This is a genomic window from Parabacteroides sp., assembly GCF_977054455.1.
Genome location: NZ_CDRTCT010000001.1, coordinates 1 through 230,686, shown reverse-complemented (window position 1 = coordinate 230,686; position 230,686 = coordinate 1). Strand labels below are relative to the sequence as shown.

The following is a 230,686-nucleotide window of genomic DNA, read 5'->3' as shown; positions in this document are numbered from 1 at the left end:
CAACACGTTTCAGGCCTGTCGCTTCGTTCAAGACACGATAAGCGGCCGTATCCAGGTCCTCACTCTCATAAATCAGGCTTCCCGGCAATTTATAGTGCTTTTCGTCACTGCCGGCAATTTGCCTTTCGACGAGCAATACACATAGTTTGTCTTCATTTGTCCCAAGCAATACGCAATCGACCGAAACGTGCGGATAAAACATTTCACGCTTATTTTCCTGTGTTTCCATAATATCACAATAAAGATTCTCCGCAAATATAAGGTTAAAACGACATACGACATAATGTAATTCGAACAATATCTACTCAAGCGAACAAAAAGCCCGTTATTTAACAAACATTACCAGTCACTTAAATAGACGGCGCCGCATCCTATCCGGCAACAGAACGGATGGCGCCCGAAAAAGCTATGGGTTACGGTAGCTAAAGCATAGCTTTACGACGGCTAACACATAGCTTTACGATAAGGCTTGGATTATGTAACATTTATTTAATACATTTGTTATTTAAAAAAAGACGTATTATGGATATCAAACATCTACAGTTCTCATTCCGAATGTATTGGGCGAATATGAAGGGTTTGCTGAATATGGTGGCCGAAGGGATCATACTCGTCGCCTCGCTCGCCTCTCTATTCATCCTGGTCTATCAGTTCGGATTCAAATATTCGGCCCATGTCACCCTTATGCTGGAAGCCAGCCGGGTCTATCTCCTGCTGGCTTTCTTTACGGGGATATCGCTCCGGTATATTTTGAAATTCAAAGAGATCATACAAGAGAAGATGTTATACCTGGACATCGGCATTTATTTTTTCCTCTTTGCCGTACTATCGGGCAAAGTGTTCTTCAAAGAAGCCATCCATCAGTCGTTACCTTACCTCGGTTTCCTGACGGAACCGCTGTTCGTCTATTTCCTCCTGCTGTTGCTGAGCGCCATCCATTTGTCTCGGCAGACATTCACGCTGTTGCAAAGCCATATCAAGCCGTCCCTCCTGTTCCTGCTGAGTTTCGTGTTTGTCATCCTTGTCGGTTCGGGACTGCTTATGTTGCCAAACGCTACGGTACACGGGATCCATTTCGTAGACGCCCTGTTCATCTCGACCACCTCTGTCTGCGTAACCGGACTGACAACGGTCGATGTGGCAACGACATTCACCCATACGGGACATATCATCATTATGTTCCTTATCCAGATCGGCGGTATAGGAGTCATGACTTTCACCAGCTTTTTCGCCCTTTCTTTCATGGGACATTCGTCTTTCACCAGCAAGCTCGTATTGAAAGACATGCTGAACGAAGACCGGGTGAACGGACTGTTCCGGGTGATCCTCAACATCCTGTTCGTGACATTGTTTATCGAAGGCGTAGGGGCCTACCTGATTTACCTGGACATAAAGGGGGCTTTGCCGGGAGGTACGCGGGAAGAAATGTTCTACGCTGTGTTTCATGCCGTTTCGGCTTTCTGTAACGCGGGGATCTCGACCCTGAGCGGCAACCTGTACGACCCGCTGGTCGCCCAAAAGTACAACCTGCATGTCTGGATCGCCCTGCTCATCGTATTCGGCGGATTAGGCTTCCCGATCGTCTTCAACTACCTGAAACTGTTACAACATTTGCTTGTCAACACGTTCAGGATCGTGATCGGGCAACAGAAGCATTACATCCATACCCCCCGAATTATCAATATCAACACGTATATCGTGATGATCAGTACGTTGGCATTGCTTGCCGGCGGCACCTTATTCTACTATCTGCTGGAAATGGACAATACGCTTGCCGGATTGCCGTTCAGGGGACAGCTCGCCAATGCGTTCCTGGGAGCCGTCACCCCGCGTACGGCCGGGTTCTGCGTCGCGGATATGGGGACGCTGGCCACCGGGACGCTCATGCTCACACTGATCCTGATGATAATAGGCGCCGCTCCCATGTCTACCGGCGGCGGTTTGAAGGTAACGACCGTCTGTGTCGCCCTGCTGACCGCGCACAATGCCGCCCGCGGAAAAGAGAATGTGGAAATCCGCAAACGTGAAATATCACCGGAAACCATACGCAGGGCTTTCGCCACAATCGTTTTCTATTTCTGCTGGCTGGGGTTGGCCGTCTGGGTACTGTCCATTACCGAAAAAGGCGTTTCGGTCTTTACCTTGACCTTCGAGGTCGTGTCGGCGCTCAGTACGGTAGGGTTAAGTTTGAATTTCAGCCCGTTGCTGAGCGTTTCGGGGAAACTGGTCATCATCTTCACCATGCTGGTCGGGCGTATCGGCATACTGACCTTCTTTATCAGTTTCTACAAGGAACATAAAAAGAAGAATTACACCTATCCACAGGAAAATATATTAATGTAACATAAAGAATACAATATGAAATATTTAGTAATCGGATTAGGAAACCTGGGACGTGCCATCGCCGAAAGCCTGACACGTATCGGAAATGAAGTGATCGGCGTAGATATCAACCCGCATAAGATCGAAGCGGTCAAACATACCATCTCCGGAGCAATCGGCCTCGACACGACGGACAAGGACGCCTTGAACACGCTGCCTCTGAACGAGATGGATGCCATCTTCGTCACCTTCGGCAAAGACTTCGGGACCTCCATACAGACTGTAGCCCTGCTAAAAAACCTGGATGTGAACAAACTGATCGTACGAGGGATCTCTCCCATCCACGAAGCGGTGATCCGCTCGATCGGTGTTGCGGAGATTATCACTCCGGAGGATGATTTTGCCGGTATGTATGCATCGCAATCCTTACTCGGAGAACTCTTCAAACAATGGTACAGGGTGACGGACACACACCATCTCTACAAGATAAAGGCGCCGGCCACCTTTGTCGGACAGACCTTACAGACCATAGACCTGGAAGAGAATTTCGGAGTACGCCTTGTCGGTATCGAACGCCCCAGGACAGAACGCAACCTGATCGGGTTGAAGCAAACCCAGTACTCCGTCATCAACAAAATCACCGGAGACCTGAGAATCGAAGAGGGGGATCAGCTCATCCTCTTCGGCAAGATGGAAGTGCTGCACAAGTTAGCAGAGATCTGATGCCGGTTTATTCTTTTTGCGGTATCCTGGATACCAAAACCTTATCTATACGGGCGCCGTCCATATCGACGATCTCGAATTCGAAGTTCAGCCAGCTCAATTTCTCGCCGGTCTTCGGTACCCGTTCCAGAATCTCCAGGATCAGGCCGCTGAGCGTATTATAGTCGTGCTCGGCATACAAATCTTCCATGTCAAAATATTCAAGGAAGTCATAGAAACTGTACTGCCCGTCCACCAGCCAGGTTCCGTCGGGCCGCTCGACGATCTCGGCCTCTTCCCCTACATCGGGAACCTGCCCGATCAGGCCTTCCATGATATCTTTCAGGGTAACGATCCCCTGGATACCTCCGAACTCGTCCGTGACGATGCCATATTTCACACGAGCCTGCTTGAACTGTTCCAACGCATTATACACACTCTGGTTTTCCGGCATAAACTCCGCCGGGCGAATCACCTGGGACAAAGAGAAATCCGGCTCGTCGATACGGCCGAACAGGTCTTTCAGATAAACGACGCCTTTGATATCGTCAAACTTTCCGGCGGCAACCGGATAGATATTGAAGAGATTTTCCTGTACTTTCTCGCGTATCTGCTCGATGCTGTCCGTCAGGTCCAACCATACAAGTTCGCTACGGTGTGTCATGATAGAGCCGACATTACGGTCGCCCAGATTGAACACGCGTTCCACGATGTCCTGTTCGACTTCCTGCACTTCACCGACATCAAAGCCTTCTTTGACAATCGCCTTGATTTCTTCCTCCGTCACCCGGCTTTCTTCAGTCGCATCGGTTCCGATCAGTTTGACGGTCAATGCCGTGCTCTTGGATAACAACCACACGAAAGGCGAGGCGATCAACGAGAGGAAATTCATAGGCTTGGCAACCAGCATCGACACCCGCTCCGCATAGCCCATGCCGATACGTTTGGGGACCAACTCGCCCATAATCAGTGTCAGATAAGTGACGATCACAACAATCGTGGTTTTGGAAACACCCAATGCGTAAGGTTCCAGAAAAGGGATATGGCGCACATGTTCAGCCAAATCAGCAGCAAAAGCCTCGCCCGAATATAAACCGGTCAAAATACCGATAAGCGTAATCCCGATCTGAATAGTGGAGAGAAACCGGTCCGGTTCGTTTGCCAGTTTCAAAGCTGTTTTGGCAGATTTGTTACCACGTTTTGCTTCTACTTCGAGGCGTGCCTTACGTGCCGACACCAAAGCAATTTCCGACATAGAAAGAAGGCCGTTCAATAAGATAAGACCAATAATAATGAATATTTCCATTTGCTATATACACAGCGATTGATTAGGGAGGCGAAGATATGAAAAATAATTACTAATTTAGCCACATCATTAATGAAATCTAATAAAATATGAATTTAAGTGATCCAAAAGATTGTCTGTATTGCCAGAACAATCAGACTTTGCACGATCTGATGATCGAAGTTGCCCCCCTCTCGGTGTCCAGACTGTTCCTATTTAAAGAACAAACGTATCACGGTCGTTGCCTGGTTGCCTACAAAGACCATGTACATGACTTGAACATGCTCAGCGACGAAGAACGGAATGCATTTATGGCCGATGTCGTACGGGTGACCCGCGCGATGCAGAAAGTGTTCAATCCGCAAAAGATTAACTACGGTGCTTATTCGGACAAACTGTCGCACCTCCATTTCCACTTGGCTCCGAAATATGAAGGAGGGCCTGACTTTGGCGGAACATTTGCCATGAACCCGCAAAAAGTTTACTTGACGGATGCGGAATACCGGGATATGGTTGAGAAGATCAGAGAGGCGCTATAAGGATTTATGGGATTTAAGATTTATGATTTATTTTATCGACACATAAATCATAAATCTTAAATCATGCCCTACTTACTTTACAAACGAAGATTTCAGCAGATAACCGGCACTTTTTTTCACGCCTTCAAACTGCTTGCCGCTATCGGTTCCTTCCATTTCAACGAAATAGTCTTTATGGCCGTTTGCATAGAAGTGCTTGAATATCTGCTCGAAGTTCATCATGCCGGAATCACCCAAGACATAACGGTCTTTGATATGAAGCACTTTGATACGGTCTGCATATTTCTGGATATACTCGACCGGATCCTGTTGACCCATAACGGCCCAATAAACGTCCATCTCAAAGAAAACCAATGACGGGTCGGTATTCGCCAGGAAAATGTCATAGACCTTTTCTCCCTTGTTGTTACGTCCGAACTTCATTTCCTTGCCGCCGGGAACCACCTTTGCAAATTCCATGTCGTGGTTATGGTAACCGAACGGGATACCGGCCGCTTTCACGATCTTTCCGGCTTCGTTGAAGACTTCACAGACATATTTTGTTTCTTCCACATTACGGGTAATGGGCTGACCGGGCTGAACCAGGTATTTCACCCCTATCTTGGCATGGTCGTCAGCCGTCTTTTTCCAGTATTCCTTAATTTTGTCCAGATTGTCCTTCGTATATTCGCGAACGGGGGGATTCACATGCGAACTCAGGATCTGAAGTCCGGCATCATCCGCCATCTTCTTGAACTCCATCATGTCTACGTCATGAATCTTCCCATTGTTATAACCGGCAAGTTCCAACGTCTGATACCCCATCTGTTTCAGTTTCTTCATTCCTCCCGGAACATCTTTGTATAGCTCTCCGCCTAAAGAATAGATTTGCAAACCGATATTCTTAGCAGCCGTCGCTTCGAGAACGGCAGATGTTGCAGGCTGTGCTGCAACGACATTCCCTGCCTTGCCGGCCATCAGGCCACCCAACGTAAACAGGGACGCATTTTTCAAAAAGTTTCTTCTATTGATCATGGTCTATTAAATTTAGATTGCTCCAAAGGTATGATTTTATTCTGAAAGTTATTTCATTTTCACCTAAAAAACGATGGCAACCTCTCCAAAATATTCCATTGCATAAATGGTTCACTTCTTGGCAGGCTTGAACCAAATTCAGACACGGGTAGGCATCTATCCGGCAACCGATGCCTACCTTTTCGGGAAGCGACAGGCATCTATAGGAACAATTTCACATACAAGGATATATTCAGTTATCGTTCTTAATGCTTTCGACCGGATTAGCTGTAGCTGCTTTCCAGCTTTGGAAAATGACGGTTGCCAGTGTTATGACCATCACGACAAACAGAGCGGCTACAAACACCCACAGATAGAGGGGCGTCTTATAGGCAAAACCTTCCAACCACTTTGTCACGCCGTACCAGGCAAGCGGAGCTGCCAGAACGAAACAGATCAAGACTATGGCGACATACCGTTTGCTCAACATCTCCAATATGCCGCCGACAGTCGAACCGTGCACCTTACGGATACCGATCTCTTTCTTCCGATATTGCGACTCGAACACAACCAGGCCGAACACACCTACCAGCGAAATGATGATCGCCAGCAGGCTGAACAGGAATACCATCATGCTCAGGTTCTCTTCCTGCCGGTAAAGGCTGTCGAGTATGGTATCGTAAAACTGCACATCCACCGGATAAGCCGGATCGATCTCCGCCACTGTTTTACGGATATGGCTGACCGTTTCCGCCAGGTCGGCCCCGGCTTTGATGCGTATATAAGAGACCGGCAGCGACCCCCAATAATTGATGATCAGCACGCCGCCTTCCAGGTTACCCCGAAGCGAAGAGAAATGCGTATCCTTCACCGAACCGGCGATCTCGATGGGATAGTCCTCACCCAGCCAGGGAATGATAAAGGAATCTCCATCTTTCATATCGTACCGTTTACGCATGGAGTCGAAAACGATAAACGTCATTTTCTCCCCCTTTTCATCGCTTTCCGTCAATTGCCGTCCGCCCGTGCGTTGCATCCCCATCACATCTATAAAATTCCACGACACAGGCAGAGCGTCGAGCTGTACGCCTTGATCCTTATAGCTGCCTCCCCACGTCATATAACGATCCTGAGCACCTAACTTCTGCTGGGAAAAGGCGACGTCCTCTATCCCCGGATATTCTTTCAGCTTATTGACATACAGACTCTTGCTCTCACCCTCCATCTTCCTGTTCAACTCCACGACGGCAATACGGTCTTTGTCAAACCCAAGCGGGAAATGCTGCATATACCGGTTTTGCAGGTAGATAAAGAAAGCTCCGATAATCAAGACGATCGACACCACAAACTGGAACCCCATCAACACCGTACGCAGTTTGCGTCCGGCAGGCGACAGCCCGAACGATCCTTTCAAAACCAATGCAGGCGGGAACGAAGTGATATAATATGCCGGATATAAACCTGCCATCAATCCCACTGCCAATGACAACGCGCCGACCGACACCAGCAACTCCACATTATTGGCCAACGTCAGATCCGCCTTCACAAAAGCGAGTATTTCGGGACGGTTCAGCAGATAAATCAGGAACAGGGACAACAGGAATGAAAGAAAAGCGATCCCCATCGCCTCCACCAGGAGCGACAGGCGTAAAACCGCATCCGGGCTTCCCAACACTTTCTGCGTATTGATGCTCTTGATCCGCAAAGGTGTCAACGCAGTGCTGAAGTTGGTAAAATTGATAGCTGCCACGACAATGATCAGAAAGGCGATCACCACCAGCAGCCGGGTTGTCTCCGGATTGCCGCTCTTGACCAGGTTGCCATCCTGAGACTCGTTGAGGTAATAGATATCTCCGAACGGACGGAGCGATATTTGCACATCTTCGTCCCCCTCATGGCTCTTGCTGAAATCGAACGTGCGGCTGAAATTTTCGGCCACTGTCGCAGGAGAAGCGTCCGGAGCCAGCATGACATAGCAATAGTAATTCCGGCTGATCCAGCTATCCTTCGTCTTGTCATCGTTCAGAGCCGTATAAATGATGTTATTCAGTTGCGTATTGCCGGGAAAATCTTTATACACGCCTCCTACGACCAGGAAACCATCAGCCTTCTTACCCCACATGCTTTCCTCCATATTCAGCCGCTTCCCGACCGCTGGATCATGGCCGAAAAACTTGCGTGCCATGCTTTCCGGGATCAGCACATTCTCGCCATCTTTGAGGCAATCGGCTCTCCCTTCCAGCATCTCGAAACGGAACATGTCCGTGATTTCAGGATAACAGGTAATGAAAGACTCTTTAAAACCCACTTTGTCCTGCCCCTGCATAATCGTAAAATAGTAGTCGCCGGTATAAGGACAATACAAAGTCGCACGCTCGATCAGAGGCGACGAAGCGATCACCGCATCAATAAACGGGCGGCTATGGATGATCAGTCCTTTATAGTCCTTCACATCCACCTCGACGCGGTAAATACGCGAAATGTTCGGATGGCAACTGTCGAACGTACGCTCGTAGCGAACCTGCATCATGATTATGATAAAAGCCGCAAAAGAGACCGACAATCCGACTACGTTTAAGGTCGTAGCCAGCCTAAACCTTCTCAACGCGCTTAGGAAATTTCTTAGAATCGTTTTCATCTCCATTAGTTTTATTAGATGGTCCTCAATGGCAACCCTATTTTACAGGAACCGCTATTCAGATAAACTCGTTCACCGACGAGACGATGCTACCGTCGAACAGGTTGATGATCCGGTGGGCGAAACTGGCATCGTGCTTGGAGTGGGTCACCATGACGATCGTGGTGCCTTCCCGATTCAGTTCGGTGAGCAGTTGCATCACTTCAGCACCGTTCTTGGAGTCCAGGTTACCGGTCGGTTCATCGGCGAGGATGATCTTCGGATTCGAAACGACGGCGCGGGCGATAGCCACACGCTGCTGCTGCCCTCCGGAAAGCTGTTGCGGGAAGTGGCTGGCACGGTGGCTGATGTTCATACGTTTCAGGATATCGTTCACCATCTGCTTACGCTCGCCGGCCTTTACTTTCAGGTAGGTAAGCGGGAGTTCCACGTTCTCGAACACGTTCAGTTCGTCGATCAGGTTGAAACTCTGGAACACGAAACCGATGTTGCCTTTGCGAACCTGCGTGCGTTCTTTCTCCTTGAGATGCCCGACTTCCTTGTCTGCCAGGTAATAATCGCCCGACGTCGGGTTATCCAACAACCCCAAGATATTCAGCAATGTAGACTTGCCACATCCGGAAGGCCCCATGATAGCCACAAATTCGCCATCTTTCACTTCCAGGGAAACATTATTCAATGCAATCGTCTCCACCTCTTCCGTACGGAAAAACTTACTTAAACCTTCGATCTTTATCATGACTTTTTTGATTTATGATTTTATGTTTTAATTCTTGCCTCTTAATTCTTTAATTACTCTGATTTTATGTTCTTTACCGGATTCTCGTTAGCGACATGCCAGTTCTGGTATGTCACCGTTATAGCCGTGATCACACCTACGATGAGGAAAGCCAGCGGCAACACCCACCAATACATCGGCGTACGGTAGGCGAAGTTCTCCAACCAACGGTGTACGCCGTACCAGGCGACCGGAGCGCCGAGGACAAAACATATCAGCAAAATCCAGAAGTAGCTCACGTTGAACATATACAAGATCTCTCCCGTCGTCGATCCCAACACCTTGCGCACGGCGATCTCCTTCCGCTTGTATTCGCTCTCGAAGACGACAAGGCCGAACACGCCCACAATCGAGATAAAGATAGCGACAAGGCTGAACAAAGTAATCAAAGAACCGATCTTCAATTCCTTTTCGTAGGTACGCTGCAAAATTTCGTCATAGAAACGGACCACAAAAGGATACTCCGAATCGAACTTTTTCAGCGACTCGCGTACATGCTCCATCCCGGCACGAAGATCGCTGCCCGCCTTAAACTTCACGTATGCGGCATTATAATAGTTGCCTTCCTGCCCCCACTGGTATTTACCCCAAAGATAGAAAGCCATCGGAGCGACCTCCTGGCGGAAAGAGGCGAACTTGATATCCGGGATAAAACCGATAATCTCGGAACCGTCGATCTTGTCATTCAACTTCAAGTCGTACTGAGCCTTCGCCTTCTCGTTGAATATATAGCAGCCGGTCTCCTTCAGATCGTCTTCCGGACGGAAATCACGGCCTTCCTTGACCTCTATCCCCATCACTTTCAAGAAAGAAGAAGAAACAGGAAGGCACTGGAAGTTGATATCATTTCCGTTATAGTTACGTCCCCATCCCATATACTGGTCCTGGCTCGAAAGCAGGAACTGGGAGTAAGTCACGTCCTCCACGCCGGAGAACGATTTCAACTGGTTCGTGAAAGCATCCCGGTTCTTATTGATCTTATCGTTCAAATGCACGATAATCATCTCCTCCTTGTCGTAGCCCAACGGCGCATTTTGCATATACCGGTTTTGCAGATACATAAACAAGGAACCGATAATCAGGATAAAAGAAGCCACAAACTGGATTCCCACCAGCACGCTCCTCATCCGGCGTCCGGCAAGCGAGAGGCCGAAACTCCCTTTCAACACCAAGGCAGGCGGGAAAGAGGTGACATAGAAGGAAGGATAAAGGCCGGCCAGTACGCCCACGATCGCCGCGATCACGGCCGTGCCGGCTATGATCATCGGCTGCGCCCCGAACGACATATCGGCATCCACCAGCGAGGCCACCGAAGTTTTCGGTGCTATGTACAAGAAAAGAAGCGAAAGCAGATACGCAAATAGGCTGACGCCAACCGCCTCAGCCAACAAGCCTCCACGCAACGTACGCTCGGAACTGCCCAACACCTTCTGCGTATTGATACTCTTGATACGCATAGGGGTCAACGCCGTGCTGAAATTGGTAAAATTGATACCGGCGATAATAAGGATGACAAAAGCGATGGAGAAAAGCACAAGCAACGTCTGGCGGCTCGCTTTCGGCATCGAATCGAAATCCACGTTATTCAGGAAATGGACATCCGGCAAAGAGGTCAGGCGAAGGTCGAAACTCTCTTCATCTCCCCATTCGAAATCTTCGCCAAAGACTTCTTTCGCATTGAAATTATTTTTAAAATTGTCCAAGACATTCTCCTTATTGGCCGGATCGTCGAGACGGACAAAGAAAAAATAATTCCAGTTTCCCCAGTTATCATAGTTTTCCTTCGGACTCATCGATGTGTACATTACGTTCTTCAAAGCAGAATTACGGGGAAAATCCCTATATACCCCTTTTACGATTCTCGCATCTTCCATAGGATTGGTTGAGATCAGCTGCTTGCCGATCGCCGATTCCTCTCCGAAAATCTTTCTCGCCATGCTTTCCGGAAGGATCACGCTGTTGGGTTCATCCAAAGACCGTTCGTTTCCTTCGAGCATATCGAAGCCGAACACTTTCAAGACTTCGGGAGTCACGTTCCACGCATCTTCCTTATAACTCGTCCGCCGTCCGCCATCCTCTATATGGAAAAAGCGGCTATCGGTCCAGGAACTCAAAAGGCATCCCCCTTTTATATGGGGAGACGATTCGGTAAACGTCCGTGCGAACGGACGACAGATAATGGCTTGCGACCCTTTGCTTCCGTGCACGATATCCACCCGGAAGATAGCGTCCGCATCCCGCTGGCTGCGATCGAACGTATAATCATAGTTCACCTGCATCATAATGAGCATAAAGGCCACAAAAGCAATGCTTAACCCCAACACATTCAAAACAGAAGCCGTCTTGAACCGACGGAGCACACTAAAGAAATTTCGCAAAATCGTTTTCATACCTATTATTTATTTTATTCACTTTTAAGACTGTCGACCGGATTCGCATTCGCTACACGCCAACTCTGAACCGAAACAGTCAACAGCGTTATGGCCGTTACCGACACAAACGCCAGCAAAAAAATCCACCACGAAAGACTCACCTTATATATAAAACTTTCCTGCCAACGGACTATTGCATAATAGGCGATCGGAACAGCCACAACGAAACAAGCCGTCGTGATTTGCAAATACGCTTTATTAAAAAGACGCAACAATTCGCCGACCGTTGCACCGAAAACCTTCCGGACACCTACTTCTTTCCGTCTATATTCGCTTTCGAGCATCACGACTCCGAACACGCCGATCAAGGAGATCAAAACCGTCACCAGGCTGAAAAAGGTGATCTGCCGGCCGGCACGGAGTTCCTTTTCGTAGAGATAGTCTTGCATCTCGTCGAAAAGGCTTAGGCTTGGCAGGTAATTCGGGTCTATCTCGTGAAGGGACGCTACAAGAACGGTTTTCAGGTTCGCGTAGTCGGCGCCGGCACGAGTACGGACCATCAACTGAGAAAGCGAACCGACCATTTGATTCTTGCCGACATAGAAGGCAAACGGCTCCGTGATGCTTTTGAAGGAATTGTACTTCAAGTCCGGCATAAAACCGGCCACCTGTTCCCGTGTATGAAATTCACCCCAATCACCGCTCATGTCAAAAGACAAGACATCCCCCGGTTCCATCTCATACTGCTTACGCGCCATCTCGTTAAAAATATAAACTCCATCCCCCAACGCATCTTCAGGTTGGAAATTCCGTCCGGCAGTCGGTTTGACACCCAGCACCTCCAAGATCGAAGGATCGGCTTGAATCGTCAGATAATTAATCATTTCGCCTTTATGCGAACGTCCCAAACGGGCGTAATTATCTGTCGCCCCGATCAGGTGCGAAACCATAGAGACAGACTCGATATCCGGTATTCGTCCCAATTTTTGCCGGATCAGTTCCGGTTGCCCCTGCAATTTGTTTGTCAGGTTATCGGCCACGACCACCTGCTCCTTATCAAATCCGAGCGGCATACGAAGCATTTGCCTGTTTTGCAGGTTTACAAACAAAGCCCCGATGATCAGGATAAAGGAAACAATAAATTGCAAACACACCAGACAATTACGCAGCATCTTCCCTTTCGGGGACAAACCGTAATTGCCTTTCAGCACCAAGGCCGGCGGAAACGAAGTGATATATCGTGCAGGCCAGTAACTCGCCCCCACCCCGATCAGGATGACAAACACCCCTGCCCCGATGACCAACGGAAGCCTGCCTTCCAAGGATAGCCCGCCGACCACAATATCTGCAAACGAAGTCAGAGAAAGATTATACACATAAAACAAAGCCAACAGATAAGCCGACAGGCAAATTGCGACAGCCTCCAAAACCAACGAGAAGCGGATCGCCCCGACAGAGCCTCCCAACACCTTCTGCGTGTTGATGCTCCTAACCCGCATCGGGACCTGCGCATTGCTGAAGTTGGCAAAATTGATAGCGGCGATCACGACGATCAACAAGGCTATGCCCGACAACAAACGCATCAACGCATAGCTGCCTTTCTGTTTCTGGGTGTCGAAGCTGCAATCCGTCTCGAAATAGACATCGGGAAGAGCGGTCAACCGCAAGTCCATCGTCTCCCAAGTCAACTGCTCATGATGGAAGTTACGCTTGAAATTGTCGATCAATCCATTGCTGGAAGCCGGATTATCCAGGCGGATATAGCATTCGAAATTATTCTGCATCCAGCCTCCTTTGCCGTAACTGTCGGGAATTTTCCGGTAGATGGCATTCCTGACGATCGAATTATCCGGAAAATCCTTATAGACGCCGCCGACGGTGGCAGTCCAGCCTTCACCGATGATCTCCTTGCCCGATGCGGACGATGAACCGAAGAATTTCCGGGCCATGCTTTGCGGTATCAATACCTGGCCCGCGATGTCCAAGGCACGGCGTTCGCCTTCTATCATGGTAAACTCGAAAACGTCGGCGTAATCGGCGGAAACGGGGTAAAGGTTTTCCAAGAAGGGCCTGCGCTCACCGTTATGTTCGACCGTCACATTCTCTTTATCGACAAACCCGTTCAGGAACGCCCCTTTCTCTATATGCGGCGACGAAGCGGTGAACGCCTCGATCAGCGGACGGCTCAGACAGGCTTGCGCCCCGGACTCCCCATGTGTGATCTCCAGCCTGTACAAGCGATCGGCATGTTGATGGAAACGGTCGAATCCCCATTCATACGTCACCTGCATCATCAAAATAAGAAACACGGCAAAAGCGACGGACATCCCTATCAGATTCAAGGCTGTCGGCAACCTGAAGCGCCGCAACGCACCGGCAAAGTTATGTAACAAAGTCTTCATACTATATTTTATATTTCACCTTCAAATAAAACAAAAAACGTGCCACTCCTATTAAACATCAATAAATCAACAATATAAAAACAGACAAAGCCGATAATAGTGTCAAAAAATTAGACACCGCTGTCCATTTATTGGACACTTCATGCGATTGCTATGCCGTCAATCAGGAGGTATCAAAAAGCAACATTAAAATTACAAAATAAACAATAAGTCCCCCAAAAACGCCATTCGCATCTAATCGGCAATGCAGCAACGATTTGCACAAAAAGCATGTTTCTTAAAAAATATTACCATTGCGGGAAATTCGAATTATATGGGGTAGAAAATCAAAATAGACGGGATAGTAGTTTCGATTCGGACGAATGTATATTTTTCAATCTATACAATAAGGTCCAAAAGACAAAAAGTCCCGATGAAAAGAATTCGTTCCAGACACCGGTTTCGATTTTTACCTAAAAGAACAACCCGATTCTACCGGAATCCGCTATCTTCGTACGTTCAATTCATTTTTCAACGAAATCGAGGAAAAGGCAATGTTATTTCTATTTTTCATAAAGCTGCTGACAGGAATAGTCCTGTATCTTACCGGCCCCCGGACACTCTTTCCCGAAGCCTGTTCCTCCCTGCTCTATTCTTCCGACGGGCAGTTGTTAGGAGCACGGATCGCACCGGACGGGCAATGGCGTTTCCCTCCGGCGGACACCCTTCCCGACAAGTTCGTGACTTGCCTGCTGACCTACGAAGACAAACGCTTCTACCGCCATCCCGGAGTAGACCCGGCCGCCATCGTCCGGGCCATGCGGATCAACCTCAGCCGGGGCGAAGTCGTCAGCGGGGGAAGCACGATCACCATGCAACTGGCACGCATCGCACGGGGAAACCGCAGCCGTACCCTGTATGAAAAAATAGTCGAAACCGGCTATGCCCTCTTCTTGGAAACAACCTTCGACAAGGATGAAATCCTGAAACTCTATGCCTCGCACGCCCCGTTCGGAGGAAATGTCATAGGCATCGAAACGGCAGCCTGGCGCTATTTCGGGCGAAACGCCGCCGACCTCTCGTGGGCCGAGAGCGCCACTCTTGCCGTCCTGCCCAACTCGCCCGCGCTGATCCATCCCGGACGTAACCGGGCACGGCTGAAAGCCAAACGCGACAAACTCCTGACTGTATTAAAGGAAAAAGGGATACTGGATGAAACCGAATACGGACTGTCGCTCCTCGAACCGCTTCCCGAAGCGCCCGTACCCCTGCCCGACGAAGCCCCCCACCTGCTCGAACGGTTGGCAGCCGACACTCCGGGAACGCGTATCACGACCTCTGTCAGCCGGATGTTACAACGGCAGACCCAAGAGATCGTGAACCGCTACGCCCGTGACTACGCCTCCAACCACATCCACAACCTGGCCGCCCTTATCGCCGATGCCGAAACGGGAGAAGTGCTTGCCTATGCGGGAAACGTCACTTTCGGGGGCGATGCCCGCACGGGGAACCAGGTCGACATCATCACTTCGCCACGCAGCACGGGCAGTATCCTGAAGCCCTTTCTTTATGCCGCCATGCTACACGACGGGCAGTTGCTCCCCGGCACGCTCGTCCCGGACGTTCCTCTGAACCTGAACGGCTTCTCGCCGCAAAACTACAACAAGACGTTCTACGGGGCGGTCCCGGCACACCGGGCGATCGAACGTTCGCTCAACGTCCCGCTGGTACGGATGCTTTCGGCCTACAACACGGGGCGGTTCATGTCGTTGCTGAAAAAGGCGGGAATGACCACGCTCCGTTTTCCCGAAGAACATTACGGGGCTTCGCTGATCTTAGGAGGCGCGGAAGGGACGTTATGGGACCTCACCGGCATGTATGCTTCCCTGGCGCGTACGCTCGCACATTACCGGATTTACAACGGACGATATGACCCGGCGGATATTCATCCGCTCACCCCTTTCCCGGCCCCTCCGGCCGATCCGGTCCGCTCTGTCGCCGACAAAAGGCTTACGGACAAGCCGCTCCTCTCCGCCGCCTCCATCTGGTTCGCCTTCGAAGCGATGTCGGCACTGAACCGCCCCGAAGAGGAGGCGGACTGGCAACAGTTCGGCTCCATGAAGCAGGTGGCCTGGAAAACGGGAACGAGCTATGGCGGGCGGGATGCCTGGGCGATCGGGACAACCCCGCGCTATACGGTCGGCGTATGGGTGGGCAACGCTTCGGGAGAAGGCCGGCCGGGACTGACAGGCGTGGGCAATGCCGCTCCCGTCCTGTTCGACCTGTTCTCGCTTCTCCCGGGAAGCGGCTGGTTCGACATGCCTTACGACGAACTCCTCCCGATGGCGGTCTGCCGTCTCAGCGGGCACAAGGCTTCTGCGATCTGCGACCGGGTGGACACGCTCTATATGCCTCGCTCGGCCGACAAAACGGAGGTCTGCCCCTACCATCGTCTTGTCCATCTTTCGGCGGACGGCCGTTTCCGGGTGAACAGTTCATGCGAGCCGGTCAGCCGGATGATCGCGCGTCCGTGGTTCGTACTGCCTCCTTCCGAAGAATATTACTATCGGAACTATCATATCGACTACGTGCCTCTGCCTTCTGTGAAACCGGGATGCGGCGAGGACCGGAACCGGCAGATCGAACTGATCTATCCGGAACCGGGCGCCATCCTTTATCTTCCGAAAGGCTTCTCCGGCAAACGGGAGCAATTCGTGTTCAAAGCCGCTCACGCCCGTCCGGATGCCATCCTCTACTGGCATCTCGACGAAACCTATATCGGCGAAACGACAGACCACCACCAGATCAGCAGCTCCGCCTCTCCCGGCAAGCACCGTCTGACGCTGATCGACAACCAGGGGAATCGAAAAACAATATGGTTCGAAGTTAAATAAACCTTCGTTTGTCCAACCAGCCGTAACCTTGATTGTGTGAGATCCGGATAAACAAAAGCGGGCGCTACCTGTTTTTTTATAAAAGACGTCTTTCATTAATTACAACTTAAAAAAACACAGAATTGATATGAAACGTATATTTTTAACGGTAGCACTCGCAATGGGAAGCATTGCCGGCTATAGCCAGGCCGACGACAAAGGTTATGAAGAGGGGAAATGGGTATTAAAAGGTATCACAGGTATAAATATGTCACAGACAGCCGTCAGCAACTGGTCGGCCGGTGGCGAAAACTCCTTTGCCGGGAATGCCTATCTGAACGGTTCGCTTACGCATAAAAGCGGGAACTGGCTATGGATCAGCAATCTCGGACTGGACTACGGATTGACGAATACCAAATCACAGGGCGTACAAAAAACATCCGACAAGATCGCCTTCTCCACCCAGTTAGGCTACCAGGCAAGCGAGAAATGGTATTACACGGCGATGGCCGATCTCAACACCCAGTTCTATAAAGGGTATAACTATCCGGACAAATCGCATTATATTTCCAAATTCTTCGCACCCGCCTATTCCAATATCTCTTTAGGCATGGATTTCCGCCCGAAAAGCAACTATTCCCTCTACCTCTCCCCGATTGCAGGAAAACTGACATTCGTGGAAGACGACTATCTGTCCGATGAAGGTGCGTTCGGTGTCGATCCCGGCGACCGTTTCCGGGCGGAGATAGGAGCTTATATCAAGGCAAAAGCAGAGCAAAAGATCATGGAGAACGTGAATCTGATCACAAGCGTGGACTTTTTCACCCCTTACGACAAGCAGTTCGGTAATGTGGACGTGAACTGGGATGTCCTGATCAACATGAAGATTAACAAATACCTCAGCGCTACGCTCAACACCACGCTCAAATACGACAACGACGTGAAAACCTTTACTGATGAAGGCGAAAAACACGGCGCCAAAGTGCAGTTCAAAGAGGTTTTAGGTATCGGCATAGCTTACAATTTCTGATAAAAAGCGGATAGTTGCCTCTCTTTTTTCAAAAAAACCCGCCGTAATCGGTTGCAGTATTCAAAGAAAGGAGTAAATTTGCACGTTGAAAATAAAAATGATTAGAAATGATCAATAAGATTAACGCTCTGCTTAAGGAAGTAGAGAACCTGAAAGCGGCAAACGCTGAAGAACTGGAAGCATTACGCATAAAATACCTCAGCAAAAAAGGTGAAATATCTTTGCTGATGAACGATTTCCGCAACGTGGCGGCAGATCAGAAGCGTGAAGTCGGCCAGCACCTCAACAAACTGAAAGAGGCAACCCAAAATAGAATAAACGAGCTGAAAGCCAGCTTTGAGAATGTACAGACGACGAACGATGACATCGACCTCACCCGTACAGCCTATCCTATCGAATTAGGTACCCGCCATCCGCTTTCACTCGTAAAGAAAGAAATCTGCGACATCTTCGGACGTTTGGGATTCAGCATTGCTGAAGGACCGGAAATCGAAGACGACTGGCATGTGTTCTCTTCTCTGAACTTTGCAGAAGACCACCCTGCCCGCGACATGCAGGATACTTTCTTTATCCAACACAATCCGGACGTATTGCTTCGTACACACACTTCTTCCGTACAGACACGTGTCATGGAGAGCCAGGAGCCTCCTATCCGTATCATCTGCCCGGGACGTGTATATCGTAACGAAGCGATCTCCTATCGCGCACACTGTTTCTTCCATCAGGTAGAAGCTTTATATGTGGACAAAAACGTTTCTTTCGCCGACCTGAAACAGGCTTTGCTGTTCTTCGCCAAAGAGATGTTCAGCGCAGATACGAAAATCCGCTTGCGCCCATCTTATTTCCCATTCACCGAACCTTCCGCCGAAATGGATATTTCTTGTAATATCTGTGGAGGAAAAGGTTGCCCGTTCTGTAAAGGAACCGGGTGGGTGGAAATCCTCGGTTGCGGTATGGTAGATCCGAATGTACTTGAAAACTGCGGTATCGACAGCAAGGTATATTCCGGTTATGCTTTAGGAATGGGTATCGAGCGTATAACAAACCTGAAATACCAAGTAAAAGACTTACGCATGTTCTCCGAAAACGACGTTCGTTTCCTGAGACAGTTTGAGTCAGCCAATTAAGTTGAGAACCTAAATCATTTACCATCTTCCCCGGGTCCTTAACCAGCCCGGGGAAAAACACACTAAAAACGTAAAATGGTATGATAAAGGTTTTACTGCTTATAACAGGAGGGGCAATCGGCACCGTATTCCGCTACGGAGTTTCCACGTGGGTACAGCGTTCGATGCTACACTCCTTCCCTTTCGGGATACTTTCGGTCAATGTGATCGGCTCTTTTCTGATCGGCTTCTGCTGGAGCATAGCTGAAACCTGTAATCTATCTGCGGGCGCAAGAGTATTCCTCTTCACCGGACTGTTCGGCGGATTTACCACATTCTCTTCGTTTGCATTGGATACGATGTCGCTGATGAAAACAGGCGAATATAAACTGGCACTTCTGAATCTTCTCGCCAGTAACGTGTTAGGATTGTCAGCCGTGTTCTTAGGACTGCTTCTTGGTAAAAATGTTATGTCATTAACGAAATAAGATATGCGTAAAGAGGAACGATATAAGGGAGTCTTGAACTGGTTCAACGAGCATGTGCCGGTTGCCGAGACAGAGTTGCATTACGACAATCCGTATCAGTTGCTTATCGCCGTGATCCTGTCCGCCCAATGCACGGACAAGCGGGTAAATATGATCACTCCCGCCCTCTTCCGGGACTTCCCGACTCCCGAAGTCATGGCCGCTTCCACCCCGGAAGTGATCTTCGAATATATCCGGAGCGTCTCTTATCCCAACAACAAATCGAAACATTTAGTCGGCATGGCGAAGATGCTGATGTCCGATTTCGGCGGTGTCGTACCATCCGATATCGACGAGTTGCAAAAGTTGCCCGGCGTAGGCCGCAAGACGGCAAACGTCATCGCCTCGGTGGTCTACAACAAGCCGGCAATGGCTGTCGACACACATGTGTTCCGCGTAGCCAACCGCATCGGCCTGACGAACAACAGCAAAACCCCGTTGGAAACGGAAAAGGAGCTGGTGAAGCACATCCCGGAAGAACAAATCCCGATCGCCCATCACTGGCTGATCCTCCACGGGCGTTACACCTGCATCGCCCGCAAGCCCAAATGTGAAGGATGCGGCCTCAAACCCTGGTGCAAATATTTCCTGAGCCCCAAGAAAACATAACGTACAATGAAAGCTGACAAGCGGGAAATAGTGACATTCGTTATAGCTGCTCTCGCTACGCTGGTGGCAGTCTGGTTCTTTTTAGGCAAAATGCAAAAAGAGAAAGAGACGGTGCGGACCGATCTATATACCTTGGTCGCTCCGGCATCGGATGCCGTGCTACGCGTAAACCGCCCTTCCGCCTTTGCCAAATACATTTTATCCCGCGAGCATGAACATGCAGCTTTCGCCTCCAAAATTCCGGAGATCTACCTTTCCGTTATCCGGAACAATCCGGATCTTCCTCCGATGCTTTTCTCCTTCCATCCGCAAGGTGTCGTATTGTATATGCAGGCAGACGGGCAAACGGTCGGACGGATCGAAAAGAACACGTTACAAAAGGCTTTCGGTGCATTTGCCCCACAGAAGCAAGTTAAAGAAGACATTACTTTCACCTATTATCCGGAGGCAGGCAACCACTTCTTCGGTTATTACCGATATCAGGGAATCTGGGTTGCCAGCTACAGTAAAAAGCTATTGGAAGAAGTCGCCCGGATACAGCGGAACAGACAAAACTACCTGCTCCCCGACCAGGATCGCCTGCGTAAAACATTCGACCCGAACGCCCCGCTGAACCTGATGATACAGGCAGACAGCCTCGACCTCTACGTCGCCCTGCCTGATTCCAGCGAATGGCGCATCCGCAACTGCTGGCTGGGCGCCGACCTGTTCAGTAATGAAAACCACCTCTGCTACTTCGGCAGCCTCCCTCATAATGCAACTGCCGACAGTTTATATGCTCCGCTGGGAGACACGCTGGCAAAGCGGATGGAACAGGCATTTCCGCAATTCAGCGTCACCAATCAAACGAACCAGGAGAATGGCCGGGTCTTTTATACCGGATGTTTCAATCCCGAATGATAAACAGGCACTATAGATCATCCCTGTAGCAATTTCTTCAACATCTCCAACGCCGTCCCCGCCGCCAACCGGATATTCTCTTCGCGTTCCGTACCGAAATGGCAACATTCGGACAGGACCTTGTCTTTCAGGGCGGCGGCAATCCAGACGGTCCCGACCGGCTTTTCCGGCGTACCGCCACCGGGACCGGCAATGCCGGAAGTGGCAACCGCACAGTCGCAACCTAACACCCGGATCGCTCCTAACGCCATCTGCTCGACGACCGGACGACTGACTGCCCCGTACTGCGCCAAGCTCTCTTCCGAAACGCCTAAAACATGATGTTTCACTTCATTGCTGTAGGAAACGACTCCCCCGCAAAAGTAATCGGAGCTGCCGGCCACACGTGTAATCAGATGTGCAATATATCCGCCGGTACAACTTTCAGCCGTTCCCATCGTCAGATGGCGGGAACGAAGCAACCCGCCTATTTCTTTTTCTATCACCATTCTTATCTTCTTTACCTTTTCCCTATATCTTATGAAAGGTTTCCTATAGGGGAAACTTTTGTTTCATGCAGAGGAAACTTTTGTTTCATGCAGAGGAAACTTTTGTTTCATGCAGAGGAAACTTTTGTTTCATGCAGAGGAAACTTTTGTTTCATGCCCATGAAACTACAGACATGTTACCTCAGCCTCGCCTCTACCCTTGCAAAGGGAGCGGCATCCATCGGGCAGAACTGCTTGTCGAGATATTTGTAATACCCCGTTATGGCAACCATCGCCGCATTGTCCGTCGTGAAAGAGAATTTCGGGATATGCACCTTCCAGCCAAAACGCTTCGCATGGTCGAGGAAAGCGTCCCGCAAGCCGGAATTGGCCGACACGCCACCGGCAACGGCCACCTCCTTGATGTCCAGGTCTTTCGCAGCCCGGCGCAATTTATTCATCAGGATATCGATCACCGTCGCTTGCAAAGAGGCACAAAGGTCCTGCTTGTTCTTTTCGATAAAATCGGGATCATCCTGTAGTTTGTCACGCAAGGTATAAAGGAAAGAGGTTTTCAATCCGCTGAAACTATAGTCGTAACCGGGGATATGCGGCTTACTGAATGTAAATGCCTTCGGGTTCCCTTCGTTGGCAAGTCGGTTCACGACAGGGCCGCCGGGATACCCCAGTCCCATCACCTTCGCACATTTGTCGAACGCTTCACCGGCGGCATCGTCGATCGTCTGCCCGATCACTTCCATGTCGTTGTAAGCATTCACCTTGATAATCTGCGAGTTTCCACCCGAGACCAACAGGCAAAGGAACGGAAACGAAGGAGCATGATCGTCTTCCGGCGTCTCCTTGATGAAATGAGCCAGCACGTGCGCCTGCAAATGGTTGATCTCGATCATCGGGATATCCAACGAAGCCGCCAGGCCTTTGGCAAAGGAAGTTCCGACCAGCAACGACCCCATCAAGCCCGGCCCACGTGTGAAAGCAACGGCACTCAGTTCGGATTTATCGATGCCGGCACGCTTGATCGCTTCGGCAACCACCGGGATAATGTTCTGTTGATGTGCGCGGGAAGCCAGTTCGGGAACAACACCGCCATAGGCTTCGTGAACAGCCTGACTGGCAATTACATTCGACAGCATCACGCCGTCTCGTATTACAGAGGAGGAAGTATCATCGCACGATGATTCGATTCCTAATATTGTCACACTCATATCTTCGTTTTAATTTTTGTGCAAATTAACGAAATCTATCGGGATATTGTTGTAGTTTTGTGCTTAAATATAGTAAAGATATCAAAGGACTTAAATACATAATCATCACCCTGCTCACCCTGTTCTGGATATTCTACGCGACTCCGGCTATCTTGCTGCGCATTCCCTACGTGCAGCAAAAAGTGGCAAACACGGCAACGAAAGAATTATCCGGACGCTTAGGTGTGCCCGTACGGATCGGGAATGTAGACATCGAGTGGTTCAACCGCCTGGTGCTGGAAGACCTGTATCTCGAAGATGAAAGCGGAGCCGTGCTGTTCGATGCCAACCATGTGTCGGCCGGTTTCGAAATCCTGCCTTTGCTGAACGGCAAGATCGTGTTCTCGACAGTCCGCCTGTTCGGTTTCTCCGTCAGCTTGAGCAAGGAGACGCCGGCAGACAAGCTGAACCTGCAATTCGTCATCGACGCTTTCGCCAGCAAGGACACGGTGAAAAAGCAATCCAATATCGACCTGCGTTTCAACTCGATCCTGATACGCCGCGGCAATTTCCGTTACGATGTGAAGAATGCAGCCGCCACCCCCGGAAAGTTCAATGCCAAGCATATCGACATCCGGAACATAAGTGCCAAGATATCGATGAAGGCATTCAACAAGGACAGCCTCAATGCCAACATCAAGAAGATGAGTTTCGACGAAGCCTCTGGCTTTTCGCTGAACAAACTGTCGCTCAACATCGTAGCCAACAAGGACAGTGCGATCATCAATAACTTTGAAATCAAGTTGCCTGAAACAGACCTGAAAATAGACCGCGCCCATCTCCATACGCAAGAAGCAGCCAGTGCGTCCGATTGGCTGGATCATTCGCCCGTCGAACTGAACATCGCACCTTCGCAGATTTGCCTGAAAGACCTCTCCGCTTTCGTCCCGGCATTCCGCAACTTCTCAGAGGCCATCGAACTTTCGGCCGAGGCATCGGGCTACATAAACAATATCGACCTGAAGCGGCTGACACTGAAATACAGCGACAAGATGCTTTTCATCGGCAAGATGGAGATGAAAGGCATCACGCATCCGGAAGACGCCTATATCTTCGGGCAGGTCAACAAACTGTACATCACGACCGAAGGGATTTCGGGCCTGGCTAACAACTTCAACGAGCGTCCGGTCAAACTGCCGGATGCGATCGTCAAGTTAGGCACAATCAACTTTACCGGCGAGATATCCGGTTTCTTCGACAACCTGGTCGCTTTCGGCAAACTCTCGTCGGCGATCGGTTCCGTCCAGACCGACCTGATATTCGGGAAGGACAAGGAGAAGAACATCGCCGCCTACCTGAAAGGCCACCTCTCGACTTCCACCCTGCACCTGAACGAGCTTTTCCCTGACGGCAACCCGTATGGGACAGCCAAGTTAGCCGTTACGCTGGACACGCGCCGTCCTGCCAACGGGTCGTTTTCGGGTAATATCAAAGCGAATATAGACGAGTTCGAATACAAAGGCTACAAATACGAAAACATACTCCTCTCAGGCAACTTCAAGAAAAACGGGTTCAACGGCGTGCTGGACATCGACGATCCGAACGGCAAACTATATGCCGAAGGGTTGTTCCTGCATCAAGGTAAAAACTCCATGTTCAACTTCACATCGCGTCTGGAACATTTCCGGCCGGACAGTCTCCACCTGACGAATAAATACGAGGCTCCGGACATCTCCTGCTCGCTGAACGCCGACTTCACGGGAAACAATATCGACAATCTGGAAGGGAGCATTACGCTCGACAGTCTCTCCTTCATAACCAAGCCGGACAGCTTTTTCCTGAAACAGTTCAAGGTGGAAGCTACAGGCCATTCGCTGGACCGCCACCTGACCATCACCTCCGACGTCCTGAACGGCGAAGTGACGGGCGCTTACTCTTTCACGACAATCGTCCCCAGCCTTATGAAGACTCTGAAAGGATATGTCCCGGCTCTGGTCAACGTCACGCAGAAGAAGCAGAAGGTGATGGAAAACAACTTCTCCCTCTTGTTGACCGTCGAAAATACGGAAGCCATGTCCAACACCTTGAAACTGCCTTTTACGATGCTGAACCAGGGACGCATCACGGGACATTACAACAACCAGTACAACCGCTTCCGCTTTGAGGCCTACCTGCCTAAATTCAACATCGGCAAGTCCATGTTCGAATCCGGTTACCTGGCCTGTGACAACCCTGAAGACAGGATAAACTTGAAACTCAAGGCTATCAATTATAATGCCAAAGGCTTGCGCAACTACATGGACCTGAAAGTAGATGCAAAAGACAACCGGATACAGACGCGGATCGGTTGGGCGAACAACAAAGAACGATTGTTTAAAGCAGACCTCTCCGCCTCCACACTCTTTATCGAGGAAGAACAGGAAAAAGGGCCGGCCAAACTACGTACGGAAATCTCGCTGAACGAGAGCCCGCTGATCCTGAACGATTCCATCTGGCACATCGCCCCGTCCACCGTCACCATTGCAGACGGTAAGATCGGGATACAAGACTTTTCCGTCTCCAACGGCACCGAATATCTCCACATGGAAGGAACGGTTTCGAAAGATCCGGCCGACACACTGTTGCTGGACCTGAAACAAGTCGAGCTGAGCTACATCTTCGACATCCTGAACATCCCGGTACTCCAATTTGCCGGAAAGGCTACCGGGACCTTCAACATCACCGACCTTTACGGCAGCCGGATGCTGAACACCGACCTCGAAATACAAAACTTCTCGTTCAACCAAGTACAATTAGGACGCCTCAACCTTTTCAGCGAATGGGACGACCAGCAAAAAGGCATTCTGATGTTAGGCAGCATCTACAAGAACGATACGACCTGGACCGATGTGAGCGGTTATGTCTATCCGGTCGGCAAAAACGCAGGCCTTTCCCTCTTCTTCGGGGCAAACGACCTGAACCTGGCATTCCTGCATCCTTTCGTCGAGAATATCGCCAAGAACATGCAGGGACGGGGCTTTGGGAATATCCATCTGCACGGGCCGTTCAAAGCGTTGAATGTGGAGGGAGACGCCTTCGTGCTCGATGGTGGCCTGGGTATCGAATATCTGAACACCTACTACACTTTTTCCGACTCCATCCACCTGACGCCGGGAGCGATCATCGGGCGCAACGTGACGGTACATGACAAGTTCGGCAATTCGGCAAAAGTAAACCTGACCGTCAATCATAAACATTTCAAGGATGTCAGTTTCGATGTAGGAGTCCAGACAAACAACATGTTGGTATTCGACGCACCCCAAAAGCAGAACCCGCTGATATTCGGAACCGTTTTCGGAACCGGGACAGCCTCCATTAAAGGGAACGGGCAATTGATCAACTTCGACATCAATATGAGAAGCGATCCCAAGACATCCGTCAAGCTCGACTTCATGAACAACTCTTCCGCGGCAGAATATGATTTCATTACGTTCGTGAATAAAAAGGAATTGCGGGAAATGGCACTTACCCGGCCGGTCGATTCCATAAAACCTCTTATCTTCAAAAACGAAGACGAAGGGGCGGAGTTGCGCATGAACTTCCTTCTCGACATCACACCGGATGCCGACATCGAGTTGATCATGGACCCGGTCGCAGGCGATAAAATAGCAGGAAACTGCAACGGAAGCCTCCAGATACAGTACGGGACGAAAACCGACTTACGCATGTATGGAAACATCGGGATCGTACAAGGGAACTATAATTTCAGCCTGCAACAACTCATCCACAAAAACTTCAAGATACGGGATGGCAGCATCATCAACTTCCGGGGAGATCCCTTCGAGGCAACGATGAATGTAAACGCCATCTATAACGTGACAGCCAACATACAGGACCTGGATCCCAGCCTGACATACGAAAGTTCCCGGCGCAATACGCCGGTCAATTGCGTATTGAAATTAGACGGTGTGCTGCGGAATCCGACTATCTCGTTCGACCTCGAACTGCCGAGTTCCAACGAAGAACTCCAACGACAGGTCAAAAGTTTGGTCGATACGGAAGACATGATGACCCGGCAAATCATCTATCTGCTGGTTTTGAACAAATTCTATACGCCGGAATACAATGCGCAATATAAATCGAACGATTTCAGCGCAGTGGCCTCATCCGCCCTGTCCTCCCAGATATCCAGCATCATGAACAGTTTCACCGACAAAGTGCAACTCGGCACAAATATCCGGACCAGCCAGGACGGCATCGAAGATACGGAAGTAGAAATGCTGCTGTCCAGCCAATTGCTGAACAACCGCCTCATATTCAACGGAAACTTCGGGTATAAGAACAGCTCGATAAACAACCAGAAGAATGCCTTCATCGGCGAGTTCGATCTCGAATACCTGCTGACGCCAAGCGGCGATATTCGCCTGAAGGCCTACAACCATGCCAACGATATGTATGTGATTCTAAAGCAAGCCCTGACAACACAAGGAGTAGGTATCATGTACAAGAAAGACTTTACCCGCTTCTCCGACATTTTCCGGCGGCGAAAGAAATATCCTTTAATTCCCCTGCGCCCGGCCCTACCGGACAGCACGCAACAAACACCGGCCGCAACAGAACAAGTTCTTCCGACAGCAACAGAACAAACAAAAAAGTAATCCGGATTTCGCATGTATGAAAGAAGAAGTCACTTTCTATAGAAGAATACTTACATAATATAATTTAGGCACGGATTTCACGGAAAACACGGAAAGAAAATATATTTATCCGTGTAAATCCGTGAAATCCGTGCCTAAAAGATCGTGAGAAAGGAGTTTTGAACCTCCTTCAATGATGATATACGGTTATGCAAAGAACAGAATCAGCAGCTGCGCCGTCAATACCCGGAGGAACATTGTCAACGGATAGACAGTTGCATACCCTACCGACGGAGCATCGTTGCCGGCTGTCGCATTCGAATAAGCCAATGCAGGCGGGTCGGTCGTGCTGCCGGCAATAAGCCCCATAAGCGTAAAGTAGTTGACCTTACAGAAATAACGGCCGATACAACCGATGATCATCAACGGCACAAACGTAATGATGAAACCGTAGCCGATCCAAGCAAAACCGCCATTATTCACAATCGTATCGACAAAACCGTCGCCGGCACTGATTCCCACGCAAGCAAGGAAAAGCGTAATACCGATCTCGCGCAACATCAAATTCGCACTCTGCGTCGTGTAAGTAATCAATTTATAATGGTAGCCGAAGCGGCTGATCAGAATAGCCACAACCAGCGGACCGCCCGCCAGACCCAACTTGACCGGCTGCGGAATGCCTGGGAAGGTAATTGGGATACTGCCCAGCACGATACCCAACGCAATGCCGACGAAGATCGTGATCAGGTTCGGTTCGTTCAGGCGCTTCATCGAATTGCCCAAAACTTTTTCCACGTTGGAAACCGCTGTTTCGGTACCGACTACGTTCACACGGTCGCCGACCTGCAAAGTCAGCCCCGGTTTGGCAACCAGATCGACACCGGCACGATTGATACGGGTGATATTGATACCATATAATTTACGCAGTTTCAATTGTCCCAGACGCTTACCGTTCAGTTCCGGTTTTGTGATCAGGATACGGCGGTTGACAAACTGGCTCTCCATGCGGATCCACTGTTTACGTTCCATATCGATCTCTTCCCCGATAAAAGTCTTGATCGTCTCCGCATCCGTCTCGGTCGTGATAACAAAGACCTTGTCGTTTTCCTGCAATACCGTATTGGCCGAAGCTATTTCGATCTGCTTGTTGCTGTCACGCCAGACACGGGAAATAACAAAATCACGATGTTCCAGCAGGTTCGACAATTCGGCAACCGTCTTTCCGAAGATAGCCGGATTCTTCACGACCAGCGAGATAGGCTTAGCCTCATTGGTATGCGAAGAATCTTCGCTGTTCAACTGTTCGTTCTCCTTATCGAAACTTACACGGAAAATATACTTAATCAAGATAATGGACAGGATAATACCGATCACACCCAACGGATAAGCGACAGCATATCCCAGAGCAATCGTATTGTCTGACACTCCGTGCATATCGGAAAAAGCCTGCTGGGCAGCACCCAATCCCGGTGTATTCGTTACCGCCCCCGACAAAATGCCGACCATCGTAGGCATCGGGATACCGGTTGCATAATGCAGAATGACAGCTGTCACGACTCCCAGGAACACAATGCCGCACGCCAGCATATTCAGCGTAATCCCACCCTGTTTGAAAGAAGAGAAGAAACCCGGTCCGACCTGCATCCCTACAGAGTAGACAAAAAGTATCAATCCGAACTCTTTAAAAAAGTGAATCACATTGTGGTTGATCGTAAAACCGAAATGACCTAAAATGATCCCCACAAACAACACAAGAGTAATTCCCAAAGACACGCCGAAGATCTTGACCTTACCTAATTGAATACCCGCGGCGATCACAAAGGAAAGCAGAAGTATGGAGTGGCCGATGCCCTCGCCCCATAACAAATCATTAATCCAATTCATAATAATACGTGTAGTTATAATCTTAAATTTGCCTTAAAGGTTGCAAAGGTAGCCATTTACTTTGTGTTTAACAACATATATACTATCTTTACCCACCAAATATTTTAAAAGATGAAAAAGAGCTACTATATCTTATTAGGCTTACTGGCCTGCCTCTCGCCTGTCTTCGGACAGAGCGATGCGGACTCCGTAACATCTGCATCGGAACAGGTTCCTGCGAAAATAGTCACCATCAACACGAGCGCCGGAACCCTGAAAGCGAAACTGTATGACGATGTCCCCAACCATGTCCGCACCTTTATCGAACGTGCCAAACGGGGCGAATACGACGGGACGCTGTTCACCCGCGTGCTCCCCGAATTTATGATACAAGGCGGCGCTCCCGATTCGCGCAATGCCCCCGCCGGCGCCCGTTGCGGTTTCGGGGACCGGAATTCGGAGATCATGCCGGAGATGCGGCCTCACCGCTTCAATAAGCGGGGTGCGTTGGCTGCTCCCCGCCAGAACGACGACATCAACCCGCAAAAGAAATCGGATATGTCGCAATTCTATATCGTACAAGGAAAAGTCTACACCAACGGTGAACTGGACACGCTGGAAATGATCGCCAACCAGGATATCAAGGAGAAGGCCATGCAGAAGTTCTTCTATCCCGTCCGTGCCGAACTGCGCATGCAGAAAGCCAGCAACAAACGCGAGTACCAGAAACGCCTGCGCAAGATCAACGCCCAGGTAGACTCGGTGGTACGCGCCACACCCGGACACCTGCTGTTCACCAAAGAACAACGGAAAGCCTACACCACTAAAGGCGGTTGCCACCACCTGGACGGCAACTATACCGTCTATGGCGAACTCATTGAAGGATTCGACGTCCTCGACGCCATCGCCGGACAAGCCCGCGACGAATACGACCGCCCTAAAAAAGACATCCGCATTATCAAGGTGACAGTAGACAATTGAAAGTGCAAAGTGAACTCTTATTTCTTAATTATTAATTAATAATATCCCCGTGCTCAAACGAGACTTCATCATGGTACAGATCGAAGAACTTGCCAAAGTAGTCCTTCAGATCATTATGAACCGCAACACAAATGCGGCCCGCCATACTCCGGAATTGATCCAAACCGTGTACAGTTCCCTCAAACTGGACCGTCCTACCCTTATGACAACCCCGCCCGAAGAACTCATCCGCCGCCTTGACAGTGACGACAACGGCGGGATCCTCCGTCTTGAGATAGCCGTCAAGACCCTGATCGAAGAAAGCTACCTCTACCCAGACGAGGAACAGGCGATGTTGCAAAAGGCCAAGACGCTCTTAGAATATATCCAAACGCACGACAAGACGTTCTCTTTGGAACGCGTGAATATGCTGGACGAATTGGAACGGCGCATTCTTTGACCGGCAGTCAAACAGTTAACCGGTGTCTCAAGGATATTCCTTATTTTTGTTCCGTACAAGCAGATACGATATCAATCGTATCTTTCACCCTGAAAAAATCAACATTCATTATGGACATCACACCCCGTTTCAAACATATCCTGTCGGTTGCCGTCATCTGCCTGACGACAGTAGCACCGACTTTTTCGCAATCGTGGCCGGAGATCACGGCCGAATCGCGTCCTGCAACCCGCTGGTGGTGGCTGGGGAGCGCGGTAGACACGGCGAACCTGACTTATAACCTGGAAACCTATGCCCAAGCAGGGTTAGGAGGTGTCGAGATCACCCCGATCTATGGCGTGCAGGGAAACGATGCACACGAAATCCCGTTCCTCTCTCCCGCCTGGATGCGGATGTTGCAGCATACCCGGTCCGAATGCAAACGCCTCGGAATGGAAACGGACATGAACGCCGGAACCGGCTGGCCTTTCGGTGGCCCGATGATCTCCTTGGACAATGCAGCGACCAAAGCGATCTTCCAAGAATACGCGGCCAAAGGCGGGGAAAGGCTTCGGATCACAATCGATGTGGAGGACCGGAAACAACGGGGAGTCGCCAACCTGAGCCGCCTGATGGCCTTTTCCGACAAGGGGGAACGGATCGACATCACATCAAAAGTGAAAAACAACCGGCTCGACTGGACGGTTCCTGCGGGAAACTGGCGCCTGATAGCTTTATTCTGCGGGAAAACATTCCAACAAGTGAAACGGGCGGCTCCCGGCGGGGAAGGTTATGTAATGGACCATTTTTCAGGAAAAGCCGTCAAGCAGTATTTCGCAACCTTCGAACGGGCTTTCCGGGAAAACAAGGTTCCTTATCCGCATACCTTTTTCAACGACTCGTATGAAGTGTACGGAGCCGACTGGACCCCCAGCCTGCTTACCGAATTCGTCCGCAGGCGCGGATACCGGCTGGAAAATTACCTGCCGGAATTCCTCAATCCCGCACGGACGGATACGACCGCCCGCATCCTCTCGGACTACCGGGAGACATTGGCGGAACTCCTGCTGGAGAACTTTACCCGCCAATGGACGGAATGGGCGCACCGGGGCGGAAGCCTCACCCGTAACCAGGCGCATGGTTCGCCGGGCAACCTGATCGACCTGTACGCTACAGTCGATATTCCCGAATGCGAGGGATTCGGCCTCTCCCGGTTCCATATCAAAGGATTACGCCAGGATTCGCTGACACGCAAAAACGACTCGGATCTGTCGATGCTCAAGTACGCCTCCTCGGCTGCCCATATAGCCGGTAAAAAATATATCTCCTCGGAGACCTTCACCTGGCTGACCGAACACTTCCGTACGTCTCTATCACAATGCAAACCGGATATGGACCTGATGTTCGTATCGGGTGTCAATCACATGTTTTTTCACGGCACTCCCTATTCGCCCCGCGAGGCGAAATGGCCCGGCTGGCGGTTCTACGCGTCCGTCAACATGTCACCGACAAACAGCATATGGAAAGATGCCCCCGACTTTTTCGATTATATCGCCCGTTGCCAGTCATTTTTACAGATGGGGAAACCGGACAATGACTTTCTGGTCTATCTGCCGATATACGACATGTGGCAGGAAGCAGGCGAACGTTTCTTAGCTTTCGATATCCATAAAATGCAACAGCGGGCTCCCCAGTTTATCCGCGCCATACACACCATTTACGAAAGCGGATATGATGTCGATTACATCTCCGACAACTTTATCCGGAGTACCGGCATCAAAAACGGGAAGCTGGTGACTTCGGGCGGTTCCTCATACAAGGCGCTGGTCGTTCCCGCCGTCCGTTATATGCCGTCCGATATTCTAAGTCATTTGGTACAATTGGCAAAAGAGGGAGCCACGATCGTCTTTATCGGGAACTATCCGGAAGATGTACCCGGCTTCGGAGATCTGGATAAAAGAAGAAAACGCTTTCGCCAGGCATGTGAGAAGCTACCGGCAATCGCCTCTTTCGACGAAACCGCGACGAACAGCCTGCAAAAAGGACGGATCATCACCGGCTCCGACTATTCCCTCGCCTTGCAAGCTTGCGGTGTCGCACGGGAAGAGATGAAAACCCGATTCGGCCTGCAATGCATTCGCCGCTCGAATGCAACCGGATACCATTACTTTATCGCCTCTTTGCAGGAGAAAGATGTCGACGGCTGGGTTCCGCTGGGTGTTCAGGCCAATGCCGCCATCCTTTTCGACCCGATGACCAAGGAGCGAGGTGCCGCATGCCTCCGCCGGCAGGAAGGAAAAACGGAGGTTTACCTGCAAATACCTTCCGGGGGATCACTCATCTTGCAGACTTTCACCGGAGAGGCTCCCGATTGCCCGGCCTGGAATTATATACAAGAACAGTCTCTCAGCATCGGGCTGGACCATGGCTGGACTCTGAGCTTTCCCGAAAGCGAACCGGCCATTCCGGAGACATTCGTGATAGACAGTCCTGCCTCCTGGACCACGCTCGATCATCCGGACGCACGACGGAACATGGCGACCGGCCGGTACAGCCTGACATTCAGACTACCCGAAATAGCAGCCGACGACTGGATACTGGATCTGGGGGATGTACGGGAAAGTGCACGTGTCTACATTAACCGACAACCGGCCGGAACGGTGTGGGCTGTCCCTTTCCGCCTGAAAGTCGGAAATTATCTGGAGCCGGGAGTCAACCGGATCGATGTGGAGGTGACCAACCTCCCCGCAAACAGGATTGCCGATTACGACCGGAGAAAAACAACATGGCGGATTTTCAAGGAGATCAACATGGTCGACCTGAATTACCGGCAAAGACAATACGACAAATGGGAGCCGATGCCATCAGGACTTAACAGTCCCGTCCGCCTGATTCCCGTCGTCACAAAGCAGGTGTTGCCTTGACTCGTGGCGATTCTGACAGGCTCCAAAGAGTAACAATTCCATACTAATTAAAGTAAAAAAGATTCTTTCTGTAAAGTTTTTACTACCTTTGGCAGTCGCAAATGAGATAGTTAGTGTTACATTAGTTTTTAAATATAATAAATTATGGCGAAGATAAAAGGAGCTGTTGTTGTAAACACAGAGCGATGCAAAGGATGTAACCTCTGCGTAGTAGCCTGCCCGTCGGATGTACTCGAATTGCACCCGCGTGAAGTAAACAACAAGGGATACCACTATGTGTACATGAAAAACCCCGATAACTGTATCGGTTGTGCAAGTTGCGGGTTAGTTTGTCCGGACGGTTGTTTAACCATCTATAAAGTAAAAATATAATAGACAGATATGGCAGAAGAAGTAAAATTAATGAAGGGTAACGAAGCCATCGCCCATGCGGCCATCCGCTACGGCGTAGACGGTTACTTCGGCTACCCGATCACTCCGCAGTCGGAGATACTCGAAACCCTGATGGCCGAAATGCCGTGGGAAACAACCGGAATGGTCGTGCTACAGGCTGAAAGTGAAGTGGCCGCCATCAATATGGTATATGGAGGTGCTGGTACAGGTAAACGCGTGATGACCTCCTCGTCAAGCCCCGGTGTCAGTCTGAAACAAGAAGGTATATCTTATATCGCAGGAGCCGAACTGCCCTGTCTGATCGTGAACGTGATGCGTGGCGGTCCCGGTCTGGGAACGATCCAACCCAGCCAGGCCGACTATTTCCAGACAGTCAAAGGTGGAGGACATGGCGACTACCGCCTGATCACGCTCGCCCCCTCTTCCGTACAGGAAATGGCGGACTTCGTCGGACTGGGTTTCGAACTCGCTTTCAAATATAGTAACCCTGCCATTATCCTGGCAGACGGCATCATCGGCCAGATGATGGAAAAAGTGGTATTGCCGCCTTTCCATACACGCCGTACAGAGGAAGAAATCATAGCCGAATGTCCGTGGGCCACACAGGGAAAGACTGCCGGCCGTAGACCGAATGTCATTACATCACTGGAGCTGGATCCGGCAAAGATGGAAGAAAACAACATCCGCTTCCAGGCTAAATATCGGAAGATCGAAGAAAATGAAGTCCGCTACGAAGAGTTCCAGTGCGAAGATGCCGAATATCTGCTGATCGCTTTCGGTTCTTCCGCCCGTATCTGCCAGAAAGTGGTGGAAATCGCACGTGCGGAAGGCATCAAGCTCGGCTTGCTCCGTCCCATCACATTATGGCCGTTCCCGAAAAAAGAGATTGCCGCCTATGCAGATAAAGTAAAAGGCATGCTCTCCGTCGAGCTGAACGCCGGACAGATGGTCGAAGACGTACGTCTGGCTGTAAACGGCAAGATAAAGGTAGAACATTTCGGCCGCCTCGGTGGTATCGTGTTCACACCCGATGAAGTACTGAATGCACTTAAGGAATTAATAATTGAGAATTAATAATTAAGAAATCATTTAGTCAACCAGTCTTATTTTTTAATTCTTAATTTTCAATCATGACACGCGGAAGTAAAATTGATACGATATTGACCTGGCTATTCATGGTTTTAGCGGTAGCAGCTGTAATCTGCTACTTCGCTTTCCCTGAAAACCGCCAGCCATTTCTGTATTGTGGTGGCGCGGCGATCTGTTTCCGCTTGGTTCAATATCTGATGAGATTTATTAGCTAAATAATTACGAACATGGAAGTTAACGAAATAATTAAACCGGAGAACCTGGTATATGGAAAACCCAGGTTGATGAATGAAAATCCCATGCACTACTGTCCCGGTTGCAGTCACGGCGTGATACACAAGCTGATTGCCGAAGTGATCGCCGAAATGGGTATGGAAGATAAAACAATCGGTGTCTCTCCCGTCGGATGTGCCGTATTTGCCTATAATTATCTGGACATCGACTGGATCGAAGCGGCTCACGGACGTGCGCCTGCTATCGCGACAGCTGTTAAACGACTGAATCCGGGCAAGATGGTATTCACTTACCAGGGCGACGGTGACTTGGCCGCCATCGGTACCGCCGAAACAATCCATGCTGCCAACCGTGGAGAAAATATCGTGATCGTATTTGTCAACAATGCCATCTATGGTATGACAGGCGGTCAAATGGCCCCTACCACACTGGAAGGGATGCCGACGGCAACCTGCCCTTACGGCCGTAACATCGCCCTCAACGGTTATCCGTTGAAGATCGGCGACCTGCTTGCACAGTTGGAAGGGACCTGCTTGGTCACCCGCCAGAGCGTACAGACTGCCGCAGCCGTCCGTAAAGCTAAAAAGATGCTTCGCAAGGCATTCGAGAACTCGATGGCCGGCAAGGGCACTTCAATTGTCGAATTCGTTTCCACCTGTTCATCCGGTTGGAAAATGACACCAGAAAAGGCAAATAAATGGATGGAAGAGAATATGTTCCCGTTCTATCCGTTAGGAGATCTCAAGAACAAAGAATAATTAATCAGCAAATTATTGACAATGAAACAAGAGATAATAATAGCAGGTTTCGGTGGACAAGGGGTTTTGTCAATGGGTAAGATCCTGGCTTATTCCGGCCTGATGGAGGGGAAGGAAGTCAGTTGGATGCCTTCTTACGGCCCGGAACAACGGGGGGGTACAGCCAACGTAACCGTTATCCTGAGTGACGACCGCATCAGTTCTCCCGTACTGAACGAATATGATATTGCCATCATCCTGAACCAGCCATCGATGGACAAGTTCGAAAACAAGGTGAAAAAAGGAGGTATCATTATTTATGACGGATATGGAATCCATACACCGGTGAAACGGACCGACGTCAGTGTATATCGCGTGGATGCCATGGACGCGGCTACGGAAATGAAAAACGAGAAAGCATTCAATATGCTGATCCTCGGCGGACTGCTGAAAATCGTCCCGATGGTGAAACTGGAAAACGTATTGTTAGGCTTGAAGAAATCTCTGCCCGAACGCCACCACAAGCTCATCCCGATGAACGAGGCGGCTATCAAGAAAGGTATGGAGATTATACAGAAAGTGTAATCTTGCAAAAAGAATATAAAGAGGGCGTTTCTATTTCGTAGGACGCCCTTTTGTTATATCTTTGCCCCTCATGAAGCATAGCTTATACATATTATTACTCTTGATAATATCCGCTTCGGCTCTGCATGCGCAACGCCGGCCAGGTGGAGACCGGAAAGGATTCTCACTCGGAAACCTTTCCAAATCCAATCAGGAAGTCCCTGACAGCCTGCTGGTTCCCGATAGTGCATCGACAGCCAACAGACGTATCACGGCCTACCGGCTTACTCCTCTGTTGGGCGATCCTTATATTGCTCCATTGGACACGTATAAACTGAATTTCGCCAACAGCACGCTGGTGGAATCCGAATCATTGGCTGTCGGCTATCTGGCCAATACGGGATCGCCGGCACAAACCCGTATCTTTTCCGAACGCAAGGAACCGCGGGATTTCCTGTTTGCCGATGCATACGATTATTATATCACGGACCCTCGGAACGCACAGTATTACAATACGAAAATCCCTTACACAAACGTGATGTACACGACCATGGGGGGAAGTGAAAGCAAAAACGAACGATTGAAAGGTACGCTGACCATGAACTTCGGCCCGAAGATCAACGTTGGCGGCGATCTGGACTATATCTACAGTCGCGGATACTACAAGAATAACGGCAATAAGCTGTTGAGCTATCGCCTTTTCGGAAGTTACAAGTCGGATCGCTACGAAGCGCATGCCTACCTGAGCAACTTCAACTTCATCAATTACGAAAACGGAGGATTGGCAAACGACTCGGTAATCACCAACCCGGACCAATATTTTGCCGGCGAGAGAAACCAGGACGACCCCAAGGCATTCAATACGCGCTATCCGGTCAAAGCCTGGAACCGTGTACGCGGCAAACAGTATTTCCTCAGCCACCATTACAATCTCGGATTCGAGCGCGAGTTGGAAGGGGAAGTGGACACGCTGGGAAATCCCATGAAAGTATTCATTCCCGTATCCAGTATCATTCATACGCTGGAATATCAGGACAACCGCCGCCGTTTCCGCTCGGAAGCGGATCAGAACCTGAACGAATGCTATCTGACTCCTGATGGAGACCCACGGGTGTTCGGTTTGGAAAACGGTACGGGTGTCGACGACCGTACTTCCTATTGGAACCTGCGTAATACTTTCGGACTCTCCCTCCGCGAAGGTTTTCAAGACTGGGCCAAGTTCGGCATCACCGCCTTTGCGACTTTCGACAAGCGCAAATTCCAGTTGCCGGCCCAGATACCGGGACTGTCTTACGATCCCGAATATGGAAGCGGATTAGACGCCTCTCCTTCCACCATCGATTTTCCGGTTACACAGGTGTATGACGAATTTTCGACATATATCGGAGCTGAAATCTCCAAACGCAAAGGAAACATACTGACTTACAATGCCCGTGGAGAACTTTGCGTCGTGGGTGACGATATCGGGGAATTCCGGGCAACGGGAACCCTGCAAACCAAATTCAAGTTATTTAAAAAAGACGCAACAATCAGCGCGGAAGGATACATTAAGAATGTCACTCCTTCATTTTATATGCGCCATTTCCATTCCCGCTATTTCTGGTGGGACAACCGGGATATGAACATGATCCAGCAAATCCATGCCGGAGCCAAGATCGACTTGGAGTCCACACGGACCCAACTGTCTGCCGGGATCGAAAGCATACAGAACTACGTATTCTTCAACAAACAAGGAATGCCGGAACAGAAAAGCGGAAATCTGCAGGTGATAAACGCCCGCATCAAACAGGACATCATGTACCGCGCTTTCGGATGGGAAAACGAGGTAGCCTATCAGCTGAGTAGTGACAAGAGCGTACTGCCTTTGCCTCAAATCAGCCTCTACACCAATATGTATCTGAAATTTAAGGTGGCAAAGGTATTGATGGTGCAACTGGGTGCCAATATGTATTATAACACTTCCTACTACGCCCCGTATTACGAACCGGCGACACAGCAGTTTCAGGTACAGGATGAAGTGAAAGTCGGTAATTACCCGCTTGTCAATGCCTATGTCAATTTCCACCTGAAACAGGCTCGTTTCTTTGTGATGGGCTATAACCTGAGTTCCAAGTTCGTCAATCCGAACTATTTCTCGCTGGCGCATTATCCGCTGGATCCGTTCGTCCTGAAAATGGGCGTGGCTGTCACATTCAACAACTGATCATATGAAATCGAAGAAACTGATAGGAGTCTATACCGGGCTGCTGATAATCGCCGTTGCAACCATGATCATGTTATGGCGTCTGAAAACCATGTCGAAGGCAGAAGTTCTTCCACGCGATTATCCGGAGATCAAAAAAGAAGGAGTCCTGCGGCTGGTGACCGAATACAATCAATCGGGTTATTATGTGGCAGGCGACACGATAGAAGGTTTTCAATACGAACTGAGCCAGGCTATCGCCCGATTATCAGGTCTGGAAGTACAGACGCTTTTGGAGATGAGTCTCGCCGAGAGCTTCAATATGCTTGAAGAAAACAAATGCGATGTCGTCGCCCGCAATATCCCTATCACCAGCGAGATCAAAGAGAAATATCTGTTCACCGAACCGATCGTCCTCAACAAACAAGTCCTGATCCAACGAACGGAAGATGCCAATAACGGACTCAAGCCTATCCGTAACCAGCTCGATCTGGCCGGCAAGACTCTATATATCCCGAAAGATTCTCCCGCCCAACTCAGGCTACAGAACTTAGGACATGAGATCGGCGATACGATTTACGTGATAGAAGATGAATTATACTCCGGGGAACAGCTTGCCATCATGGTAGCGAAAGGAGACATCGATTATGCCGTCTGCGACCAGCAGATAGCCGCCCTTTCCCAAAAACAACTCCCGGAAATAGATATCAAAACAGACATAAGTTTCACGCAACTCCAATCCTGGGCAGTCCGCAAAGACTCCCCTCTCCTGCTCGACAGCCTGAACAGCTGGCTGGACCAGATACGCAAGAACGGTACATTCGACAAAATATACAAGAAATATTATAAATAATGTGCCAAACATTATCATTGGCACATTATTCATCATGCGACGGCAACACGAATGAGAAAGTCGAGCCGACCCCTAATTCTGATTCCACGTGCATGGAACCGCCCATCTTAGTGACAAGTCCCTGGCAGATGGCAAGCCCCAAACCGATACCTTCCACATAATCGTTCACTTTGACAAAGCGGGTAAAAAGGCTTTCCAATTTGTCCTTTTCTATACCAATCCCGGTATCTCTTACATAAAACTTCAAACATTTATCCGGCAGGCAGGTATATCCTAAAGTGATACTTCCCTCTTTAGTATTCTTAATGGCATTATTCGCAAGATTATTGATCAATTGCAGCAAACGGATGCTGTCTGTCCCAAAATAACATGCAGAACTGCCTTTTTCCATAAGCAATTGCACTCCCTCAGGCATACGAAGTTTGATAGAGGCGAATGTCGTATCCATCAACTCGTTTATATCGACCTGTTCATAACTGATCTTGATGGCATCGGCTTCAATCTTGGACAGATCGAGAATATCGTTTATCAATTGCATCAGCAACTGATTATTGGTCTTGATGATCTCATAATATCCCAGACGTTCCTCGTCCGAATCGGCAAAAGCCATCAATTCGGAGAAACCGGTGATCGCATTCAGCGGGGTACGGATCTCATGGCTCATATCCGCCAGATACTTTGACTTCATCTTATCGGCAAGTTCCGCCTTATGCCTGGCTTCTTCCAAGTTCAGTTCCTGCCCTTTGCGCTCCTGTATGTTGATCGTACATCCCAAGATCACAAGCGCCCTCCCCTGTTCATCCCGTTCGTAAACGGTTGCCGACGATTCGCGCCAATGATAATTATCCATCCCCGGATACTTCACACGCAACTCGATTTTCACTTCCGACATCTCTCCCGAACACAACTTCCGGAAAGCCTCATCATGCATCTCCCTGTCGTCAGGATGAACCCGCGCGGCAAAGCGAAGCCATGAAATATCGATCAGTTCGTCTTCTCTGCCCGGCTGCCAATTATTCACCTGAACAACCGCATCATTATAATTTCGTTTGCTATTAGGATTCACGAATATGGAACAGAGGCGTATATCATTGGAATTCAGAGCCATTTTAGTAAGCACCTGCGAACGTTTCAAAGTGTTCTCCATCTTGTTGCGAGCCGTGACATCCCGCCACAAAGCCAACAAAAGAGGTTTGCCATTACTCAAGGCGATCGGGAATTTCGTGACCTCAATATCCTTCCGGATACCATACGCATCCGAAATCTTACCGCTAAATTCGATGGTCCTATCCGTTTCCATGACATCACGATCCAACTCCAAACGCTCTTCTGCGGACATGATCGCATCAAAACGCAACTCGAAATCATTATGCCCCTCCACCTTTTCCGTATCGATTCCGGTTATTTCTTCCATAAAGCGATTCCAATACAGATATCTGAAATCATCTTCTGCATCTTTTACGAAAACGCCTAACGGTAGCTTATCCAAAATCGTATTGATCAATTCATGTAATGAATCTTGCTTTTGTGAGATCGGCTGGATATCCTTCCAGCCATAAGTACTGCCCATAACAAAATGCTTTTAAACGCTAATTTGGGTATAAAGGTATTTATTTTTATCACAATAGTCCCGTAAAACACCACTAAATTCAATATCTTCTTGAAAAAACAACTCTTTTCAGCGAAGAGCGGCGTTATGTGTAACAAATATTGCCAAATATTATCTACCTTTACCGGGAATTTAATGATGAAAGATGAGATTTGACGAATTGGATTTAGAAGAGGCCGTATTGGATGGCCTTGACGCAATGAATTTTCTGGAGACAACTCCAGTACAGGAACTAACGATTCCGGTTATTTTGGAAGGGAAAGACATTATTGCCTGTGCGCAGACTGGAACAGGAAAAACAGCGGCTTATGTGTTGCCGGTGATCAATGAACTCAGCAAAGGATTACATCCGGCCAATGCTATCAATGCCATTATCATGGCTCCCACACGCGAACTGGCCCAGCAGATCGACCAGCAAATCGAAGGTTTCACCTATTTTGTCCCTGTTTCCGCCGTTGCCGTTTACGGAGGTACGGACGGTATTGCCTGGGAACAGCAAAAACGCGGGATGGAAATGGGTGCCGATATCGTGATCGCTACCCCCGGACGTTTGTTGTCGCATATCAAACTGGGGACCGTCGACCTGTCGCAGGTTTCCTTCTTCATTCTGGATGAAGCGGACCGGATGCTCGACATGGGATTTTATGAAGATATCATGCAGGTCTACAAACTACTGCCGGAAACCTGCCAGACCATCATGTTCTCCGCCACGATGCCCCCCAAGATCCGGACACTGGCTCAAACGATCCTGAAAAATCCGGAAGAAGTCAAGATAGCCATCTCCCGACCCCCTGAAACAATCATGCAAACGGCCTATGTCTGCTATGACATGCAGAAATTGCGCATATTGGAAGACCTGTTCTCACAGAGCCGTCCGCAACGTGTCATCATATTTTCATCCTCAAAAATGAAGGTAAAGGAACTGTCATCCACCCTCAAACGGATGAAGTTCAACGTGGCCGCCATGCACTCGGACCTTGAGCAGTCACAACGTGAAGAGGTGATGAAAGAGTTCAAGAACGGACGTATCGACATCCTCGTTGCCACCGACGTCGTCTCGCGCGGTATCGATATCAACGACATCAAGCTGGTAGTCAATTTCGACATTCCCCACGACCCGGAAGACTACGTGCACCGCATCGGCCGTACCGCTCGCGGAACGAATGGCGAGGGGTTGGCCATCACGTTCATTTCAATCGAAGAACAATTCCAATTCAAACGTATCGAAGAATTCCTGGATAAGGAAGTCTACAAAATACCGATCGACCCCAAATTCGGCGAAACACCTTTATACGAGCCCGAAAAATACTCCAACATGCGCCGTGGCAGAGGACGCCCCCGCAAAGACGGCGGAAAAGGGAAAAGCAGCAACAGCCGCCCCGCAGGCGGTAACAACAACCAACGCCGCAGAGGCAGACCGAAGAAGGAAGCATAGGCGACGTTTATAAATATGGAGGTATGCAAAACATCCTGCCTGCCAACAACCATAATTCAGGCACGGATGAGACGAAAAACACGGAAAGAAAATTAATTTATCCGTGTAAATTCGTGTCATCCGTGCCTGAAAGTTCGTGATAAAGGTGTTTGGACACACCTCCGATTATTCGACAACCGGTTGCAACGTGACCGGGAACGGAGCATCCAGCGTTCCCTGTGCTCCTCCATCCTCAAACGAGAACGATTCCGCGGCTTTATAAATTCCGCTGGCCTGTATGCTGTAATACATGAAATAGACGGAAGCCGTTTCATCTTTCCTACCCCGGATCTCAAACCGATAGACCACCTTTCCTGCAATATCGGCCTGTTCCCCTACGCCACGGCATTCATCGCCGACAAAGGCAGCCAGTATATCCTTGTCACGCCGTTCAAAAGGCAACGTTTCGGGCAAAGATACCACAGCGGACATCGTTTCCGGATACTTGCCGGACTCTTCAAAAGGAGGAACCGCCGGATCGGAAACCTTCCCATACGTCCCATTCTGTTCGAACACCAAGAAATCCCGACACGTATAGGTCGTCTTGTTTTTGGCACTGTAGTATTTCAACGTCACCTTTTGCGCTTCTCCCTGATTTCCGCGGATATAAAGGAAAAAGAGCTTCTTCCCGTTCTCCTGGACGGTAGCGATTCCGCGGCATTCATCACCAACGAAAGCCGATACTTCGTCATTCGGATCTGCATACTTTTCCAGAAACCCGGACAAGCGGATAACAGCCGTCATACTGAACTGGTAAATTCCGCTCTCCGGAGCTTTCCATGCAGGAGCCGGTTCATCCTCCACCAGGTCAAGCTCCCACTCAGGTTCCGGGACCACCTTTGGTCCCGGCTCATCCGAGCAGCCCCACAAAAGCGTGGAGGCTGCCAAAATGATCATATAATGAATTACATTTCTCACTTCTATCCGATTCATACTATTACTTTCTTTTTATTTTATACACGTGTTTCTTTCCGTTCACGACCACGACTGCCATATAGACCGTACGTGCCAAATCTTCGTAGCACTCCCAACGATAGTGCAAATAACCTCCGTTGACACAGGTTTCGGCATGGCGATGTATCATCTGTCCTGCCATCGTGTAAAGGTAAATCTCGATCTTACTGCCAGGCTCGGTGTCCATCACAAAGTTCAGCTCACGCTCGAACGGATTCGGATAAACCGAAATCTGCAAATCGTTAACGAAATCGATGATGACAGGCTGCTCGATGCTACCCTGCACATTGTTTGTGCGATAGTCGAACATCGGAGATGTCTCGGCAATGACTTCCCCACCCCGTTCAAGAGCGAAAGAAACGGCTTCATTCCGGTCTCCACCGATCGAGACAAAGTACAACGGCCTGCCGTCATACGGGTCTTCCGTCAATAAAGCTTCACCACGCAACTCACCGCCGACATAGGCCTGCAATTTGTCGCCTGCATAAACCGGCAAACTCTCTGCAACCGTCGCTACAACGGACATATTAGCATCAAAGCGAGTATCCGTACAGGTCGTCCCGGACGTCATAGCACCGCCCGAACGAGTCGGGAGATCACCGCTTCTCAAATCGTTTCCGCCCATCATGTCCGGATAGACCAGAGACGTACCCTCACCATTGTTCAACAGCATATAGCCCTTGCCCGGTTCCATATAGGTCATGTTTCCTAACCAACCGGTCTTCACGCCGTACATCGAGAACGCATTCTGCGATTTGATGATGTCACCTTCCTTGGCACTGTAGCCAGACAAAGCCTCAGCGATCGGCAAATTGGTCATCGGCAGATAACTGATATAGTTCCATTTAGCGGCAACCGGTATCGTCAGGTCTTCCTTTTCCTTGATCGCAATACCTGAGACAGAGAGTTTCTGCGCGACAGAAGATTGGATCAGATACATATGTTTGTTGTCGAATACGATATCACTTCCCAACCACGTTCCGGACTCTTTGTCGTAAGCCGCAAATGCACCTTTCGCTTCGTCTTTCACCTGTTCGTCTCCGAGTAACATCGAATTCTTCATGATTGTCACCAAGTCAGGCGCATCGCTCTTGACATTGAAAGAGACCCAATTCCAACCTTCCGTCAAGTCGATATTCTGAACCACCCGTTCTTCGGCGTCAAAAACAACCGGTTCCGAAGCCGTCCCCACAACCGAGTTGCTGCCAAACGTAACCAGTGTATCGCAATAGGCATCATAAACAGTACCGGTACTCGCATCCCATACACGGAAGTTCAACGGCTCGCCACCCTTGATTTCGTTTCCGTAAACAGTCAGGAATACATACCACATATCATTCTTATCCACATACCGGTTGTTGGCGACACCGACACAACGGCCGCCATCGAACACGGCAATCATATCTTCGGCATCCGTCGAGAACAGTTTGTTCACACGCAGTTTACCATAAATATTCATGTTGTATTTGAAATCAGCCGGATCGACTATCCAGTCCGGTTGCTGGTCGAACACCTTCAAGGTCACCGGCAATGCTTCCGAAACATTGTTATCCCCCTTCACATAGACCACCTCGTCATAGCGTCCGACATTCGTGCCTTCGTCTACCGTAAACAGGATCGTCTGGCGTCCCAACGGGTCGATCGTGCCGTAAGCCGGATCGGCTTTCAGCCAGGCAGGAAGTCCTTCGATCGTAAAGTTCTTTTCCGTACCGCCCTGGTTTTCCACATCGACCATAAAGGTCATCGGAGCGTAGAGCTTCTTCTCCTTTGTCACTGAGGACTGGCTCCACTTCAACTGATTGCGGTTGATGTATGCGCTCCAAGTCACCGGACTCTGCATCAGGTTGCCATTGAGGTCGCTCACATCCTTAACCGTAAAGTTGACCACTGCCTTTTCCAACGCTTCGGGCGTATCCATCAGGTTGATCACCAACGCATCCTTATTGACTACAAAGGTGAACGGGATGGAGACTTCGGGGCCCTTCGCCCTTACAGGCGCTTTCTCCTCAGAGGCCAACCGGCTGCCACCGATGACCAAAGTCGAATCCGTCACCAAATCTTCGCCACTGAAAACCATCTCCCGGACGTTCGCGCTATTGGTGATATATTTATGGAAAGGCATATAAAGCATCAGTCCCATTTCCGAACCCTTCGGGCAAACGTTGTAGTTCTTATTGATGATCGTCGAAGGCAACGCCATGTTCCAAAGGCGGAGTTCGTCGACCTGCCCTTTCAGGTACATATCCGTGTGGTCGACCATCTGCGCGGCTTCCGTCCAACGGCGAGCACCGAGATACAGGTTCGTTCCGGAGAAACCGCCCAGCTTGCCTGCATCGAAATAAGTATTCAGCGCCCCGTCGAGGAATATCTGCGCATTTCCGGCATTCCGGTTCACGGCGATGGCGAAATGATGCCAACTGTCATCGTCCCATTTTCCCGAGAGAACCTCTTCATGGCCGTTGTTACGGAACACCAACTTGTTATCGGCGAACCCGACAAACACCTTGTTACGATTCGTGTTGTTCTCGTCACCGACCCCTTTTCCATTCGATACCAAAGCGGCCTCTTTCTGTCCGGGAGCCGCCTTGAACCAGAACTCAAGCGTATAGTCCTGCGCATCGGTCAACGCGACCTTCGAGGTGTTGACAGCCATGAGCGTATCTCCCTTAAATGCTACCGACAGCCCGGCAAGCGTGCTCCAATCGGCGCCATAGATCCATGCCGTAGCCCCTTGTGCCTTGTCGGTCACACGGTCGCCCTTGCCGTCGTTCATCGGATAGTAGGCCAACATGCCCGCTTCCTGTCCGGTGTAGATGGTCAGCTTGTTCGCCATGATTTCGTTCGAGGCTACCACCTTGTTCCAGACACGCGCTTCGTGCATCTTACCGGCAAAATAGTTATCGCCGCTCACGCCGCGCCCGAACTGCATCGGCCCGATCGAAGTGTTCGGCTCGGAGGTCTGTACCCCGGTGATCACTTCCGTTCCGCCGAAATAAGCAGAGAGCTGGCGGTTGGATGCCTTATAGGTCATGGCGACGTGCGCCCAATCGGTCGTTTTGAAACTCTGCGGCTTGGAGGCATACACTTTTCCGCCGATGCTTGCTTGGATCGAATTGTCCGCTCCGATGGAAAGTTCCAGCGCATTGGTTGTCGTCCCATGGCTGAACAGCGTCATTTTCTGTCCGAGAGTAGACGGCAATACCCACATTTCGACCGATACGTCTTTATCCGTCAGGTTGCGTTCCGCCTGTGTCGCCAGATAAGAAGAGGTCCCGTCGAAAGTCAGCGATGTACTGTGGTCGCCATTCGAACCGTTGCGAACGGCTGTCACCTGGAAGTTCTTCACATCGGTCATATATCCTTCGGCAATCTCTTCGTTGAAGTTCAGGCGGATTTCGTCTTCGATCCCCAACACGCCGTCGGCAGGTTGGATATTGCCGAACACGACAGGCCGTTTCGTGTCCTTCACACCGGAAATGACCGGGGATGATTTCGTCACGAACTCGTTGCCGACCTTGCTGAACGTCACCGCGCGGATATCGTACTTCTGGTCTTCTGCCCCATAGAAGCGGGTCGAGATAGTCGCACCCTCGATCATCGCTTTCTCGCCGGAAGCGGCTTTATAGGGAACGGAATCGTTGAAAAAGCTGCAAATGTTCGTCCAATCTTTATCCGAACCGGAAGAGGGTTTATACTGCACTTCGATATGGTCGAAGCCTGTAAAGTTCACATCGAACCCGTCGATCGTCAGCGGCATGTAATACTTGCCGGAAGTCGAATCGAGCGAAGACTGCGTGTTCAGCGTCCATTTATCCGTCGGGTTCTTGATGTTGATATCGCTGGACGACGGGATAAAGTGTGCGGAGATGTAGACGGTGTCGGCGATGTCAGCCTGATTATCGGTCGGATCGGACTGGCACTGCGATTTCAACACGAGAGCCAAGTCTTCATAATCGTATTCCGTACCACGGCGCACTTCCAGCACCTTATTCAGCACTTCGCCGTAAGGGACTTCGATCCCGCGCCCTTCTCCCAACGGCACGCCGTCGATGGAGAACTTCGCCCCCTTCTGGTTGGCAGCATCCACGATGGCGATCGTAAAGATGGCCGTTGCCCCGGACACTTTCGAATCGTTCATCAGCTTCAGGTTATAGACCGCCGCTTTATCGGACGGCACGTTCGTCACCACAGGCTTTTCGACTTCCAAGCTCGGACGTTCGATCTGCATGGTGGCTTCATTCAATAATTTTTGGTCGCCATCCTGGTATTGCGTATATTCGGCAGGTTCGTACGGGCAAGCAGTAGCACCGCCACGGGTCTTGAATATAAAGTTACCATACTGTACGCACTTTTTCAATTTTCCGGGATCGACATCCCCTTGATCATTGAAGTCTCCCAGTTCATTATACATATTATTCCATTTACTCTTGAAAGTCGTATCGACAGGAGCAGCCCGAAGCACATCCACGCTGATATAATCGAAATCGCCTTCATCAGCCAAGACAAACCCGCTTGAGGCCGTCTCGCCTTCCGTAAAATTCTGTTCATCAGAGCCTACGCCACCGAACTGCTGGTCGATCGCTGTCACCACACCGGCGCCCCCAATCGAAAATCCGAACTCGGCTGCGACCCCGGCTGTGGCGGTAAACTCGAACGAATAGCCATCTTCTTTAGCCATCTCGTACGATTCGGTATATTCTACCGGGGAAGAGGCATGGAACGAACGGTTCCGTTCGACAAAGTCACCTTTCTTGATCGCAGCCAGCTTTTCATCTTCATTCTGCTTCAAGACACGTACCCATTCCTTGATCGCATTGTTGTACATGGAGATCGAGTCAGGCGTCCCCCCCTTAACCTTTTTCTTTTTCCCTAAAAACTTTGTCAGGAATTCATCTTCCTGTTCTTCTTCCGGGACTCCCGTGTTCGGAATAAAGATCTTATAGCTACCCGTAGAGCCGAAAGTATCATCATCTTTCGAGACATTCGAACGATAGATCATACGGTTTTGTGCAGTCGCCATCGCCTGTGCTTCCGTTTCCGTAATGGCATCCGGCGTATACAGCATATTGTTGCGCAATGTCTCCAGATTCGGGATCACGATATTCTCGATATGCATTTTCGGATAAGAGAAAAGAGTCGATCCGGAAACAGACACATTCAGGTTCGAGCCTTTACATATATAATAGGTCTTGCCATCCTTTGTAGTCGTAGCATAAACATCCTTTTTACCGCCTTTACCATCATAGGTTTCCTTGTCCAGCAATTCGATTTCATTCACCGCCCCGTAATAGAGGTTATTGGAAAAGCCGATAAAGACATCCGCAGCCGAGCCGACATTAAGCGGATCGTCGCTGGTCTGATAACGGGAATTAGTCGTCACCGTCATCGTACGTGCATCCGGATGATTGGTCGTCTCTTCGTGGTTGATGCTTGCCTGAATATTGTTCTCCATCTCCGTTTCGGTCAGGACCATTGCCCCGATGCCGATACCGGTTGCCGTTTTCACACCCAACTTTGTCGTAACTCCTTCCGTCCCGACGTTGGTGAACCCTTTCGTACTCATTGTATTATAAGAATAGTTCTGTCCGCTTTCCCACCAAGTATAGCTGGCGCTTCCGGGAGGGTCGCGCAGGATGTTCAAAAGCGTGATAGGACCGGCCGTCACAAAGTCCAGACCATCCGTATTCGGATCCGCCCCCAGAAGGAAGCCTTTCAATCCGGGCGCTTCATACTTTTTATCATCAATCGTCACGGCTATGCTCAAGCTCCCGTAATCATTACTGGCAAAACGAGGCTTATTCATCACAAGATCGACATAGAGTCTGCCCTGATCATTCAATGTCGCTTTCTGAGGAGCTGCATTCTGATTGAAAGTATTCGTAATACTTACCTCTCCGCCTTGTGTCGGGACACGGTCCACCTTAACTCCTTCGCCTTCCGTCACGCCATTATAGGCATAATCTTCCGTTGCTTCGATATGGAAGCCCCAGGTTCCGGTCGAGAATACCGGCAAGCCTTTCCCTTCGCCGTCCTTGAAAAGATACTCCTTACTTTTTTTATCATAGAGGACAAGCGTATCCGGCTCTTCCAATCCCTTCAGATCCGGAATGGTCGTGTACTGTAAACCGAAATAATCCGTCTTGGCGCCACTTGCATTCCCTTGCTTGTAGCTGATGGTCGGACTGACACGATGGATCAGTGAATATTCCTCATTATAAGCAAGGCGATAGGTCTCCCCTTTCTTTTCATCGGTATATTCCGACGTCTGTTCGGTAAAGGCATTTTCCAGATTGACGACAGGTGCTGCATTCGGCAGCAGCCCGTCCCAACCTTTGACAGTCGCCTGCGTCACCTTATATTTGACGGGATAGAGCCAGGCTTCGTATTCGCCGGTTTCGTCATCGGGCGTGATCACGATCTGCTTCTGCCGGTAGCTGACCCCGTTGTCGTATTTACTGTTCCAGTGGATCATTGTGCTGTCCATCTTTTCGGGAGCGCTTTCATCTTTTACCCCATCTTTGTAGACGGCATCTTTATCGTAGATTTCAGAAGAGGCATCCCCTTCCAACTCCAGGACAAGTGTCGGGCTATCTCCTAAGTTGTTTTTTGACAGTGAAAAACCAAGCGGCTTATTCCCTTCCACCGTACCGCCGGCCACACGGCCGATCAGCTTTACTTTCGTCTGGTCCCAGAAGCGGACGTCGGCCATATTCGCCTGATAATTCAGGTTTATCCCCTTCGAGTCAAGCAAAAGGCCGTTTTGCTTAAACGTATGGTTCGCTTTCACCACCCGTACGGTCTGCTCGCCTACCGGTACGCTAAAGGCGAATTGTCCTTTATCACCGCTTTTGACGAACTCGCCGTTACTGACTACCGCCTGGCCGTTCACTTCGAACGTAGCTCCGACAACCGGTATGCTGCTGTTTTCATAAAAGACATATCCTTCGACCTTGACAGCCGTCTTGTTCTGGAAATTGATATTCGACATTGTCACGGCATCCGGCCCGATCGTAACGGTCTGCTCCGACGGGTCGAAATTGAAGATCGGATGGGTAGGCGTCAGCGTATAGGCTGTTCCATTCCCGGCATAGGGAATGCCGCTTACGGAATAATTGCCCGAAGCGTCCGTCAGTCCGCGCAGCGCTAATTGTTGCTGGGTCGGAAACGCTTCGGTTCCGGTGCTTAACGTTGCGTTATGGATTTTGCCGTGATGGGCATTGTAATTGGCTTTGGAATAAGAAATATCGTAGAACTCGTCCATCACCGGATCGTTCAGCCGCCAATAGGCCATCAGCCCCTCTTCGTTGCCGGTCAAAAGGCGGTTGTAGGTTTGCTTCACTTCCACATCGGTCAGGCCTTTGCTCCAAAGGCGCACTTCGTCGACATAGCCTGCATAGCCTTTGCCGATCGTCACCTTGGCTTCAGTGGCAGAACCGACAAGGCCGTTTGCCGAATAGGATTTCTTCAGTTCGCCATCCACGTATATCAAGATACTGGTCCCGTCATACATGGCTGTCAGTTGGGTGAAGTCAGTCGTCGGAAGCGCATCTCCGTCCGCTTCCGTCCAGCCTGTACCGCTATTTGCGCTAAAAGCCGGTTTACCGGCTTTCAGGCCGAGGGCGTAACGGCCGAAGCTGACGATCGTTTTCGTCTGATCGCCGGCTGTCGGCTTCACAAAAGCCTGTACCGTAAATATATTCGGGGTTTGGATCGCTTCATCTGTTTCGATGTAGCTATTTTCGTTACCTGTAAACAGCAAGCTCTGTCCGGCCAACAAGTCTTTACTGGAAAGCATGACATCCACACCGGGGACGGCATCGCCGTAGCTGTAGGTGATGCGCCCGCTGATGATGCCGGTGGGGCTGCGGAAACCGCGAGTGATGGCGGAAGGGTTAGAGACTTTCTTGTCTACACAGGTTGTGACGGCAGCCACCCGATACTCGTAAATCATGCCCGGCACCCCCAACTGGTCATTATAGATAAATGTGGTTTGCTGCGACCCTTCTCTTGTTTCAATTGTTTTCCAACCGGTATCTTCACCCTGATCCACTATGTATTCACGGCGAAGGATCTCAAACTGGTCGATCGGGTTCCCGTCCGTTTCCCATTCGATGGTCGTATGATTCGGATAATAGCCCTTGGAGACCTCAATCGAGGTTACCATCCCCAAAAGGGTTGGCAAGATCGGAGTATCCGGATCAATATACACCGGTATCGGATTCAATGCCGGATAGTTATTATTGCCCGGTTTGACATAAACCGAATAGGTATAATTCACACATGTCATATTCAACTCATCGATCAGATAACCGTTTTTCATATCCGCTTCGGTGGCGACAACCTCATCGGTCGATTGCCTGCCGCCACCATAGTCCTTGGTTCTTTTCACGATGACCCTTGCGCCATCCGACCATATAATGTTATCGGTTTTTTCTTCCAACGTCCAAGAGATTTTGGCTTGCGGTTGTGTGCTCCAATTCAGACGTTCGACTTTGGCAGAAGCCACATTCTGGTGTGTCATCACCTTCTGGATGGACGAAGACACAACATACTTCCACTCCCACAGAGCCGCATCCGCACGACGGAGGCGGTAATAAACCGTACCGATTAAGTTGTCATTGCCGGTAGGATCGGTTATCGAGTACTCGCTCTTTCCACTTTCCAATTCCACTATACCTACCGACTTTACACCTTGCGAAAAACCGACGTCCGTGGCACGTTGCACTTCAAACTTGCCTGTTTGGCTAAAATCCTCCAATCCGCTATTATTAATAGTCCAACTGATGGTTGTAGCGCCATTCGGGGCATCTGCCAATTTGAGTTCATCCGGATAATGGAATGACTTTAACGAGATAGTAGCCGCCCGATTCGTGTGTGCATAACCATGCATCTTATACGCATACGTAAAAGTCACATCCTGAGCCTGATTGCTGATCTTATAGTCGGTCGAGCCGGTAGATGCAGTGCTTGTTATCCACCCACCACCGGACCAATTGTATTGGGAGCCATCTTTAGGGCTTGATATGCCGGTATAGGTCACGTTATAACATCCCGGTGTCGTCGACAACTGATAAGATAATTGAGGAGTCGGGAAAGTACCTCCAGTAGCTTTTCCTAAACCTTTATTTACCTTTTGTAGCCCCTTGTTGTCACCATTATAATCAATATTCAATGTGATAGCAAAATCCAAATCAGATCCTCCCCACTCTGACGGGACATACCATCTGAATCTGGCATATGCTACATCATATGTGTTGTCCTCTACGCCTTTAGTGACAGCCAAAATATATTCGTTATAGTCTTTCTTCAAGCTTATAAATGATTTACCATCTTGACTTTCGATTTCTCCATATCCATACGGAGCCTTTGCTTTAATCCACTTGGTATCTCCATCGGATTGCCAGGTGTCTTCTTTTTCCATTGTATAAAATCGCAGGATTTCTTTACCGTCCGCTGTTAGCGAACCATAATCCAGCCCTTCATCGTTATCTTTACTTTCATATACTGGCAATCTCAGCTCTATATATCCATCTTTTAAATGCTCCGTAAACTCTACTTTCTCTAAAGTTACAATGTTAGCCCCTGCTTCCTGCCATCCAACCAGCAGCAACATCCAAACTTGGAATAGAAGCAGATATCGAAAAATCTTCCGGTATCGGCCCCGACAAGACCCAAGTGGGACTCTTTCTTTCGTTTGTAAAAATTGTTCCATACACATTTCGTTTTTGTTCTTATTTCTGTTATACAATCTTATTGCGCTTATTCTTGTTCGCGTTCGCGAACATCGGGTGTTCGTTATAACGAACAAGGCATGTTCGCAGACGCGAACATGCCTTGTTCTAAATTCATTCATTACAACTCTCCCGGGCGCTCTTCTTCGCCCCCTCCGCTGGGTTTTCCACCGATATAGACAGTCGTGCTTACGCTACGCGGTTCTTTCAACAATGAGTTTCCGCCATGGCAATACTGCGTCGTCACCGTCAACGTATAAGTCCCCGCCGTCAGGTCCGCCGGGATCAGCAGCGTCAGTTCGGACGGCTTGTTGATGGCGATTTCGTCGTCTTCGAGCTTTTTCACCACCCCTTTTTCGTCGGTCAGCGTCACGCCTACCGACGGGTCGTCGCCCATCACTTTCAGCATCGAGCCACGGACGAAGAAGTTGCGGCCGGCCGTCGCGCTGCCGTCTTTGAGTTTCGACTTCTTGTCTTCCGTTTCGAGGATGTACATCACGTCGGCTTTCATGCCGAGGATGTTGACCGTCGTCTTGGCAATCTCTTCACGGATCATCTTGTCCTGGATGAAGGAGACGTAGACGGAGTTTTTCTCCGGGTCCCATTTGCCGCCTTCGATCACGCCGGTAAACTGGGCGACGGCGCGGAACAGGCTCGTGTTCACATTATAGCCGTTCAGGATAAACCGCGCGACAATGCGCAGGAACAAGGTTACCACATGCACGATTGTCTCCGTCCGGAGGCCCGTGTCTTCATTCTTCATTTCCTCACAGATTTTGTCGAGGTTAACACTCCCTGCCGATTCGAGCAGCAGGATTTTGTCGTCTTTGTTGTCGGTGGTGACGGTATTGTCTGCCAACCAACCTTTCAGGGTATTCTGCATGTTTGATATATTTATGGAAGGGAACTTCCCCTATCCCGTTTTTTTGACATTCGATCTGCTTTTTACTTCTTCTTATTATAGATGAGAGATGGCCGGCGTTCTGCAGGAAAATACAAACGCCGGCCATCTCTCCATAATGGAGAGCCAGACCGAACGTTTGTACACCATTCTATTTATTATAATAATGTGCCGGATTACTCCGACGGGTTAGTGGGTGCAAAGGAAGAAAAGAGGAATCGGGAATGCGTGCCAATTAATCCTACGGTATGCTAAATTGTCATCCGACTCAGGTGAAACCGGCCTATTCCTATCATTTTTGGAAGGTAAAACTATCAGAGCTTGTAAACTGGTTATTTTTTTATACTTTTACAGCCCGTAACATAATTCATGGAATGAAAACATTTTACACGACCTTGCTCTTAGCCGCCTGTATCTTCTTAGGAAGCCAATGTCACCCGGAATCCGGAGAAAAGACACCGTCTTCCTCCGCCGACAGTCTCTATACACTTACGTATATCCAGTCCATCAGGATCTCGGAGCCGGAACGCGCCTTGCTCCTCTTAGACACGGCGATCATGAAAAACCGTATTTCCGAATTCAAAGCCGATTACATGCGGTACAGTATCTACGACCAACAGGGGATGTTCCATATCGCAGAAAACTATCTGCAAAAAGTGATGAATAGCGACTCCATGAAAACCGCTTCGCCCCAAACAGAGATACAGATAAAAAATGCATTCGTAGACCTCAACACGCGCTTTTCCAACTATCCGCAGGCCATGCAGGTCGCAACAGAATTGTGCGAAAAAGCCCGGCTGGCAGGCAACAAAAGGCTGGAAAGCGAAATGTTGCATCTGATCGGAAAGATTTACCGGAATCAAGGGGTGGACGAAGAAGCCGACCAGTACACCATGCAGGCAATCGCACTGCTTGAAAACAGTTCGGATATACGCGAGCTTGCTTACCTCTCTTTTATTTACGGCCAGCAAATGACTGACTGTCTCAACAAAAATGAACTGGAGAAAGCCATCGAAACCGGAGAGAAGAGGAAAAAGCTGATCGACAGGATGAGCGGAATGCCCGGACCGCCGGAAGGTTATTTCGATGAGCAATACGGATACTTATACAGTAAACTGGCGGCTATTTATGAGGAGAACAGACAGCCGGAAAAGGCAGCCGCCGCCTTCGATAAATTCCGTTCCACCCGGTTTTCGAAGACAGAGGTCGGACACAGAGATGCAATCCCTTACCTGATCTGCTCGAAACAGTTCAAAGAGGCGGCCGAGACGATCCCCGACGAGCAGATCTTCGGGAACGACACCATCAACGGCGATTTCATCAACAATCTGGATTATCGCTCGGAAATCGCGGCCGGAAACGGCAACTACCGCGCCGCCCTGGAGTACCGGAAACGCCGGGATGCGATCAAAGACAGCATCAACGCACGCAATAAGCAGAACGCCGCGTTAGAGTTGGCGACCATCTATGCCACGAATAGAAAAGACCTGCTGATCAAGGAACAGGACGCCAAGATAGACCGGCAACGAATCATACTGATCGCCACGTTAGGGGCATTGTTGTTCGCCGGGCTTACGATTTACCTGATCGGCCGGCACCTGCGCATCACCCGGCAGAAAAACCGCGTACTGGCCAAACAGATAGACGAAGGAGTTGTGTACCGGGAGAAACTGCACAAGGCAAACGATGAAATCGAAGAACTGAAACAGCTTTATGCCGCCACCCTGCAAACCGGTACATCCGAACAGGAGCAGGAGGCGGAACAAAAAGCGGGAAATGCCTCCGATTCGAGAACGGCTCTTCTGAATCAAAAGTTATTCAACGAGCTGGAAAGGGTGATGGAAGAAAAGAAGTTGTATCTGGATCCGGAGATTTCGCGGGATGCTTTGCTGAGACAGGTTCATATTTCCAAAAACGTGTTCGCACAGTTGATACAGACTTTCGCCGGTACGAATTTCAACGGGTATATCAACAACAAACGGCTGGATCACTCCATCAGCCTGCTAAAAGACTACAATTCTTACACGATCGAAGCGGTGGCTGCCGATTCGGGTTTCAATAATGTGCGGAGTTTTTATCGTACATTCAAAAATAAATACGGAATGACACCGTCGGAATACAGAGATACATTCACATTGGATCAATAAAAGAGGGACGGCTCCGTGTTTACGGATGTACCTCTTCCATTCTTTCCAACTCGCATCCCCTGAACTGCATCACGATGAGGTGGAGCCGGGTATGTTGTATCATCTGCCGCACTTTCGGACCGACGGCGTATTGCTTTATCTGCTCCACCGCCTCCTGCCATTGCGATTCGGCTTTGGATTCGGGATCTTTGGACGAAAGGTATTTCAATTCAACGATATAACTGTGCGCCACCTCATAACGCAACAAGTCAGGCATCAGAAAAAGGTCGCAAAAACCGTGATTCAGTTCTACTTCCGGAGCGATCAGGTAGTAGGCGTTCACGCTAAGGTAAGCGGTGAAGAAGCCTTGCAGGTTGCGTTCTCCCTCGATGGCGCTACGCACGGAGGAGTTTTCCTTGTAGGCATGGGCGATAAATTCGAATGTTTCACGCCAATGGCCGTCGTAAGCCATGTTGTCGAACAAGTCTGCCAAGTTGTTTAAATTAATGTACCGTTTATTTTGGTATTCTTCCAACATGAATTCATAGTACTGCTTGCGCACATTATTGTTCGGGATGCTTAGCACGATTCGTGTTCCGCGTGTGGCACTGATCGTCAACATGCCGTAATAGAACAGCAGGCTGGGGAAAATCTCAGGATTGGCGATCTCCGAGGCCGGAAAGGTCGTGACAAGGGTCGTGACAAGCTGTCCTTCATCCGTGATCCGCCGCAAGACGCCTTTCCGATCGCCGTCCAACCGGTCCAGTTGGATGAGCTTCTTCATCTTGTTGTAATCCGTGCGGGTGTTCGGGTCGATCATCTGTTCGGGAGATCTGCCTAAGTCCATATAGTTACGCAGATAATAAAGCACCATGTCGCAGTTGAACATCTTCGGGTCACGGTCCAGGCTTTCTTTAGCAAAGCAATAATTGTCATACCAGGGCTTCATCTCCGCAATCATCGCCTCGATATCCGCATTGCCCGGAAGTTGACCGGCATCCTTATAATATTGCAGCATCGTACGCACATCGTCCTCGCTGAATCCCAACATCATGTTGAACTGATAGTGGGTGCTGATGTTCCAGCCGATATTGAAACCGCTGGTCAGGTCGTCCAGTGTCACGGGACTCACACCGGTCATGAAGATGCGTTCGAACATGCCTTTGTAGAGCTTGAAGTAGTCACGGTAAAACCCGCTCGCATGAGTCAAATCATGATAGATCTTTTCTCCTTGCTCGTTCAAGACGACATTGGTGAAGTTATCGTATTCATCGATGATCAGATAAAGCAAATACCCCTTTTGCTTCGCCTCGCTATTAATGAGATTCAATTTATTGGCAGCCGATTTGCTTTCATAAAAATTGCTTTGCAGTTTTTCGGAATAATAATCAGAATAGGTGCTCATAAAATTATTCAAGACAATGCAGCAATAGCTATTAAAATTTTCTTCCAGTGTGCCCATACCCACACTCGCCCGTGAGAAATCGAAGAAAAGCACCTGATATTTCCCCTGATTGGGGGTCGGGTGGCTGCCTATCCACAAATTACCGAAACGCTTTTGGAATTTATCTTTTTGGGCCACATCGTAATACGCCCACAGCATACCCAGGAAAATACTTTTCCCGAAACGGCGCGGACGGATGAAGAACAGGCTGTCCGGCTGCCTTTCCAACAAGGGCAGGTACATCGTCTTGTCCACATAATACTGATTTTGTTCCACCACTTCTACGAAGTTCGAAACACCATACGGGATCCTCTTTACATTTTCCATGTTATGCTTGCTTTATTTCTTATATTTCTTCCATTCTTTCCAACTCGCATCCCCTGAACTGCATCACGATGAGGTGGAGCCGGGTATGTTGTATCATCTGACGCACCTTCGGACCGACGGCGTATTGCTTTATCTGCTCCACCGCCTCCTGCCATTGCGATTCGGCTTTGGATTCGGGGGCTTTGGACGAAAGGTATTTCAATTCAACGATATAACTGTGCGCCACCTCATAACGCAACAAGTCCGGCATCAGGAAGAGGTCGCAAAAACCGTGATTCAGTTCTACTTCCGGAGCGATCAGGTAGTAGGCGTTCACGCTCAGGTAAGCGGTGAAGAAGCCTTGCAGGTTGCGTTCTCCCTCGATGGCGCTGCGCACGGAGGAGTTTTCCTTATAGGCATGGGCGATAAACTCGAATGTCTCACGCCAATGGCCGTCGTAAGCCATATCATAGAACATCAACCCCAGATCGTTCAAATTAATGTACCGGTTGCTTTGGTATTCTTCGAGCATGAACTCGTAATACTGCTTGCGCACATTGTTGTTCGGGATGCTCAATACCAAATAGTTCCCGCGTGTGGCACTGATCGTCAACATGCCGTAATAGAACAGCAGGCTGGGGAAAATCTCAGGATTGGCGATCTCCGAGGCCGGAAAGGTCGTGACAAGGGTCGTGACAAGCTGTCCCTCATCCGTGATCCGCCGCAAGACGCCTTTCCGATCGCCGTCCAGACGGTCCAGTTGGATGAGCTTCTTCATCTTGTTGTAATCCGTACGGGTGTTCGGGTCGATCATCTGTTCGGGAGATCTGCCTAAGTCCATATAGTTACGCAGATAATAAAGCACCATGTCGCAGTTGAACATCTTCGGGTCACGGTCCAGACTTTCTTTAGCAAAGCAATAATTGTCATACCAGGGCTTCATCTCCGCAATCATCGCCTCGATATCCGCATTGCCCGGAAGTTGACCGGCATCCTTATAATATTGCAGCATCGTACGCACATCGTCCTCGCTGAATCCCAACATCATGTTGAACTGATAGTGGGTGCTGATGTTCCAGCCGATATTGAAACCGCTGGTCAGGTCGTCCAGTGTCACGGGACTCACACCGGTCATGAAGATGCGTTCGAACATGCCTTTGTAGAGCTTGAAGTAGTCACGGTAAAACCCGCTCGCATGAGTCAAATCATGATAGATCTTTTCTCCTTGCTCGTTCAAGACGACATTGGTGAAGTTATCGTATTCATCGATGATCAGATAAAGCAAATACCCCTTTTGCTTCGCCTCGCTATTAATGAGATTCAATTTATTGGCAGCCGATTTGCTTTCATAAAAATTGCTTTGCAGTTTTTCGGAATAATAATCAGAATAGGTGCTCATAAAATTATTCAAGACAATGCAGCAATAGCTATTAAAATTTTCTTCCAGTGTGCCCATACCCACACTCGCCCGTGAGAAATCGAAGAAAAGCACCTGATATTTCCCCTGATTGGGGGTCGGGTGGCTGCCTATCCACAAATTACCGAAACGCTTTTGGAATTTATCTTTTTGGGCCACATCGTAATACGCCCACAGCATACCCAGGAAAATACTTTTCCCGAAACGGCGCGGACGGATGAAGAACAGGCTGTCCGGCTGCCTTTCCAACAAGGGCAGGTACATCGTCTTGTCCACATAATACTGATTTTGTTCCACCACTTCTACGAAGTTCGAAACACCATACGGGATCCTCTTTACATTTTCCATGTTATGCTTGCTTTATTTCTTATATTTCTTCCATTCTTTCCAACTCGCATCCCCTGAACTGCATCACGATGAGGTGGAGCCGGGTATGTTGTATCATCTGACGCACCTTCGGACCGACGGCGTATTGCTTTATCTGCTCCACCGCCTCCTGCCATTGCGATTCGGCTTTGGATTCGGGGGCTTTGGACGAAAGGTATTTCAATTCAACGATATAACTGTGCGCCACCTCATAACGCAACAAGTCCGGCATCAGGAAGAGGTCGCAAAAACCGTGATTCAGTTCTACTTCCGGAGCGATCAGGTAGTAGGCGTTCACGCTCAGGTAAGCGGTGAAGAAGCCTTGCAGGTTGCGTTCTCCCTCGATGGCGCTGCGCACGGAGGAGTTTTCCTTATAGGCATGGGCGATAAACTCGAATGTCTCACGCCAATGGCCGTCGTAAGCCATATCATAGAACATCAACCCCAGATCGTTCAAATTAATGTACCGGTTGCTTTGGTATTCTTCGAGCATGAACTCGTAATACTGCTTGCGCACATTGTTGTTCGGGATGCTCAATACCAAATAGTTCCCGCGTGTGGCACTGATCGTCAACATGCCGTAATAGAACAGCAGGCTGGGGAAAATCTCAGGATTGGCGATCTCCGAGGCCGGAAAGGTCGTGACAAGGGTCGTGACAAGCTGTCCCTCATCCGTGATCCGCCGCAAGACGCCTTTCCGATCGCCGTCCAGACGGTCCAGTTGGATGAGCTTCTTCATCTTGTTGTAATCCGTACGGGTGTTCGGGTCGATCATCTGTTCGGGAGATCTGCCTAAGTCCATATAGTTACGCAGATAATAAAGCACCATGTCGCAGTTGAACATCTTCGGGTCACGGTCCAGACTTTCTTTAGCAAAGCAATAATTGTCATACCAGGGCTTCATCTCCGCAATCATCGCCTCGATATCCGCATTGCCCGGAAGTTGACCGGCATCCTTATAATATTGCAGCATCGTACGCACATCGTCCTCGCTGAACCCCAGCATCATGTTGAACTGATAGTGGGTGCTGATGTTCCAGCCGATATTGAAGCCGCTGGTCAGGTCGTCCAGTGTCACGGGACTGACACCGGTCATGAAGATGCGTTCGAACATGCCTTTAAACTTCTTGAACACCTCACGGTAGAAACCGCTGGCATGAGTCAAGGCATGATAAACTTCATTCCCCTGCTCATTGAGGACCACGTTCGTGAAGTTATCATATTCATCAATGATAAGGTAAAGGTGAACGCCTTTTTCTGCCGCTTGCAAATTCAGGAAATTCAGCTTGCTAACAAAATCAGGCAGTTCTTTCATTTCTTTTGCGAAACCCGGAAAATAAAGTGGCTCATAAGATGCGCCAAACACATCCATCACCATGCAACAATAACGATCAAAATTCTCGGCAAGTGAACCGCTACCTCCACTCGCCCGCGAGAAGTCAAGATAAAGCACATGAAAAGCCCCCTGCAAAGGCGTCGGATGACTTCCGATCCACAAATTACCGAAACGCTTTTGGAATTTGTCTTTCTGTAAAATATCGTAGTAAGCCCGCAGCATACTCAGGAAAATACTTTTCCCGAAACGGCGCGGACGGATGAAGAACAGACTGTCTGGCTGCCTTTCCAACAAGGGCAGATACATCGTCTTGTCCACATAATACTGATTTTGTTCCACCACTTCTACGAAGTTCGAAACACCATACGGGATCCTCTTTACATTTTCCATGTTATGCTTACTTTTAATTCTTCCACACGAAGTATGACAAATATACTCCAATCTTTTGAATGTAACAAAAATAAAATAAAAAACGCAGGCCAGGCCTCAGCCCGATCTGCATTTTTACAAATATTGATGCTCTGCTATTTATCCGTTCATCGAAGCCAGGAACTCCATATTATCGAATGTCTGTTCCATTCGTTTCTTGACAAATTCCATAGCCTCCATAGAGTTCATATCGGCCAGGTACTTACGCAGGATCCACATACGGTTCACGGTGTTATCATCCTGCAGCAGGTCGTCACGACGCGTACTGGAAGCCGTGATATCGACAGCCGGATAAACACGTTTGTTTGCCAACTTGCGATCCAACTGTAATTCCATATTGCCTGTACCTTTGAATTCTTCAAAGATCACATCATCCATCTTCGAACCGGTTTCTGTCAATGCCGTTGCCAGAATCGTCAAGCTACCGCCGTTTTCGATGTTACGGGCTGCTCCGAAGAAACGTTTCGGTTTCTGCAAAGCGTTCGCATCCACACCACCGGAGAGAACCTTGCCGGAAGCCGGTTGAACCGTATTGTAAGCACGAGCCAGACGCGTGATGGAGTCCAACAGGATCACGACATCATGGCCACATTCCACCATACGCTTAGCCTTGTTCAAGACGATTTCAGCAATCTTCACATGGCGTTCAGCCGGTTCGTCGAAAGTCGAAGCGATTACTTCCGCATCTACGCTACGAGCCATATCCGTTACCTCTTCAGGACGTTCGTCGATCAGCAGGATAATCATATACACTTCCGGATGGTTGGCAGCGATCGCATTGGCGATATCTTTCAACAACATGGTCTTACCGGTCTTCGGCTGAGCCACGATCAGACCACGCTGTCCCTTGCCGATCGGAGAGAACAAATCTACTACACGTACGGCGATATTGTCGTACACTTTCGGAGACTTGCGGGCTGTCAACATGAATTTTTCATCCGGGAAAAGCGGAGTCAGATGATCGAAAGGAACACGGTCGCGAACCTCTTCCGGCGTACGGCCGTTGATCTTGTCCACTTTGACAAGCGGGAAATATTTTTCACCTTCCTTCGGAGGACGGATAGCACCCTCCACCACATCGCCGGTCTTCAAACCGAACAACTTGATTTGTGATTGCGATACATAAATATCATCCGGGGAAGTCAAATAGTTATAATCGGAAGAACGCAGGAAGCCATATCCGTCAGGCATCATTTCCAATACGCCTACACCTGTCAGTATGCCATCAAACTCATACTGTTTTTCCTGTACAGCATTATTATTGTTGCGCGGGTTGTTATGATTATTCTGATTGTTCTGTCTGTTATTATTCTGGCGAGGATTATTCTGCTGGGCGGCTACAGGTTGTTCTGCCTGCACTTTCGGTTCCGGTTTGGCAGGTGTAGAAGAGAATGGGAAAAGCTGGTCGAGAACCGATTTGGTGTCCGGATGGCGGAATACCACGCGTTTAGGTTCGTCTGCCGGAGTTGAAGTCGAAGCAGCAGGTGTCTCTACAACAACCGGCTCTTCCGTTATCTCAGGAACAACCTCGGCCGGAAGTTCTCCGTTATCAGATTCCACGACAACGGGAGGGAGCAACGGCTTCTCTACAGGTTTGGCAGCTTTCTTTACCACTTTCTTCGCTACCGGTTTTCCTGTTTCGACAGGAGCATCGGTAGTAGTGTCAGCCACTTGAACAAGAGTTTCGGACACAGGAGCATTAGCTGAAACCGTGCTTTTAGAAACGACTGCTTCTTCGTTTTTCTGGACAGGAACAGCAGCCGCAGCCACTTTTTCTTTCTTGTCAATACGAGTCCGTCTTTTACGTTCGGGTTGTTCCGGAGCCTCTGATGTTACTTCTTCTACCGAAACTTCAACGGGTGTGGCAGGAGCAGCAACCTTTGTCTTGGCATCAGCTTTTGCACCTTTCGGAGCCGCCGCTTTTGTTTTCTTAGCCTTAGTCTGCCTTTCTGCTTTCTTTGCTTCCTTTTCTTTCTCCTTTTCAGCCTGAATGCCGGCATACGAGATGGCCTGTTCATCAAGAATTCTGTATACAAGTTCCTCTTTCTTAAGAGAACTTACTTTTTTAATACCTAACTCTTCCGCTATACTTTGCAACTCAGGAAGGAGTTTTTCATTTAGTTCTAGAATGTTATATTTTTGCATAATGCGAAGTGAATAATAAAAACGACGTACTACACGACCTGATATGGCACGCGTACAACGCAATCATTGTATCTTTTATAATTTGATAATTAATAATTTCATGTGAAAACCGGATTGTTGAGCTAACTTGAATCATTAGTAACACATCTGCGGAGTAAATCTTTGCAAATGTAATAATATTTTTACTTACTCTCGCTTTTTGTCGAAAAAAAATTCACAACTAACACACTTTTAGTTGTTTTATCCAGGCAAAAACGATTATCGGAACGTTCTCCTACAATCCAGATAACAGCGTCTCCGCTGCATAAAAGCCAAGTTCGTTCTTTATCAAAACGACTGAACTTATGATCCGAGAAATAATCGCTTAATTTCTTCCGCCCTTTCATGCCGAAAGGAATAAACCAATCTCCCTCTTTCCATGTACGCAGGGTAAGCGGAAAAGTCAGTTTGTCGTAATCAAAATAGGCGATATTTTTGTCTTTCCGGATATGGAAATCTTCCTTAATAACAATCTTCTCGAAAGAAAGTTCAACAGGACCGGACCAGACTTTCTCGTCGCCGGTCAGCGTATATTCATAAACCTCTTCTTTTACAAGAGGAGACAACAATAAATAGTCCCGATCTTTTATCAACCGGTATGTAGAAGAGAAAAAGGTTTTGCCCGATTCTCTCGTCAGGGACAAATAAACATCCTCTGCCACCGGACGAGTAAAGCCGTAGGTTTTGAGCAATTCATATAAAATCGCATCGGGCGACGGGTAACGCATCAAGGTGGCAATCGAAAGGCGATCTCCCTGCTCGACCACGGTATTCCTCGCCTCTTCCACCACATGCAGATAAACGGCTTCAGCCGCCGACAGATGTTCGGCCGTACGGGCAATCGCATTTTTCACGGAAGGATTGATCTCCTTCAGAAGCGGAAGGACACGCAGGCGAATAAAATTGCGCGTATAGGCATCGGAAAGGTTGGTACTGTCGGTCACATACGTCAAACCGCGTCCGGCAAGCCATTCCAAGATATCCTCACGGCTCACGGCAAGCAAAGGGCGCACCACGAAACCGTTCTTCGGACGAATCCCGCTCATTCCCCGGATACCGGTGCCGCGTACCAGATTCATCAAAAGCGTTTCCACACTATCATCACGATGATGAGCCACAGCGACAGCCTGTGCCCCGGTTGCAACCCGTTGCTCTTCGAACCAGCCATAGCGCAACTCGCGGGCAGCCATTTCGATGGAGAGATGACGGCCGGCCGCGTATTTCCGGGTATCGAAGTCCGTTTTCAGAAAAGGGACATCCAGTTTTAGGGCATACTCCCTTACAAACTGTTCGTCACGCAGGGATTCATCTCCCCGCAAGTGAAAATTACAATGCGCCGCAATACAGGAATAGCCCGACTCCACCAAAATGGTGAGTAGGGCTATTGAATCCGCTCCGCCACTTACACCGACCAGAACCGGACGGTTTTCCGTAAGCAACCGATATTTCTCTATATATGCACGGACAACATCGCGCATCTGATTATTCTTCTACACCTGCCAATTCCGGGTCGATCATGATACGGCCACAGTATTCGCAAACGATCACTTTCTTACGCAACTTGATGTCCAACTGTTTCTGAGGCGGAATCTTGTTGAAACAACCGCCACAGGCGCCACGCTGTACATAGACGACAGCCAGACCGTTGCGGGCTCCCTTGCGGATACGTTTGAAAGCAGTCAAGAGGCGCGGTTCGATATTCGCTTCCAGTTTCTTTGCTTTTTCGCGCAGTCTTTCTTCGTCCTGTTTGGTTTCGGAAATGATCTGTTCCAGTTCGCTCTGCTTCTGAACCAAGTCAGCCTTACGGCCTTCCAGTCTTTCTGACAGTTCGGCTATTTCTTCCTTCTTCTGGTTGATCGCTTCACCGAACTCACGAATCTTCTTTTCTGAGAATTCGATTTCAAGTCCCTGGAATTCTATTTCTTTTGACAAGTTGTCGAACTCACGGTTGTTACGCACGTTATCCAACTGCGTTTTATATTTTTCAATCAGACCGGTAGACTCCGTAATCCTATGTTTCTGTTCTACAACAGCATTCTCAAAGTCCTTAATTTCTGACTGATAGTTCTGAAGACGTGTTTCCAGACCTGCGATCTCATCTTCCAGATCCTGTACTTCCAAAGGAAGTTCGCCGCGAAGTGTCTTGATCTTATCAATTTCAGTCATCATCGTCTGAAGCTGATACAGCGTAGAAAGCTTTTCTTCAACTGTAATCTCTTTTTCAGCTGATTGTTTATCTGTAGCCATTCTATAAATATTTTACCGGGTTTGAATTAACATTCGAAAAATGTACGGCAAAGGTAGGGAATTTTTTCGATATTATGTTATAAAAGATGTCTTTTGTACAGACTTCACTTTCATAATGACCAATAACCGCCAGCAGAATCCGGTCTTCCACATCGTAAAAGTCATTATATTTAGCCTCTCCCGTAATGAAAACGTCCGCACCGTAATTGATCGCGTCTTTGATCAGGAAAGCACCGCTCCCCCCGCATAAAGCGACTTCCCGTATCGGCTTGCCGGTCAAGGCGGAATGCTTCACGCATCCCACCTGAAACAGTTCCTTGATCCTTTGCAGGAAAACTAATTCCCCCTCTTCTTCGGGCAACTCTCCCACTACCCCCGAACCGACCTGGTCCCAGGCATTATCCAAGGGATAGAAATCGAATACCGGTTCCTCATAAGGATGGACGGAAAGCAATGCGCGGGTTACCGTCGATTTACGAAAAGCAGGCAATATCGTTTCGATACGGATTTCCGGCTCCACATGCAACTCGCCTATTTCACCACAAAAAGGATTGGTCCCTTCACCGGCACGGAAAGTTCCGTCGCCCGGCAGGTTGAAGCTACAGGAATCATAGTCGCCTATCGTTCCGGCTCCCGCATTGAACAAGGTTGTCCTCACCAAATCGGCATAGGCCTCCGGCACGAAAGTGACCAGCTTCAGCAAAGCACCTTTCTGCGGGCTCAGGACACGGACATTTTCCAGCCCGATCAGTTCCGCCAGACGGAAGTTCACGCCTCCCGCCGCATTGTCGAGATTGGTATGGGCGGCATAGATCACCAAGTCATACTTGCAGGCTTTCATCATGCACCGCTCGATATAGGTCGAACCGGTCAGGGATTTGAACGCTTTAAAGGCCAAAGGATGATGAGAGATAATCAGGTTGCACCCCATCTCTATCGCCTCATCCACGACCTCTTCGGTGACGTCGAGGCAAAGAAGCGCACCGGTAGCAGGCTGATTCACATCGCCCACCTGCACACCTGCATTGTCAAAACTTTCCTGCAATGGCAACGGAGCGTATTGTTCGATTTCTTTCAGTATATCCCTTATACGCATAAAGACTTCGTTTTTTTAATTGACAATTAGGCCTCGCGATACTTTTCTCTTTGAATTTTTTCTCTTTTAATTCTTAATTCTTAATTTCCAATTGCAGCTCTTCCAATTGCGAATCATCCAACTGTCCGGGCGCATCCAGCATGACATCGCGGCCGGAGTTGTTTTTCGGGAACGCGATACAGTCACGGATAGAATCGAGGCCGGCAAACAGAGATACCCAACGGTCCAGACCGTAAGCCAGACCACCGTGAGGAGGCGCACCATACTTGAAGGCATTCATCAGGAAGCCGAAACGTTCCTGTGCCTTTTCTTCGGTGAAGCCCAGCAACTGGAACATCTTATCCTGCAACTTGCTGTCATGGATACGGATGGAACCGCCACCCACTTCGACACCATTGATCACCATGTCGTATGCATTCGCACGAACAGCTCCCGTATCGCTATCCAACAAAGGAATATCTTCGGGTTTGGGAGAAGTAAACGGATGGTGCATGGCATAGAAACGCTGGTCTTCTTCGCTCCACTCGAACAGCGGGAAGTCGATCACCCAGAGGCAGGCGAACTTGTTCTTGTCACGCAAACCTAACTGGCCGGCCACTTCCAGACGCAATTCGCAAAGCTGTTTGCGCGTCTTCATCGCATCGTCGCCGGAAAGGATCAGGATCAGGTCGCCCGGTTTTGCCCCGAAAGCTTCTTTCATCTCCTGCAATACTTCCTGTGTATAGAATTTGTCCACGCTCGACTTCACATTACCGTCGGCTTCCACACGGGCATATACCATGCCCTTTGCACCGATCTGCGGACGTTTCACAAACTCGGTCAGCGCATCCAGTTGCTTGCGCGTATAAGAAGCCGCCCCTTCCGCACAGATACCGCCGACATAAGCAGCATTATCGAATACGGAGAAACCATGTCCCTTCATGATGTCCATCAATTCGACGAACTTCATATCGAAACGCAGGTCCGGCTTGTCGCTACCGTAATACTTCATGGCATCGTGCCAGGTCATACGCGGGAAAGCCTCTTTTATATCGATACCGCGAATCACCTTGAACAGGTGCTTGGCCATTCCTTCGAAAATGTTCAGCACGTCTTCCTGCTCCACAAAACTCATTTCGCAATCGATCTGTGTAAATTCAGGCTGGCGGTCCGCACGCAGGTCTTCGTCACGGAAACATTTCACGATCTGGAAATAACGGTCGAAACCGGAAACCATCAGCAACTGCTTCAACGTCTGCGGCGACTGAGGCAATGCATAGAACTGCCCCGGATTCATACGGGAAGGAACGACAAAGTCACGCGCCCCCTCAGGCGTAGAGTTTACCAGCACGGGAGTTTCCACTTCCAGGAACCCCTGCTTGTCCAGATAGTTACGAACCTCGAAAGCCATACGATGACGCAGTTCCAGATTCTTGCGGACGGCGTTGCGGCGCAAGTCCAGATAACGGTATTTCATACGCAGGTCGTCACCTCCGTCCGTATCGTCTTCAATCGTGAAAGGAGGAGTTACGGCAGCATTCAGGACATTCAGCTCCGAAACGATGATCTCGATCTCACCGGTAGGGATATTCGGGTTTTTGCTGGAACGTTCGCGAACGGTTCCCGTTACCTGGATAACATATTCGCGTCCCAGTTTATTTGCTTTCTCACAAAGAGCGGCATCCACTTCCTGGTTAAACACCAATTGCGTAATACCGTAACGGTCGCGGATATCCACGAACGTCATGCCACCCATCTTACGGGTTTTCTGTACCCAGCCGGCCAGCGTAATCACCAAGCCTTCATCGGCAAGGCGCAGGTCGCCACATGTTCTTGTTCTATACATTATATAATATGGATTAAACTGTTTTTCTATTTTACGTGTGCAAAGATAATAATTTATAGGTCTCAAGAATATTTGAAATGGCATTTAAACGTTGAAAAGTCGTTTCTAATTTTCTTGAAGCCATTTTTCAATGGTGAAACCCATCTCCATTTTTCTTGAAACGGTTTTTCACCATTAAAAAGGCACTTCAAGAAATATTGAAACGGGGATTCAATAGTGAAAAACGGCTTCAAGAAAATTTGAAACCGTTTTTAAACGTTTAAATGCCATTTCAACTAAAATTGAGAGGGGAAATCAATGCTTGTTTTCCAGCGTGAAGCGCAATGTCCCGGCATTTACCAGTTTGTCTTGCGAAATCGTATATCCTTTCAGCTTCTTTCCGCCGGCTGTCACCTCTTTGATATAAATATCTTCCGGGGTTTTGTGGGCGGACTCGATCACCAGGCTGCCTTTCGGGTAGAACTTCTCATCCAGGCGGATCGTCACCTTGTTGAAGGTCGGCGAGGTCAGGACATAATCCAGGTCACCGGGACAGGCCGGATAGAACCCCATCATCGAGAAGATCGCCCAGGTCGACATCGTTCCCGTATCGTCGTTACCCGGAAGCCCGTTAGGAGCATTGTGATAATATTTGCCCAACAGTTCGCGGACCAGCTTCTGCGTACGCCAAGCCTCTCCCTTGAAATAGCTGAACAGGTACGGATAGGCGATGTCCGGTTCGTTTGCCATATCATAGTACCCTTTGTCGAAGACCATCTGCAACTTATCGACAAACTTCTTCTGACCGCCCATCAGCTTGGCAAGCCCCATAATATCGTGAGGGACATAGAACGTATAATTCCAGGCATTCCCTTCATGGAAACCGGGGCTCGGTTCGAAGTTTTCCCCCTGCTTCGGATCGAAAGGAGAATAGAACGTGCCGTCAGGCAGGATCGGACGAAGCGTGCCGAACTCTTTGCTATAATAATGCTTATATCCCATAGCCCGTTCACGGAACAGTTTGGCATCCTCCTTCTTGCCCAACGCATCCGCCAACAAGGACAGGTTCCAGTCGGCAATATAATATTCCAAAGCATGGGAAACCGAGTTATCATACTGTTCGCGCAAGGGAACATAGCCTTTGCCCATATAGTCGTTATTATCCGGACGAAGCAGGTTGAACTCGCCGGGTGTAGTAGCGCCTTTACGCATTCCTTCGTAGGCCGTTTCGATATCATAATCGCGCAGGCCACGCATATAAGCGTCCACGATATAAGGGATAGACGGATCGCCTTCCATCGTCAACGTCTCGCGTCCGTACAGTTCCCACTTCGGAAGCCAGCCGCTTTCCTTATACATGTCGATCATGGTGCGGATGATGTCGAGTTGCTTTTCCGGATAGAGCAATGTCATCAATGTGCTTACATTGCGATAAGTATCCCAGAGCGAGAAGACCGTATAGCGGTTTCCGGTAGTATGGCCGACTTTCAGGCTTTCCATCATCGGATATTCGCCATTCACGTCCTGGATGATATTCGGATGGATCAGCAGGTGGTACATGGCGGTATAGAAAATCGTCTTATCGTCGTTCGTCCCGCCTTCCACCATCACGCGCGACAGATCGTCGTTCCACATCTTGCCGGCAGCCGCACGCACCTTGTCGAAATTGAAATCCGGCTGTTCGGTGTTCATATTCAGGCGGGCATTCTCGATGCTGACAAACGAGACGCCCGTTTTCACTTCGATCATTTCGTCTTCTTCGGTGTCATACTTGAACCAGACGCCGATGTCGTCACCGCTCATCTCACGGTCGTACTTCGTGTACAATTTATATTTGCCGGAGTAGGCATCCCATTCGGCCTCCACTCCCTTCATCTCGCGCTGCTTCTTCCAGTAGCCGGCCTGCTTGGGGGCTTTGCTGAGCTTCATCACGAAATAGATCGGGAAAACGGCTTGCGGGTTATAACAGAACGTACCGAGCAGCTTGCTCCCTTCTATTTCCGTATCGCTCACCATACGGACGGTCGCACCGGTTTCATTCGTCAGCCCCTCACCCAAGTTCAGGAGGATATTCCCCTGCCCTTTCGGGAAAGTAAAGCGTGTCAGGCCGGTACGCATGGAGGCGGTAGCTTCCGTCTTGATGTTATACTTCGTCAGGATATTGCTGTAATAGCCGGGATGGGCCACCTCGTTCTTATATTCGCTGCCGTATTCGTGATAATCCACATTCAGTTCCCCGGAGGTAGGCATCAGCAACAGGCTTCCCATCTCCGGACAACCGACACCGCTCAGGTTGACATGCGCATAGCCGGTAAAGAAACTATTATCCGCCGAATAAGGCGTGGACCACCACTGGCTGTCCTTGTCAAACTTATTAGTTTTCGATCCCATCACATTGAAGGGGGTAACACTCATCATTCCCTGCGGACAAATCGCACCGGGATTGGTCGTCCCGTAGTTGCTTGTCCCGATAAAAGGGTTCACATAATCCACCGGCCGTTGCGCGGAAACCAGCGCAGAACAACAACCCAATAGAAAAGAAAACAACACCATCTTCATAACACCAACTCTTATTTTTTAATTCTTAATTCTTAATTCACCAAACAACTATCTCATCCGCAAAAATAAAACCCGGATTCGCCCTTGGCGCTTTCAACCGTACATAGCGGGCTTTCCAGTTACCGTCGAACGTATATTCCTGGAACAAGAGATTCGGATCGTCTGCCGGAATCGTTGTTGGAACAATTCCACGGGAAATAAAGTTTTCACCCTCTTCCGAAGTCAATAACTCCACTTGTCCGGGCTGGAACACACCCGGACCGGTCAGTTGCATGAAACGAACGGACACTTTACGGATATCCGTTTCCTCTTCCATATCGATCACACAGTCCAGGTCATCCAAATAGCCTTGCCAACGTCCGTCCAGATAAGTCAGGCCACCGCGATAACCATCCAGCAGGGCATTCATTCCTCCGGCCATATAACCTTTATAAAGCTTATTATTATAATGTATAGGCTTATTGATGGCGCGATGATAATCCACCTTCTTTTCCGTCGGCGTTCCCTGAAGCACCCCGTCCCGGAAAATAGCCGCTTTGATATGAGCGGAATCTTTCACGACTATCGGTCCGGCATAAAGGGAGGAAGATGCAACCGGAACGGAACCGTCTGTCGTGTAGCGGATTTCCGCCGGATATTTCTCGGCATCCAAAACGACTTCTATCTGTTTCTTCGCCGTATCGACCAGCATGGTCACCTCAAGTTCGTCCGAAAGGGTAAAAGCGTCGATACCCATTCGATGCAATTTGGAAATATGATTATTCATCCGGGGCTTGAAATCTTCCCATGTCCGCAACTCCTGCGGCGTCCATCCGATCTCGGCCACGGCAAGGGCACGCGGGAACATCATATATTCCAGATGTTCGGGTGTCTGGATGTATTCAGTCCAGGTATTGGCCTGCACACCCAAGATATGCCGGCATTCCTCCGCCGTCAACGAATCTGCCGGAACGGGATCATAGCTGTACACTTTCTTAATCGGCGTATAACCGCCGATAGCATAGGGCTGTGTCTTCGGATCGGCCTGATAGAAATCCAAATACATGTAGTTGCCGGGCGTCATCACTACATCATGTCCCATACGGGCGGCTTTAATTCCACCGTCCTCTCCACGCCACGACATAACGGTCGCCTCCGGAGCCAGGCCGCCTTCCAGAATCTCATCCCAACCGATCAGCCTGCGATCCTTCGAATTCAGAAATTCTTCAGCCCGATGAATCATATAACTCTGAAGTTCGTCCACGCTCTTCATTCCGTTTTTCTTCATCAAAGCCTGGCATTTCGGGCATTTCTTCCAAGCAGACTTTCCGGCTTCATCGCCACCTATATGAATATATTCGGATGGGAAAAGATCGATCACTTCCGTCAATACATCTTCCATAAATGTAAACGACTTCTCATTGCCGATACAAAAATCACCATTCTGATAAGGTTTACCGGAACAGCTCAGTTCGGGATAGGCCATCAGCACCTCTTCCGAATGTCCCGGAAATTCTATTTCCGGTATTATATTAATATGTTTAGCGGCGGCATGCTCCACAATCTCCCGGATATCCTCTTTCGTATAGTAACCGCCGTAAGCGCCCGGTGTTCCTTCCGGCAAATATTTACGATCGTGACCGTCCCACCACTTCCGCCAATCCGATTCGGTACGAAAAGCAGTCTCGGAAGTGAGTTTCGGATATTTATCCATCTCGATACGCCATCCTCCGGCATCTGTCAGATGCATGTGCAACGTATTCAATTTGTAAAAAGACATCACATCCAGCAATTTCATCACTTCCTCTTTGGAAAAGAAATGACGGGAAACATCCAGATGCAATCCCCGATACCCGAAACGAGGATTATCCAGGATCGAAACACATGGCACCTCTCCTCCGGCAAAGAGTTGGCGTAACGTCTGCATCCCATAGAACAGACCGTCCGACGAACCGGCACGCAGGTCGATTCCTTTCGGCGTCACATCCAACTGATAACCTTCCGGGCTACCGGACCAGGCATCGTCGATCACTGTTTTGACATTTCGGGAAGATTGCCCGCCAAACAAAGCGAGACTATCGATCCTGAAGGTTCCTCCGGTCATTATCATCTGTTGCGGTTGGGGAATAAGATTGACCTGCCGGACTTCCTTCGAAGAGCAGGCGACCAATAGCAACGAGCAGACGACAGCCAGCCCGGTTACATAATTGCGAGATTGTTTTGGCAATAACATAAATATTTAGTTTAGTGTGTTTAATTCTTGGAGGGTAAATATACGAAGAAAAAATGGACAAGTTCCTATTTCAAACAAAAAGCTATGCTTTAGCTACCCTAACCCATAGCGTTACGCCGTCTAAAGCTATGCTTTACGGGTCGCAAAAAAAGAGGATATGCCGATTATGACATATCCTCCTATGTGAAGAAAGCCGCACCGTAGATATGAACAAACTCCGTATGACAGGATTTGAGTGCTTTGCCATCTTTGTAATCCGCCGTGCTAAGCATGCCCCGAAGGGTGCGGCCCGCCATTGACGACAAGAGCTGTGTCTCGGAATTAAAATAAACTGATGAGTTTCCCAATCGAACATGTGCGGCTAACTCATTTTTCTTATCACAAAGATATGCAATAGGAATGAAACCACCAAACTTTTGACATAAAAAAAAGAGCTCCATTCAAGAGCTCTTTTTCCAATTGCTATATAATGTCAATTACTTAACTTTAGCAACGATTGCTTTGAAAGCTTCCGGGTGGTTCATAGCCAGGTCGGCAAGAACTTTACGGTTGATTTCGATACCTGCTGCATGCAAAGCTCCCATCAGGCGAGAATAAGACATACCTTCCAAACGGGCAGCAGCGTTGATACGCTGAATCCACAATGCGCGGAAGTTACGTTTCTTGTTACGACGGTCACGGAATGCATAAGTCAAACCTTTTTCCCAGGTATTCTTAGCAACGGTCCACACGTTCTTACGTGCACCATAGTAACCACGGGTAAGTTTTAAAATCCGTTTTCTTTTTGCTCTTGAAGCAACATGATTTACTGATCTAGGCATAATACTAATCTGTTTTGAATGTTAGCGTCATCACTCTCGGATGATCTTATTTGCTAAATACATTCGGTTAATAAAAATCTTGTAAAACTCGCTTAATTAAAAAAGATTACTTCAAACCAAGCAACTGCTTAACGTTGCTTACGTCTACACCGGCAACCAGACCTGTGTGAGTAAGGTTTCTCTTCTGCTTTGTAGTCTTCTTTGTCAGAATGTGACTTTTAAAAGCGTGTTTTCTTTTGATTTTACCTGTTCCGGTAAGAGCGAATCTTTTTTTGGCACCGGAATTAGTCTTCATCTTAGGCATTTTCCAATATATTTTAATTATTAAACTTTACACCCTCTATCGGGTGGTTTCTTTCTTTATTATTCAGACTCTTCAGTCTTAGGCTTGGGAGTCACGACCACCTTCTTCACTACCGGTTTTGAAACGGCAGGTTTGGGAGCGGGGGCAGCTCCGGCTTTCTTCGGTGTCAGCATGATGATCATACGTTTACCTTCCAGTACCGGTAATTGCTCTACCTTTCCGTATTCCTCCAAGTCATTGGCAAAACGAAGCAACAATACCTCTCCTTGCTCTTTGAAAAGAATGGAACGTCCTTTAAAGAACACATAGGCCTTTACTTTTGCACCTTCTTCCAAAAATCCCTTGGCATGTTTCAACTTGAAGTTGTAATCATGATCATCCGTCTGAGGTCCGAAACGGATCTCCTTCACAATCACTTTTACTGATTTCGCCTTCTGTTCCTTCTGGCGCTTCTTCTGTTGATAAAGGAATTTCTGATAATCAGTAATTCTACAAACGGGGGGCGCAGCATTCGGTGAAATTTCAACCAGATCGAGCCCCTGATCTTCAGCCATCTTCAATGCCTGAGAAGTAGGATAAACTCCCTGTTCTACGTTATCACCTACTAAACGAACTTCACGAACACGAATACGTTCGTTGATTCTATACTGTTCTTTCAGACTGTCATTCTTCATTCAAAAAGATTTATTCTCCTCGTTATTAGTTAATTAATTATTATCTTTCTTCCAGTGATTCATTTGTTCCTCTATCTCACCTTTCAAAAGCGCTGCAAAGGTAGTAATTTTCATCGAACCTTTATCACCTTCGCCCTGTTTTCTTACAGAAACTTCATTATTTTCTGCTTCTTTCTCTCCGACAATGAGCATGTAAGGGATACGTTTCAACTCTGTATCGCGGATCTTACGTCCGATTTTCTCGTTACGGTCATCCACCAAAACGCTCAGATCTTCGGCTTCGAGCTGACGTTTCACCTCATAGGCATAATCGTTGAACTTTTCGCTGATCGGCAGGATCGACACCTGATCAGGAGTCAGCCACAACGGGAACTTGCCGCCCGTATGTTCGATCAGCACGGCAACGAAACGTTCCATAGAACCGAACGGTGCACGGTGGATCATAACAGGACGGTGTTTCTTATTGTCTTCACCCGTATATTCCAGTTCGAAACGCTCCGGCAGGTTGTAGTCAACCTGGATCGTACCCAACTGCCAACGGCGGCCGATGGCATCTTTCACCATAAAGTCCAGTTTTGGACCGTAGAAAGCTGCTTCGCCATATTCGATCTTGGCTTTCAGGCCTTTTTCCTGGCAAGCTTCGATAATTGCGCTTTCGGCTTTCTCCCAGTTTTCTTCCGAACCGATGTATTTATCCCGGTTTACCTTGTCACGCAGAGAAATCTGTGCTTCAAAGTTTTCAAAATCCAAAGCCTTAAAGATGATAAAGATAATATCCATCACCTTCAGGAATTCGTCTTTCAGCTGGTCGGGACGACAGAACAGGTGGGCATCATCCTGCGTAAAGCCACGTACCCTTGTCAAACCGTGCAACTCGCCGCTTTGTTCATAACGATACACGGTCCCGAACTCCGCGAAACGCAAAGGCAGGTCCTTGTATGAACGCGGGAACGATTTGAATATTTCACAGTGGTGAGGACAGTTCATAGGCTTCAGCAAGAACTCCTCACCCTCCTGCGGAGTATGGATCGGCTGGAACGAGTCCTTACCGTATTTAGCGTAGTGGCCGGAAGTCACATACAACTGCTTGCCACCGATATGCGGAGTCATTACCTGCTGGTAACCGTATTTCTTCTGGATACGTTTCAAAAAATCTTCCAGCTTCAGGCGCAACTGCGTGCCACGCGGCAACCACAACGGAAGCCCCGCACCCACTGCCGTAGAGAATGTAAACAGCTCCAGTTCTTTACCGATCTTACGATGGTCGCGTTTCTTGGCTTCTTCCATCAATGCCAGATATTCGTCCAGCATCTTTTTCTTCGGGAAAGTGATACCATACAGACGGACCAACTGTTTGCGCTTTTCGTCACCACGCCAGTAAGCACCGGCGACACTCATTATTTTAACAGCCTTCAAATAAGAAGTATTCGGCAAGTGCGGACCACGGCACAGGTCGGTAAACGAACCCTGCGTATAAGTCGTGATCTTACCGTCTTCCAACTCGCTGATAAGCTCCGTTTTATACTCTTCGCCTCTGTCACCGAACATTTTCATGGCATCTGCCTTCGAAATGTCCTGGCGTCTGATTTCCTCTTTCTTCGCTACCAGTTCGAGCATCTTTGCTTCGATGGCAGGGAAATCGCCTTCTTTGATAACTGCTTCACCCGGATCCACATCATAGTAGAACCCGTTTTCAATAGCCGGTCCGATACCGAACTTAATGCCGGGATATAATTCCTGCAAAGCTTCAGCCATCAAGTGAGCACTCGAGTGCCAGAATGCATGTTTACCTTCCTCGTCTTCCCACTTGAAAAGTTTGATGTCGGCATCCTGGTTGATCGGACGGGTCAAGTCCCAAATCTCACCATTCACGCTTGCTGCCAGAACTTCCTGTGCCAGACGGGAACTGATGCTTTCCGCAATCTGCATGGCGGTCGTTCCTTCGGCATATTCTTTTACGGAATTATCCGGAAATGTAATCTTTATCATAATCTGTTCACTATAAATTCCTAAAAATTAATCAGGATGCAAATTTAGCATTCTTTTTTTGTTAAACAGAACTTTTAGGTAAAAAGTTTCAACGAACGAGCTTACCGATACGATCAGAAGCAAAATAAACATACACCTTTTCAGTATTTTCTTCCTGATCCTCGCCTAAGTTCCTTTTCTGAACCAACAAGATCTTTTTCAGCGGCTGGAAGAGACGCTCTATCAGACGAAGCTCTTCTGTTATGATTCCGGACATACAGGCTGCTCACCCTGCCCGAAGTGCGTGCCACGACCTCCGTCACCGGCTTACGGCTCGTCAGCCTCATCTCCGCCTCGATCACGTCCGGATAGCGGAAGAAAAAAGACAAGCCTTTCTCTGTCCGTGTATCCTCCTCCTCGCGATCGTAAAAGTCAGGTCCCGGCTCGAAGAGCAAGGCTGCTCCCGTATCTTTTCCTTCCACAACGGTGCTGTACCAGCAACGCGCCAGTTCGGATTCTTCATAGACTAATTTCTTGGTAGCCGGATCGGCGATATAATATTTTCCGTTCTTTACCTTATATAATACGACGAAATGGTTCTGGTTCCAGTGCAAAACGCAACCATTGATCAAGATAGTCGGGGTACTATGAATATCATGTTTATCTATAAAAGATTTACGTTTCATATATTCATCTTCCAAATCATACTCAAGATTATTAGATATGCTCTCTATCTCATTATCTATTTTTGTTTTATCATTCTTAAACCAACAGTCTAAACCATATAAAAATCCTGATTCTCCCTCCTTACATCAGTCGGAAAAACTAATTTATCATGGAAAAACAGATTATGAAGAAAAATCACCCATAATAAAGCCTGAACTACCAAGCACAACACACACCACCGCTTCAATTTGACCTTTTGGCACCATATACTCCAAAATGAGTAAGGCAAGGCGAGTATGAATAAACAGAAAAAGAAGAAGATCGTCGCTTGCCCTCTTCCCAGTAAGAAACAACTGATTCAAATATCTGATATACAATAATAAAACCTTCTCCAAACGGGACAATAGCAGGGAGTTGACATGACACCAAATCAGTCTTTTGTTCAGCCATATCAATTACTAAATTATCAACTTTATATCTCTTCAACAAACTTGAATACCCATATAAAGTATCCTGAAAGGTAATTTCCAACAGTTTTTTTCAATACTGAAGTATATTTCACTTTCAATAAAGTTAAGAAAAATGATAATATATGATATGAATTCATGGGTATAGGTCGCTTCAAAATTAATAATGTATTTAGATCAATTTTTCAATGTAGCAATTACTATAATAGGATTATCTTCTTTAGAAATAGATTCTAAAGATTTCATACTTCCTTTTAATTCTATATTTGTTTTATTAATATATTCACAAACATCTGATGCAGACAATATACCCAAACAAACTCCACTTTCCAACATCACTAAAATCTCAAATGGCATAAAATTATTCAAGTCATCTTCAAATCCATTCTCATAAGAAAAAAAAGAAGCTTTCGATATTTTTTTATCATAAACTCCTAATTCACGAAATATTTCCCTGAAATAATCAAATATTATAACATTGTCATTTTCAAAAATATAATACGGAGAAGAGACCGAGTTTACATCTACATGATAACGATCTTTATAAGGGAAAACATAAGGCGAAAAATCTAATCGATATTTCGGGATTAATTGCTCATTATTAACTTGATATACTGTATCTATAAACTTTTCTCTAAAATAAACTTGATTTTTATATCGATAAAAAAGTCCATCATTAGCATCATATACAAATTGATCAGTTTTCACAAAATGATAATTCGGATATTCTTTTACAGTTTCACCATATTGATTAAACAATACGATTCGTTTAGAGACCGAACCATTACAATTCGGAAAAAAAGCACAAAAATTTGTCGAATCTAATGGAATTACACATTTTGTAGAAGACCAGTTTGAACTCATTGGCATTTTAATTTTACCCACAAAATTCCCTTTCAGATCATATTTAATCAAAGAGTTGTAATAATCAAAAAAGTAATTTAAACCATCATACGGGTTATAAAAATTATCATACGTCTTATAAAATGCCTCTGGATCATCACCTTTATGCCCTATTTTCCTTATAAAATGCCCAGTTTTTGAATCAAATAGGAAACAATTGTCCGCATCCCACACTAATAAACTATCCCCAATCATATTTACTCTCATGGTTCCTAATCCCAGCAAACATGCATCAGTCGTTTCTAATGGTACATAATGAACTGAATCAAAAAACATACTTACTTTTGCCTTTATTTCCGGACGATTTTTTGATATATGAATTACAGGTAAATCTTTCGCGAAAGAAAGATTAAATACAAAAATAAAAACAAGCAACAACAAAGATCTATAAAAGTTCATATTCTATTCATTTTAAGCCTAAAAAACAGTCAAACATCGTAACAATAACAAATATGCGTTCATAATTTCATATCGTATCAGAATCAACAATAAATCGATCTTACTCTTTCAAGGTGGCAATCACCACGATCGGATTATCATCAAATTGGAGGTTTTCCAATACTTTCTTTCCGGTCGGACTTAACTTCACATCTTTATGGGTCTCCATATAATCTAAAAGATCTTCCGGCATCAGCAGACCGACCAACTTATTTCCTTCTAATTGTTCCATGAAAAAAGTACCCAATCCATCTATGTCATTCACAAAACCACATCTTTCCCCTTCACGCTTACAACTATACAATTGCTTGGTTTTCTTATCATAATAATTAGAAAAGCTGATATTAGAACTTAGCCCTTCCCATTCTGAGCAAGCAAAAAAGATATACCGATCTTCCTGAAAAATACGCGAATAACTCAAAAAACCTTTTTTATATCGTCTAACCGTTTCTACATCATCCGCTCCAAAATCCAATTTCCCTGTTTCGTATTTTTTCCCAAGAGTCTCGTTAAAATGAAACGCAATAGAAGGGATCAGCCGCTCTTCACCCACCAAATAAACAGTATCATTCTCCGATGCTCCGGAAAAATACAAATTACTTCCTACCTCCTGGAATCGTCCTGCATTATAGCAAGAAGACCGGGAGGATTTAAATGTTGGAGCCTGAAGGCCATTGTCTATCACCTTCAGAACCTCGCCGTTTTTATTAAAAACATAAAGCGCACAATGATCATTAGCCTGTTCATCATTGGCAAAACCTAAATATAGACTATCCTTATAAAGGCAAAGGTTATTTATTTTTTGCTGAAATCTCGTTTCCTTGATATATCGATACTCAGGTTTTACCACCTCATTTACACATTTGTTAGTTTCAATATCTATTCCTCTCCACTTCTTCCAAATATCCACATAAAAAACATTTCTTTCCTTATCCAATGTACAATTTGACATAAGATGTGCATAATCATCCGGTCCACCTCCTTCTTGACTGAGACGACGGATATACTTTCCGTTTTTCCTATCAAATAGACATATTTTACCTGCAAATTCGGTGGTTATAATATATCGATCTGTCAAAAAAACAGAAGGTTTATTCAACAAAGATTCTTTTGTCAATTCCAACGGAATATATTCCAAATGGGAAGCAAGTCTACTCAATGGAATATCACCAACTTTTGCTTTCGTCATATCTATCACTAATACTTTATCTTTAGCCTGTAAAGACAAAGACAAAAGGATACTCATTAATACACCTATATATTTCATATTCGTCGCAATAAATCACAATATTATTAAAACTCAATAATACAAAAAAGAGACTGCCTGTCCACATAGTAAATACAAAATAGGCAGTCATCTAAAATAAGTTTATTACGGAAATTGGCCAAAACCCGAATACGTGAATCGGTGAACGAACGGAGGATCTCCGCTGTCCCGTCAGTCGAGCCATCATCCACAATAATCAGCTCCCAACCGGAAAATGTCTGATTCAGAATGCTATCTACGGATTCCGCCACATACTTTTCCATGTTATAAACCGGCATGACAACAGATACAACCTTCATGCCTCCTTATTGTCAAAATTCCCGAAAAAGCCATTGGTTCAAATCGAAACTACTACCGCATCTAATTTGATTTTATACCCCATATAATTCAAATTACACGCAAGGGTAATATTTTTTAACAAACAGCATATTCCATATATACCTACTAATCAAAGATTTACAAAATGACTCTATTTCAGGAGGGGATATTGTCTATTTTTGATACAAACTTAGAGCCATTTTCCTAACATACGCTTTGCTTGCTTTCCTTATTTCAGGCTTAAAAACAGTACGATTCCGTAAGGTAGATCTGAATCAAGATACGACTTCACCCATCCAAAAGCCTTTTCTGAGCCTCCTTCGAGAGCTTAATAACCTTTAGCTTTTTCATACTGATAAAGATTAAATTATTAATAATTAGTGATAATATATAACAGATATGACAGGAGAACTCTCTTTATTCATTCGCTTTAAGAATTCCGGAGCATTATCTTTTATCTTATTTTGTTTTACATATCCCAGAACATGCCAACTACCTATCAAATCGAGTACTGTTTTTCGAGCATATGAGTGTTTCATACACTGAATAGGTAATCCACAATCTATATTATTTTCAACTCCATATTTTGCAGACCAGTCCTGCAACTCTTTATATAGACGTTTAGACTTTAATTCATGGGTATCCATATTGAACGTGGCCAGCGTCAGATTTCTATAAACATCACCGTATCCTCTAAGCCAGTAAGAAAATATAAAATAAAGACATCCTTTGAATTCCCACGCTTCCAGTATACACGCATCACTTTCTATATCTAAGTAATAAATCGGATCAATTCGATCTTGACTTGCTTTAAAAATTGTCTGATAAGGATTTCCGGGGAAATAAGTAAAGAATAGGTAATTCTTATCGGTATCATTCATCACATACGTCCCTCCATCCCACCAGCAAACATGTTTTTCTATTTCATCAGGAGTAAGTACGACAGAATCGGTCAATAATTGTCCCTTATTATCACAAATAGCAGCACGTGTTTTTGTTACATAAAAATTATCCTTACCTGACAGGGCTAAAAAACGATCGGATGCCAACGGGTAAAGTTGAGTAAGAGGCGCTGTTTTATAAAGTGTTTGGGTATCTCCAACCGGTTCACCATTCTTTTCGTCCAGTATCCATACATTCCCCTTTCCCATTACATAAACCTCATGGGTATATTCATTATAGAATAAGCTACTAATATAATCCGCCCCTTCAATTTGTTTCTGATATCTGCCGTTACAATCATACATAACAATATCTTTAGGCTTACTAAGAAATATATGATTTTCTGTCAGTAAAATATCACCGCATCCTGATAGTTCAGGAAATGTATCCAACGGAATATATTCAATCCGATCAGTCGGAGAAAACATTTGAATTTCATCACTTCCTTTTTCCGAGAGAAGACCCCGCAAATCAATAACCGGCAAGTCTGAGGGATAAGTCTTCTCCTCTTTCGTCTTCTTCATTTCGCAAGAAAAGAAGAGTAGGACGACTATTACTATTGTTGTTGCTACTTTAAATATTTTCATATATCGTATATTTTATTCATTACGTTCTCAAAAACAGGCCGATTGTATTTCTCTAAACATACTATTTGAAATAATATTTAACAATTATAGGATTCATTTCTTCCTTTGCATTTAATAATTCATGGTATTTTTTTCGGTTGTTTTCATCTAACATGTCTTCGGTAATATAATTTTCCAATTCACCATGTTCATACCATGTCAGTACATATTCGTTTGTTATTTTTCGAGGAATAAAACCTACTGATTCTGTAAAATATTTAATATATTTACATTCGTCAATAGATTTATCGTGTATTAGATAAGCTCTTGCACTATCTCGTAAATATATATATAAGCTATAATTTATTTTCACGACATTAATATTTAGCCCTAAAAACAGTGAGAGAAAAATTCCTCCCACTCATTCGAAATCATTAACCATACACACAAAAACCGCTTCCGGAACAACTCGTATGATTATAACCTCCTACAATAAGCTTAAGCTCTTGATCAGACATCTTTTCTCCTTCTAATTTGTTGAGCGTTATCTTTTTTAACTTTTTCATATATTCAACTGTTTAATTGTTTTTATTTCAGTATCTCCTTATCTTAATCACATAATTCCCCATAGCCAGCTATATGGAACAGATTGGACAAGTATTTTTATACGAGCCTATAATTATCAAAAAATTATGATTAATCCTTTGATAATTATCAGTATATTCCTGATACATGATTAAGTTTGCCACTTCAACATTGTAGCTGGTTGTTGAAGTGGCAAACTAACAGCTCTAATAAAAAATAAAAGGTTATACAACATACGCTTTCGTTAATTTAAAGATTTCAAATGGCTTTCATCACCATCAGTACTTAAACATAAAAATAACCTATCAGCTCTCTGTTTGTTATAGTATACCGATTAAGGTGTTTTCAACTTTTATCTATTTAATCTTTACAAAGTAAACCATAAGTATCAAAAACTTTTTCATAATTACCTATAGGAGGATACATATCAACAAAAACACAGTTCTTACACTCCGTTTTACTACGTGTCAAAAATCAAAATGTATCCCTATCGAACCGCTACTCTATTGTCGGCAATAACCGTTCTACCGCTACGGACTGGATATAATCTCCCAGGTTATTCAATTCTCGATATTCGAAACCGACGAAATGTCGTTCTCCCATCCGGATCAGTCGATCGTTCCTTCCAATCGATCTCCGAACTGGTTGATCAGAACCAACCGGTATGTCTGTCCCGGATCCAATGCCTCTATATATAAGGTAGCCGGATATGTTTTTTTTCATCGTACTGCATTTATCAGGTTACAAATGCAATATTACCAATATCCGTTCATATTCACTAATTATTTCGCCGATATTTTTTAACAATATTAGTTTTTCACCATCAATCTCTTGATATCCAACATAAAAATCCGAATAACCACAATACTTACAGTTCAAATTACAAGAATCTGTAACCTCAAACACAAGTTGCTTCAAATTCAACAAATTATGAATTATTTGTTTTGAATTCACTTCCAAAAACCATCATGTTTAAAGCATCCTTTATTTTTTATGCTTCATTAACATGATTACCGCATTTTCCTCTTCTGTCATTTTAGAAGCAATTTCTTTTAATTCTCCTTGTAGATAACCTTTCTTGTAGGCATTAACCAAGTCAAAGGCATCGAGTGACTCCACCGAAGCGATTTCATCGTTGATGTTCTTCCCCTTCAATCTTAAATATTTCTGATATTTATAATCTTTATTATGAAGCGTACAATGATATACGGTTTTCTGCTGCTTGTCGTAAACCAAATCTTTTTCTTCTCCATTGCGTGCTTTTTCATACGTCCGCATAAAATCATATTTGTCAGTAATAATATCAGTATAAAGAAATATTTCAGGGTTCATGGAGTGTATAGAAGGTATTCTGCACATATAAGGAATCAGACCTTTTTCATCACTGTATCTATAAATTGTATCAGAGGATGGTTCGTTTAAAAGTATTCGATCACGGAACTTATGTATGGGGTTAGGGGTATTTGCAAGAGAATATGTCATATGTGTTTTTTCATCCCTTGATAAAATAATCAAAGTCGATGTCCGCTTATTAAGCGGTACATTTATTTCTTTTATGATGCTTCCATCAGATTTTGATAGGATGTAAAAAGAGGGTGATTCTACTGCTTTAGGATTTGATTCTCCGGAACCATCCCAACAAATGATATGCTCTTTATCATAATTCGTTAGTTGATAATAATATTCCACACCTTTTTTATATGGAAAACTCCTTCTGAAATTGCCATACAGGTCATATACAAGTATTTTTTTTACACTACTAATAAAAATTTCCTCTTTTTCTTCATCCAATAAAACATTTCCTAAGTATAAATACTCTTCTCCGCTATTCCCTTTTCGATTAAATGTACTAATACCTTTTCCTTTTCGATCAAACACATAAATATTTCCATCGCTATTTCGATTCTTGGCAATCAAATATTTACTTCCGCAAGCCATAATTAATCCTCCACACAGAAATTCGTTATTAGTTTCCAATGGAATATACTCTATATCCAAAAAATCCTGTAGAGATAAATCTTTATTTGGAAATTTCTTTGTTACGTCAACCGTAATAAGACCATTTTCTTTGACTTTATTTTCTTGACAGCAGGAGAAAACAAGCATAAGTAAACAGAAGAGGTATAAAGATACCCTATCGAACCGCTGCTCTATTACTGGCAATAACCGTTCTACCGCTACGGACTGGATATAATCTCCCAGATTAATCAATCCTCGATATTCGAAACCGGCAAAACGTCGTTCTCCCATCCGGATCAGTCGATCGTTCCTTCCAATCGATCTCCGAACTGGTTGGTCAGAACCAACCGGTATGTCTGTCCCGGATCCAATGCCTCTATATATAAGGTAGCCGGATATGTTTTTTTTCATCGTACTGCATTTATCAGGTTACAAATGCAATATTACCAATATCCGTTCATATTCACTAATTATTTCGCCGATATTTTTTAACAATATTAGTTTTTCACCATCAATCTCTTAATATCCAACATTAAGATGCTACAGATATTTGTCCGCTTACTATCGGGAATACTTTTTTGTCATACTGAATATCATCAACTTTATATACTCGACGAGATCCATCCAAGAAATATTTGAACAGTGACGCACCTTAACCGGGAAAAGATAAGGAACAACAAGCTGTTTTACTTATCAAGATTTTTTACAATAACCCTTGTTTTTTCTATTTCAAGGGAAAACAAGTACAATCTCAGCCTGTCTTTTTTCCACCGAAACAGCGCTTTCACTAACATACCGGCAAACGGGCCGCCGGACTGGCAGAAATTGCATGGCATTTGGATATCTTATTCTCCATATCCCTTACACTTCGAAAAGACGGAACTGCCGATGAGTAGAATATTTGGGAAAACGAAGGAGAGGGGAAAGGGATATTGCCCGGATCCGGAGGGTCTTTTCAAGGGAATCGAAACCTTATTTCCACGACGACCGTCTTCATTGCCCTGACGACCGTCTTCATCGCTCCGGGCTGCCGGATTCACTCTATACGAAGTCGGACTTCGTGGCGATGAAGACGGTCGTCGGGAAGAAAAAACGCGCACCTCACGGGAATGGCCTCCCAAAGGCCTTATTTTCGATCCGTAAACAACTGTTCGAAGAACATTTGACGGATGGGTTTCAAGTCATTTTCAAGATGTTTTTTACAATAAGGGGGGATCAATTGCTTGTCATACGCTTGATAATACTGTAAGCATTGATGATCCCTAATTCCCCGGCTTTGCTCAGATCGGCGATTCCCCGGTTGGCATCTCCCTGAGAAAGGCGTGCCAATCCACGGTTGAAATAAGCCTCGGCAAATTCCGGATCACGCTGGATCGCCTCGCTGTAATCCTGGATGGCAGCGCGGAAATCGCGTTGCGCACAACGCAGGTTTCCACGATTGAAATAAGCATATACGAAACCCGGATTCAATTTGATTACCATGTCGTAATCACGCGTAATCATTTCATGTTCGTAAGCCCGCTTATTGTCTTTCAGGGATGCGGAAACCGGATCGGATGTCGACGGTGTACGGACAGCCGTCGGATTCTTGCCCATCTTTAGATTCATGCTCATGGCAGAAAAATCATCCTGGGCACTGGCTGCTTGAGACATATTATAGTCAAGCTGCTTATACCGAACGACAGCCCGGTTGAAATAAGCCATCGCAAAATTGGGGTCCTGTTCGATCACCTTCGTATAGTCCTTAATCGCTTCGGTAAAGTCCTGTACAAGCATAAAATCCAAAGCGCGCCCGAAATAGGCATCCACATCGTTCGGATTCTTCACTATGCGGGCCGAGAAATTATCGATAGAAGCGAAATGCACGGCAACCTGATCTTCCGTAAGGGCGGCTTCCTCGTTTGTGATACGCAACTTACGTTCCAATACCAGACGGGCATTATAGGCTTCCACCATCTTATCATAATAAACCAATTTCTTTACCGGATCGACTTTTTCGTAATAGGTCAGGACAAACATCGGTTCCAGATCCACACGCACGTTGCGGTCTTGTACCCGCCCGCGTATTTCGCTATTATACTTCGTCTTACGCACCTCTTCTTCATCATACACGACAAGACGATTGAACTTATCGATGTTCTTATCCGATTGCTCACGCGTATTTTCATCTTTTGATGCCGGACCGGCCGGTTGATTCTCTCCATCGTTGTCATTTTTGGAAGCGACCGCTGTTCCTGAAGCGTTTCCATTCTTCTTTTTCTGCTCCATATTATAGGCAGTCCAGTAATCGCGGTCGGCGCCCACCTCATCATGCATTTTCCGCTTCACTTCCGCACGGCTGTAATAACCGGCCACAAAGTTCGGATACTGCTGCAATACGACATCGAAATCATGTACGGAACCTTGATAATCTCCCGTCTCGTAACGCAACAACGCACGGTTGTAATAAGCCATATAGTTGTCCGGCTCGATCTCGATCACAACGTCGAAGTCTTCGATAGCCCGGTTATTATCCCCGATCTGTGCACGAAGCAATCCCCGGTTGAACCGGGCAATCAGGTTGTGGCTGTCCATGCTGACCACCTGGTCGTAATCTGCCATAGCGCCACGCAAGTCCTTCAACTGGTAGCGGACCAGACCTCTATTGATATAATAACCGCTCTCACGGGTATTCAGACGGATGGCCTCGTTCAGATCGGCAAGCGCGTCTTTCATATTGTTCATCTGGTAATGCAGAATCGCCCGGTTGCCATAAGCAGGGGCATAATAAGGATCCATGCTGATCGCCTTATCATAGTCGGCAAGCGCTTTGACCGTATCGCCTTTCTCGGTGTACATCGCACCACGCGTCAGATAGTTCATGGAATATTTGGGATGGGCCGCCATCAGTTCGTCAAACACCTTTTCAGCCTCTTCAAAATCTTTCTTCTGGATATTGGCAACCGCCATGTTCACCAGCATCTGGCGGTCCTCCGCCTTAAACTCCAGCCCTTTCCTGTAATCTTCTATTGCTTCGGCGAACTTCTCCTGGCTTTGGCGGGCAATGCCGCGTGCGTAATATGCCTGTACCAAGAAAGGATTCCGCTCAAGGCAAAGCGTACAGTCTTCTTCGGCTCCTTTATAATCGTCCAGATTGATTTTTGCCACAGCACGGTAGAAATACGGTTCGGCCAACCAGGGTTTCGATTTGATAACCTGATTGAAATATTGTATCGAAAGGACATAGTCCTCAAAATACAAAGCGTTACGTCCGATAGTCAACACACGGTCGGTATTGATTTGTGCAAACATGGCTAACGAACACAGCTGGAATATAAATAAAAGAATCGCTTTCTTCATCGATTATAAAAATATTCAACATTGATCGGTCGCAAAAGTAAGTAAATAATCTTAGCCGTTAAAACCAATCTATAAAAAAAGCTTTCACAGACTGCAAAACAGTGTGAAAGCTTTCTCTATTTACTTGCCTCGGTTATTTACTTCGGCTGAATCTTAACCATCAAATGGTCCTTGGGGATCTTATCACCTTCCGTTACCCCCAGCTCGACAATCGTTCCGGCAACGGGAGCTACCACCCGGTTGTACATCTTCATCGCCTGATGGATCAGAAGCAGCTGGCCGGCTTCAACTTCCTGCCCTTGCCGTACTTCCACTTTAACGATCGTTCCGGGAAGATGAGAAATCACATCACCGACAAAGGGCTTATGCCACATTTTACGGTTTTTATATTTTGCAGTCAGCGTCGTCTTGTATTTGCGGGCCGTTACTACAAAATCCACATATTCGTTATCTTTCTCTTTCTTTTCCATATTTAAAAGTTTTTACAGCGTTAATTAGAACGGAGGCAATCCGTGCTTCTTAGCCGGTCTGTATTCCTCTTTCAATACAGAAAGTTTAAGTGCGTGAAGCAACAATGAACGTGTTTCTTTCGGTTCGATAACAGAATCGATGAACCCTTTGGAGGCGGCCACGTAAGGATTTGCGAATTTCTCGATATATTCTTTCACCTTTTCCTGACGCATTGCGTTCTGGTCTTCGGCTTCCATGATCTCCTTACGGAAGATAATGTTGGCTGCTCCTTCCGGTCCCATCACCGCAATTTCCGCACTCGGCCAAGCAAACATGAAGTCCGCACCCAAATGGCGTGAGTTCATGGCGATATAACCGCCGCCATAAGCCTTACGCAGGATAACCGTGATCTTGGGAACTGTCGCTTCGGAATAAGCATACAATACTTTCGCGCCGTGACGGATCACACCGGCATGCTCCTGGTCGACACCCGGCAAATAACCCGGCATATCTTCCAATGTGATAATAGGAATATTGAAAGAATCGCAGAAACGGATAAAACGTGCAGCTTTATCGGCACTGTCGCAATCCAGCACGCCAGCCAATACCATCGGCTGGTTGGCCACGAAACCGACAGTTTCGCCTCCCATACGGCCGAAACCGATCACGATGTTGGCAGCCCATAATTCCTGTACTTCCAGGAAGTCGGAATCGTCCACGATACATTTGATCACGTTACGTACGTCGTACGGCTGTTTCGGATCTGCCGGAACCACATCTTCGATGTTCATTACCGCAGCAGGCTCCTTCGATTCCGCCACTTTCGCACGTTCCTGGTTATTCCACGGGATAAAGCTTACCAGACGTTTAACCTGCTCGAAACATTCCTGCTCGCTCTGTGCATAGAAATGAGCGTTGCCGGTTGTTTCCGCATGAACACGGGCACCGCCCAAGTCTTCCATAGAGATATCTTCGCCCAACACGGTCTTGATCACATTCGGACCTGTAATGAACATCTTGGAGATGTTTTCCACTACAAACACGAAGTCCGTCAAAGCCGGAGAATATACTGCGCCACCGGCACAAGGTCCCAGAATCAGAGAAATCTGAGGAATAACACCGGAGGCGATTGTATTGCGATAGAATATTTCACCATAACCCGCCAATGCACCTACACCTTCCTGGATACGCGCACCGCCCGAGTCGTTGATGCCTATAATCGGACATTTCATTTTCAGAGCATGATCCATGATCTTCGTGATCTTACGTGCATGCTGCAAGCCCAGCGAACCACCGGCAACCGTAAAGTCCTGTGCATAGATACAAACCGGAGCACCGAAGATCGTACCTGTACCTGTAACAACACCATCACCTGGTAAATCCTTCTTATCCATACCGAAATCACGACCGTCGTGCTTCACGAACAAGTCATATTCGTGGAAAGAATTCTTGTCCAACAAGGATAGAATACGATCACGGGCAGTCAATTTACCCATCGCGATCTGCTTTTCGATAGCAGCTTCGCCTCCACCCATCTCAACGACGGCTTTCTTTTCCCTGAGGGCCTGAATGTTTTTACTTAAATCTGTCATACTGATTAGTTAATAGAGTTCTTATTACTTACCAACCGCTTTTGCCTTATACGAGCAACGGGCTGTACCTTTAATAATACTATTTAGTTTGCTTTTATTCAACTGGCGGCGGATTCCTGAAATATTGTCGATGAATACATGGCCTTCCAAATGTTCACACTCATGCTGCACGACACGGGCAGCAAATCCCTCCACCGTTTCTTCCTGTTCTTTCAGGTCTTCATCCAAGTATTTCACACGTACTTTTGTCGAACGGGCTACTTTCTCATGCACACCCGGCAGACTCAGGCAACCTTCTTCCATCGAAACCTCTTCTTCGCTTTTCTCAAGGAAAACAGGATTGATCATTGCACGCTTGAAACCTTTGCATTCGGGAAAATCATCTCCCATCACGTCGGCGTCGATTACCAAAAGACGCAATGACAAACCGACCTGCGGAGCGGCCAGCCCTACGCCATCGGCATTGTACATCGTTTCAAACATATTGGCTACCAATTGTTTCAGCCCCGGATAGTCCATCGGAACTTCTTCAGCCTCTTTCCTCAGCACAGGCTGTCCATATAAATATACGGGTAAAATCATAACTTTTATAACTGATATTTCTTATTTTCCAAATATGATTGCAAGATAATAACGGCACTGATCTCGTCCACCAATCCTTTATCCTGCCTTTTCTTTTTCTTCAATCCTCCGTCCAGCATTGCCTTATGCGCCAAAACGGAAGTAAACCGTTCGTCGTAATACTCTACCGGAATGTTCGGAATGGTCCGCTTCAGATGTGTCACAAAAGCCTCCACGTATTTCATGTTTTCTGAAGGTTCATTGTTCATCTGCTTCGGAAGCCCGACGACAAACCGTTCAACAGGTTCATGTGAGACATAATCAGCCAGAAACTTTGTCAGTTCACCGCTCGGCACGGTTGTCAGTCCGTTTGCAATCATCTGCAAGGTATCCGTAACCGCCAGCCCGGTACGTTTCCGGCCATAATCAATTGCTATAATCCTTCCCATCGGGTACAAAGATAACACAAAATCAGTTTCCAATTACACATATACACAAAAAGTGTGCAATTTAACGCTTAATACGCGTTCTTTTCTCCCTTGAACATATTGAGAACCGTTACGACTATAATCTTAAGATCCAGGAAGAAAGACCAGTTCTCGATATACCAGACATCCCGTTTCACACGGCCTTCCATTTGTTCCAACGTTTTCGTTTCTCCCCTATAGCCTGTCACCTGCGCCCAACCTGTCACACCCGGTTTAACCAGGTGGCGAACCATATACTTGTCGATCAGCGCAGAGTATTGCTCGGTATGTTTCAGCATGTGGGGACGCGGCCCCACGACCGACATTTCCCCTCTCAACACATTAATAAACTGGGGAAACTCGTCCAGGTTCGTCCGGCGAAGAAAATCTCCGACCTTCGTCTTACGCGGGTCATTCTTCACAGCCTGCAAGGAATCCGCCTGTGCATTGACCTTCATCGTACGAAACTTATAGCACCTGAAATCCTGTCCGTACAATCCCGTTCTTTTTTGCTTGAACAAGATCGGTCCCGGAGAGCTTAGCTTGATCATGATACCGACCACGACATACAGTATCGGGAATATGGTCACCAGGATTATTGTCGAAAAAAGAATATCGAATGTACGTTTCAACGCCCGGTTGTAAGCTGCCTGCAAGGGCTCGCGACGGACAGTCATCAAAGGAATAGACTCCAGGACCTCCATCACCAGGCTCTTCTTCAGGTTACGATAGAATTCCGGCACGATATAAAAACGAATCATGTGTTTCTCCGCAAAATTCAGCAAACGCACGATCTTCTCATCATTCGTACCCGGCAAAGTACAGTAGATTTCATCCACATCATTAGCCAGCACAAAGCTTTCCACCTCATTCGTCATTCCCAAATAATTCGGCAAGACAGATTTCAAGGACAGATTATCATCAAAGAATCCCAAGATATTGAAACCATACGACAAATCGTCTTTCATTACCTTATACAGCTCCATCCCGTTCTTTCCGGCTCCGACAATCACGATCTTCTTAAAGTTATATCCTTTCCGTCGGTACATCTTCAAAGTCACACGCACAATAACACGCCACAACGAAAAGATAACGACCGTAACGATATAATAAATCAGCAGGAAAGTCGCCAGCACATCCCCGACATTCAAGAAAATCAGGCAGGTGGCAAACAGGAAAGTCATAATCGTAACCAAAAGGAACGCTCTCTGCACAATCTTGTCAATAAAGACAATGGACATGTGCAATTGCAAAGGGACGAAATAAAGGGAGAAGAAATAGCAGAAATTCAACAGAAGCACTACCTCACGCAGACTTCCGGTGATGGCAGATGTATATAAATTATTCAATCCATAGTAGACAATAAAGAAAAGAAGATTCAGAACGATCAAATCCCCAACGCCTATCAGCCATTGAATAAGATATCCATGTTTTTTATTTAACTCCATAATAACGCGCTAAAATCATGCAAAAATAAGCATTATTTCCGAGCAAAAAAAAGGCTGCACACGATTATGTGCAGCCTTTCGGGATATAATCAAAAATTAATTAATTATTTGCAGACATGATAACCACGCGGTTCCAATTGTTTTCGCTGTATGGTTGAACGTCAGAGCCCTTCCACTCGATCGTGATCTGGTTAGAAGAGATACCGTATTTGTCGATCAACTCTTTGGCAACGGCTCTTGCACGCTTTTCAGAAAGCTGCATATTGTAAGAACCTGTACCTGTTTTCTTATCAGCATAACCGATGACTTTGATAGGCACATTGTTATCTTTCATGAACTGTGCAGTATTAAAGATGCTAACCTGCTGGTTCTTGTCGATCTTAGCGCTATTGATACGGAAGTACACTACATTGTCTACATAGTTGTTAACAACATTAGTTACAACTTCTTCACATTCAGGACAAGAAACCGGACGTTTGCTCAGCTCGTCGTTTTCAGCACGCAAGGCGTTGATCTGACCGTTCAGGTCGTTCAGCAAAGCGTAGTCCATCGGTTCCAATACTTCGAAATCAGTCTTACCCAGTTTGAAAGTCAAACCTGCGCTCAACTGTCCGATACCGTCAGTCAGGTGATACATAGAAACGCGGTTAAACTGTTCGTTCAGCAATGAACCCTGAACTTCAACGTTCAGATCTACGCGTTTGCTCAAACGGAATGCAGTCAGGATACCGAAGTTGACCGTCGGAGATTCTGTTCTTGCAATACCTCCGTTATCATCAGAGTTCTTGAAACGCTGTGCATAACCAAGACCGATCCACGGAATCAAACGGAACACCTTCTTTTCGTTATAAGGAGCCCAGAAATTAGTTACGTCCCACAACAAATCGGCATGAGCAGCTGCGTATTTATTGTGCTGCATGAATGTAGCACCGGTATTTTCAAAACCATGCAATACGCCGCCATTCAACTGGAGACGCAGAGCCAAATACGGATTAAACCACTTACCGACGGAGAACTGTGGAGCGAAATTCAAACGATTCTTAAAATCGGCTTCATTGTTCTGATCGCCAAACAAAACACTTGCACCACCTGCAATAGAGATAAACCAGTTGTCGCCAGCTTTGTTCTTTTTAAAGTTTGTTTTATAGCCTGCCTCATTGCTAAATCCAACCTGAGGTTTAAATTCCTGTGCAGACACAGAGAAAACGAAACCTGATAACAAAGCTAAAAGTAATACTTTAGTCTTCATATTCATCAACATTTTAATTAAACAATCAATTACCTATAATATTTGCTCAAACATAGTGCAAAATTAACTCTTTTTCTAATTATAACAAATAAAAACAATAAAAGTTCGACTCTACTCGAAATAATTCAAGATTTCATAGCCGCCTTTTCTAAGATACGATTCCTTCTTCATCAACTTTATATCGTTCGACATCATATCCTCAATCAAAGCTGCCAAGTCGTACTTAGGTTCCCATCCCAAACGAGTACGCGCCTTTGTCGCATCGCCGATCAGCAAATCGACTTCGGTCGGACGGAAATACTGTGGATCTACACCAACGACCTCATCCCCAATCCGTTTCCTTATATTATCGAGATAAGCCTCGCCGACTCTTTCAATAAACACATTTTCGTCAATATAGTTTAAGACAGCCACCTCATTAACATTATCTCCTTTAAAAATAATTTCCACGCCTATCTCGGCGAACGCCATTTTCAAGAAGTCGCGGATGGTGGTCGTGATCCCCGTCGCAATGACATAATCGGACGGTTCGTCCTGCTGGAGGATAGCATACATCGCACGGACATAGTCCTTTGCATGTCCCCAGTCACGTTTGGAAGAAAGATTCCCCATGTAAACCTTTTTCTGCATGCCCAAGGCAATCCGGGAGACGGCCCGCGTCACCTTACGGGTCACGAATGTTTCCCCTCTCAAGGGAGACTCATGGTTGAACAAAATACCGTTCGATGCATGCATTTTATAAGCTTCACGATAGTTCACCGTTATCCAGTAACCATAAAGTTTGGCCACGGCATACGGACTTCTCGGATAAAAAGGAGTCGTCTCTTTCTGCGGCACTTCCTGCACCAGGCCATAAAGTTCGGATGTGGAAGCCTGATAAATGCGTGTCTTGGGGATCAGGTTCAGCAAACGAACCGCTTCCAGAATACGCAAAACCCCCAGACCATCGGCATTAGCCGTATATTCGGGAGTATCGAAACTCACTTTCACATGACTCATGGCCGCCAGATTATAAATTTCATCCGGCTGGATCTCACCGATGATGCGAGTCAGGTTCAAACTGTCGGTCAGGTCACCATAATGTAGGATCAGGTTACGATTTTCCACATGCGGGTCCTGATAAAGATGGTCGATACGATCCGTGTTAAACATGGACGACCGGCGTTTGATACCATGCACTACATATCCTTTCTTGATCAGGTACTCGGCCAGGTAAGCCCCGTCCTGTCCTGTTATTCCTGTTATTAAAGCAACTTTACTCATCGTTGTTAAACGGAAGACGCAACAACCTCCCTATTTTTAATTTTTTAATTTTTAATTCTTAATTCTCCAAGTACCAGCCATAAAGGCGCTCAACCCCTTCGTCTATCTCAATCGTATGATGCCAGCCCAAAGCATGCAACTTCGTGACATCCGTCAGTTTGCGCATCGTCCCGTCCGGTTTGGACGAATCAAATACGATCTCACCTGTAAACCCTACCTTTTCCCGGATCAGGAAAGCCACTTCACGGATAGAAAGTTCCTTGCCAGTACCTATATTGATATGCGTATTCCGGATATCGCCGGTAGCAGGACGGACATCGGCAAAATCGACCTTCTCCATCACATAGACGGAAGCATCCGCCATCTCCTCGCTCCAAAGGAACTCACGAAGCGGTTTGCCAGTCCCCCACAACTCCACTTTACCCGGATAGATGCCGTACTTGGCAAGCACATCCAATATCTCGGATTCGGAAGCATCGCCGGATACGTTTTCAACCGGACGCGTATTCAGGTCCTTCCGGAGCGAACCCCAATCCCCTTCGGAAAGACACTTGCCTAAATGCACTTTACGAATCATGGCCGGCAGCACATGCGAAGTCTCCAGATTAAAATTATCATTCGGGCCATACAGGTTGGTCGGCATCACTGCGATATAGTTAGTCCCGTATTGCAAGTTGTAACTCTCGCACATCTTGATCCCGGCTATCTTGGCTATCGCGTAGGGTTCATTCGTATATTCGAGCGGCGAAGTGAGCAAGCAATCCTCCGGCATCGGTTGCGGAGCATTTCCCGGATAGATACAAGTACTGCCCAAGAACAGGAGTTTCTTTACCTCATTCAGATAAGAAGCATGAAGCACATTGTTCTGAATCATCAGATTCTCGTAGATGAAGTCAGCCCGGTAGCGGCTGTTCGCCATAATCCCTCCGACATGGGCGGCCGAGAGGAACACATATTCCGGCTTTTCGGCAGCAAAGAACTCATGAACGGCCTGCTGATCGGTCAAATCCAGTTCCGCATGCGTACGCAGGACGAAGTTCGTGTAACCTTTCGCCTTCAGATTCTTCAGAATGGCGGAACCGACCAGTCCCCGATGACCTGCTACAAATATTTTACTTTCCTTATTCATTCTCTCCTTTTATCAAATTCAGCAGATATTGTCCATATTGGTTCTTCAGCATCGGAGTGGCAACCCGCCTCAACCGTTCCGCATCGATCCAGCCGTTCCGGTAAGCCACTTCTTCCAGGCAGGCTATTTTCAGTCCTTGCCGCTTCTCTATCACCTCGACGAAGGTAGAGGCTTCGGAAAGAGAATCGTGCGTGCCGGTGTCAAGCCATGCAAAACCACGCCCCAAGAGCTGGACTTTCAATTCCTCCTCCTTTAGGAATTCCTGGTTGACAGTCGTAATCTCCAGTTCCCCGCGGGCGGAAGGTCGGATCCGTTTGGCGACTTCCACCACCTTATTCGGGTAGAAATAGAGACCGACAACCGCATAATTCGATTTGGGGCATGCCGGCTTTTCTTCAATGCTCAACACATTACCTGCCTCGTCGAATTCGGCCACGCCGTAGCGTTCCGGATCATTGACGTAGTAACCGAAGACGGTTGCTTTTTGTTCGTTTTCCGCATTGGCAACGGCGCCTTTTAACATAGCCGTGAAGCTCTGTCCGTAAAAGATATTATCACCTAAGACCAGGCAAACGGAATCCTTCCCGATGAACTCCTCGCCGATCAAAAAAGCTTGCGCCAATCCGTCAGGCGAAGGTTGTTCGGCATACTCGAAGCGGACACCATAATCGGAACCGTCTCCTAACAGACGCCTGAAACCGGGAAGATCCTGCGGTGTGGAAATCACCAATATCTCACGTATTCCCGCCAGCATCAAGACTGACACCGGATAATAGATCATCGGTTTATCATAAATAGGCAATAACTGTTTTGAAACCCCTTTGGTTATCGGATACAAGCGCGTACCGGACCCTCCTGCTAAAACAATACCTTTCATAATCTTCTATGATTTATGATTTATGATTTATGATACTGGAATCATGTATCAATAATAAATCATAAATCCTTAATAAATATACCGGGGGGCAAATGTATTAAAAATAATTCACTTTACCGGTCCGATGAAACTTTTCTTTCCAAAGGTTTGTTACAAAGTAGATTTCAAAATAATTAAAAAACGAATTTATTATGAAGACTTTTATTGACACAATCAACTTCGGAGTAAAAAACTGGTGGGTTTCCCTGCTGTTGGGCCTGCTTTATATCCTCATCGCAATCTGCCTGATGTTCACACCGCTGGCAAGTTATGTCGCACTGAGTGTTTTGTTTAGTGTATCCATGTTTGTCAGCGGCACGTTGGAAATTCTTTTTGCCGTCACCAATAGAAAGAATATTTCCAGTTGGGGTTGGTATCTGGCAAGCGGTATCATCGACCTGATCTTAGGTATCTACCTGATGGCCAATATCGGCCTGAGCATGGCAGTGCTGCCTTTCATCGTCGCCTTCTGGCTGATGTTCCGCGGTTTCGCTTCAACCGGCTATGCTATGGACCTGAAACGCTACGGGACACGCAACTGGGGCTGGTATATGGCTTTCGGCATACTGGCCATCCTTTGCAGCATCGGCATTATCTGGCAACCGGGCCTCGGAGCGTTATCCCTTGTCTATATGATCGCATACACTTTGCTGATCATCGGCATCTTCCGGGTTATGCTTTCCTTCGAACTGAAGAGCTTGCACAAACGGAACAAAGAATACAACGAATAAATCGTATGCTTTTCTCAGCAGTTTCCAATCCATGAGAAAACTTTCTCACCGGGGAGAGAATATATTCTCATCCGCATGAGAAAAGTTTCTCATTACGACGAGAAAAGATTCTCATCCTTATGAGAAAAAGCCCCTCATAAGACGAAAATCTTTTCTCGCTGTAGCTTCACGATCATTCGCCGGCCATCTTCCGCTTAATAAATACGGCCTTACACTTTGCACAGTCCTTCCGGCAGTTCACTTCGGATACGACAACGGCGGCCGGTCGACCATACGCAAGGTAACCCGCTGTTCGGAGGAGGTTCCGACAAAGCCTAAGCCACCCGATATGTTTTGAGGGACGATGACCGGCTCCATAAAGGTTTCGTTATAATCTTCCGAATTCAGGCAGTTCATCGCACGCAAATAACGATAATAAGATTGTGATATGCTCAGCAGCCGGACCGTGACATCCAAGTAAAAATGATCTTTTCTGTTTAATTCGCTAATATACGGGATAGATGTGTAGACTTTAAGGGTATATGAACCATTTTCAAACCGGCCGTCCGTGAAGACATTGCTGAGATTACGGACAGTCAAGTCCAGGATACCGAACTTGTCATCGTCGGCAGTCGTAAGATGCCCGTCGGTCAACACGATATCCTCCTGGTTGATAATTTCGGGATAAGAGGAAAAGGGACCGTATTGGATACCCGTTTCCGAAGCGATCCTGTATGTATTTTCTTCGATAATAAGACGGTAATAGTTTTTCTCGTTCGGGCGGTCGCGGACCGTTATTTTGTATTGTATACAATCCATCATGCTATAGCTCCCTCTCAGTTGCGTACGAAGCGTATCCACATGGATAGGCTCCTCGATCGGCAACGGGATTTCCACCTCGCAGCCGGCCTCGTATCGCCCGTCTTCGGCTGTCGCCTCAAAACGGATACGGTCACCGGGACGGAAAGGAGTTCTCAATGTGCAATTGGAATCATTGAAAAAATCATAGACCTTCTCCACCTGCGCCGTTTCGGTCTTTTCGCCGTTGACATATACGGTGATGGAACCATTGGAAACACAATCCGCCTGTTGCTCGTCGGCATCGATCAAGCGCAAGGACACTCCGTTTTCTCCTTTTCCGGCTTCGAGGAAAGCGTTCATCAGGAGTTGCGATACCTGCGGCTTGTCCATGTATGGAAGTTCATTCTCACAAGCCGGGAACAGCACGGAAGCCATCATGAATAATATGGACAAATTCTTTTTCATTTTCTATTCCTTTTTTATTAGAACCGGTACGTATAAGTAATCGAAGGGATACAAGGCAGAAGCGTTTGCTTTATCAGCCTCGTTTTCCGCTTCCAGATTGTCTCATTGCCGCCATCCGGCGTCGTATGCTCCACACCGATATATTCTTCTTCCTTATAGACAAGATTCGGAGTCATGGCATTGTAGGCGTTATAGATCGAAATATTCCAGGTCTGCATCCCGTGGCGCAGTTTCTTATGGAAATTGATGCTCAGATTCAACCGGTGGCTGACAGGGAGACGGTAATTGTTGCGATGGGAAATATAGTCGATCAAGTTGCCTGATGCCGTTCCGGTACGCTGTTCGGCAACCGTAGCCGTTCCTCCCGTATTGAAGATCCAAGTGATCCCTATATCCGTTTTCTTGCTGAAAGCATGGTTCACACAGAGGTTGATGTTGTGGCGGCGGTCGTATTTATAAGGGAAACGCTCGCCGTTGTTGACCGTCCCGTCCTTGAACCGTCGGTCGCTCTTGGCGATCGTATAACCCAGCCATCCCGTTGTTTTCCCGATGGTCTTCTGGACTAAAATCTCCAGGCCGAACGAGCGTCCCCGGCCCATCTCCACCTTTTCCTGCCATCCGCCGGATGATCCGAAAAAGGTGGCGCCATCCTGGTATTCCAATACATTATGCATATCCTTATAATAGCCTTCCAGAGAGAACTCCCACCCTTTCACACCGGTATAATAGCCGCCTGCGGCATACTGGAAGGAGCGCATCGGGCGGATGTTTTTAGTAACCGGGACCCATAAGTCGGTCGGCAGCGAAATCGGCGAGGATGACAGCAGGTGCACATACTGTTCCATCTGCGTGAAGGAGGCTTTTGCCGCAAAATCGTCATGAAAGCGATAACGGGCGGAGAGACGAGGCTGGGCCGACCAGTAACCTCTCCCTTGTATGGAAAACAAGGAAAGGTGGATGCCGGCATTCAGGCTCAGACGGTCGCCGATATCGGCATTGTCTTCGGCATAAAGCGAGAACTCGTGCCCGTGCAGATAGCTGTTCGAGGAATCGTTGTAGACGGTGTCCTGTGCCGTCTGCCCGTCTGCCGCTTCTTTCACACGCGAGGTCGTCACCTCCGGCCGGAAAGTATGATACAGATAGGAAAGTCCGAACTTGACATGATGGTCCGGGACAGGCATATAATCGAAGTCCGTATGGAAACTATAGTCATGTATTCCGGAACGGTAATCGGAATTATAGACATACGATTCGTTTTTATCGGTTATCAGATTGCCATCTTTATCCGTTTCGATGATGTCTTTCCGGTAACTGTCTGCCATGCCCACCTGGTAATGATTGTATGCAACGGTCGTATTGCTGAACAACCGGCTGTTGAAGACATAATTCCACCGTCCGGCGGCAATCGTGTTCCCCCAGTTGAAATCGATCCGACTGTTGTAGAAATACATGCTCGGCCCATAATGATTCGAATAGCCGTCATATTCCTTGTCCTGCTTGTAGTCATAATGATCTTTCCCCTTGTAGAAACTGAGGAACAGACGGCTGCGGTCGGAAAACTTATGATTCACCTTGGCGTTGATATCATAGAAATAGTAATCGTATTTCTTGTCCTCCGGCAAGAACGGCCTCGCCATCAGGTCGAGATAGGTGCGGCGGCCGGTCAGACAAAAAGAGGTTCTGTCTTTCAGGATCGGGCCTTCGAGATGCAGCTTGCTTGTCAACAGGCCGATGCTGACCGTGCCGTGATAATGCCGCATATCGCCGTCGTTCGTCCGGATATCCACGATCGAAGACAGGCGGCCGCCGTAGCGGGCGGGAAAGGAACCTTTGAAAAGCGTGACCTTTTTCATCGCTTCCGGGGTGAAGATGGAGAACACGCCTAACATATGGTCGGCATTATAGATGGGAATGCCATCGAGAAGGATCAGGTTCTGGTCCGGTCCGCCACCCCGCACATACAGACCGCTGAATCCTTCCGTTCCGGCCTGTACGCCGGGCATCAGCTGGATCGTCTTGAGGATGTCGGCCTCTCCCAAGATAGCCGGAGTATTCCTGATCTGCGTCATCGGGATGTCCAACGTGCTCATGCCCGTTGCCCGGATGCCCGTCTCTTTTTTATCGGAAAGGACGATGACTTCCGCCAACCGGTTATGGGTCTGCAGGCGGATGTTCATCACGGTGTCCCGGCTTAAGAGGAAACGGCAATGCTTGGTTTCATACCCTAAATAAGAAAAGGAAAGTCCGGTCTCTCCTTCCGGCAAGGTAAGGCTGTAGAACCCGAAAGGGTTTGTCGAAGTCCCGGTATGCCGGCCGGTTTCCAAGATATTGGCCCCGATCAGCGTTTCCGACGACAAGGAATCGGCAATATATCCGCTAACCGTATAGCTGCGGGAGACAGGCCGCTCACTCAACAAGACGTGCGTACCGGAGATTTTAAACGCGATCGCTTCCTGCCCGAAAGCATATTGCAAGATTTCCTCGATGGTCTTTCGGCGGACATCGAGGGTGACCGGCTGCCGGAGCCGTACCTTCTCGCCGTAGATAAACGAAAAGCCGGTAGAATCCTCCAACTGGCGGACGAAAGCGTCCAGTGCGGCCTGCCGGACCTGGAAGTCCAGACGCGCCGCCCGGTCCTGTGCGGCGAGCGGCGCAATTCTGAAAACTATCCATAACAGAAGAATAAGCCGGGTGATCCGGCGGAGACAATATAGGTAATAATTCATGACTCAATTAAGTTTAGAATGGATCAAGATCGTATCATTTACCCTTGCATAACTGAAATTACCGGCAGACTGAAGCAGATCGAGCATCTGTTCCAAACTCTCGCCTTCGGTGAAATGCGCCCTGATATGAAAATCCTTTATATCTTCATCTGTAATCCTGATTTTTACATGAAAAGCATTTGACAGCTCCCGTGCAATCTCCTGCAACGGCAGATAGTCAAAATGGAAATGGCCGTCGCGCCAGCCGGTAGCCGTATCGTTTTCCCCTGTTTTTTCTTCCTGCAGCGTTTTACCGGCCCGGTTATAAACGGCGCTTTCTCCGGGAGAAAGCATTATCCGACTGTTTTCAGCCGGTGCACGGACGGCAACGGAGCCTTCCAAGAGAGTCGTCTTTACTTCCGCATCGCCGGGATAGGCTTCAACATTAAAGTGTGTACCGAGCACTTCGACCTCGACCGGGTCCGCTTTCACGACAAAGGGATGCCGGACGTCTTTCTCGACTTCGAAATAGGCCTCTCCCTGCAATTGCACTTCCCTCCTGCCCTCTTTGAAACAGTCCGGATAGGTCAAAGAGGAATAGCGGTTCAGCGTCACTTTTGTCTGGTCCGGCAAAGTGATTACCGAGATGGTTGCACCTGCTGAAACGGTTTGCATCGTTGCCGGCTTCCGGTAATCATAGATAAACCAGCTTGCAAGGCATAGAAGGACGGATGCGGCGACGGCTCCCGTCAGACGGAACAGCCTCAGCCGCTTTGTCCGGGGAGAAACGATCCGTCTCTGCAACAACTTCCAACTTTCGGGAGCGGAATAGCGCCCGCGGGGTGAACGCGTGGAGGCGACGAGCTTGTCCAGTGTCTTTTCTATATGATCGTGCGAAGGTTCCATGCTTTTCTCTTCTACTTGATTTCAGAGATAAAGACAGGCGGAAAAAAGAAACTCACTATGTGTTTTATCTAAAAGTAAATGCAAGTTTGTTAAAAAATATCATCACATGATAATCTTTGCACTCTATGGAGAGCATATTCTGAGTATTTATGCTTTCCATACAAAGCAAAAGTTGTATATTTGCATTCAAAGTCAGACGAACATGGATAAATCAATTATCAAATCAATCATCCTTCAGAACCAGGAACGAATAGAAACGATTCCCTTGCAAAAGCGGAAGATAGACTTCGATGAAAAAGGGAATTATGTACTGGTAGGGCTTCGCCGTGCCGGAAAGTCTTTCATGCTTTACCAAAATATACAGGAAAGGATCCGAACCGGTAAATCTCAACGTGAAGATATTCTATACATCAATTTTGAAGACGACCGGCTTCAAATAGGAGGCCTGGAAGATTTGGACACGCTGATAACAGCCTATCACGAAATATACACCGAACGCAAGCCTATCGTTTATTTAGATGAAATCCAAATCATCAACGGATGGGAAAAATTCGCAAGACGCTTGGCCGATACTCAATACCGCGTGTTCATTACAGGCAGCAATGCCAACATGTTGAGCCGGGAGATAGCGACCACTTTGGGAGGAAGATTCATAGCCAGAGAGATATACCCGTTTTCGTTTGAAGAATATCTGATCTACAAAGGCATCCGGCTGGATGCCAACTGGGAATACGCTCCTATCGCGACAAAAGTAAGGGGACTGTTTGATGAATATTTCCATTACGGCGGATTTGCAGAGATATTCAATCGGGCAGATAAAAGGGAATGGATAAACAGTTTATGCCAGAAAATCCTATTGGGAGATATCATTGCAAGAAATGATATCAGAAATGCTCCGCTAATTCGCCTATTAGTAAAAAAACTTGCCGAAAGCGTGATGCAACCCACTACACAGACCCGGCTTTTAAACATATTGCAATCGACCGGCATCAAATTAGGACGAAATACGATCAGTGAGTATCTTTCGTACATGGATGATGCTTATCTTACGTTTAGCATTACAAACTATACCGATAGTTTGGCAGAGCGTATCTCCAACCGAAAACGATATTTCAGCGATAACGGATTGCTCAACAACTATCTGTTCGATCCTACCACCAAACTATTGGAAAATCTGGTGGCCGTAACCTTGCTCAAGAAGTATGGAGGATATGAAGAAGACAATTTGTATTACTATAACAAGGGAGTAGAAGTCGACTTTTATGTGCCTTCTCAGGAATTGGCAATTCAAGTATCCTACAATATCAACGATCTCGATACACGGGAACGCGAAACAAAAGCTCTGCTCAAAATGGCTTCGGTATTCCCGCTGAAGAAACTCATGATCATCACAATGGATCAAGAGACTACTATCCAAGAGGATGAAAACAGCATCGAAGTAGTCCCTGTTTGGAAATGGTTGCTAAAATAAGGTAAACTAAAAATAAAAAAACAGCCGAATTATTTGCAGTTTGTCAGAGAATGCATATATTTGCTGCCGTAATAACAACAAAAGTCATGAGAACAATTATAGTAAATACATATTGGTGGTGGCGCTCTTTACAACTCACAAGGTCGTAAGGAACCAGTCCTCATGTATATACTATCGTGATACAATAAAAGGTCTGTCGCACTTGCGGCAGACCTTTTTTCGTTTAAGGCAATTATAAAGATCCGAAAAGACAAAAACAATAAATAAAAACAGAAGGAAAGATGAAAACGTATCAAGTCGATGAAAACGGGTATTATGGTGAGTTTGGAGGGGCATACGTGCCCGAAATACTTCACCAATGTGTGGAGAACTTACAGAAGAAGTATCTGGAAGTGTTGGAAAGCGACAGCTTCAAGGAAGAATTTAACGGGTTGCTTCGGGACTATGTCGGCCGTCCCTCTCCTCTCTACCTGGCCAAAAGGTTGAGTGAGATGTATGGCTGCAAGATTTATCTGAAGCGTGAAGACCTGAACCATACCGGCGCTCATAAGATCAACAACACGATCGGGCAGATCTTGCTGGCACGCCGGATGGGGAAAACCCGTATCATCGCCGAGACGGGAGCCGGGCAGCATGGCGTGGCGACCGCTACCGTCTGTGCGTTGATGAATATGGAATGTATCGTCTATATGGGTAAGACGGATGTGGAACGCCAGCATGCAAACGTGCAGAAGATGGAGATGTTGGGCGCGACGGTCGTCCCCGTTACTTCCGGCAATATGACGCTGAAAGATGCGACCAACGAGGCGATCCGCGACTGGTGCTGTCATCCTTCCGACACGTACTATATTATCGGATCGACAGTCGGCCCTCATCCTTATCCGGATATGGTGGCACGTTTGCAATCCGTCATCAGCGAAGAGATCAAAAAGCAGTTGTCGGAACAGGAAGGGCGTGACTATCCTGATTATCTGATCGCCTGTGTAGGAGGCGGAAGCAATGCTGCCGGGACGATCTACCATTTTATAGATGATGAACGGGTAAAAATCGTTCTTGCCGAAGCAGGCGGCCTGGGGATTACGACCGGACAAAGCGCGGCAACCATCCAGCTGGGCAAGAAAGGGATCATACACGGGGCGCGTACGTTAGTGATGCAAAACGAGGACGGGCAGATCGAAGAGCCTTATTCCATCTCTGCCGGACTGGACTATCCGGGTATCGGGCCGATCCATGCCAACCTGTCGGAAACACACCGGGCTACGATTCTGGCCGTCAATGATGACGAAGCGTTAGAAGCGGCCTTTTGCCTGACGCGTATCGAGGGGATTATCCCGGCACTTGAAAGTGCGCATGCATTAGGGGCGTTGCCTAAGATAAAATTCAAACCGGAAGATGTCGTTGTCCTGACGGTATCGGGCCGGGGAGATAAGGATATGGAGACTTATATTAAGTATAAATTGAAAAACGAGAAGTGAATAGTGAGAGTCAGGAAGTTCTTCCTATAATCAGTTTTATAATCATCAATTGTCGATCATAATGGACTATACATTTAAAACAATAAGCAGGAAGGTTCTCGGTGACCTTCATACACCTGTCAGTATCTACTTGAAGGTACGGGACGTTTATCCGGAATCGGCGTTGTTGGAAAGTTCCGATTTTCATGGGAATGAAAACAGTCTTTCTTACATCGCGCTTTGTCCGCTGGCAAGTATCGGAATCAATAACGGGGAATGCACCGCTGTTTTTCCTGATGGAAAAAGCGAGGTTACGGCATTGACCGCAACATTCAATGTGGCGGAGGCCATGAATGCGTTTTTGAAGCGTTTCTCGATCGAAGGGCCTGACAGAAAGGTCTGCGGACTGTTCGGATATACGGCTTTCGATGCCGTGCGTTACTTTGAGAACATCCCGGTGATGGAAGCGCACCATGAAGAAAACGATGCTCCCGACATGCTCTACATATTATATAAGTATGTACTTGTCTTCAATCACTTCAAAAATGAACTGACGCTCGTCGAGCTGATGCAATCCGGCGAAAACTCCGGTTTGCAAGAGATAGAGACCTTGATAGAAAACCGGAACTATGCTTCTTATAACTTCCAGGCTACCGGCCCTGAGACATCGCCTGTCAGCGGGGAAGAATATAAAGCAATGGTGCGCGAAGGCATCCGTCATTGCCTCCGTGGAGACGTTTTCCAGATCGTGCTGAGCCGCCGGTTCGAACAACCGTTCAAAGGAGACGACTTCAAGGTTTACAGGGCTCTCCGGAGCATCAATCCCTCTCCCTATCTGTTTTACTTCGACTTCGGAGGATTCCGTATCTTCGGCTCTTCACCTGAAACGCACTGCAAGGTAGCCGACGGAAATGCAAGCATCGACCCGATTGCAGGCACGGCTTTCCGCACGGGAGACGTTGCATTGGACAGACAGCGCACCGAAGCTTTGCTTGCCGATCCGAAAGAGAATGCCGAGCATGTCATGCTGGTTGACCTTGCCCGTAACGACCTCTCGCGCAATGCGCATGACGTACAGGTCGATTTCTACAAGGAAGTGCAATACTACAGTCATGTCATTCATCTGGTATCGCGCGTCAGCGGTGAGATCGATGCTGACAGCAATCCGGTCAAGACCTATATAGATACATTCCCAGCCGGAACATTGAGCGGAGCGCCGAAGGTACGTGCCATGCAGTTGATTACGGATATAGAAAAGCATAATCGGGGCGCTTATGGCGGTTGCATCGGGTTCATCGGCTTTGACGGCGACTTGAACCAGGCGATCACGATCCGTACATTCGTCAGCCGCGGAAACGTCCTGTACTATCAGGCAGGAGCCGGCATTGTCGCCAAAAGCAATGATGAACGGGAATTGCAAGAAGTCAATAACAAATTAGGCGCTTTGAAGAAAGCGATCGATCTGGCAACAACACTTATAAATTGAAAGTTGAAAATTAAAAGTTGAAAGTTTTTATGAAAGTATTACTGTTCGATAATTATGATTCCTTTACCTACAACTTGTTGCATATACTGAAGGAATTGGGTGCGGAAGTTGAAGTACATCGCAATGACAAGATTTCATTAGACGAAGTGGAACGTTTTGACAAGATCCTTTTGTCACCCGGTCCGGGCATTCCGGAGGAGGCAGGCATCTTGCTGCCGTTAATCCGCCGCTATGCGCCGACCAAGAGCATCTTAGGCGTCTGCCTCGGAGAGCAAGCCATCGGGCAAGCATTCGGTGCAACGCTTATCAACCTGGCGGATGTACATCACGGAGTCTGTTCGGATATACGGGTGACGGTGCCGGATGTGTTGTTTACGGGCTTGGAACCCGGTTTCCGTGCCGGCCGCTACCATTCGTGGGTCGTATCGAAAGAGAATTTCCCCGACTGCCTGGAGATCACGGCAGAGGATATGGAAGAAGGACAGATCATGGCGCTCCGCCATCGCGAATATGATGTTCGCGGCATCCAGTTTCACCCGGAATCCGTACTGACCCCCAGGGGAAAGGCAATCATACGGAACTGGATGGGGATAAATTGAGAATTAAAAATTAAGAATTAAAAATCAAGGATGAAAGATATATTATATAGGTTATTCGAACATCAGTATTTGGGACGTGACGAGGCGCGGACGATTCTTCAGAATATTACGGAAGGCAAGTATAATGATTCACAGATTGCCAGCTTGATAACGGTATATCTGATGCGTAATATCTCCGTAGAGGAATTGGCGGGTTTTCGGGAGGCATTGCTCGAAATGCGCGTCCCGGTAGATTTGTCGGAGTTTAAGCCGATCGATATTGTGGGGACGGGAGGCGACGGAAAGAATACGTTCAATATCAGCACGGCTTCCTGCTTTGTCGTAGCCGGTGCCGGATATAACGTCGTGAAACATGGGAACTATGGGGCGACCTCGGTCAGTGGAGCGAGCAACGTAATGGAGCAGCACGGTGTGAAGTTTACTGCCGATATCGACCGGTTGCGCCGTTCGATGGAATCCTGCCACATTGCCTATCTGCATGCGCCGTTGTTCAATCCGGCCTTGAAAGCCGTAGCTCCGGTACGGAAGAGTTTGGGAGTGCGCAGCTTCTTCAACATGCTCGGTCCGCTGGTCAATCCGGTGATGCCGGCCTACCAATTGTTAGGTGTCTACAACCTGCCGTTGCTCAGGCTTTACAGCTATACCTATCAGGAGAGCGGAACGCGTTTTGCCGTCGTTCACAGCCTCGACGGGTATGACGAAATCTCGCTGACAGCGGAATTCAAGGTAGCAATGCCGGAAAAAGAGAAGCTCTACACGCCTGAAATGTTAGGTTTCCCCCGTGCAACGGAAGCGGAACTGAATGGCGGCGAGACAGTCGCCGATGCAGCCCGCATCTTTGACGATGTCCTGAACAACCGGGCGACTCCGGCACAAAAGAATTGCGTAATCGCCAACTCCGCCTTCGCCATCCAAGTCATCTGCCCCGAAAAGAGAATCGCAGATTGCCTGGACGAAGCCCGCGAAGCCTTGGAAAACGGCAGGGCGTTGCAAACATTCAATAAGTTTATCAACTTGAATAACAGATAAATTATAGAATGAAACAACAAATGAAAGATATATTACAAGATATCATAATGAACAAGCGCATCGAAGTGGAGCGGCAAAAACAAGCGGTCCGGTTACAGACCTTGTTGGGGTTGGGCGGTGAACGGCTCGAACGTCCTACCCGTTCCATGCGGGCGGCTCTCGCTGCATCTTCATCGGGTATTATCGCTGAGTTTAAGCGGAAAAGCCCTTCAAAAGGCTGGTTGCATCCCGATGCAACCGTAGCCGATGTGTTGCCCGCCTATGAAAAGGGAGGCGCTTCCGCCTGCTCCGTCCTGACCGATTCGAACTTTTTCGGAGGTTCCTTAGGCGACCTTTGCAAAGCACGCAGCGCAGTAGACCTGCCCCTGTTGAGGAAAGACTTCATCATCGATGAATATCAACTCTATCAGGCACGTGTAATGGGTGCCGATGCCGTCCTGCTGATTGCCGCCTGCCTTACCCCGGAACAATGTCTTATGTTTGCGGAGTTAGCCCATACTCTCAATATGGAAGTGCTGTTGGAAATCCATTCCGAAGAAGAACTTGGCCACCTCAACACATTTGTCGATATGTTGGGGGTGAACAACCGCAACCTCGGTACGTTCCATACTGATGTGGAGAACTCCTTCCGTCTGGCAAAAGCGATGCAAACGGTCACTCATGAAAGAAATCTTTCACCCCTCTTGGTATCGGAAAGCGGCATTTCGGCAACAACTACCGTATCGGATCTCAGGAAAGCCGGCTTTCGCGGATTCCTGATCGGCGAGACGTTCATGAAAACCGATGTACCGGGCGATACGCTCGCACAATTCATAGGAGGATTATCATGATCATCAAAGTATGCGGAATGCGTGATCCCGAAAATATACGGGAGGTTGCAGTCTTAGGAATCGACTGGATAGGACTGATATTCTTCGCGGGTTCTCCGCGAAGAATAATCGACAATGGACAATCGACAATGGATAATGGACAATCGACAATGGCGGTAAGCCGTATTCCAAATTGTCTATTGCCTATTATCAATTGCCAATTAAAAAGAGTCGGTGTTTTTGTCAATGCTTCCCAAGAGGAAATGATGGAAATGGCAAATACTTTCCACCTCGATTACCTGCAACTGCACGGAAACGAGACACCGGATGATTGCCATGCCCTGCAAAAGCGCGGTTTCTCGCTGATCAAGGCATTTCAGATTGCGACAGCCTGCGATCTCGAACAGACCGTCGGTTATGAAGGGCGCGTCGATTACTTCCTCTTCGATACCAAATGCAACAGTTATGGAGGTTCCGGCAAACAATTCGATTGGTCCGTGCTCGAAGCCTACCGGGGAAAGACTCCTTTTCTGTTAAGCGGAGGCATCCGTCCGGAAAGTGCCGGGGCAATACGTTCTTTCCGGCATCCCCGCCTCGCCGGGATCGACCTGAACAGCGGATTCGAGATTGAACCGGGGCTGAAAGACATAGGAAAGCTGAAGGAGTTTTTAAAAGCAATTCAAAATCATAATTCATAAATCTGAAATCACAAATCAAAAGATGAACCGTATCACAAACTTATTCAACACAAAAAAGAACGGAATCCTTTCCGTCTTCTTTACCGCCGGATATCCGAACCTGGATGACACGACGAAGATATTAAAAGAGTTAGAAAACAAAGGAATAGACATGGTCGAGATCGGCATTCCCTTCTCCGACCCGATGGCAGACGGCCCCGTGATCCAGAAAGCCTCCACTGCCGCGTTACGAAACGGGATGTCGCTGCACGTCCTGTTCGACCAGCTGGAAGACATCCGTCAGGATGTGCATATCCCGATTATCCTGATGGGCTATCTGAATCCGATCATGCAATATGGTTTCGAAGCGTTCTGCCGGAAATGTGTGCAGACAGGAGTAGACGGCATGATCATCCCGGATCTGCCTTTTGCCGATTATATGGCGGATTATAAGGCCATCGCCGACCGATATGACCTCAAAATGATCATGCTCATCACACCCGAAACATCCGAAGAACGCATCCGCCTGATCGACGAACATACAAGCGGTTTCATCTATATGGTATCGAGCGCCTCCACTACCGGGGCACAACAGAACTTCAACGAGCAGAAGCAGGCTTATTTCCACCGCATCAACGGGATGGGACTCCAGAATCCACGCTTAGTCGGTTTCGGCATATCGAACAAAGCTACCTTCGATGCAGCAGCCAGCAACTCATCAGGAGTTATCATCGGCAGCAAATTCATGCAATTATTGAAAAGTGAACCGATCGCTGTCGCCGTCGATAAGTTGAAGACAGCCCTCCGGGAATGAAAAGGACAGACAAACCAACCTCTTAAAACAGTCGTCCCCCGACGAACAAGGTGAATTTTCGTTGGGGGACGATAAAAAAATCAGGCTTGACACAAAGAACCGCTACTCTCTTCCGCCTCCTAATGCCTGATACAGATTAATCACACCTTGTATTTCCGCAAAGCGGTTTGCCACTTGCGTCAATTGTGCGCTTAGCAAACTCTGTTGGGCCGTCAGAACCTCTAAATATGTCGTATTTCCGTACAACATCGTCAAAGAAGTGCTTTCGTATGCTTTTTCAAGTGAAGCAACCTGCTTCTCGAAAAGTCCGGCTTTATCGCGGGCAGTCTGGTACTTCACCAACGCATCGTTTACTTCTGATCCGGCATTGAGAAGGGCCTGTCGGAAACTTAACTTGGCTTCCTCCTGCTGTGCCTTGGCAATCTTCAGCTGAGCGATATTCGCACCTCGATTGAACAAAGGCTGGGTGAGCGACCCGATAGCCGTTGCAAGAAATTTCCCCGGATTGACGATCATGCTTCCGGCCGAATTTGTCCAACCGGCACTACCGGTCAAGACAATAGAAGGATAGAACGCAGAGCGTGCCTGGTTGGTGGCATAGAAAGCCCTTTCGAGCGAATGTTCCGCACTGCGCACATCGGGACGGTTTGAAAGCATCTGCATCGGGATGCCTACGGCAAGATGGTCCGGCAATGCTTGTCCCTTCAACGTGCCGCGTCCGAAACTGCGAGGGCTTTCCGCCAACAGAAGCGACAGGCTGTTTTCCGTCTGGTTGATCTGCTCTTTCAGGTCGAGTATCGAAGTGGAGATGCTATAATAGGTAGCCTCCATCTGCGAGACGGCAGCTTCGTTTGCCAAACCCGCATCCATCAAGGCGCGTGTGGCATCGACAGTTTCCTTCCACGATTGCTGCGTACGTTCCGAGATCGCAAGCTGTTCATCCAGCATCAGCAAGGTGTAGTAAACATTGGCAATACCGGATATAAGCTGCGTCTGAACCGCTTGCCTGTAGTCATGGCTTTGTTCGAGCAACGCCTTCGCCTGGTGCCTGGCATTCCGCATACGACCGAAAATATCCAGTTCCCAACTGGCCGTGACGGGCACGGAATAGGTCTGTGCCGCCTTGCCTCCATCGAAACTGCTCACCGTTCCCTGTGGGGCGAGCGCAAACGAGGGCAGGAAAGCCAGCTTGGCTGACATTAGCGTGGCCTCGGCCTCCTTGACACGCCACTGTGCGGACCGGAGGTCGGTATTGCTCTGCAAGCCCTGCTCGATCAATTCACATAGATGCGGATCGGTGAAGACTTCCCGCCAGCCAAGATTGCCAAGATTGTCCGTACTGTCTCCTGTTGCCACCTCTTCCCCATAAAGGTCTTCCGGAACTTCGGCCGCCGGCTTATATTTCGTATAGATGCCGCAACTATTCAATGTGAATGCTGCGAGGATCATGAGCAAAAGGTTTTTACCCTCTATGTGGCGTTTTCTCTCCTCCTTTGCTTCCACATACTCTTCCTGGATCTGCCAATCGGTAGCCGGCTGAAACTGGATGGGACGGACCTTCTCCTGCAAATATTGGAACACGATGAACAAAGAAGGTACGACAAACAGCAACGCCAGCGTTCCGATCAGCATACCTCCTACGGTCCCCGTTCCCAAGGAACTGTTGCCGTTGGCTCCTACCCCCGTAGCCATCATCAGAGGCAACAACCCGAATATCATCGTTCCGGCTGTCATCAGGATCGGGCGCAAACGGGCTTTAGCAGCTGAAAGAGCGGCAGAGGTCAGGCTCATGCCGGCTTTACGGCGCTCGGTAGCATATTCCGTCAGCAGAATGGCGGTCTTGGCGAGCAAGCCGATCAGCATGATCAGACCTGTCTGCAAGTATATATTATTCTCCAAGCCCATCATCTTGGCAAAAAGGAAAGATCCGGTCAGGCCGAACGGGACAGCCAGCAATACCGCGAACGGGATCAGGAAACTTTCGTAAAGCGCGCTCAGGATCAGATAGATCATGAGGAAGCAAATACCGAAGATGACGATGGTCGTATTGCTCTGCGTGTTCTCTTCACGCGTGATTCCTCCGAAATCATAACCGTAGCCTTTCGGAAGGGCCTGCCCGGCTGTCTCCTGTACGGCACGGATGGCATCGCCGGTACTGTAGCCTTCCGCCGGCATCGCATTCACGGCTATGGAGTTGTACATATTGAAACGGCTCAGCGATTCCGCACCGTAACTGCGTGTCAGTGTCACGAACTGACTGAGCGGTGACATTTCCCCATTGGCCATGCGCACGAAGATGTTATCCAGGGAAGCCTCGTCGACACGGTATTTCGGATCGGCTTGTATCATCACTTTGTACACTTTGGAGAAACGGTTGAAGTTAGAGACATATTGTCCTCCATAGTAACCCGACAACGTGCTGAGCACCGCATCCGGCGTTATCCCGGCACGCTTGCACTTCGAGGCATCGATTTCCACGGTCCATTGCGGATAACGGACATCAAAAGTGGAGTAAGCCATCGAGATTTCAGGACGCCGGTTCAGTGCCCCCAAATATTGCTGTGTCGTCGTGAAGAACGTACCGATATCGCCGCCTTGCTTATCCTGCATGTGCAATTCCAACGCGTTACCCATACCATAACCGGGGATCATTCCCGGAGAGATCGCGAAGACACTGGCGTCCTTTATGTCCGCCGTCATGCCGTAGACTTGTCCGATAACAGCTTGCACATCTTCCCCCTTGCCCGTGCGTTCGTCCCACGGTTTCAGTTTCAGGATCAACATGCCGAAAGAGTTTCCCTGTCCGGCCAGCAGACCGTAACCGGAGACTTTCTGGACGTGCAATACCTGCGGGATGCCCTCCAAACGCTGTTCGATACGTTTCATCACATCGTCTGTCGTCTTTAACGAGCTACCGGCAGCCGTACTGACATTTACAAAGACGACACCCTGGTCTTCATCGGGCACCAAACTCGTTTTCGTCGTGTTCATCAGGAATGCCAACAGCACGACCGAGCAGGCAAGCAGCGACCAGACCATCCACTTCCGTTTGATAAAGAACAGGACTCCCTTCTTATACTTCTCGACCATCGAGTCGAATGCAGCATTAAAGGCTTTTCGGAAACGGGCGGCAAAGTTATTGTTCTGCGTACCGTCTTCGTTGATATAGGGTTTGAGTAAAAGGGCGCAGAGTGCCGGACTTAACGTCAGCGCGTTGACGGCCGATATACCGACAGCCACCGCCATCGTCAGTCCGAACTGAGTATAAAACGTTCCCGAAGTCCCGCTCATGAACGAAACCGGGATAAACACCGCCATAAACACCAGCGAAGAGGTGATAACGGCATTGCTGATCCCCTTCATCGCGTCGATACTGGCCATATAGGAAGAGCGGTATCCGACATCGAAGCGTGCCTGCACCGCCTCGACGACGACAATCGCATCGTCCACCACGGTTCCGATCACCAATACCAACGCAAACAAGGTAATCAGGTTGATGCTGAACCCGGCGATCGACATGAACGCAAACGTACCGATCAGCGAAACCACGATTCCCACCAACGGGATCACCGTCGAACGGATATCCTGCAAGAACACATACACCACCAGGATTACCAACAGGATGGCTTCGAACAAGGTCTTCACCACCTCGTGGATAGAGGCGAACAGGAAGTCGTTGGAACTCATCACCTGAGTCAGTTCCATGCCCTTAGGCAAATCTTTCCGCGCTTCGTCCAGGAAAGCGTCGATATTCTGGTTTACCTCCGTTGCGTTCGAACCGGCCGTCTGGAAGATCATACAGGAAATACCGGGATGGCCGTCCATGCCGCCGTGGTAAGCGTAAGATTCTTCACCCATCTCTATATCGGCGATCGTTTTCAGTTTCAAGACTTCACCGTCCTCGGTCGAACGGATCACGATCTCGCCGAACTCTTCGGGTGTGATCAGACGTCCCTTATACTTCATGGTGTACTGGTAAGTTTCGTCCGAATTCTCGCCAAACGATCCGGTTGCCGACTCGATGTTCTGCTCGGCGAGCACCTGCGTCACGTCCGAAGGAATCAGTTTGTACTGGGCCATCACATCCGGCTTCATCCAGATACGCATGCTGTAGTCGCCTCCCATGATCATCATGTCGCCGACCCCCTGTATACGGAGGATGGACGGTTTCAGGTTGATGCTGATATAATTGGACAGGAACTTCTCGTCGTACGAGTCGTCCGGGCTGTGCAGCGAAAACATCTGCAAGATACTGGTCTGCCGCTTTGAAGTCGTGATACCGACCTGCGTCACCTCGGCCGGCAACTGGCCGGTAGCCTTCGACACACGGTTCTGCACGTTGACGGCTGCCATATCCGGGTCCGTCCCCTGCTTGAAGTAAACGGTAATGCTGACCGTACCCGCGTTAGAGGCCGACGAAGTCATATATGTCATATCTTCCACACCGTTTATCGCCTCTTCCAACGGGGCGACGACACTCTTCAGCAAGGTTTCCGCACTCGCCCCGAAATAAGTCGTACTCACCTGTATCGTAGGCGGGGCAATGTCGGGATATTGTTCTACGGGCAATGTAAAAAGCCCGATAATGCCCACAACGACTATCGAAATAGAGATGACAGCCGACAGGATGGGGCGTTCTATAAAGGTTCTTAAATTCATTTTCTTCTCTTAGTTTTGTTTCACTTTAACAGGAGTTCCTTCACGCAGCAGGCCGACGCCTTCCGCTACAATCACGTCGCCGGCTTGCAATCCGTTGTCTACGATATACTCCCGGCCACCGTTCACGCGAGTCACACTGACGGGAACAGACTGCGCCTTGCCGTCCACTACCTTATAGACATACACCTGATCCTGTATTTCGAATGTGACAGACTGCGGAATGACCAGGCTTCCCTTCTTGGAAACCGGCAAGACGACATTCCCCGAGGTTCCGCTATACAACAACCCTTTTTCGTTCGGGAACACGGCCCGGAGGCTGGCTGTTCCGGTATTCCGGTCGACTACGCCGCTGATGGTCTCGATCTTTCCTTTTTCTTCATACACCGATTGGTCGTTCAACTTCAATTCCACCTCCGGCATCTCTTTCAAGGCTTCGTTTTTCGAACCATATTGCCGCGTCAGGGCAAGCAACTGGTTCTCTGTCATCGAAAAATACACATACATATCCGAGTTGTCCGAAACCGTAGTCAGCGGCTGCGGCAAGCCGGCACTCACCAACGCTCCGACGCGATAAGGCAAAGTCCCGACCACTCCGTCGCACGGGCTCTTCACCTCCGTATAAGAGAGGTTGTTGCGGGCACTCAGTTCCTGGGCCTTCATCTGGGCCAATTGCGCTTTGGCGCTTAACCAACTATTCTCGGCGGTTTTCAGGTCGAAATCGGAAACCACGTTACGGGCACGAAGTTCCTTTTTGCTGTCGTAAGTCAGCTTGGCTGTCGCCAGCGAAGCCGTAGCGGCCTCCACATTTGCCTCCGCAGTCTGCAAAGCTGCCCGGTAGGGCACCTGATCGATCACGAACAGCACTTGCCCTCGACGGACCGCCTGCCCTTCCTCTACACATAGTTTAGTTATAAAGCCCGATACTTGCGGATAGATGTCGATATCCTGCCGCCCGCGGATTGTCGCCGAATAAGTAGTGGAGATTACCTTGTCGGAAGGTTGTACCTGCAATACCGCATACTCCGCTTCCATTTGTACCGATGGCGCTTGCTTGCAAGACACCGCTAACACTGCGCAACTGATAATACCTAAAAGTTGCATCCATCTTTTGTTCATCATTATCATTTTCCAATCTTTAATTCGCGGCAAAGGTAAAGGTGATTTGCCCAGCAGCAGAGTTCAAGAGTTAGCCCATATTGTTCAAAATCGGAACATTTTTCGCATACACCGGAGAAAGTTCATTACTTTTGTTCCAAAACAGAAATAAACATGAAAATAGTACGCTTACCTGAACAGGATCCGTTCATTGCCGGCACGAATGAACGGATAAACATCCCCGTCAATCAGATTGCCAAACTGGAAGGAGCCACGATCTTCTTCTGCCATCGCGGAACGGCACGCCTCGAGATCGACCTGCAAGCATACGAGATCGTGGAGAACACCCAGCTCGTGCTCCTTCCCGGTTCTATTGTCAACAGCACGCATATCAGCCCTGATTTCACTGCTTCCTACGTCGATTTCTCCAAGACGCTATTCGAGGAAATCACCTCCCGGCTCGACCCGTCGTTCTTCCATTTCCTGAAAGAACATCCCTGTATCATCGTTCCGGAAGAGCGCGTCAAACCACTCGTCGGCCTAACACTGGCGATGGAAGACCTGTACAAGGACCGTGAAAACAGCTTCCGCTTGCAAATATTCAAAAACTATGTACAAAACTTCCTGCTGGATTTTTACGACAAAACCCAGCACCTCTTTTTACAGAAGAAGCCCGACGGCCCGAACCGCCAGGAAGAACTCTTCAAACACTTCATCCGGTTGATACACGCCCATTGCATGACCCAACGGGAAGTCTCTTTCTATGCCGCCAAACTGTTCATAACCCCGCGCTACCTGTCTTCCGTCGTGCAGAACGTATCCGGCACCACAGCCAAGAACATCATCGACCGCCATGTTATCCTCGAAATCAAAGCCTTGCTCCAATCGACGGAGCTGAGCATACAGGAAATAGCGAACCGGTTGCAATTCCCGGACCAGTCGTTTTTCGGCCGGTATTTCAAGAAGCACACCGGTATCTCCCCGATGAACTACAGGCGTACGTTGAGCTGACCTTACCCGGCCGGACCGACGTACGCCATACAGGGTTATTTCCCATGAAAAATGTAGTACAATGCACGGACGGCAACATGGATAAAAGCCCACACATTCTTTATTTTCTGATATACCGGATGTCTCATATAATGGAGCGTGGTTCCTGAAGATCTTAATGACGGAACGGAAGTTGTTGTTGCCCAGTGCCATTACCTTTTCATACCACTTGTCCATTTTGCCCATGGCCTTTGTCAGCCGACAAATCACACCATCTCATCACCTCCTCCATAACAGATTGTCAATTTGCTATCAAGGCAACCACACCGAAACGTTTTTCATGCAGCTACAAATTTTAATGCGGTTACCCGAATTTCATCCAGAATAACCGCACTTAAATTACATTGAAAGATCAAAATAACAGAGATTATTTTGCCGTATACGACTTTTTTGTAACGACTTTGCCATCCAAATCAAGAACCACCAGATTCATCTGACTGCCATCAGTCTCCACAGAAACCACACTGTTATTTGAATTTACCAATACCGGAAATTTGATACCGGTACTCGGTTCCTCATATTTGTTCCGATGGAGGTGTCCGCATAGCATCAGATCCACTCCGAGTTCATTCAGGATAGGTACGAATTTCTTCAAGACGTCTTTCTGACCATGCCAGATATTAAGATCGGCAGAAGGAGGCATATGTGCAATGACAACTTTAAATTTAGCCTGCTTGAAATCTTCATTTTTATATAATTCCTTCATCCATTCCACCTGGTCCGTACGGTAACCGTCATAATCGGTAATACCGCTGTACTCGATATCGGAATCCGGTTTGTCCTCCCCCGTATCCAACATAATGAAACATACAGGTCCCTGCCTGAAAAGATAATACAGGAACGGTTCTTTCGGAGAGAAATATTTCTGAAACGAAGTAGCAAATTCTCCCCGGGTTTCATGATTGCCACGTGCATAGTACATTGGCTTTTCAGAAGCAAACAAATCAATACTTTCTTTCATGAACCCGTTGAAAATAGTTTCCCGATCCTGAAACACAGAGACCATATCCCCATTAAAAATAATCAAGTCCTTATCTTTATAGCCGACAGCATTCAGCAGTTTCGTGATAATACCTTCACGACCATGAATATCATTAATCATCGCAAAACTTGTCTCTTTCTTCTGCGAATCACAAGTTGTAAACGTCAATGCTTTCTTTTTATAGACATCCGAGGCTGCTACACGTCCGTATATGACAGAAATACCTTCATGCGACAAGACTTCCTGCGCATAGATGCGATACCGGTATGTCGTACCGGGCGTCAGGCCTTTGACCTTAACTGTATGAAGTAAAGAGGTGTTCTTAACTCCGTTAATCGTATCGAAATATTTAGGCCGTTCCTCTCCGTAATAATGCGTTCCATCATCCGGAGCCAATTCCACCCAACCGATGGAAGGTTTATCCGCCTCCCAGACAATGGTCGCTTCATTCTCTTTTACATTCTGCAAATAAGGTCCGTAAAGAATCTTTATCTGCGCAGTTGCCACCTGAGTGGCAACTGTGAGTAAAAGGAGATATATCAATTTTTTAATATACTTCATTGTAAATACGTTTTATTGATCTATTAATAACCATCGTTCTGAACCAATTGAGGGTTCGCGTCCATTTCCGCCTGCATAATAGGCAGATGGAACTGCTTCTTGTCGAAATAACGCACTTCGACCAAACGGTCTTCACGAGAAGCATTCACATCGATCACGGCACGACGGTCCGGATCCGGTTCGTCATAATCGACGGTTCCGCACAAACGATACAAGTCACCCGGCATAACAGTCTCTGCCACTTTTCTTCCGGTCTTGGATCCGGTCTTGTCGTATTCGTCCCAGCGAACGATATCTTCAAAACGGAACCCCTCACCGGCCAATTCTATCGTGCGTTCCCTTCTTACCAGTTCACGTACTTTGGCCTGCGTATCGTATTTGGAACGGTCGACAGCGATATGACCTCCGCGCAAACGTAACCGGTCGATGATATTCATTGCTTCCTGCAAATCTTGGTTCAGTTCGACCAAACATTCGGCTTTCGTCAACAATATTTCCGCATACCGGAAGATGATCGGGCACAAGGCATCGTCGTTCATGGAAGTAGAATATTGTCCTTGGTTAGGATACAAATATTTAGCCCACAACATTCCGGTATGAGAGGCATTATCTGCCGCCGTATAATAATCCTTATTGGAAGAACCACCCGGCAAGGTCTTATCAAGCGTATTGAAAATTCGTGGCACGCCATTGCGTCCAACCCAATCCAATCCGGAATAGATAACCGTATTTTTCAATCGCGGATCACGATTATAGAACGGATGGACCGGATCATAGCCGGAACCGGCTTCATCGATCAACTTGCCATCCGCCATTTCAAACATATCAACCATGTTTTGAGTCGGTACAAAAGAGGCCCAACCGCCATCCGAATTGTTATAGAAACGGATCACATCACCATATTTATAGGTAGTTTGAACATGTTCGTAAGTGCAAATAATTTCCTTCGAATCCTGTCCTGCCATAGAAAACATATTCAGGAAATCGGGATCTAACTCATACTGATTCAATGCTATTACTTTATTAGCAGCATCCAAAGCCTCCGCATAATTCCCCCACAACAAATTGAAGCGAGCGATCATCGAAAGGACTATACCTTTTGCAATACGTCCCTTTGCAGCCGGTTTCTCTGCTATATGTTCGGCACTCCACATCAAGTCATTCATAGCATGTTCTTTCACTTTTGCTTCCGGTTCGCGCGGTAGTTTGGCATCGTCGGCCGTTGCAGGAACAAAATCCATGATAACGGCATCCCCATACCAAGTAGCCAGATAAGCATGGCTATATCCCCGAATTGCACGCACTTGCGCCAGAAAATCATTCTTCTCCGTTTCCGTCATGGCGGAAGCCGGAACCAAATCGATATTTTCAATTACGAAATTACAACGGCGTATCGTTTCATACTGCCTCCAATAATTCGGAGCCGCAGTAGGAGAAACGCTGCCTCTCCCCATGTTTCTCATGTTAGAAGCGTTCGTATAATTGAAACCGATATCCGAATAGCTGTCTTCGTAGAAGATAAACTTCGAGCCGACATAGTTATTGACCCACCAATTATAGGCGGCAGTTACAGCGGCATCGACATCCTCGGAAGTGTTCCAGAATGTGTTTGTAGTCAACTGATCTTTCGGATTCAGATCAAAGAAATCATCACAAGAAGTAAAGGCTCCTGCCCCGGCAAGACAAAGAGCGAGACTTAATATTTGTTTTAGTTTCATATTACAATCATTTAAAACGTTACATTAACACCGATTGAATGGCTTTTATTAATCGGATAAATATCCAAATTGCCAGAAGAAGACTCAGGATCTGCATTGAAAGGCAGACTGTCAAAAGTAAAGAGATTCTCGCCTGTATAATAAATCTTCGCATTGGCGATACCCAATTTATTCGTAACAGCCTTCGGGAACGTATAACTGAAATTGATATTCTTAATACGCAAATAATCCGTATTCATAGCCCAGAAAGAAGAACGGCATTTATTAGGTGCACTAACGGAATTTTCTTCCAAGAACAAACGAGGCCATTCTGTGTTCGTATTTTCAGGAGTCCAAGCCTCCAGCCAGTTCGTACTCGGATGAGAAGTATCACCAATAAAGGAACCGACAACATCTCTTGTGAAATAGCGATTTGTGCCTGTCACACCTTGCATAAATACCGACAAATCAAAATTTTTCCATCCTGCACTCAACGTCAGACCATAAGTCGTTTTCGGTTGTTGTGTACCTTTGATCACACGATCTTTTGAGGAAAGTTTCCCGTCTCCGTCTGCATCCTTAATACGAAAATCACCCGCTTTGAAAGGAGCGGACCACGGATTACCATATTGCTTTTCATAAGCAGCAGCCTCTTCATCACTCTGGAATAATCCGTCTACCTCATAGACATAAAATGATTGATAGGGTGCACCGACACGGTTAATCAGATAATCGTCGATAATCTCATTGACACCGGCCAAATCCAACAACTTATTCTTGTTGTAGGAGAAATTCGCATTGACTCCCATTCTCCAATCCTTATTGAAGGAATGGTTCCAGGCAAAACTTGCTTCCACACCGCTGTTTCGTAAAGAACCTTTGTTGTCCTGATACGTCCCCGATATACCGAATGTATCGGAAACGGGAATATCCATAATGATGTCGGATGTCTTACGGTTATAATATTCGGCACTCAACATAAACTCGTTCAAGAAATTGGCATCAAAACCGATCCCCCAGTTTGTCGAATTTTCCCAGGAAATAGTCGTTACCTTATGGCTTACAACCGTGATACCTTGGTGAACCGTTCCACCGAACGGGAAGTTTTTACCAATATATAAAGTTGGCAAATAGGGATAATATTCATCCGATACGGCATCCTGGTTTCCGAGCAATCCCCAAGATCCTCTGAACTTCAATGACTGCAACCAGCTACGCGTATTTTCCATAAAATCTTCTTCCGAAATACGCCATCCGGCAGAGAAAGACGGGAAATATCCCCAACGATAGCCCTTTGCAAAACGGGAAGAAGCATCGGCACGGAAATTAGCTTCCAACAGGTATTTGCCTTTGTAGTCGTAATTGAGACGTCCGAAGTAAGACAATAAAGCCAGTTCACGAGAATAACCGCTATTGGTTTGCGTCGAAGAATCGCCACCGTTCAAATCGGTTACTTCACTGTTCGGAAAACTCTTACGGAAGGCTTCTAATTTCCGGTAATCATACTTTTCGATCTTATAACCAGCCATTGCTTTGAAATGATGGTCCTGGTTAAAAGTCTTGTCGTAATTCAACAATGCATCCAACGTATAACGGCTCCATCTCGAAATCGTTTCCGTCAACTGATCCGGTCCGTGATAATTAACGTCGTCATACCAACATTCCTTGCGGTAATCTTTTGTTTCCTTAATATTCGTCACATAAGCGCCCTGCAATGTAAAAGTCAGGCCGTCTATAATATGATAGTCAAAGGCCAGCACGCCAGAGAAGTTCTGCTGCAAATGATATTTCCGGCTGTCGATATCCAACCAAGCAGCCGGGTTTCCATCCGATATCGAACCGTAAGAACCATCTTCTTTTTTATATGGAATCCAGGGAGCTATACGATTGGCTTGCCATATAAGTTGGTTAGAACCTCCTCCATAAGATGCATTTGGTTCGGAATACTGATTATGGATAAAGGCCATATTCGTACGCATCGTAAATTTATCCGATAACTTAATATCCAAATTCGTACGCAGATTGAACTGGGAACGGTCGGAATTCTTCATCGTTCCCTCCTGTCCTAAAAAGCCGGCCGAAGCCATGTATTTCACATCCTCGGAACCTCCGCTGACATTAAGATTATGTTTATGCAGAAAGCCAGTCCGGTAAATATAGTCTGTCCAAACCGTATTCGGATGGCCATAAGGGTCTGTTCCATCCTGAAATAAACGGAGATCGTCATCTGTAAAACGGGGAGATGCGCCGTCCTGTGTCAACAACTGGTTATACAAACGAGCATAATCATAAGAGCTCAGACGATCGATCAAAGTCGACACATTCGAAAAACTGACATTACCATTGTAAGAGACTGTCGCTTTACCGGTTTTCCCCCGTTTGGTCGTAACCAGAATTACGCCATTGGCAGCCTTAGAACCATAGATGGCAGCCGAGGCTGCATCTTTCAAAACAGAAATAGATTCGATATCGTTCGGATCGATCGAATCGAAAGTTCCGGTTTCAATACCATCCACCAAAATATACGGATTGGCGTTGTTCAAGGTACCCACCCCGCGAACACGGATAGTCGAACCGTCATCACCGGGCCTTCCCGTTCCGGATGTTATCGTAACCCCCGGAGTCAATCCTTGGAGAGCGGAAGATACATTCGTCACCGGCCGGTTGATCAATTCGTCTTTGCCAATCGTGCTCACTGCACCGGTAAGATTCACTTTTGTTTGTGTACCATAACCGACAACAACCACCTCATCCAGATTCTGAGTATCTTCGTGAATCGTAATTTTATAATTGTTTTTTCCTTTTGCTACGGCAACCTCCTGATCTACATAACCGATATAGGAAATCATCAATATCGCACCGTCTTCAATGCCTTCCAATGTAAAATCACCATCGACATTTGTCACCGTACCGACCCCGGCACTTCCTTTCACAATGACATTCGCCCCGATAACGGGAAGGCCGGTATTATCGACAACCGTACCTCTGATTGTCTTTCCGACCTGTTGAACACTTGCCAAAGACATGCTTTTTGTCTTGACGTCATCTTGCAGGAAAATCCGGTTATCGACTATCCGATAAGAAATATCCGTATTCTTAAATACTTTCTTTAAAACACTTTCGATGTGTTCATTTTTTACACGGACAGATACTCTTGAGATTTCTTTACTTAAGATGGATTCATCATAAGAAAATTCATAACCCGTTTGCTGACTGATGCTTTGTATGACCCTACCTACAGTTGTCCTATTCAAAGACAATTCCAGATTCACATACAAAGTATTCGCTTCATTTGCCGCCATTACAGGCGATGCTGCGACTAAGAATGCAGATAATGTCGCAATAGATACTTTTTTATTCATACCATGTGATTCGTTTTTGTTAGTACTATTAAAAATGAGTTAACTTTTTAACGGGTTCTCTCGTACCCGCCAATAACACTTCCCATACCGGACAGCGTTTTTTAATTAACCGCTGCAAAGAAACATCTCCGATATTACGGAACCGTTTACATCAGATTACATTTCAATTTCCCATAGACATACATTTTTTTGTTTGTTTTTCAGATATATAAATTTCGGAATTCTCAATCCGATAGGTAATCGGCGCCAGATAGCACAGTTGCTCCAGGACATCCGGCAAACGCTCGTCTTCATTGATCACGCAACGAAACCTGCGTTGAGCCAACTTCGACGACTCGATATTTACATTTACATTATATTTGATTGATAATTTGTTGGCGATTTCACGAAGTGTAGTATTCTCGAAAACCAGTTGGTTAAAGCGCCATGTAGCACAGACATTCACATCGACATGCTCCGTAAAACAAGTATTTTCATTCTGGGAAAAAGTAACTCGTTCTCCCGGATTCATTTCTAAAATATTCTTTCCGTTCAGGGTTTGTAAACAGATACTGCCTCTTACTAAAATAGTTTCGACAGACTTATTCTCGGCGTCGACATTAACATTAAAGGAGGTTCCGTGTACCTCAACCTTCACATAATCGGTAGCAACGATAAATAGTGATTTTGCATTCTTTGCGATGTCAAAGAATGCTTCTCCTTGCAAGGAGACCGTTCGGTTGGCGGCACTGAATGACTGCGGTATTTTCAATACCGAATTCCCCCTCAACCAAACAACCGAACCATCATCCAACGCTACTTTTTTCACGCCTTCACTATCGCCTAAAGCTATAGTCATATAAGTTTCCGGCTTAAAATAATTCCATCCGACAGAAGAAAACGAAACAAACAGTAGAATAACAGCTGCATATTTCAACAAAGAACGGACAGTTCCATAACGCCTTGTCCGGTTAATCCGGGCATTTATCTTTTCCAAAGCCCTATCTATCCGCTCGTCGTCCGCATACTTCGCAGCATTCCACGAAAGACGTAAACGGAACACTTCAGAAAAAACAGTTTCATTCTCAGCCGACAAATCACGCCATCTCATCACCTCCTCCATTTCTTCCGGAGAGAGGTTGCCAACCAAATATTTTGCCAAAAGTGCGTAATTGAACTCCATTTTATACTTTGTTATATAAGCTAAACGACCGACAACGAAAAACTACTGAGCAAAAATGACTTTTTTTTGTTTATTCTTATCAAGCATGTATGCCATGAGAAAGAAAAACGGCACAAAACATATAATAATCATTCTTGGACATGTGCCCCTTCAGAAACCGGAGAACTAAATACAAATGGTTTTCTACCGTGCGTTGCGGTATCCGGGTCTGTTCCGCAACTTCTTTTGTCGTCAACCCTTTTATATAGGCAAGGATGAAAACTTCACGACGCTGTGCTGGCAGGTGTTCCAGCAATTCATACAAATGGCGGTAAAACTCCTTAACGGAAAGCTCCTCTATAACGGGATTGTCGCTTTTCAGCAGATTCTGATAATCTTCCAGATAGTGTTCGTAAGTATAAGAATGGTATTTTTCAATCGAAAGGTTTTTCTTGAAATAGTCCAGGCAACGGGTATAAGCGGATTGAAAAAGATAGGAATGGAAACCATCACCGACATATAGCTTTTCACGGTTTTCCCAAACATACAAGAAAACATCCTGAACAATATCCTCAGCTGCCTTTTGCTCAACCATAGAAGCAACATAGGCCATCATCCGGGGATAGTAGTAACGGAAAACACCATTAAAGGCTTCTCTACTCCCTTTCTTCAATTCATACAATAAAGAAATATCGAACATATTACCAGTGATTTAAGATCATTCAATTAACATCCCGCCTACAAAAATAATAATATTTTTACAAACTTTGCTTATTTAACAAGGGCGATTATTGCAGCCCTGCTTTTCGCCCTGTTCCGTTTGGGCAGAAATCGGGATTACTATTAACCCTTAGAATTTCTTTATCAGGAAAGACGGGTTTACCCGCAGATAAATTCCGGCAGAGAAACTGGTTTTGGCAAACGATTTATAGCCATCCTGCTCCGTACCGCGAAAAACGACAGGCAGATGTTCATATATGTCCAGATCGATGCCAAGCGAGAAACCTTTTGCCAATTCACGCGAATACTCCAAGCCAAAGTAAACACAGGAAGGATCATCGAAGGCAAGACCTTCATCGGATGTCGAGACAGCCCCGTAAAACGGACTGCCGAACATGGAAATAAACTGATGGCATCTCCAATAGGAAGTCTTCACACGGAAATCATAAATATCGGCAGACGCGCGTACATATACACCATAACCGTTATCGAAAGGCCATAACTTACCGGCCTGCTGATAATAGCCGGTGGCATCCAGCTCCACATTCACGTTCTTGAATATCTCATGACCTGTGTTCCACACGCCTCCGACTCCGACAGCACCGTTCATCAATGTCTGGACAGAATTGGTCAGGATCGTATCGATCTCCCCTCCCCGATGCTGGGCCAAAGCCTGCAAAGGAGCATAAAAATGAAAACGCGAATCCGGATCGTTGAACTTGAAGCGGGCGGACAACCCGACCGTAAATGCTTCCTGGTGGACATCTTCCCTGAAAATAAAACTTTCCCAGTTCACCCACGCATCCAAATCGAACCGGCGCGAATTATACAACAATTGCAATCCCATCTCCGGATCGGCAATCATATTCAGTTCCGGATTGTACAACGGCTCTATCAGGTTATGATTGGCCGCCCCATACAAATCGCCCAGCACGATATTCACACGATCGGACAAAGCCACCTGCGCCCGGAACCAGGGAAGTGCATGAAAACCTTTCTGGTACTGATCACCTTTCCAATGCGCAATATCCTGGTAAGCCATATTCGGATAGCGATTCGCCCCCCAGAAACGTTGCAGATGCACACCGGCTTCGAGTTTCAGCATTTCCAACGGATAATAGACCGCCTTCGCCTGCAACCAAAGCCCCGGCAACGTATAGCCTTTCATAAACGAACCGGTATATTCGTCATCCTTGAAGAAACTCAGGTTATCTATTTCGACCGAAAGTTCCCCCTTCTTTACCGGATCGATCCGGTAATCCGTCTTGAATACGCGTTCCGGAATCTGGGCATGAAGTGTAGGGACAATTGAAGTTCCCGTCAAACAGAACAGGAAACACAGGCTAATGCGCAAACAGGAAATATTTAAAACACTTTTCATCAACTGCTAATTTAAGTGCAAACGTAACAATTAAAAAGGAATAAACGAAGAACGGGGATATAGAATCTTGTCCATATCCCCGTTCATATACTTTGATGCTATTCTTTTATTAGCGTCTCGGTGTTGCTTCTTTTACAACCATCTGGCGACCTTCGTATTCAGCGCCGTTCAATTCTTCGATAGCGTTCTTTGCTTCGTTTTCGTTAGGAAGTTCTGCAAAAGCAAAACCTTTAGAACGACGAGTGTCACGGTCAATGATCAATTTAACTGATTCAACTGTACCATACTCTTCCAAAACCTGTTGTAAGTCTGATTCTCTAACCCGATAGTTCAGGTTACCAATGTAAATATTCATACAAAAATGATATAAAATAATTAATAAAAAAATTGAAACAATAAAACTTTTAGGAAAGATCAATGTCTGCTAAATCATATTCTGCTATGAATATTAAGTCGGAGATAAAGAACTACACAAACAGTTTTGCTTGTCGGTTACAAAGGAAAGCATTTAAAATGGATAATGCACTATAAAAGCGGAAAAATTATTCATAACAATCCAAAAAAAGATTCTTTAAACATACTTTTCCCCGGGAATCGACCTACAATCAAGGGGAGCCGGAAAAAGAGGCTCCGGTACAATTATAAGTAATACAAGCCTATTTTATAGTATTTCAGACCAATTAAGCCGACATATAGCCTTTTATGTCTCACCCAGAAAGCCTAATTTTGTCCCCAATCATTTTGAACTTAATTTGACATGGAAAAAATCGAAGTTAAAGAAGCCAAGGGTAAACTTGGTATTCTGGTTGTTGGGGTAGGTGGTGCAGTTGCCACTACCATGATTACAGGTACGTTAGCTGCACGTAAAGGATTGGCAAAGCCTATCGGCTCAATCTCACAGTTAGCGACAATGCGTTTAGAAAACGGAGAAGAAAAAGCGATCAAAGATATTGTTCCTCTGACCGACCTGAATGACATCGTTTTCGGCGGATGGGACATTTTCCCCGATAATGCATACGAAGCGGCTATGTACGCAGAAGTTCTGAAAGAAAAAGACCTGAACGGCGTAAAAGACGAATTGGAGGCAATCAAGCCGATGCCGGCCGCATTCGACCATAACTGGGCAAAGCGTTTGAACGGCACGCACATCAAACAAGCTGCCACCCGCTGGGACATGGTTGAACAGCTCCGCCAGGACATTCGCGAATTCAAGGCTGCCAACAACTGCGAACGCATTGCCGTCCTGTGGGCTGCAAGTACGGAAATCTATATTCCGCTGTCTGACGAGCACATGTCTCTCGCCGCTTTGGAAAAAGCGATGAAGGACAACAATACGGAAGCCGTTTCTCCAAGTATGTGCTACGCTTATGCCGCTATCGCAGAAGGCGCTCCGTTCATCATGGGTGCTCCCAACCTGTGTGTGGACACTCCCGCCATGTGGGAATTCTCCAAGAAAATGAATGTGCCTATCTCCGGTAAGGACTTCAAGAGCGGACAGACTTTGATGAAAACGGTACTGGCTCCGATGTTCAAAACCCGTATGTTAGGCGTAAGCGGCTGGTTCTCCACCAATATCTTAGGGAACCGCGACGGCGAAGTATTGGATGACCCCGCAAACTTCAAGACAAAGGAAGTCAGCAAGCTGTCTGTCATCGACAATATCTTCGAACCCGAAAAATTCCCGGACCTGTATGGAGACGTATATCATAAGGTACGCATCAACTACTATCCACCCCGCAAGGACAATAAAGAAGCATGGGACAATATCGACATCTTCGGTTGGATGGGCTACCCGATGGAAATCAAGGTGAACTTCCTTTGCCGCGACTCCATCCTGGCTGCTCCTATCGCGCTTGACCTGGTGTTGTTCAGCGATCTGGCCCTGCGTGCCGGCATGTGTGGCATACAGACTTGGTTGTCGTTCTTCTGCAAGAGCCCGATGCACGACTTCGAACATCAGCCCGTACATGACCTGTTCCAGCAATGGAGAATGGTTAAACAGACGCTGCGCGATATGATCGGAGAAAAAGCTCCTAACTATCTGGACTAAAATTCAAGGTAATACAAGTTTAGTTTCATAGGGATGAAACTTTTGTTCCATGCCTATGAAACTTTTGTTCCATGCCTATGAAACTTTTGTTCCATGCCTATGAAACTAAAATTCCATCAGCATGGAATTCTCGATAGAACTTTCTCCCGGATAAGGGGGAAAGTTTTATTATTTTTATAACTTTGCACACATTTTACTGACAGGATGAAAAGAGTTCCACTAATTCATATTATTATAGCAACAGGCTTTGGCTCCGGCTTTTCTCCGTTTGCTCCGGGAACGGCAGGGGCCTTATTAGCCACGCTGATCTGGCTTGCATTGTCTTGCGCCGTATCTCCTACCCTGCTTCTTATTATAACCGCTTTGCTGGTCGGCGTTTTTACGATTGCCGGCATCCGTTCGGCAAACGCAGTCGAACCCATTTGGGGAGAAGATCCTTCGCGGGTAGTGGTAGACGAGATGGTAGGTGTCTGGATTCCGCTTCTGGCAGCCCCGGCAGGTAACCTGTGGTATGCACTGGCGGCATTCGCGCTATTCCGCCTGTTCGATATTTTCAAGCCGTTGGGCATCCGCAAGATGGAAAGCTTCAAGGGCGGAGTCGGAGTCATGATGGATGATATTTTGGCTGGAATATACAGCCTCATCCTGTTAATCGGTGCAAGATGGTTGATTGGATAAAGAAAAGTGCAAGAGCGTTTTCGGAGAAAGGCGGGATATTCATGTTCATACGCGCCCAATTTTCTTCGCAGATCGCCAGCGCAACAGACTTTCTGGTTACAATCTTGTTGGTCAAATTATTTGGAATTTATTACGTGTATGCGACCTTCACGGGATCTGTCTGCGGCGGGATCGTGAACTGCATCATCAATTATAAATGGACATTCAAATCCAAAGAATGCAAGAAACGGCATGTGATGGTAAAATACATATTGGTCTGGATCGGTAGTATTTTGCTGAATACCTGGGGGATCTACTTCATGACGGAAACGATCAGCAGGAATCCTTGGGTCCAGGAGACGCTGAAACACTATATCGACGACTTGTTCGTCTTCTCCAAGATAGTCGTCTCGCTGCTTGTCGGATTTCTTTGGAACTATAATATGCAACGTGTCTTTGTCTACAAGAACTGTAGGATCAAAGGCCGTTTCCAGAAAGCGAATTCAAAATAGAAACAAATAGTAAAATATGAAATTCAAAGTTTTTAGAGATTGGTTGCAACAGACGATCTACAAGATCATCAACCCGATCGTACATGGAATGATTAAAATTGGGATCACCCCCAATTTTATTACGACGACAGGATTAATCCTGAATATTGTGGCTGCCTGCATATTCCTTTATGCCGGAATGAAGGGAGAACGAGATGATTTCTACTATATCGGCTGGGGTGGCGGCATCATCCTGTTTGCCGGGCTGTTCGACATGATGGACGGACAGGTAGCGCGTATCGGAAAAATGAGTTCCACGTTCGGCGCCTTATACGATTCGGTCCTGGACCGCTACAGCGAACTGACGGTTTTCTTCGGGATCTGTTTCTATCTGATCAACCAGGGATATGTCATCAGTTCGATCGTCGCCTTCATTGCTTTGATCGGTTCACTGATGGTAAGCTATGTCCGCGCCCGTGCCGAAGGGTTGGGACTTGAATGCAAAGTCGGCTTCATGCAACGTCCCGAACGCGTGGTGTTGACCGGATTAGGAGCTCTTTGCTGCGGTATCTTCGCACCCATGATGGAGAACAACGAAACGTTCGAACCGATCATGATATTCGTCATTCCTTTGCTGGTCGTTGCGATATTCTCCAACATCACGGCATTCGCACGCCTGAACCATTGTCGTAAACTATTGAGCAGCAAAGGGAACGAATGAAAGACACAATTGTACTCCCGTCAAAGAAGGAGGCAGGGACTGTTATCGGCCTGACAGCGCTGTTTCTTTTACTGACAGCCGTATGTATCGGATTGCGTCCGGAGCATGTGTTCATGGTCGGCCTGTACTTGCTCCTCTTCTTTGCCAGCAAGACAACCCGTAAGTTGGCTGTTGCCTTGTTGCCGTTCGCTCTTTTCGGCATTTCATACGACTGGATGCGTGTTTTCCCGAACTACGAGGCGAACCCGATCGATGTGGAAAGCCTGTATAACCTGGAAAAAAGCCTGTTCGGCATAAACGATAATGGGAATATCCTGATTCCTTGCGAGTATTTCGCGATCCATAATTGCCAGATAGCGGACTTCCTTGCTGGTATATTTTACCTCTGCTGGGTCCCGGTTCCGATCGCTTTCGGGCTGTGGCTCTATCTCAAGGGAGACCGTAGTTTGTATCTCCGCTTCTCGATGGTATTCCTGTTCGTCAACCTGATCGGCTTTGCCGGGTATTATATCCATCCGGCAGCGCCACCTTGGTATGCTATCAATTATGGATTCGAACCGATACTCGACACACCGGGCAATGTTGCCGGCCTCGGCAGGTTCGACGCATTGACCGGCCTTTCGATCTTCGATTCCATCTATGGCCGCAACGCGAACGTATTCGCGGCAGTCCCGTCATTACATGCCGCATATATGGTCGTGGCGCTATGCTATGCGGTTATCGATAAATGCAATAAATTTGTGATCATCCTGTTTGCCATCATCATGGCGGGAATTTGGGGAACGGCGGTTTACACCTCACATCACTATATTATAGATGTAACATTGGGAATCTGTTGCGCTCTCTTAGGAATCCTGCTTTTCGAGAAAGGATTGATGAAGACAGGCTGGTTCAAGAACTTCTTCAACCGGTATTATCATTACATTAAATAGCATACCAATTAAACAATATGCCGGATGTGCCAATATGAAAGAATCTTTCATTGGCATATTGGCATATTAGTTTATTGGCACATTATTCATTGCATCCCGACCATTTTTGAAGTGGCATGACATCTTAACTTTGCCGCAACTAAAAGTTAGGATGTCATGTATAAACAAACTCTGTCATTATTCCTAAGCATGCTCTTATCCGCATGCGACCTGATCGATTACCATCCGTATGACGGCCGGCTCACCATTTCCGAACGCGATATCAACGGCAACAACATCCCGCTTATCGAGGCGGCGACAAAAGATAAAGACACGATCCGCTTCGTCCTGATGGGCGACACACAACGCAGCTACGACGAGACGGAAGATTTCGTAAAACATATCAATACTAAAAAAGACAGCATCGATTTCATCATACACGGAGGAGACTATACCGAGTTCGGTATGAAGAAAGAATATGAGTGGGCTGTCGATATCCTGTCGAAACTCGATATCCCGTATGTCGGATTGATCGGCAATCATGACGTAATCGGCAATGGCGACCAGGTTTTCAACAATCTGTTCGGAGAAGAGAACTTTTCCTTTATCGTCCGGGACATCAAATTCGTTTGCCTCAACACCAATGCGATCGAGTACGACTATTCCCATCCTGTCCCCGACTTCGGTTTCCTGAAAGAGGAACTGCAAGACAGTAGCCGTCATTACAGCCGTACGGTCGTCGCCATGCATGCACGCCCCGGAAGCGAACAATTCGACAATAACGTAAAAGACGTATTTCAGCTGTATATCCGCGAATTTCCCTCTTTGCTATTCTGCCTGAATGCGCATAACCATCAGTTGCAAGTGGAAGACCTTTTTGACGACGGGATCATTTACTACGGCTGTAGCAATATAGCCAAACGCAACTACCTATTATTCACCCTAACCCCGGACAACTACACGTATGAAGTTATCGATTTTTAAATGGACGATAGTATTTCTTTTCCTGGCCGGCACTTTACAGGCACAAGAGGAAATCGAGGAAGATATGCGATATAAGAAACGTGTGGAAAAATACATTTCCAGATGGGAAAAGCTCATTCCCCGCTATACCAAATTCCAGTTTGCCGGATCGATGGGTATGCTTTCACTCGGAACAGGTTGGAATTATTATCGCAATCACTGGGAAACAGACGTATATTTGGGAATAGTTCCCCGCAATTCGGATCGCCACGCTATGGCAACCCTTACGCTCAAACAGAATTATTACCCCTGGAACATCCATATCGCCGACAAGTTGTCTTTCGAACCTCTCGCCTGCGGTGTCTATATCAATACTCTGTTAGACCGCGACTTCTGGGGCAAACAGCCGGACAAATATCCGCAAGGTTACTACTGGTTTTCCACCCGTATCCGTACCCATGTCTTCATAGGAGAGCGATTCACATTGAAGTTAGATACCAATAAGAGCTGGCACAAATCCATCTCTTTCTTTTACGAACTCAGCACCTGCGACCTGTATCTGATAAACAAGATCGGAAACGGTTACCTGAAACCCAAAGACTATCTGAGCCTCTCGTTCGGCCTCAAACTGCAAATCCTGTAAAACAAAAACGGGAGGTGCCATTACGACAGCCTCCCGTTCCCCATAAACTACATAAAACACTTAAAAGAACAAACTTCGCATTAGAATGCAAGACCTAAGCGGATACCCCAGTTATTCAACCCATCGATCGAATAACTCAGGACTTCACCTTTATTGGTTGCATAATTATAGTAGGCAGCGATATGCAGACCGATCTGTTTCTGAGGAGTAAAATACATATTCATACCGATTTCGGGAGATACGTAGAAACCCCAGTTACGGTCGTAAACTTTCATCACATTCATATAAGTCGACATTTCACTGTAGCTTGCCCCCAACTGCACACCGGCATAAGGCTGGAACTGACTTTCGGGAGCTACGTTGTAACGGAAAGCCGCACCGAAAGGCAACTGGAAGATAGAATGCTGCTGATCGGAAGTGATAGCCGATGTAGAACTTACCGGCAATGTCTGGCGATCGATATACTTATTATTGGTATGATAAGAGATAAATGCACCTACCGAGAAATTAGGAACTACATAATAACCGGCTTCAGCATGTGCACCCCAACCGCTTGTCTTGTCAGAGAAATTCTGGCTGAACGGCGAGTTGATCTGCCAGTCCACATTAAAATACATGTTCTTTACAACCTGGGCTCCAGCCAGAGAAGGTATCGCTAAACAGGCAACAAGTAAAGCGATTAATTTTATTGATTTATATATCTTTTTCATAAGACTCAAATTTATCTTTTAATTCGCGTTTAATTATTTTTTCAAGTACGGTGACTGTACAAAAGCCTGCTCGATGGCACGGGTAGAAAGTTGGATATTTACCTTGTCGGAACCGGACAGCAAGCCAGTCATGTAAGCAGTCCAGAGAACCGGAAGTTTAGCATCTGTAGATTTTGGCTGCGGAGCTTTCAAGTCGACCAGCTCAACCAATAAAGAACCTACGCTATAGCTGTAGACGACAGGATACGGATAGTACCATCCATTCCATGCTCCGGTCCAGTTACCCCAGTAGCCATACCACCAGTTATATCCCGGATATCCCCACCACCAGTAAGGATTGTCATGATAGTTGGTAAAGTAATTTACATTTTTCACGAAAGAAACCTGCAAACCCAGATCTGCGGCTTCTTTATCCAGTGTACGTGTGTAACCACGACCTTCCATGCCATTAACCAAAGTAGAGACGATATCGTCAGCTTCAGTTGCACTCCAGAATTCCGGTTTTTCACTATTACCGATAACCATTACACTATCAGGAATGTAGAAAGTTGCAAACGATTCGAAATTAGCATCCTTGTTGTGATCTGTGAATACTACGAAATCATCGCTTAGTTTTGACATGTCCGGGTCCTTCTGGCAAGACGCCAGTAAAAGAACCAATAAGAAAAAAGGAAGAATCTTTTTCATCTCATTCAACGTTTAAAACAGTTTATACTATTATTTGTGCACTTATATATAAGTTACTATTTAAACAACATGAACTAAAAAAGGTTTGCATTCTCCCTTTTCAAGAGTGTTAATTAACTTGTCTGAAGATTTTGGAACGGTTATAAACGACTGTTAAAGTAGTTCGTTATGTTACATAAAAAGATTCCCACAACAGCTATATTGCATATTTGTAAACAATTACTATCTTTGCCATTAGACATCCAGATCAATAAAAATGAAAACGACAACAGAATATATCGCCTTATTAAAAAAGTATATGAAAAATAATGCCTCCAAATATGGAATTATCAGAATGGGTATATTTGGTTCTGTTGCCCGTCAGGAACAAAACGAAAATAGTGACATTGATATTTATATAGAAGGAGAACTAAAAGGTTTTTTCGCCTTGTCCGGTATAAAAAATGATTTGGAAGAATTATTGGGCTGTTCTGTCGATATAGTCCGTTTGCGAAATAAAATGGATGCTTTCCTGAAACAAAGAATAATAAAGGAGGGTATATATGTTTGACAGAGAGCTTGTATTACACACATTAGGTCTGATAGACCAGTCTTTATCCATTATTCAACATTTGCAAAAATGATATTCCTATCCTCCATAAGGTTATCAAACGCATAATTACTGACATCGAAGATACGACAAAAAAGAGCGGAATCTAATGAAAGACTCCGCTCTATAAAATATTCTATCCTCTTATGTCTGCAAATAGAATAATAAACTACCGGACTACGATCTTATAACGCACCTCTCCTATCAGAACAATATACATTCCGGAAGAGAGGCGGATCGAAGACGTTCCGGATATCCGTTTGGCGCAGATACAATAGCCGGACAGATTGTAAATCCTAACCTCAGTTTCCAAAGGCGATTGTATCCATATTTGTCCATTCCCTATACGAATCTGCGGCTTGTTCACAGAGACTTCTTCATTGCCGACAGAACTCCCGGTTGTTTCTGCAACCGTCGTACTTTGTGCCAGGATAACCGTTTCGCCATTGGCCTGCTTGACAGCTGTCGTTTCGATATAATAGGTCGAACCGGCTTCCAAGCCTTTTAACTGATAAGAGAATCCTGTAGACTTCAATTTTCCGTTGGCATCAAACGTATAAGTCGCTATCAGCTCTGTTTTAGCAGCATCCCGATAAATATTAAGAACATAATCAGTCGCTTCGGCAACTGGTTCCCAAACGACAGTGAGAGTGCTGTCGGTCCTCTCCGGAACTTCCGGATTCATGCTTTCTCCCTCTTCCACAATACGCTTGAAGTTCTTCCAGCCGGCAGCCTTCGAATAATTGTCTTTAGAGCCTTTCGGGACATAGAGAGTACAAATGTCGCTTTGTTTCGAATAATAGAAGAAAGCATATTCTGGATATTCACCTAAAGAAAGAGGTTGCACCATCTTGCTATGGAGTTCTTTCAATGTCTTTTCGCAATGATCGACAATCCCCATGCCGATGCTTTTCAGGCTGGCTGGCAAAGTAAGGCTTACCAGCCTCGTACAGCCGTCAAACGCACCATCACCGATAGACACCAAACCATCCGGAAGCGTGACGGATTCGAGGTTCGTGCAATTATAAAAAGCAAAACTCTCAATCCGTGTGACTCCTTGTGGAACGGTGTATGTTTTCCCCCGCATATTCGGATAAACCAACAAGGTCGTCATGTCTCTATTGTAAAGGACACCATTGCCGGATGAATAGCGTTTGTTGGCAGTCTTCACCCTGATCTGAGAAAGCTTGCTGCAATCATCGAACACACCCTCACCAATATACGTTACGCTGGCAGGTATATCGATAGCCCCTAACGAAGCACATCCGTTAAAAGCATAATCACCGATTGTCTTCAATCCTTCCGAAAAAATAAGATTCGACAACCTGCTGCATCCGTCGAAAGCCTTTTCACCCACAGAATCGATCACCATACGGATACTTTCCGGATTGAAGCGCACCAAGTTCGTACACCCCTTAAATGCCTCTTTACCGACAGTTGTCACTTTGTAGACAATACTTTCGTATGTAACCGTTTGCTTGATATCATAGTAAGCAGGCGTTTTGTCCGTCACACCGGATATGGCGACTTCATCCTTGCCGATGACGGTGTATTTGAGCTGCCCGATGGTGAATTCACCCCCTATCGGCTCCTCACTTCCTCCTTCCTCTACAATGTCAGAGAAGATATTCCATTTCTCATACAAAGGCTTCGATCCTTTCGGGACATATACCGTCAGCCCGCTTGCCTCTACCCCAGAGAATGCCTCATCGCCTAAGGACGGCGGGATCTCCCCTCGAAAACGCAAGGTCGTCAAACTTTCGCAATCAGCAAAGGCATTACTGCCGATAATCTTTATTCCTGCCGGACACGTCATGCTCGTCAAATGATCCTGATAAGCAAAAGCATACGCACGGATATCCGTTACCGTTTCCGGAAGTACCATTTCCTTGTCTGACGGCAGATAAGCAGACCATAGCACTTGGGTTTTAGCCTTGTTGTACAAAATGTTGTTTTCTGCTGTAAATTTCGGATTGCCATTCGCCACCGTTATCGTTTCTACATCCAATTTGCTAAAAAAGGCTTCCGAGTCCTCCGTGTCGATCGACACTACACTGGCCGGAATATGCAAAGATTGTAATCCATAACAACGATAAAACGCTTCATATCCGATTTTCACCAGCCCTTCCGGCAAAGAAATGGATTTCATGTTCAACGCACCGCTGAAAGCTTCGTCTTCTATTGCTTTTACGGCATAATCCTTTCCGTTATAGGAAACGGTCGCCGGTATCACACAATCCGTCACCGTCCACGAATCATTGTCATTTCCTTGCTGTCCGGAACCTTCAGCAACATCCGGACCGAGTACGGAAACAGTATTATCGCCTGTCACCTTGTATTTCAATTGACCAGAGATAAAAAAAGCATTTAAATCCGATGTGTTAGCTATATAAACACTAATACCATCAGGTCCGGTGACATAATACGATAAGTCATTTTCATTGTTAAGTGAAAATGACAACCCTCCTTGTGTTTCAATTGTAGAACATATCGTGAACAAATAATCTTTTTCTTCCAACGCTAAAGTAATTTTTCCCCGCGTATTTGTTTTGCTGCCATTGTTCGCCTCCATAGAAATCTGTTTACTCTGACCATTCTCCAGATAACAAATAGTGGTACTTTCAACAGGCAGTCTATCTGCATAAATAGTAAGGTCACAAGATTGTCCTCTAAAAACTCCTACATTACTGAGATTCAAGCTGAATGACAGAATATTTCCTACTTCACCTTCAACATTACCGGAACTTTCAGCAACAAGTTTCGTTATGAAATGAAAAACACTATCTTCGGAATATAACGACTGAAGTTTCTGGTCATCATAAATATCAATTTTATATTCCATTGCCCCCACTTTATTCGATGTAAGCCATAAGCATTTTTCAGCTTTTCTACCCATTAGCGGAATCCAAGCAACTCCATTCTCATCAAACGAACAAGTTCCACGTTCGCCTAAATATTCATCTGCATATTCCATTGTAATGGCTGACGTCCAACTTTTATCTTTCAATTGCAAACGAATGTATAATCCAGCATCTGCTACAGATTTCACAAATGTCATCCAACCCTGCTTTCCTTTGTCTTGCAAGGCATAACCTCCCGCAAAATGATCCACCTCACCTTTTGTTACAGTCAATGCGGGATCCACACCTCCAATTTCTCTTAACGTATAATTCCTCCAATACCCATGAGCCCGATAAGCAGCTAATGAACCTTTAGGTATCCAAACAGTAGTGGCTTTAAAAGGAGAAGAAGTCAATTCCGGAGGATTTGCTGTTTGGAGTGTCAAATTTGTAAAAGAAGCATCGTTCATTCCCATGCTTTCTATCTTTGTCACGGAAGCAGGTAATGTAAAATCACCTTTACGTCCCAACGGGTATTGCAGAAGAGTTTTTCCTTCTTTATCGTATAAAACGCCATCAATTGTTTTAAAATACAGATTATCCTCTCCAATCAATATATTTTCTATCCCCTTATTGACATAGAAAGCATACTCACCGATCGATATGATACAAGATGGCAATATGACTTTTTTAAGTTTAGGCAAGGGGTTATTCCAACCGGTCACACGTCCGTTTACCCATTTAGAAAAAGCTTGGGGAGGCAATTCATTTGCAGGATAATAATGATCTCCATCTCGATCACTGCCCACGCCACCTGTTAATCCTGGAGGAGTATATCTCCCTTGGTAATCTTCAATTTTTGTTATACCGGATAAATCAAGTTCTTCCAAATTAAATATATAATCCCTTATATAGCATAAATCACGCACATCTATTATCCCACTAACTTTTAAATGAGTGATATTTCCAGGTTCATATCCTCGATCCAACAAATTGACTTGAATTTGGTTGACACCTGTATTTATTTCTACCATTTGCCCCCTCGCCATTATTGGCAGAAACATGATACTCGCTAATGCAATCAAACATCTGTATAGATGTTTCATGTTTGTGTGTAAAAATCTATTCATATTCTTTCTATATTATTATTTCACATATTTTTTATTATTCTCTCTCACATTTTGTTTAAACTCATCAACTGTTAACATCGTAGGGAATACGACCTCATGCGCCGTAACATACCATTCTCCGCCGATCCGTTCAAATGTGAATGTGTCTTTGTTGTACCATATTCCGGAATATTCATCTGTATAAATGACCTTATCTTCTCCTTGGAAAACGAATCTGGCATCCCAAACAAATTCACCGTCATTTTCCTCCGTATGTCCGATCTTAAAAGCCTCTACACCTATACGCAATACCCAGCAATCTTTCGTGTAAGGACACTTTTCTGCCCCTCCTAAATCCAATGTCCCCAACGGAAATTTGACCCGGCTCCACTGGAAATCCACATCGCTCGTAAAGCGTTTCCGAAAATCATCAAAGGATTCCCCCCTTTCATTTAAAGAAGTAGTAATACTATTTGTCATAGTTTCTATTTGCTGGATGCCATCATTTAACGAGACGCCATTTGTAAGAAAGAATGCTATACCCCCATATAGCAGCAGAATACTAAAAGAAATAACCAACTGGCCATTTAATGGTATTTTTTTATATTTCCAAATCTTTATTAGATAAATAACAGCTCCAAATATGAGTAATATACCAATAATATAAGGTAATAAATATGCACCAGATTCCAAAATCATCCAAAATAGATAATAAGAAAATGCATAAGTAATAAAAGCCATCAACGGAGGAGTAATAAATACCGACATAAGTTGAGCCATACAACCATCTGATGTCTCTCTGATTCCTTTGGAAGAAATTTCATAACTTTCGACTTTTGTCGCAAAAAGGCCACGTATAGCCATAAAAATACCTCCAATAAATCCAGCAACGCTAACTGTTCCAAATACGTAACATAGCCATCCCTCATAATTAAACATATTGGAAGGTAATAATGTATTCGAAATTTTTACACTTCCAGCCATCATGCCAAGAACGGAGAAAGCAGTTGCTATTAGTAACAATATCTCAATGCAGATGAAAAATATTTTCATCTTAGCAGATGTTTGCGGTGTATCACTTTTTGTTATATTCATGTTCTATTTATTTAATTGTAAACGAACTACCTCTGCTTGTACTGTTCTATAAGTGTGGCATAGATGTTAAAAATGAAGTTGCCTGATTGGCAACTTCATTGGAGTGGATAGAATAATCTATTGCTTTGCGTCATAAATGCTTTTTACTTCCGATGCCGACAATTTGCGAGTATCGTACACTCTGAAATTATCAATGCACATATTAGTGCCATTCAGGGAAACAGTGCTGTTGCCTAAATCAATGCTTCCCCCCATGACAAACTTGGTTCCTGTGCCGTAAGAAGATTGGCCTCCTCCATTTTCACTATAATGGTTGGCATATTCGGTGATTGTATCAACAGCTTGCCCATCAACATACAGAACAGTTGTAATTGTTGAAATCCCAGCATCTTCAAAGTCCGAAACCAAAGCAACATGATGCCACTTTCCATCTGTCAGAGACGGATGAGTAAAAGTTCCGGTCTTGGCATACTGATAAACATTATCATATCGTGTAACAACAAATTTCAAAGAACCATTACTCATGCTTAAAGTGAACATAGGCGTATTCTGGATGGAGGAAAGCATATAAAATATGTTGCCATCTCCAAAATCTTTACCCCAAAAGGCTATCGTCATTTTCTTGGAATCAATAATAGGTTTAGGCACTACAAATGAACTGTTATTTGTACGACTGAATTTTAGTGCTTTTGAATCGGAAGTGATCCCGGTAACGAAAGCAGGGCTATTGCTTCCGAACCCATGTATTTCGTTTTCTGTCGCATCATTGAAATCACTATCGAATTTGTAGTATGTATATAAACCGTTAGGGACTGCCAAACCGGCTGTCCCACTGCCTTTTGAACCGGTTACCGTAACCGTCTCTTTCCTATTCCCGTCTGTGACCGTGAACGTCGTGTTGAGAGTTGAAGGCATTGTTTGCCGATTCAGTTTCATAGTTACAGTCACTGCTTTTTGCGCTTGAATCTTCCCGGAAGTTGCAGATAAGGACAAACAAGATTCCGGCAGGTTTTGAATCATCCAATCCAATTCGGCATTTCCTGCATTAGTGATGTTAAACGATAATTCAGATTTATCTTCACCAAAATCAAGCAGTGACGGGGAAACGACCATCATCGCTTTTGCTTTGCTTCCCTTTGCGGTAATGGCTTCTTCTCTGGTTCCGTCCGAAATGACAAATGTCGTGTTCAGAATTTCGGGCATTATCTGGCGATTTAATTTCACCTGCACTATTTCTTTTCCACCGGGTGCCACTTTCCCACTTGTTTCAGGTACTGACAAGCAAGTTTCCGACAAACCCGACAACACCCATTCCAAGTCAGCATCTCCTTTATTTTCAATCGTCAACGGCAATTCCGACGAAGTATCGGAGAAGTCCAATACAGTCGGATCGATCTTCATTTCCGATTTAGTATTTTTTGCAGAGCACGAAATGGAAATAGGGAATGAATTACCGAATGCAGACAAGTTGACTACTATTGATTTGGTTTCCGACAGTTTGTTCCTGTCAACGGAAAAGACAATACTTTGTGTTTTGTTGCTGGCGATTCGTCCGGATAAAGGGCTGGCTGTAACCCAACTATTATTCCCGAACTCTAACGACCATTCGGTTTCCGCCTTACCCTTGTTGGTTATGATCACCGACATTTCACTTTGTGTTGTGCCGAAATTGATTGAAGAGGGTGTGATTTGGATGTCTGCCTCTCTTTGTTCGGCTACCAATTGTACGTCACAATTCGCATCCTGTCCGGCAATAACTGTCACCGACCGAGTGTTTGCCACAAAACCTTCTTTCATAAAATGGAGGGTGTACGTATTCGGTTCCAAATCCCGAAAAGAGAATTGACCGGTACTTCCGGTTGTCGCACTCAACCCGTTGGATGTAATATTGACATTGACTCCGGATAAAGGGCTTGTTCCATTACCTGATTCGGTGACAATACCCAATATATTTCCGGTCATGACTTCCGGATCTTTTGTACATGCGGTTATAACAATTAAAAAGGATATAAGATAATATAAATGTTTCATCATCATAACGTGTTTAAAAATTCATGACTAATGCCATTCCAACATGGTCTGTGTCCCACATGGGCACCATAGAGAAATCGACATACTGTTTTTTCTTTACAATGACGCGTCGACGACCGGGAGCTACAGCTGCGTCTATTAAATTATATACATACAAAACCGTAGCAGCTCCGATAAACCCGTTGCGTATATTTTCCCAATTTCCTGCTTTATCGTTGTAAAACTCTTTATAATTAGGTTTTTCTCGCATTTTCTTTATGTATGAAGAACGTTGGTTTTCAGCGACAACAATCATACCGGCACAAGCGGCGCTTCCTCCCAGAATCAATCCTCCTTTCAGTTTACTACCTTTATAAAGTTGTCCTACGCCTGGAATCAATGAATAAAAGAAACCTTTTGCACCATACGAGGTTGTCAACGTTATGTCGTCATCATAACTTCCTCCGGTATAGTTATTGTCTGAAACCGTGTAAAGTACGTAGCATACATATCCTTGCCCGTCCCGTTCCCAATATTCATCGATTACACGAGTCGTCATATTGATTTCTTTACCGTTTTCGGTACACTCCATCTGAAATGTTTCATGAATACGTTCTTCAAAGGTTCCGTTATTTGTGGTAGCAAGGCTTTCTATGGTTGCATCGCTCTCTACCTTGATCACACTATTCACTCTCAATCCATGTTCATATTCCAATCGGGATGACAAGTTGACAAATGAATGCTGACGGGCTTCTTCCAACGTTTTCCCCATTCCTGAAGCATCCAAGAATATATATGAAAATGATTTTGGAGTGGGTAATGATGCTGTTAACCATGTCGGACGCAACCGAGCTGATTTTTGCTGTGATTGAATAGATATATTCACACAAAAAAACAGGAATAAAAATAAAAATATATTTTTTCTCATAATTTAGTCATTCATCCCTTTTTGCTTGCGATATCTGTCTATTTTATCTTTTTGGCTATTAAGAAACGTTTCCTTGTCAAAATCAATTTTCATTTTCTCACTCTCTGAAATAGCCGCATCCTCTGCAATGTTTTCCACATCTTCTTTTTGTATGGAAATGCAAACAATACATTCATAATTCCCGTCTGAACGTAAATACGTTTTATTGCAAACGATATTATTATTTTCTAACATCCTCTCTGAAACAGAAGATATATATCGTTTTGTAGATTCCGATAATGAAAAATTTTTGTCTTTTATGTACTCTTGTACATAATCTTCTACGACAGATAAAATCAGAGCACTCAAATCTGAAATCAATTGGTTTTTTGCCCTTGATATTACTTTCGTCCGTCCAAGGTCACGACTTACACTGATAGCGGAGCCATAAGCCCTAAACTCATTAGGAGGGCACTCCAAAACAGCATTCTCGCACTCATCGGTATCATCGACCTTTGTCACCACATTAGCTTTTGCTTTCCCTTCACTTGTATATTCCGGATAAGATGCGACAGGAGCGTTTTTAGATCCTCCACAAGAAGAAAATAATACAAATGAAGTCAAAGACATCATTGTCAAAATAAAAATACTCTTATTCATAATGTTATTTATTTGCGGGCAAGGGAATATGATTCCCTTGCCCAAATTTATATTTACTTGAATTCTACATTTCTGATCATTTAAGCATCTTCAATCTCTTTGTGGCGATTTCATCGCCTTGTTCCGCAGCTTTCTGATACCAATACTTGGCCTTTTCGATATCTTTCGAAACCCCATTCCCTTTTTCGTACATTTCAGCTAACAAACATTGGGATTTCGCAAATCCACCCTCTACAGCTTCTGCAAAATAATGGATCGCCTTATCCAAGTCAGGAATGATGTCTCCTTTGACTTTGAAATATTCAGAGCCTTTAAATAGATCAACCCTAATTTCCCCTTAGCCTCAATGTGGTCCTTTTCTGCCGCTTTTTCATACCACATAATTGCTTTAGCGAAGTCGGCTTGCAAATCGATTTCGAGGAGACCAAAACCATAGACTATACCTGCCATATATTGCGCTTCTATATAATCTAACGAGGCTGCTTTTTCTGTCAAGGACAAATAAATATGTACCCATAATCTTCTATCATCTTTGCCCATTCTTGTTATCTTATTGCATAATCCACATGTCCCCCTTGGAACAAGCCATAAGCCTGGCTTTTATTCAGCGGGACCTCTCCCCTATAAGGGCCTCCTATCTTCTGCCAGGAATCATTGATCATCTTCACGCCGTTAATGCCACTGACGAAACTGCACCCGTTCACGAACGCCCCGTCCAACGATATCGAAGGGGCAGGCTTTGTCTCCCCATTCCGGTCCATCATGAAATGCTTCTGCCCGATCTGGACATACGCGTAATCATTACCCAGAAACAAATCATCATAAGGCCACTGCCGCCCCCCTTGGACCTTGTATTCGATCTTCATGTTTCCTTTCTCATCGCACCAGCCGTACAGCTCGCCGTCTTCGCTGACCTTATACCATTTACCGTCATTTACGATATCCTTGAACTTTCCGCCGGGGATCAGGATATTGGATTTCTTGTCAACCAAAGCACATTGGCCATCCACACGGACCACCACATTCCCGTTGCGATCCGCCATGACCGGTTCTTTCGAGACAAAGTCGACAACCAACTTACCAGTCTTGTCGATTGCTCCATACCTATTGGACTGATATACGCAACACAAGCCGTTCACAAATTGAGAAGAGAATTCATATATATTACCTTCCGGTTCCAGCACAACCCGTCCTTGCTTGTCGACAAACACTCCTTTCCCTCCAATCCTGCAAGCCGCTAAACCTTCACTGAAAAGCCCCATCGGCTTGCCCCCCAATTCAAATAGAATCTTGCCTGAAGTATCGATCGCCACCCAATGGCCACCCGGTTTTTCACACCAAGCGATGCCTTCCGAGAAGTCAGACGCCTCGATATAATCCGAAGCATCGATTACTACATTACCTTGCTCATCAATGTAACGCCATGTCCCGCCTTTCGATTCGCGGTGGCTGATCTTGCCTTTCGCCAATCCGTCATAGAACAGCCCCGGAACTTCCACGAACGGAGACATAAACACCTCTTTCCCTGTCGGGTCGACATATGCATACGTCGTATTTCCTCGTTCCTTCTTCATTACCGGAAACAATCGGATATTTTCTAATAAATTACCCTTGCCTGATCCACCATCAACACAAGATGTCATCAACAACAGGCTGCACAGATAAACAAATACTTTTTCCATCATTGTCTATTTCTATTATTAATGTTACATTTCCTATATGACTTATAATCACGCTTCATTCGTATAAAGACCTCACTCTTCAAACTTTCTCAACTCCTGTTCTTCAAAATCACCGACATATATGGTACCTCCTCCCGTATAACAGGAATAAAGACCATCAACTATTTCTTTTACCCGCATTTGTTTTCCGCTTTTATCTACGACTAAATCGCCTACCGCGAAAAGATATTGCTTTTTAGGGTTATGCATACGTTTACGCGATTCCAAGAAATAACGCTGTTTGATAGCTCTCACATCATCCGTCATCCCCCACACCTTAAAAAACAGAATCACACAAAGGATCATAAACGCAAAAGTGAATAATCCCAAAAATCCAGATATAGCCTGAAACACATTAAAATCTTCCATATTTTTTATTATTTAGTTATAGAATATAAACTCCTCTCTATCGAGAAGTTTTAACATTTTTTCTATGGTACCCTCATATCCCCGGGGATATGACCGCTATCATCCCCTCTGATAGGTCAGGTGCTATCCCCGGTGATATGAAGGGTGATATCCGGAGGGATGGCAACCCTCATATCAACGACAATAACATACGGACGTCCTTACAGTTCTCCGGGACGTTCCTCTTCGCCTCCCGGATCACCGACCGTCAGGAGGATCGGGAACTGATAGCTGCGAGGGGATTTTACGGTCGTATAGTTCGGACCGGCCTGTGTCGTCATGCTCAGATAGTACTGGCCGTCTGTTAGTTGCGGGAGGGAGATAATGATCTGCGACTTCGTATTCGTCACGACCAAAGGGACTTTGACCGGATCGCCTCCGGCTTCGGGCGTGAAGAAAATACCGACTGAAGGATCATCGCCTTTCAGCAGGACGTTGCTGCCTGTTATGATCGCAGGAGCACCGGGCGTCAACTGGCCGTTCTTTTCGCCGGTGGTGGAGTCGGTGATGCTTTCGATCATCGGACCTACGGTGGCGATATCGGCATTGACATAGATGTTGTCCAAGACTTTCCACAAGGCTGCAGCGGGGGTGAACGTGACGCCTAATTTATTGTCCGGCGACTTGTAGTCGGACTTTTTACCATCGAACGAACCGCCAATGTTCAGAAGATACTGCCCCACACCGTCCACCACGCTCTTGCCTTCGGCAATGGCACCACGTTTCTCTTCATCAGCCATGCCTAAGATGTTTTCAATGGTTTCGGGACGGTATTCCGTCCGTTTCGCCACGATACGAGCCGCAATTTCTTTATTACGGATTGTTCCGGTTATACGTACTTTACCGGTATAATCACCCGGTTTTTCGGTTAACACATTGTCGTACAAGTCGACTGCCAAAATGGTCTTTTCTGTTGCCATAATATAAAATTTAATATTCGTCAATCAGACGAATGTTATTTGTAATCATAATGAAATACCCTTAATTATGATATAAGGGAAATAAGTACGACCAGTTCTGCTTTTTCTTTAAATTCTCCCCTTTCAGACAACAAAGTTTACCTTCAATCTGGTTTCCACAATATAGTTGAACATCAAAAATCTGATGTTCCAACCTTTCACGTGCTTAAAAGCAATAAAAAAAGCATCCACTTAAAAATAAGCAGGTAAATTTGTTATTTTAAAGTATGTTTTTTCCAAAATAATATATCTATCTTTGTCACATCTTTAAAGGCGGCTGTCTATAAACAGCATTTTCAAAGATAATAAACCACCCTTATATCATAATTAAGGGTATTCCCGCCTCAATATTAATTGATCTATTGTTTTTGTAATTATCGCGTTCGCTTTGCTCAATTCGGATTGGTCCAGTTGAGCGACATAATAATGAGTCGTTTTTTCTGACGTATGCCCCAATGCCTGGCTGATAAGTGCAATCGGAATAAGATGCCGATGTGCTTCTGTTGCCCATGTGTGCCGGATCACATACGATGTAAAGGGCACTGTGATGTCCAAACGCCTGCCCAATTCTTTCAGATTGTTATTATATTTTCGTAACAAGGCTTTATAGCGTTCATAGCTCACCTTTTTTCCGGATAAGATAGGGAAAAGATACGGACTGCCGATCGACGCATATTTATCCAACAGAAGCCGCATTCCCTGGGTCAACTCCATACGAATCAACGTTCGTGTCTTTGTCCGGTGGTAAATCAACATATTCCCCTCAATATTTTCATGAGTCAAATGCGCCAGATCGACAAAAGGTATCCCGCAAGCCATAAAAGAAAAGGCACAAAGATCGGCAGCCAATTTCAAGTCCGGTTCGTGTTGCAAATCCAGCTTGGTCACATTCTCCAACACATCCAACCGAACAGCGCGTTTGACCGTTTTTTCCAAACGGATTACGATATGCCCGAAAGGAAGGAGACAGGGCCTATAGCCGATCTCACGGATAATCTGGTTATACATCGCGCGAAAACCGCTCAAGTAGGAATTGATCGTGTTTGCACGAAGAGAGTGTAAGCCACGAAGATAGCAAACAAAGCCATCTACTACGGAAGGGCCGATCTGCCGGACAGGAATACCGCGTCCATTGGAATATTTCCATAACCAATTGCGGGTAGCCCGATACAAATCTGCCGTCGCATCTTTACCAGCCTGCCGTTTGCGGCTGATCAATGTATCCATCCAATCGAATATGGAGGATTTCGCTGATAATTGTTTCATGATGTTTGTTGTCATATCACATTTGTTTTAATGAAATGAATATACAACAAACCTAAGGAATAATGGGTTGCCAATAACCATTTGCCTCTCCCGATAAAAAGGAGAGTCCATCAAAAACAAGTTTCGATAGACTCTCCTTATTTATAGAGTTTTGTTGGCAGCCGATCTTATCGTATTACAATCTTATGACTTTCTTCACCTGCCACCACGATATACAAGCCTTTTGCAAGTTGGAAAGAGCCATATCCGGCGACCTTGCCGGCGACAATACATTGTCCGGAAAGGTCATAGATGCGAACAAGGATCCCGCCGGTTGCACGAATCACGACCTCGTCGCCTTGTACACAGACAACCGGCCTATCGACCGTTACGCCTTCATTACCGGTCGCCGTGCCGGTCGTTTTGACTTCGATCGTATTTTGTGATATGATAATCGGAGTCGGATAATCTCCTTCCCGGACAGCCATTGTCTCAATATAGTAGGTTCGACCGGCTGACAGTCCCTCGATTGTAAAAGAGAATGAAGACGAACGGAGTTTGCCGTCGGCATCGAACTGATATTCATCCTTCAGCCGGGTCTTAGCCGCGTCCTCGTACACCTTTACAATATAACCGGTTGCCTGTTCAAATGTATTACAGGTTACAGTCATTGTACTATCGGTTGTTTCGCCAACTACCGGTTCTATCATTTCCCCTTCTTCTAATATTCCACCAAAGTTTTTCCAACCTTCCGCCTGCGCGTATTGTGCTTTGGAGCCTGAAGGAACGTATAAGACACAGTCATACACCGGTGAGGAATTAAATAAATCCTCCATTGTTGCATGGAAAAACAATTTTGGGAAAACAGCAGGGACGGGATTCAGGCAATGCATTTCCGTCAACGTACCGACACATCCGGCAAAACAACGTTCTCCGATCGTAGTCAAGCCGGCAGGCAATGTAATCGACTTTAATTTTTTGCATCCGATAAATGCCTCTTCGCCGAGTTCCGTCACCCGATAGCTCTTGCCGTCCTTCGAAACAGTTGCAGGGATGATACAATCCGTTACGGTCCATGTGGCATTATCTTCGACATCCGTACCTATAACAGCTACATTTTCCGAACTTGTTATCTGGTATTTCACATGGTCTGCCACAAAGAAATCCGACTCCTTCACTCCTTTCGCACGAATCAACATATGCCAGGATGCATTCAGATTAATTTCTCCTGTTGCAGAAGAATAAATGTCGCCAGAAACCTTCTGAACATCACTTCCATATTCGACTGTGATATTTTGGGGCAGTTCGTATCCGCTTTCCGGTACCAATTTACCAACAAACCGACCGTCTCTGCTGACTTTAAACGAATCGGCTTCTAATGTCAAATGCTCCAACTCGGAAACCACATAATATTTTTTACCGGCATCCTTCCGGCTGACCAGAAAGAAGGTATAAGTATTTGTTTTCGTCTTATCTGCCGATGTCACTTGTACCTTAGCCAAACCGCCTTGTTTCAACGGGACATCCGTAATGACCAGCGTCGCATCCGGATCATTCGGCTCAGCAACCGGATAAATCCTATACGTATCCATTTGCGCATCCGTGTAAACAGGGGGCATTCCCTGACTGATTGCATCTTCATTACTGTTGTAAGGGACTTCGTAGTTATAAGTGTCCGGCTTAAAATTATTGACCGGTACACTATAGCCATCTTCCCCTATTTTGTAAGAAAGGGATTTCAAGGTGGCATCAGCGGCTTCGGATGAAGCCAATCCGGTACTTCCTGCGACATGTGCCGATGACAACAATAATCCGGCCAATACCAATAAGACATTCATCTTATGTCCTGCTCCAATGTGTAAAAATTCATTCATACTCTTATTATTTATGGTTTAACAATTGTACAAGGCATCGCCTCAAATATGACTGATCGCAAAGGAGGCGGTTTTTATCACAATACCTATTGTTTATCAACAATTATTTCCAAGCATACAGACAAAGATAGAGATAATATGATAGAAAAAACAACAAAACTTAATAATTATATAATCTCAAAAAAAGGGATATCCGAAAGCCGGACATCCCCTTTTTTATAAATTCCAATTTACTACTTCTTAACGCAATGTACCCTGCTGTGCCTCCTGGATCATTTTCTGGTTAGCCAGGATGATAATTTCGACACGGCGATTCAGTGCGCGTCCTTCCGGAGTATCGTTAGAGGCAATCGGATCATGAACACCTTTGCCTTCATAAACCATGCGGTCGCTGCTGACGCCTTGCAGCATCAGATAGTCATACACGCTCTTTGCACGCTTCTCGGATAATGTCTGGTTATAGTCGACTTTACCCGTATTGTCCGTATATCCGACAATCTTGATATCCGTATCGGGGTTGGCTTTCAGGCTGTTTGCAAAATTACGCAAAGCACTCTTGGAGGCATCGCTCAAAGTGCTCGAATTGGTAGCAAACAAGATGCCTGAATCAAATGTGACCTTCAGCGCCTCACCGTTGTTGATGGTCTCGACAGTCGTTTCTTCCGGCAGCGTAGCTTCCAGTTCCTTCTTCTGTTTGTCCATCTTCTTACCGATCAGAGCACCAGCAGTCCCGCCCACGGCAGCACCGATTATCGAACCCAACGCGGTATTACCAGCCAAAGCGCCGACTCCGGCACCTACCGCCGCACCTCCGCCGACTCCGATAGCCGTACCTTTAGCGGTATTGTTCCATGTTCCACAACTCGTAAAAACGACTGCCATACAAAGCAGCAAAACTGATAACAACTTAAAATTTCTCATCTTCTTATTCTTTTGTAAACTATATTGTAATTATACAACAGTCTATTATTCGAACATGTTGATGGAATCGCAATATTCAAGTTCTCCCTGTACAATAAAAGTGATGTCTTCAGGAGCGAACTTGCCTACATTGTCTTTCTGAGCATTTTTTACAACAAACCCGATCAATTCATCTTCATCAATATCAATTTCGGCATTGTCATCGGAATTTTCATCAAGAAAACCCTTCGACTCATAAAACTCATAAATCAGATCCACAATATAATTAATATCGTCATTACTGAATTTTCCTTTCAATTCCTGGGGAAGATAGTTCTGGATAAATGCTACAGAATCGTCTTCATCGTAAATCAAATCGTCTTTGTCACTCATATCTTTTTAATTTTTGGTTGATAGATGCTGCAAAGATATTGGAATAATCGAACTTTGCCCATTATTTTCCTTACAAATCTTCACTCTTTATGCAAGCAATTGTCACAACACCCGCACCGTGTCCCTTCCATGCCGAAATATTCGGAAATAAACTCCTGGCGGCAACCTTGAGTCTCAAGATACTCCACTACCTTTTCGATTCGCATTTTGAAAGCAGCCAAACGGTCATCGTAAGAAGCTGTCGAAATAGAAAGGCGTTCCAAGGGAACGCGGATCATCTTAAAAGTGATCCGGGGATTCTTGCGGGGAGGGACATAGCAAAAACCGATGTTCCGAAGATAACCCAATACTTTCGCAACCTGCAAAGGTTCCAATCCGGTCTTTCTTGCCAGCAGGTCTATACTGACAAACACGCCATCGGAAAAAAGCCCTTCATAATTCCTCAGAACGGCAACAAGTATTTGAGCAGCCGGAGAATCATCTTCAAGAAAGCGGTCAAGCGTCCAACGGGGCTGGTCATACCTTAAATAAGGATGGGAATCCGGATAAGGTTCGAACCGGAGATAGTTCGACAAAGACAATATCTCAAGAGAGGCACGCAAACGGCCTTTATCGAAATGCCAATCCCGCAAAAACTGTTGTTCTTCCAAATAAACGACAGTCCCTTCCCCATCTCCTTCTGCAATCTGAAAGCGGTTACAAAGAGCCTCATATACTCGCTTGATATACTCGATTGTAGGGAAAGTTTTGGAAGGGCGCCCCTTTATGTCTGTAATATCCTGCGGTCCCAACAAAGCCACGGCATAGGCCCGCTTTCCATCACGACCGGCACGCCCCGCCTCCTGGTAATAGGCTTCCATCGAATCGGGGAACTCCGTATGGATAACCAAGCGGACATCCCCTTTATCAATACCCATACCAAACGCATTAGTGGCAACCAATACACGAATATTCCCTTTCTGCCAATCAGTCTGCCGCTCTGTCTTTATGGTCGATTCCAATCCTGCATGGAAATATTCGGCCGAGATGCCTGCTGCACGTAGCTTTCCGGCATACTCTTCTACACCTTTGCGAGTACGGCTATAGATCACTGCGGAACCGGGGACGGAAGATAAAATATGACAAATCTCCATCAATTTATTATCCGTTTTACGAACCACGAAGGAGAGGTTATTCCGCTGGAAAGAGGTTTTAAAAATCTTATAACCACGACGAAAATGAAGCTGTTCGCAGATATCTGCGACTACAGAAGCCGTAGCAGAAGCCGTAACAGCTATTACCGGAACACGGGGAATGGCATCACGAATATCAGCGATGAGACGATAATCCCGGCGAAAGTCATTTCCCCACTGTGAGATACAATGCGCCTCATCTACAACCAACAAATTCACTTTCGCTGACAAAGACTTTAATTTCCCCTGAAAGAGCTCGGAAGAGATTCGTTCGGGGGCGATATAAAGGAACTTATAATCTCCCAAGATGCAATTATCCAGTTGTTGCAAAATCTCCCAATGCTGCATTTCCGAACTGATAAACGCCGACAAAATCCCTCGCTTTTGCAGGTTCTTCACCTGGTCCTTCATCAAAGCGACAAGCGGACTGATCACAAGGCAAATACCCGGTATCGCCAATGCCGGAACCTGGAAAGTAATGGATTTACCACCTCCCGTCGGCATAAGCGCCAATGTATCATGCCCGGACAGGATACTATCTATGACTTCCGCCTGTCCCGGCCGGAACCCGTCATAGCCCCAGTTGTGCTTCAGAACTTGTAATGGATTGTGCATATTATCGAACGTTTCTGCAAAGATAGGATGGTTTGTCGCAAAACCCATATTCTTTTTGCACTTTTGAATAGCCTTCAATATCTCATTTGAACCGAACTTAGCCTCATCAAACTTTAAAAACATGATAACAGACAAAGAAACAAATTTCGTTTATTTCAGTTCCTTGATAAAAGAGAACAAACAATATGCCCCGCTTTGGAAAAGGTTGGAAAGGATATTAATTAGAAAAAGAATCGGTTACGGTTTTATCCGAAACACACGCGATATCTGGTGCAGAGACTATATGCCCATTCAGGTAGACACGGATAAATTCATACAATTCAACTTCTTTCCGGATTATTGCCTTACGCCGCAGCACATTTCCAAGCTGACAATACAAGACGAAATCAGGATTCACCACAAAATAACACCCAAGCATATCGACATGGTTATTGACGGAGGTAATTTCGTCAAATCGGCATCGAATGTCATACTAACAGAAAAAGTCCTGAAAGAAAATCTGAAACTCAGTAAAGAAACAATTTGTAGCACATTGAAAAAAGAAATCGATATTGATAATGTCTTTATAATCCCCCAGTTGCCCTACGACATAACCGGACACGCCGATGGAATGGTTCGGTTCATGAACGATACAGACCTGCTCGTTGCCGATTATTCCAACGAAAGCAAAAGTTGGCGCATAAAAATGGACAAGGCTTTGGAAAAAACCGGATTAAACATCATTCCATATTCATCCCAAACTATAAACGAAAAAAATAAAGATGGAGATTACACCGCCAAAGGAACATATATCAATTTTTTACAGATTGAAAATTGTTTATTATTTCCTTTATTCGATTTGGAAACAGACGACTATGCTTTAACACAAACAAGAAAGTTATTCCCGCATTGCAGAGTCATTCCTATAAAATCCAACGAAATTGCTGTTGACGGAGGTGTCCTCAATTGTATTGCATGGAATATAAAAACAAATCCCTATTTTCTTCCTCAAAATAATATACCCGAAAAAAGACTTGACAAGTCAGAGCAAGGACTGTTCGTATTAAGCAGATTGGGTACTTATTTGTCTACTTTCGATTACTTGCAGATAGTAAAATGTTTTGAAGCCGTTTGGAACATAGCACCAGGGATTGAATTAGGACATGAAAATATAAAAAGCCAAGTACATCTCTTTCTTGAACAAGAACAGACTTATCAAAATTTTCCCAATCCTATCCCAATGGAGCTTGTAGACCAAACCATTGATTTGATTTTAGAATATATGAAAAACACCCATCAATACGAGATTTTCATTGTTCAATAACAGGAATACAAAAAATATATAAACACAGAAGAAAAATGAAAGAGTTACTATTATTTATCGTTATTTTTGTTGTCTTATTTCGAATCGGAGTTAAGCTACAACGCTGGATAAACGGCACTGATAAAATTGCCAAGAACCAGAAAAAGCTTTTGCATGAGTTGAAAAAACAAGATGATAAACACTAAAATTAAGAATACAATATGAAATTGCAAAGTTTATTAGATTTGAGAGATGTCAATGTTGAAGAACTCGAAAACAGATTCAAAAATATTGCCCAATTATTATTTCAAGAGTATCACATCCAAAAAGGAAATGAGGCATATGACTTTCACGAAATAGAGTTCTATTACTACACAAATGGACATAAAGATGCCATAACTTATCCACGAATCACAGAAGCAGGTAAGTGGTTTTTCCACCAGAGTGGTGTAGACCTGACATTCAAAAGTGATTCTGAAAACTATGGCGGGATTCTGATCAAAAGCCTCAAACACGGCGATGAAATTATTTTAGGCCCTTTAAAATGTTCTTGGATACTATTTGATCTTTTCGATGCATTCAACATGACACGAGATGAATATCCATTAATCGTATGTAATGAAAAAATAGAGAAAGAGATCTTAAGCAAAAAGAGAAAAATCAACTTCAATAAAGATGACGAAACAAACCAAGCAAAAGCCCAAAACAAGTACAAAGAGGACTATCTAAATTTCGTCCATTTTATTGATGCTGAATATCTATTTTATTGTAAAAAATAACTATTTACAATAATTCAGAACGGACTTCAACGACAGGTAGCAGGACTTCGGTCAATAAATCCGTTTCCGGAGTATCTGCGACACTGTTCAAATACCGTTCTAAAATCAAGTCTTCACCCAATAGATAACCATCAGGAATTTGTTGCAAGATAGCATCATAAAAAGAATCAAGTTCGTCATAAGCCCCTTTATGCACATACAAGGCATATCGGGACTTAGGCAAAAGCATCGTTTTTATTTCATCTGTCACTTTCAGTTTCGGTAAATGACGAACCGTCAGTCCAGCATAAAAACGACATTTTTCATCAACCGTTATTTCCCGGTCATCATAACATATACCCCAATATTCTACCGCCTCTGGTAGTAAATCGTGCGACAGGGCATACTCATAAAGCCTTTCCCAACTTCTTTCTTCAAAACATTCGGAAGCACAATCGACATAACTACCTTGATAAATGAGAAAGATAATAGGTCTCTCCGTCAATTCAAGAAGAGAACAGCCTATCTTGTCCAAAACCACATCCGAAGCAAATTTATCCAATTTATACTTTGTTGGCGACTGCCAATATCTTTTCCTAAAAGCATTATAGAAAGCGGTATCGTTCGTCCAACCTGTACGTTCAGCGATTTCTTTTTGAGTATAACGCTTTTCTTTCAACAATTGTAATCCATATTCAAGCCGGACACGATTGATATACCGCCCCGGAGATTCCTTCATAACGGATTTGAAAACTAATTGGAAATTACGTTTTGACAAGCAAGCCACTTTGGAAAGCGCATTGATGCAGATTGATTCATTAAAGGCTCCGTCAGGCTCCAAAGACCAATCACGGTGTATTTGCATATTTATATAATGCAACACGGTCTCTATATGTGATTTGTAGTTCATGGTAATTTATTAACCAGACAAATATAAGTAATATCCACGATACCCTCTCTAATCTATTTACGTACAAGTAACAAAAAAAGCCCTGTCCCCCTTTTCGGGAGCAGAGCCTTTCACATAATATATATCAATCAAACCATCTTTAGTTCTTAAAGACCAAAGTTGCGCCGTCGCTGTCGATTGTGATCGGGCGATCTTTATTGATTTTTCCGCCCAACAATTCTTTAGACAGTTCGTTCAGCACGTATTTCTGGATAACACGTTTTACAGGACGGGCGCCAAACTGCGGATCGAACCCTTTGTCCGAGATAAACGCCAGAGCTGCATCTGTAAATTCCAGGGCAATACCGTTCTGAGCCAACATCTTTTTCACACTATTCAGCTGAACGGTGACGATCTTACGGATCTCTTCTTCGTTAAGCGGAGTAAACATGATGATATCGTCGATACGGTTCAGGAACTCCGGACGGATCGTCTTCTTCAGTAATTCCAACACCTGGATCTTCGTTTCATCCACTACCTGATCATGTGTTTCGGGTGTCATCTTCTCGAAGTTTTCACGAATCAGGGACGAACCCATGTTACTGGTCATAATGATGATCGTATTCTTGAAGTTGACGACACGGCCCTTATTGTCGGTCAGACGGCCGTCATCCAACACCTGCAAGAGGATATTGAAAACATCCGGATGGGCCTTCTCGATTTCATCAAACAGAACGACCGAATAGGGTTTACGGCGGATCGCTTCCGTCAACTGACCACCTTCGTCATAGCCGACATATCCCGGAGGCGCACCGATCAAACGGGTCGCACTGAACTTTTCCTGATATTCGCTCATGTCGATACGTGTCATCATATTCTCGTCGTCGAACAGATATTCAGCCAACGCTTTGGCAAGTTCCGTCTTACCGACTCCTGTCGTACCGAGGAAAATAAATGAGCCGATCGGTCGTTTCGGGTCTTGCAATCCCGCACGGCTACGGCGCACGGCATCGGAAATCGCACTGATCGCCTCTTCCTGCCCGATCACACGTGTATGCAGTTCGGATTCGAGATGGAGCAATTTTTCCTTTTCGCTCTGCATCATCTTGCTGACAGGGATTCCCGTCCAACGAGATACTACATCCGCGATATCTTCACTGTCTACTTCTTCCTTGATCATGGCGGCGGCGCCTTGCATCGTCTTCAGTTTTTCCTGAACTTCTTCTATCTCCGCTTCTTTCTGTTGGATCTTTCCGTAACGGATTTCGGCTACTTTACCGTAGTCGCCTTCACGTTCGGCCTTATCGGCTTCAAACTTCAGGTTTTCGATATCGATCTTATTCTGCTGGATCTTGTTGATCTGCTCTTTTTCGCTTTGCCACTGGGCCTTCTGTTTCGTTTCTTCGTCCTTCAGGTCGGCTATTTCCTTATTGAGTTGTTCCAGTTTTCCTTTATCATTTTCACGCTTGATCGCTTCACGTTCGATTTCCAGCTGTTTGATACGACGGGATACCTCATCGAGGGATTCCGGCACGGAGTCGATCTGCAAACGCAGGCGGGCTGCGGCCTCATCCATCAGGTCGATCGCCTTATCGGGAAGGAACCGGTCGGTGATGTATCGTGTAGACAGTTGGACGGCGGCGATGATTGCATCATCTTTGATACGGACCTTATGGTGGTTCTCGTATTTTTCCTTCAAACCACGCAGGATGGAAATGGCATCCAATTCGTTCGGTTCGTCTACCATAACAATCTGGAAACGACGTTCGAGCGCCTTGTCCTTCTCAAAATATTTCTGATATTCATCCAGTGTCGTAGCACCGATCGAACGCAATTCGCCACGGGCCAAAGCTGGTTTCAGGATATTGGCGGCATCCATTGCGCCTTCGCCCTTGCCGGCACCGACCAATGTATGGATCTCATCGATAAAAAGAATGATTTCCCCATCCGATTTAGTCACTTCGTTGACTACGGCTTTCAGACGTTCTTCAAACTCACCTTTATATTTGGCTCCGGCAACCAAAGCCCCCATATCCAAAGAGAAAATCTGTTTCGATTTCAAGTTCTCCGGCACGTCGCCCCGCACGATACGATGTGCAAGACCTTCGGCGATCGCCGTCTTACCGACACCCGGTTCGCCAATCAGGATCGGATTGTTTTTCGTACGGCGGCTCAGGATCTGAAGTACACGGCGGATCTCGTCGTCACGGCCAATCACCGGGTCCAACTTGCCGCTACGGGCACGTTCGTTCAGGTTGATTGCATATTTACCCAGCGCATCATATGTATCTTCGGCAGACTGGCTGGTTACTTTATTTCCTTTCCGCAACTCTTCAATGGCCTGGCGTAATTCGTTTTCCGTCACACCGGCATCTTTCAGAATCTGGGAAGCTGTGCTCTTTTCCGTGAACAAGGCCAAAATGATCGGCTCCAGAGAAACGTACTGGTCTCCCATTTTGGATGAATAGTCGATTGCTTTCTGCAAAACGGCATTCGCTTCACTCGACAGGTAAGGTTCTCCGCCTGATACTTTCGGCAACGAACTGATCTGTGCATCCAACACACGGTTCAGATTCTGGATATTGACACCCAGTTTCTGAAAGATGAAATTGGTCACACTTTCACCCGTCATAATGACACCTTTCAGCAAATGCACGGCTTCAATCGCCTGCTGCCCGTTCTGAGTAGCAAGTTGCACGGCCTGCTGAACGGCTTCCTGTGCTTTAATTGTAAAATTGTTTAAATTCATATAGTTATACTCCTTTCAATTCTATTTTTCATTTCTAATTCTCACATACATTCCTACAAAACAAATACCAGAAACAAAATATGTCATTTTGTCACTTATTTTAAAACTACGCATTTGGCGAACCTGTCGAACAGTCTCGTTTCACGCCGCTTTTTACATATTGTCGGGAAAAGAACAAGGCGGTAGGGAAAAAGGTTTACTTTTGCCTTGTCAAGATGGGACTTTTTCTACTTAACTTTTGATCATCAATAAAGAATATCGTAGATATACGAAAAAATCCGATAATCATATTTTTCGATAAAACTCTTCAATAACTTCGGCAAAAGTCTCCGGCAGCCGTCTCAACACTTCGATTTTCCAGTCTTCGGATATTCCATAAAAGGCTTCTGCTATTCCTCCCGTAATGCAGGCTAACGTGTCTGAATCACCACCGAGAGAAATGGCCAAACGGATTGCTGTTTCAAAATCCGTACTTTCCAAAAAGGCGACGATCGCCTCCGGGACGGTTCCCTGACAGCTTGGGTTAAAGTGATAATCCGGCCGGATTTCGTCACAGGTAAAATTCAAATCATAGAAGAAAGTCGCTTCAATATATTCCCGGATAGCTTGCTTGCTTTTTCCTGTACGAGCCAGATAGATAGCGGCAGCCACAGCTTGAGCCCCCTTGATCCCTTCCGGATGGTTATGGGAAACGGCAGCCGTCTCTTCAGCCACTTGCAACGTCTTTTCCAACGAATCGAAGATCCATCCCACTGCGCTAACCCGCATAGCCGAACCATTGCCCCAACTATTATAAGGCTGCGGATTCGTTTCACAAAGCCATTGCCCGAAACGTGCCCCATAGCCACCCATCGGACACGGGAACTCCCTGCCGTAACGGTGCATAACTTGCACCAGATTCCCTCCATGCAATAGCCAGTCGGCCACGGCGACCGTCATAATCGTATCATCCGTATAACTACTTTTTCTGGTAAATAACGGAAAAGCCGTTGTCTTTATATTATCAAACTCATATACGGAACCGACAATATCCCCGGCTATTGCTCCTATCATATTGCTCTCTTTTTTATTTGGATATAAAAATACAAAACAGTTTCTTATATTCCAAACAGAAAATGAAGTGTCTTTCCGGCTTGGAACTTTCCGGCGGCATTGCCCGCATAAATCTCCCCATCCGTGAGCGTCAGCTTCTTCGCCGGAGCTCCGGCCCTAAAATCCAGGTCTTTGAAGTCGATCCAGAAAATATCGGGACTAAGCGTTGACTCGAAATAGTAGACTTTATTCTTTTGATCTGCCACCGTACGCCAGCGCGTCGAAGCGATATTGGGCTGTTCGGGAATAGATATCCCCAAAGGAACCGAAACATTACGCATCACACTGAAAACACCGGCGACAGCCTGCCGGAAATTACCGGTTTGCGGCAGAGCCTGGATATAAAACGATGCACGGACAAAACGATCGGAAGCGCGGTTGGTTCCGGGCAGCATAACCAAACCGCCAATCTGTTTCCAGTAATCATTCAAAGTCAATTGCTTGTCATAGGTTGGGGAATTGGTCATTATCTGACACTCGCGCCCCTCATGAATAATCAGATTGCCATCAATATATTCAAAGATGGCGCTATTCCCGGTCGCGTCCGAAATGGAAAGGTGCAAGGTAGATTTGGCTCCGTTGGGTAAATCCGGAGCGTCGATACGGAAAATTTCCCGGCTCAGTTCATTCACTGCTTCGTCCACCGTCGCAAAATTGTCCAAGACATATTGTGTCCAGATGCTCAGCCCCATCACCGGACGATGATCATTCGGACGATGATAGGAAGATTCGGTCAGGAAAAGCAAGTTCGCCACCAGGCCTTTTTCATTCATACCGTCACAAACCCCGATATCATATCCGGCGGTCACGACACTCCCGTATTTGGAAGTCCACGTTACCGTATTATCCGTAATCCCTCCCCGCTTCTCCATTCCCCTCGGAAAGAGATAAATATTCGACTGCGGGTCTTCCTTCCAATCCATCGTCCTTCCGGTCACGATCATATCATCCGGGCCCAGATAGACCGCACGCGTACAGGCATTGCTTTGCTCTGCCAAAAACATCAGGCCTACAACCGCCACAGATAAGGCTGCCAACTTATTTCTCTTTGTCATAACTATAATTTTAATATCTCCAAACTATACCTATAACAGGGATACGTGCATGATAGTTCCGGTTGTTCAGAACAACTTATAACAGAATAAAATCGACAATAACCCCTGTTTGCGCCATTTTTCTATTTCATCGAAAATTCCAGCTCATTTTGTTCTTACATTTTGTCCGGTTCAAGTATTTACAAGATAACGCAGGCATTATGAAGCAGGCATCTCATCCATATGTCGTTTTTGTTTTGTCAGTCTAAACGTAATAAATGTAACAATGTGGTAAAACTTAACTCCCGGAGAATCGAATATTCCCGGACAAAAAGGAAACGTCCCCAATTTATGCCAATGGATTTTTCCATCCTTTTTCCTGTGAGGTGCGCAGTTTATTTCCACGAAGACGGTCGTCAGTGCCGAGAAGTGCCGAGATTGTCAGTAATGACGACCGTCTTCATGGCGACAAAGTCCCTCATCAGAGCGATGAAGACCGTCTTCACGGCAATAAACCGGCAAATAAATAAAAAAAGCCGTTTTTCACCCTCTAAAAAGAAGCTTCTAAATCTTACAACCGGGAGGCTGTCCAATTGTGAAATAATCTTTTATTTACAATAAGGGGTAGATACAATTAATCCTACCTGCATTTTTATGTTGCACGATCAAGCGATATTCTTCCGGCCGGCTCTCCAGCACAAAAGTCCCGTCTGCCTCTGAAATAGAAGCGCTTATATAAGTAGAATCTATTGCCTGCAAAACGATGGTCACACCGTCTACCGGTTGGTTTTCATTGTCCGTAACCTTTCCTGTGATATTCTGTGCCTGCAAGGAGGCAACAAAGAATAATAGTAAAATACCGATCCCGATTTTCATCTAATATAAAGTTTGTATTAATTTCCACTCTCCCTTAACAAGGGGTATTCATCACTCACCGGACATAATCAGCTGTCCATCATTTTCTAATACGCCGTAAACATACATAATTAATCGAAAAGAACAGCAAGTATTAAAGAATATAATCCAATAGATGAGTAAGAGTCCAAAGGGAAATTCTATATTTGTATATAAATCATCTTTCTTTGTTTAACAGACAAATCAACCGTCATGAAAATACTCTGGATTTTACTAATCAGCTTGTTCCCCATTTACGGTATGGCGGAAAGCAGCATGCATATATACGACCTGCAGTGCGAATATCAAACCGCCCCTTTAGGCATCGACACGGAAACGCCACGTTTCTGTTGGAAACTGTCCGACAATGTACTAACCCGCGGACAAAAGCAAACCGCCTACCGGCTATTGATAGCCAGCAACCCCGCCCTGCTCGACCGGGACGAAGCTGATATCTGGGACAGCGGAACAATTTCTTCCAATCAATCCACTCTTATCGCCTACGAAGGGAAAAAGCTCCTTTCCGATCAAACTTATTATTGGAAGGTCCGGGCGTTCGACAAGAACAACCAAGCGACCGACTGGAGCCCGACCGCCCGTTTCTCTACCGGCCTGTTTTCATCCTCCGATTGGAAAAGCCAATGGATAAAACATCCCGACGCACCCGCCGAGCAACACATCTGGTTCCGGAAAAATTTCTCGTTGGCACAACCGGCAGAGGAAGCACTATTACACATTGCTTCGATGGGATATCACGAACTGTATATCAATGGCAAGAAAGCGGATGACCGTGTTTTGGCTCCTGCCCTCACACGGCTGGACAAACGGGTATTATACGTCACTTACGATATTACCCGGCTACTGAAAAGCGGTTCGAACACGATTGCGATCTGGTTCGGTCCCGGCTGGGCACGCTATAATTATTTTTCCGGCAGCATTCATCCGGCCCTGCGGGCACAGACCGATATCCGTACAAAAGACGGAAACCATCTCTCCATTCGTACGGACAACAGTTGGAAATGCTGCACCAGCAACAGCCGGAACATCGGCAAATATCAATATTCCGATATGGGAGGCGAATGTGTTGACGGCCGGAGATACGAGACAGATTGGAACAGTCCTGCTTTTGACGACAGACAATGGCAAGCAGCAGAAGAGACCTCCCTGAATGTCGCCCTGTCCGCCCAGATGATGGAACCAAGCCGCATCATCGAAACACTCCCGGCGCAAAAGATAACCGACACGATTCCCGGAATTTACAAAGTCGATATGGGAAAGAATTTCACCGGATGGCTGGAACTGAAGATGAACGGGATGGCTGCCGGCGACACCGTAGTGATCATGGTTGCCGACGATCCGGAAACCTTGCAGGATTTCGGTCAGCGCAACCTCTACATCTGCCGTGGGGAACCGGGCGAATCATTCCGCAACCGTTTCAATTTTATCGCCGGGCGCTATATCAATATCGAAGGCTTGAAACAAAAGCCCCACACGTCGGATATCAAAGGATATGTAATTGCAACCGACTTGCAACAGAGCGGGTATTTCAACTGTTCCGATGATTTGTTCAACCGGATATATGAAACGGATTTATGGACATACCGCATGTGCACGACGGAAGGCTACACCTCCGACTGCCCGCATCGCGAAAGGTTGGGATACGGGGAAGTCGCTTTCGCCACAGCATGGGGAATCGCCCTTCCCAACTACCGTTCTGCCGCCTATTTGGCCAAACATGTCCGCGACTGGACAGATGTACAGGAATGGACCGGCTGGATACATCATACGGCCCCGCAAATCAACGAGCATTATGGCGGACCGATGTGGAGCAGTGCCGGATTGAATATCAGTTGGGAATATTACCTGACATACGGAGATAAACGGATTCTGGAAACAGTCTATAATTCTGCCAGACAATGGCTCGAATACCTGTATCAGCACAGTGCATGGGGATTACTTGAAGCCTATGCCGGCGGGGGTAAATTCCTGGGTGACTGGGCAGCTCCCGAACAGAGGAAGGAATTTGGCGGAACACCGGAGTCATTCTTCTTTAACAACTGCGTCTATGCCATGAACCTGGAAACCGTTGCACAAATCGCAGAACGGTTGGAGAAACCCGAAGATGCCGCCCTTTACCGGAAAAGGCTGGACGCACTGAAAAAAAAGATACAATCCCAATTCTTCGACAAAGAAACCGGCTTATATATGGAAGGGAATCAAGTGCAAACAGCCTTCCCCCTGTTGAGAGAAATTACTCCAGACAGCCTCTACACAAACGTTCTTTCCCATTTCGAAAAGGAATTCACCTACAACCACCCGTACTTGGATATGGGAAGTTCCGGTCTCCCAGTCTTGCTGAAATTCCTGACCGAAAAACATGAATATAACGAAACGATGGCTCGTCACTTGTCCGAAACCAATGAACCCAGCTACGGTTATTTCCTGAAACGGGGCGAAACGACCTGGCCGGAATACTGGAATGTCGATGTGCCGAGCCGCATTCATACTTGTTATACAGGAATCGCATCCTGGTTCATTAAATGCGTAGGCGGCATCCGTCCCGATCCGGCTCATCCGGGATATCAACAGTTCATTATCAAGCCGTCGCCCGTCAGCTGCCTGAAATTTGCCCGGACAGAAACCGAATCTCTTTACGGCACGATCAAAAGCGAATGGAGCAAAAAAGAGAATCTGCTTAAATTGGATATATCGATCCCGATCAATACACAAGCAACCGTTTATCTTCCTGCGGAAGGGAGTTCCCACATCCGGGAAAACGGTCAACCTCTGGCAAGCTCCGAAGGCATCACAATCTTGAAGGAAACAGGAAAAGAATGTATTGTGAAACTCGAATCAGGGCATTATTCCTTCATTATGAAAAAAAATAACTAATTTTACTGACAGAAACCAAAGACATTCACAAGTATGCATATCATCTTATCTCCGGCCAAGACGATGGCCGGAACATCCAAAATAAAAGCTCCCGGCGGTACAATACCCCGGTTTAACCAGGAAGCGATCGAGATTGCATTGCACATGGCTCAATATCCCGCCGAAGAATTAGGCAAGATGCTAAAGCTCAGCCCCAAGTTGATGCTGGAAAGTTATAACCGTTTTCAGCATTTCCATTCTGCGGAAGAGAAACCGCTACAGGCTTTGTTAGCTTATACGGGTGTCGTATTCAAGAACATCCATCCCAAAGATTTTACTGAGGCGGACTTCCGCTTTGCCCAGGATCACCTGCGGTTCGTTTCCATCTGTTACGGTCTCCTTCGTCCGTTAGACCTGATCAAACCTTACCGGATGGAATATGATGTAAAACTGCCCGAATTAGGAGAAGGGAATATGTATGCTTACTGGCGTAGCCGGCAAACAGAACCGCTTATCGAAGAGGTGAAAGCCGACGACAACCTGCTGGTCAACCTGGGCAGCATGGACCTGCAACCATCATTCGACTGGAAAAAGATAGAACAATCCGTCCGTATCATCACACCGGATTTTAAAGTCTGGAAAAACGGTAAAGCCGGAACAATCGTGATCTACGCCAAGATGGCGCGTGGACAAATGACCCGTTACATCATTAAAAACCGGATTACCGATCCGGAAGCATTAAAAGGTTTTACCTGGGAAGGATTCCGGTACCGGGAAGAATTGTCCTCCGAAAACAACTGGGTTTTCTTGCAAGATTAAGATATCCTTGCAATAAACCGGCAGTATCGTCCGTTTATACAAAGGAATGGTTGGATAGTATTTTAAATTAGAAATGAGATGAGAAAAACCTTCAATCTTTTATTTATATGCCTGATGGCCTTATACGGCCGGATCGGATATCAAATGATCTGTAATACCGATTTGCCTCAATGCCAACCGGAAGGAAGCCTGTCCGATGTTGCCGAGGAGGTGATCGCCATTCCTTTGGAAACAAATGAACATTGTCCCTTGAAAAAGATCAAGATGATCAAGCGCGACCGGGAAGACATCTTCCTTGTCAGTGATCGTCGACTTTATCATTTCAACAGTTCCGGCCAATTTCTCGGACAAATAACGGCACACCGGCCGGGAACGGGACAGCCTGTCGAACTGGCCGATTACGCGGTCGATCCCGTCCACGACCGGCTGATCGTGATCGGCACCGGACATGAGGTGTATTATTACGATTACGACGGGCAACTCCTTTTCCAAAGCATTCTCCCTCAAGATGCTTCATGGAAAACGTTCGGGCATATGGCTTACTTTGACAACCACCTGTGGGCGACAATCGACTTGGTCAATTCAGAAAACAGACAAGCTCCGACAGTCGAACAATGGCTCTATAAGTTCGATCTCGGTTTTAAAGAAGTCGGGAAACGCAAACTGGACGCAGCCGACTTAGGACGGATGGATATCAATCACAAGACAGGTCCCGAAATAGCCGTCAAGGACGGGCACGTGTATGTACAAGCTCCATCCTTACAGCCGGCCCACATCTTGAACGACACACTCTATCTTATCAGTTGCAACCAGTTGGCCGTCACGGAGGACTATGCTAAGATTCTTCCCTTGCAGATCGGGACACGTTTTTTAGTCTCCACACACTACGATCCTACCTTGCCGGAACGCAGTTATACATTTTGTTACGACCAACTAAAGACAAAGGCATATAACGTGCAAGGAGGACTGGAAGACAATTTCTACAAGACAGGCAAGATTCCCGAACTTCAATCCATAGACCTTCAGAGCAACACCTACTGTTATTGTAAAAGCGGCAAAGAGCTCGCCTACTCTTTTCCCGACCGGACAGACAAAGGCAATCCCGTCTTATTTATAGTAAAAATGAAAGCCTGACTTCACGGCCAGGCTTTCATTTTTAGAAATCAGAATTAGAAAATCCGTCCACAAAGGCGTATCTTCATAACCGGATAAACAGTCAGCTTATCCATGACTTTCGAAAACGTATCGTCCGGATCGACTTCATCCAACAAATTGTCTACATTGCCATAGTCCGTATAGACATCCGGTTTGCCGTGGAACTGGACACCCAATTCGAACATCACGCCAAGCCGTTTCTTCGGTACGGCACGGCCGAACCCCAGTCCTACATACGGACGGAAATTTGAGACCTTCAAGCCGCCTGACACGTTACCGTCTTTGTCTACCGGAATCGTATAATCGCCGATAACGATACCGGCCTTGCCGGCTTCGGCTACCAATTCCTTCAATTCATCACTATGCCCGCTTATCTTCAGCAAAGTACCCCCACCGAAGTAAGCACCGGCAGCCAAAAAGAAAGAGCCTTTTTTAAACGGATAATAATTCACAAGCAATTCACCGGAAACCCGCTTGATGCTTCCTTCCATATCGATCGTAGAGGGGACATTCACGCCTTCGACCGCTTCCACATCGACATCCACATCCGTACTCATGCTGAAATTCGGCATAATGGAAAAGCCGCCACGTAAAGCAAAGTGGGGAGTGATGGGAGTCGCCACATTCACATCGATACCGGTAGTACCGACGCCCACGCCTACTGCTAAAGAATTAAACACTCCCAATTCCTTTTGGGCCATCACATTACTCACAATCGCGCCTGAGAAGGCCAACAAAATAACACAAAGTAGAGCTCTAAAACTTTTCATAATTTCTAAAAAATGTATTTGTATTGAAATAAAGTATGACAAAGGAAAGAAGAATTTTCGATATAAAGGCGGATATAAAATAAAAAAGAGAGTACTGAGGGTTAATAATCCCAGCACTCTCTTTTTTATTTTATAACAATGACGAACTTATTCTTCGTCTTCGCTTTCGTCTTCCTTCATATTGTGGAACACATTCTGGACGTCGTCGTCTTCTTCCAACTTCTCGATCAATTTTTCGATTGCTTCACGCTGCTCGGCTGTAACTTCTTTCAAGTCGTTCGGAATGCGTACAAATTCGCTACTTGTAATGTCGAAGCCATTTTCTTCGAGGTATTTCTGAATAGCGGAGTTCTGTGCAAATTCGCCGTAAATGACTACTTCATCTTCGTCTTCATCCAGTTCGTCTACACCGTAATCGATCAATTCCAGTTCCAGATCTTCCAGCGAGATACCTTCTTTTTTGGCAATATGGAATACACACTTATGATCGAACAGGAATTCGAGGCTACCGCTCGTACCAAGTGAACCGCCGTGTTTGTTGAAATAGCTACGAACGTTTGCCACCGTACGGGTCGTATTGTCGGTTGCCGTTTCTACGAAAATAGCGATACCGTGAGGTCCATAACCTTCGTAAGTCATTTCCTTATAACCGGAGAAATCTTTTTCGACCGCACGTTTGATAGCGCGTTCCACATTTTCCTTCGGCATGTTCTCTTTCTTGGCATTCTGCATCAATGCACGCAAATGCGGGTTGTTCTCAGGATCCGGACCACCTGCTTTTGCGGCTATCGTAATTTCTTTACCTAACTTAGTAAATACACGGGCCATATTGCCCCAACGCTTAAACTTTCTCGCTTTGCGAAACTCAAACGCTCTTCCCATGATTTATGATCTTTATTTTTTGATTTTTAATTCTTAATTTTCAATTATCTCAATTGTGCACCCAACTTCTGTTCCAGGTTCGTCCTGATCTTTTTCATGATAGCGTCGATCTGCTTATCATTCAAAGTCTTCCCTTCATCCTGCAGATAGAAGCTGACTGCATACGATTTCTTTCCTGCCGGCAGGTTCTTTCCTTCGTACACATCGAACAAAGCAACGCCTTTCAACAGTTTACGTTCGCTCTCGGTTGCGACCTTCTCAATTTCGGCAAATTGGACGTTCTTATCCAGCAACAGGGCGAGGTCGCGTTTTACAGCCGGGAACTTGGAGATTTCAGAGAAGGTAACCTTGCTCTTCTTGATTTCTTTCATCAACAATGTCCAGGAAAGTTCTGCATAATAGACTTCCGTTTCAATATCCATTTCTTTGCAGATCTTCGGGTTGACGATACCCATCGTACCCAACTGACGACCGGACGAAGTGGTAATGCTCAAACCTGCCGAATAGATATCGTTAGCCAGATTGCCGAAGATAACCTTCTGCAAGTTCACACCGAGCCGAACCAAGATATTTTCGACATACGCTTTCAGTTCGTAGACGGAAGACTTTTCATTCGGATGCGCCCAATTGTTATCCACACGGCTACCGCTCACCCACAAGCCCAAACGGTATTCTTCCGAGAATTCGGCCAATGTTTCACCTTCCTTCTTATGGTCGATATTGTAATCGTAGCAGTTTCCGAATTCAAAGAAACGGATATTGCCATTCTTGCGTTTCGCATTATGTTCGACACTTTCCAAGCCTCCGAACAACAACGTCTGGCGCATGCAATTCAGATCAGCGCTCAACGGATTCATCAACATCACACAGTGAGAAACCGGATAAGTGGAAAGATGGTCATAGTAAGCCGAGCGTGTCAGCGAGTTATTCAGAATCTCATTGAAACCGCAACCGCAAAGTTGTTCGGAAATCAGGTTCTGCAATTTATAACTGCGGTCGGTCGGAGTCTGATAACTCAGATTGGACTTCACATTGTCACTGAATTCCACATTATTATATCCGTAAATACGGAGAATATCTTCGATCACGTCGACATCGCGCTGTACATCGATACGATATACGGGCACATCGACCACCAGACCTTCAGCCGTTTCGGAAACGATCTTCATTTCCAAGCTATCCAGAATGCTCTTGACCGTTTCAACCGGAATCACCTTGCCGATCAACGTATTGACCTTGTTGTAAGTCAGTTCCACACGATAGGGGGCAACCGGAGCCGGATAGATATCCTGAATGGCGCCCGTAATCGTTCCGCCTGCCACTTCTTGAATCAACAGGGCGGCACGTTTCATCACTTCAACCGTCTGGTTCGGATCGAGGCCGCGTTCATAGCGGAAAGAAGCATCCGTATTCAGGCCGAAACGACGGGCTGTCTTACGAATCCAGGTCGGATGGAAAGTGGCGGCTTCCAGGAATACATTCTTGGTCTGTTCCGTCACGCCGGAATCGAGTCCGCCGAATACACCGGCGATACACATCGGCTCTTCCACATTGCAAATCATCAGGTCACGGTCGGTCAACGTACGTTCCACACCATCGAGCGTCACAAACTTGGAGCCTTCCGTCGCCGAGCGCACCACGACTTTATTGCCTTTGACCTTATCAGCATCGAAAGAGTGCAAAGGCTGTCCCACGCCGTGTAGGATATAGTTCGTGACATCCACCACATTATTAATAGGACGCATGCCGATCACCTTCAAGCGGTTCTGCAACCATTCCGGGCTTTCCTTAACGGTTACGCCTTTGATCGTGATGCCAGAATAGCGCAGGCAGGCTTCTTTATTTTCAACGACTACTTCGATAGCCGGAGTTTCGTCATCAATCTTGAAAGCATCCACACTCGGACGTTTCAGGTGGGCAGGCTTACCGTTCTGTTTCAAGTAAGCGGCGAGGTCGCGGGCTACGCCGAAATGAGAAGTGGCATCCACGCGGTTCGGCGTGATATCGACTTCCAGCACATAGTCGCTCTTCACATTATAATATTCTTTGACCGGAGTACCGACTACCGCATCAGCCGGCAGTACGATGATGCCTGCATGATCCGTCCCGATACCGATTTCATCTTCAGCACAGATCATGCCGTTCGATTCAACGCCACGGATCTTGGAACGCTTGATCGTAAAGCACTCGTCACCATCATACAATTTAGTGCCGTTTACAGCGACAACCACTTTCTGTCCGGCAGCCACATTCGGCGCGCCACAAACAATCTGAAGGGGTTCCGCGCCGCCTACATTCACGGTTGTAATGTGCAAGTGATCGGAATTCGGATGTTCTTCGCAAGTAAGAACTTCACCGATGACAAGTCCTTCCAATCCGCCTTTAATGGTTTGAACTTCTTCTACTCCACCGGTTTCCAAACCGATAGAGGTAAGTGCTGCTGCTACTTCATCAGGCTGTAAATCAAAATCAAGATAATCTTTCAGCCAATTGTAAGATATATTCATCGCTTTAAAATTTATTCAGTAAAGAGACGGGCCGTCCGGCCGACGCCAAATTGACGGACAAAAGTACAAATAATTATTTAAAATATGGGACAATAGCAAAACGAAAATATAGTTCCATGCCCATGGAACTAAAATTATACGAGCATGGAACTAAAATTCCATGCGGGAGAAATTATAATGAATAAATTTGTATCTTTGCGGCATGAGAAAGACATTTAAATCGGATTCGGTTCTTTAAACAATCTGTTCTTCCGATACAGATTGTCCCTTCGTTTGCTCTCGGAAATTCTTTTGAGAGTGTTTCTTTTATTATGATAATTCAAGTTTAATCTGTGTACAATAAAGAGAGCATTGTTATGCTTTCCGTATGCGCAATATTCATCAAGGCAATGAGTAACGAAAATAAAACGATTCACGATTTCGAACTTAATTTGATCTGTGACTTTTTTTCCAATATGGAACGGCAGGGACCCGGAAGTCCCGAAGTGACACTGAAAGCATTGAGCTTTATAGATAATCTCACCGATACATCCCTTATCGCCGACATCGGATGCGGGACAGGCGGCCAAACAATGGTATTGGCCGGACATGCACCAGGACAAATCACCGGGGTCGACCTCTTTCCCGGCTTTATTGAGATCTTCAATCGTAATGCGAAACGGTCAGGCTGGCAAGACAGAGTAAAAGGGATCGTCGGATCAATGGATAACCTTCCCTTTCAGGAAGAGGAATTTGATCTGATCTGGTCGGAAGGTGCCATTTATAATATCGGCTTTGAACGGGGCTTGAAGGAATGGCGTAAATATTTGAAAAAAGGAGGTTATATCGCTGTTTCTGAAAGCTCGTGGTTTACAGACGAACGTCCTAAGGAAATCAACGATTACTGGGTAGATGCATATCCTGAAATAGACACGATTCCCAACCAGGTTGCCAAGATATACAAGGCTGGATATCTGCCTGTTGCCACATTCGTTCTGCCTGAGACCTGCTGGACAGAGCATTATTTTGTTCCCAAGATTGCAGCCCGGAAGATCTTTCTTAGTAAATATGCAGGAAATAAAACCGCCGAAGAATTCAGCGCACTTCAATCTTCAGAAGAAGTTCTATATCGCAAGTATAAAGAATTTTACGGATATACCTTCTTCATCGCAAAGAAGACTGACGATGACTGTATTTAAGTGAAAGTGCTCACGATCTTTTAGGCACGGATTCACTCGGTAATCCGTGCCTAAATTATGGCTATACCTCCTTATATTTTGCGGACTACCATAAATCTCCTACCTTTGTATCCTAAATCTGAAATAATATATGATGCGCATAGATATACTGACCGTACTTCCCGAAATGATCGAAGGAATGGTGAACTGCTCTATCGTGAAACGGGCACAGGACAAAGGTTTGGCTGAAATACATCTACATAATCTGCGGGATTACACGACCAACAAATGGCGGCGCGTGGACGATTATCCTTTCGGAGGTGAAGCCGGCATGGTAATGCAGATCGAGCCTATCGACCGGGCCATCTCGGCTTTGAAAAGCGAAAGGGAATATGATGAAGTCATTTACACATCACCGGACGGGGAAACCTTCAACCAGCCGATGGCAAACAGCATGTCGATGCTGGAGAATCTGATCATCCTTTGCGGGCATTACAAAGGGATCGACTACCGCATCCGCGAGCACCTGATCACAAAAGAAATATCCGTTGGCGATTATGTCCTGACTGGAGGCGAACTGGCTGCCGCCATCATTACAGATGCTGTCGTACGCCTCATCCCCGGAGCAATCGGCGACGAACAAAGCGCCCTCTCCGACTCATTCCAGGATGATTTGCTGGCTCCTCCGGTCTATACCCGGCCAGCCGATTACAACGGTTGGAAAGTACCCGAAGTCCTCTTGTCCGGACACCAACGCAAGATTGAAGAATGGCGCTTGCAACAAGCCCAGGAAAGGACTGCCCGGTTACGCCCCGATTTATTGAAGTAGACGTTCTACTTCTGCTCTACCACGAGATTATAGATAAACGCATATTCATACGTGTGCTTTTCCGCAGTAGCGCCGTTCACGGGGTTGATCTTTTCTTCAATCGTCATGCCAGTGATATAATCGCCGGTCAACGTATAGCGGAATGTATATTCGGCGCAGATATCCGTTGCCTCGGAGACATTATACCAATAGGCACGGGTCGGCAGATCCCGATTCATCTTCCCATACAACAGGTTGATCGGTGAAATCACATCAAAACCGACCGGTTGAAATGAATTGACAACCCGGAACGGGAAGTTTTCCGGACGCAATTGGGAATTATATTCATATGTAATCTCTTTCTGTGGCAGGAAAGCGTAGTGCACCACGTTTCCGTTTTCCCATGAATAGCGATCCACTTCACCCATTTCTCTCTTCTGATATCCCGAACCGTTCTCGTTCGGCCACTGTCTAACCTGCGAGACCGATTTCAACCAATTGGAATTATACGTGTACCTGTTTTCTGCCGCCGTATAGACAACATTACTCATATACTTGTTTTCGGATTTTTCTTCCTTGGTCGCAATCATATTTCCGCTCAACGTGTAAACCGTATGAACAAACGGATTAGTCATAGAGCCGTCGACCATTTTCACGCCGCTTACGGAAATCGTCTTATCAACTATAATATAATTATCGGTAAACTGATTTCCTTCCGTATTCAATACTATCCGATTGATTTGTTTGTCCTGGTCGTAAGTAATATCCGCGCTAAAAAAAGCATTCCCGTCTTTCGTACATGTCACGTTCGTCAGTTTATTCAACTCAGGAACAGACGGCTTATCATCATCTCCGCAAGACACAAGTCCCGCCGCTATCAAAAGCATGCTTAAAAATTTCTTCATCTCTCTTTCTTTTTATTATTCGATCTTACAAAAATAGGACATTTGCAAAAATAACGGACGAAGTAACCTATTTTAAGTAATTCTACTTGAAGTAATGCAAGTAAACCATTAGCTTTGCAACATAATTTATCACAATAAATAGCTAATAACAAACATCTTACAATAAGATAAAACGTAAATCATACAATATCTAAAATTTAATAACATGAGAATGAAACATCTGACGGTGGCAGCACTAACATTATTGCTGTCTGTTTCTTGTAGCCAAAGACAAGAAGAGTATCCGTTTCGCAACCCAGATCTCCCTATCGACGAACGCATAGACGACCTCTTGAAGCGTCTGACCGCCGAAGAGAAGGTCGGACAAATGATGAATACGACTCCGGCAATCGAACGCCTCGGTATTCCCGAATACGATTGGTGGAACGAGGCCTTGCACGGTGTCGCACGCGCCGGAAAAGCGACCGTTTTCCCGCAGGCAATCGCGATGGCGGCAACTTTCGATGACGATGCCCTATACGAGACATTCACGATGGTGAGCGACGAAGCTCGCGCCAAATACCATCAGTATCAAAGGGATAAAGAATACGACCGCTACAAAGGCTTGACCTTCTGGACCCCGAACATCAACATCTTCCGTGATCCCCGCTGGGGCCGCGGCATGGAGACATACGGAGAAGACCCGTACCTGACGGAGCGGATGGGCGTTGCCGTAGTGAAAGGCTTGCAGGGAGACGATCCGAAATACTTCAAGACACATGCATGCGCCAAGCATTATGCCGTCCATAGCGGGCCGGAATGGAACCGTCACGAATTTGATGTCACGGTAACGCCCCGCGATTTATGGCAAACCTACCTGCCGGCTTTCGAGGCTCTGGTGAAAGAAGGGAATGTGCAGGAAGTCATGTGCGCCTACAACCGCTATCAAGGCAAGCCCTGTTGCAGCAGTGACAAACTGCTCATCGACATCCTTCGGAACAGTTGGGGATATGAAAACATCATCCTTTCCGACTGCGGTGCGATCAACGACTTCTGGCAACGGGACGAACGTACGCCCCGCCACGAAACCCATCCCGATGCGGAAAGCGCTTCGGCCGATGCCGTCCTGAGCGGAACGGACCTGGAATGCGGCAACAGCTACCGGGCTTTGATCAAAGCCCTGAAGGACGGGAAGATATCCGAAAACGATCTGGATGTTTCCCTCCGCCGCCTGCTGAAAGGTCGCTTCGAACTGGGCATGTTCGATCCGGACGAACGGGTTCCATACGCCCAAATCCCGTACAGCGTGGTGGAAAGCCCCGAACATGTGGCACAAGCACTCGAAATGGCACATAAGAGCATGGTATTGCTGAAGAACAAGAACAACACGTTGCCGCTGAGCAAAACAATCCGGAAAATTGCAGTTGTCGGTCCGAATGCCGCCGACTCGACCATGCTTTGGGCCAACTACAACGGTTTCCCGACGCATACCGTAACGATACTGGAAGGGATCCGCAACAAAGTGCCCGATACTGAAGTAATCTACGAATTAGGATGCAATCATGCCGCCGACTTCGTCATCCAGGACTTGGGCAACCACATCACCTCTCCAGCCGGACAGGGATTCGCCTCCGAATTCTTCAACAATACGGAATTCAAGGGGGAAGCCGCTTACAAAGGTTTGGCAAGCCAGCTGCATTATACGACAGGTGGAAACACGCAGTTCGCACCGAACGTAAACCTGACGAATTTCACGGCACGTTTTACCGGCGAGTTTGAAGCGCCTGAGACGGAACAGGTCGAGATCAAGTTGTCGGGAAACGACGCCTTCCGTCTCTTTATCGGAGATGAAAAAGTCGCCGAAGTATGGGAAAACGAATACGGAGCGGAAAAGACCTATACGCTGAATGCGGAAAAAGGAAAGAAATACCCTGTCAAGATCGAATATATGCAACGCGCGGGAAGCGCCGACCTCAATTTCCAGATCGGTACGCGGCGACCTGTCGATTATGCCGCCACGGCCGCCAAAGTCAAAGATGCGGATGTGATCGTCTATGTCGGAGGTATTTCTCCCCGCCTGGAAGGCGAAGAAATGCCGGTCAACGTGGAAGGCTTCAAAAAAGGAGACCGAACCAATATCGAAATACCGAAAGTGCAGCAAGAAATGGTAAAAGCGCTGAAAGCGACGGGTAAACCCATCGTTTACGTGCTTTGTACGGGTAGCGCCCTGGCTTTGAACTGGGAAGACGCCAACATCGACGCCATCCTGAACGCCTGGTATGGCGGGCAGGAAGCTGGGACAGCGGTTGCCGACATCCTGTTTGGCGACTACAACCCGTCAGGCCGCCTGCCGGTCACATTCTACAAGTCGATCGACCAGTTGCCGGACTTCGAAGATTATAGCATGAAAGGCCGTACCTATCGCTATATGACCGAAACGCCGCTTTATCCGTTCGGATACGGCTTGAGCTACACGGACTTTGCCTATCGGAATGCAAAGCTGTCTTCCGGCAAGATCGCCAAAGACCAATCCGTCACACTGACATTCGACATTGCCAACACCGGTAAAACGGATGGCGATGAAGTCGCACAAGTCTATATTAAAAACCCGAACGATCCGGCAGGGCCGATCAAGGCGTTGAAGGCATTCTTGCGTGTCCACGTAAAAGCCGGCGAAAGCCAGGAAGCCAACATCGAACTGGCTCCCGAAGCCTTCCACTCTTTTAACGACAATACGCAAACGATGGAAGTCCGTCCCGGAAAGTACCAGATACTTTACGGCGGTTCATCCGACGACAAAGCGTTGCAGCAATTAGAGCTGACAATCGAATAAAAAACAAATGCCTCAGGCCTCCGGATCATCCGGAAAAGCCTGCGGCATTCTATCTATTCCATAACCCTATGCTTTACACCTCCTAACCCATAGGGTTACGCCCTTTAACCCTATGGGTTTTTATCCAATATACGTCTCCATAAACTTGGCGCCCGGAACCGGTGAAATTGTCACGACGTCCGTATCAGCCGGGATCAGGACCGTTTGTCCCTGGTGAATATAAATTTCATTGCCTTTATTGTCACGGATAGAAGCTTTGCCTTCCATGCAGATGTAAACGACAAAAGAATCCAAATAGGAAAAATCACGGACCATGATCGTATCGATATCCAACAAATTAGTCGTAAAATACTTGCAGGCGGCAAGTTCCACGGTCGCATTCGTATGCGCTTTGTAATGGGTGCGGTAGTCCGGGTACAAGGTATAGTCGATCGCATCCTTTGCCAGTTCGGTATGCAATTCGCGCCCTTTGCCGTCCGGTCCCTTACGGTCGTAATCATATATACGATAGGTGATATTGCTCGTCTGCTGGATTTCAGCAATGAAACAACCGGCCCCAATCGCGTGTACACGGCCCGCGGGCAGGAAGAAAACATCACCCGGATTGACCTCGTAACGCTGCAACACGTCCATGATCGTATTGTCCTCGACACGTTTCACATATTCATCCGCATCGATCTGCTTTGAAAAACCGGAATACAAACCGGCGCCTTTGGTTGCATTGATCACATACCACATTTCTGTCTTGCCAAAGGAATTATGGCGTTTCTTAGCCAGTTCGTCATCCGGATGAACCTGGATAGACAAATCGTCGCGTGCATCGATAAACTTGATCAACAATGGGAATGTGGGACCGAATTGTTCGATCACCTTTTCCCCCAACAGTTGCTTGCCATATGTACGGATCAGTTCATCCAGCGTTTTACCCGCGAGTGCACCATTATCTACAACGGAATAATTACCCTCAACATGTGAAAGTTCCCAACTTTCGCCGATACCTTCCTGCACCGGAGCGATGCCCTTAAACGGGCAGATGTCAGCCCCCCCCCAGATAATCTTCTTGAGGATAGGCTTAAATGTCATTGGATATAACATGACTTTTCTGAATTAAAAATTAAAAATTTAAAAATTAAGAGCCAAGAACCTTATTTCTTAATTTTCTTTTCCTTTCCTCAATACAACAGCACTGCGTGCCGGAAGATATAATTTGAGCCATTCTTTTTTCTCTTTTTTATACAATGGATCAAATTGTGTGAAATGGCGGATGGAATCATCCGCGAGCCCGAAACCACCGAAACGGGTGGCATCGGTATTCAGCACCACTTCATATTCACCCTTAGGCACAAGGAAACCGTAATCGGTAAACGATTTCGTCGGACTGAAATTGAAAACGAACACCAAGTCTTTTCGCCTATAAGCCAGAATCTGATCCCCATCGTTATCCCAGACTTTCTGTATCGGAGTGGACTGGAAATTCTTCACGCTACGGATCAACTCCAACATTTCGCGGTCGAAATCGCCCAAGAAATGATATTTCAAATCCATATTATCGACCAAATCCCATTGGCGGCGTGCATACTTATGCGACCAGCCATTTCCTTCGCGCGGAAAATCGATCCATTCCGGATGGCCGAATTCATTTCCCATAAAGTTCAGATAACCACCGTTGATCGTGGATGCCGTAACGAGGCGGATCATTTTATGCAACGCCACACCGCGTTCCACCATAAAATTGTGATCGTCTTTCTGCATATGCCAATACATGTCGGCATCGATCAGACGGAAGATGATCGTCTTGTCACCCACCAACGCCTGGTCATGGCTTTCCGCATAGCTGATTGTCTTTTCATCGGCACGGCGGTTCGTCGTCTCCCACCAGATGGAAGAAGGATGCCAGTCTTCGTCTTTCTTTTCCTTGATCGTCTTGATCCAGTAATCGGGGATGTTCATTGCCATGCGGTAGTCGAAGCCATAACCGCCATCTTCATATTTGGCAGCCAAGCCGGGCATTCCACTTACCTCTTCGGCAATCGTAATCGCATTCTTATTGACTTCGTGGATAAGCTTATTCGCCAATGTCAGGTAGGCAATGGCATCACCATCCTGATGACCGTTAAAATAATCGCCGTAATTGCAAAATGCCTCGCCCAGCCCGTGACTGTAATAAAGCATCGAGGTCACGCCATCGAAACGGAAACCGTCGAATTTATACTCGTCCAGCCAGAACTTGCAGTTCGACAACAGGAAATGAAGCACTTCATTCTTTCCATAATCGAAACAGAGGGAATCCCATGCCGGATGCTCGCGACGGGTACCGCCCAGGAAATATTGCGTGTAAGACCCGTCGAAACGTCCGAGGCCTTCTACTTCGTTCTTGACAGCGTGGCTATGGACGATATCCATAATCACGGCGATCCCCATGCCATGAGCCTCGTCTATCAACTGTTTAAGTTCTTCCGGCGTACCGAAACGGGAAGATGCGGCAAAAAAACTGCTGACATGATAACCGAACGAGCCATAATAAGGATGTTCCTGGATAGCCATGATCTGAATGGCGTTATACCCTTCCTTTGCAATACGGGGTAGCACCATACGGCGGAATTCGTCGTAACTGCCGACTTTCTCTTCATTCGAAGCCATACCGATATGGCATTCATAAATCAGCAAAGGAGAGACATCGGGCTTGAACCGTTTACGCTTGAATACATACGGCTTCTCCGGATTCCATACTTGCGCACTGAAAATTTTGGTATTTTCATCCTGAACGACACGCCGTGTCCATGCAGGAATGCGTTCTCCGCTGCCTCCTTCCCACTCGACCAGAAGTTTGAACAGGTCTTCATGATGCAGCAAATCTTCCGGAAGCGCGATCTCCCAAATGCCATTGCCCAACCGTCGTAACTTATACCGGCCGTCTTTCTTCCATCCGTTGAAAGTTCCGATCAGGTACATAGCGGTAGCATTGGGTGCCCACTCACGAAATACCCATCCACTCTTTGTCTTGTGCAATCCGAAGTAAAGATACCCGGAGGCCATTTCCGACAACGTCTGTTTGCCGTTACCGGTCAGGCTCTTCTCTTTGTTTACCACGTATTGGTACCGTCCTTCTATTGCCTCCTTATAGGGGGCCAGCCAAGGGTCATTCTTTATTAGATTTAGCGACTCCATGATTTATTGAGATTGGTTTCGCACAAAGATAGAAGAAAAAACTAACATATATACAAAAAGTCCGGATACTTTCCTATTTTCAACAGATATAAACTCTCCATCTTCAAAGTTTCATTTACCAATACAACCACATCAAAATCCTGTAAAAATCTGACAATATCCCCCCTTGAAATCAACATTCACAATAAATAATTGATTCTTAACGCCATAACAAAATCAGCTGTTTGTTAAAAAATATTACCCTTGCTACTAATTGAGGCTATATGGGGTAGAAAATCGAATTAGATGCGGTAGTAGTTTCGATTCGGACCAATGGCTTTTTTTATTATATTACAATAAGGGTAGATAAAAGGCATATCAATGTAAATCGGGCATTTTGACAAAAAAACAAAATCGCCAATAAAAATTCTCACCGCACAAGGAGTTATATTTAATTCCTTTTCTTATTTTTGCAAGAAACCGTTTAAAGATAGCAGATGAGTAAGGGAACAAAAAGCATAGCCTTTTATTTGATGATGATCCTGGTCTTTGGCTCACTCATGTATTTCATAGTCAAAGAAGGAGAAAGTCGTCAAGTCGATACGGCTATCCAGTCGATGCAAAACGCCCCTCAGAATATGGGGGAAGGATTTTTTGTGTTCTGGGATTCGGTCACTCATCATATCCAATCTTCAATCGGAATCCTCCTTTTGCAAATCATTACGATATTAATCGTCTGCCGCCTGTTCGGCTGGATGTTCCAAAAGATCGGCCAACCCACCGTCATCGGTGAAATCGTAGCCGGGATCGTACTCGGCCCGTCTGTGCTCGGCCATCTCCTGCCGGAAGCATCCGCATTTCTTTTTCCCCCCGAATCATTAGGCAACATTACCATATTGAGCCAATTCGGCCTGATCCTTTTCATGTTCGCCATCGGTATGGAACTGGACATCGGCGAAGTCCGCAAAAAGCTGAAAGAGACTATCCTGATCAGCCATACCAGCACGATCGTTCCGTTTTTCTTCGGTATGCTGACAGCCTATTATGTCTATGAATCCTACGCCCATAAAGGGACGCCGTTCCTCTCGTTCGCCCTGTTCATCGGGATTGCCATGAGCATCACGGCCTTTCCTGTCCTGGCCCGTATTATCCAGGAAAAAGGGTTGACCAAAACGCATTTGGGAACCATTTCGCTGGCAAGCGCCGCCAATGGAGACATTACGGCCTGGTGCCTGCTGGCCGTCGTGATAGCCATCGCCCAGGCAGGCAGTATGCTGAGCGCCGTTTACAACATATTATTCTCTATCCTGTATATCCTCTTCATGTTTTTTGCCGTTCGTCCTTTTTTGCGGATGATCGGGCACATATACCATAATAAAGAGGTAATCGACAAAGCGCTGGTAGCCTTGATGTTCCTGTTGCTGATCGTATCCTCCTATTTTACCGAGATATTGGGGTTGCACGCGCTTTTCGGCGCCTTTATTGCAGGCGTGGTCATGCCGGGAAATATCAAATTCCGCAAGATCATGACAGAAAAGGTGGAAGACGTGTCATTGGCGCTCTTCCTGCCGCTCTTCTTCGTATCGACCGGACTGCGCACGGAGATCGGCCTGTTGAACACACCGGAGCTTTGGGCCATGTGCGGAATCTTTATAGCCGTAGCCATCATCGGAAAGTTCGGAGGAGCCATGTTCTCCGCCCGATTTGTCGGGGAAAGCTGGAAAGACAGCCTCTACATCGGGGCCTTGATGAATACGCGCGGTTTGATGGAGCTGGTCGTGCTGACGATCGGCTATGAGATGAAGATATTGCCGCCTTCCATTTTCGTGATGTTGGTTTTGATGACATTGGTCACGACCTTTATGACGATACCGCTGGTTTCTTTCATTAAATTATGCTTCAAGACCCGCGAAAAGATCAAGGAACATCTGGTCTATTCGGAGCCGACCGACGGGACATTCAAGGTGCTTCTTTCGTTCGGACGTGCCGGAAACGGTCAGATCATGCTCGATGTCGCCCACCAGATGTTTGCCCGTGGAAAGAACAAACTGGACCTGACGGCGCTTCACCTGACTGTCGGTTCCGATGTCAATCCGTTGCATACGGACAATTTCGAGGAGGTGAGCTTCGGCCCTATCTTGTATGGAGCCAAAAAATTAGGCATGCACATCCATACGCGCTACGAGGTGTCGAACAACGCCGGGCAGGACATTTGCGACATTGTCAACAACGAAGGATTCGACTTCCTGCTGGTCGGTTCCGGTATCTCCATGAGCAACTCGCCGGACGATATCGAGGCTACCCGCTACCGCACTTCTTTCTATAACCGTTATTTCAAACGCTTCAAAGCCCCCGAATCCTGGTTTTATCCCGGAGCCTTGCTGAAAGACAAGACCAAGATGTTTATCGCCCGCAGCAATTGCGATGTCGGCGTGTTCATCAACCGCAATTTCGTAAAGGCCTCCAATGCATTGGTCATCATCAGCTCCGAAGAAGACCTCTTCCTGCTTGACTATACAAGGACATTGCTGAAGACGACCCACGGCTCTGTCGGCATCGTCAATAAAGCAAGCACGACGACTCCCGGATACGACAAGATCATCGAAGCGATCGAAGAATTTACAGCTTCTGTCCCGCAAGCGAAGATATTGGCGGACAAAGACCTGACGCCGGGATTGTTCAACGGTTATAATTTTATGCTGATCAGCTACGACACTTGGAACGACGTATCCGAACACCGTAAAGAAGCACTTCAAAAAATGCCGTCGACATTGATTTTGAATAAAAACCGGCATGAACAGCAATGAGACGATATTTCCTATACCTTTCCCTCCTATTATCCAATGTCATATATATAATACAGGGGGAAAATCTCAAATATGACTATTTCAATCATTTAGGGATAGAAGACGGGCTTTCCCAGCTCTCGGTCCTGGATATTTTCCAGGATTCGGATGGTTATTTATGGTTGGGAACGAGAAATGGAATCAATCAATATAACGGATACGAGTTCAAGGTGTATCGAAACGAAGTAAGCGATTCGACAACACTCAGCGACAGCCATATCCTGGCAATCACCGAAGATAAAGCAAAGAATATATGGATCGGAACGACTAACGGCCTCAACTCGATCCGGTATGCCGATAAGAAAGTCTTCCGCCATTACCCCAACGAAGCCTCCCCCAACCAGGAAATACGCTGTTTTCTGCTTCACAGGAACGATTCGTCGATATACACCTTTTCCGACAACAAAGTGTATGTCTGCCGAAGCGACAACACACTAAGCCCCCTCAACACATTAAAAGAGATACAAGGAGAAATAAATGCCGTTTCACAATCCGAAGACGGAACCATTTATATCGGAACCACCCAGCACGGAATGTTCATCTATACTTCCGACTGGAGATTCGTCAGCCAGGTCAAACTTCCACAACTGGCAAAAGGCCATACGCAGCAGGACATTATCAACACGATACTGGCCGGTCCTGACGGCCTGGTATGGATGGGGACGTATGCCCACGGGATCTATCTATACAATTCCCGGACACGGCAAATCACCCATTTCGACAATGCCAATTCGAACCTGTCCAGCCCGGCCGTCCGGAAATTCGTTTATTTAAACGACAGCACGCTATTAATCGGCACATTCGACGGATTAAACATCATGGACTTGACCACAACGAAGATAAAACCGTTCCCGATTCGTACCAATGCGAACAATGAATCCGAGATCTCCTCCATCCACAGTCTTCTGGTCGACAGGAACCAGACTTTATGGATCGGGACTTATACGAACGGGGCTTATTATTACAGTCCCTTCCAGAATGATGTAACCATGATCTCTCCCAAGGACTTTCCCAACCTGATCATCGGGAAAGGAGAAGTGGATAAAAACGGAAATCTGTGGTTTGCCACAGAAGGAGCCGGACTGTTCTTCTATGACCCGGACACCCGGGAACAGGCTTTATATCCAATACAAAAGTCACACGGCAAAGGAAATGATAATATCATCAAATCCATTAAAATAGACGGAGATATCCTATACTGTTCCACCCATTATGGAACCGTATATACTTTCGATACGGTCCGGAAACGATTTGCCCTTCTATATGATTTTACTTTTAACGATATCAATTCGCTGTTCATCGACAGCAAGAACAGGCTATGGATTCCGGCCAACAGCAATAAGGCGCTCGTGCTGGCCGACAAAGGCCGATGCCTCAATTTATTCCCGACGCAAAACGGGCCGCAACTTTTCAAGCATGTGTCCGTCATGAATGAGATATCGCCTGATGTGTTCCTGATCGGGACCAGCTTGGACAGCCTTTATCTCTATGATATGCAAAAGGCGAGACGGGAAAACCTGACTTACAAACTGTCTCCCCGGAACTCCAAAACGCAATCAGGCGAGATCACCGGAATTCTTCAGGACAGAAACAACCAAATCTGGATATCCACGACTAAAAACGGTTTATTCCGCCTCGACCATTCCCTGAACGTCATAAAACATTATAAAAAGGAAGACGGCATCTCCGACAGCTATATCGCCCAACTGATAGAAGACGAAAATGGAAATGTATGGGTAACGACCACACAAGATATCTATAAGTTAGAGCCTGCGAAAGACCTTTTCATACCGGTCGAGCAACCCTATGTGATGGAGTTCACCAAATTTGCAGGTACAGCCTTCCATAACGGGCAACTCTATTTTCCCGGTAACAAAGGAGTCCTGACACTGTCTCTCGAACAAAAAAGAATCAATCCCTATAAACCTCCTGTCTATATTACTTCCGTCCAGGCCAACACACAGGAAACGCTATCGTCATCAGATTCCGGAAACGGACTGGAACTCGATTACAAGCACAATAACCTGACGATCGGATATACCGGACTCAACCTGGTTCATCCGACCATGAACCAGTACGCCTACAGGCTGGCAGGAGCAGACAGGGACTGGCATTACGTGGGCGGCCGGCGCGAAGCCTATTACAACAACCTCCAGCCCGGGACATACACATTCGAGGTCATGGCCTCCAACAATGATCATCAATGGAACCCGCAAAAGGCCTGTCTACAGATCACGATCACGCCCCCTTTCTATAAAACCTGGTGGGCTTACCTGATATATATAGCCCTGAGCGTTTATGCCGCCATTACGGTATTCCGCTACGCGCAACGGAAGCGCGAGAAAGAACGGGAAATCCGCTATCGCCAGAGAGAACAGGAAAAGACAAACGAACTCCACCGGGAGCGGATTCAGATGTTTACCAACTTCTCCCACGAATTGCGTACGCCTTTAACTTTGATCATCAATCCGTTGAATGACCTGTTGGAACGCGTCTCCTTCTCTCCGGAAGTAAAAGACGCATTGCAACTGATTAAAAAGAACACCAAACGAATGCTTTTATTGGTAAACAACCTGATGGATATCCAGAAATACGAAGCCGGGAAATCCGACCTGCAGAAAGACCGTTTCGATTTTGTTCCTTTTATCAAAGAAATATATCATTCCTTCGAAAGCATTGCCGGTAACCGGAATATCAAGTTCACGCTTATAGATAAGCTGCCGCAACCCTATTATGTATTTTTCGACCAGACCGAAATAGAAAAAGTATTTTTCAACCTGCTTTCCAACGCTTTCAAGTTCACGCCTTCGGAAGGAGAAGTTTCAATTTTAGCGCGTGCACTTTCCCGACAGGAATGCAAAGAGTTGCCTCTATTTCCTGTACAACAAAGTTCTTCTTTAACCGAAACCGGCTATTTATACATAGAAGTCAAAGATACCGGAAAAGGATTCGACAAGGAAAAGGCTGAAAAGATATTCGAACCATTCTACCGCTCGCAAGAAGATATACACCAACAAATTGCCGGTACGGGAATCGGGCTGAGCCTCACACGCTCCATAGTCTTGCAACACAATGGTTACATCTGGGTCAAAAGTTCGGAACAGGAAGGAACAACTTTCATGCTCCTCCTTCCCGGCATGGAAGAAACCGTAGCCCTCCACCCTTCCGCCACCCTTAAAAAGGCAAACCTATTGCTGGAAGAAACGGAAACCAAAAACAAACCGGTTCTCCTCTTAGTCGACGACAACCAGGAAATCCTTCAATATCTGGAACGACAGCTTAACAACGAATATGTAATAGCCAAAGCGTCCAATGGCAAGGAAGCATTGAGACAGATCGCAGAGACCAACCCGAATATTGTGATCAGCGATATCATGATGCCGGAAATGAACGGATTGGAACTATGCAAGTACATCAAGGAGAACCAGGACCTATGCCATATACCGGTTATCCTGCTGACAGCCAAATCAATGGTCACGCAGATAGAAGAAGGCCTGGAAACAGGTGCGGACGACTACATCGTCAAGCCGTTCCAGGTATCCCTATTGCGAGCCCGCATCAAAAATATCCTGTCAATGCGAGATAAAATGAAAACAATATACGGAGGCACCTTTTCCCTGAAACAATTGGGACTGGAAGAACCGGAAGAAGAGAACGGCTTCCTGACACAATACATCGATATCGTAAAGGCCCATATATCAGACCAGGAACTGGACATATCCGTCATATACGAAGCATTGGGCATGAGCCGGGCCAATTTCTACCGGAAAGTAAAAGCCGTGACAGGCCTCTCTCCCAATGAACTGATCAAGAACATCCGGCTCGAAGCCGGTGCAAAGCTGCTCAAAGAGTCGAACCTGAATATATCCGAGATTGCCGAACATACAGGTTTCAGCAGCAGCTCCTATTTTGCCCGCAGCTTCAAGGCCACCTATGGAATCTCTCCCACGGAATACCAGAAAAAACAGGCAAAATGAGATTCCTGTACTAATATATGAGATTATTTTACCAACCTTGATCCGCGCTCTTCCCTACTTTTGGCCTGACTATCAGAGACAACCGGACGGATAATCTAATTCAATAAAAAAAGATATGAGAAACATTTCAAATTACCAACGAATGGCATGCATCATCTGTATGTTGTTCGCCTGCATCACCTCCAAAGGGCAAACACAGGAAATCGACCTTTCCGGAGAATGGGGGTTCCAAACGGATTTTATGGATTTCAGACGCGGTTCACTCGATGTCCGCTACATGCATCGCTTGCAAGAAACCATCACCCTTCCCGGCATTACCGACGACTATCAGATCGGTTACAAATCTCCGTACCGGCATCTCGACCGCCTGACACGCCTGTACGAATACATGGGGCCGGCCTGGTACCAGCGCGAAATCGCCATTCCGAAAGAATGGAAAGGCAAACGCATCTTCCTGTATTTCGAGCGTACGCACTGGCTCAGTTCCGTTTATGTAGGTAAACAGGAGATCAGCAAGATCGATTATGTCAGCGTCCCGCACAATCATGAACTGACCGAATTCGTGAAACCGGGAAAGACCGAACTGATCACTTTCTGTATCGACAACCGTTACCAATACGATACGCATAAATGGGACCATGCCCATTCCGAATTTACACAGATCAACTGGAACGGTGTCTTGGGAGAAATCAAATTGGTTGCCGTCGATCCGGTCTATATCGACGATATGCAAATCTACCCGAACATCGCGGACAACAGCGTAAAGGTAAAGATGCAGATCAACAACTGTACCCGAAAACCCTTCGACGGCACCCTTTCCTTCCACATCACCGGTACGGATTATGACCTGGCGACCGATGTACCCGTTAGCGGAAACGATACCGTCGAAGTCATCGAGCAGACGATCCGGTTAGGCAAAAAGATAACACTATGGGACGAATTCCAACCGAACCTCTACAAAATGGAATGTAAGCTGAAGACGACCGCCGCCGGCCAGAACTTCGAATTTGCCAAAGAAGCGACCTTCGGCATGCGCGAAGTGACGGCCAGCAAAGACCATATCCTGATAAACGGACATCCGGTCCATCTGCGTGGAACAGTGGAAAACGCCGTATTCCCCCAAACGGGTTACGCTCCCGTCGACGACGCATCCTGGGAACGTATTCTGAATATCCTGAAAGAATATGGGATGAACCACATGCGCTTCCATTCCTGGTGCCCTCCGGCAGCCGCTTTCCGTGCGGCCGACAAATTGGGAGTCTACCTGGAAGTAGAACTGCCGATGTGGGGAAAAGATGCCGAACCCGATGAAAAACGCTATGATTTCTTCCGTCGCGAACAAAAGGCGATCTTAAAAGAATACGGCAACCACCCTTCCTTTATCCTTTATTGCAACGGCAACGAGATAACCGGCAACTTCGATTTCATCGAAGAGCTGACGCACACCGGCCGCGAACTGGACAGCCGCCATCTCTTCAGCGGTTCGACAGCCCGCAAAAGAGTCAATTCCGACCAGTTCTATATCACCCATCAGACAAACAAGGGACACATGGCAATCTACGAAGGCCGTCCATACACCGACTGGGATAAAAACAAGGAATTAGGCATCGACGTTCCGGTCATCTCCCACGAATCCGGCCAACGTTGCGTATATCCGAATTACAAAGAGATTGAATATTATACCGGTCCGGTACGCGCCCGCAACTTCGAAGTGTTCCGGGAACTGCTGGACAAGAACCACATGCTGGACCAGGCGGACGACTTCTTCAAAGCCTCCGGGGCACTGACCGTCATCGAATATAAGGATGTGATCGAAGCACAGCTCCGCACCGACCTGGCAGGCGGATTCCAACTGTTATCCATCAACGACTTTACCGGACAGGGATATGCCCCGGTCGGAATCCTGGACCCATTCTGGAATTCCAAAGGGCTCGTGACACCGGAAAAGTTCAGGGAATCCTGTTCCCCCACCGTGCCGTTGTTGCGCTTCGAGAAAAGAGCTTTCTATGTCGACGAGCCATTCCAGGCAAAAGCCGAAGTCTATAACTTTGGCCCCGCAGTCCTCAAGAATGCCAAACTGAAATGGTTCGTGACAGACATGTCCGGCCGTACACTCGCTTCAGGCAAGCTGAAAACACAGACGATCCAGAACTACGGCGTCTTCCCCGTCGGCGAATTCGGTTTCGACTTCAGCAAGGTCACCGGACCTCAACGCCTGAAAGTCCATTTCACCATCAACGACAAGTTAAGCAATGACTGGGACATCTGGGTATATCCGCACCAGCAGGAACTTATGCAATCGACCGGCGACGTCCTCTACACAACCGTATATGACGATAAGGCAAAGCAATATCTGGAACAAGGCAAAAAGGTCGTATTATGCCCGATGCCCAACCGCGTAAAAGGACGCAAGTCTACTTTCCACAACCATTTCTGGAATCCGATCATGTTCAAATGGCCACCTATGACCATCGGCTGCCTGATCCACAACACCCAACCGGTATTTGCCGATTTTATCACCGACAACCATACCGACTGGCAATGGTGGGACATCCTCGAAAACGCGAAAGTGATCGAAATGGCTAACGCGCCCCAGGAACTGCGCCCCTTCATCCAGGTAATCGACAGCTACGACAACAACGAGAAATTAGGCATCGGCTTCGAAGCAAAAGTAAAGAACGGACAACTGCTGGTACTGGCAGTCGATACGAAAAAGAATATCGACAAACGTCCGGCGACCCGCCAATTGCTGAAAAGCATCGACTCTTATGTAAAAAGCGATAAGTTCAATCCGCAAATACAGGTTGACGAATCCTTTATTAACTCTTTTCTCATTAAATAACCGGTCGGCGGAATCGGAAATTCCAAAGGCAGAATAAGCTTTCCGGTATTCCGATTCCGCCGGTCTTTCAAATAACAGAATCTTATGAAACGTTCTTTATTATCAGCCTGTCTGTTCCTCCTTTCCGTTGCTCCTGCTTTCAGCCAGGAAATAGGAATGACGGCATTCGCCCCGTTGGAACAAACATATGGCGAAGTTTTCGAATCACCGGAGCTTATGACGATGAACGATATGAATATCGATTTCGGATACGCCCTCTATGAGACAGAAGTCAAGGTGGAAGAAGAGAATTCGGAGCTGGAAGTGGAAAATGTCAGGGATTACGCTACCGTTTACCTGAACGGGAAATTACAAGGTTGCCTGACAGATAGCCATAAAAGCCTGGTGTTGAATGTCGCTCCGGGCACATACCAATTACAAATCTATGCCGAGAATATCGGACGCATTACGTATGGCCCTGAAATACTGGACAACTCCAAAGGCCTGTTCGGTGCCATCTCGCTCAACGATGCTGCCATCGAGAACTGGAAAATGGTCCCGCTTCTCGTCCGCGAAACTTCTGTAAACGAACTCACGTTCGGAGACAAAAAAGAAAACGACTCCCCCTGTTTCCATAAAGGAACATTCGAAATCGACATGCCCAAAGACTGCCACATCAGCATAAAAGGCTGGGGAATGGGAGAACTCTGGGTAAACGGCGAATATATGGGTTCTTATTGGGAAGAGAATGCCACGCAATCCGTAGAAGTTCCGGCCACCGCACTGAAACAAGGAAAAAACGAAGTCGTCCTTTTCGAATTAAAGGGCAACGGCCGGCAATCCGTTTCCCTGTCAGACAAACCGGTATATAAATAAAAAGTACTAAAGCCGCCTGGTTTCCTCAAACGGAATCAGGCAGGCTTCAGTAACTTTTACAGCCAAGGCCAGGTATATTTAATTAGTATGTTGTCTTTTTATTCAAACCCGGCATGTACGCCTTTGATGGAAAAGGAATCCGCTTCCCGTTTTTTCTCTCCGGTGTACATCCATTCGATGGTGTCTTCATACGTCTTGCCGTCTTTATGGGCGACGGTCTTCACAATGTTCTTTCCATCTGCCAAGGTCACATTATCTATAATATAATGTACGTCTGTATAACCTTTACGGATGCCGGAAAGTTCTTGGCCGTTCAGAAAAACTTTCGGTTCCCCGATATTGGAATAGACAGTTATGGAAGTGACTTTCTTTTCGCGGTCCACATTCCGGCGCTGCGTCAGGTAGAGGACGGGATCTTCACTCCAGTTCGCCTTGTACCAAAAATAAGAGTCTTTCTTCGTCTTGCGGTCGAAAGTCACCATGCCCTTCATATTACGGGCGGGAAGGTCGCCGCGGTTTGCCAGCGGAGTGGCGAAATCGAAAGTGTTCCACAAATAAGAAGCAACGATATACGGATGCTTGGCGATCACGCTCCACTGGTATTCATGCGTCTTCGTCTGGAAAGTTTCCGGATAGAAGGGTTTCGTCCAGTTAAGCGAATTGTCCAGGTATTCGGTCTGGTGGACTATGTTAGCGTCAGCTCCATACTCCGTCAGCATCAATTTTTGGTCCGGATAGTTCTTTTCCAAGCCTTCCACCCACGGTTCGATATCCTGCAATTTCTTTTCATACCAACCGAAATAGCGGTTCATCCCCTGGATATCGGCATTCAGATTGACCGGATGTTCCATATGCCCGTAGCCGTTTACCGAAACGGTGTAACGGTCGGGATCTTCCGTCTTCGCCAGGTCATGCAGAGATTTGGTCAGTTCCTTTGTATATTCGTGCGGATGGTAGACTTCGTTATGCAGCCCCCAGACATAGATGGACGGGTGATTGAAGCTCTGGCGGATCAGTTCGCGGAGTTGGTTGCGGGCGTTCTCGGCTTCCTGCCCGGACACACGGTTCACAAAAGGAATCTCCGCCCAGATGATCAACCCTAAACTGTCGCAACGCGAATACAGGTAGTCCGACTGCTGATAGTGGGCAAAACGGACGGTTGTCGCACCGATATCCATAATAGTAGCCAAGTCGAAGTCATGGTTTTCATTCTTCAACGCACTGCCCAGCCCCCACCAGTCCTGATGGCGGGTAACGCCGTACATCGGATATTTCTCGCCATTCAGGTAGAAGCCTTTTCCGGCTACAATCTCGTATCTACGCAACCCCAACGGTTCCACAACTTCGTCGATTACTTTTCCGTTCTGGATCAAGCGGCTTACCACTTTATATAAATAAGGATTCTTCCGTCCCTGCCACAGGATAGGATTCTTGATCTTGAAATCGGCTTCGAACGACTGTACGCCTTGTGCCGTCAGGTCGAACGAGCGGCTCTGGGTCGCTACTTGCTTCCCTTCCTGGTTATAAATCGTGTTCTGCAAAGTAAGCGGTGCGGGTTGCAACGTTCCATTATCCAGCTTTACTTTTACTTTTACATCCGCTTGCTTTTTGGAAACATTTTTCTGGGTGATGTAGACACCGGTAGAAGCGCAATCGGTCACACATATATTATAAGGATCCGTCACGATCAACCAAACCGGGCGGTACATCCCGCCATAAACACCGAAAAGCACATGGTTGATAGGAATCACATCCGGACGTGACGCATTGTCGGCTTTCACTATGATCTCGTTGTCCTCTCCCGGTTTCAGCACCGTGCCGATCTCGCACGAAAAAGCGGAATAGGCTCCTTTGTGAGTTGTCACAAGCGAACCGTTCACATACACTTCGGCAACGGCTCCCACGCCTTCAAAGCGGAGGAAGACGCGTTTGTCTTTCAGTTCGGCGGGAAAGAAATAGTGTTTCTTGTAGTAAGCAGGTCCTTCATAGAAGTTATCAAACTGTACCTGCATGTCTTTCGCGTTCCACGTATGGGGAATCTCGACCTCGGTCCATCCACTCTCCCATTTCGGCGCATTAACGGCCAGTTCCTTGCCTGCCGGTGCTTTCTTAAATACCCAACCGGAATTAAACGACTGGACAATCCGGCCTTCCGCCTGCATCACCAAACTGAAACAGGCCAACAATAAGGTTAAACTCAATACTCGTTTATTCATGATGTTTTAATTGATTAAGTTACAAAAATAGGATAATCAACTTGTTTCACCGTGTAAAATCATCTCAATCCTGTTCAAGATCGTCTCCAAATCGCTATCTTTGCAGAATAAGAGACGGGGTGTCTTCGATTTGCAAGACACCCCGTTCCACATCACAAAAGGATTATTATTTAATGGAAACTTTAAAACTTCTTGTACAAGATTCTGATATAATTTTAACAATATAAAGACTCTTAGGTACTCCAGAAACATCTACATAAGTAACGTCCTGAGTCAATTGTCCTTTTTTTATAAGATTACCATTTAAAGCATCTATCAATAGATATTGATCTACAGATTTATTTTTTTGAATCATTTGTCTTTTAATCACTAAGGCATCTGAACTGTATGCAATTGAATAAGATCCTTCTATTACAAAATTACAATCATAGGTAATTAGATTAGGACAACCCGGTTTATTATATTTTAATCTTAAAGTTATGATATCACCAATATTACCAACTGGTTTGAATTTTATTTGATGTCTATCAGTCCCTAAGCTAACATAGCTTATATTAACAGCTGCATCAAGAGTTAATAAGCTCCAAGAAAAATTTGTCATTCCTGAAAGATAAAAATCAGAAGTAATCATAACACCCCAATCAACAGGATTATTGTTAGTAGATATAGCTCTATTATAAGGTGCTCCATTATAGTCAAATGAATAATTTCCAGTTGGTATATGACTAGCATTTAAACTAATATTTTTTTCATCACTTTGTACAATAGTGCTATTTCCATATAGTAAGGCAACTTTTGCTTTTACAGTTCCATTCTCTTTTGAATCATAAGTTAAGAAACCTGTATCTGTTATTTTAGCAGAAGAAACTCCTGATACGGAATATGATTTTGTTAATAAAGCAGAAATCGCAGCTGTACAAGTCAGTTGAGTTCCACTCGGACAAATATGATCAGGAACTGATATCTCCAATGGATTACTCTGAACAGTTATACTTTTTGATACTTTATTAGAAGCAATTGTTATATTTCCTGATGTCAAAAAAATGATTGTTCTGGAAACTGTAGTATAACCGTTTGCATCTTGACTGGTACTACGACTAATATCCAGAAACGCTCCCCAAGGATCAATCCATTGAAAATTATCAATATCTCCATCTAATGACGGTTTGTAATGAACTGTAACAGTGACTGCATCACGATATTGCATTGCAGTTGCTGGTAATTCCATATAAGCATCCGAAGTTTTTAACTCTTGTGAATAGAGACTACTTAATGAGCAAACCAATAGCACACTCATTACAAAAAATTTCTTTTCAAAATCCATAACAACATCATTTAAAGGTTACACAAATATTAATTAAAAATCAATCATATACTTAAAACGCTATAAAGAATTTCAGGTATAGTCCGTATTAATATCACAAATATAATTATAAAGAAAAAAGGTATATCACAAAAGGTTTAGCCACTTTTTTCTACCACATAACTCTGTTTGGTACATTTTTAAATCATTTTGAGATGATTTTATTATACTCCTTCCCATATCTTTCCTATTTTTGATGCTGAATTAAAAAGATTAACACAAAAATAGTATCATGAAAACAATCAAGTATCTATCGGCAGGCTTATTTATTTGTGCTTGTACCTGTTTAGTAAACAACCTGCCGATACAGGCCGAAACGACAAATGCCGCCGCCGTCAGTGCGACGGAAACGGGCTGGGACCGGCAAAGCGTCATGGACGTTGCCCGACGGGTGGCGGACTGGCAGATCAAGGATTATCCCGAAAACAAATATGCCAAGAGCGAACCGCGCGGATGGATCGCCGGAGCGCTCTACATGGGGATGTTCGATTGGGCGGAACTGAGCGGAGACAACACCTATTATGACTGGCTCCGGAAAATCTTCAACCGCCAGAGCTGGCAGGTTGCCAACCGGATGTATCATGCCGACGACGTTTGCATCGCACAGACCTACATCGATTTCTATAACAAGGAAAAGAACGAGAACATGCTGAAACCGACCATCGCCCGCGCCGACTGGGTTTTGAACAATCCTTCCAACGGAAGCATGGACCTCGATTACAGCAAAGGCAGCACGATCGAACGCTGGACCTGGTGCGACGCCCTCTTCATGGCGCCCGGCGTCTACACGCGGCTCTACACGCTGACCGGCAATCGCAAATACATGTATTTTGCCGACGGCGAATTCCGTGCCACCTACCATCACCTGTATGATAAAGACGAAGACCTCTTCTATCGCGACAGCCGCTACATCGGACAGAAAGAAGCCAACGGCAAGAAGGTATTCTGGGGACGCGGCAACGGTTGGGTAATCGGCGGATTGGCGGAAATACTCAAGACGCTGCCGGCGGAAGATACCGAGTTCCGTCCTTTCTATCTCGAACTTTACAAGAAGATGTCCGAGCGCCTCGCCGGACTGCAAGGAAAAGACGGTTACTGGCATGCCAGCCTGCTGGACCCGGACAGCTATCCGTCGCCCGAAACGAGCGCGACCGGATTTATCGTTTACGGCCTGGCATACGGAATCAACCAGGGGTATCTGCCCGCAGACAAATACCTGCCAGTCGTAAAAAAAGGATGGGAAGCACTGACCCGCGCCGTTGAAACGAACGGGAAATTAGGGTGGGTCCAGCCGGTTGGCGCCGATCCGAAAAAGGTGACACGCGACATGACCGAGCTCTACGGCACGGGGGCGTTCCTGATGGCAGCATCGGAAATTTACAAATTAGCAGACAAATAAGTCATAACAAGGCTCTTTTTTTCATAAAAGTACCCGCAAAAGCTCTTGAACACCCGGGTAAACCCACCTTTAACATCCGGGTGTCGGGAAGATAAACACCCGGATGTACAGAAAACAGACATCCGGGTGTTCAGTATCAAATCTCGCTATCTTGTTGAAAACAAGCGATATGCCTTGTATCTTTTTCTACTATATTGGAAAAAGAGAGTGTGATAGTAGAGTGATAGATAAAAGTGGCATGTATCACACAGCAAGCAGTTGTATATAAACGGTTTATATGCAAAGTGTGATAGAGTGATAGAGGTTTTGAAAAAATAATAGTAATGATATGAAACATAAAGTTTGTTTACTCTTCGCGCTCCTCTCCCTGTCCTTATCCGGTATTTCCGCAGCGAACGGGCAGGATTCTTTACGCCAAATTCAGCTAAATGATCTGGGAGTGCAAATCCAATGGGTAAACCCCACTGCCATACGTGCCTGTCTGGATGACACAAAAGCGGCATTGGGAGAGAAAGCTCCCGCACTTTACGAAAAACTGTCCCGCCTGGAAACGCTTCTGCCCGGAGTGCAGCAGGCATTCTCCAGCAAGGTTTCCGGCAACGCGGTCGACAAAGTGATTGGCCAAGCCCAAGAAGTACTTGCATTGAAGCGTGAGATCCTCCTGGCCAATCCGCTGCTGGATATGGACAAGATCATAGTGGCCCGTTACCGTTTGGGCGACAAAGCCCGTAAGGCGACGGGTCCGTCGATGGGTACTTCGACGGCCAACTACAACTCGCTATTTTCCAACCCGCGCAAAGACTACGATGCCGAGATCGACCTGCTCACAGGCTTACGCGGACAAATCGAAAGCAACCGGATATACAAGCCCGAAGCCGATGTCCCCGTTTCGGACATACAGCTCCACTGGGATGCCGACCGCCTCCTCTTCTCCTCGCTCGACGAAAACAGGAAGTGGCAGATATACGAAATGAACATCGACGGAAGCGGACTCCACCGGAAGATCACCGTCGACGAACCGGATCTGGAATTTTGCGACGCCAATTACCTGCCGGACGGGAAAGTGGTGGCGACGACCAACATCGGTTACAACGGCGTTCCTTGCGTGCATGGCGACGATGTGGTAGCCAACCTTGTCTCCTTTGACCCCGAGATGCGTGCCTTGCGCCGCCTCACCTTCGACCAGGACGGGAACTGGTCGCCGATCGTGATCCCGAACGGACGCATCATGTACACCCGTTGGGAATATACGGATCTGACACACTATTTCTCCCGTATCGTGATGCACATGAACCCCGACGGGACGGAAAACAAAGCGCTCTACGGCAGCGGCTCCTATTTCCCGAACAGCACGTTCGACATGAAACCGCTTTCCAAGCACAGCAGCCGCTTCATCGGCATTATCTCCGGCCACCACGGGACGGCACGTTCGGGACGGCTCGTCATCTTCGATCCTGCCAAAAGCCGGAAAGAGGAAAAAGGGATGATACAGGAACTGCCGTTCAAAGACCGTCCGATCGTCCCGGTCATCAAGGACGAACTGGTGGAAGGCGTCTGGCCTCAGTTCATGAAGCCGTTCCCGCTTAGCGAAAAGTATTTCCTGGTCGCCTGCAAACCGGCGAAGGAGGCACTTTGGGGAATTTACCTGGTCGACGTTTTCGATAACCTGACACTCATTGCCGAGCAGGAAGGAGAAGGCCTGACCGCTCCCATCCCGCTGGTAAAACGCGAAACGCCTCCCGTCATCCCTTCGAAGATCAAGCCGGACAGCAAAGAGGCAACGGTCTTCATCCAGGATATCTACGAAGGAGAAGGGACGCAGGGCGTTCCCCGCGGCACGATCAAGGCGCTCCGTATCTTCGCATACGAGTATGCCTATATCTTGGCGCCTTCCGACCACGATGCACAGGGAATACAGAGCGGATGGGACATCAAGCGCGTGCTTGGGACCGTCCCGGTCGAGGAAGACGGCTCCGCACTGTTCACCATTCCCGCCAACACGCCGGTATCCATCCAGCCGTTGGATAAAGACGGGGCAGCCATCCAGTGGATGCGCAGCTGGTTGACGGGTTGACGGGGATGCCGGGCGAGATCGTCTCTTGCGTCGGTTGCCACGAGGATCAGAACAGCATACCGATTCCCAAACGCACGATTGCTTCGACCAAGCAGGCACGCCGGCTGGAAACACCGCAGGGAGGTGTCCGTCCGTTCACGTTCCGTCTGGAAGTGCAACCGGTGCTGGATCGTAACTGCGTGTCCTGCCACAACGGGAAAAATGCCGAACCGGATTTCCGCAAGGACCAGATGGTCACGTATAAAAGAGGTATATTGACGAAAATCAACAAGCTGTACGACCAGAGCTATCTGAACCTGCATCCGTACGTGTACCGCCAGGGGCCGGAATCGGATATCTACGTCCTGAAGCCGGGCGAATTTCACGCCAGCAACAGCGAACTGATCCGCATCCTGCAAGCCGGACATCACAACGTGCAGATACCGGAAGAAGATATGCGCACGCTCTATACTTGGATCGACCTCAACGCCCCTTACTACGGGGCTTTTACCCAGATCGACCTGAAACCCGAATCGCCGAAGGGCCAGGTGGGACGTCGTATGGAACTGGCCGAGAAATACAGCGGCGTACGGGTAGACTGGCAAAAAGAGATCGCCGACTATGCCGACTGGCTGAAAGAAAACAAGAAGGCAGACGGCATTACCGGAGCGACAACCGGCGAGACTGTCGAAATAAAAGAACCGGCCCAACCGCTCCGCCCGGTCAAAGCAAAGGGATTCCCCTTCGACACACAGACGGCGACAACCCGGCAATCTGCCAAAGGCGAAACGACCCGCCGCCTCACCATCACTCCGGATGTCCATATCGACCTGGTATGGATTCCTGCCGGCAGCTTTGTGATGGGCAACAACCGGACGCCCTCCGCTTCGCCTGCATTCAAGGCAAACGTGAAGGAAGGCTTCTGGATGAGCACGACCGAAATCACGAATGAACAGTTCCGCGCTCTTTTCCCGGAACACGACAGCCGGTACATCGGACAGACCTGGAAGGATCATACGACTCCCGGCTATGCGGCCAACCGGCCCGAACAGCCTGTCGTGCGCGTCAGCTGGGACGAAGCGAACGCTTTCTGCCAAAAACTCGGCAAGATGTCGGGCTGCGACGCCTCCCTTCCTACCGAGACACAATGGGAATGGGCGGCACGTGCAGGAAGTGCGGATGATTTCTGGTTCGGATCGATCAACAGCGACTTCGGCGTTTTCGAGAACTTGGCAGACAGTACGACTGTCGACCTGGCGGTAACGGGCGTAGATCCGAAACCGATGCGGGCAAACGATCCCATGCGCAAGTTCTGGGATTTCCTGCCGAAAGTACTGAACGTAAACGATCACCAACTGATCAGTTGCCCGGTCGCCTCCTACCGGCCCAATCCCTGGGGATTGTATGACATGAACGGAAACGTGGCGGAATGGACGGCATCCGATTACCTTCCTTACCCTTTAAAAGAAAAGGCGAACAAGGAAGTTGCCGAAAAGAAAGTCGTACGCGGCGGTTCCTGGCGCGAACGTCCTAAATACTCCACATCAGCCGTCCGCAAAGCCTTCCTGCCCTGGCAGCGGCCGATGAATGTGGGATTCAGGATCGTGGTCAGGTGAAATCACCTTTCAACTTTCCACTGCCAAAGTGCTTCTTCCATTCCCGGCCCGACATACCTGTACGCGGACGGGGATGCGCTCGGTCATCTCCTGTACATGCGAGATGACGCCGATCTTGCGTCCCTGCGTCCGCAAACTTTCCAAAGCATCCATCGCCACACGAAGCGTCTCGGCATCCAAGGAGCCGAAACCTTCGTCGATGAAGAGGCTTTCGACCCGCATCCGGTTGGACGAAAGAGAAGACAGGCCGAGTGCAAGCGCCAGCGAAACGAGGAACGATTCGCCCCCCGAAAGGCTATGGACGGTACGCACCTCATCGCACATATCCCGGTCGATCACCTGCAAGGCAAGTGTTTCGGGAACCCGCTCCAGGCGATAACGCCTTGTCAGTCCGCGCAACTGTACATTAGCATAGTTCAACAAAATATCAAGCGTATATCCCTGCGCTATGCGGCGGAACTTGGCGCCATCGGCAGAGCCGGCCAGTTCGTTCAGTTTCGCCCAACGTTCGCTTTCCGTACGGCAGGCTTTCAATTCTTCCTGTAGGCCGGATACCTTCGCCTTGTTCTCCGTCTGGGTACGGAGCCGAAAAGCAAGTTCCGTCTTTTCCTGCGTGAACCGGAGCAGGGTTGCTTCGAGCGGCTGTCCATCCGAAGAGGCCGAATAGCCGGCAATCCATTTGTCCAAGGCCGCCTTTCTCCGGAGCAAGTCGGCAGAGGCTTCATCCAAGTCCTTTGCAATCTGGTCGGCAATGCCGCGCGTCTGGTCGGCGATGCCGGATTGCTCGGTCTGGGTGGCCGACAGTTTCTTCAGACGTTCTTTCAGTTCTTCCATTCGCCGGGTGTACTCCTGTTCCACGCTATCTGCGGCGCGGCCGTTCAGGAGTTTCTTTCGCTCCGCCTGCAAGGTGGAAAAAGCGGCACGGTTCTTTTCATGGAGTTGCCCGGCTTCTTCGGCTTGCTTTTCGAGGGAAGGAAGGAAGGAGGCGAGCGATTCGCATTCGGCTTTCCGGGCGCTTGCCTGCCGTTCCAGTTGATGGAGCTTCTCGGTATTCTCATGCCACTGACGGGCGAAGTCTGTCAATGTTTTACGGAAGGCTTCCGGGTCTTGCAACCATACTTTCTGCCATTCGCTATTACCGAATAGGCGGTCGGTAGCCGAAAGGGACTGGTCCAACCGGGCGGATTGTTCCTTTGCAACAGCTTCTTCCCGTTCTTGCCGGCTGGCGACGAGTTGTTGCTTGCCGATCATCTCCTTACAAGCGGCTTCGCTATCTGCCAACTCTTTATGGAGCCGGAGCAACTGTTGTTGCAGGCGGGCGAGCTGGCGGGTACGAGTGACATAGGTTTCTTTTTTATTCGATAAATCCTGTAGTTGGAGGGTAAGGGCAGAAACAGGGGCAACGGGTGTCTGATTGGCAAAGGGATGATGCGTGCTACCGCAAACCGGACAGGGTTGTCCTTCCTGCAATCTGCCGCGCAACTCCTTTATGTTGCCCGAAGCCTCCAAACGAGCCTGTTCGATAAGCAGTTGCTCGCGTTCCCGGCGAAGTTTCTCGATCTGTTTGTCCAAAGCCGGCACATCGACCGCTTTCAGTTCTTCTTCCAGGCTCCGGTAGTCCGCTTCCGCCTGCTTCAACGCCTGCTGCTTGTTTGCGCTGGTTCGTTGCAGGCCGGCAAGTTGTTTATTCAGCGTTACAGCCTCCTGCCGGAGCGTTTCGATCGAACGGTTGGTCGTTTCCACGCCCGAACGGGCGGCCGATGCTGCATCCAGATGCAACAACAAGGCGGAAAGCTGTTCCGCGATACTTTCCTTCTTTTTATAACGTTCACGCCAGGAGGTCAGGCGGGCTATCTCCTCCGTCCCCTGCTTCTGACGAAGGACGGCAGCCTGATATTTCTTTTCGGTTTCTCCCTTCCGAAGCGTTACATTCTTCAATTGCTGCTCCGAGTGGGATAGGTCGCGTATGGCCGTATCCAGCTGGATATCCAGTTTACGCGCCTGCAATATCTCCTGTTGAAGGGATTTGAAACGAGCCTCGGATTGTTGCTGCTCCTCCACGCCCTTTTCATATTCACGGCGGGCGACCGTCAACAATTCCGTTGCATGCGCCAACTTGTCGGCAGCCTCTTTTTGCTGCCTCTGCCGGACGGTAATCTGCTGTTCGACAGATCGGACAGCCTCTTGAAGGGCTTGCTGCTCCGCTTTCGCATTCTCGACACGGAGCAATTCTTTTTCCGCTGCGGCAAGACGGGTACGCAGGTCGTTTTCTTCCTCATCCGTCAATAGCTCGATGCCCTGTATGCGGGATTGGATCAGATCGAAGGCTTCTTTCGCCCGCGCATTCCTTTCGAATATCCGGCGGGAGATGGCGGAATAGAGTTCGGTTCCGGTCAGCTTCTCCAACAAGGAGGCTTTTTCTCCCTGTTCGGCTTTCAGGAAAGTTGAAAAATCGTTCTGCGCCAGCAATACGGAACGCGTAAACTGCTCGAAGGTCAGGCCGATCAATTCAACGATACGGGCTTGCAGGTCGGAACGCGTCCCCTGCTCTTCCTCCTCCTTATCGAGGTTATACAAGGCCAAACGCGGATTCTGCAACCGTCCGTTCTCCTTTTCGCGTGCCCGCGCCACCGACCAGCGTGTCCGGTAGCGGTGTCCGTTCAAAGCCATGAAATCCACCTCCGCAAAACCGGAGGCCGTACCCCGCCGCAACAAGAAACGGGGGTCGCTCTGCGACAGTTGTTCATTGCTGACGTCCTGGAGTTTGACATTATTCTCCTTCGCCTGGTCGGTACGAGGCGTACGGGCGAACAGAGCCAGGCACATCGCATCCAAAAGCGTAGACTTACCCGCTCCCGTCGGCCCGGAAATGGCAAAGATCCCGGCCGAGAGCAACGGCTCCACCGTAAAATCTATTTCAAAATCACCTTCCAACGAGGCCAGGTTGCGGCCTCGTATCGCTAATATCTTCATAGGTGAACCTCCCGCATTACATCGTTAAACATCTTCTCCAACTCTTCCGGCAAATCTCCCCCGAAACGGTTCGTAAAGGTATGGCGGAGCATATCCAGCGGAGCGATCTTTTGCAAATCCGTATAAGACAAAGGACGAGCTTCTTCCCCTCCCTCCTTTTTCGGATAAGAAGGGATGATGGAAGTCAGGCGTACGGCCTTATCCGCCAACGCCTCTTCCACCCGATGCCGGAAACCCGGATCAGGCTCCGTCAGCAACACCTGCACTTCTAAGTAAGGCCAGAGGCTACGATCGGCTTCCTCCTCCGCCAACGGCAGATTAGCAAGCAGCAAAAGGACTTCGGCTGGCGATGCCGGTTCCGCCGGAATCCGATGCAAGGCGGTTCGTAAAGGGACAGGCATCGCTTTCAGATCCGACAAGCACCCGTTTTCGACCGTAAAAGCAACGACCTGATGGCGATAATGCTGCTCGGAGAAAGACATCGGCAACGGACTGCCGGCATATCGTATATTCTCGCGCCCCCCTACCCTTTGAGCCTTGTGGATATGACCGAGGGCCGTATAGGCCAAGCCTTCTTTAAAGGCATCTATCGACACGGATTCAAGCCCTCCCATTATGGTCCGCTCGCTCCGGTCGTCTTCCGACAGTTCAGCACCGGTCGCATGCAGGTGTCCCATTGCCAGGAGTGCCTCGCCCGGTTGCCTCCGGCTGTCGGCATAGTCATAGAGTTGGCGGTACATCCGGGTAACCCCTTCCACATAGGTATCTTTCCCTTCTTTCGAAGCGGGATAATCTCCCTGGCGCAGATAGGGAACGGCCAGGCAGAGTGCCTCCCGCTCTCTTTCCTTATTATATAGGGGAATCAGGAGCGAATCGAAATCGATCTTACACAGATCCGTTCGCGGAATAACCCCAACGATCGACGTGTTCAATTCTTCCAACAAGGGTATCGGCGCCTCCAAACGGGCTGCCGAATCATGATTGCCTGCGATAATCACGATCTGCAAATGCGGATTACGCCGGTTCGCCTCCCGCAGAAACCGGAAAAAACGGCGTTGGGCGGTTGCCGACGGATTGGCGACATCGAAGACATCGCCTGCAATCAGCAGGGCATCGGTCTGCTGCTCCGTCAATGTATCGATCAGCCACGAAAGAAATGCCTCATGTTCTTCATCGCGGTCATAACCGAAAAAGGTTTGTCCGAGATGCCAGTCGGCGGTATGGATTATTTTCAATGACATCGTCTCTTTGTTTTGTTTGCAAATTTACAAACCGGTTCTATCCTTCATGTATCAATTTAAGCTGATTCTCCAAAACTTGCTTTATATAAGCATTAATCGTAGTCCCGGCCTCCCGTGCCAGCATAGCTATCTTACCATGTATCTCTGGAGAAATACGGATATTCAACGTACCGCTATAAGGTTTGCGAGGCTCCACACCATCAGCCAAACAACCTGCAAGATAGCTTTCTATCCCAGCCTCAAAATCAGCACGGAGTTCATCAATCGTATTGCCTTCATAAAGAATCAAATCTTTACTCATTCCAAGAACCTTTCCCAAAAGGCAGTTATCAGCTTTGCTGTACTCCACCGAGCCTTTATAACCTTTATATTCCAAGTAATCCATATCCATTTTTCATTTTATTAAACCGTTGATTTTTAAGTATTGATATATTGCTTTCATTATACTGCCCGGATGCGGCTTGTGGATATCAATATATTGTCCTGTCTGCTCATTTTTCTTTAGGCAGCCTACAAAAAACGATTTATCAGTTTTTCCTTAGTTCCCATACTATTAGTTTATTCTACAAATGTAACTGAATTCGGTTACGAAGCAATGCTATATAGAAAAAATTTAAAGGGTATGTCCGATATAGGAGAAAGACCAAAGTAAAAGGACATTTTTGTAGAACTTCGTAGACGGTTTCTCCCGTCATGGGCGAACGGATCGTACCGGGCGAGACTTTAACCCGTATCTGGTGGCGGGATTAGTCGGTATATTCATTGACAAACAGTATATTTGCAATTAATGAACAAAAATAAAGTATATGGAACCAGGTGTTGTAGTTTATAATTATATGGATACCTTTTTCTGCTGTATGGTAGAGAAAGACAAATGGTGTGAGGAGATGGTCTCCGAGCATATGTTGGTATATCTTTGTTCGGGCGAAATGGAGTTGATTGCTCCCGAAAAGAAATACCATTTAAAGAAGGGGGATGCTTTTTTCATCAAGCGCAACCATTTAGTCCGCAAAATCAAGCAGCCGTCGAAAAGCGGCGAACCTTTCAAGGGGCTGTTTCTGCAACTGAAGATGCCGTTTTTGAAACGCATGTTGAGCGAGCATCAGATCACCGTGCCGCTCGTGAGCGATCCTGCAACGGCAAAATCCACCTATATCCTGCTGGAAAAGCATCCGTTTCTGAACGGGCTGTTTTCATCGCTGGAACAGTATTTCGATGCGCAGCAATACCCATCGAAAGAGTTGATGGAGTCCAAATTGGCCGAGGCTGTTTTTACGCTTCTGCAACTCAAGCCCGATTTGGGCCAAGTGTTGTTCGACTTCGCCGAGCCGTGGAAAATCAATTTGGAGGAATTTATGAACAAAAATTATAAGTGCGATCTTTCGGTCGAAGAGTTTGCGCACTACACGGGACGAAGCCTGTCTTCGTTCAAAAAAGATTTCTCGCAGATTTTCCATCTGACGCCGAGCCGTTGGATTATCAAGCGGCGATTGGAGGAAGCCAAATGTATGATGGACAAGCTGGGACGCAAACCTGCCGATGTCTATCTGGAGGTCGGTTTCAAAAATCTATCGCATTTTTCGACCGCATTCAAAAAGGAATACGGCTATCCGCCATCGGCCGTACCGATGAATGCCGTATAACGAAAAAGACTTTTCAGCAAAGCAGACAGGACGTTTTGGAAAACCTTTGTCTTCTATTATTCCCCTACTTTTGCATCATCGGATCAGTTAAAATCCGATGATGTTTTTTCATGGGGATTACCCAACGTAATCTATTAGCATATACATAATTATGAAGAAAAGTTTGATTGCAATGGCATTCGGTACATTCGGTTTAGGAATAGCCGAGTTTGCCATGATGGGTATTTTAGGCAGCATCGCACAGGATTTGCAAATTAGCATCACGCAGGCAGGACATTTGATTTCAGCATACGCGCTGGGTGTGTGCGTAGGTTCTCCGGCCTTATTGCTGGTTCGGAAATTTCCGTTGAAACGGATTCTTTTGTTATTGTCGGCCATCATTCTGACAGGCAACCTTTGTGCTGCCATAGCCCCGAATTTCAAAACGCTGCTTATCGCCCGTTTCCTGTCCGGTTTTCCGCATGGAGCTTATTTCGGCGTAGCGTCCATCATCGCTCAACGGTTGGCTGCGGAGGGTAAGGCGACGCAGGCGGTGTCGATCATGATGGCGGGAATGACGGTCGCCACGGTTTTCGGCGTGCCGCTGGGAACGGCATTGAGCAATTCGATTTCGTGGCGGCTTACTTTCGTGCTGGTTTCCTGTTGGAGCATCATCAGCCTTTACGGAATATGGCGTTGGGTTCCCCGTATGGATGCACTGCCCGATACGGGATTCAAAGGGCAGTTCCGGTTTATGAAATCGCCCGCTCCGTGGCTGATAGTCTTCGGTACGCTGATAGGCGGAGGCGGCGTTTATTGCTGGTACAGCTACATCAATCCCTTGCTGACGAATGTTTCGGGATTCTCCGTGAGCAGTCTTTCGTGGCTGATGGTGTTGGCAGGGCTTGGCATGGTGGCCGGAAACCTGATAGGCGGACGTCTGGCCGACAAATATCCGGCAGGATGGGTGGCAGCCGTTGTTCAGTCGTGCATGGTCGTTACGCTGTTGTCCATTTTCTTCTTCGCATCCGTTCCGTGGCTTTCGGTCATTCTGATGATGATTGGAACAGCCGGACTTTTCGGGGTGGGCAGTCCGTTGCAATATCTGATTATCCGTTTTTCTAAAGGTGGAGAGATGCTGGGCGCGGCAAGTATTCAGATCGCATTCAATGTCGGCAACGCATTGGCGGCATGGTGCGGCGGGCTGGCATTGCAAGCGGGATTGGATGACCGTTATCCTGCATTGGTAGGTGTTCCGTTGGCTCTTATCGGTTCGATGCTGCTCTTTACATTGCATTATAAATACGAACGACAACTTTCCAGATAGACAATATGGATTGGTTGTATAGTGCAGCGGATTTGGAACAAGCCGTTTTGAAAACAGGGTTTCTTCCCTTTTTTCAGAGCGATATACCGGAGTTCTCTATCGAAGAGTTCACGCCTGCGGAGTATTGGTTCGCCGATGGCGTAGATGGCCCGTGGGAGTGGAAAAGTCCGGTAGCCGGGTTTCCGCAAACCCCGCTGCCGGGATTTCAACCCTGCCGTTGCATGGGAGCTTCATGAAAAACAAAAACAGCAGCGGAAACGACAGGAACCCGGATTCGAGACGCTTATCACCCGTCTGCAAATGGGAACGTGGCTTGTCGTGGCGACTTTCGAATATGAATACGACAAGCATGGACATCCTTATGGTTAGGGCATTGCCCGTTACGTTACGCCCGAAGCTCTGTTCGGGGAAAATCGGATACTCGCTTGCAAAGGGCACTCGCCCGAAGAATCGAAAATGCGACTGATAAAATATCTTTCAAATCTTCTGCCACAGGCCTCTGAAACACAAATCCTTCGGCTAATAGGATAGAAAATACAATGGCTGCCACAATTACAGCCGATATAGCGGGATATGCCGTGATACCTGCCAATTGATATTTTGACGTTTCAGCAAACTTCAAAATGACGTCTGGGAAAACCTGTAAGGGAGTATCTGCCGGTATCTTTGCAGCAAAGAAATAATCAAGAACATAGGTATTTGCCGAATAGAGGAATAAAACTATTCCTTCTCACAGGCAACCCTGTTGAGAATATGCAAAGCACTTGGCAGCAGCATGGATTCTCCCGATGTACGGGTTATTGTTTGTGTATCGGAAATAAAGTCGCCGAATTGTTGCAGCGTGAAAAAGCGCAGGCCGGTACGGTACGGGTGTCTCGACGGGATGATTTGAACAATAAATAATATCAGTGTAAATGAAAAAGAGTATAGCAATGATGATGGCAGCGGTGCTTCTGATAGGATGCACAAACTGCGAAGCCAAGAACGATCCGGCAGACGGTAATCCTGATGCTTCTACACCACAGCTTCTTGGTGCAATGTCCCCGCAACGGGCATTGGAGTATATGAAGACAACCGATAATCTGATTATTGTCGATGTTGCTTCAAAGAGCAATTTTGAACGTAAGCATTTCACAAGAGCAATCAATATTCCGATTGAAAACCTGACGGAGCAGGAGGAACGGGAGCTGTATCTCGGTATTCCGGCAGGGCATCCGGTGATATTGCATTGTCGGTTGGGTATGATTGTGCCCGGTGCTTACCGTACATTGAAAGAATTACGCTCCGATATTCCAGTTATTTCCTACATCGACGGTGCGCCCTTGTTTGATGAGTATAGCAACTGGCTGAAAGAACAAAAGAAGTAGTCGGTTATGAAAGAGATTGAATAGACACGGTATCCATTCTCGACAACCCGGCTCGTGTAGTGAGATATATCGAAAATAAATAAATCATGGAATAGATTTTTAACCCGTTAAATTCATAAAATCATGTACAATTTTCAGTTTTATATGCCTACGAAAGTGCTTTTCGGGGTAGGACAGTTGAAGAATCTTCATCTGGAACAAATGCCCGGCAAGAAGGCGATTATCGTAACTTCCAACGGACGGAGCACGAAGAAATACGGCTATCTGGCAGCCGTGGAACAGGAACTCGATGAGGCAGGCGTGGAACACGTTCTTTTCGATGAAATCCGTCCCAACCCCACACGCGACAACGTCATGGACGCTTCGCGCAAAGCCCGTGAAAACGGATGCGATTTCGTAGTAGCACTCGGTGGCGGTTCGGTGATGGATGCCGGTAAGTGTATCGCGTTGATGATGGTCAACGACGGCGACTTGTGGGATTATGCGTTTTCCGCAAAAGGCGGACACAAGCCGTTCGGACATCCGGGCGCACCGATTGTTGCCATTACGACCAGTGCCGGAACCGGCTCGGAGGTAGATATGTTCTCCGTCATCTCGAACGATGAACTCGAAGAGAAGACGAGCGTATTCGACATCTCGATGTTTCCGACCATTTCGGTTGTCGATTCCGACCTGATGATGAGCGTACCGCCCAAGTTTACCGCCTATCAGGGCATGGACGCATTCTTCCATGCCGCCGAGAGTGTCATCAATACGAAAGAACACCCGATGGGCGAAATGTTCGCATTGAAAGCTATCGAACTGATCGCTCAAAATCTGCCCGTTGCCTACAAGGACGGCTCGAACAAGGAAGCTCGTGCAAATATGGCACTCGCCAATTCGCTGGCCGGTTTCTATATGCTCTGCACGTCGCAGCACACGATGGAACACGTCATGGGTTCTTATCACAGCGACCTTGCACACGGTGCGGGGCTGATTATGATCAGTCACGAGTATTTCGATTTCTTCGCCGAGCGTAAGGCTGCCGAAGAACCGATGAAGAAGATGGCTCGTGCAATGGGCGTGAAGAATCCCGAAAGCGGCAAGGATTTTATCAAGGCTCTCGATGCCCTGATCGAAGCCGTAGGGTGCAAGAATTTGAAAATGAGCGATGCGGGCATTACCAAAGAAGAAATCGGGAAATGGCCGAAGCGCATCCGGGAGGTGCTTGGCGGCGACATTACCGCCGATCCGCTTCCTTTAAGCGACGAAGATTATCTGGGCATCTATGAGTGTTCATTCAGATAAACAAGTGATGAAAATAACGTCTATAAACATTTGGATTATTAACGAATAAATACAATGAAGAAAATGAAAAAGATTTTTTATTTGCTGTCGGCTCTTTTACTGACAGTCGGAGTAAGCGCACAGGCGCAGCACAATCACTCCCATGAGGGAACCGTTCACTCGAAAGGTTTTGCCACGATGGATAAAGGCGGGGTATTGACCGCTTACGAATTCGAGCGTAAAGCGGTTGGCGACAACGACATTCTGATCGAGATACTTTATTCGGGCATTTGCCACAGTGACATCCACCAATCGCGTGATGAATGGGGCGGTTCGATTTTTCCGATGGTTCCCGGTCACGAGATTGCAGGACGTGTCGTAGAGGTCGGCAAGAACGTAACGAAATTCAAGGTCGGCGATTTGGCAGGTGTAGGCTGTATGGTCAATTCATGTGGCGTATGCGACCGTTGCAAAGCCGGAGAAGAACAATATTGTGAGAACAACAAGACGGTCTATACCTATAATTCCCGTGATTTTGACGGCGATCCCACTCTCGGAGGATACTCGAACAACATCGTTGTAACGGAGAACTTTGCCCTGAAGATTCCGCAGGGGGCTGACCTTGCCCGTATTGCACCGTTGCTGTGTGCCGGAGCAACCACCTACTCACCGTTACGCTTTACCCATGTAGGACGAGGCGATAAGATTGCCGTTGCCGGATTCGGAGGCTTGGGACATCTCGCCGTGCAATATGCCGTGTCATTCGGTGCGGAAGTTACCGTATTCGATATTTCAGAGGACAAGCGGGCTGACGCTATCCGTATGGGAGCCGCAAAATTTGTGAATGTCAATAAGCCGGAAGAATTGAAAGGGCTGGAAAATTCGTTCCGCGTAATCATCAGCACAATCCCTGCAAAATTCAATGTAGAACAGTACGTCCGTATGCTGAAAGTGGACGGCGAAATGGTCTTGATCGGTATGCCCGCCGCCGACCAGATTCCGTCGGTTCATACAGGTGCATTGGCCGGACGTCGTAAAATTTACGGTACGTTAATCGCCGGTATCCCCGAAACGCAGGAGATGCTCGACTACTCGATTGCTCACAACATCTATCCCGAAATCGAACTGCTCGATGCCGATGCCGACGCAATCAATCGTGCTTATCAGAACGTGATTGACGGCAAAGTGAAATTCCGATACGTGATTGATATGAATACGCTGAAATAGTAGATTCTAACCATTCGGGAAGGACAGCCTGTCTTTAATTCTTTTCTTTTTCAAGACTCGACATTTGCCGAATCCCAAAAGCAACGAGATCGATGAAATTCTGCAACTCCCTGAAAAGATAGCGCAGAAGAAAGGTTATAATATCGTTGTTTGCATCGACGAGTTCCAACAGATTGCCGAATTCAAAGATTCCAAGACATTCCAAAAGCGGCTGCGTTCGATTTGGCAATTGCAAAAATCGGTGTCTTACTGCTTATTCGGCAGCAAAAAACACTTGATGAACGAACTCTTTGAAAAAAAGAGTCTTCCGTTTTATAAGTTCGGAGACGCAATTTATCTATCTAAAATCGGGACACAGGATTGGATAGACTATATATGTGGGCGTTTCGAGGCTACGGGGAAACAGATTTCAAAAGAGCTGGCCGAAAAAATCTGTAAGAGAGTGGATAATCACTCTTCGTATGTGCAGCAGTTGGCATGGTTGGTATGGATTCACACGGACAAGGTCGCCACGGAACAGGATTTCGAGGCGGCTTATCAGGATATTATCGACCAGAACACCCCGTTGTTCGAGAAGCAGACCGAGAGCCTCACGACCTACCAGATGAATTTCCTGCGGGCTGTTATAGACGGGGTTCACAGCGAATTTACCACGCAGGAGATTTTGCAGAAATACCAACTTGGCTCGTCGGCCAACGTCAGCATCGTAAAGCGGGCATTGGTCAAGAAAGAACTTATAGAAATTGAAAAACGTCAAGCCATTATCCACGATCCTGTGATGAAGGTGTGGTTGAAACGGGAATTAGGTGTATAGTATAAGTTGAATTTTTAAAACTGCCAACATTGAGGCCGAGTATCAACTATGCAAGCAGTAGAAGCAGGCCGCTTATCTCCAGTTTATGCACTATGTACGTTGCGAAACTATGTGGTTATTTGGTAAGGGACATAAAATGGAAGTGCAGCGAAAAGAGACAATACGAAGTGCTATCGTCTTCTCTTTTGGCTGCAACCATTTGTCGATGTAAAGTCGAATCGTGGTCTTCAAAAGAGGGTATGAGAGAAGCGTAAGATTGCTTGGAGACATACTCCGAATACAAGCAAATGAAAGGATAGAAACAGAGTGCAAGCAAAAAAACGGGAAACGCTTTAATTCGCATTTTTGTTTCTTGTTTGTTCTTTAATTAAAATCACAAAGATTGTAATACATAAAAGAAATCACTACTCCTGTAACAGGTACAAATATACAACTTATTTTTTTACCCAAACAAAAATTCCGACAAGATTCTTACCCCAAAAGCACAAAAAACCATCCAAGCTAAAACCTCCGGAAACCACTTGTCGAAAAGGATGAAAACTACTTATTAAGCAGACATAGTATTTACTTATCGAGTAGTTTCAGCCTGCTTATTATATAGGGCTATAGTCACAGAATATCTGGCGGGAGATGGCGGGTTTGTAGAGGCATAGCGGAGTATATCCAGCGGGGCGATCTTTTGCAAATCCGTATAAGACAAAACGTTTGCAAACTTACAAACATATCTACATCAACAACTCCATTGGATTACGCTTCATTACTAACGGAAAACGTTCCGGATGTTTCAAACTTTCTATTTCAAGGTCAACATCAAGTTCCGGCCATTCGATAGCCCGCAAACCACTCATACGAACATTCAGCACACTGCTTACACGGGCATCTTTCAACCACGGTACACGATTATACGATACAAAATAATCCTGTCCTAACACTGAAAGCATCATGCCTTGTGAGTTAATCATCAACACGCTTACCGATGTATTGTTTATATTGTTGTCTAAATTCGTCTCCATATTTATCTATCATTTTAGTTATTACTTTTATTTCTTTACTATTAAAACCGAAATTTTCAGCCAATTCGATCACCGGTTCAAGCCAAAACTTTACTTCTCGCTCAGCTTTCACAACATGGATATGCACTCTTTCTTCCTCATTGGAATATATTTTAAAGATATATCCATCCTCACATAAGAATTTTGGACTCATTTATTTCTTTTTTAAATGATATGATTGCAAACATACGAAAAAAAGTATTATTCCTCTCAACTTTTTCAGACAGAAAAAGTTAAAGGGTATAAACTTCTTGGAAGTGTATGCATCAATGAAAGTCTCGCTTCAAGGCTGTTTTAGGAGGGTGCGAAACTTTAGATCTTAATTGGGGGATAAAGGTTATGAAACAAACGTACAAACACAAAAAGGGGAACCTTCACGGCCCCCCTCTTCCTAAACTCACTATTAATCTTTTCTTTTAGAAGTAAAGATTATTTATTAAGAAAATTACAAACTATCGTACACTAATTTTCGTCACGACAGCCTCGCTTCCTGTTCCTAATTTCACCAGATAGATACCAGGATTAACAGGTATTTGCGCCGTAGAACTGATCGTTGCCTGATAGACAACAACGCCTGTCAGATTAACAACGGCAACCCGTACCGGTGCTACAGGCCGGATATGGATATGCTTGTTTCTGCCGTAAACGACAGTATTGGCGATAGCCTCTTCCAGTCCGGTAGCGAAATCGACTGTCACTTCGCAGGTAGCAGTCTTGCCGCCATCGACAGTCGTAACCGTGATCGTAGCCTTGCCGACCTTAACAGCCGTTACCTTACCGTTTGCATCTACCGTAGCGATGCTTTCGTCGCTGCTCTTCCAGGTCACGCTCTTATCAGAAGCGTCGGACGGGCCAACAGTAGCAAGCAACGTATAAGAATCCAAACGCGGAAGCGTCAGTTCGGTCTTATCCAAAGACACACTGCTGACAGATACGGTTGTCGAACCGCCACCGCCGGAATTGGGTTCGGCTTTGAAGCCGATCAGGTTCTTTGTATAAATCAAAGAGAAGTTCGGATTTTCTTCTTTTGTACTTACCTGATAAACATCATTACCCAAAGAAACAACCTGTACGGCATTGCTAAATACGGAACCGGAAACAGGTTTGCCGGTTTCACGAATCGTATAAGTCAATTGTTTTTTAGCATCAGTTGGAGAAGAGGCTGTTTCAGGAACAGTCACCACGATAGTCGGTTTCAGGATTGTTCCCTCCAAAGCATCCGTTGTAGACAATGTATAGTTAGCAGCATTATCTCCTGCCAAGCTCCCTAATGTAAACTTACGCGGACCGACCTCTGCATTATCCAATGTCACATTCAGGCTTACAATGTCATTACTCAATATACCTTCAGATGTGAATTCATCCAAAGCCATATTTGTCTGGCCTGTATAGTATGCACTGATCGGTGCTGACACTGTAATTGCTTTCTTGGCAATCTCGCCTGTAACGCCAGAAGCCAAATTATAGTTATTTGCATCTGCACCCGTCAGGATAGGAGCCTGGGAAGGATTGATCGTCTTTTCTCCAGCTGCAGGAGTGGCATAGTTGAATGTTACCCCTTCCATATCCAAAACGACATTATCATTGCCATTTACACCTGCTAAAGTTACCGAACCTGTAGCCAGAGTTAAGCCGTCATACGTCTTGCTCATGTCAGCTGTATAGGTAACTTTCTTCGGAGTTACGTCATACAGTTTGACTTTGACATCGCCAGATGCACTTGTTGCAATAATAGCAACTTTACCAACGCCATTTGCGGTCAAATCAGTTCCTTCAACAGATAAACGATTTAGATCAGTAGATGAATAAGTATAACCATTTACATTAGTAATAGTAGCTGTACTTGCAGCATATTCGATTACCGTTGCCTTTTCACTATTCCAGCCTGCCCAATCATCACCTGCTTTTGTTCCTAACAAAGCATTGGTTACTTTTAGTGAAGAAGTAGGAATGGCATTTACACTATTTGTAACACTACCATCATCTCCTGTTACTTGGAAATAGCCGTTTACCAGTGTTTCTGAAACAGTCAAGTTCTGATGTCCGGCAGAATCGACAACCAAATATTTAGGCTGATCAACTACTTTATAAGCCACCACTACCGGAGTCCCTTTTGTAATAGTCAGAGTACCATTCTGGGCTGTCAGATTGTAATTCCGGCATAAGTTGCCATCAATCTTCAACGTCAATGTACCTTCTTTTTCGTTTTCGGTAACATCCAACTTGCCGGTATAAACAGAAGACAAAGATTCACCTTCAACAAGACCTTCGGCAGTGAAAGAATACTTCGTATAACGTTGGTTGTACATACGTGTGACGTCGTCAACTTTTACAGTTGCATCTTTCTTTATGATTTCACCTTTCAGGCCGGTTGGCTGTATCAAAGTGTAATTGGCAGCTTGTGCACCTGTCAAAGTCAATGCAGAAAGAGAGATCGCATGTATACCGACATTCTTGCTTGCATAAGTGGCGGTAGCACCTGCTGCAATACTAACGGCATCGCTGCCTATTACCTTATAGTCACTTGACAAAGTGATTGAAGGCATAGTCTTTACCTTTGTATCGCCATCGTACGTTTTCGGTGCGAAAGCAGCAACCTCAGCTTTAAGCGGTCTCGGAGTTACTTTGATTGTCTTCGTTACAGTAGCAGAAGAATAGTTTTCATCTGCGGTGCGGGAAACAGTTACGACAACATCACCTGCTGCCGTCGGTTTCAAGACGTTCGTATTGCTGATCGTTGCACCAGACGTAACCTTAAAGGTATAGTCGCCCTTTGCAGCCGCTTGATCACTCGATACAACCAAAGCCAAGCTGTCGCCATAAACGATTGAAGAAAGGACCTTGTCGTCGAACTTCAGGTTCTGCGGAGTACCGGCTTCTACAGTTACATCGATTGAGGCTGTTCCTGTATTGTTGGATTGTTCAGCTGTTGTTGCCGTAAAGGTAATCGTATGTTTTTTTGCAGCAGCGTCAGATACCTCAAATTTATAAATACCGTTCGTATCCGGAGTAATAGCATCATTAGATGCAAGAGCGACTTCAGATTCGGCATCCTTAGCTGTTACAGTTGCGGTCTCTAAACCACCGGCATGTACTAATTTAGCCCGTACTGTAATTGTTTTAGCTTCAGCATTTCCTGTAACCTTTGCATCTACAATTTCAATCTTAGGATTAGTAGCCTTAACGGTTAATGTACCCTTTTCAAATGTAATTGCATAATTATCGGAAGTCAAGCCGTAAGGCATAATATCATAACCGCCCTCTTTCACCAATGAATCAGGGGTAGCGGAACAGATGAACTTTAAAGTTCCGTCAAGTTGATCTCCATCTTTTAAATTTTTAGTTTGTGCTGTAAAGGTTGGAAGTTCTGAACCGAATGTATAATCTGTTACATTATCTGCTGTTACTGTAGCCTTTGCCTTTACCACTTTAGCAGTTACGAATGTGATCGGAGCCAAGGTATAACGTTTGGCTGAATCCGCGTTTAACAAAGCGTTCAAGTCTTCATTTGTTATCTCAACCGGAACTTTGTCTCCCACATTCTTATTTGCACGTTTTCCTGTCGGGAGATCAGCTTTGAAATATCCAGAAGCAACAGCTTCCCAAGGCAATCCGGAAACAGCAATATTGTCAGCCCATTTCAAAGTTACATCATCTTTAGCATTATAAACGATTGAATCGCCATTATTACCCTCACCATAGTCCGGAACAATACCAGCCGTCAGGATCAAAGCGCGTTTCGTGATCTTCAGTTTCTGGGTGTTAGTAAGGCCATCTTCATATCCATTATCACTACTGTCAATCTTACCATCATTATTCGAATCTTTTTTCACTTTCAGCGTCAATACAACTTCGCCAGGATTCAGGAATGAGAGAACACCATCATTACTCAATGAAACGAAATCACTTCCCTCTGTTGCTGTTACTTCCACATTCTTTGTATTAAAAGCCAATTTGACCGGAGTAGAAGCAAAAGCCACACTATCCGGCAGATTTGTGATTAACGGGGCAACATTGATTTCACTAAATGCAAATTTCTCTCCTTCTGCACCCTCGGCATTATAAGTCAACAATTTAACCGCCTTGCCTTCAGCCAGCATCTTGGATGCATCCGCCGAATTAGTAGTAATATAACCGTCTTTGCAGGTTGCCGAAACAGAACCGTTAATTGCGAAAGGTTCACCATTCAGTTCTTTCAAAATATCATCGCATGTTGCATCCGGAGCAATGATAGTGCCACCATTTGTCTTCATGCAATAGAAAGCATTAGCCGCTTTATGGTTATCTGCTCCTTTAATATAAGCATACGACCATGCATCATTGGCAGTCATACGGACATAACCGAAACTCCGGTCGTCGTATGTATTTTCCAGGGCAATTGCAGCATTGTCAATTGTTGATGATTGTGCATCCTGAACAATAAGATTGATTGCAGTCCAATTATCCACAAGGCCGTTACAACCGGTTATTGTATTGCCGGTAATCGTATAGGATGCAGATGCTGATTTTGTAGTAAGGTCGATACCGTTAGCAACATATTTGCTCTTATCGGCTTCCGGTACGATACCATTCAATTTACAATCCTGAATCGTCACCTTATCACAAGTACCGAGGATAACAGTTTTTTGCGGACCATCTGTTCCGATAGAAGTTGCATTGATAGTCAAGCCTTTCAGAGTAACGTTTTCACCAGCCAATGCGATATGGCCGTTAATCGTGCCCTCGCCGCTTAATGTAATACCTTCACCGATCGACAGTGGTTTGTCGTTGTCGAAAGTCCAGGTCTTGCCTTTTTCTATTCCAAATTCGGAAATAATAGTGGAAACATTCTTTTTGAATGTTGCAAGTTTTGCCTTAGCCCCGATTAGTTCGATATCGGCACTTTCTAAACCTTGCCCAATCTGCATGACAGGATTGTCTGTTTTTGAATTCACAAACTTAAAAGTAGCCTTTCCGGTAACACACGGAATAATCTTTCCATTCGTATCAGAATCCGCCCAACCGTTTACCGGTCCGAGACAAGCATTGATTTGCCCCAAATCATTAAATGTACAACCATCAAACGTACAAGTAATATCTTTGACCGTTCCTCTGTTTACAGAAGCAAACTCATAATATGATCCCTTTTTGGCAAATGTGCAATTGGTAAGTGTTGCCTCAATCTGATCTGCACGTCCATTTGCAAGAACACCGTAGAAAGAGGCAATTTTGGTATCCTTCAAAGTGACAGTACTTATCCCGGTACGTGTATAACCCTGGCCACCCCCGCAGCCGATACCTTCGGTTATCTCGCCGCCTGTCATAGTCAACTTAACAGTTTGTACGCCATTCACCGATTCAGCCAACGGTGTTTCCAATGTATTCGATGTCAATCCGGCATCATAACCGCCAGCATAAAGATTTGCGATCTTTGTATTTTCACCAGAGATATTGATTTCTACTTCATTTGACTTTGCATAGAATTTACCACCGCCTTCTAAAAGATTGCTGACAGTACCACCTGTAATTATAATCGATGTTTTTCCTTTTACATCAGCCGGAGTTCCGGTAGTCTTATTGCCTTCACCATATCCGCCTCCAAACAAATCAGCAAGAGTGCCGCCCGTCATGACAATAGTAGAGTTGTCAACTATGGCATTCTTCATTCCGCCGTACAACCCGATATTCGTTTTCACAGGGTCTAAAACCATCGCTTCGCCTTCACCTTCATTCGTTAACGCGATCTTAGTTTTAGTCTCCGATGCGGAAACGGTTACAGGAAGTCCTCCTGCATACACCAATGTAGCATATTTACCGGCATTAGTACCTGTCAACGCTTTTGTTTCCAAAAGAAGTCCGGCATAATAACCACTATGAGATTGTGCATAAGCATTAGGAGTTGAATAAACCGTATCGGATTTAGTAATAAGATCCGTACCCTCCCCTACAACAACAGAAAATGTTCTGGTTGCTAAAACGGCATTGCTTTGCTTTAAATCCACAACCTCCAACTTGCAATTATATGTACCTGCAACCGTCGGTGTCATCAAAATAGGAGACACTAAATCACTAAGAGGAAAACCGGCTTGCGGTCCAAACAGATACTCACCTTTTTCAGCTATCCAAGTATTCCATTTGCCATCCTGGAAATACTTCAGTCCCAGAGCACTTAGTTCGGCAGGATTCGAGTCTGTCAAGCTAATTTTCACACGGACATTAGTTGCTTTCGATGTTCCTTTTGCCGTACCTACATTAAACACAATAGGCTTATTGGTAACGGCAGCATCCAAATCGGTGAAAATCTCCGGATTAGTATCAGCCGCTTGTATCCACCCTACATTCGTCACCGCCATAAGGACGGCAAACAACATTAGTAATATCTTTTTCATGAAAATAAAATTAAATTGTAAGTATTGAAATAATAAATTCCCTATACTCGTTTAATGTGTAATTTATGGGATTACACGTAAACGGGTTTCTTCTCGCTTTGGTTTCTTCTTTATTTCATCGGCAATACAAATTTGGGTTCCATCAATTCCCGGAGTGGAGGTTATACAAATAAAAAGAGGCGCAGGAACTGTTGATATATCTATTTGTGAGGCTCTCGACTGCCCTTCGTACCAATATAAACAACACCCCCGCGCCCTTTTAAACTTGTATATAAGCGTATGCAAAAACATACGGATAGATATAACAAGAAAAGGTACGCGAGCGTTTAGTTGTCTATTATCCGGTACGAATGAAATTGTCGAGATTTCACAAACAGGATAATATCTTTTTAACGCTTCTCGTAATCAATAAAATGCAGGAACCCGCAACGCTATGCAGGTGTGCAGGGGCAAAAATAGGCCTTAAATTTTAATAAACAAAGAAACAAAGAAGAAAATATTTAGATTTATGAGTACACTTGAAAAGGAACGATCTTTTTATGATCGGTGTGGTTTATATTGTCGATATAATCATCCCTATAAATTATCATTTACCGATTCCATTTTGCTTAAAGCAAACATATTGTTATTCCTTACTTATTGTACGATTTTCCCAAATACCCGTTGGTCCAAACCGAAACAGCAGCGCATGAAATTTGATTTTATACCCTATAAATTTCAAATTTCCTGCAAGGGTAATATTTTTTAAGAAACAAGATATTCAGCAATAGCCTGAATATTAACAAGCTATGGATATCAACCTTTTTTGGAGGGGTTCTTGTATTTTTTATTGCCCTATCTTTGTCCCGTCAGAAAATTTAAAAGAGCAACTTCGTAACATCATATCCCCGCCTCCTAATCTTGTCGAGCAGGTTTTCGAGCACAGCATCGGGTAATGTTTTTTCGCGGCTTAGAATCCAGAGATATTTGTCCGAACTGCTTCCTACCACCACATAACGATAGGCCTCATCCAGTTCGAAAATGTAATAATCGGCGTAAAACCATAAAAAGAAAGCGACCTTCAACTTACCCGGATTATTTTGCGGGTCCGGTTGCTTCGCACGCCCAATCGCTTTACGGTGAACCCCGTCTTTCACACCCTCGTTTTCAACCCGTATCTTTCCATCCGGCAATAAGGTATAGGTAGCCGTGGCTTCTGTCATGCCCTTTTCAAAATGATTCTCGTAACGGGCTATTTCGTACCAGCGCCCCATATATCGTCTGACATCCAGTTCCGCCACCGTATGATGGTCTGTTACGTCCATCAGCTTCTCGATCGTCGGGCAGAGGTATGTAAAGCCGGATTCCAATAGTTTGGCGGGACGGACATTTTGTCCCTTTGTCAGAAACGAAGCCCCTTCCCCATACATCAGCCGGAACAAGAATTCGGGCAAGCGCATGGTCCAACAGATTCCATCAGCCCTTGCAAGCACATGCGCCAATTGTTTTTGAGTGATACTTTGGGGAGAAACCAGATTGACCACATCCCCAATCTGCCTGTTCCTTATGATAAACTCAAAAGAACGGCACAAATCATACATGCTGATCCACGGATACCGTTGCTCGCCACGGCCGATCACCGCGCCGGTCCGCGTAAGATGTTGCAAACGAAGCATCTCTTTCAAAGCCCCGCCATCCCTTGAAAGGACGATCCCGAACCGGGTTATGACCAGGCGCGTTTCCGGCGGGCACCGACGGGCCTCCCTTTCCCAGTCGGCACACAAGCGGGCCAGAAAGTCATCACCTTGTTTTCCGTTATACTCGTCATACTCGCCGGAAGCCGGATAATACCCCACGGCAGAAACGGATATAAACAATTCGGGCAAGACGGTCATTTGACCAATAGCCGCCACCAACCGGCGGGTGACCGGAATACGGCTGTCATACAATTCCTGCTTATACGCTTCGGTCCACCGTTTGTTGATCGGAGCACCGGCAAGATTAATGACCACATGAGCCCCTTCCACGCTCCGGCAAAGCGCATCGAAGTTCAGTTCTTTGAACAAATCTCTTCCCAAAGGGACAACTTCGTAGCCCTTCTCTTCGAAAAAACGGGTGAGATGACCGCCTATATATCCGCTTGCTCCGGTAATTGCTATTTTCATACCTATTGACCTTTATAATATATATATAAACCGATTCCGACCGCATATCGTTTACCGGCAACCGTTGCAAATGCTTCCAATTATGATTACTTTTGCCATCCTATTAAAAAGCGACAAGATCATGGCAGACAACTATCTGGAAAAGAAATACGAAGAATATCAATCCCGCAAGTCTTCCGGTAAAATGGAAGGCCGGTCGGCGAACCGCCCATACGGTGGCAGGAAAGCGGCCGTTATCCGCAAAACCAGGAGAGTCTTTGTGACAGGAGGTGCGGAAGGCATAGGCAAAGCGATCGTAAAAGCTTTCCGTTCCGCCGGACACCGCGTGGCGTTCTGCGACCGTAACGAAACGGCGGGAAAAGAGACGGCGTTGCAGACCGGAACCTCTTTTTTCCATGTCGACGTAAGTGACCGAGAAGCGCTTGAGAACTGCATGCAGCAGATTTTCAAGGAATGGGGCGATATCGATATCGTGATCAACAATGCGGGAATCAGCCGTTTCTCCCCGATCACGGAGACCGGCGTGGAAGATTTCGACCGGATATTATCTGTGAACTTGCGTCCGGTTTTCATCACTTCCCGCAGGTTGGCCATCCACCGCCAATCACTGGAGTCACCCAATCCGTTCGGCCGGATCGTCAATATCTGTTCCACCCGCTATCTGATGAGCGAACCCGGCAGCGAAGGGTATGCGGCATCCAAAGGCGGCATCTATTCGCTGACGCACGCCCTTGCACTCTCGCTTGCCCAGTGGCATATCACGGTCAACTCGATTTCGCCGGGCTGGATCGAGACGCACGACTACGAACAACTTCGCCCGGAAGACCACTCCCAACATCCATCGGGACGAGTAGGCAAACCGGACGACATCGCCCGTATGTGCCTGTTCATCTGCCAAGAGGAAAACGACTTTATAAACGGCGAGAACATAACGATCGACGGAGGGATGACGAAGAAAATGATCTATATCGAATGACAACCGCTATACCATAGGCATGGCACAACCGTTTCCATAGCATGAAACTGCCGTTTCCTCGGTATGGCACAATCGTTTCATGCCGAGGGAACAACAGTGCCAAGGGCATGAAAAAACCGTGGCACAACTATAAAAGATCATCAAAGCCGGACTCCTTTTCTATTTCCATATACACTCCGGAGACAGGGTGCGTAAACCCCAAGTATTCGGCATGCAGATACAAGCGGCCTGCTTGCTTGCCATACAACTCATCCCCTACTATCGGGGCATTCAAGCCAAGCGGATGGGCCGAATGGACACGCAACTGATGTGTGCGCCCGGTTCTCGGTATGAAAGAAATAAAAGTACGCCCCGAATCACAATACAACACGGTATAATCAGTCACGGCAGGTTTCCCGCGAACCGCATCGACCACCTGCCGCGGCCGGTCTTCCGGGTCCGGGCGGAGAGGGAGTTCGATATGGCCTTCTTTTTCCTCCACAATGCCATCCAACCAAGCGACATACCGTTTGCACACCGTCCGGTTCTTGAACTGCGCCTGCAAGTTCTGGTGCACTTCTTTCGTCTTGGCGATAAGTATCAGGCCGGAGGTCGCCATGTCAAGGCGGTGCACGATCATCGGCCCGGTCGCTTCGGGATACATCCGTCGCACCCGTCCGTAGACGGAATCGATATCCGATTTTCCGGGAACCGACAACATGCCGGCCGGTTTGTTCACCACCGACAGCCATTCGTCTTCATACACGATTTCCAACTCCGTATCCCGGTGCAAATCCGTTTCCAACGGGTTTTCCTCGACGTGCAGGCCTTGCAGCATGTGCTTCAGGATCGGTCCGCATTTCCCCTTGCAGGCCGGATAATAATATCCATGACGGCGGATCTCGTTTTTCGGAGAATCTCCCCACCAGAATTCAGCCATAGCCAGAGGTTGCCAATCGTTCCGGTAAGCATATTGCAGGAGCTTGGGAGCCGCACACTCGCCTGCACCTGCCGGAGGCGTCTTTTGGACGGTATCCTTAAACAGGTCGCACAAATCCCGCTCCTCTCCACGGGCGTTCAGCATACGGAATTGTTTGAAAAGCCATTGTTGAAGAGCAGCCGAGCGGGTCTTGCGTTCCGCTTTGAGGCGTTCGATTTCCGTCTCGAACACCTCTACTTCCGCTTGGAGGGAGGCAAGGCGGTCTTTCCAATATTGTTTCTGCCGTTTCAGTTCCGCTTTTTGAAACTGGCTTTCGCGGATCAATTGTTCCGGATCTACCCGCGTGACGGCCGAACGAAGGCGGTCACGTTCTTCCTTGGCCGCTTTCATCCGATCCCGCGTCTCATCCAAAACCTGTTCGGCAAAGATCGTCTCGTCGGCCAACCGTCGCTTGCAATCTTTATATCGCGCATCTTCCTGCAACTCCTCGATCCGCCTGCTGATTCCCGATATCCGCTCTTCTTCGATCCTGAAAAAGCCGTCCGGTTCTTGTACGTCATAGACCGGAGGCACAAAATAAGCGTGCCGGTTCTTTCCTGCCAGGATACCGGAGAAGGCTACCAGATAGCCGACCTCCCCCTCTCCTGTACGGACGATCAAAACGCCGAACATCTTCCCCTTCCGCAATTCCTCCTGCCATTCTCCTTTTGCCTCCAAATAGCGCCCGACCTCGCCCGCCGCCGCCACACAAAGGGGATGCGGAGTATAATGGAACGGATAGGTAAACTTTTCCGGCAGAGAGAGAAGAGAAATAGAATCTGCAAAATAGTGAAGTTTGTCCATGCTTTTTCCGAATCAAAACGTTTTATCCGGCAAAAGTAAAGGATTTTTTTGGACAGCTCCGTTTTATCCTGTAGATTTGTAACCATCAATTTTAGACCAATTAATAATTAGTGTTTTAACAAACCATGAACAGACTCATCATCGCCTTGTTAGGTTCCGTCCTGTATTCCGGCGCAAGTATGGCCCAGAAACAGACCTATTTCACCAATCCCGTTATTCACGGGGATGTCGCCGACCCGTCCATCCTGCGGATCGACGATACTTATTATGCAACGGGGACTTCCTCCGAATGGGCTCCTTACTATCCGGTATTCATCTCTAAAGACCTGGTCAACTGGAAACAAACCGGACATGTATTCGAGCAGCAACCGGAATGGACCAAGTCGTCGTTCTGGGCTCCCGAATGGTATTATCATAACGGAAAGGTTTATGTGTACTATACCGCGCGGAAGAAATCGAACAATACTTCCTACATCGGAGTAGCTACCTCCGACTCTCCGACTGGCAAATTCAAAGATCACGGACCGGTAGTCGAATTCGGGACGGAAGCGATCGATGCCTTTATCCTCGAAGACAAGGGTGATTTATACATCAGTTGGAAAGCCTACGGGTTGGACAACCGGCCGATCGAACTCCTCGCCGGCAAACTGACTCCGGACGGATTGAAGCTGGCCGGCAAACCGTTCAGCCTGCTCCGCGACGACGAACGTGCAGGGATGGAAGGACAGCACTGGTTCAAAAAGAACGGTTACTACTATCTGATCTATGCAGTCAACGGTTGTTGCGGTCCCGATAGCGATTATGCCGTAGCTGTCGCCCGCTCGAAGAAGCTCGAAGGGCCTTATGAAAAGTATGAAGGAAACCCGATCCTGCACGGAAGCGACGAGATACAATCTATCGGTCACGGTACGCTGACGACGACGCCTGACGGACGTATGTTTTATCTATGTCACGCCTATGCGGAAGGCAGCGATTTCTTTTTAGGGCGTCAACCTCATCTCCAGGAGTTGCGTTTCGGAGAGGACAACTGGCCTTATTTTGTCACCGGTGAATATGCCCGCCTGGCACAACCGATGCCTTTTGCCGACTGCGTGCAAGAGCCGGTAACCGGTTTCTTCGATAATTTTGCCGGTTCGGACCTGCGTCCGGAATGGAGCTGGAATTATCCGTACTCGAATGTCCAGGCTAAAATCGAAGCGGGCAAATTGCGTTTGAGCGGTTCTCCCAAGCCGGAATGCAAGACCGGAGAGGCGCTTTGCCTTCGTCCGGCATCTTCGGGCTATACATTGGATGCCGGCATCACCAATCGGAACGGTAGCTGGAAAGGGATCACGCTTTATGGCGACAACAGCTACTATCTCGCTTACGGTTGTGTCGGCGACCGGCTACAGATAAAACTCGTCCGTGAGGGGAAGGAGCAACAACTGGCCGATCTGCCACTTCCCAGCGCGGCATTGCATCTGCGCATGCAAGTGAAAGAAGGACTCCCCTATCGATTCGCCTGGAGCAAAGACGGTAAGAAATGGACTCCGGTGAATCACGGTCTATCGGAAGAAGCCATACGTTCCCTTATTCGCTGGGACCGGGTGGCGCGTCCGGGACTTTATCATGAAGGGGACGAAAAGGCACCAGCCCTGTTTGAATACTGTTCTTTATCTTACCGGTAAGATGCTATCAACCCGTATCCGACAAGAACGATAGCCGCTATCCGGCATCTGCTTCAAGAGTTTTTCCATAAGTAGAAATCCATTGTTATTAGAAATCCATGCAACAGAAAATAGATGGGTCTGCAATTAGTCCAGATGAATCAGAAATGCTAAAAGACGAATTAATCGATACCGTGCAAGTTTCGGACGACTCCCTTGAAATTCGGCAAATCCTTCGCCATAAGAAACGTTTCCTCGATCTCCTGTTGTTGGCCGATGAACAGGAATCGATGATAGACCTCTATCTCGAACGGGGAGAAATGTTTGCGTTGTACGACCGGAATATCCTAAGAGCTATTTGTGTCGTCACGGATAAAGGTGACAAAACGGTCGAACTCAAAAATATTGCAACCGTTCCACAATATCAGAAGCTGGGATATGGCAAAAGATTGATCCGGTTTATCTCCGAACATTATGCAGGGAAATACGACACCCTGCTTGTCGGTACAGGTGAAAGTACGCTGACCGTCCCTTTCTACGAACAGAACGGATTCAGATACTCGCATCGTATCAAGAATTTCTTTACCGACAATTATGATCATCCGATGTACGAAGATGGCAAGCAATTAGTGGATATGGTCTACTTACGAAAAGAACTTTCCGAGTGACAAAGTAGCAACAATTCGATTCAGAAGATAGACAAATACATACAATAAAAAAGGCTGACAATCGGAACTGTCAGCCTTTTTTGTGGAGATGGAGAGATTCGAACTCTCGTCCAAACGAGGAACTAATCTGCTTTCTACATGTTTATCTTCGCCTTCGATTGTCGGGTACAAGCAAGACCGAAGCCACCCACTTGAACCTTATCCTCTAAAGTTTCGCCTGAAGTCCGAGGCTTACTTCAAACTATCTCCGATATTGCTGCACCACCTGATCGGAACGCTTCGGAGCCACAGCATCCGGGTGATGTCACGTCCCCGCAACTTTTGCAGGGATTAAGCTTGAATCTACTATACTTCGATTAAGCAGCGAGAGCGTAATTGTTTTCGCCAGTTAATTGTTCGCCGTCTGAGATTTAAGTGCAAGCCGACCACGCACTACATGCTTACAAACCACTTCTACCCGCTGTCAAAACCGGTCATCCCCATGATTTGTGAGTACAAAGATACGAAAAATCGGGAATCTTTGTACTCTATTTAGTTTTTTTATTCTATCACACCGATCTCACGGAACCAGTCTTCAGCCCTGTCAGGCCATTCATTTACGGCTGCTCCCGTATCTCTCAGGCCGTAGCCATGACCACCTTTACTGTATAGATGCATCCATGCGGGCACACCGGCTTCTTTCAAGGCATAATAGTAGAAAAGGCTACTGTTGATATATGATTTATCGTCTTCGGCCTGAATCATCATTGTAGGAGGAGTGGCTGAAGATACTTTTACCTCCGGAGCCAACTGGAAGTTTTCACCATCCAGATAGGCAGGATAGACCAACAGGCAGAAATCCGGACGGCAACTCACTTTGTCTGCTGCATCCACGGCCGGATAAGTACGTTTATCGAAATTGTTGCTTGCCATCGCCGAAAGATGTCCGCCGGCAGAGAATCCCATTACTCCGATCCGCTGAGGGTCCAGGTTCATTTCTTCCGCATGGGCCCGGACATATCCGATCGCACGTTGCACGTCCTGCAAAGGAGCTTCATGTTTCGCACGGCCCTCGCGACGGGGAACCCGGTATTTCAATAAAACGGCAGTAACCCCCAAATTATTCAACCATTCACAGACTTCATCGCCTTCCAAGTCATAAGCCAGAATATTATAACCACCACCCGGACAAACCACAACGGCGGCACCTGTTGCCACTTCATCGGGAGCCGGGTAAACAGTAATTGTCGGTTCACTTACATTCGTGATGCGAAGGACCGTCTCGCCTCCGGTCTTTCCACCATCACTATCAGCCTTTTCGATCAACTTGGTTGTTTCGCCCGGCGCACCTTTAGGGAACAGCAAAATAGGATTATTTTGGGCCATAGCTGTCCCCATTACACAACTCACTCCAACAAGCAGGAGCTTCCATTTTCTTATCATAGCATACATAGTTTAAAGAATTTATACGAATCATTTTGTTTGAGGATAATTAGGACTATACAGCATTGTTGTCTCCCGTACGACCAGCTTTCCGTCTTTTACGAAAGTTTCGCCGCGCTCCACCAGATGATCGATCATTGCCTGGCGCATTTCCTTAAGCCGGGTAGCATAAGCCGGCTTACCGGAACATTCCACCAATTCTTTCGGATCTTTCCGGAGATCGAACAATTCTTCTTTTCCGGTATGGAAATTCCAGACATATTTAATTTTACCATCTGTCAATGCGCACCAGTAATTATCCGGGCTATAGCAAGTGGCATGCTCCATATCCAAATATTTACGCCACTCATTTTCCCGGCCTTGGACCAGTTTCAACAACGATTTGCCATCCATATCGGGAGGAACGGCTCCACCTGCCAACTCGATAAAGGTAGGCAAAAAATCACGAAGTTCGACCGGCTGTTCGATCTTTGCTCCCGAAGGAACCGTTTTGGACATTCCGGCAGGCCATTTCACGATATAAGGGATATGAGTTGAACCTTCATATGGATATGTCTTTCGCCAATGATAATGATCGCCTAACATATCTCCATGATCGGCCGTGAAACAAATTATCGCATTGTCATACATCCCCTTTTCCTTCAATGCTGCAATAACCTCTCCGATCTGGTCATCGATAAAAGTAATATTCGCATAATAATGCCTACGGGAATTAACGGCATATTCATCGCCGAAATTACCGAAGGGAGCGGTGGGGGCCGCTTTTTCGGGATCCAAACGTTCTGCATACTTACCACACCAATCACCGACAGACGGCTTGGGTATATCAACATCCTTATACATATCCAGATAGCGTTTGGGAGGATCATAAGGACTATGGGGACGAGCAAATGAGACTTTCAGGAAAAGAGGTTTATCACAATTATAATTCCGAATCAATTCGCAAGCGGTCTGACCGGTCCAGGCCGTCGGATGCAAATTCTCCGGTAATTTATAGATACCGGCCCCATGGGCATTCCAACCGATACCTGTCAAATCCGGATTCTCACCCGGCGCATGAAGCTGGAACCATTCCCGATAATCACTAATAAAATCTTTCGATTCGACACGTCCGCTCTCATCGATCAATGTAGCATGGAAACCATGAAGAGCCTTCTGGGGAAACCAGTGCATTTTTCCGACACCAAATGTATAATAACCGAGATTACGCAACATTTGCGGCATCTCGTACGTGTACTTTTCCGCAACTTGGCCATATCCCAGCATACCATGATGCCAAGGTGACATCCCGGTCAAAAGTCCGGCACGTGCAGGCGTACTGCTTGGAGAAGCAGAATATCCCTTTACAAACAAAGTTCCCTCTTTAGCCAAACGATCGAGATTAGGAGATATGATAGCAGAATTTCCCATACAGCCAAGCGCATCTCCACGATGCTGGTCAGTCATGATCAGAATGACATGCGGCTTTTTAACCTGTACACTCTCCTCTCCGGCTTCTTCTTTCGCATAAGTATCAAAACCTAATCCGGAAGTCATTAATAGTGATGATTTAAGAAACGTTCTTCTCTTCATTTCAGATGTTTTCTACATTTAGATTTGAATAGCGAAGATAAATATCTTATTTGATAATTGTATCACTAAAGCGTTATTATTTATCAGAGACATTTGATTACCCAACTAAAATATTCCATTATTTCGTAAATAAGAAATATAAATTCAGATTATACAGGATAAAAAATTAGATATGTACTTTCTCAGATATCTTCAAATAAAAAAAGCCGACTCAAAACTGAATCGGCTTTCTTGTCAAGCTTTCGCTCTCTCTTTCTAAAACGGCGGCTATCTACTCTCCCACTTTTACGCAGTACCATCGACGCGGTTGGGCTTAACTTCTCTGTTCGGAATGGGAAGAGGTGGATCCCCAACGCTATAACCACCTTAATACCTTATAGATCTATTGATCTGTTACTTTAAGATGTTTGACTGGACAACTCCAGCAGTCTTGTAACCCTTTTTGATTCGAGCCGGCGTCCTTCCGACGCCCTACAAATATATCAATCCTTCCTGTCGATAAGAAAGTCTCGGGCGATTAGTACTACTCGGCTTCGACATTGCTGCCCTTACACCTGTAGCCTATCTAC

160 protein-coding genes, 1 rRNA gene, 1 other RNA gene and 3 pseudogenes (1 of these 165 cut by a window edge) are annotated in these 230,686 nt (G+C 46.7%); 65 read left to right on the top strand and 100 right to left on the bottom strand.

The genetic code is table 11. The features are described 5' to 3' along the window. Positions 1–229, bottom strand: the 5' end (the start) of a protein-coding gene (locus ACW6QF_RS00825) for an NUDIX hydrolase (protein WP_456086458.1). 512 nt of this gene lie to the left of the window's left edge; the window shows 229 of its 741 coding nt (coding positions 1–229); it begins with the start codon at positions 227–229; its stop codon lies off the left edge, out of view. A 293-nt stretch (positions 230–522) separates the two neighbouring features. Between ACW6QF_RS00825 and ACW6QF_RS00820 the strand changes: the two genes are divergently transcribed. Together ACW6QF_RS00820 and ACW6QF_RS00815 are read left to right on the top strand one after the other, a co-directional pair. After that, on the top strand, positions 523–2,343 hold the full coding sequence (locus ACW6QF_RS00820) for a TrkH family potassium uptake protein (RefSeq protein ID WP_456086457.1): 1,821 nt from the start codon (positions 523–525) through the stop codon (positions 2,341–2,343). 15 nt (positions 2,344–2,358) lie between these two features. Then, complete coding sequence (locus ACW6QF_RS00815) at positions 2,359–3,045, top strand: potassium channel family protein (protein ID WP_298554774.1); 687 nt, start codon at positions 2,359–2,361, stop codon at positions 3,043–3,045. 7 nt (positions 3,046–3,052) lie between these two features. On the opposite strand, the gene ACW6QF_RS00810 is transcribed toward ACW6QF_RS00815, so the two are convergent. Beyond that, a complete protein-coding gene (locus ACW6QF_RS00810; protein ID WP_298554776.1) occupies positions 3,053–4,330 on the bottom strand; it encodes a hemolysin family protein in 1,278 nt (425 codons plus the stop codon). 89 nt (positions 4,331–4,419) lie between these two features. Here ACW6QF_RS00810 and ACW6QF_RS00805 point away from each other — a divergent pair, with 89 nt between their 5' ends. After that, a complete protein-coding gene (locus tag ACW6QF_RS00805; protein ID WP_456086456.1) occupies positions 4,420–4,848 on the top strand; it encodes an HIT family protein in 429 nt (142 codons plus the stop codon). A 72-nt stretch (positions 4,849–4,920) separates the two neighbouring features. On the opposite strand, the gene ACW6QF_RS00800 is transcribed toward ACW6QF_RS00805, so the two are convergent. The 5 genes from ACW6QF_RS00800 to ACW6QF_RS00780 all read right to left on the bottom strand — a co-directional run bounded on the left by ACW6QF_RS00800 (position 4,921) and on the right by ACW6QF_RS00780 (position 14,031). Continuing rightward, on the bottom strand, positions 4,921–5,862 hold the full coding sequence (locus ACW6QF_RS00800) for a sugar phosphate isomerase/epimerase family protein (protein WP_456086455.1): 942 nt from the start codon (positions 5,860–5,862) through the stop codon (positions 4,921–4,923). 232 nt (positions 5,863–6,094) lie between these two features. Beyond that, positions 6,095–8,479 carry an ABC transporter permease gene (locus ACW6QF_RS00795; RefSeq protein ID WP_456086454.1) on the bottom strand — a complete coding sequence of 795 codons (2,385 nt, stop codon included), beginning with the start codon at positions 8,477–8,479 and terminating at the stop codon, positions 6,095–6,097. A 58-nt stretch (positions 8,480–8,537) separates the two neighbouring features. Further along, positions 8,538–9,218 carry an ABC transporter ATP-binding protein gene (locus ACW6QF_RS00790; protein WP_298554785.1) on the bottom strand — a complete coding sequence of 227 codons (681 nt, stop codon included), beginning with the start codon at positions 9,216–9,218 and terminating at the stop codon, positions 8,538–8,540. Positions 9,219–9,271: 53 nt separating this feature from the next. Continuing rightward, positions 9,272–11,647: an ABC transporter permease gene (locus ACW6QF_RS00785; RefSeq protein ID WP_456086453.1), complete on the bottom strand. Its 2,376-nt coding sequence runs from the start codon at positions 11,645–11,647 to the stop codon at positions 9,272–9,274. Between the two features lie 14 nt (positions 11,648–11,661). Further along, on the bottom strand, positions 11,662–14,031 hold the full coding sequence (locus tag ACW6QF_RS00780; RefSeq protein WP_456086452.1) for an ABC transporter permease: 2,370 nt from the start codon (positions 14,029–14,031) through the stop codon (positions 11,662–11,664). A 533-nt stretch (positions 14,032–14,564) separates the two neighbouring features. On the opposite strand from ACW6QF_RS00780, the gene pbpC reads away from it, so the two are divergent. The 6 genes from pbpC to ACW6QF_RS00750 all read left to right on the top strand — a co-directional run bounded on the left by pbpC (position 14,565) and on the right by ACW6QF_RS00750 (position 21,055). Continuing rightward, positions 14,565–16,904 carry a penicillin-binding protein 1C gene (gene pbpC, locus ACW6QF_RS00775; protein ID WP_456086451.1) on the top strand — a complete coding sequence of 780 codons (2,340 nt, stop codon included), beginning with the start codon at positions 14,565–14,567 and terminating at the stop codon, positions 16,902–16,904. A 127-nt stretch (positions 16,905–17,031) separates the two neighbouring features. Beyond that, positions 17,032–17,913 carry a DUF3078 domain-containing protein gene (locus ACW6QF_RS00770; RefSeq protein WP_456086450.1) on the top strand — a complete coding sequence of 294 codons (882 nt, stop codon included), beginning with the start codon at positions 17,032–17,034 and terminating at the stop codon, positions 17,911–17,913. Positions 17,914–18,020: 107 nt separating this feature from the next. Then, complete coding sequence (gene pheS / locus ACW6QF_RS00765) at positions 18,021–19,040, top strand: phenylalanine--tRNA ligase subunit alpha (protein WP_298554799.1); 1,020 nt, start codon at positions 18,021–18,023, stop codon at positions 19,038–19,040. 80 nt (positions 19,041–19,120) lie between these two features. Next, entirely contained in the window at positions 19,121–19,507 is a 387-nt protein-coding gene (gene crcB, locus ACW6QF_RS00760; RefSeq protein ID WP_456086449.1) for a fluoride efflux transporter CrcB, read from the top strand. Positions 19,508–19,510: 3 nt separating this feature from the next. Next, on the top strand, positions 19,511–20,155 hold the full coding sequence (nth, locus tag ACW6QF_RS00755; protein WP_456086448.1) for an endonuclease III: 645 nt from the start codon (positions 19,511–19,513) through the stop codon (positions 20,153–20,155). Positions 20,156–20,161: 6 nt separating this feature from the next. Next, a complete protein-coding gene (locus ACW6QF_RS00750) occupies positions 20,162–21,055 on the top strand; it encodes a hypothetical protein (protein WP_456086447.1) in 894 nt (297 codons plus the stop codon). A gap of 17 nt (positions 21,056–21,072) precedes the next feature. On the opposite strand, the gene ACW6QF_RS00745 is transcribed toward ACW6QF_RS00750, so the two are convergent. Together ACW6QF_RS00745 and tsaD are read right to left on the bottom strand one after the other, a co-directional pair. Then, complete coding sequence (locus ACW6QF_RS00745) at positions 21,073–21,543, bottom strand: CinA family protein (protein ID WP_456086446.1); 471 nt, start codon at positions 21,541–21,543, stop codon at positions 21,073–21,075. Positions 21,544–21,719: 176 nt separating this feature from the next. Continuing rightward, entirely contained in the window at positions 21,720–22,748 is a 1,029-nt protein-coding gene (gene tsaD / locus ACW6QF_RS00740) for a tRNA (adenosine(37)-N6)-threonylcarbamoyltransferase complex transferase subunit TsaD (protein ID WP_456086445.1), read from the bottom strand. Positions 22,749–22,858: 110 nt separating this feature from the next. On the opposite strand from tsaD, the gene ACW6QF_RS00735 reads away from it, so the two are divergent. After that, entirely contained in the window at positions 22,859–27,364 is a 4,506-nt protein-coding gene (locus ACW6QF_RS00735) for a translocation/assembly module TamB domain-containing protein (protein ID WP_456086486.1), read from the top strand. A 186-nt stretch (positions 27,365–27,550) separates the two neighbouring features. Here the strand turns inward: ACW6QF_RS00735 and ACW6QF_RS00730 are convergent, their stop codons facing one another. After that, on the bottom strand, positions 27,551–29,227 hold the full coding sequence (locus ACW6QF_RS00730; RefSeq protein WP_298554817.1) for a putative transporter: 1,677 nt from the start codon (positions 29,225–29,227) through the stop codon (positions 27,551–27,553). A 111-nt stretch (positions 29,228–29,338) separates the two neighbouring features. On the opposite strand from ACW6QF_RS00730, the gene ACW6QF_RS00725 reads away from it, so the two are divergent. The 9 genes from ACW6QF_RS00725 (at position 29,339) to ACW6QF_RS00685 (ending at position 39,581) form a co-directional block, all read left to right on the top strand. Then, positions 29,339–30,187 carry a peptidylprolyl isomerase gene (locus tag ACW6QF_RS00725; RefSeq protein WP_456086444.1) on the top strand — a complete coding sequence of 283 codons (849 nt, stop codon included), beginning with the start codon at positions 29,339–29,341 and terminating at the stop codon, positions 30,185–30,187. A 49-nt stretch (positions 30,188–30,236) separates the two neighbouring features. Beyond that, a complete protein-coding gene (locus tag ACW6QF_RS00720; RefSeq protein WP_456086443.1) occupies positions 30,237–30,626 on the top strand; it encodes a hypothetical protein in 390 nt (129 codons plus the stop codon). Between the two features lie 110 nt (positions 30,627–30,736). Further along, complete coding sequence (locus ACW6QF_RS00715; protein ID WP_456086442.1) at positions 30,737–33,529, top strand: alpha-L-rhamnosidase; 2,793 nt, start codon at positions 30,737–30,739, stop codon at positions 33,527–33,529. Positions 33,530–33,673: 144 nt separating this feature from the next. Further along, positions 33,674–33,901, top strand: coding sequence for a 4Fe-4S dicluster domain-containing protein (locus tag ACW6QF_RS00710; RefSeq protein WP_122343683.1), 228 nt, complete (start codon positions 33,674–33,676; stop codon positions 33,899–33,901). A 9-nt stretch (positions 33,902–33,910) separates the two neighbouring features. Beyond that, a complete protein-coding gene (locus tag ACW6QF_RS00705) occupies positions 33,911–34,996 on the top strand; it encodes a 3-methyl-2-oxobutanoate dehydrogenase subunit VorB (protein ID WP_456086441.1) in 1,086 nt (361 codons plus the stop codon). A 242-nt stretch (positions 34,997–35,238) separates the two neighbouring features. Continuing rightward, entirely contained in the window at positions 35,239–36,003 is a 765-nt protein-coding gene (locus ACW6QF_RS00700) for a thiamine pyrophosphate-dependent enzyme (protein WP_186930370.1), read from the top strand. Between the two features lie 21 nt (positions 36,004–36,024). After that, positions 36,025–36,567, top strand: coding sequence for a 2-oxoacid:acceptor oxidoreductase family protein (locus ACW6QF_RS00695; RefSeq protein ID WP_456086440.1), 543 nt, complete (start codon positions 36,025–36,027; stop codon positions 36,565–36,567). 70 nt (positions 36,568–36,637) lie between these two features. Further along, positions 36,638–38,749, top strand: a complete 2,112-nt coding sequence (locus ACW6QF_RS00690; RefSeq protein ID WP_456086439.1) for a putative porin — start codon at positions 36,638–36,640, stop codon at positions 38,747–38,749. A 4-nt stretch (positions 38,750–38,753) separates the two neighbouring features. Beyond that, on the top strand, positions 38,754–39,581 hold the full coding sequence (locus ACW6QF_RS00685) for a transporter substrate-binding domain-containing protein (protein ID WP_456086438.1): 828 nt from the start codon (positions 38,754–38,756) through the stop codon (positions 39,579–39,581). Positions 39,582–39,606: 25 nt separating this feature from the next. On the opposite strand, the gene ACW6QF_RS00680 is transcribed toward ACW6QF_RS00685, so the two are convergent. Then, complete coding sequence (locus tag ACW6QF_RS00680; RefSeq protein WP_456086437.1) at positions 39,607–41,151, bottom strand: PAS domain-containing sensor histidine kinase; 1,545 nt, start codon at positions 41,149–41,151, stop codon at positions 39,607–39,609. Positions 41,152–41,335: 184 nt separating this feature from the next. Here ACW6QF_RS00680 and ACW6QF_RS00675 point away from each other — a divergent pair, with 184 nt between their 5' ends. Next, complete coding sequence (locus tag ACW6QF_RS00675; protein ID WP_456086436.1) at positions 41,336–42,625, top strand: DEAD/DEAH box helicase; 1,290 nt, start codon at positions 41,336–41,338, stop codon at positions 42,623–42,625. A gap of 165 nt (positions 42,626–42,790) precedes the next feature. On the opposite strand, the gene ACW6QF_RS00670 is transcribed toward ACW6QF_RS00675, so the two are convergent. From ACW6QF_RS00670 to ACW6QF_RS00660, 3 genes are all read right to left on the bottom strand, one after another. Then, entirely contained in the window at positions 42,791–43,597 is an 807-nt protein-coding gene (locus tag ACW6QF_RS00670) for a hypothetical protein (RefSeq protein ID WP_456086435.1), read from the bottom strand. Positions 43,598–43,601: 4 nt separating this feature from the next. Next, the gene (locus ACW6QF_RS00665) at positions 43,602–53,231 is read right to left on the bottom strand and encodes a LamG domain-containing protein (protein WP_456086434.1); all 9,630 of its coding nucleotides are present in this window, start codon (positions 53,229–53,231) and stop codon (positions 43,602–43,604) included. A gap of 239 nt (positions 53,232–53,470) precedes the next feature. Then, a complete protein-coding gene (locus ACW6QF_RS00660; protein WP_456086433.1) occupies positions 53,471–54,232 on the bottom strand; it encodes a DNA-binding domain-containing protein in 762 nt (253 codons plus the stop codon). A 392-nt stretch (positions 54,233–54,624) separates the two neighbouring features. Here ACW6QF_RS00660 and ACW6QF_RS00655 point away from each other — a divergent pair, with 392 nt between their 5' ends. Next, a complete protein-coding gene (locus tag ACW6QF_RS00655) occupies positions 54,625–56,397 on the top strand; it encodes a helix-turn-helix domain-containing protein (RefSeq protein ID WP_456086432.1) in 1,773 nt (590 codons plus the stop codon). Positions 56,398–56,416: 19 nt separating this feature from the next. Here the strand turns inward: ACW6QF_RS00655 and ACW6QF_RS00650 are convergent, their stop codons facing one another. The 32 genes from ACW6QF_RS00650 to rfbA all read right to left on the bottom strand — a co-directional run bounded on the left by ACW6QF_RS00650 (position 56,417) and on the right by rfbA (position 98,029). Beyond that, positions 56,417–58,147, bottom strand: a complete 1,731-nt coding sequence (locus ACW6QF_RS00650; RefSeq protein ID WP_456086431.1) for an ATP-binding protein — start codon at positions 58,145–58,147, stop codon at positions 56,417–56,419. Positions 58,148–58,166: 19 nt separating this feature from the next. Then, positions 58,167–59,891 (bottom strand): ATP-binding protein, encoded by a 1,725-nt coding sequence (locus ACW6QF_RS00645; RefSeq protein ID WP_456086430.1) that lies wholly within the window; start codon positions 59,889–59,891, stop codon positions 58,167–58,169. A 19-nt stretch (positions 59,892–59,910) separates the two neighbouring features. Continuing rightward, positions 59,911–61,635 carry an ATP-binding protein gene (locus ACW6QF_RS00640; RefSeq protein ID WP_456086429.1) on the bottom strand — a complete coding sequence of 575 codons (1,725 nt, stop codon included), beginning with the start codon at positions 61,633–61,635 and terminating at the stop codon, positions 59,911–59,913. Positions 61,636–61,773: 138 nt separating this feature from the next. Beyond that, a complete protein-coding gene (gene rho, locus ACW6QF_RS00635) occupies positions 61,774–63,819 on the bottom strand; it encodes a transcription termination factor Rho (protein WP_456086428.1) in 2,046 nt (681 codons plus the stop codon). Positions 63,820–64,001: 182 nt separating this feature from the next. After that, on the bottom strand, positions 64,002–65,336 hold the full coding sequence (tilS, locus tag ACW6QF_RS00630) for a tRNA lysidine(34) synthetase TilS (RefSeq protein WP_456086427.1): 1,335 nt from the start codon (positions 65,334–65,336) through the stop codon (positions 64,002–64,004). 4 nt (positions 65,337–65,340) lie between these two features. Then, on the bottom strand, positions 65,341–66,105 hold the full coding sequence (locus ACW6QF_RS00625; RefSeq protein WP_298548670.1) for a zinc ribbon domain-containing protein: 765 nt from the start codon (positions 66,103–66,105) through the stop codon (positions 65,341–65,343). A 1-nt stretch (position 66,106) separates the two neighbouring features. Then, positions 66,107–67,201 (bottom strand): Nif3-like dinuclear metal center hexameric protein, encoded by a 1,095-nt coding sequence (locus ACW6QF_RS00620; RefSeq protein WP_456086426.1) that lies wholly within the window; start codon positions 67,199–67,201, stop codon positions 66,107–66,109. A gap of 73 nt (positions 67,202–67,274) precedes the next feature. Further along, positions 67,275–69,026, bottom strand: a complete 1,752-nt coding sequence (aspS, locus tag ACW6QF_RS00615) for an aspartate--tRNA ligase (RefSeq protein WP_456086425.1) — start codon at positions 69,024–69,026, stop codon at positions 67,275–67,277. Between the two features lie 294 nt (positions 69,027–69,320). Beyond that, the gene (locus tag ACW6QF_RS00610) at positions 69,321–71,564 is read right to left on the bottom strand and encodes a GH92 family glycosyl hydrolase (protein WP_456086424.1); all 2,244 of its coding nucleotides are present in this window, start codon (positions 71,562–71,564) and stop codon (positions 69,321–69,323) included. Positions 71,565–71,601: 37 nt separating this feature from the next. Beyond that, positions 71,602–73,776 carry a glycoside hydrolase family 20 protein gene (locus ACW6QF_RS00605; RefSeq protein WP_456086423.1) on the bottom strand — a complete coding sequence of 725 codons (2,175 nt, stop codon included), beginning with the start codon at positions 73,774–73,776 and terminating at the stop codon, positions 71,602–71,604. Positions 73,777–74,252: 476 nt separating this feature from the next. Further along, positions 74,253–74,597, bottom strand: a complete 345-nt coding sequence (gene rplT, locus ACW6QF_RS00600) for a 50S ribosomal protein L20 (RefSeq protein ID WP_005635321.1) — start codon at positions 74,595–74,597, stop codon at positions 74,253–74,255. 106 nt (positions 74,598–74,703) lie between these two features. Beyond that, positions 74,704–74,901 carry a 50S ribosomal protein L35 gene (gene rpmI, locus ACW6QF_RS00595; protein ID WP_075964957.1) on the bottom strand — a complete coding sequence of 66 codons (198 nt, stop codon included), beginning with the start codon at positions 74,899–74,901 and terminating at the stop codon, positions 74,704–74,706. A 59-nt stretch (positions 74,902–74,960) separates the two neighbouring features. Further along, a complete protein-coding gene (gene infC / locus ACW6QF_RS00590) occupies positions 74,961–75,575 on the bottom strand; it encodes a translation initiation factor IF-3 (RefSeq protein WP_298548685.1) in 615 nt (204 codons plus the stop codon). A gap of 33 nt (positions 75,576–75,608) precedes the next feature. Beyond that, positions 75,609–77,564 (bottom strand): threonine--tRNA ligase, encoded by a 1,956-nt coding sequence (gene thrS, locus ACW6QF_RS00585; protein WP_456086422.1) that lies wholly within the window; start codon positions 77,562–77,564, stop codon positions 75,609–75,611. A 140-nt stretch (positions 77,565–77,704) separates the two neighbouring features. Further along, the gene (locus tag ACW6QF_RS00580; RefSeq protein WP_456086421.1) at positions 77,705–78,229 is read right to left on the bottom strand and encodes a cysteine peptidase family C39 domain-containing protein; all 525 of its coding nucleotides are present in this window, start codon (positions 78,227–78,229) and stop codon (positions 77,705–77,707) included. A 624-nt stretch (positions 78,230–78,853) separates the two neighbouring features. Continuing rightward, entirely contained in the window at positions 78,854–79,978 is a 1,125-nt protein-coding gene (locus ACW6QF_RS00575) for a 6-bladed beta-propeller (RefSeq protein ID WP_456086420.1), read from the bottom strand. A 100-nt stretch (positions 79,979–80,078) separates the two neighbouring features. After that, positions 80,079–81,284, bottom strand: coding sequence for a 6-bladed beta-propeller (locus tag ACW6QF_RS00570; RefSeq protein ID WP_456086419.1), 1,206 nt, complete (start codon positions 81,282–81,284; stop codon positions 80,079–80,081). Between the two features lie 26 nt (positions 81,285–81,310). Beyond that, positions 81,311–81,583 (bottom strand): glycosyltransferase family 2 protein, encoded by a 273-nt coding sequence (locus tag ACW6QF_RS00565; protein WP_456086418.1) that lies wholly within the window; start codon positions 81,581–81,583, stop codon positions 81,311–81,313. 396 nt (positions 81,584–81,979) lie between these two features. Beyond that, positions 81,980–83,131, bottom strand: coding sequence for a hypothetical protein (locus ACW6QF_RS00560; protein ID WP_456086417.1), 1,152 nt, complete (start codon positions 83,129–83,131; stop codon positions 81,980–81,982). 61 nt (positions 83,132–83,192) lie between these two features. Then, the gene (locus ACW6QF_RS00555; RefSeq protein WP_456086416.1) at positions 83,193–83,483 is read right to left on the bottom strand and encodes a hypothetical protein; all 291 of its coding nucleotides are present in this window, start codon (positions 83,481–83,483) and stop codon (positions 83,193–83,195) included. A 61-nt stretch (positions 83,484–83,544) separates the two neighbouring features. Further along, positions 83,545–83,676, bottom strand: a complete 132-nt coding sequence (locus ACW6QF_RS00550; protein WP_456086415.1) for a TIGR04149 family rSAM-modified RiPP — start codon at positions 83,674–83,676, stop codon at positions 83,545–83,547. Positions 83,677–84,679: 1,003 nt separating this feature from the next. After that, positions 84,680–86,065 (bottom strand): 6-bladed beta-propeller, encoded by a 1,386-nt coding sequence (locus ACW6QF_RS00545; protein WP_456086414.1) that lies wholly within the window; start codon positions 86,063–86,065, stop codon positions 84,680–84,682. A gap of 804 nt (positions 86,066–86,869) precedes the next feature. Further along, positions 86,870–88,993 (bottom strand): tetratricopeptide repeat protein, encoded by a 2,124-nt coding sequence (locus ACW6QF_RS00540; protein WP_456086413.1) that lies wholly within the window; start codon positions 88,991–88,993, stop codon positions 86,870–86,872. A 137-nt stretch (positions 88,994–89,130) separates the two neighbouring features. Then, on the bottom strand, positions 89,131–89,463 hold the full coding sequence (locus tag ACW6QF_RS00535) for an acetyl-CoA carboxylase biotin carboxyl carrier protein subunit (RefSeq protein WP_298548715.1): 333 nt from the start codon (positions 89,461–89,463) through the stop codon (positions 89,131–89,133). 24 nt (positions 89,464–89,487) lie between these two features. Beyond that, entirely contained in the window at positions 89,488–91,035 is a 1,548-nt protein-coding gene (locus ACW6QF_RS00530; protein WP_008147311.1) for an acyl-CoA carboxylase subunit beta, read from the bottom strand. A gap of 24 nt (positions 91,036–91,059) precedes the next feature. After that, positions 91,060–91,617, bottom strand: a complete 558-nt coding sequence (def, locus tag ACW6QF_RS00525; protein ID WP_298548721.1) for a peptide deformylase — start codon at positions 91,615–91,617, stop codon at positions 91,060–91,062. Positions 91,618–91,622: 5 nt separating this feature from the next. Then, entirely contained in the window at positions 91,623–92,045 is a 423-nt protein-coding gene (gene ruvX, locus ACW6QF_RS00520) for a Holliday junction resolvase RuvX (RefSeq protein WP_186930575.1), read from the bottom strand. Between the two features lie 68 nt (positions 92,046–92,113). Further along, a complete protein-coding gene (locus ACW6QF_RS00515; protein WP_298548725.1) occupies positions 92,114–93,511 on the bottom strand; it encodes an undecaprenyl-phosphate glucose phosphotransferase in 1,398 nt (465 codons plus the stop codon). Positions 93,512–93,611: 100 nt separating this feature from the next. After that, positions 93,612–94,760, bottom strand: a complete 1,149-nt coding sequence (locus ACW6QF_RS00510; protein WP_298548728.1) for an OmpA family protein — start codon at positions 94,758–94,760, stop codon at positions 93,612–93,614. A 111-nt stretch (positions 94,761–94,871) separates the two neighbouring features. After that, the gene (gene gmd / locus ACW6QF_RS00505; RefSeq protein ID WP_298548730.1) at positions 94,872–96,023 is read right to left on the bottom strand and encodes a GDP-mannose 4,6-dehydratase; all 1,152 of its coding nucleotides are present in this window, start codon (positions 96,021–96,023) and stop codon (positions 94,872–94,874) included. A gap of 58 nt (positions 96,024–96,081) precedes the next feature. Next, entirely contained in the window at positions 96,082–97,152 is a 1,071-nt protein-coding gene (locus tag ACW6QF_RS00500) for a GDP-L-fucose synthase family protein (protein ID WP_456086412.1), read from the bottom strand. Next, complete coding sequence (gene rfbA / locus ACW6QF_RS00495) at positions 97,145–98,029, bottom strand: glucose-1-phosphate thymidylyltransferase RfbA (protein ID WP_456086411.1); 885 nt, start codon at positions 98,027–98,029, stop codon at positions 97,145–97,147. Before rfbA ends, ACW6QF_RS00500 begins: the two co-directional genes overlap by 8 nt. Positions 98,030–98,220: 191 nt before the next feature. On the opposite strand from rfbA, the gene ACW6QF_RS00490 reads away from it, so the two are divergent. After that, on the top strand, positions 98,221–98,799 hold the full coding sequence (locus tag ACW6QF_RS00490; RefSeq protein WP_298548739.1) for an HdeD family acid-resistance protein: 579 nt from the start codon (positions 98,221–98,223) through the stop codon (positions 98,797–98,799). A gap of 237 nt (positions 98,800–99,036) precedes the next feature. On the opposite strand, the gene ACW6QF_RS00485 is transcribed toward ACW6QF_RS00490, so the two are convergent. Genes ACW6QF_RS00485 through ACW6QF_RS00475 form a run of 3 tightly spaced genes read right to left on the bottom strand, consistent with a single transcriptional unit; the run spans position 99,037 to position 103,655 of the window. Then, positions 99,037–100,044, bottom strand: a complete 1,008-nt coding sequence (locus tag ACW6QF_RS00485) for a DUF4249 domain-containing protein (RefSeq protein WP_456086410.1) — start codon at positions 100,042–100,044, stop codon at positions 99,037–99,039. A 17-nt stretch (positions 100,045–100,061) separates the two neighbouring features. Further along, complete coding sequence (locus ACW6QF_RS00480; RefSeq protein WP_456086409.1) at positions 100,062–102,770, bottom strand: carboxypeptidase-like regulatory domain-containing protein; 2,709 nt, start codon at positions 102,768–102,770, stop codon at positions 100,062–100,064. 3 nt (positions 102,771–102,773) lie between these two features. After that, positions 102,774–103,655 (bottom strand): FecR family protein, encoded by an 882-nt coding sequence (locus ACW6QF_RS00475; RefSeq protein ID WP_456086408.1) that lies wholly within the window; start codon positions 103,653–103,655, stop codon positions 102,774–102,776. A gap of 202 nt (positions 103,656–103,857) precedes the next feature. Between ACW6QF_RS00475 and ACW6QF_RS00470 the strand changes: the two genes are divergently transcribed. The 8 genes from ACW6QF_RS00470 to trpA all read left to right on the top strand — a co-directional run bounded on the left by ACW6QF_RS00470 (position 103,858) and on the right by trpA (position 111,994). Beyond that, positions 103,858–105,126, top strand: a complete 1,269-nt coding sequence (locus ACW6QF_RS00470; protein WP_298548748.1) for an ATP-binding protein — start codon at positions 103,858–103,860, stop codon at positions 105,124–105,126. 281 nt (positions 105,127–105,407) lie between these two features. After that, positions 105,408–106,601, top strand: coding sequence for a tryptophan synthase subunit beta (gene trpB, locus ACW6QF_RS00465; RefSeq protein ID WP_298548751.1), 1,194 nt, complete (start codon positions 105,408–105,410; stop codon positions 106,599–106,601). A 61-nt stretch (positions 106,602–106,662) separates the two neighbouring features. Then, the gene (locus tag ACW6QF_RS00460; protein ID WP_456086407.1) at positions 106,663–108,066 is read left to right on the top strand and encodes an anthranilate synthase component I family protein; all 1,404 of its coding nucleotides are present in this window, start codon (positions 106,663–106,665) and stop codon (positions 108,064–108,066) included. A 29-nt stretch (positions 108,067–108,095) separates the two neighbouring features. Continuing rightward, a complete protein-coding gene (locus tag ACW6QF_RS00455) occupies positions 108,096–108,665 on the top strand; it encodes an anthranilate synthase component II (protein WP_456086406.1) in 570 nt (189 codons plus the stop codon). Between the two features lie 30 nt (positions 108,666–108,695). Beyond that, on the top strand, positions 108,696–109,694 hold the full coding sequence (trpD, locus tag ACW6QF_RS00450) for an anthranilate phosphoribosyltransferase (RefSeq protein WP_456086405.1): 999 nt from the start codon (positions 108,696–108,698) through the stop codon (positions 109,692–109,694). Positions 109,695–109,714: 20 nt separating this feature from the next. Beyond that, positions 109,715–110,524 carry an indole-3-glycerol phosphate synthase TrpC gene (gene trpC, locus ACW6QF_RS00445; RefSeq protein ID WP_456086404.1) on the top strand — a complete coding sequence of 270 codons (810 nt, stop codon included), beginning with the start codon at positions 109,715–109,717 and terminating at the stop codon, positions 110,522–110,524. Then, the gene (locus ACW6QF_RS00440; protein ID WP_456086403.1) at positions 110,521–111,201 is read left to right on the top strand and encodes a phosphoribosylanthranilate isomerase; all 681 of its coding nucleotides are present in this window, start codon (positions 110,521–110,523) and stop codon (positions 111,199–111,201) included. The genes trpC and ACW6QF_RS00440 overlap by 4 nt, the downstream gene beginning before the upstream one ends. Positions 111,202–111,223: 22 nt before the next feature. Then, positions 111,224–111,994: a tryptophan synthase subunit alpha gene (trpA, locus tag ACW6QF_RS00435; protein WP_298548766.1), complete on the top strand. Its 771-nt coding sequence runs from the start codon at positions 111,224–111,226 to the stop codon at positions 111,992–111,994. A gap of 102 nt (positions 111,995–112,096) precedes the next feature. On the opposite strand, the gene ACW6QF_RS00430 is transcribed toward trpA, so the two are convergent. Continuing rightward, on the bottom strand, positions 112,097–116,653 hold the full coding sequence (locus ACW6QF_RS00430; RefSeq protein WP_308573190.1) for an efflux RND transporter permease subunit: 4,557 nt from the start codon (positions 116,651–116,653) through the stop codon (positions 112,097–112,099). A 9-nt stretch (positions 116,654–116,662) separates the two neighbouring features. Beyond that, a complete protein-coding gene (locus ACW6QF_RS00425; RefSeq protein ID WP_298548769.1) occupies positions 116,663–117,778 on the bottom strand; it encodes an efflux RND transporter periplasmic adaptor subunit in 1,116 nt (371 codons plus the stop codon). A 144-nt stretch (positions 117,779–117,922) separates the two neighbouring features. Here ACW6QF_RS00425 and ACW6QF_RS00420 point away from each other — a divergent pair, with 144 nt between their 5' ends. Then, entirely contained in the window at positions 117,923–118,759 is an 837-nt protein-coding gene (locus ACW6QF_RS00420; RefSeq protein WP_456086402.1) for a helix-turn-helix domain-containing protein, read from the top strand. 406 nt (positions 118,760–119,165) lie between these two features. Here the strand turns inward: ACW6QF_RS00420 and ACW6QF_RS00415 are convergent, their stop codons facing one another. From ACW6QF_RS00415 to ACW6QF_RS00385, 7 genes are all read right to left on the bottom strand, one after another. Next, entirely contained in the window at positions 119,166–120,341 is a 1,176-nt protein-coding gene (locus ACW6QF_RS00415) for a metallophosphoesterase (RefSeq protein ID WP_456086401.1), read from the bottom strand. A 23-nt stretch (positions 120,342–120,364) separates the two neighbouring features. Next, on the bottom strand, positions 120,365–122,059 hold the full coding sequence (locus ACW6QF_RS00410) for a RagB/SusD family nutrient uptake outer membrane protein (protein WP_456086400.1): 1,695 nt from the start codon (positions 122,057–122,059) through the stop codon (positions 120,365–120,367). An 11-nt stretch (positions 122,060–122,070) separates the two neighbouring features. Then, a complete protein-coding gene (locus ACW6QF_RS00405; RefSeq protein ID WP_456086399.1) occupies positions 122,071–125,400 on the bottom strand; it encodes a TonB-dependent receptor in 3,330 nt (1,109 codons plus the stop codon). A 163-nt stretch (positions 125,401–125,563) separates the two neighbouring features. After that, positions 125,564–126,562, bottom strand: a complete 999-nt coding sequence (locus ACW6QF_RS00400) for a FecR family protein (protein WP_456086398.1) — start codon at positions 126,560–126,562, stop codon at positions 125,564–125,566. A gap of 79 nt (positions 126,563–126,641) precedes the next feature. Continuing rightward, positions 126,642–127,241: an RNA polymerase sigma-70 factor gene (locus ACW6QF_RS00395; protein ID WP_456086397.1), complete on the bottom strand. Its 600-nt coding sequence runs from the start codon at positions 127,239–127,241 to the stop codon at positions 126,642–126,644. A gap of 150 nt (positions 127,242–127,391) precedes the next feature. Then, complete coding sequence (locus ACW6QF_RS00390; RefSeq protein ID WP_456086396.1) at positions 127,392–128,642, bottom strand: hypothetical protein; 1,251 nt, start codon at positions 128,640–128,642, stop codon at positions 127,392–127,394. Positions 128,643–128,751: 109 nt separating this feature from the next. After that, positions 128,752–128,997: an RNA recognition motif domain-containing protein gene (locus ACW6QF_RS00385; RefSeq protein ID WP_298546489.1), complete on the bottom strand. Its 246-nt coding sequence runs from the start codon at positions 128,995–128,997 to the stop codon at positions 128,752–128,754. Between the two features lie 402 nt (positions 128,998–129,399). Here ACW6QF_RS00385 and ACW6QF_RS00380 point away from each other — a divergent pair, with 402 nt between their 5' ends. From ACW6QF_RS00380 to ACW6QF_RS00350, 7 genes are all read left to right on the top strand, one after another. Then, on the top strand, positions 129,400–130,692 hold the full coding sequence (locus tag ACW6QF_RS00380) for an inositol-3-phosphate synthase (RefSeq protein WP_298546491.1): 1,293 nt from the start codon (positions 129,400–129,402) through the stop codon (positions 130,690–130,692). Positions 130,693–130,896: 204 nt separating this feature from the next. Continuing rightward, positions 130,897–131,370, top strand: a complete 474-nt coding sequence (locus ACW6QF_RS00375) for a phosphatidylglycerophosphatase A family protein (RefSeq protein WP_298546493.1) — start codon at positions 130,897–130,899, stop codon at positions 131,368–131,370. Further along, on the top strand, positions 131,355–131,861 hold the full coding sequence (locus ACW6QF_RS00370; RefSeq protein WP_298546495.1) for a GtrA family protein: 507 nt from the start codon (positions 131,355–131,357) through the stop codon (positions 131,859–131,861). The genes ACW6QF_RS00375 and ACW6QF_RS00370 overlap by 16 nt, the downstream gene beginning before the upstream one ends. Before the next feature lie 16 nt (positions 131,862–131,877). Beyond that, positions 131,878–132,561, top strand: a complete 684-nt coding sequence (locus ACW6QF_RS00365; protein ID WP_456086395.1) for a CDP-alcohol phosphatidyltransferase family protein — start codon at positions 131,878–131,880, stop codon at positions 132,559–132,561. Then, the gene (locus tag ACW6QF_RS00360) at positions 132,558–133,493 is read left to right on the top strand and encodes a phosphatase PAP2 family protein (RefSeq protein WP_456086394.1); all 936 of its coding nucleotides are present in this window, start codon (positions 132,558–132,560) and stop codon (positions 133,491–133,493) included. The genes ACW6QF_RS00365 and ACW6QF_RS00360 overlap by 4 nt, the downstream gene beginning before the upstream one ends. Positions 133,494–133,649: 156 nt before the next feature. Further along, positions 133,650–134,456, top strand: coding sequence for a metallophosphoesterase family protein (locus tag ACW6QF_RS00355; protein WP_456086393.1), 807 nt, complete (start codon positions 133,650–133,652; stop codon positions 134,454–134,456). Continuing rightward, positions 134,437–135,078: a hypothetical protein gene (locus ACW6QF_RS00350; protein WP_298546503.1), complete on the top strand. Its 642-nt coding sequence runs from the start codon at positions 134,437–134,439 to the stop codon at positions 135,076–135,078. Before ACW6QF_RS00355 ends, ACW6QF_RS00350 begins: the two co-directional genes overlap by 20 nt. An 80-nt stretch (positions 135,079–135,158) precedes the next feature. Here the strand turns inward: ACW6QF_RS00350 and ACW6QF_RS00345 are convergent, their stop codons facing one another. Then, positions 135,159–135,788, bottom strand: coding sequence for an outer membrane beta-barrel protein (locus ACW6QF_RS00345; RefSeq protein WP_298546505.1), 630 nt, complete (start codon positions 135,786–135,788; stop codon positions 135,159–135,161). A 33-nt stretch (positions 135,789–135,821) separates the two neighbouring features. Beyond that, entirely contained in the window at positions 135,822–136,475 is a 654-nt protein-coding gene (locus ACW6QF_RS00340) for a DUF4136 domain-containing protein (protein WP_298546507.1), read from the bottom strand. Between the two features lie 256 nt (positions 136,476–136,731). Here ACW6QF_RS00340 and ACW6QF_RS00335 point away from each other — a divergent pair, with 256 nt between their 5' ends. Continuing rightward, entirely contained in the window at positions 136,732–137,025 is a 294-nt protein-coding gene (locus ACW6QF_RS00335; protein ID WP_298546509.1) for a nucleotidyltransferase family protein, read from the top strand. 208 nt (positions 137,026–137,233) lie between these two features. Here ACW6QF_RS00335 and ACW6QF_RS00330 read toward each other — a convergent pair whose 3' ends face one another. From ACW6QF_RS00330 to ACW6QF_RS00260, 15 genes are all read right to left on the bottom strand, one after another. Next, positions 137,234–140,713 (bottom strand): leucine-rich repeat protein, encoded by a 3,480-nt coding sequence (locus ACW6QF_RS00330; RefSeq protein WP_456086392.1) that lies wholly within the window; start codon positions 140,711–140,713, stop codon positions 137,234–137,236. Between the two features lie 336 nt (positions 140,714–141,049). Continuing rightward, on the bottom strand, positions 141,050–142,108 hold the full coding sequence (locus ACW6QF_RS00325; RefSeq protein ID WP_456086391.1) for a hypothetical protein: 1,059 nt from the start codon (positions 142,106–142,108) through the stop codon (positions 141,050–141,052). A gap of 117 nt (positions 142,109–142,225) precedes the next feature. Then, positions 142,226–144,142, bottom strand: a complete 1,917-nt coding sequence (locus ACW6QF_RS00320; RefSeq protein ID WP_456086390.1) for a BACON domain-containing protein — start codon at positions 144,140–144,142, stop codon at positions 142,226–142,228. Positions 144,143–144,152: 10 nt separating this feature from the next. Further along, the gene (locus tag ACW6QF_RS00315; protein ID WP_456086389.1) at positions 144,153–145,046 is read right to left on the bottom strand and encodes a hypothetical protein; all 894 of its coding nucleotides are present in this window, start codon (positions 145,044–145,046) and stop codon (positions 144,153–144,155) included. 3 nt (positions 145,047–145,049) lie between these two features. Then, positions 145,050–145,685 carry a hypothetical protein gene (locus tag ACW6QF_RS00310; protein WP_456086388.1) on the bottom strand — a complete coding sequence of 212 codons (636 nt, stop codon included), beginning with the start codon at positions 145,683–145,685 and terminating at the stop codon, positions 145,050–145,052. 76 nt (positions 145,686–145,761) lie between these two features. Next, a complete protein-coding gene (locus ACW6QF_RS00305) occupies positions 145,762–145,953 on the bottom strand; it encodes a tetratricopeptide repeat protein (protein ID WP_456086387.1) in 192 nt (63 codons plus the stop codon). Beyond that, on the bottom strand, positions 145,917–146,225 hold the full coding sequence (locus ACW6QF_RS00300) for a tetratricopeptide repeat protein (protein ID WP_456086386.1): 309 nt from the start codon (positions 146,223–146,225) through the stop codon (positions 145,917–145,919). Before ACW6QF_RS00300 ends, ACW6QF_RS00305 begins: the two co-directional genes overlap by 37 nt. A 5-nt stretch (positions 146,226–146,230) precedes the next feature. After that, complete coding sequence (locus tag ACW6QF_RS00295) at positions 146,231–147,367, bottom strand: WG repeat-containing protein (RefSeq protein WP_456086385.1); 1,137 nt, start codon at positions 147,365–147,367, stop codon at positions 146,231–146,233. 72 nt (positions 147,368–147,439) lie between these two features. Next, positions 147,440–147,775: a hypothetical protein gene (locus ACW6QF_RS00290; protein WP_456086384.1), complete on the bottom strand. Its 336-nt coding sequence runs from the start codon at positions 147,773–147,775 to the stop codon at positions 147,440–147,442. A 200-nt stretch (positions 147,776–147,975) separates the two neighbouring features. Further along, a complete protein-coding gene (locus ACW6QF_RS00285; RefSeq protein WP_456086383.1) occupies positions 147,976–148,734 on the bottom strand; it encodes a DNA-binding domain-containing protein in 759 nt (252 codons plus the stop codon). Between the two features lie 366 nt (positions 148,735–149,100). Continuing rightward, on the bottom strand, positions 149,101–150,054 hold the full coding sequence (locus tag ACW6QF_RS00280; RefSeq protein WP_456086382.1) for a tyrosine-type recombinase/integrase: 954 nt from the start codon (positions 150,052–150,054) through the stop codon (positions 149,101–149,103). 152 nt (positions 150,055–150,206) lie between these two features. After that, the gene (locus ACW6QF_RS00275) at positions 150,207–151,892 is read right to left on the bottom strand and encodes a leucine-rich repeat protein (RefSeq protein ID WP_456086381.1); all 1,686 of its coding nucleotides are present in this window, start codon (positions 151,890–151,892) and stop codon (positions 150,207–150,209) included. A gap of 240 nt (positions 151,893–152,132) precedes the next feature. Continuing rightward, positions 152,133–152,813, bottom strand: a complete 681-nt coding sequence (locus ACW6QF_RS00270) for an OmpA family protein (protein WP_186930361.1) — start codon at positions 152,811–152,813, stop codon at positions 152,133–152,135. 45 nt (positions 152,814–152,858) lie between these two features. Further along, positions 152,859–153,185 (bottom strand): hypothetical protein, encoded by a 327-nt coding sequence (locus tag ACW6QF_RS00265; protein ID WP_456086380.1) that lies wholly within the window; start codon positions 153,183–153,185, stop codon positions 152,859–152,861. 80 nt (positions 153,186–153,265) lie between these two features. Continuing rightward, positions 153,266–155,020 (bottom strand): RecQ family ATP-dependent DNA helicase, encoded by a 1,755-nt coding sequence (locus ACW6QF_RS00260; protein ID WP_456086379.1) that lies wholly within the window; start codon positions 155,018–155,020, stop codon positions 153,266–153,268. Positions 155,021–155,093: 73 nt separating this feature from the next. Between ACW6QF_RS00260 and ACW6QF_RS00255 the strand changes: the two genes are divergently transcribed. The 3 genes from ACW6QF_RS00255 to ACW6QF_RS00245 are packed head-to-tail and all read left to right on the top strand — an operon-like array spanning position 155,094 to position 157,033. Continuing rightward, positions 155,094–156,275 (top strand): agmatine deiminase family protein, encoded by a 1,182-nt coding sequence (locus tag ACW6QF_RS00255; RefSeq protein WP_298546524.1) that lies wholly within the window; start codon positions 155,094–155,096, stop codon positions 156,273–156,275. 35 nt (positions 156,276–156,310) lie between these two features. After that, complete coding sequence (locus ACW6QF_RS00250; RefSeq protein WP_298546526.1) at positions 156,311–156,460, top strand: hypothetical protein; 150 nt, start codon at positions 156,311–156,313, stop codon at positions 156,458–156,460. A gap of 15 nt (positions 156,461–156,475) precedes the next feature. Then, on the top strand, positions 156,476–157,033 hold the full coding sequence (locus ACW6QF_RS00245) for a hypothetical protein (protein WP_298546528.1): 558 nt from the start codon (positions 156,476–156,478) through the stop codon (positions 157,031–157,033). 4 nt (positions 157,034–157,037) lie between these two features. Here ACW6QF_RS00245 and ACW6QF_RS00240 read toward each other — a convergent pair whose 3' ends face one another. From ACW6QF_RS00240 to ACW6QF_RS00220, 5 genes are all read right to left on the bottom strand, one after another. Continuing rightward, entirely contained in the window at positions 157,038–157,922 is an 885-nt protein-coding gene (locus ACW6QF_RS00240) for an AraC family transcriptional regulator (protein WP_456086378.1), read from the bottom strand. Positions 157,923–158,061: 139 nt separating this feature from the next. Next, positions 158,062–160,650 (bottom strand): ATP-dependent chaperone ClpB, encoded by a 2,589-nt coding sequence (clpB, locus tag ACW6QF_RS00235; RefSeq protein WP_298546532.1) that lies wholly within the window; start codon positions 160,648–160,650, stop codon positions 158,062–158,064. Positions 160,651–160,935: 285 nt separating this feature from the next. Continuing rightward, complete coding sequence (locus ACW6QF_RS00230; protein ID WP_456086377.1) at positions 160,936–161,703, bottom strand: ADP-ribosylglycohydrolase family protein; 768 nt, start codon at positions 161,701–161,703, stop codon at positions 160,936–160,938. Between the two features lie 44 nt (positions 161,704–161,747). Then, on the bottom strand, positions 161,748–162,797 hold the full coding sequence (locus ACW6QF_RS00225) for a linear amide C-N hydrolase (protein ID WP_298546537.1): 1,050 nt from the start codon (positions 162,795–162,797) through the stop codon (positions 161,748–161,750). 591 nt (positions 162,798–163,388) lie between these two features. After that, positions 163,389–163,652, bottom strand: a complete 264-nt coding sequence (locus ACW6QF_RS00220) for a carboxypeptidase-like regulatory domain-containing protein (RefSeq protein WP_456086376.1) — start codon at positions 163,650–163,652, stop codon at positions 163,389–163,391. A gap of 231 nt (positions 163,653–163,883) precedes the next feature. Here ACW6QF_RS00220 and ACW6QF_RS00215 point away from each other — a divergent pair, with 231 nt between their 5' ends. From ACW6QF_RS00215 to ACW6QF_RS00205, 3 genes are all read left to right on the top strand, one after another. Then, the gene (locus ACW6QF_RS00215) at positions 163,884–166,562 is read left to right on the top strand and encodes a family 78 glycoside hydrolase catalytic domain (protein WP_456086375.1); all 2,679 of its coding nucleotides are present in this window, start codon (positions 163,884–163,886) and stop codon (positions 166,560–166,562) included. 33 nt (positions 166,563–166,595) lie between these two features. After that, on the top strand, positions 166,596–167,360 hold the full coding sequence (gene yaaA / locus ACW6QF_RS00210; RefSeq protein ID WP_456086374.1) for a peroxide stress protein YaaA: 765 nt from the start codon (positions 166,596–166,598) through the stop codon (positions 167,358–167,360). A 78-nt stretch (positions 167,361–167,438) separates the two neighbouring features. Continuing rightward, positions 167,439–168,494: a 6-bladed beta-propeller gene (locus ACW6QF_RS00205; RefSeq protein WP_298546545.1), complete on the top strand. Its 1,056-nt coding sequence runs from the start codon at positions 167,439–167,441 to the stop codon at positions 168,492–168,494. A 35-nt stretch (positions 168,495–168,529) separates the two neighbouring features. Here ACW6QF_RS00205 and ACW6QF_RS00200 read toward each other — a convergent pair whose 3' ends face one another. The 3 genes from ACW6QF_RS00200 to pheT all read right to left on the bottom strand — a co-directional run bounded on the left by ACW6QF_RS00200 (position 168,530) and on the right by pheT (position 172,674). Beyond that, complete coding sequence (locus ACW6QF_RS00200; RefSeq protein WP_456086373.1) at positions 168,530–169,285, bottom strand: hypothetical protein; 756 nt, start codon at positions 169,283–169,285, stop codon at positions 168,530–168,532. Between the two features lie 147 nt (positions 169,286–169,432). Next, on the bottom strand, positions 169,433–170,167 hold the full coding sequence (locus tag ACW6QF_RS00195; protein WP_298546549.1) for a YebC/PmpR family DNA-binding transcriptional regulator: 735 nt from the start codon (positions 170,165–170,167) through the stop codon (positions 169,433–169,435). Between the two features lie 44 nt (positions 170,168–170,211). Beyond that, positions 170,212–172,674 (bottom strand): phenylalanine--tRNA ligase subunit beta, encoded by a 2,463-nt coding sequence (gene pheT, locus ACW6QF_RS00190; RefSeq protein ID WP_456086372.1) that lies wholly within the window; start codon positions 172,672–172,674, stop codon positions 170,212–170,214. 356 nt (positions 172,675–173,030) lie between these two features. On the opposite strand from pheT, the gene ACW6QF_RS00185 reads away from it, so the two are divergent. Next, the gene (locus ACW6QF_RS00185) at positions 173,031–173,852 is read left to right on the top strand and encodes a class I SAM-dependent methyltransferase (RefSeq protein WP_456086371.1); all 822 of its coding nucleotides are present in this window, start codon (positions 173,031–173,033) and stop codon (positions 173,850–173,852) included. Between the two features lie 133 nt (positions 173,853–173,985). After that, positions 173,986–174,660 carry a tRNA (guanosine(37)-N1)-methyltransferase TrmD gene (trmD, locus tag ACW6QF_RS00180; RefSeq protein ID WP_456086485.1) on the top strand — a complete coding sequence of 225 codons (675 nt, stop codon included), beginning with the start codon at positions 173,986–173,988 and terminating at the stop codon, positions 174,658–174,660. A 5-nt stretch (positions 174,661–174,665) separates the two neighbouring features. Here the strand turns inward: trmD and ACW6QF_RS00175 are convergent, their stop codons facing one another. Continuing rightward, a complete protein-coding gene (locus ACW6QF_RS00175) occupies positions 174,666–175,544 on the bottom strand; it encodes a DUF5032 domain-containing protein (protein ID WP_456086370.1) in 879 nt (292 codons plus the stop codon). Between the two features lie 205 nt (positions 175,545–175,749). On the opposite strand from ACW6QF_RS00175, the gene xyl3A reads away from it, so the two are divergent. Next, on the top strand, positions 175,750–178,356 hold the full coding sequence (gene xyl3A, locus ACW6QF_RS00170; RefSeq protein ID WP_298546557.1) for a xylan 1,4-beta-xylosidase: 2,607 nt from the start codon (positions 175,750–175,752) through the stop codon (positions 178,354–178,356). Between the two features lie 120 nt (positions 178,357–178,476). Here the strand turns inward: xyl3A and ACW6QF_RS00165 are convergent, their stop codons facing one another. Continuing rightward, a complete protein-coding gene (locus ACW6QF_RS00165) occupies positions 178,477–179,451 on the bottom strand; it encodes a type I phosphomannose isomerase catalytic subunit (RefSeq protein ID WP_456086369.1) in 975 nt (324 codons plus the stop codon). Between the two features lie 57 nt (positions 179,452–179,508). Next, positions 179,509–181,524: an alpha amylase C-terminal domain-containing protein gene (locus ACW6QF_RS00160; protein WP_298546561.1), complete on the bottom strand. Its 2,016-nt coding sequence runs from the start codon at positions 181,522–181,524 to the stop codon at positions 179,509–179,511. 476 nt (positions 181,525–182,000) lie between these two features. Here ACW6QF_RS00160 and ACW6QF_RS00155 point away from each other — a divergent pair, with 476 nt between their 5' ends. The 4 genes from ACW6QF_RS00155 (at position 182,001) to ACW6QF_RS00140 (ending at position 192,023) form a co-directional block, all read left to right on the top strand. Further along, a complete protein-coding gene (locus ACW6QF_RS00155) occupies positions 182,001–184,310 on the top strand; it encodes a cation:proton antiporter (RefSeq protein ID WP_456086368.1) in 2,310 nt (769 codons plus the stop codon). Continuing rightward, complete coding sequence (locus ACW6QF_RS00150) at positions 184,307–188,326, top strand: hybrid sensor histidine kinase/response regulator transcription factor (RefSeq protein ID WP_456086367.1); 4,020 nt, start codon at positions 184,307–184,309, stop codon at positions 188,324–188,326. Before ACW6QF_RS00155 ends, ACW6QF_RS00150 begins: the two co-directional genes overlap by 4 nt. Positions 188,327–188,468: 142 nt before the next feature. Then, entirely contained in the window at positions 188,469–191,168 is a 2,700-nt protein-coding gene (locus ACW6QF_RS00145) for a sugar-binding domain-containing protein (RefSeq protein ID WP_456086484.1), read from the top strand. Positions 191,169–191,252: 84 nt separating this feature from the next. Beyond that, positions 191,253–192,023, top strand: a complete 771-nt coding sequence (locus ACW6QF_RS00140) for a hypothetical protein (RefSeq protein WP_456086366.1) — start codon at positions 191,253–191,255, stop codon at positions 192,021–192,023. A gap of 98 nt (positions 192,024–192,121) precedes the next feature. On the opposite strand, the gene ACW6QF_RS00135 is transcribed toward ACW6QF_RS00140, so the two are convergent. Both ACW6QF_RS00135 and ACW6QF_RS00130 read right to left on the bottom strand, forming a co-directional pair. Then, entirely contained in the window at positions 192,122–194,185 is a 2,064-nt protein-coding gene (locus ACW6QF_RS00135; protein ID WP_456086483.1) for a glycoside hydrolase family 2 TIM barrel-domain containing protein, read from the bottom strand. A 220-nt stretch (positions 194,186–194,405) separates the two neighbouring features. Then, on the bottom strand, positions 194,406–195,563 hold the full coding sequence (locus tag ACW6QF_RS00130) for a hypothetical protein (RefSeq protein ID WP_456086365.1): 1,158 nt from the start codon (positions 195,561–195,563) through the stop codon (positions 194,406–194,408). 271 nt (positions 195,564–195,834) lie between these two features. Here ACW6QF_RS00130 and ACW6QF_RS00125 point away from each other — a divergent pair, with 271 nt between their 5' ends. Then, positions 195,835–197,001, top strand: a complete 1,167-nt coding sequence (locus ACW6QF_RS00125; protein WP_456086364.1) for a glycoside hydrolase family 88/105 protein — start codon at positions 195,835–195,837, stop codon at positions 196,999–197,001. A 328-nt stretch (positions 197,002–197,329) separates the two neighbouring features. After that, positions 197,330–200,670 (top strand): annotated as a pseudogene (locus ACW6QF_RS00120) (SUMF1/EgtB/PvdO family nonheme iron enzyme). Between the two features lie 9 nt (positions 200,671–200,679). Here ACW6QF_RS00120 and ACW6QF_RS00115 read toward each other — a convergent pair. The 3 genes from ACW6QF_RS00115 to ACW6QF_RS00105 are packed head-to-tail and all read right to left on the bottom strand — an operon-like array spanning position 200,680 to position 205,269. Continuing rightward, entirely contained in the window at positions 200,680–203,643 is a 2,964-nt protein-coding gene (locus ACW6QF_RS00115; protein WP_456086363.1) for an AAA family ATPase, read from the bottom strand. After that, on the bottom strand, positions 203,640–204,884 hold the full coding sequence (locus ACW6QF_RS00110; RefSeq protein WP_456086362.1) for an exonuclease SbcCD subunit D: 1,245 nt from the start codon (positions 204,882–204,884) through the stop codon (positions 203,640–203,642). The genes ACW6QF_RS00115 and ACW6QF_RS00110 overlap by 4 nt, the downstream gene beginning before the upstream one ends. A gap of 37 nt (positions 204,885–204,921) precedes the next feature. Then, positions 204,922–205,269: a type II toxin-antitoxin system HicB family antitoxin gene (locus ACW6QF_RS00105; RefSeq protein ID WP_456086361.1), complete on the bottom strand. Its 348-nt coding sequence runs from the start codon at positions 205,267–205,269 to the stop codon at positions 204,922–204,924. A 421-nt stretch (positions 205,270–205,690) separates the two neighbouring features. Here ACW6QF_RS00105 and ACW6QF_RS00100 point away from each other — a divergent pair, with 421 nt between their 5' ends. The 8 genes and pseudogenes from ACW6QF_RS00100 to ACW6QF_RS00065 all read left to right on the top strand — a co-directional run. Continuing rightward, a complete protein-coding gene (locus ACW6QF_RS00100) occupies positions 205,691–206,527 on the top strand; it encodes an AraC family transcriptional regulator (RefSeq protein WP_456086360.1) in 837 nt (278 codons plus the stop codon). 151 nt (positions 206,528–206,678) lie between these two features. After that, positions 206,679–207,833, top strand: coding sequence for an MFS transporter AraJ (gene araJ, locus ACW6QF_RS00095; RefSeq protein ID WP_456086359.1), 1,155 nt, complete (start codon positions 206,679–206,681; stop codon positions 207,831–207,833). Between the two features lie 5 nt (positions 207,834–207,838). Then, complete coding sequence (locus ACW6QF_RS00090) at positions 207,839–208,069, top strand: AlkZ-related protein (protein WP_456086358.1); 231 nt, start codon at positions 207,839–207,841, stop codon at positions 208,067–208,069. Positions 208,070–208,118: 49 nt separating this feature from the next. Continuing rightward, a pseudogene (locus ACW6QF_RS00085) lies at positions 208,119–208,364 on the top strand (AlkZ-related protein). A 383-nt stretch (positions 208,365–208,747) separates the two neighbouring features. Then, the gene (locus tag ACW6QF_RS00080) at positions 208,748–209,200 is read left to right on the top strand and encodes a rhodanese-like domain-containing protein (protein ID WP_456086357.1); all 453 of its coding nucleotides are present in this window, start codon (positions 208,748–208,750) and stop codon (positions 209,198–209,200) included. A gap of 123 nt (positions 209,201–209,323) precedes the next feature. Beyond that, positions 209,324–210,487 carry an iron-containing alcohol dehydrogenase gene (locus ACW6QF_RS00075; protein WP_456086356.1) on the top strand — a complete coding sequence of 388 codons (1,164 nt, stop codon included), beginning with the start codon at positions 209,324–209,326 and terminating at the stop codon, positions 210,485–210,487. Positions 210,488–210,550: 63 nt separating this feature from the next. Continuing rightward, positions 210,551–211,693, top strand: a complete 1,143-nt coding sequence (locus ACW6QF_RS00070; RefSeq protein WP_456086355.1) for an NAD(P)-dependent alcohol dehydrogenase — start codon at positions 210,551–210,553, stop codon at positions 211,691–211,693. 70 nt (positions 211,694–211,763) lie between these two features. After that, positions 211,764–212,507: pseudogene (locus ACW6QF_RS00065) on the top strand (AAA family ATPase); the annotation flags it as partial. Between the two features lie 725 nt (positions 212,508–213,232). On the opposite strand, the gene ACW6QF_RS00060 reads toward ACW6QF_RS00065, so the two are convergent. From ACW6QF_RS00060 to ACW6QF_RS00045, 4 genes are all read right to left on the bottom strand, one after another. Beyond that, entirely contained in the window at positions 213,233–213,520 is a 288-nt protein-coding gene (locus ACW6QF_RS00060; RefSeq protein ID WP_456086354.1) for a DUF2442 domain-containing protein, read from the bottom strand. Then, on the bottom strand, positions 213,462–213,713 hold the full coding sequence (locus ACW6QF_RS00055) for a DUF4160 domain-containing protein (RefSeq protein ID WP_456086353.1): 252 nt from the start codon (positions 213,711–213,713) through the stop codon (positions 213,462–213,464). Before ACW6QF_RS00055 ends, ACW6QF_RS00060 begins: the two co-directional genes overlap by 59 nt. Positions 213,714–214,011: 298 nt before the next feature. Continuing rightward, positions 214,012–219,927: an Ig-like domain-containing protein gene (locus tag ACW6QF_RS00050; protein ID WP_456086352.1), complete on the bottom strand. Its 5,916-nt coding sequence runs from the start codon at positions 219,925–219,927 to the stop codon at positions 214,012–214,014. An 857-nt stretch (positions 219,928–220,784) separates the two neighbouring features. Continuing rightward, entirely contained in the window at positions 220,785–222,071 is a 1,287-nt protein-coding gene (locus tag ACW6QF_RS00045) for a TIGR01777 family oxidoreductase (RefSeq protein ID WP_456086351.1), read from the bottom strand. A gap of 121 nt (positions 222,072–222,192) precedes the next feature. On the opposite strand from ACW6QF_RS00045, the gene ACW6QF_RS00040 reads away from it, so the two are divergent. Then, positions 222,193–223,047, top strand: coding sequence for an SDR family NAD(P)-dependent oxidoreductase (locus ACW6QF_RS00040; protein WP_456086350.1), 855 nt, complete (start codon positions 222,193–222,195; stop codon positions 223,045–223,047). Between the two features lie 127 nt (positions 223,048–223,174). On the opposite strand, the gene ACW6QF_RS00035 is transcribed toward ACW6QF_RS00040, so the two are convergent. After that, positions 223,175–224,809: a pseudouridine synthase gene (locus tag ACW6QF_RS00035; protein WP_456086349.1), complete on the bottom strand. Its 1,635-nt coding sequence runs from the start codon at positions 224,807–224,809 to the stop codon at positions 223,175–223,177. A 125-nt stretch (positions 224,810–224,934) separates the two neighbouring features. Between ACW6QF_RS00035 and ACW6QF_RS00030 the strand changes: the two genes are divergently transcribed. Together ACW6QF_RS00030 and ACW6QF_RS00025 are read left to right on the top strand one after the other, a co-directional pair. Next, entirely contained in the window at positions 224,935–226,476 is a 1,542-nt protein-coding gene (locus ACW6QF_RS00030) for a family 43 glycosylhydrolase (RefSeq protein WP_456086348.1), read from the top strand. 146 nt (positions 226,477–226,622) lie between these two features. Beyond that, positions 226,623–227,123, top strand: coding sequence for a GNAT family N-acetyltransferase (locus ACW6QF_RS00025; protein ID WP_456086347.1), 501 nt, complete (start codon positions 226,623–226,625; stop codon positions 227,121–227,123). 80 nt (positions 227,124–227,203) lie between these two features. Here ACW6QF_RS00025 and ssrA read toward each other — a convergent pair. The 4 genes from ssrA to rrf all read right to left on the bottom strand — a co-directional run bounded on the left by ssrA (position 227,204) and on the right by rrf (position 230,486). Next, positions 227,204–227,604, bottom strand: a transfer-messenger RNA (tmRNA) gene (gene ssrA / locus ACW6QF_RS00020). Between the two features lie 59 nt (positions 227,605–227,663). Beyond that, a complete protein-coding gene (locus ACW6QF_RS00015; RefSeq protein WP_298546777.1) occupies positions 227,664–228,545 on the bottom strand; it encodes an alpha/beta hydrolase in 882 nt (293 codons plus the stop codon). 30 nt (positions 228,546–228,575) lie between these two features. Beyond that, positions 228,576–230,117: an arylsulfatase gene (locus tag ACW6QF_RS00010; RefSeq protein ID WP_456086346.1), complete on the bottom strand. Its 1,542-nt coding sequence runs from the start codon at positions 230,115–230,117 to the stop codon at positions 228,576–228,578. 258 nt (positions 230,118–230,375) lie between these two features. Beyond that, positions 230,376–230,486 (bottom strand): 5S ribosomal RNA (gene rrf / locus ACW6QF_RS00005). Positions 230,487–230,686 lie beyond the last annotated feature (200 nt).

Coding starts and splice junctions, on each gene's coding strand:
- rho (WP_456086428.1), bottom strand. CDS start 63,819: ATGCAAAAATATAACATTCTAGAACTAAATGAAAAACTCCTTCCTGAG.
- xyl3A (WP_298546557.1), top strand. CDS start 175,750: ATGAGAATGAAACATCTGACGGTGGCAGCACTAACATTATTGCTGTCT.
- clpB (WP_298546532.1), bottom strand. CDS start 160,650: ATGAATTTAAACAATTTTACAATTAAAGCACAGGAAGCCGTTCAGCAG.
- ACW6QF_RS00800 (WP_456086455.1), bottom strand. CDS start 5,862: ATGATCAATAGAAGAAACTTTTTGAAAAATGCGTCCCTGTTTACGTTG.
- ACW6QF_RS00550 (WP_456086415.1), bottom strand. CDS start 83,676: ATGAAAAAGTTAAAAAAGATAACGCTCAACAAATTAGAAGGAGAAAAG.
- ACW6QF_RS00385 (WP_298546489.1), bottom strand. CDS start 128,997: ATGAATATTTACATTGGTAACCTGAACTATCGGGTTAGAGAATCAGAC.
- ACW6QF_RS00200 (WP_456086373.1), bottom strand. CDS start 169,285: ATGAAAAGTTTTAGAGCTCTACTTTGTGTTATTTTGTTGGCCTTCTCA.
- ACW6QF_RS00055 (WP_456086353.1), bottom strand. CDS start 213,713: ATGAGTCCAAAATTCTTATGTGAGGATGGATATATCTTTAAAATATAT.
- ACW6QF_RS00815 (WP_298554774.1), top strand. CDS start 2,359: ATGAAATATTTAGTAATCGGATTAGGAAACCTGGGACGTGCCATCGCC.
- ACW6QF_RS00090 (WP_456086358.1), top strand. CDS start 207,839: ATGGATTGGTTGTATAGTGCAGCGGATTTGGAACAAGCCGTTTTGAAA.
- ACW6QF_RS00350 (WP_298546503.1), top strand. CDS start 134,437: ATGAAGTTATCGATTTTTAAATGGACGATAGTATTTCTTTTCCTGGCC.
- ACW6QF_RS00285 (WP_456086383.1), bottom strand. CDS start 148,734: ATGGCAACAGAAAAGACCATTTTGGCAGTCGACTTGTACGACAATGTG.
- ACW6QF_RS00670 (WP_456086435.1), bottom strand. CDS start 43,597: ATGAATCGGATAGAAGTGAGAAATGTAATTCATTATATGATCATTTTG.
- ACW6QF_RS00115 (WP_456086363.1), bottom strand. CDS start 203,643: ATGAAGATATTAGCGATACGAGGCCGCAACCTGGCCTCGTTGGAAGGT.
- ACW6QF_RS00680 (WP_456086437.1), bottom strand. CDS start 41,151: ATGGGCAGTACTTATGGCTGGAAGGATATCCAGCCGATCTCACAAAAG.
- ACW6QF_RS00340 (WP_298546507.1), bottom strand. CDS start 136,475: ATGAAAAAGATTCTTCCTTTTTTCTTATTGGTTCTTTTACTGGCGTCT.
- ACW6QF_RS00380 (WP_298546491.1), top strand. CDS start 129,400: ATGGAAAAAATCGAAGTTAAAGAAGCCAAGGGTAAACTTGGTATTCTG.
- ACW6QF_RS00770 (WP_456086450.1), top strand. CDS start 17,032: ATGAAACGTATATTTTTAACGGTAGCACTCGCAATGGGAAGCATTGCC.
- ACW6QF_RS00455 (WP_456086406.1), top strand. CDS start 108,096: ATGAAAGTATTACTGTTCGATAATTATGATTCCTTTACCTACAACTTG.
- ACW6QF_RS00790 (WP_298554785.1), bottom strand. CDS start 9,218: ATGATAAAGATCGAAGGTTTAAGTAAGTTTTTCCGTACGGAAGAGGTG.
- ACW6QF_RS00515 (WP_298548725.1), bottom strand. CDS start 93,511: ATGGAGTTAAATAAAAAACATGGATATCTTATTCAATGGCTGATAGGC.
- ACW6QF_RS00365 (WP_456086395.1), top strand. CDS start 131,878: ATGAAATTCAAAGTTTTTAGAGATTGGTTGCAACAGACGATCTACAAG.
- ACW6QF_RS00310 (WP_456086388.1), bottom strand. CDS start 145,685: ATGAATAAGAGTATTTTTATTTTGACAATGATGTCTTTGACTTCATTT.
- ACW6QF_RS00400 (WP_456086398.1), bottom strand. CDS start 126,562: ATGGAGTTCAATTACGCACTTTTGGCAAAATATTTGGTTGGCAACCTC.
- ACW6QF_RS00040 (WP_456086350.1), top strand. CDS start 222,193: ATGGCAGACAACTATCTGGAAAAGAAATACGAAGAATATCAATCCCGC.
- ACW6QF_RS00110 (WP_456086362.1), bottom strand. CDS start 204,884: ATGTCATTGAAAATAATCCATACCGCCGACTGGCATCTCGGACAAACC.
- ACW6QF_RS00810 (WP_298554776.1), bottom strand. CDS start 4,330: ATGGAAATATTCATTATTATTGGTCTTATCTTATTGAACGGCCTTCTT.
- ACW6QF_RS00300 (WP_456086386.1), bottom strand. CDS start 146,225: ATGGGCAAAGATGATAGAAGATTATGGGTACATATTTATTTGTCCTTG.
- trpD (WP_456086405.1), top strand. CDS start 108,696: ATGAAAGATATATTATATAGGTTATTCGAACATCAGTATTTGGGACGT.
- ACW6QF_RS00440 (WP_456086403.1), top strand. CDS start 110,521: ATGATCATCAAAGTATGCGGAATGCGTGATCCCGAAAATATACGGGAG.
- ACW6QF_RS00390 (WP_456086396.1), bottom strand. CDS start 128,642: ATGAAAAGTGTTTTAAATATTTCCTGTTTGCGCATTAGCCTGTGTTTC.
- ACW6QF_RS00165 (WP_456086369.1), bottom strand. CDS start 179,451: ATGTTATATCCAATGACATTTAAGCCTATCCTCAAGAAGATTATCTGG.
- ACW6QF_RS00125 (WP_456086364.1), top strand. CDS start 195,835: ATGAAAACAATCAAGTATCTATCGGCAGGCTTATTTATTTGTGCTTGT.
- ACW6QF_RS00575 (WP_456086420.1), bottom strand. CDS start 79,978: ATGAACTTTTATAGATCTTTGTTGTTGCTTGTTTTTATTTTTGTATTT.
- ACW6QF_RS00685 (WP_456086438.1), top strand. CDS start 38,754: ATGAAATCGAAGAAACTGATAGGAGTCTATACCGGGCTGCTGATAATC.
- rplT (WP_005635321.1), bottom strand. CDS start 74,597: ATGCCTAGATCAGTAAATCATGTTGCTTCAAGAGCAAAAAGAAAACGG.
- ACW6QF_RS00010 (WP_456086346.1), bottom strand. CDS start 230,117: ATGAAGAGAAGAACGTTTCTTAAATCATCACTATTAATGACTTCCGGA.
- ACW6QF_RS00325 (WP_456086391.1), bottom strand. CDS start 142,108: ATGAATATAACAAAAAGTGATACACCGCAAACATCTGCTAAGATGAAA.
- tsaD (WP_456086445.1), bottom strand. CDS start 22,748: ATGAGTGTGACAATATTAGGAATCGAATCATCGTGCGATGATACTTCC.
- ACW6QF_RS00375 (WP_298546493.1), top strand. CDS start 130,897: ATGAAAAGAGTTCCACTAATTCATATTATTATAGCAACAGGCTTTGGC.
- def (WP_298548721.1), bottom strand. CDS start 91,617: ATGATTTTACCCGTATATTTATATGGACAGCCTGTGCTGAGGAAAGAG.
- ACW6QF_RS00290 (WP_456086384.1), bottom strand. CDS start 147,775: ATGGAAGATTTTAATGTGTTTCAGGCTATATCTGGATTTTTGGGATTA.
- ACW6QF_RS00750 (WP_456086447.1), top strand. CDS start 20,162: ATGAAAGCTGACAAGCGGGAAATAGTGACATTCGTTATAGCTGCTCTC.
- ACW6QF_RS00150 (WP_456086367.1), top strand. CDS start 184,307: ATGAGACGATATTTCCTATACCTTTCCCTCCTATTATCCAATGTCATA.
- ACW6QF_RS00660 (WP_456086433.1), bottom strand. CDS start 54,232: ATGCAGAATACCCTGAAAGGTTGGTTGGCAGACAATACCGTCACCACC.
- ACW6QF_RS00140 (WP_456086366.1), top strand. CDS start 191,253: ATGAAACGTTCTTTATTATCAGCCTGTCTGTTCCTCCTTTCCGTTGCT.
- tilS (WP_456086427.1), bottom strand. CDS start 65,336: ATGCGCGATGTTGTCCGTGCATATATAGAGAAATATCGGTTGCTTACG.
- ACW6QF_RS00265 (WP_456086380.1), bottom strand. CDS start 153,185: ATGAGTGACAAAGACGATTTGATTTACGATGAAGACGATTCTGTAGCA.
- ACW6QF_RS00345 (WP_298546505.1), bottom strand. CDS start 135,788: ATGAAAAAGATATATAAATCAATAAAATTAATCGCTTTACTTGTTGCC.
- nth (WP_456086448.1), top strand. CDS start 19,511: ATGCGTAAAGAGGAACGATATAAGGGAGTCTTGAACTGGTTCAACGAG.
- ACW6QF_RS00570 (WP_456086419.1), bottom strand. CDS start 81,284: ATGAAATATATAGGTGTATTAATGAGTATCCTTTTGTCTTTGTCTTTA.
- ACW6QF_RS00500 (WP_456086412.1), bottom strand. CDS start 97,152: ATGAATAAGGAAAGTAAAATATTTGTAGCAGGTCATCGGGGACTGGTC.
- rfbA (WP_456086411.1), bottom strand. CDS start 98,029: ATGAAAGGTATTGTTTTAGCAGGAGGGTCCGGTACGCGCTTGTATCCG.
- ACW6QF_RS00665 (WP_456086434.1), bottom strand. CDS start 53,231: ATGTTGCTGCTGGTTGGATGGCAGGAAGCAGGGGCTAACATTGTAACT.
- ACW6QF_RS00480 (WP_456086409.1), bottom strand. CDS start 102,770: ATGAATTATTACCTATATTGTCTCCGCCGGATCACCCGGCTTATTCTT.
- ACW6QF_RS00205 (WP_298546545.1), top strand. CDS start 167,439: ATGAGAAAAACCTTCAATCTTTTATTTATATGCCTGATGGCCTTATAC.
- gmd (WP_298548730.1), bottom strand. CDS start 96,023: ATGAGTAAAGTTGCTTTAATAACAGGAATAACAGGACAGGACGGGGCT.
- ACW6QF_RS00030 (WP_456086348.1), top strand. CDS start 224,935: ATGAACAGACTCATCATCGCCTTGTTAGGTTCCGTCCTGTATTCCGGC.
- ACW6QF_RS00510 (WP_298548728.1), bottom strand. CDS start 94,760: ATGAAGACTAAAGTATTACTTTTAGCTTTGTTATCAGGTTTCGTTTTC.
- ACW6QF_RS00395 (WP_456086397.1), bottom strand. CDS start 127,241: ATGTTCGATATTTCTTTATTGTATGAATTGAAGAAAGGGAGTAGAGAA.
- ACW6QF_RS00215 (WP_456086375.1), top strand. CDS start 163,884: ATGAAAATACTCTGGATTTTACTAATCAGCTTGTTCCCCATTTACGGT.
- ACW6QF_RS00730 (WP_298554817.1), bottom strand. CDS start 29,227: ATGAATTGGATTAATGATTTGTTATGGGGCGAGGGCATCGGCCACTCC.
- ACW6QF_RS00135 (WP_456086483.1), bottom strand. CDS start 194,185: ATGCAGGCGGAAGGCCGGATTGTCCAGTCGTTTAATTCCGGTTGGGTA.
- ACW6QF_RS00255 (WP_298546524.1), top strand. CDS start 155,094: ATGATAACAGACAAAGAAACAAATTTCGTTTATTTCAGTTCCTTGATA.
- ACW6QF_RS00360 (WP_456086394.1), top strand. CDS start 132,558: ATGAAAGACACAATTGTACTCCCGTCAAAGAAGGAGGCAGGGACTGTT.
- ACW6QF_RS00710 (WP_122343683.1), top strand. CDS start 33,674: ATGGCGAAGATAAAAGGAGCTGTTGTTGTAAACACAGAGCGATGCAAA.
- ACW6QF_RS00415 (WP_456086401.1), bottom strand. CDS start 120,341: ATGAAGTATATTAAAAAATTGATATATCTCCTTTTACTCACAGTTGCC.
- ACW6QF_RS00295 (WP_456086385.1), bottom strand. CDS start 147,367: ATGGAAAAAGTATTTGTTTATCTGTGCAGCCTGTTGTTGATGACATCT.
- ACW6QF_RS00245 (WP_298546528.1), top strand. CDS start 156,476: ATGAAATTGCAAAGTTTATTAGATTTGAGAGATGTCAATGTTGAAGAA.
- trpB (WP_298548751.1), top strand. CDS start 105,408: ATGAAAACGTATCAAGTCGATGAAAACGGGTATTATGGTGAGTTTGGA.
- ACW6QF_RS00725 (WP_456086444.1), top strand. CDS start 29,339: ATGAAAAAGAGCTACTATATCTTATTAGGCTTACTGGCCTGCCTCTCG.
- ACW6QF_RS00650 (WP_456086431.1), bottom strand. CDS start 58,147: ATGGAAAATGTAAAGAGGATCCCGTATGGTGTTTCGAACTTCGTAGAA.
- infC (WP_298548685.1), bottom strand. CDS start 75,575: ATGAAGAATGACAGTCTGAAAGAACAGTATAGAATCAACGAACGTATT.
- ACW6QF_RS00410 (WP_456086400.1), bottom strand. CDS start 122,059: ATGAAACTAAAACAAATATTAAGTCTCGCTCTTTGTCTTGCCGGGGCA.
- ACW6QF_RS00015 (WP_298546777.1), bottom strand. CDS start 228,545: ATGATAAGAAAATGGAAGCTCCTGCTTGTTGGAGTGAGTTGTGTAATG.
- ACW6QF_RS00625 (WP_298548670.1), bottom strand. CDS start 66,105: ATGGCTACAGATAAACAATCAGCTGAAAAAGAGATTACAGTTGAAGAA.
- ACW6QF_RS00070 (WP_456086355.1), top strand. CDS start 210,551: ATGAAAAAGATTTTTTATTTGCTGTCGGCTCTTTTACTGACAGTCGGA.
- ACW6QF_RS00045 (WP_456086351.1), bottom strand. CDS start 222,071: ATGAAAATAGCAATTACCGGAGCAAGCGGATATATAGGCGGTCATCTC.
- ACW6QF_RS00270 (WP_186930361.1), bottom strand. CDS start 152,813: ATGAGAAATTTTAAGTTGTTATCAGTTTTGCTGCTTTGTATGGCAGTC.
- ACW6QF_RS00175 (WP_456086370.1), bottom strand. CDS start 175,544: ATGAAGAAATTTTTAAGCATGCTTTTGATAGCGGCGGGACTTGTGTCT.
- ACW6QF_RS00560 (WP_456086417.1), bottom strand. CDS start 83,131: ATGAAAATATTTAAAGTAGCAACAACAATAGTAATAGTCGTCCTACTC.
- aspS (WP_456086425.1), bottom strand. CDS start 69,026: ATGTATAGAACAAGAACATGTGGCGACCTGCGCCTTGCCGATGAAGGC.
- ACW6QF_RS00580 (WP_456086421.1), bottom strand. CDS start 78,229: ATGAAACGTAAATCTTTTATAGATAAACATGATATTCATAGTACCCCG.
- ACW6QF_RS00470 (WP_298548748.1), top strand. CDS start 103,858: ATGGATAAATCAATTATCAAATCAATCATCCTTCAGAACCAGGAACGA.
- ACW6QF_RS00250 (WP_298546526.1), top strand. CDS start 156,311: ATGAAAGAGTTACTATTATTTATCGTTATTTTTGTTGTCTTATTTCGA.
- ACW6QF_RS00645 (WP_456086430.1), bottom strand. CDS start 59,891: ATGGAAAATGTAAAGAGGATCCCGTATGGTGTTTCGAACTTCGTAGAA.
- ACW6QF_RS00240 (WP_456086378.1), bottom strand. CDS start 157,922: ATGAACTACAAATCACATATAGAGACCGTGTTGCATTATATAAATATG.
- ACW6QF_RS00260 (WP_456086379.1), bottom strand. CDS start 155,020: ATGGGTTTTGCGACAAACCATCCTATCTTTGCAGAAACGTTCGATAAT.
- ACW6QF_RS00490 (WP_298548739.1), top strand. CDS start 98,221: ATGAAGACTTTTATTGACACAATCAACTTCGGAGTAAAAAACTGGTGG.
- ACW6QF_RS00130 (WP_456086365.1), bottom strand. CDS start 195,563: ATGGATTTTGAAAAGAAATTTTTTGTAATGAGTGTGCTATTGGTTTGC.
- trpC (WP_456086404.1), top strand. CDS start 109,715: ATGAAAGATATATTACAAGATATCATAATGAACAAGCGCATCGAAGTG.
- ACW6QF_RS00690 (WP_456086439.1), top strand. CDS start 36,638: ATGAAGCATAGCTTATACATATTATTACTCTTGATAATATCCGCTTCG.
- pheS (WP_298554799.1), top strand. CDS start 18,021: ATGATCAATAAGATTAACGCTCTGCTTAAGGAAGTAGAGAACCTGAAA.
- ACW6QF_RS00275 (WP_456086381.1), bottom strand. CDS start 151,892: ATGAATGAATTTTTACACATTGGAGCAGGACATAAGATGAATGTCTTA.
- ACW6QF_RS00695 (WP_456086440.1), top strand. CDS start 36,025: ATGAAACAAGAGATAATAATAGCAGGTTTCGGTGGACAAGGGGTTTTG.
- ACW6QF_RS00655 (WP_456086432.1), top strand. CDS start 54,625: ATGAAAACATTTTACACGACCTTGCTCTTAGCCGCCTGTATCTTCTTA.
- ACW6QF_RS00220 (WP_456086376.1), bottom strand. CDS start 163,652: ATGAAAATCGGGATCGGTATTTTACTATTATTCTTTGTTGCCTCCTTG.
- ACW6QF_RS00705 (WP_456086441.1), top strand. CDS start 33,911: ATGGCAGAAGAAGTAAAATTAATGAAGGGTAACGAAGCCATCGCCCAT.
- trpA (WP_298548766.1), top strand. CDS start 111,224: ATGAACCGTATCACAAACTTATTCAACACAAAAAAGAACGGAATCCTT.
- ACW6QF_RS00145 (WP_456086484.1), top strand. CDS start 188,469: ATGGCATGCATCATCTGTATGTTGTTCGCCTGCATCACCTCCAAAGGG.
- ACW6QF_RS00640 (WP_456086429.1), bottom strand. CDS start 61,635: ATGGAAAATGTAAAGAGGATCCCGTATGGTGTTTCGAACTTCGTAGAA.
- ACW6QF_RS00355 (WP_456086393.1), top strand. CDS start 133,650: ATGTATAAACAAACTCTGTCATTATTCCTAAGCATGCTCTTATCCGCA.
- ACW6QF_RS00025 (WP_456086347.1), top strand. CDS start 226,623: ATGCTAAAAGACGAATTAATCGATACCGTGCAAGTTTCGGACGACTCC.
- araJ (WP_456086359.1), top strand. CDS start 206,679: ATGAAGAAAAGTTTGATTGCAATGGCATTCGGTACATTCGGTTTAGGA.
- ACW6QF_RS00155 (WP_456086368.1), top strand. CDS start 182,001: ATGAGTAAGGGAACAAAAAGCATAGCCTTTTATTTGATGATGATCCTG.
- crcB (WP_456086449.1), top strand. CDS start 19,121: ATGATAAAGGTTTTACTGCTTATAACAGGAGGGGCAATCGGCACCGTA.
- ACW6QF_RS00335 (WP_298546509.1), top strand. CDS start 136,732: ATGAAAACGACAACAGAATATATCGCCTTATTAAAAAAGTATATGAAA.
- ACW6QF_RS00280 (WP_456086382.1), bottom strand. CDS start 150,054: ATGACAACAAACATCATGAAACAATTATCAGCGAAATCCTCCATATTC.
- ACW6QF_RS00035 (WP_456086349.1), bottom strand. CDS start 224,809: ATGGACAAACTTCACTATTTTGCAGATTCTATTTCTCTTCTCTCTCTG.
- ACW6QF_RS00430 (WP_308573190.1), bottom strand. CDS start 116,653: ATGAATTTAAGAACCTTTATAGAACGCCCCATCCTGTCGGCTGTCATC.
- ACW6QF_RS00185 (WP_456086371.1), top strand. CDS start 173,031: ATGCTTTCCGTATGCGCAATATTCATCAAGGCAATGAGTAACGAAAAT.
- ACW6QF_RS00745 (WP_456086446.1), bottom strand. CDS start 21,543: ATGGTGATAGAAAAAGAAATAGGCGGGTTGCTTCGTTCCCGCCATCTG.
- ACW6QF_RS00100 (WP_456086360.1), top strand. CDS start 205,691: ATGGAACCAGGTGTTGTAGTTTATAATTATATGGATACCTTTTTCTGC.
- ACW6QF_RS00315 (WP_456086389.1), bottom strand. CDS start 145,046: ATGAGAAAAAATATATTTTTATTTTTATTCCTGTTTTTTTGTGTGAAT.
- ACW6QF_RS00620 (WP_456086426.1), bottom strand. CDS start 67,201: ATGCGTATAAGGGATATACTGAAAGAAATCGAACAATACGCTCCGTTG.
- ACW6QF_RS00700 (WP_186930370.1), top strand. CDS start 35,239: ATGGAAGTTAACGAAATAATTAAACCGGAGAACCTGGTATATGGAAAA.
- ACW6QF_RS00080 (WP_456086357.1), top strand. CDS start 208,748: ATGAAAAAGAGTATAGCAATGATGATGGCAGCGGTGCTTCTGATAGGA.
- ACW6QF_RS00485 (WP_456086410.1), bottom strand. CDS start 100,044: ATGAAAAAGAATTTGTCCATATTATTCATGATGGCTTCCGTGCTGTTC.
- ACW6QF_RS00530 (WP_008147311.1), bottom strand. CDS start 91,035: ATGACAGATTTAAGTAAAAACATTCAGGCCCTCAGGGAAAAGAAAGCC.
- ACW6QF_RS00420 (WP_456086402.1), top strand. CDS start 117,923: ATGAAAATAGTACGCTTACCTGAACAGGATCCGTTCATTGCCGGCACG.
- ACW6QF_RS00160 (WP_298546561.1), bottom strand. CDS start 181,524: ATGGAGTCGCTAAATCTAATAAAGAATGACCCTTGGCTGGCCCCCTAT.
- ACW6QF_RS00780 (WP_456086452.1), bottom strand. CDS start 14,031: ATGAAGACTTTGTTACATAACTTTGCCGGTGCGTTGCGGCGCTTCAGG.
- ACW6QF_RS00425 (WP_298548769.1), bottom strand. CDS start 117,778: ATGATAATGATGAACAAAAGATGGATGCAACTTTTAGGTATTATCAGT.
- ACW6QF_RS00195 (WP_298546549.1), bottom strand. CDS start 170,167: ATGGGAAGAGCGTTTGAGTTTCGCAAAGCGAGAAAGTTTAAGCGTTGG.
- rpmI (WP_075964957.1), bottom strand. CDS start 74,901: ATGCCTAAGATGAAGACTAATTCCGGTGCCAAAAAAAGATTCGCTCTT.
- ACW6QF_RS00540 (WP_456086413.1), bottom strand. CDS start 88,993: ATGAAGAAAGCGATTCTTTTATTTATATTCCAGCTGTGTTCGTTAGCC.
- ACW6QF_RS00565 (WP_456086418.1), bottom strand. CDS start 81,583: ATGAAGGTTGTATCTGTTGTCATGCCGGTTTATAACATGGAAAAGTAT.
- ACW6QF_RS00715 (WP_456086442.1), top strand. CDS start 30,737: ATGGACATCACACCCCGTTTCAAACATATCCTGTCGGTTGCCGTCATC.
- ACW6QF_RS00795 (WP_456086454.1), bottom strand. CDS start 8,479: ATGAAAACGATTCTAAGAAATTTCCTAAGCGCGTTGAGAAGGTTTAGG.
- ACW6QF_RS00785 (WP_456086453.1), bottom strand. CDS start 11,647: ATGAAAACGATTTTGCGAAATTTCTTTAGTGTGCTCCGTCGGTTCAAG.
- ruvX (WP_186930575.1), bottom strand. CDS start 92,045: ATGGGAAGGATTATAGCAATTGATTATGGCCGGAAACGTACCGGGCTG.
- ACW6QF_RS00820 (WP_456086457.1), top strand. CDS start 523: ATGGATATCAAACATCTACAGTTCTCATTCCGAATGTATTGGGCGAAT.
- yaaA (WP_456086374.1), top strand. CDS start 166,596: ATGCATATCATCTTATCTCCGGCCAAGACGATGGCCGGAACATCCAAA.
- pheT (WP_456086372.1), bottom strand. CDS start 172,674: ATGAATATATCTTACAATTGGCTGAAAGATTATCTTGATTTTGATTTA.
- ACW6QF_RS00610 (WP_456086424.1), bottom strand. CDS start 71,564: ATGAAGATGGTGTTGTTTTCTTTTCTATTGGGTTGTTGTTCTGCGCTG.
- thrS (WP_456086422.1), bottom strand. CDS start 77,564: ATGATAAAGATTACATTTCCGGATAATTCCGTAAAAGAATATGCCGAA.
- ACW6QF_RS00545 (WP_456086414.1), bottom strand. CDS start 86,065: ATGAAAAAAAACATATCCGGCTACCTTATATATAGAGGCATTGGATCC.
- ACW6QF_RS00805 (WP_456086456.1), top strand. CDS start 4,420: ATGAATTTAAGTGATCCAAAAGATTGTCTGTATTGCCAGAACAATCAG.
- ACW6QF_RS00320 (WP_456086390.1), bottom strand. CDS start 144,142: ATGATGAAACATTTATATTATCTTATATCCTTTTTAATTGTTATAACC.
- ACW6QF_RS00675 (WP_456086436.1), top strand. CDS start 41,336: ATGAGATTTGACGAATTGGATTTAGAAGAGGCCGTATTGGATGGCCTT.
- trmD (WP_456086485.1), top strand. CDS start 173,986: ATGCGCATAGATATACTGACCGTACTTCCCGAAATGATCGAAGGAATG.
- ACW6QF_RS00225 (WP_298546537.1), bottom strand. CDS start 162,797: ATGACAAAGAGAAATAAGTTGGCAGCCTTATCTGTGGCGGTTGTAGGC.
- ACW6QF_RS00230 (WP_456086377.1), bottom strand. CDS start 161,703: ATGATAGGAGCAATAGCCGGGGATATTGTCGGTTCCGTATATGAGTTT.
- ACW6QF_RS00370 (WP_298546495.1), top strand. CDS start 131,355: ATGGTTGATTGGATAAAGAAAAGTGCAAGAGCGTTTTCGGAGAAAGGC.
- ACW6QF_RS00605 (WP_456086423.1), bottom strand. CDS start 73,776: ATGTTATTGCCAAAACAATCTCGCAATTATGTAACCGGGCTGGCTGTC.
- ACW6QF_RS00050 (WP_456086352.1), bottom strand. CDS start 219,927: ATGAAAAAGATATTACTAATGTTGTTTGCCGTCCTTATGGCGGTGACG.
- ACW6QF_RS00475 (WP_456086408.1), bottom strand. CDS start 103,655: ATGGAACCTTCGCACGATCATATAGAAAAGACACTGGACAAGCTCGTC.
- ACW6QF_RS00105 (WP_456086361.1), bottom strand. CDS start 205,269: ATGGATTACTTGGAATATAAAGGTTATAAAGGCTCGGTGGAGTACAGC.
- ACW6QF_RS00075 (WP_456086356.1), top strand. CDS start 209,324: ATGTACAATTTTCAGTTTTATATGCCTACGAAAGTGCTTTTCGGGGTA.
- ACW6QF_RS00060 (WP_456086354.1), bottom strand. CDS start 213,520: ATGGAGACGAATTTAGACAACAATATAAACAATACATCGGTAAGCGTG.
- ACW6QF_RS00535 (WP_298548715.1), bottom strand. CDS start 89,463: ATGGAAAAGAAAGAGAAAGATAACGAATATGTGGATTTTGTAGTAACG.
- ACW6QF_RS00460 (WP_456086407.1), top strand. CDS start 106,663: ATGGACTATACATTTAAAACAATAAGCAGGAAGGTTCTCGGTGACCTT.
- pbpC (WP_456086451.1), top strand. CDS start 14,565: ATGTTATTTCTATTTTTCATAAAGCTGCTGACAGGAATAGTCCTGTAT.
- ACW6QF_RS00405 (WP_456086399.1), bottom strand. CDS start 125,400: ATGAATAAAAAAGTATCTATTGCGACATTATCTGCATTCTTAGTCGCA.